The sequence below is a fragment of the Neisseria sp. CP9 genome, assembly GCF_047758525.1.
Lineage (GTDB): Bacteria > Pseudomonadota > Gammaproteobacteria > Burkholderiales > Neisseriaceae > Neisseria.
Genome location: NZ_CP180502.1, coordinates 1957057 through 2187742 on the forward strand (window position 1 = coordinate 1957057; position 230686 = coordinate 2187742).

General features: G+C 51.4%; 213 protein-coding genes, 7 tRNA genes, 3 rRNA genes and 7 pseudogenes (2 of these 230 running past the window's edge). 124 read left to right on the forward strand and 106 right to left on the reverse strand.

Going from position 1 to position 230686, the window contains the following annotated elements; translation table 11 throughout:
- The 3 genes in view from ACMYUL_RS09330 to ACMYUL_RS09340 are tightly spaced (each overlapping or abutting the next) and all read right to left on the reverse strand, a layout consistent with a single transcriptional unit that may run on beyond the window.
- Positions 1-42, reverse strand: partial view of a membrane integrity-associated transporter subunit PqiC gene (locus tag ACMYUL_RS09330; RefSeq protein WP_415770159.1) — the start only. The gene continues 477 nt to the left of window position 1, outside the view; only the first 42 of its 519 coding nucleotides appear in the window; its start codon is at positions 40-42; its stop codon lies beyond the left edge, outside the window.
- On the reverse strand, positions 42-1703 hold the full coding sequence (gene pqiB / locus ACMYUL_RS09335) for an intermembrane transport protein PqiB (RefSeq protein ID WP_415770160.1): 1662 nt from the start codon (positions 1701-1703) through the stop codon (positions 42-44). The genes ACMYUL_RS09330 and pqiB overlap by 1 nt, the downstream gene beginning before the upstream one ends.
- Positions 1700-3010 (reverse strand): PqiA/YebS family transporter subunit, encoded by a 1311-nt coding sequence (locus ACMYUL_RS09340; RefSeq protein ID WP_415770162.1) that lies wholly within the window; start codon positions 3008-3010, stop codon positions 1700-1702. The genes pqiB and ACMYUL_RS09340 overlap by 4 nt, the downstream gene beginning before the upstream one ends.
- Before the next feature lie 470 nt (positions 3011-3480).
- Between ACMYUL_RS09340 and ACMYUL_RS09345 the strand changes: the two genes are divergently transcribed.
- The 11 genes from ACMYUL_RS09345 (at position 3481) to ACMYUL_RS09395 (ending at position 15165) form a co-directional block, all read left to right on the forward strand.
- A complete protein-coding gene (locus ACMYUL_RS09345) occupies positions 3481-4104 on the forward strand; it encodes a biliverdin-producing heme oxygenase (protein WP_415770164.1) in 624 nt (207 codons plus the stop codon).
- 212 nt (positions 4105-4316) lie between these two features.
- On the forward strand, positions 4317-6269 hold the full coding sequence (locus ACMYUL_RS09350) for a transferrin-binding protein-like solute binding protein (protein WP_415770166.1): 1953 nt from the start codon (positions 4317-4319) through the stop codon (positions 6267-6269).
- 295 nt (positions 6270-6564) lie between these two features.
- Positions 6565-7314, forward strand: coding sequence for a GNAT family N-acetyltransferase (locus ACMYUL_RS09355; RefSeq protein WP_415770168.1), 750 nt, complete (start codon positions 6565-6567; stop codon positions 7312-7314).
- A 105-nt stretch (positions 7315-7419) separates the two neighbouring features.
- Complete coding sequence (locus ACMYUL_RS09360; RefSeq protein ID WP_415770170.1) at positions 7420-8169, forward strand: lysophospholipid acyltransferase family protein; 750 nt, start codon at positions 7420-7422, stop codon at positions 8167-8169.
- Positions 8170-8245: 76 nt separating this feature from the next.
- Entirely contained in the window at positions 8246-9052 is an 807-nt protein-coding gene (gene thiD, locus ACMYUL_RS09365; protein WP_415770172.1) for a bifunctional hydroxymethylpyrimidine kinase/phosphomethylpyrimidine kinase, read from the forward strand.
- A gap of 107 nt (positions 9053-9159) precedes the next feature.
- A complete protein-coding gene (locus tag ACMYUL_RS09370; protein ID WP_003741038.1) occupies positions 9160-9579 on the forward strand; it encodes an OsmC family protein in 420 nt (139 codons plus the stop codon).
- 362 nt (positions 9580-9941) lie between these two features.
- Positions 9942-10658 (forward strand): GntR family transcriptional regulator, encoded by a 717-nt coding sequence (locus ACMYUL_RS09375; protein ID WP_415770174.1) that lies wholly within the window; start codon positions 9942-9944, stop codon positions 10656-10658.
- Between the two features lie 158 nt (positions 10659-10816).
- Positions 10817-11593 carry a DeoR/GlpR family DNA-binding transcription regulator gene (locus ACMYUL_RS09380; protein WP_045072455.1) on the forward strand — a complete coding sequence of 259 codons (777 nt, stop codon included), beginning with the start codon at positions 10817-10819 and terminating at the stop codon, positions 11591-11593.
- A 150-nt stretch (positions 11594-11743) separates the two neighbouring features.
- Positions 11744-12367 (forward strand): hypothetical protein, encoded by a 624-nt coding sequence (locus ACMYUL_RS09385; protein ID WP_342031830.1) that lies wholly within the window; start codon positions 11744-11746, stop codon positions 12365-12367.
- A 123-nt stretch (positions 12368-12490) separates the two neighbouring features.
- Complete coding sequence (locus tag ACMYUL_RS09390) at positions 12491-14179, forward strand: glutamine--tRNA ligase/YqeY domain fusion protein (protein ID WP_342031829.1); 1689 nt, start codon at positions 12491-12493, stop codon at positions 14177-14179.
- Between the two features lie 83 nt (positions 14180-14262).
- Positions 14263-15165, forward strand: coding sequence for a DMT family transporter (locus ACMYUL_RS09395; RefSeq protein WP_415770177.1), 903 nt, complete (start codon positions 14263-14265; stop codon positions 15163-15165).
- A 52-nt stretch (positions 15166-15217) separates the two neighbouring features.
- Here the strand turns inward: ACMYUL_RS09395 and ACMYUL_RS09400 are convergent, their stop codons facing one another.
- Positions 15218-15862, reverse strand: coding sequence for a hypothetical protein (locus ACMYUL_RS09400; protein ID WP_342031827.1), 645 nt, complete (start codon positions 15860-15862; stop codon positions 15218-15220).
- Between the two features lie 256 nt (positions 15863-16118).
- Here ACMYUL_RS09400 and ACMYUL_RS09405 point away from each other — a divergent pair, with 256 nt between their 5' ends.
- The 14 genes from ACMYUL_RS09405 (at position 16119) to ACMYUL_RS09470 (ending at position 28041) form a co-directional block, all read left to right on the forward strand.
- Complete coding sequence (locus ACMYUL_RS09405) at positions 16119-17024, forward strand: hypothetical protein (RefSeq protein WP_342031826.1); 906 nt, start codon at positions 16119-16121, stop codon at positions 17022-17024.
- Positions 17025-17093: 69 nt separating this feature from the next.
- Positions 17094-17699, forward strand: a complete 606-nt coding sequence (locus ACMYUL_RS09410; protein ID WP_342031825.1) for a DNA glycosylase — start codon at positions 17094-17096, stop codon at positions 17697-17699.
- 76 nt (positions 17700-17775) lie between these two features.
- Positions 17776-18978 (forward strand): tryptophan synthase subunit beta, encoded by a 1203-nt coding sequence (gene trpB, locus ACMYUL_RS09415; protein ID WP_415770180.1) that lies wholly within the window; start codon positions 17776-17778, stop codon positions 18976-18978.
- A 32-nt stretch (positions 18979-19010) separates the two neighbouring features.
- Entirely contained in the window at positions 19011-19478 is a 468-nt protein-coding gene (locus tag ACMYUL_RS09420) for a DUF4279 domain-containing protein (RefSeq protein WP_415770182.1), read from the forward strand.
- Positions 19479-19798: 320 nt separating this feature from the next.
- Positions 19799-21094: an adenosylmethionine--8-amino-7-oxononanoate transaminase gene (gene bioA / locus ACMYUL_RS09425; protein WP_415770184.1), complete on the forward strand. Its 1296-nt coding sequence runs from the start codon at positions 19799-19801 to the stop codon at positions 21092-21094.
- The gene (gene bioD / locus ACMYUL_RS09430) at positions 21091-21759 is read left to right on the forward strand and encodes a dethiobiotin synthase (RefSeq protein WP_415770186.1); all 669 of its coding nucleotides are present in this window, start codon (positions 21091-21093) and stop codon (positions 21757-21759) included. Before bioA ends, bioD begins: the two co-directional genes overlap by 4 nt.
- A gap of 193 nt (positions 21760-21952) precedes the next feature.
- The gene (locus tag ACMYUL_RS09435; RefSeq protein ID WP_231286321.1) at positions 21953-22480 is read left to right on the forward strand and encodes a DUF4189 domain-containing protein; all 528 of its coding nucleotides are present in this window, start codon (positions 21953-21955) and stop codon (positions 22478-22480) included.
- A gap of 320 nt (positions 22481-22800) precedes the next feature.
- Positions 22801-23295 (forward strand): DUF4189 domain-containing protein, encoded by a 495-nt coding sequence (locus ACMYUL_RS09440; RefSeq protein ID WP_003769079.1) that lies wholly within the window; start codon positions 22801-22803, stop codon positions 23293-23295.
- A gap of 60 nt (positions 23296-23355) precedes the next feature.
- A complete protein-coding gene (locus ACMYUL_RS09445) occupies positions 23356-23898 on the forward strand; it encodes a chorismate--pyruvate lyase family protein (RefSeq protein ID WP_036493203.1) in 543 nt (180 codons plus the stop codon).
- A 157-nt stretch (positions 23899-24055) separates the two neighbouring features.
- A complete protein-coding gene (gene ubiA / locus ACMYUL_RS09450; protein WP_415770189.1) occupies positions 24056-24973 on the forward strand; it encodes a 4-hydroxybenzoate octaprenyltransferase in 918 nt (305 codons plus the stop codon).
- A 438-nt stretch (positions 24974-25411) separates the two neighbouring features.
- The gene (gene ptsN / locus ACMYUL_RS09455; protein ID WP_003743926.1) at positions 25412-25861 is read left to right on the forward strand and encodes a PTS IIA-like nitrogen regulatory protein PtsN; all 450 of its coding nucleotides are present in this window, start codon (positions 25412-25414) and stop codon (positions 25859-25861) included.
- A gap of 3 nt (positions 25862-25864) precedes the next feature.
- Positions 25865-26827 (forward strand): HPr(Ser) kinase/phosphatase, encoded by a 963-nt coding sequence (hprK, locus tag ACMYUL_RS09460; RefSeq protein WP_003756089.1) that lies wholly within the window; start codon positions 25865-25867, stop codon positions 26825-26827.
- Positions 26808-27662: an RNase adapter RapZ gene (gene rapZ, locus ACMYUL_RS09465; RefSeq protein WP_308905727.1), complete on the forward strand. Its 855-nt coding sequence runs from the start codon at positions 26808-26810 to the stop codon at positions 27660-27662. The genes hprK and rapZ overlap by 20 nt, the downstream gene beginning before the upstream one ends.
- Positions 27663-27810: 148 nt before the next feature.
- Entirely contained in the window at positions 27811-28041 is a 231-nt protein-coding gene (locus tag ACMYUL_RS09470) for a protocatechuate 3,4-dioxygenase (RefSeq protein ID WP_308905726.1), read from the forward strand.
- On the opposite strand, the gene ACMYUL_RS09475 is transcribed toward ACMYUL_RS09470, so the two are convergent.
- Positions 28038-28193 (reverse strand): hypothetical protein, encoded by a 156-nt coding sequence (locus ACMYUL_RS09475; RefSeq protein WP_180949595.1) that lies wholly within the window; start codon positions 28191-28193, stop codon positions 28038-28040. The genes ACMYUL_RS09470 and ACMYUL_RS09475 overlap by 4 nt on opposite strands.
- Before the next feature lie 3 nt (positions 28194-28196).
- Between ACMYUL_RS09475 and ylqF the strand changes: the two genes are divergently transcribed.
- The 6 genes from ylqF (at position 28197) to ACMYUL_RS09505 (ending at position 34064) form a co-directional block, all read left to right on the forward strand.
- On the forward strand, positions 28197-29138 hold the full coding sequence (ylqF, locus tag ACMYUL_RS09480) for a ribosome biogenesis GTPase YlqF (RefSeq protein WP_415770193.1): 942 nt from the start codon (positions 28197-28199) through the stop codon (positions 29136-29138).
- Between the two features lie 174 nt (positions 29139-29312).
- Positions 29313-29915, forward strand: coding sequence for an SMC-Scp complex subunit ScpB (gene scpB / locus ACMYUL_RS09485; RefSeq protein WP_415770195.1), 603 nt, complete (start codon positions 29313-29315; stop codon positions 29913-29915).
- A gap of 204 nt (positions 29916-30119) precedes the next feature.
- On the forward strand, positions 30120-31781 hold the full coding sequence (recN, locus tag ACMYUL_RS09490) for a DNA repair protein RecN (protein WP_107814119.1): 1662 nt from the start codon (positions 30120-30122) through the stop codon (positions 31779-31781).
- A 155-nt stretch (positions 31782-31936) separates the two neighbouring features.
- Entirely contained in the window at positions 31937-32893 is a 957-nt protein-coding gene (gene gshB, locus ACMYUL_RS09495) for a glutathione synthase (RefSeq protein ID WP_415770197.1), read from the forward strand.
- Positions 32894-32998: 105 nt separating this feature from the next.
- Positions 32999-33391, forward strand: a complete 393-nt coding sequence (locus ACMYUL_RS09500) for a diacylglycerol kinase (RefSeq protein ID WP_415770199.1) — start codon at positions 32999-33001, stop codon at positions 33389-33391.
- Positions 33392-33584: 193 nt separating this feature from the next.
- Positions 33585-34064 (forward strand): copper chaperone PCu(A)C, encoded by a 480-nt coding sequence (locus ACMYUL_RS09505; protein ID WP_049229883.1) that lies wholly within the window; start codon positions 33585-33587, stop codon positions 34062-34064.
- A 287-nt stretch (positions 34065-34351) separates the two neighbouring features.
- Here the strand turns inward: ACMYUL_RS09505 and xseA are convergent, their stop codons facing one another.
- From xseA to ACMYUL_RS09590, 17 genes and pseudogenes are all read right to left on the reverse strand, one after another.
- A complete protein-coding gene (gene xseA, locus ACMYUL_RS09510; RefSeq protein WP_415770202.1) occupies positions 34352-35701 on the reverse strand; it encodes an exodeoxyribonuclease VII large subunit in 1350 nt (449 codons plus the stop codon).
- A 124-nt stretch (positions 35702-35825) separates the two neighbouring features.
- Entirely contained in the window at positions 35826-36830 is a 1005-nt protein-coding gene (rfaD, locus tag ACMYUL_RS09515) for an ADP-glyceromanno-heptose 6-epimerase (protein WP_415770204.1), read from the reverse strand.
- An 89-nt stretch (positions 36831-36919) separates the two neighbouring features.
- A complete protein-coding gene (gene hldA, locus ACMYUL_RS09520; protein WP_415770206.1) occupies positions 36920-37882 on the reverse strand; it encodes an ADP-heptose synthase in 963 nt (320 codons plus the stop codon).
- Between the two features lie 44 nt (positions 37883-37926).
- Positions 37927-38577 (reverse strand): NAD(P)H-binding protein, encoded by a 651-nt coding sequence (locus ACMYUL_RS09525; protein ID WP_003768970.1) that lies wholly within the window; start codon positions 38575-38577, stop codon positions 37927-37929.
- A gap of 13 nt (positions 38578-38590) precedes the next feature.
- On the reverse strand, positions 38591-39322 hold the full coding sequence (pyrF, locus tag ACMYUL_RS09530; RefSeq protein ID WP_415770208.1) for an orotidine-5'-phosphate decarboxylase: 732 nt from the start codon (positions 39320-39322) through the stop codon (positions 38591-38593).
- A 137-nt stretch (positions 39323-39459) separates the two neighbouring features.
- The gene (adk, locus tag ACMYUL_RS09535) at positions 39460-40107 is read right to left on the reverse strand and encodes an adenylate kinase (RefSeq protein ID WP_003756137.1); all 648 of its coding nucleotides are present in this window, start codon (positions 40105-40107) and stop codon (positions 39460-39462) included.
- A gap of 82 nt (positions 40108-40189) precedes the next feature.
- Positions 40190-40708 carry a 3-deoxy-manno-octulosonate cytidylyltransferase gene (locus ACMYUL_RS09540; RefSeq protein ID WP_415770210.1) on the reverse strand — a complete coding sequence of 173 codons (519 nt, stop codon included), beginning with the start codon at positions 40706-40708 and terminating at the stop codon, positions 40190-40192.
- Positions 40705-41652 (reverse strand): DUF2971 domain-containing protein, encoded by a 948-nt coding sequence (locus ACMYUL_RS09545; RefSeq protein ID WP_415770212.1) that lies wholly within the window; start codon positions 41650-41652, stop codon positions 40705-40707. Before ACMYUL_RS09545 ends, ACMYUL_RS09540 begins: the two co-directional genes overlap by 4 nt.
- A 136-nt stretch (positions 41653-41788) precedes the next feature.
- The gene (kdsB, locus tag ACMYUL_RS09550; RefSeq protein WP_415770214.1) at positions 41789-42550 is read right to left on the reverse strand and encodes a 3-deoxy-manno-octulosonate cytidylyltransferase; all 762 of its coding nucleotides are present in this window, start codon (positions 42548-42550) and stop codon (positions 41789-41791) included.
- Entirely contained in the window at positions 42547-42729 is a 183-nt protein-coding gene (locus tag ACMYUL_RS09555; RefSeq protein ID WP_002238882.1) for a Trm112 family protein, read from the reverse strand. Before ACMYUL_RS09555 ends, kdsB begins: the two co-directional genes overlap by 4 nt.
- A 94-nt stretch (positions 42730-42823) precedes the next feature.
- Positions 42824-43399, reverse strand: coding sequence for a DUF2059 domain-containing protein (locus ACMYUL_RS09560; protein WP_070514524.1), 576 nt, complete (start codon positions 43397-43399; stop codon positions 42824-42826).
- A gap of 27 nt (positions 43400-43426) precedes the next feature.
- The gene (locus tag ACMYUL_RS09565) at positions 43427-43957 is read right to left on the reverse strand and encodes a DUF2059 domain-containing protein (RefSeq protein ID WP_246830456.1); all 531 of its coding nucleotides are present in this window, start codon (positions 43955-43957) and stop codon (positions 43427-43429) included.
- A 54-nt stretch (positions 43958-44011) separates the two neighbouring features.
- A complete protein-coding gene (gene lpxK / locus ACMYUL_RS09570; RefSeq protein WP_415770217.1) occupies positions 44012-45037 on the reverse strand; it encodes a tetraacyldisaccharide 4'-kinase in 1026 nt (341 codons plus the stop codon).
- Positions 45038-45093: 56 nt separating this feature from the next.
- Positions 45094-45207, reverse strand: a pseudogene (locus ACMYUL_RS09575) (IS5/IS1182 family transposase); the annotation flags it as partial.
- Complete coding sequence (locus tag ACMYUL_RS09580; protein ID WP_415770219.1) at positions 45208-46215, reverse strand: FAD:protein FMN transferase; 1008 nt, start codon at positions 46213-46215, stop codon at positions 45208-45210. It abuts the pseudogene before it with no gap.
- Between the two features lie 245 nt (positions 46216-46460).
- On the reverse strand, positions 46461-47537 hold the full coding sequence (gene prfA / locus ACMYUL_RS09585; protein WP_415770221.1) for a peptide chain release factor 1: 1077 nt from the start codon (positions 47535-47537) through the stop codon (positions 46461-46463).
- Between the two features lie 243 nt (positions 47538-47780).
- Positions 47781-49049, reverse strand: coding sequence for an Nramp family divalent metal transporter (locus tag ACMYUL_RS09590; protein WP_003776858.1), 1269 nt, complete (start codon positions 49047-49049; stop codon positions 47781-47783).
- 609 nt (positions 49050-49658) lie between these two features.
- Here ACMYUL_RS09590 and ACMYUL_RS09595 point away from each other — a divergent pair.
- From ACMYUL_RS09595 to ACMYUL_RS09605, 3 genes are all read left to right on the forward strand, one after another.
- Complete coding sequence (locus ACMYUL_RS09595) at positions 49659-49997, forward strand: P-II family nitrogen regulator (RefSeq protein WP_003756171.1); 339 nt, start codon at positions 49659-49661, stop codon at positions 49995-49997.
- A gap of 105 nt (positions 49998-50102) precedes the next feature.
- The gene (locus ACMYUL_RS09600; protein WP_003744124.1) at positions 50103-50453 is read left to right on the forward strand and encodes a helix-turn-helix domain-containing protein; all 351 of its coding nucleotides are present in this window, start codon (positions 50103-50105) and stop codon (positions 50451-50453) included.
- Entirely contained in the window at positions 50357-51253 is an 897-nt protein-coding gene (locus ACMYUL_RS09605; protein ID WP_415769884.1) for an IS3 family transposase, read from the forward strand. The genes ACMYUL_RS09600 and ACMYUL_RS09605 overlap by 97 nt, the downstream gene beginning before the upstream one ends.
- Positions 51254-51342: 89 nt before the next feature.
- Here ACMYUL_RS09605 and nfsB read toward each other — a convergent pair whose 3' ends face one another.
- The 12 genes from nfsB to ACMYUL_RS09665 form a co-directional block, all read right to left on the reverse strand.
- Complete coding sequence (nfsB, locus tag ACMYUL_RS09610) at positions 51343-51993, reverse strand: oxygen-insensitive NAD(P)H nitroreductase (protein WP_070514519.1); 651 nt, start codon at positions 51991-51993, stop codon at positions 51343-51345.
- A gap of 198 nt (positions 51994-52191) precedes the next feature.
- Entirely contained in the window at positions 52192-52968 is a 777-nt protein-coding gene (gene tatC / locus ACMYUL_RS09615) for a twin-arginine translocase subunit TatC (protein WP_070514518.1), read from the reverse strand.
- Between the two features lie 8 nt (positions 52969-52976).
- Positions 52977-53651, reverse strand: a complete 675-nt coding sequence (gene tatB / locus ACMYUL_RS09620) for a Sec-independent protein translocase protein TatB (protein ID WP_415770225.1) — start codon at positions 53649-53651, stop codon at positions 52977-52979.
- A gap of 3 nt (positions 53652-53654) precedes the next feature.
- Entirely contained in the window at positions 53655-53843 is a 189-nt protein-coding gene (tatA, locus tag ACMYUL_RS09625; RefSeq protein WP_003769025.1) for a Sec-independent protein translocase subunit TatA, read from the reverse strand.
- A 45-nt stretch (positions 53844-53888) separates the two neighbouring features.
- Positions 53889-54212, reverse strand: coding sequence for a histidine triad nucleotide-binding protein (locus ACMYUL_RS09630; RefSeq protein ID WP_415770227.1), 324 nt, complete (start codon positions 54210-54212; stop codon positions 53889-53891).
- 113 nt (positions 54213-54325) lie between these two features.
- Positions 54326-54649 (reverse strand): phosphoribosyl-ATP diphosphatase, encoded by a 324-nt coding sequence (locus ACMYUL_RS09635; RefSeq protein ID WP_415770229.1) that lies wholly within the window; start codon positions 54647-54649, stop codon positions 54326-54328.
- A 126-nt stretch (positions 54650-54775) separates the two neighbouring features.
- Positions 54776-55186, reverse strand: coding sequence for a phosphoribosyl-AMP cyclohydrolase (gene hisI, locus ACMYUL_RS09640; protein ID WP_415770231.1), 411 nt, complete (start codon positions 55184-55186; stop codon positions 54776-54778).
- Between the two features lie 75 nt (positions 55187-55261).
- The gene (gene hisF / locus ACMYUL_RS09645; RefSeq protein ID WP_415770233.1) at positions 55262-56029 is read right to left on the reverse strand and encodes an imidazole glycerol phosphate synthase subunit HisF; all 768 of its coding nucleotides are present in this window, start codon (positions 56027-56029) and stop codon (positions 55262-55264) included.
- Between the two features lie 144 nt (positions 56030-56173).
- Positions 56174-56491, reverse strand: a complete 318-nt coding sequence (locus ACMYUL_RS09650; protein ID WP_070656747.1) for a multidrug transporter MatE — start codon at positions 56489-56491, stop codon at positions 56174-56176.
- 333 nt (positions 56492-56824) lie between these two features.
- On the reverse strand, positions 56825-57562 hold the full coding sequence (gene hisA / locus ACMYUL_RS09655) for a 1-(5-phosphoribosyl)-5-[(5-phosphoribosylamino)methylideneamino]imidazole-4-carboxamide isomerase (protein ID WP_415770235.1): 738 nt from the start codon (positions 57560-57562) through the stop codon (positions 56825-56827).
- A 195-nt stretch (positions 57563-57757) separates the two neighbouring features.
- Positions 57758-58117 (reverse strand): STAS/SEC14 domain-containing protein, encoded by a 360-nt coding sequence (locus tag ACMYUL_RS09660; RefSeq protein WP_415772944.1) that lies wholly within the window; start codon positions 58115-58117, stop codon positions 57758-57760.
- A 27-nt stretch (positions 58118-58144) separates the two neighbouring features.
- A complete protein-coding gene (locus ACMYUL_RS09665; RefSeq protein WP_415770237.1) occupies positions 58145-59041 on the reverse strand; it encodes a DMT family transporter in 897 nt (298 codons plus the stop codon).
- A gap of 156 nt (positions 59042-59197) precedes the next feature.
- On the opposite strand from ACMYUL_RS09665, the gene ACMYUL_RS09670 reads away from it, so the two are divergent.
- The 9 genes and pseudogenes from ACMYUL_RS09670 to ACMYUL_RS09710 form a co-directional block, all read left to right on the forward strand.
- A complete protein-coding gene (locus ACMYUL_RS09670; protein ID WP_415770239.1) occupies positions 59198-60133 on the forward strand; it encodes a hypothetical protein in 936 nt (311 codons plus the stop codon).
- 256 nt (positions 60134-60389) lie between these two features.
- Positions 60390-61649, forward strand: coding sequence for a transcription termination factor Rho (gene rho / locus ACMYUL_RS09675; RefSeq protein WP_415770241.1), 1260 nt, complete (start codon positions 60390-60392; stop codon positions 61647-61649).
- A 426-nt stretch (positions 61650-62075) separates the two neighbouring features.
- Positions 62076-63616: ribosomal RNA gene (locus tag ACMYUL_RS09680) — 16S ribosomal RNA — on the forward strand.
- A 101-nt stretch (positions 63617-63717) separates the two neighbouring features.
- A tRNA-Ile gene (locus ACMYUL_RS09685) sits at positions 63718-63794 on the forward strand.
- 5 nt (positions 63795-63799) lie between these two features.
- Positions 63800-63875: transfer RNA gene (locus tag ACMYUL_RS09690), tRNA-Ala, on the forward strand.
- Between the two features lie 431 nt (positions 63876-64306).
- A 23S ribosomal RNA gene (locus ACMYUL_RS09695) occupies positions 64307-67198 on the forward strand.
- A 93-nt stretch (positions 67199-67291) separates the two neighbouring features.
- Positions 67292-67405, forward strand: a 5S ribosomal RNA gene (gene rrf / locus ACMYUL_RS09700).
- Together the 16S, 23S and 5S rRNA genes with 2 tRNA genes alongside form the textbook arrangement of a ribosomal RNA operon.
- A 350-nt stretch (positions 67406-67755) precedes the next feature.
- Positions 67756-68046: a ComEA family DNA-binding protein gene (locus ACMYUL_RS09705; protein WP_415770243.1), complete on the forward strand. Its 291-nt coding sequence runs from the start codon at positions 67756-67758 to the stop codon at positions 68044-68046.
- A gap of 274 nt (positions 68047-68320) precedes the next feature.
- Positions 68321-68416, forward strand: a pseudogene (locus ACMYUL_RS09710) (helix-turn-helix domain-containing protein); the annotation flags it as partial.
- Between the two features lie 149 nt (positions 68417-68565).
- Here the strand turns inward: ACMYUL_RS09710 and ACMYUL_RS09715 are convergent.
- Complete coding sequence (locus tag ACMYUL_RS09715; RefSeq protein WP_415770245.1) at positions 68566-69573, reverse strand: IS5 family transposase; 1008 nt, start codon at positions 69571-69573, stop codon at positions 68566-68568.
- Positions 69574-69625: 52 nt separating this feature from the next.
- Between ACMYUL_RS09715 and ACMYUL_RS09720 the strand changes: the two are divergent.
- Positions 69626-70519: pseudogene (locus ACMYUL_RS09720) on the forward strand (IS30 family transposase); the annotation flags it as partial.
- A 293-nt stretch (positions 70520-70812) separates the two neighbouring features.
- On the opposite strand, the gene rfaQ reads toward ACMYUL_RS09720, so the two are convergent.
- The gene (gene rfaQ, locus ACMYUL_RS09725) at positions 70813-71919 is read right to left on the reverse strand and encodes a putative lipopolysaccharide heptosyltransferase III (protein WP_070512670.1); all 1107 of its coding nucleotides are present in this window, start codon (positions 71917-71919) and stop codon (positions 70813-70815) included.
- A gap of 386 nt (positions 71920-72305) precedes the next feature.
- Between rfaQ and ACMYUL_RS09730 the strand changes: the two genes are divergently transcribed.
- On the forward strand, positions 72306-73187 hold the full coding sequence (locus tag ACMYUL_RS09730) for a prephenate dehydrogenase (RefSeq protein ID WP_415770247.1): 882 nt from the start codon (positions 72306-72308) through the stop codon (positions 73185-73187).
- Between the two features lie 129 nt (positions 73188-73316).
- On the opposite strand, the gene ACMYUL_RS09735 is transcribed toward ACMYUL_RS09730, so the two are convergent.
- The gene (locus ACMYUL_RS09735; protein WP_415770249.1) at positions 73317-74288 is read right to left on the reverse strand and encodes an IS30 family transposase; all 972 of its coding nucleotides are present in this window, start codon (positions 74286-74288) and stop codon (positions 73317-73319) included.
- A 367-nt stretch (positions 74289-74655) separates the two neighbouring features.
- Here ACMYUL_RS09735 and ACMYUL_RS09740 point away from each other — a divergent pair, with 367 nt between their 5' ends.
- On the forward strand, positions 74656-75357 hold the full coding sequence (locus ACMYUL_RS09740; RefSeq protein WP_415770250.1) for an energy transducer TonB: 702 nt from the start codon (positions 74656-74658) through the stop codon (positions 75355-75357).
- A gap of 42 nt (positions 75358-75399) precedes the next feature.
- Positions 75400-76026 (forward strand): arylesterase, encoded by a 627-nt coding sequence (locus tag ACMYUL_RS09745; protein ID WP_070513437.1) that lies wholly within the window; start codon positions 75400-75402, stop codon positions 76024-76026.
- Between the two features lie 395 nt (positions 76027-76421).
- Here ACMYUL_RS09745 and ACMYUL_RS09750 read toward each other — a convergent pair.
- Positions 76422-77217 (reverse strand): IS5 family transposase gene (locus tag ACMYUL_RS09750; protein ID WP_415769999.1). Its coding sequence is split into 2 segments (ribosomal slippage): positions 76422-76850 and positions 76852-77217, totalling 795 coding nucleotides; the frame shifts between segments, so codons are not numbered across the junction.
- 418 nt (positions 77218-77635) lie between these two features.
- On the opposite strand from ACMYUL_RS09750, the gene ACMYUL_RS09755 reads away from it, so the two are divergent.
- Complete coding sequence (locus ACMYUL_RS09755; RefSeq protein ID WP_342032277.1) at positions 77636-77878, forward strand: sodium:glutamate symporter; 243 nt, start codon at positions 77636-77638, stop codon at positions 77876-77878.
- Between the two features lie 116 nt (positions 77879-77994).
- Here ACMYUL_RS09755 and ACMYUL_RS09760 read toward each other — a convergent pair.
- The 5 genes from ACMYUL_RS09760 to ACMYUL_RS09780 form a co-directional block, all read right to left on the reverse strand.
- Positions 77995-78071: transfer RNA gene (locus ACMYUL_RS09760), tRNA-Asp, on the reverse strand.
- A 32-nt stretch (positions 78072-78103) separates the two neighbouring features.
- Positions 78104-78179, reverse strand: a tRNA-Val gene (locus ACMYUL_RS09765).
- 39 nt (positions 78180-78218) lie between these two features.
- A tRNA-Asp gene (locus ACMYUL_RS09770) sits at positions 78219-78295 on the reverse strand.
- Positions 78296-78327: 32 nt separating this feature from the next.
- Positions 78328-78403, reverse strand: a tRNA-Val gene (locus ACMYUL_RS09775).
- Positions 78404-78475: 72 nt separating this feature from the next.
- Positions 78476-80464, reverse strand: a complete 1989-nt coding sequence (locus ACMYUL_RS09780; RefSeq protein WP_415770253.1) for a cation:proton antiporter — start codon at positions 80462-80464, stop codon at positions 78476-78478.
- Between the two features lie 364 nt (positions 80465-80828).
- Between ACMYUL_RS09780 and ACMYUL_RS09785 the strand changes: the two genes are divergently transcribed.
- Complete coding sequence (locus ACMYUL_RS09785) at positions 80829-81179, forward strand: helix-turn-helix domain-containing protein (RefSeq protein ID WP_308862247.1); 351 nt, start codon at positions 80829-80831, stop codon at positions 81177-81179.
- The gene (locus tag ACMYUL_RS09790) at positions 81083-81979 is read left to right on the forward strand and encodes an IS3 family transposase (RefSeq protein ID WP_415770255.1); all 897 of its coding nucleotides are present in this window, start codon (positions 81083-81085) and stop codon (positions 81977-81979) included. Before ACMYUL_RS09785 ends, ACMYUL_RS09790 begins: the two co-directional genes overlap by 97 nt.
- A 121-nt stretch (positions 81980-82100) precedes the next feature.
- Here the strand turns inward: ACMYUL_RS09790 and ACMYUL_RS09795 are convergent, their stop codons facing one another.
- The 9 genes and pseudogenes from ACMYUL_RS09795 to ACMYUL_RS09835 all read right to left on the reverse strand — a co-directional run bounded on the left by ACMYUL_RS09795 (position 82101) and on the right by ACMYUL_RS09835 (position 88151).
- Positions 82101-82724 carry a GNAT family N-acetyltransferase gene (locus ACMYUL_RS09795; RefSeq protein WP_415770257.1) on the reverse strand — a complete coding sequence of 208 codons (624 nt, stop codon included), beginning with the start codon at positions 82722-82724 and terminating at the stop codon, positions 82101-82103.
- Between the two features lie 20 nt (positions 82725-82744).
- Positions 82745-84223, reverse strand: coding sequence for a 4-hydroxy-3-polyprenylbenzoate decarboxylase (gene ubiD / locus ACMYUL_RS09800; RefSeq protein WP_415770259.1), 1479 nt, complete (start codon positions 84221-84223; stop codon positions 82745-82747).
- A gap of 43 nt (positions 84224-84266) precedes the next feature.
- Positions 84267-84551, reverse strand: a complete 285-nt coding sequence (locus ACMYUL_RS09805) for a hypothetical protein (RefSeq protein ID WP_070513422.1) — start codon at positions 84549-84551, stop codon at positions 84267-84269.
- Between the two features lie 7 nt (positions 84552-84558).
- Positions 84559-85068 carry a DUF2199 domain-containing protein gene (locus tag ACMYUL_RS09810; protein ID WP_070513420.1) on the reverse strand — a complete coding sequence of 170 codons (510 nt, stop codon included), beginning with the start codon at positions 85066-85068 and terminating at the stop codon, positions 84559-84561.
- A gap of 51 nt (positions 85069-85119) precedes the next feature.
- Positions 85120-85227 (reverse strand): annotated as a pseudogene (locus ACMYUL_RS09815) (IS5/IS1182 family transposase); the annotation flags it as partial.
- Between the two features lie 41 nt (positions 85228-85268).
- A complete protein-coding gene (locus tag ACMYUL_RS09820) occupies positions 85269-85721 on the reverse strand; it encodes a tetratricopeptide repeat protein (protein ID WP_070513417.1) in 453 nt (150 codons plus the stop codon).
- 3 nt (positions 85722-85724) lie between these two features.
- A complete protein-coding gene (locus ACMYUL_RS09825) occupies positions 85725-86435 on the reverse strand; it encodes a hypothetical protein (protein WP_070513414.1) in 711 nt (236 codons plus the stop codon).
- A gap of 263 nt (positions 86436-86698) precedes the next feature.
- Positions 86699-87706, reverse strand: coding sequence for an IS5 family transposase (locus tag ACMYUL_RS09830; protein ID WP_415770262.1), 1008 nt, complete (start codon positions 87704-87706; stop codon positions 86699-86701).
- 70 nt (positions 87707-87776) lie between these two features.
- The gene (locus ACMYUL_RS09835; protein ID WP_070513411.1) at positions 87777-88151 is read right to left on the reverse strand and encodes a hypothetical protein; all 375 of its coding nucleotides are present in this window, start codon (positions 88149-88151) and stop codon (positions 87777-87779) included.
- A 519-nt stretch (positions 88152-88670) separates the two neighbouring features.
- Between ACMYUL_RS09835 and ACMYUL_RS09840 the strand changes: the two genes are divergently transcribed.
- Complete coding sequence (locus tag ACMYUL_RS09840; RefSeq protein WP_415770264.1) at positions 88671-89591, forward strand: Hint domain-containing protein; 921 nt, start codon at positions 88671-88673, stop codon at positions 89589-89591.
- Positions 89592-89718: 127 nt separating this feature from the next.
- Positions 89719-90654 carry a protein C- splicing region gene (locus tag ACMYUL_RS09845; RefSeq protein ID WP_415772946.1) on the forward strand — a complete coding sequence of 312 codons (936 nt, stop codon included), beginning with the start codon at positions 89719-89721 and terminating at the stop codon, positions 90652-90654.
- A gap of 67 nt (positions 90655-90721) precedes the next feature.
- Here the strand turns inward: ACMYUL_RS09845 and parE are convergent, their stop codons facing one another.
- The 4 genes from parE to hisC form a co-directional block, all read right to left on the reverse strand.
- Positions 90722-92707, reverse strand: a complete 1986-nt coding sequence (parE, locus tag ACMYUL_RS09850) for a DNA topoisomerase IV subunit B (RefSeq protein ID WP_415770266.1) — start codon at positions 92705-92707, stop codon at positions 90722-90724.
- 69 nt (positions 92708-92776) lie between these two features.
- On the reverse strand, positions 92777-93301 hold the full coding sequence (locus ACMYUL_RS09855) for an RNA pyrophosphohydrolase (RefSeq protein ID WP_003743450.1): 525 nt from the start codon (positions 93299-93301) through the stop codon (positions 92777-92779).
- Positions 93302-93695: 394 nt separating this feature from the next.
- Positions 93696-94667 (reverse strand): imidazoleglycerol-phosphate dehydratase HisB, encoded by a 972-nt coding sequence (gene hisB, locus ACMYUL_RS09860; protein ID WP_342032287.1) that lies wholly within the window; start codon positions 94665-94667, stop codon positions 93696-93698.
- A 30-nt stretch (positions 94668-94697) separates the two neighbouring features.
- A complete protein-coding gene (gene hisC / locus ACMYUL_RS09865) occupies positions 94698-95777 on the reverse strand; it encodes a histidinol-phosphate transaminase (protein WP_415770269.1) in 1080 nt (359 codons plus the stop codon).
- Positions 95778-96393: 616 nt separating this feature from the next.
- Between hisC and ACMYUL_RS09870 the strand changes: the two genes are divergently transcribed.
- A complete protein-coding gene (locus ACMYUL_RS09870; RefSeq protein ID WP_415770271.1) occupies positions 96394-97401 on the forward strand; it encodes an IS5 family transposase in 1008 nt (335 codons plus the stop codon).
- Positions 97402-97741: 340 nt separating this feature from the next.
- Here ACMYUL_RS09870 and ACMYUL_RS09875 read toward each other — a convergent pair whose 3' ends face one another.
- The 6 genes from ACMYUL_RS09875 to ACMYUL_RS09900 form a co-directional block, all read right to left on the reverse strand.
- Complete coding sequence (locus ACMYUL_RS09875; protein WP_415770273.1) at positions 97742-98164, reverse strand: hypothetical protein; 423 nt, start codon at positions 98162-98164, stop codon at positions 97742-97744.
- A gap of 1 nt (position 98165) precedes the next feature.
- A complete protein-coding gene (locus ACMYUL_RS09880) occupies positions 98166-98969 on the reverse strand; it encodes an NUDIX domain-containing protein (protein ID WP_415770275.1) in 804 nt (267 codons plus the stop codon).
- A gap of 75 nt (positions 98970-99044) precedes the next feature.
- Positions 99045-99422, reverse strand: coding sequence for a holo-ACP synthase (acpS, locus tag ACMYUL_RS09885; protein ID WP_003744561.1), 378 nt, complete (start codon positions 99420-99422; stop codon positions 99045-99047).
- Between the two features lie 53 nt (positions 99423-99475).
- Positions 99476-100204: a pyridoxine 5'-phosphate synthase gene (pdxJ, locus tag ACMYUL_RS09890; protein WP_415770277.1), complete on the reverse strand. Its 729-nt coding sequence runs from the start codon at positions 100202-100204 to the stop codon at positions 99476-99478.
- A 60-nt stretch (positions 100205-100264) separates the two neighbouring features.
- Positions 100265-101005 carry a DNA repair protein RecO gene (gene recO / locus ACMYUL_RS09895; protein WP_415772948.1) on the reverse strand — a complete coding sequence of 247 codons (741 nt, stop codon included), beginning with the start codon at positions 101003-101005 and terminating at the stop codon, positions 100265-100267.
- A 403-nt stretch (positions 101006-101408) separates the two neighbouring features.
- Entirely contained in the window at positions 101409-102266 is an 858-nt protein-coding gene (locus ACMYUL_RS09900) for a c-type cytochrome (protein ID WP_003755035.1), read from the reverse strand.
- A 286-nt stretch (positions 102267-102552) separates the two neighbouring features.
- Here ACMYUL_RS09900 and ACMYUL_RS09905 point away from each other — a divergent pair.
- Positions 102553-102628, forward strand: a tRNA-Arg gene (locus tag ACMYUL_RS09905).
- 104 nt (positions 102629-102732) lie between these two features.
- On the opposite strand, the gene ACMYUL_RS09910 is transcribed toward ACMYUL_RS09905, so the two are convergent.
- On the reverse strand, positions 102733-103926 hold the full coding sequence (locus ACMYUL_RS09910) for an aromatic amino acid transaminase (protein ID WP_415770280.1): 1194 nt from the start codon (positions 103924-103926) through the stop codon (positions 102733-102735).
- A 145-nt stretch (positions 103927-104071) separates the two neighbouring features.
- Between ACMYUL_RS09910 and folP the strand changes: the two genes are divergently transcribed.
- From folP to ACMYUL_RS09940, 6 genes and pseudogenes are all read left to right on the forward strand, one after another.
- Complete coding sequence (gene folP / locus ACMYUL_RS09915) at positions 104072-104929, forward strand: dihydropteroate synthase (RefSeq protein ID WP_415770282.1); 858 nt, start codon at positions 104072-104074, stop codon at positions 104927-104929.
- Between the two features lie 286 nt (positions 104930-105215).
- Positions 105216-106553: a phosphoglucosamine mutase gene (gene glmM, locus ACMYUL_RS09920; RefSeq protein ID WP_003743468.1), complete on the forward strand. Its 1338-nt coding sequence runs from the start codon at positions 105216-105218 to the stop codon at positions 106551-106553.
- Between the two features lie 304 nt (positions 106554-106857).
- Positions 106858-107541 (forward strand): DedA family protein, encoded by a 684-nt coding sequence (locus ACMYUL_RS09925; protein ID WP_342032058.1) that lies wholly within the window; start codon positions 106858-106860, stop codon positions 107539-107541.
- Positions 107542-107666: 125 nt separating this feature from the next.
- A pseudogene (locus ACMYUL_RS09930) lies at positions 107667-107786 on the forward strand (IS5/IS1182 family transposase); the annotation flags it as partial.
- Between the two features lie 154 nt (positions 107787-107940).
- On the forward strand, positions 107941-108933 hold the full coding sequence (locus ACMYUL_RS09935; protein WP_415770285.1) for an asparaginase: 993 nt from the start codon (positions 107941-107943) through the stop codon (positions 108931-108933).
- 5 nt (positions 108934-108938) lie between these two features.
- On the forward strand, positions 108939-109730 hold the full coding sequence (locus tag ACMYUL_RS09940; RefSeq protein WP_003763049.1) for a TatD family hydrolase: 792 nt from the start codon (positions 108939-108941) through the stop codon (positions 109728-109730).
- 188 nt (positions 109731-109918) lie between these two features.
- Here the strand turns inward: ACMYUL_RS09940 and ACMYUL_RS09945 are convergent, their stop codons facing one another.
- Together ACMYUL_RS09945 and queC are read right to left on the reverse strand one after the other, a co-directional pair.
- Positions 109919-110671: a DUF4336 domain-containing protein gene (locus ACMYUL_RS09945; RefSeq protein WP_415770287.1), complete on the reverse strand. Its 753-nt coding sequence runs from the start codon at positions 110669-110671 to the stop codon at positions 109919-109921.
- 189 nt (positions 110672-110860) lie between these two features.
- On the reverse strand, positions 110861-111520 hold the full coding sequence (gene queC / locus ACMYUL_RS09950; RefSeq protein ID WP_415770289.1) for a 7-cyano-7-deazaguanine synthase QueC: 660 nt from the start codon (positions 111518-111520) through the stop codon (positions 110861-110863).
- Between the two features lie 117 nt (positions 111521-111637).
- Between queC and ACMYUL_RS09955 the strand changes: the two genes are divergently transcribed.
- From ACMYUL_RS09955 to ACMYUL_RS09965, 3 genes and pseudogenes are all read left to right on the forward strand, one after another.
- Positions 111638-112237 carry a CDP-alcohol phosphatidyltransferase family protein gene (locus ACMYUL_RS09955; RefSeq protein WP_415770291.1) on the forward strand — a complete coding sequence of 200 codons (600 nt, stop codon included), beginning with the start codon at positions 111638-111640 and terminating at the stop codon, positions 112235-112237.
- Between the two features lie 45 nt (positions 112238-112282).
- Positions 112283-112906 carry a DUF2238 domain-containing protein gene (locus ACMYUL_RS09960; protein ID WP_342032062.1) on the forward strand — a complete coding sequence of 208 codons (624 nt, stop codon included), beginning with the start codon at positions 112283-112285 and terminating at the stop codon, positions 112904-112906.
- Between the two features lie 112 nt (positions 112907-113018).
- A pseudogene (locus tag ACMYUL_RS09965) lies at positions 113019-113984 on the forward strand (IS30 family transposase).
- Between the two features lie 235 nt (positions 113985-114219).
- On the opposite strand, the gene ACMYUL_RS09970 reads toward ACMYUL_RS09965, so the two are convergent.
- Positions 114220-116175 carry a Pycsar system effector family protein gene (locus ACMYUL_RS09970; RefSeq protein WP_415770294.1) on the reverse strand — a complete coding sequence of 652 codons (1956 nt, stop codon included), beginning with the start codon at positions 116173-116175 and terminating at the stop codon, positions 114220-114222.
- 220 nt (positions 116176-116395) lie between these two features.
- Entirely contained in the window at positions 116396-116680 is a 285-nt protein-coding gene (locus ACMYUL_RS09975) for a PepSY domain-containing protein (RefSeq protein WP_049230090.1), read from the reverse strand.
- A gap of 230 nt (positions 116681-116910) precedes the next feature.
- Here ACMYUL_RS09975 and ACMYUL_RS09980 point away from each other — a divergent pair, with 230 nt between their 5' ends.
- A complete protein-coding gene (locus tag ACMYUL_RS09980) occupies positions 116911-118653 on the forward strand; it encodes a bifunctional alpha/beta hydrolase/class I SAM-dependent methyltransferase (RefSeq protein WP_070513359.1) in 1743 nt (580 codons plus the stop codon).
- A 192-nt stretch (positions 118654-118845) separates the two neighbouring features.
- Here the strand turns inward: ACMYUL_RS09980 and ACMYUL_RS09985 are convergent, their stop codons facing one another.
- Positions 118846-119217, reverse strand: coding sequence for a hypothetical protein (locus tag ACMYUL_RS09985; RefSeq protein WP_049230092.1), 372 nt, complete (start codon positions 119215-119217; stop codon positions 118846-118848).
- A gap of 198 nt (positions 119218-119415) precedes the next feature.
- On the opposite strand from ACMYUL_RS09985, the gene ACMYUL_RS09990 reads away from it, so the two are divergent.
- The 6 genes from ACMYUL_RS09990 to ACMYUL_RS10015 all read left to right on the forward strand — a co-directional run bounded on the left by ACMYUL_RS09990 (position 119416) and on the right by ACMYUL_RS10015 (position 124713).
- Positions 119416-120003, forward strand: coding sequence for a hypothetical protein (locus ACMYUL_RS09990; protein WP_415770297.1), 588 nt, complete (start codon positions 119416-119418; stop codon positions 120001-120003).
- A 3-nt stretch (positions 120004-120006) separates the two neighbouring features.
- The gene (locus ACMYUL_RS09995) at positions 120007-121638 is read left to right on the forward strand and encodes a phosphatase PAP2/dual specificity phosphatase family protein (protein WP_415770299.1); all 1632 of its coding nucleotides are present in this window, start codon (positions 120007-120009) and stop codon (positions 121636-121638) included.
- Between the two features lie 134 nt (positions 121639-121772).
- Positions 121773-122594: a CPBP family intramembrane glutamic endopeptidase gene (locus ACMYUL_RS10000; RefSeq protein ID WP_415770301.1), complete on the forward strand. Its 822-nt coding sequence runs from the start codon at positions 121773-121775 to the stop codon at positions 122592-122594.
- Between the two features lie 67 nt (positions 122595-122661).
- The gene (locus tag ACMYUL_RS10005; RefSeq protein WP_415770303.1) at positions 122662-123036 is read left to right on the forward strand and encodes a hypothetical protein; all 375 of its coding nucleotides are present in this window, start codon (positions 122662-122664) and stop codon (positions 123034-123036) included.
- A gap of 4 nt (positions 123037-123040) precedes the next feature.
- Complete coding sequence (locus ACMYUL_RS10010) at positions 123041-123727, forward strand: lysophospholipid acyltransferase family protein (RefSeq protein WP_415770305.1); 687 nt, start codon at positions 123041-123043, stop codon at positions 123725-123727.
- Positions 123724-124713: a phosphatidate cytidylyltransferase gene (locus ACMYUL_RS10015; protein WP_415770307.1), complete on the forward strand. Its 990-nt coding sequence runs from the start codon at positions 123724-123726 to the stop codon at positions 124711-124713. Before ACMYUL_RS10010 ends, ACMYUL_RS10015 begins: the two co-directional genes overlap by 4 nt.
- Before the next feature lie 85 nt (positions 124714-124798).
- Here the strand turns inward: ACMYUL_RS10015 and tsaD are convergent, their stop codons facing one another.
- From tsaD to rng, 5 genes are all read right to left on the reverse strand, one after another.
- Positions 124799-125860, reverse strand: coding sequence for a tRNA (adenosine(37)-N6)-threonylcarbamoyltransferase complex transferase subunit TsaD (tsaD, locus tag ACMYUL_RS10020; RefSeq protein ID WP_415772950.1), 1062 nt, complete (start codon positions 125858-125860; stop codon positions 124799-124801).
- Between the two features lie 143 nt (positions 125861-126003).
- Complete coding sequence (locus ACMYUL_RS10025; RefSeq protein WP_415770309.1) at positions 126004-128100, reverse strand: TonB-dependent receptor plug domain-containing protein; 2097 nt, start codon at positions 128098-128100, stop codon at positions 126004-126006.
- Positions 128101-128611: 511 nt separating this feature from the next.
- Positions 128612-129943 carry an ATP-binding protein gene (locus ACMYUL_RS10030; protein ID WP_415770311.1) on the reverse strand — a complete coding sequence of 444 codons (1332 nt, stop codon included), beginning with the start codon at positions 129941-129943 and terminating at the stop codon, positions 128612-128614.
- Positions 129944-130020: 77 nt separating this feature from the next.
- A complete protein-coding gene (locus tag ACMYUL_RS10035) occupies positions 130021-130692 on the reverse strand; it encodes a response regulator (RefSeq protein WP_070513333.1) in 672 nt (223 codons plus the stop codon).
- A 256-nt stretch (positions 130693-130948) separates the two neighbouring features.
- Complete coding sequence (rng, locus tag ACMYUL_RS10040) at positions 130949-132442, reverse strand: ribonuclease G (protein ID WP_415770314.1); 1494 nt, start codon at positions 132440-132442, stop codon at positions 130949-130951.
- Between the two features lie 483 nt (positions 132443-132925).
- Here rng and grxC point away from each other — a divergent pair, with 483 nt between their 5' ends.
- Together grxC and secB are read left to right on the forward strand one after the other, a co-directional pair.
- On the forward strand, positions 132926-133183 hold the full coding sequence (gene grxC, locus ACMYUL_RS10045) for a glutaredoxin 3 (RefSeq protein ID WP_003741129.1): 258 nt from the start codon (positions 132926-132928) through the stop codon (positions 133181-133183).
- 25 nt (positions 133184-133208) lie between these two features.
- Positions 133209-133643, forward strand: a complete 435-nt coding sequence (gene secB / locus ACMYUL_RS10050; RefSeq protein WP_003755109.1) for a protein-export chaperone SecB — start codon at positions 133209-133211, stop codon at positions 133641-133643.
- A 1032-nt stretch (positions 133644-134675) separates the two neighbouring features.
- On the opposite strand, the gene ACMYUL_RS10055 is transcribed toward secB, so the two are convergent.
- From ACMYUL_RS10055 to ACMYUL_RS10070, 4 genes and pseudogenes are all read right to left on the reverse strand, one after another.
- Complete coding sequence (locus ACMYUL_RS10055; protein WP_415770317.1) at positions 134676-135545, reverse strand: lipid A biosynthesis lauroyl acyltransferase; 870 nt, start codon at positions 135543-135545, stop codon at positions 134676-134678.
- A gap of 178 nt (positions 135546-135723) precedes the next feature.
- Complete coding sequence (locus tag ACMYUL_RS10060; protein ID WP_415770319.1) at positions 135724-136194, reverse strand: YchJ family protein; 471 nt, start codon at positions 136192-136194, stop codon at positions 135724-135726.
- A gap of 54 nt (positions 136195-136248) precedes the next feature.
- Positions 136249-136750 (reverse strand): annotated as a pseudogene (locus tag ACMYUL_RS10065) (GNAT family N-acetyltransferase).
- Between the two features lie 18 nt (positions 136751-136768).
- Complete coding sequence (locus tag ACMYUL_RS10070) at positions 136769-137305, reverse strand: isochorismatase family protein (RefSeq protein ID WP_070513323.1); 537 nt, start codon at positions 137303-137305, stop codon at positions 136769-136771.
- A gap of 337 nt (positions 137306-137642) precedes the next feature.
- On the opposite strand from ACMYUL_RS10070, the gene ACMYUL_RS10075 reads away from it, so the two are divergent.
- Positions 137643-137957: a porin gene (locus ACMYUL_RS10075; RefSeq protein ID WP_070513320.1), complete on the forward strand. Its 315-nt coding sequence runs from the start codon at positions 137643-137645 to the stop codon at positions 137955-137957.
- Positions 137958-138182: 225 nt separating this feature from the next.
- On the opposite strand, the gene ACMYUL_RS10080 is transcribed toward ACMYUL_RS10075, so the two are convergent.
- Complete coding sequence (locus ACMYUL_RS10080; RefSeq protein ID WP_342030878.1) at positions 138183-138665, reverse strand: hypothetical protein; 483 nt, start codon at positions 138663-138665, stop codon at positions 138183-138185.
- A 470-nt stretch (positions 138666-139135) separates the two neighbouring features.
- On the opposite strand from ACMYUL_RS10080, the gene trmA reads away from it, so the two are divergent.
- The gene (gene trmA, locus ACMYUL_RS10085; protein ID WP_070513312.1) at positions 139136-140218 is read left to right on the forward strand and encodes a tRNA (uridine(54)-C5)-methyltransferase TrmA; all 1083 of its coding nucleotides are present in this window, start codon (positions 139136-139138) and stop codon (positions 140216-140218) included.
- Between the two features lie 54 nt (positions 140219-140272).
- On the opposite strand, the gene ACMYUL_RS10090 is transcribed toward trmA, so the two are convergent.
- From ACMYUL_RS10090 to ACMYUL_RS10100, 3 genes are read right to left on the reverse strand one after another with little or no spacing between them, the layout of a single operon-like run.
- Positions 140273-140920: an HAD family hydrolase gene (locus tag ACMYUL_RS10090; RefSeq protein WP_415770323.1), complete on the reverse strand. Its 648-nt coding sequence runs from the start codon at positions 140918-140920 to the stop codon at positions 140273-140275.
- A 60-nt stretch (positions 140921-140980) separates the two neighbouring features.
- The gene (locus ACMYUL_RS10095) at positions 140981-141943 is read right to left on the reverse strand and encodes a cation diffusion facilitator family transporter (RefSeq protein ID WP_415770325.1); all 963 of its coding nucleotides are present in this window, start codon (positions 141941-141943) and stop codon (positions 140981-140983) included.
- Between the two features lie 45 nt (positions 141944-141988).
- The gene (locus ACMYUL_RS10100; RefSeq protein WP_415770327.1) at positions 141989-142816 is read right to left on the reverse strand and encodes a ferritin-like domain-containing protein; all 828 of its coding nucleotides are present in this window, start codon (positions 142814-142816) and stop codon (positions 141989-141991) included.
- A gap of 304 nt (positions 142817-143120) precedes the next feature.
- Here ACMYUL_RS10100 and lolA point away from each other — a divergent pair, with 304 nt between their 5' ends.
- Positions 143121-143744 carry an outer membrane lipoprotein chaperone LolA gene (gene lolA / locus ACMYUL_RS10105; RefSeq protein ID WP_049225994.1) on the forward strand — a complete coding sequence of 208 codons (624 nt, stop codon included), beginning with the start codon at positions 143121-143123 and terminating at the stop codon, positions 143742-143744.
- 72 nt (positions 143745-143816) lie between these two features.
- On the opposite strand, the gene ACMYUL_RS10110 is transcribed toward lolA, so the two are convergent.
- The 3 genes from ACMYUL_RS10110 to tehB form a co-directional block, all read right to left on the reverse strand.
- Positions 143817-144713 (reverse strand): IS3 family transposase, encoded by an 897-nt coding sequence (locus ACMYUL_RS10110; RefSeq protein ID WP_415769884.1) that lies wholly within the window; start codon positions 144711-144713, stop codon positions 143817-143819.
- On the reverse strand, positions 144617-144967 hold the full coding sequence (locus ACMYUL_RS10115; RefSeq protein WP_003744124.1) for a helix-turn-helix domain-containing protein: 351 nt from the start codon (positions 144965-144967) through the stop codon (positions 144617-144619). The genes ACMYUL_RS10110 and ACMYUL_RS10115 overlap by 97 nt, the downstream gene beginning before the upstream one ends.
- A 239-nt stretch (positions 144968-145206) precedes the next feature.
- Entirely contained in the window at positions 145207-146064 is an 858-nt protein-coding gene (gene tehB / locus ACMYUL_RS10120; RefSeq protein WP_070602069.1) for an SAM-dependent methyltransferase TehB, read from the reverse strand.
- Positions 146065-146326: 262 nt separating this feature from the next.
- Between tehB and smc the strand changes: the two genes are divergently transcribed.
- The 6 genes from smc (at position 146327) to ruvX (ending at position 153671) form a co-directional block, all read left to right on the forward strand.
- Positions 146327-149809: a chromosome segregation protein SMC gene (smc, locus tag ACMYUL_RS10125; RefSeq protein WP_415770329.1), complete on the forward strand. Its 3483-nt coding sequence runs from the start codon at positions 146327-146329 to the stop codon at positions 149807-149809.
- Positions 149810-150179: 370 nt separating this feature from the next.
- A complete protein-coding gene (locus ACMYUL_RS10130; RefSeq protein ID WP_415770331.1) occupies positions 150180-150848 on the forward strand; it encodes a PoNe immunity protein domain-containing protein in 669 nt (222 codons plus the stop codon).
- Between the two features lie 90 nt (positions 150849-150938).
- Positions 150939-151784: a PoNe immunity protein domain-containing protein gene (locus ACMYUL_RS10135; protein WP_415770333.1), complete on the forward strand. Its 846-nt coding sequence runs from the start codon at positions 150939-150941 to the stop codon at positions 151782-151784.
- A 308-nt stretch (positions 151785-152092) separates the two neighbouring features.
- The gene (locus ACMYUL_RS10140) at positions 152093-152641 is read left to right on the forward strand and encodes a CreA family protein (RefSeq protein WP_415770335.1); all 549 of its coding nucleotides are present in this window, start codon (positions 152093-152095) and stop codon (positions 152639-152641) included.
- 12 nt (positions 152642-152653) lie between these two features.
- The gene (locus ACMYUL_RS10145; RefSeq protein WP_070514621.1) at positions 152654-153202 is read left to right on the forward strand and encodes a YqgE/AlgH family protein; all 549 of its coding nucleotides are present in this window, start codon (positions 152654-152656) and stop codon (positions 153200-153202) included.
- On the forward strand, positions 153195-153671 hold the full coding sequence (gene ruvX, locus ACMYUL_RS10150; RefSeq protein WP_415770338.1) for a Holliday junction resolvase RuvX: 477 nt from the start codon (positions 153195-153197) through the stop codon (positions 153669-153671). Before ACMYUL_RS10145 ends, ruvX begins: the two co-directional genes overlap by 8 nt.
- A gap of 93 nt (positions 153672-153764) precedes the next feature.
- On the opposite strand, the gene ACMYUL_RS10155 is transcribed toward ruvX, so the two are convergent.
- Positions 153765-154733: a hypothetical protein gene (locus ACMYUL_RS10155; RefSeq protein WP_415770340.1), complete on the reverse strand. Its 969-nt coding sequence runs from the start codon at positions 154731-154733 to the stop codon at positions 153765-153767.
- 154 nt (positions 154734-154887) lie between these two features.
- Here ACMYUL_RS10155 and ACMYUL_RS10160 point away from each other — a divergent pair, with 154 nt between their 5' ends.
- The 11 genes from ACMYUL_RS10160 to ACMYUL_RS10210 all read left to right on the forward strand — a co-directional run bounded on the left by ACMYUL_RS10160 (position 154888) and on the right by ACMYUL_RS10210 (position 166299).
- Complete coding sequence (locus tag ACMYUL_RS10160; RefSeq protein ID WP_415770342.1) at positions 154888-155871, forward strand: hypothetical protein; 984 nt, start codon at positions 154888-154890, stop codon at positions 155869-155871.
- A 116-nt stretch (positions 155872-155987) separates the two neighbouring features.
- Entirely contained in the window at positions 155988-157337 is a 1350-nt protein-coding gene (locus ACMYUL_RS10165) for a DUF2868 domain-containing protein (protein ID WP_415770344.1), read from the forward strand.
- A 62-nt stretch (positions 157338-157399) separates the two neighbouring features.
- Positions 157400-158737 carry a DUF3482 domain-containing protein gene (locus ACMYUL_RS10170; protein ID WP_107842210.1) on the forward strand — a complete coding sequence of 446 codons (1338 nt, stop codon included), beginning with the start codon at positions 157400-157402 and terminating at the stop codon, positions 158735-158737.
- Positions 158738-158788: 51 nt separating this feature from the next.
- Positions 158789-159304 (forward strand): DUF1543 domain-containing protein, encoded by a 516-nt coding sequence (locus ACMYUL_RS10175; RefSeq protein ID WP_070514609.1) that lies wholly within the window; start codon positions 158789-158791, stop codon positions 159302-159304.
- 10 nt (positions 159305-159314) lie between these two features.
- Positions 159315-159737 (forward strand): 6-carboxytetrahydropterin synthase QueD, encoded by a 423-nt coding sequence (gene queD / locus ACMYUL_RS10180; protein ID WP_415770346.1) that lies wholly within the window; start codon positions 159315-159317, stop codon positions 159735-159737.
- 5 nt (positions 159738-159742) lie between these two features.
- Positions 159743-160258 carry a hypothetical protein gene (locus ACMYUL_RS10185; protein ID WP_415770348.1) on the forward strand — a complete coding sequence of 172 codons (516 nt, stop codon included), beginning with the start codon at positions 159743-159745 and terminating at the stop codon, positions 160256-160258.
- Between the two features lie 57 nt (positions 160259-160315).
- On the forward strand, positions 160316-160687 hold the full coding sequence (locus tag ACMYUL_RS10190; protein ID WP_415770350.1) for a DUF1304 domain-containing protein: 372 nt from the start codon (positions 160316-160318) through the stop codon (positions 160685-160687).
- Positions 160684-161322, forward strand: coding sequence for a 7-carboxy-7-deazaguanine synthase QueE (locus tag ACMYUL_RS10195; protein ID WP_342030894.1), 639 nt, complete (start codon positions 160684-160686; stop codon positions 161320-161322). Before ACMYUL_RS10190 ends, ACMYUL_RS10195 begins: the two co-directional genes overlap by 4 nt.
- A gap of 162 nt (positions 161323-161484) precedes the next feature.
- Positions 161485-162921, forward strand: a complete 1437-nt coding sequence (locus tag ACMYUL_RS10200; RefSeq protein ID WP_415770352.1) for a hypothetical protein — start codon at positions 161485-161487, stop codon at positions 162919-162921.
- Positions 162922-163182: 261 nt separating this feature from the next.
- On the forward strand, positions 163183-163713 hold the full coding sequence (locus tag ACMYUL_RS10205; protein WP_415770354.1) for a CbrC family protein: 531 nt from the start codon (positions 163183-163185) through the stop codon (positions 163711-163713).
- 420 nt (positions 163714-164133) lie between these two features.
- Positions 164134-166299 carry a TonB-dependent siderophore receptor gene (locus ACMYUL_RS10210; protein ID WP_415770356.1) on the forward strand — a complete coding sequence of 722 codons (2166 nt, stop codon included), beginning with the start codon at positions 164134-164136 and terminating at the stop codon, positions 166297-166299.
- Between the two features lie 184 nt (positions 166300-166483).
- Here the strand turns inward: ACMYUL_RS10210 and ACMYUL_RS10215 are convergent, their stop codons facing one another.
- Positions 166484-167008, reverse strand: a complete 525-nt coding sequence (locus ACMYUL_RS10215; protein WP_415770358.1) for a hypothetical protein — start codon at positions 167006-167008, stop codon at positions 166484-166486.
- Positions 167009-167337: 329 nt separating this feature from the next.
- On the opposite strand from ACMYUL_RS10215, the gene pepN reads away from it, so the two are divergent.
- From pepN to ACMYUL_RS10245, 6 genes are all read left to right on the forward strand, one after another.
- On the forward strand, positions 167338-169941 hold the full coding sequence (pepN, locus tag ACMYUL_RS10220) for an aminopeptidase N (protein WP_415770360.1): 2604 nt from the start codon (positions 167338-167340) through the stop codon (positions 169939-169941).
- Positions 169942-170091: 150 nt separating this feature from the next.
- Positions 170092-170520 carry a hypothetical protein gene (locus tag ACMYUL_RS10225; protein WP_003764307.1) on the forward strand — a complete coding sequence of 143 codons (429 nt, stop codon included), beginning with the start codon at positions 170092-170094 and terminating at the stop codon, positions 170518-170520.
- Between the two features lie 350 nt (positions 170521-170870).
- Positions 170871-171974, forward strand: coding sequence for a tRNA 2-thiouridine(34) synthase MnmA (mnmA, locus tag ACMYUL_RS10230; protein WP_342030901.1), 1104 nt, complete (start codon positions 170871-170873; stop codon positions 171972-171974).
- A gap of 105 nt (positions 171975-172079) precedes the next feature.
- The gene (locus ACMYUL_RS10235) at positions 172080-173753 is read left to right on the forward strand and encodes an AMP-binding protein (RefSeq protein ID WP_415770363.1); all 1674 of its coding nucleotides are present in this window, start codon (positions 172080-172082) and stop codon (positions 173751-173753) included.
- A gap of 69 nt (positions 173754-173822) precedes the next feature.
- Positions 173823-174803, forward strand: coding sequence for a PhoH family protein (locus ACMYUL_RS10240; protein ID WP_415770365.1), 981 nt, complete (start codon positions 173823-173825; stop codon positions 174801-174803).
- 541 nt (positions 174804-175344) lie between these two features.
- On the forward strand, positions 175345-176610 hold the full coding sequence (locus tag ACMYUL_RS10245; protein ID WP_045075769.1) for a Glu/Leu/Phe/Val family dehydrogenase: 1266 nt from the start codon (positions 175345-175347) through the stop codon (positions 176608-176610).
- 139 nt (positions 176611-176749) lie between these two features.
- Here ACMYUL_RS10245 and ACMYUL_RS10250 read toward each other — a convergent pair whose 3' ends face one another.
- Both ACMYUL_RS10250 and ppsA read right to left on the reverse strand, forming a co-directional pair.
- Positions 176750-177322, reverse strand: coding sequence for a hypothetical protein (locus ACMYUL_RS10250; RefSeq protein WP_342030905.1), 573 nt, complete (start codon positions 177320-177322; stop codon positions 176750-176752).
- Between the two features lie 265 nt (positions 177323-177587).
- On the reverse strand, positions 177588-179972 hold the full coding sequence (gene ppsA, locus ACMYUL_RS10255; RefSeq protein WP_415770367.1) for a phosphoenolpyruvate synthase: 2385 nt from the start codon (positions 179970-179972) through the stop codon (positions 177588-177590).
- A 418-nt stretch (positions 179973-180390) separates the two neighbouring features.
- Between ppsA and ACMYUL_RS10260 the strand changes: the two genes are divergently transcribed.
- The 4 genes from ACMYUL_RS10260 to pnp all read left to right on the forward strand — a co-directional run bounded on the left by ACMYUL_RS10260 (position 180391) and on the right by pnp (position 184840).
- Entirely contained in the window at positions 180391-181212 is an 822-nt protein-coding gene (locus ACMYUL_RS10260) for a pyruvate, water dikinase regulatory protein (RefSeq protein WP_070514589.1), read from the forward strand.
- A 110-nt stretch (positions 181213-181322) separates the two neighbouring features.
- Positions 181323-181673 (forward strand): helix-turn-helix domain-containing protein, encoded by a 351-nt coding sequence (locus ACMYUL_RS10265; protein ID WP_242883573.1) that lies wholly within the window; start codon positions 181323-181325, stop codon positions 181671-181673.
- Positions 181577-182473 carry an IS3 family transposase gene (locus ACMYUL_RS10270; RefSeq protein WP_415769753.1) on the forward strand — a complete coding sequence of 299 codons (897 nt, stop codon included), beginning with the start codon at positions 181577-181579 and terminating at the stop codon, positions 182471-182473. Before ACMYUL_RS10265 ends, ACMYUL_RS10270 begins: the two co-directional genes overlap by 97 nt.
- Positions 182474-182719: 246 nt before the next feature.
- A complete protein-coding gene (pnp, locus tag ACMYUL_RS10275) occupies positions 182720-184840 on the forward strand; it encodes a polyribonucleotide nucleotidyltransferase (RefSeq protein WP_415770370.1) in 2121 nt (706 codons plus the stop codon).
- 378 nt (positions 184841-185218) lie between these two features.
- Here pnp and ACMYUL_RS10280 read toward each other — a convergent pair whose 3' ends face one another.
- The 3 genes from ACMYUL_RS10280 to surE form a co-directional block, all read right to left on the reverse strand.
- Positions 185219-185557: a hypothetical protein gene (locus tag ACMYUL_RS10280; RefSeq protein WP_049230110.1), complete on the reverse strand. Its 339-nt coding sequence runs from the start codon at positions 185555-185557 to the stop codon at positions 185219-185221.
- 220 nt (positions 185558-185777) lie between these two features.
- Positions 185778-186698, reverse strand: coding sequence for a peptidoglycan DD-metalloendopeptidase family protein (locus ACMYUL_RS10285; RefSeq protein WP_003764658.1), 921 nt, complete (start codon positions 186696-186698; stop codon positions 185778-185780).
- Between the two features lie 369 nt (positions 186699-187067).
- Positions 187068-187829: a 5'/3'-nucleotidase SurE gene (gene surE, locus ACMYUL_RS10290; RefSeq protein ID WP_415770372.1), complete on the reverse strand. Its 762-nt coding sequence runs from the start codon at positions 187827-187829 to the stop codon at positions 187068-187070.
- A 262-nt stretch (positions 187830-188091) separates the two neighbouring features.
- On the opposite strand from surE, the gene ACMYUL_RS10295 reads away from it, so the two are divergent.
- From ACMYUL_RS10295 to mltB, 7 genes are all read left to right on the forward strand, one after another.
- Positions 188092-188610 carry a hypothetical protein gene (locus ACMYUL_RS10295; protein WP_415770374.1) on the forward strand — a complete coding sequence of 173 codons (519 nt, stop codon included), beginning with the start codon at positions 188092-188094 and terminating at the stop codon, positions 188608-188610.
- Between the two features lie 149 nt (positions 188611-188759).
- Complete coding sequence (locus ACMYUL_RS10300) at positions 188760-189374, forward strand: 4'-phosphopantetheinyl transferase family protein (RefSeq protein WP_415770376.1); 615 nt, start codon at positions 188760-188762, stop codon at positions 189372-189374.
- Positions 189375-189506: 132 nt separating this feature from the next.
- Positions 189507-189878 (forward strand): 30S ribosomal protein S6, encoded by a 372-nt coding sequence (gene rpsF / locus ACMYUL_RS10305; protein WP_003757376.1) that lies wholly within the window; start codon positions 189507-189509, stop codon positions 189876-189878.
- A 2-nt stretch (positions 189879-189880) separates the two neighbouring features.
- A complete protein-coding gene (gene priB / locus ACMYUL_RS10310; protein WP_070514582.1) occupies positions 189881-190177 on the forward strand; it encodes a primosomal replication protein N in 297 nt (98 codons plus the stop codon).
- Between the two features lie 6 nt (positions 190178-190183).
- Positions 190184-190414, forward strand: coding sequence for a 30S ribosomal protein S18 (gene rpsR, locus ACMYUL_RS10315; RefSeq protein ID WP_003678863.1), 231 nt, complete (start codon positions 190184-190186; stop codon positions 190412-190414).
- Positions 190415-190430: 16 nt separating this feature from the next.
- Positions 190431-190883, forward strand: a complete 453-nt coding sequence (rplI, locus tag ACMYUL_RS10320; RefSeq protein WP_003743490.1) for a 50S ribosomal protein L9 — start codon at positions 190431-190433, stop codon at positions 190881-190883.
- 112 nt (positions 190884-190995) lie between these two features.
- Entirely contained in the window at positions 190996-192078 is a 1083-nt protein-coding gene (mltB, locus tag ACMYUL_RS10325) for a lytic murein transglycosylase B (protein WP_036491716.1), read from the forward strand.
- Between the two features lie 66 nt (positions 192079-192144).
- Here the strand turns inward: mltB and ACMYUL_RS10330 are convergent, their stop codons facing one another.
- Positions 192145-192858: an aldose 1-epimerase gene (locus ACMYUL_RS10330; RefSeq protein ID WP_003764673.1), complete on the reverse strand. Its 714-nt coding sequence runs from the start codon at positions 192856-192858 to the stop codon at positions 192145-192147.
- A 198-nt stretch (positions 192859-193056) separates the two neighbouring features.
- Between ACMYUL_RS10330 and dnaX the strand changes: the two genes are divergently transcribed.
- The 4 genes from dnaX to ACMYUL_RS10350 all read left to right on the forward strand — a co-directional run bounded on the left by dnaX (position 193057) and on the right by ACMYUL_RS10350 (position 197352).
- Positions 193057-195231 carry a DNA polymerase III subunit gamma/tau gene (gene dnaX, locus ACMYUL_RS10335; protein WP_415770380.1) on the forward strand — a complete coding sequence of 725 codons (2175 nt, stop codon included), beginning with the start codon at positions 193057-193059 and terminating at the stop codon, positions 195229-195231.
- 143 nt (positions 195232-195374) lie between these two features.
- Positions 195375-195710 (forward strand): YbaB/EbfC family nucleoid-associated protein, encoded by a 336-nt coding sequence (locus ACMYUL_RS10340; protein ID WP_003678854.1) that lies wholly within the window; start codon positions 195375-195377, stop codon positions 195708-195710.
- A gap of 197 nt (positions 195711-195907) precedes the next feature.
- A protein-coding gene (locus tag ACMYUL_RS10345) for an IS630 family transposase (protein WP_099048405.1) occupies positions 195908-196755 on the forward strand; the annotation gives its coding sequence in 2 pieces (ribosomal slippage) (positions 195908-196223 and positions 196223-196755; 849 coding nt in all).
- A gap of 30 nt (positions 196756-196785) precedes the next feature.
- On the forward strand, positions 196786-197352 hold the full coding sequence (locus ACMYUL_RS10350; protein ID WP_415770382.1) for a hypothetical protein: 567 nt from the start codon (positions 196786-196788) through the stop codon (positions 197350-197352).
- Between the two features lie 150 nt (positions 197353-197502).
- Here the strand turns inward: ACMYUL_RS10350 and ACMYUL_RS10355 are convergent, their stop codons facing one another.
- Together ACMYUL_RS10355 and ACMYUL_RS10360 are read right to left on the reverse strand one after the other, a co-directional pair.
- A complete protein-coding gene (locus tag ACMYUL_RS10355; protein WP_415770384.1) occupies positions 197503-198546 on the reverse strand; it encodes a sulfate ABC transporter substrate-binding protein in 1044 nt (347 codons plus the stop codon).
- Positions 198547-198889: 343 nt separating this feature from the next.
- The gene (locus ACMYUL_RS10360; protein ID WP_415770386.1) at positions 198890-199099 is read right to left on the reverse strand and encodes a heavy-metal-associated domain-containing protein; all 210 of its coding nucleotides are present in this window, start codon (positions 199097-199099) and stop codon (positions 198890-198892) included.
- A gap of 346 nt (positions 199100-199445) precedes the next feature.
- Between ACMYUL_RS10360 and ACMYUL_RS10365 the strand changes: the two genes are divergently transcribed.
- Positions 199446-199931 (forward strand): macro domain-containing protein, encoded by a 486-nt coding sequence (locus ACMYUL_RS10365; RefSeq protein ID WP_415770388.1) that lies wholly within the window; start codon positions 199446-199448, stop codon positions 199929-199931.
- A 278-nt stretch (positions 199932-200209) separates the two neighbouring features.
- Here the strand turns inward: ACMYUL_RS10365 and ACMYUL_RS10370 are convergent, their stop codons facing one another.
- The gene (locus ACMYUL_RS10370; RefSeq protein ID WP_415770390.1) at positions 200210-200779 is read right to left on the reverse strand and encodes an RBBP9/YdeN family alpha/beta hydrolase; all 570 of its coding nucleotides are present in this window, start codon (positions 200777-200779) and stop codon (positions 200210-200212) included.
- 500 nt (positions 200780-201279) lie between these two features.
- A complete protein-coding gene (cysD, locus tag ACMYUL_RS10375; protein ID WP_342030914.1) occupies positions 201280-202194 on the reverse strand; it encodes a sulfate adenylyltransferase subunit CysD in 915 nt (304 codons plus the stop codon).
- A gap of 271 nt (positions 202195-202465) precedes the next feature.
- Here cysD and cysG point away from each other — a divergent pair, with 271 nt between their 5' ends.
- Positions 202466-203881, forward strand: a complete 1416-nt coding sequence (gene cysG / locus ACMYUL_RS10380; protein ID WP_415770392.1) for a siroheme synthase CysG — start codon at positions 202466-202468, stop codon at positions 203879-203881.
- Positions 203882-204231: 350 nt separating this feature from the next.
- Positions 204232-205422, forward strand: coding sequence for a GTPase HflX (hflX, locus tag ACMYUL_RS10385; protein WP_415770394.1), 1191 nt, complete (start codon positions 204232-204234; stop codon positions 205420-205422).
- Positions 205423-205609: 187 nt separating this feature from the next.
- On the opposite strand, the gene ACMYUL_RS10390 is transcribed toward hflX, so the two are convergent.
- Positions 205610-205735, reverse strand: coding sequence for a hypothetical protein (locus tag ACMYUL_RS10390; protein ID WP_415770396.1), 126 nt, complete (start codon positions 205733-205735; stop codon positions 205610-205612).
- Between the two features lie 419 nt (positions 205736-206154).
- On the opposite strand from ACMYUL_RS10390, the gene ACMYUL_RS10395 reads away from it, so the two are divergent.
- The 4 genes from ACMYUL_RS10395 (at position 206155) to ACMYUL_RS10410 (ending at position 210245) form a co-directional block, all read left to right on the forward strand.
- The gene (locus ACMYUL_RS10395) at positions 206155-208626 is read left to right on the forward strand and encodes a heavy metal translocating P-type ATPase (protein WP_415770398.1); all 2472 of its coding nucleotides are present in this window, start codon (positions 206155-206157) and stop codon (positions 208624-208626) included.
- Between the two features lie 149 nt (positions 208627-208775).
- Positions 208776-209213 carry a hypothetical protein gene (locus ACMYUL_RS10400; protein ID WP_415770400.1) on the forward strand — a complete coding sequence of 146 codons (438 nt, stop codon included), beginning with the start codon at positions 208776-208778 and terminating at the stop codon, positions 209211-209213.
- A gap of 240 nt (positions 209214-209453) precedes the next feature.
- The gene (locus tag ACMYUL_RS10405) at positions 209454-209852 is read left to right on the forward strand and encodes an interleukin (protein WP_415770402.1); all 399 of its coding nucleotides are present in this window, start codon (positions 209454-209456) and stop codon (positions 209850-209852) included.
- An 87-nt stretch (positions 209853-209939) separates the two neighbouring features.
- The gene (locus ACMYUL_RS10410; protein ID WP_342030922.1) at positions 209940-210245 is read left to right on the forward strand and encodes a barstar family protein; all 306 of its coding nucleotides are present in this window, start codon (positions 209940-209942) and stop codon (positions 210243-210245) included.
- A gap of 105 nt (positions 210246-210350) precedes the next feature.
- Here ACMYUL_RS10410 and ACMYUL_RS10415 read toward each other — a convergent pair whose 3' ends face one another.
- The 3 genes from ACMYUL_RS10415 to ribBA form a co-directional block, all read right to left on the reverse strand.
- The gene (locus ACMYUL_RS10415) at positions 210351-210641 is read right to left on the reverse strand and encodes a hypothetical protein (protein ID WP_415770404.1); all 291 of its coding nucleotides are present in this window, start codon (positions 210639-210641) and stop codon (positions 210351-210353) included.
- Positions 210642-210888: 247 nt separating this feature from the next.
- The gene (mutL, locus tag ACMYUL_RS10420) at positions 210889-212883 is read right to left on the reverse strand and encodes a DNA mismatch repair endonuclease MutL (RefSeq protein WP_415770406.1); all 1995 of its coding nucleotides are present in this window, start codon (positions 212881-212883) and stop codon (positions 210889-210891) included.
- Between the two features lie 97 nt (positions 212884-212980).
- Positions 212981-214318, reverse strand: a complete 1338-nt coding sequence (ribBA, locus tag ACMYUL_RS10425; RefSeq protein WP_415770408.1) for a bifunctional 3,4-dihydroxy-2-butanone-4-phosphate synthase/GTP cyclohydrolase II — start codon at positions 214316-214318, stop codon at positions 212981-212983.
- Between the two features lie 220 nt (positions 214319-214538).
- Between ribBA and ACMYUL_RS10430 the strand changes: the two genes are divergently transcribed.
- Positions 214539-215141, forward strand: coding sequence for a DUF4230 domain-containing protein (locus ACMYUL_RS10430; RefSeq protein ID WP_070773395.1), 603 nt, complete (start codon positions 214539-214541; stop codon positions 215139-215141).
- A 146-nt stretch (positions 215142-215287) separates the two neighbouring features.
- Here the strand turns inward: ACMYUL_RS10430 and ACMYUL_RS10435 are convergent, their stop codons facing one another.
- The 4 genes from ACMYUL_RS10435 to ACMYUL_RS10450 all read right to left on the reverse strand — a co-directional run bounded on the left by ACMYUL_RS10435 (position 215288) and on the right by ACMYUL_RS10450 (position 223136).
- Positions 215288-216385 carry a hypothetical protein gene (locus tag ACMYUL_RS10435; RefSeq protein WP_415770410.1) on the reverse strand — a complete coding sequence of 366 codons (1098 nt, stop codon included), beginning with the start codon at positions 216383-216385 and terminating at the stop codon, positions 215288-215290.
- A gap of 825 nt (positions 216386-217210) precedes the next feature.
- Complete coding sequence (gene purL, locus ACMYUL_RS10440; RefSeq protein WP_415770412.1) at positions 217211-221107, reverse strand: phosphoribosylformylglycinamidine synthase; 3897 nt, start codon at positions 221105-221107, stop codon at positions 217211-217213.
- Between the two features lie 258 nt (positions 221108-221365).
- The gene (locus ACMYUL_RS10445) at positions 221366-222130 is read right to left on the reverse strand and encodes a M48 family metallopeptidase (RefSeq protein WP_415770414.1); all 765 of its coding nucleotides are present in this window, start codon (positions 222128-222130) and stop codon (positions 221366-221368) included.
- A 112-nt stretch (positions 222131-222242) separates the two neighbouring features.
- A complete protein-coding gene (locus ACMYUL_RS10450; RefSeq protein WP_415772952.1) occupies positions 222243-223136 on the reverse strand; it encodes a serine hydrolase in 894 nt (297 codons plus the stop codon).
- Between the two features lie 368 nt (positions 223137-223504).
- Here ACMYUL_RS10450 and clpX point away from each other — a divergent pair, with 368 nt between their 5' ends.
- The gene (clpX, locus tag ACMYUL_RS10455; RefSeq protein WP_070514017.1) at positions 223505-224773 is read left to right on the forward strand and encodes an ATP-dependent Clp protease ATP-binding subunit ClpX; all 1269 of its coding nucleotides are present in this window, start codon (positions 223505-223507) and stop codon (positions 224771-224773) included.
- A gap of 240 nt (positions 224774-225013) precedes the next feature.
- On the forward strand, positions 225014-227599 hold the full coding sequence (gene acnB / locus ACMYUL_RS10460; RefSeq protein WP_415770417.1) for a bifunctional aconitate hydratase 2/2-methylisocitrate dehydratase: 2586 nt from the start codon (positions 225014-225016) through the stop codon (positions 227597-227599).
- A gap of 302 nt (positions 227600-227901) precedes the next feature.
- Here the strand turns inward: acnB and lptG are convergent, their stop codons facing one another.
- A complete protein-coding gene (gene lptG / locus ACMYUL_RS10465; RefSeq protein WP_415770419.1) occupies positions 227902-228972 on the reverse strand; it encodes an LPS export ABC transporter permease LptG in 1071 nt (356 codons plus the stop codon).
- Complete coding sequence (lptF, locus tag ACMYUL_RS10470) at positions 228969-230084, reverse strand: LPS export ABC transporter permease LptF (protein WP_154886053.1); 1116 nt, start codon at positions 230082-230084, stop codon at positions 228969-228971. The genes lptG and lptF overlap by 4 nt, the downstream gene beginning before the upstream one ends.
- 169 nt (positions 230085-230253) lie before the next feature.
- On the opposite strand from lptF, the gene ACMYUL_RS10475 reads away from it, so the two are divergent.
- A protein-coding gene (locus ACMYUL_RS10475) for a leucyl aminopeptidase (protein ID WP_415770421.1) crosses the window boundary here: on the forward strand, positions 230254-230686 show its start. 977 nt of this gene lie beyond the right edge of the window; the window shows 433 of its 1410 coding nt (coding positions 1-433); the start codon lies at positions 230254-230256; the stop codon falls past the right edge of the window.

Consider the following 230686-nt stretch of genomic DNA (forward strand, 5'->3'; position numbering starts at 1 on the left):
GGCGGCAAGCGTCAGGGCGGCGGCAATCGGGAAGAGGCGCATTATCGGCTTCCTTTCGGGATGGGGTCTTTGCTGCTGCTGTTGAAAATCAGCGCGTTGGGTTTTTCTTTCAAAGTATTAATGACGGGCTGTACGTCTCTGAGGGTTTTGTCCAAACTTTGCAGGGTATTTTGCACGTCGCTGTAGATGGGCGATTGCGGCGATACACCTTGCAGGGTCTGGCGCAATTCTTTCAGGGTTTGGTTCAGCTCGTTGGGAATGTTTTGCGTTTGCGGTTTGCTGACCAGTTTGTCGATGGAGCTCAGGGCGGCATTGGCAGATTTGAGGGTGGATTTGAGCTCGGCAAGCGAGCCGTTCAAGCCTGCAACGGTTTTATCCAACGGCAGGTTGTTGAATTTCTCTAACAAATCCGCCACTTTTGCCTGCAAATCGTCCAAACCGCCGCCTTGTGTGGCAATAACGGTATCGCCTGCGTAAACGGTGTGCGGTCGCAGCTTGGGGGAAGACGAAGGCTGATCGTTCAATTCAATCATTTTGCTGCCGGTCAGCAGGTTGTTGCTGGAAATAGTGGCGGTCAGACCTTTGCCCAAAGCCGCTTGGAATTGTTGTTTCCAATGCTCTTTGCTTTGTTCGTCGGCATTGATTTCCATGCGCGACGGCTCAATGCGGATGCGCACGGGAATCCAGCCGTTTTCAAACAAATGCAGGCTGTCGTTGCGGTCGAAATAGGGAACATCGGAAACCACACCTACATTAAGCCCTTTATATTCGACGGGCGAACCGGCGGTCAGACCGCGCACGGACTGTTTGAAAAACGCGGTGTAATACAACGAACGGTTATCGGGCAGGTTTGCCACTTCGCTGCGGCTGTCGTAAAGCGTAAAACTGTCTTCGCTTTTCACATTTTTGCTGTTTTTGTTTTTCGGAGAATCAAACGAAATCGCGCCGGAAAGCAACGCGGGTAGGGGAGCGGAATTGAGTTTCACGCCGCTGCCTGTGGTTTCGATATTGATGCCGCTCTCCAGCCAGAAGCGGCTTTCCGAATTAATCAGTTTGTCGTTCGGGCTTTGGATGAAGATGGTGTAATGCACGGTTTGGTCGGCAGGCTCGAAATGCGCGCTTTCTACCTGTCCGACCATAAAGTTTTCATAAAGCACGGGGCTGCTGACGTTGAGGATTTTGTCGTTTTGACCGACCAGCTTCAGGCGCAGGCCGCTTTGTCCGATGGCTGCAATCGGCGGAATGTCCTGAACTTCAAATACGTCTTTCGTTTCATTGCTTTTGCCGGGCGTAAACGCGATATACGAACCAGACAGGAGCGTGCTCAAACCGGTTACGCCGCTTTGGTCGATACGGGGCTTGACCACCCAAAACTGCGTATCGCTGCGGATGAGGTCTTTCGCATCGGCGTTAAGTTGGGCGGTGACTTCCACGCCTTTTTGATCGTCGCGCAGCTTGATGCGGGTAACGTGTCCGACATCGACGTTCAGCACTTTAATTACCGTGTTGTTGACTTCAATGCCTTCCGCGCTGTCCATCAAAAGCGTGACGACCGGACCTCGGTTGCGGATATCTTTCACCAGCAGCCAGCCGCCTGCAATCAGCGCAATCAGCGGAATCAGCCACACGATGGACGTGAAGACGTTGGTTTTTTTGACACGCGCGGGTGCGCGATGTGTTTGAGAAGAATCGTGTTTTTTCATTGTTTCTGGTTATCGTCGGAATCGGGGTCGTCTGAAAGCTGCTGCTGCCTGTCCCAAATCAGGCGGGGGTCGAAATAATAGGCAGACAGCATGGTCAATACCACCACCAGGCAGAAATAAACCGCCGCCCCGCCGGGGACGACGCGTGCCATGTTGGTGTGGAACGAACTCATCAAAATAATAATCACAAAAATATCAATCATCGACCAGCGGCCGATGGATTCGGTAATCCGATAAAGCACCGACATTTTAGGCGCGCTCATCGGCGGTTTGAAATAAGCAGACGCAATCAAAACCGCCATCGCGATAATCTTCAATACCGGCACCAAAATACTCGCGCTGAAAATAATCACCGCAATCAGCCTGTCGCCGTCGTTCCACATATACACAATGCCGTTGAAAATCGTATTGACTTCCAGCGCGGTAGGGTTCGACGAAATCATAATCGGCAGAATATTTGCAGGGAAATACAGGATAAACGCCGCAATCAAAAACGCCAGCGAAATGCTCAGGCTTTTCTGGCGGCGGCGGTATAAATCCGCACCACAAACCTCACAAGGCTGCTCGTCTTTATCGCGGAAATACAGGCAGCGGCTGCAACAGGTTTTGTCGTCGGATGCCGTTTGCACCGCATCCCCACCCATCAGTCTGTGGATTTTATAATAAACCCAATGCTGCGGAATCGAGACTGAAGTCCGAATCAGCATGACTGACAGCGCAAACATCAAATAAAACGCCGAGCCGAATTCTACCGCCGCCACGGACGAGAGCTTGATATACGCCACCAAAGTGGAAATAAAAAACACATCCACCATAATCGCATGGCGCAGCCTGACCAAAACCCGCGTCGCAAACCGCAGCGCAGGATACGCCCGCTCGCGCACCAGCGCCGTATAAACATAGAGGCAAAGCAGTAAAAACAATACCGGCGCGCCAAAAGTCAGGACGAACATCACTTCCGCCAGAAAGCCGTAATCCTGATAAATCAAAAGCCGCATCATTTCCGGCAGCGACAGGACGGATGTTACGCCGAAGAGTTGCACGCGGATATAAACCATGCTGTACGCAAACGCCATCAAAATCAGCGAAGTGGTCGCGTAAGCCAGCGGTGCAACATAAGGATTGTTTTCCACCTCGACCACTTCATGATTGCACACCGGACAATGCGCCTCCTGCCCCTGCCGCAGGCGCGGAATATCCATGCGGTTGCCGCAGTCCGGGCAATCCACCGTATGCGCCGGCAGCGATGCGTCGGGCAGGTAGGATTTATAACGCCACCAGCGCGTATAGCTAGGAATCGGTTTCATGGAGGAGGGAAGAGGTCAAAGAGGCAGGTATTATAAAGGAAAACATAGGGATAGCCCAAATTGCTTACATATGAGGGAGATAGTGTCTGGAAAACGAATTATGACTATATAAATAGTATTGTTTGTAATCAAATTGAGGTCGTCTGAAACGCTTTCAGACGACCTTTTGTCATATTTGTTGCAAATATGTAGAAACAACAGGTTTATGTAAATAATAGCAAGTTAAATTCTTGCTAATGTAATAGAAATGATATATATTCCTAAATTGTTTTATAATATGACAATCTTCGTTTGTTCGTCTGTACGAGTCAATGTCGAAGTATCTTAATCTCTATTTCCAAACACAGATTTTTCATCAGTTAATTTTTTATTGATTCAGGGCGGTCTTCATTTGAGGTCGTCTGAAAAACCGCTGAGCGGGTTTCATCAAAACATTCATTGAATTTTGTAGATTATCAAAGGATATTCACATGAGCGAAACACAAGAGCTGACTTTTGCCAAACGTCTGAAAGAGCAAACCACCACCGTTCACGACAGCGTGGACAACTTGGTGATGTCTGTCGAGCCGTTTACCAACAAAGAGAACTACATCAAATTTTTGAAACTGCAATCCGTGTTCCACAAAGCGGTCGATCATATCTATAAAGACCCCGAGTTGAACAAAGCCATTCCTGAGCTGGAATATATGGCGCGTTATGATGCGGTAACGCAAGACCTGGCGGATTTGGGCGACAAACCCTACGAATACGGCAAACCGCTGCCGCATGAAACCGGCAACAAAGCCATCGGTTGGCTGTATTGCGCCGAAGGTTCCAATTTGGGCGCAGCATTTTTGTTTAAACACGCGCAAAAGCTGGATTACAACGGAGAACACGGCGCGCGCCACCTCGCCCCTCATCCGAACGGCCGCGGCAAACATTGGCGTGCTTTTGTCGAGCATTTGAATACTTTGGGTTTAAGCCCCGAAGCCGAAGCCGAGGCGATTCAGGGCGCAAAAGATGCGTTTGCGTTCTACAAAGTTGTTCTGCGTGAAACCTTCGGCCTGCCTGAAGGTGCGGAAGCTCCGGAAGGCTTTGTTCCACACCGTCATTAATGGTTTGACGATATAAGTAGAGGTCGTCTGAAACACATCTGTATACGCGGATTCATAAATTCTGTTTTCAGACGACCTTCATGCTGATGTAAGTTTACTACCGTTTGGTTATCCGCATTTGCGGTATATTTTAATTGGTTTGTTGTAAATAATTATCAAATATTTTATCATCATCATTCCAAAATACCATTATCACATTCAGGAGTTTTACCATGAAGGAATCATTTAAATTAAGTATGTTGGCGATTGCTTGCAGCATCGCATTGAGTGCATGCGGCTCAAGCGGTGGTGGTACGCCGTCTGCACAGCCTGCACCGACCCCGCAACAGCCGGGCAATAATTCTGGCTCGGGCGGAGGAGGTGATTCAAAACAAACTGAAGACGCTAAGAAAGCCGAAGAAGCTAAGAAAGCTGAAGAAGCCAAGAAAGCTGAAGAAGCCAAGAAAGCCGAAGAAGCCAAGAAAGCTGAAGAAGCCAGGAAAGCCGAAGAAGCCAAGAAAGCTGAAGAAGCCAAGAAAGCTGAAGAAGCCAAAAAAGCTGAAGAAGCCAAAAAAGCTGAAGAAGCCAAGAAAGCTGAAGAAGCCAAGAAAGCCAATGAGGCCAATTCAGGTCAAGGTTTTGGCGGCGAAGGCAAAGTAATGGGTAAAGCTTTGGATGGCGGTGTCTTGGTAGCGAAAAAACGTGAAACCGGCGATTTGGAATATGCCAAAACCGAAGCCCCGATTGCATCGGATAAAAACAGCGTCGTACTTGATGGTGTCGCCATTAATACCAAAGACGTTAAAGCAGGTGAGTTCACGTTGGGCGAAAGAAGTACGAACGGCGGTAAAGCCGATGCAGCACAATATGCGATACACAGCGGCGACCTGCTGCCTGATGTTCGTTATGGCGGTGTTGCCGATGTAACCAATCTGCGTGATTTCAAACAAGCTTTATTTGTACAAGGTGCGCCGTCTGGTAGCGAAACCGTTGCCGCTCTAAAGGGTGAAGCTACTTATAAAGGTATCGGTTTGCATTTTGCAAACGGATTGCCGGTCAATACCAGCTTGTTAAACGAGCTTCCTGATACAAGCTCTGCATCTAAATTGGAAAACCTGTATCCTGCCGCCAGAGCAACTGATGTTACCGCAAAAGTCAATTTCGACCAAAAAACCATCAATGTCGGCATCAACCGCTATTCCGATCAAACGGTTGGCGGTGGTAGCGGTGGCAATAGGATTGCAGGTGTCGTCAAATCCAATGCGCGCGATATGGCGGAAAATTTGTCTTTCAATGGCGATTTGCACGGCAACACCTTCTCCAACAAGCAAGGTACGATGCAAGGCGGATTCTTTGGCGCGAAGGCAGACCAACTTGCCGGTACATATAGTGCGGCAGGCAAAAACCAACGTGATGAAGATGTAGTGGCGCGCGGTGTGTTCGGTGCAAAACGCCAAGAGACAGCAGCTCAAGCAGGCGGACAGCCTGATGCGCCGGTTGCCAAACCTGATGCGCCTGTAACTCAGCCTAAAGTTGATGCCGCTGCAGCCGAATTGAAAAAAGGCGAAACAGGCGAGCAATACTTCTTATCGAATATCGCGGACTTGACCAAAGTCATTATCAACGGTACGGCAATCGCTTTGGCACCTGTTACCAACAAGCTCCATCAAACTGAATTGGGCTCAGACTATAAGTCGTTTGTTGCTTCAGGCAATTTGAGCAACGTTGTCTTCGGTGCGGCAAAACTTGCCGATAATGCTTACTCCTTGTTTGTTCAGGGTGAAATGAGTGCCTCTTTGCCGTCCGGTACAGCCAAATACGCCGGCGATGTGTTGAATTTCCGTGCCCGCAACTTGGATGATAAGGAAAACTGGGTGGGTGCCGGCAACACCTATCGTACCACCGGTTCATTTACCGCCGATGTTGATTTTGATGCAAAAACCATCGCAGGTAAAATCAATAGTGGCGATAACCGATATATGGGTGAACAAGCCTTTACAGCAGGTATTTCAGGCAGCAGCTTTAACGGCAAGTGGAATTCCGGTGTCGAAGGTTCTATATCCGGCGGATTCTATGGCGACAAAGCAGCCGAAATGGCGGGGCGTTACAGTTACAATAAGACACCAGGCAACAACGGTTCTTTGAGTGACAATGCCTTTGGTGTATTTGGCGGTAAAAAACAATAACCGTCTGTTTAAGCTGAAAACAAACCGCCTGAAAGGGCGGTTTGTTTTTGATCAGATAGAATTTTCAGATGACCTGAAACTTTTAGAGTAAGTTTGGAGAAAAAGGGATGCAGGATGTTTTCAAAACAAGGGAGAGGTCGTCTGAAAACAGCCATACCCATTCTGTTGTAAAAAATTCTTTCTGCATAGACATTTCATCCCTAATTTGCTTCACTTGTCCGAACTCAATATAAATTCCGTCCTATATCCGCTATAATCGCAAATCGATTATCCAATGTATAAGACAGGAAAATTCATGTCCCAAAGCCGTTTCAACCAAACCGGCCCCAAAATCGGTCTGAGCGTGCGCCTTGCGGAAACGCAGGCGGAAATTGAAGCAGCACAACGCTTGCGTTATCAGGTATTTGCCCAAGAACTGGGGGCGGAAATCGAAAGCGAAGACGGTCGCGATGTCGATCCTTACGACGAACATTGCCACCACCTTTTGGCTTTTGACGACGCAACCGGAGACGTCATCGGCTGCTACCGCCTGATTACCGAAGAAACCGCCAAAAAAGTCGGCGGCTGGTATAGTGAACACGAATTTGACTTGTCCCCTTTGAAAGACATCTTGCCGCAAACCGTCGAACTCGGCCGCGCCTGCACCCACCCCGACTACCGCAACGGCGGTTTGGTCATGCTTTTGTGGTCGGGTTTGGTCAAATTCATGAAAGATGAAAACCTGCGCTTTATGATAGGCTGCGGCAGCATTGATATGCACGACGGCGGCAGCGATGCGGCAGGTCTGTATCATGCCCTGAAATCCAAATACCTCGCGCCTGAAAAATGGTGCGTCAAACCGCTCAATCCGCTCAAGTGGGACGAAATCACCCCGTCGGACAAACCGGATGTTCCGCCGCTGATTAAAGGTTACCTCAACGCAGGCGCATGGTTTTGCGGCGAGCCTTGTGTCGATGAAGCGTTCAACTGCGCCGACGTGCTTATCATGATGGACATTACCCGTCTGGCAGATCGTTACCTTCAGCGTTTTGCCCCCAGACTATAAAGACTAAAAGGTCGTCTGAAAACCTTTTCAGACGACCTCAACTATTGTGAAATCAACGATTTTTAGCAATTCCACCCTATACCAATATACACACACCACAACCTTATGATTGCCAAACTGCGTTTTACCTTCCGCCTGCTCTGTATCGGCATCTGCCTGCTTTACGGTATGGCGGAAATGTTCTTCCTGTTTCCCTTTTACAGCAAACGGCGCAAATTGCGTGCCATCCAAATTTGGTCGCTGCGCGTCCTCGCTTCATGCGGCATGAAGCTGGAAACCTTCGGTACGTTGCCTCAGGAAGGGCAGGCACAGTTGTTAATCAGCAACCATATCTCTTGGTTGGACATCATGGCGGTCAACGGCGCATTCCCGGGCAGATTTGTGGCTAAAGACGATGTTGCCAAATGGCCGGTGGTTGGCTATCTCGCCACACAGGCGCAAACCGTGTACGTTTCACGCAATAAAGGCACTAAAGGCAATACCGCCAAAATCGCTACCGTAACCGAAGCCCTCAAAAACGGCGATACCGTGACTATTTTTCCTGAAGGGACGAGTACGGAAGGTTATGAAATCCTCCCGTTCAAACCCAGCTTTTTCCAAACTGCCTACGATGCAGGTGTTCCCATTATTCCCATGCTCTGCCGCTACCCCAATCCTGACGGCACCAGTCCGAACCTTCAGGCGGCTTATGTGGACGATACCAGCCTGTGGCAATCCATCTGCATGATTATCAGCCAGCCTTCCAGCAAGGTGGAGCTGCATTTTCTGGAGCCGGTTCCTGCCAAAGAAGACCGCTACGAAACGGCGCTGGAAATACACGGCATCTTGAGCCGAGAATTAAAAAAATTGGGCTGACAGGTCCAAACAAACGAAAATAACTTCAAACCGCTATCCGAACCGTTTCATCAAACCAAACAATAGGAGAAGCCAAATGGAAGAAACATTCGTCCAAACGCTGACCATCGCCGGCTCGGATTCCGGCGGCGGGGCGGGGATACAGGCGGATTTGAAGACGTTTCAGATGCGCGGCGTGTTCGGCACCAGTGTGCTGACTGCCGTGACCGCGCAAAATACGCTCGGCGTATCGGCGGTGCATCTGGTTCCAACCGACATCATCACTGCTCAAATCGAAGCCGTCCGCACCGATTTTGAAATCCGCGCCTATAAAATCGGGATGCTGGGTACGGTTCAAGTGATTGAATGTGTTGCCGAAAATCTGAAAAAATGCCGTTTCGGCAAGCGCGTCCTCGATCCGGTGATGATTGCTAAAGGTGGCGCACCGCTGTTGCAGGATTCCGCCGTCGAAGCGATGAAACGCCTGCTTCTGCCCGATACGGACATTCTGACGCCGAACCTGCCCGAAGCGGAAGCCTTGACGGGCGTGCGCATTGAAAGCCGCCAAGATGCGGAACGCGCCGCCAAAATCCTGCAAGATTGCGGCGTGAAAAACGTGGTGATTAAAGGCGGGCATTTGGGCGACAGCCGCAGCGAATACTGCACCGACTGGCTGTTTACGCCGGATGAAGTGTTTGAATTTACCGACCGCCGCTTCCCGACGGCGCATACGCACGGTACGGGCTGTACGTTCTCCGCCTGTATCGCCGCCGAGCTGGCAAAAGGTTTCGAAACACTCGAAGCCGTGCAAACCGCCAAAAAATACATTACCGAAGCGATTCGCAACCCTTTGAACATTGGAGCGGGACACGGTCCGGTCAATCATTGGGCGTATCGGGATTGAATAAGGTCGTCTGAAACGGAAATTTCAGACGACCTCTTGCTATATTTATCAGTCAAATTTGTTTACAATATTGGGCAAACCAACTTCAACTTCGCGGAAGAGAAATCATGCAAGTTACATCAAAATGGATAGACGGAATGTGCTTTGTCGGCACGACCGAAAACGGACACAGCGTCGTCATGGAAGGCGCGGCGGCGGAAGGGCAGGCGAAACGCGGTCCCAGCCCGATGGAAATGCTGCTTTTGGGCGTGGCGGGCTGTTCCAGCATCGATGTCGTGATGATTGCCGAGAAGCAGCGTCAAAAGGTGGTGGACTGCCAAGCGACGGTTACCGCGAAGCGCGCCGACGATGCCCCGCGCGTGTTTACCGAAATCCATATCCATTTTAAAGTCATCGGACACAATTTGACCGAATCCGCCATCGAGCGCGCCGTGCAGATGTCTGCCGAGAAATATTGTTCCGCCTCGATTATGCTGGGCAAGGCGGCGAAAATCACCCACAGTTTTGAAACCGTCGAAGCAGAGTAATTTTTCAGACGACCTCCCGTATCTTTCAGGGGTCGTCTGAAAAGCGTTTAGAGGCGGAATACTGTTAAAGCGTGAATAAAGGCCGCCCGACAAAAAAGCAGATATATTCACGCTACACCATGAATATATCTGCTTGCTTATTGTGGATTCTCTCTCTATCAGCCTTCATAACTTGGCCTTGTGAGGATATTGTGCAAGCTTCACTAAAGATTGTCAACAATTTTTAATTATATCTTAATCAGATTTTGTGCTATATCGAAATGGAATCAAGCAAAAAGCGATAAGGGGCGGGTTGCTGCCGTTGCAAAATTTCTGTTATTTCAAACGATATGACACGCCAGACTATGAGGAGAGCTTAAATAATGAATACCGATAACGAAACCCTTCATGCGCCCACCCCTTCTTCCATGATGCCGGCAGGCAGGCACGATTCGGAGCTGTTCCGCGTTTACGCCCTGATTTTGGACGGCATCACCGATCATGTTTTGCTGCCCGGCAAAAAATTGACCGAATCCGAGCTTTGCCGCCAGATGGTTTGCTCGCGCAATACCGTGCGCGGCGCGCTGTCCCTGTTGGCACACGACAAAATTGTCGATTTACAGCCCAATCGCGGCGCGTTCGTCCATGTTCCCGATTTGAAGGAAATGCAGGACGTGTTCAACGCACGTATCGAAATGGAAAGCATGATTTTGAACCTCCTGTCCGATATGCCCGATTTGGAAACCCGCCTCCAGCCGCTCTACGCCATGATCGAGCGTGAAGAACAGGCGTCCGACAGCGGCGACCGCGTGGGTTGGAACCGCCTGTCCAACGCCTTCCACGTCGAACTCGCGCGCCTGATCGATAACCACGTCTTGTTCGACATCATGAATACCCTGTGCGCCCGCTCTTCGCTCATCGTCGCCGTCTTCGATGCGCAGCGTAATGAAAAACGCGCCATCAATCCCCACACCCATTCCGAACACCGCGAAATCCTCGACTTGCTGGTCAACGGCAAACGCAACCGCGTCGTCAAAGTCATGCGTAAACACTTAAGCGCGTGCGTGGAGCGTTTGGAACGTAAATACGAAGCGGAATAATCCAAATCCAGCAAAAAGGTCGTCTGAAAACCGGATTCAGGTTTTCAGACGACCTTTGGTTTTGGTAAAAGCCAAATCGACGGCTGCCTTTTCCTGCTTCGGGCAAAAGGCGTACAATCCGAATTCAAACGAACCGGAACGAATGGAAACGAATCCAGATGAAACCGAAAATACAGAGACACGAACATATCCTCACGCTCGTGCGCGAGCAACATTTCATGACGGTCGAGCAGCTTGCGGAAGCCTTGGATGTTACCCCGCAGACCATACGCCGCGACATACAGGAATTGAGCGAAAGCGGTCAGTTGAAGCGTTACCACGGCGGCGCGTCGGTCGGCGATATTTCCGGCAGCGCGGCGCAAGGCAAGCGCAATCATTGCCAAAATGAAAAAAACGCCATCGCCCGCCTGATTGCCGCCCACATTCCCGACAATTCGTCGCTGTTTATCAGCATAGGCACGACGATGGAAGCCGTTGCCGCAGAGTTGGTCAAGCAGCGCAAAAACTTGCGGATTATCACCAACAATATTTACGTTGCCTCCATCACGTCCGCGCGCACCGACTACACCGTCATCATCACCTCCGGCGTCGTGCGCCCATTGGACGGCGGGATTACGGGCGTGGCGACGGTTGATTTTATCAATCAGTTTAAAGTCGATTATGCCGTCATGAGTACGCACGGCGTGGAAAGCGACGGCTCGCTTTTGGACTATGACTATAAAGAAGTCAGCGTCATGCAGGCGATGATGACCAATGCGCGGGTCAGGTATTTGGGCGTGGACCACAGCAAATTCAACAGCAATGCCTTGGTCAGGCTGGGCGACATCGGTTCGTTTGACAAAGTATTTACCGACCGCGTACCGGAAGCCGCCATGCAGAAGGTTTTGGGCGATGCGGGCGTAGAATGGCTGGTTGCCGAGCCTGTGCCGCTTTGATTTCGGGAGTTACAAAAGGTTAATGAAATTCGGGTACAATGGGGAAGCGTTTTCAGATGGCTGCTATTGGATGGGTAGGTCGTCTGAAAACTAAGCATCCATCCATGAATGTTTTTTTATTTAGAAGAACAGTTTTGAAAAGTCATCAAGATGAATTTCCCCCGTATTAGCGAAAGAACATTTGCCGGCCTATCATTGGCTGGCAGTATCATTATTATCATCACGACCTCGATATGGTTCAGTCAGGCAATACCCGATCGCTTCGAGCTTACATTGATTGCCGGTATGTTGATGCTTGGCTCGGCGAATCTGGTTTATGTCTTGTTTTCCCATCGTTTGCGACCTGCTACTGTGGCGGGCAGCGTGTGGATAACAACCATACTTTGGTTGTTGTTTATGATGGCGGTAGACAGTGCTGACAGTCATAATGACCCTTACTCCCCTAATTACGATCATCACGGATCAGCTTTTTTGTGGCTAGGATTGCCTGTATTTTATGTTGGTTCGCTGATTGCTTCCATTATCGCCACCGCAGCCCGCCCCAAGCTGCTCTCTTTGGAAAAATCCTCGCTTCAAGCATTTTGGGCGTCCATGCGCTGGTCTTTTATCGGCACTACCGGTTTGCTTTGGATTTTTTACCCAATCGCAATTTTGGTTATTTTGGGTATTGTTCTGTTGATTAACCTGCTGGTCAATTTGATCGATTCCTCAACCGCATTCAAACGTCCGGAAGACAATGCTTCCGACCATTCCAATCTTTCATCCGATTCGTAATTGTCCATACAGAGGTCGTCTGAAACGGTTTTCAGACGACCTCTGTACCCCGTATTGACTGTAAAGCCGTCCTGTTTTCAGGTAAAATCGGCACGACATCATATTTTCAGATAGCTCTCGACCATGCTCAACAAAGACCAATTCGCGGACAACCATTTCATCCGCACCATCATCGAAGAAGACCTCAAAAGCGGCAAACACGAAGCCATCCAAACCCGCTTCCCGCCCGAACCCAACGGCTACCTGCACATCGGCCACGCCAAATCCATCTGCCTGAACTTCGGTTTGGCGTATATTTACGACGGCTTGTGCAACCTGCGTTTCGACGATACCAACCCCGAAAAAGAAAACGACGAATACGTCAACGCCATCAAAGAAGACGTCGAGTGGCTCGGTTTCCATTGGGCGGGCGAGCCGCGTTTCGCTTCCAACTATTTCGACCAGCTTTACGACTACGCCGTCGGTTTAATCAAAGACGGCAAAGCGTATGTCGATGATTTGACGCCCGAAGAAATGCGCGAATATCGCGGTACGCTGACCGAAGCGGGCAAAAACAGCCCTTACCGCGACCGCAGCGTCGAAGAAAACCTCGACCTGTTCACACGCATGAAAAACGGCGAATTCCCCGACGGCAGCAAAACCCTGCGCCTGAAAATCGACATGGCTTCGGGCAACATCAATATGCGCGATCCGGTCATCTACCGCATCCGCCGCGCCCATCACCACAACACCGGCGACAAATGGTGCATCTACCCGATGTACGACTACACGCATTGCATTTCCGACGCCATCGAAGGCATCACGCATTCCTTGTGTACGCTCGAATTTGAAGCCCACCGCCCGCTTTACGACTGGGTGTTGGACAACATCCCTGCGCCGCACGCTACCCGCCCGCGCCAATACGAGTTTTCCCGTTTGGAGCTTCTGTATTCCATCACCTCCAAGCGCAAGCTGAACCAACTGGTTTCAGAAGGCCACGTTTCCGGCTGGGACGACCCGCGTATGCCCACCATTTCCGGTATGCGCCGCCGCGGCTACACGCCCGAAGGCCTGCGCCTGTTTGCCAAACGCGCCGGTATTTCCAAATCTGAAAACATCGTCGATATGAGCGTGTTGGAAGGCGCGATTCGCGAAGAGCTGGAAAACTCCGCTCCGCGCCTGATGGCGGTCTTGAACCCGCTCAAAGTGACCCTGACCAACTTTGAAGCCGGCAAAACCCAAAGCCGCCGCGCCGCGTTCCACCCCAATCACGAAGAAATGGGCGAGCGCGAAATCCCTGTGTCCCAAACCATTTACATCGAAGCAGACGACTTTGCCGAAAATCCGCCCAAAGGCTTCAAACGCCTGACACTCGGCGGCGAAGTACGCCTGCGCCACGGCTATGTGATCAAATGCGATGAAGTAGTAAAAGATGCGGCAGGCAATGTGGTTGAACTCAAATGCAGCATCGACCACGACACCTTGGGCAAAAATCCCGAAGGCAGAAAAGTCAAAGGCGTGATTCACTGGGTTTCCGCCAAACACGCTGCCGAAATCAAAGTCCGCCTGTACGACCGCCTCTTTACCGTTGAGCGTCCCGATGCCGTGCACGGCGAAGACGGCAACTATCTGCCGTTTACCGATTTCCTCAACCCCGAGTCCGTCAAAGAAATCACCGCCTACGCCGAACCCGCAGCCAAAAACCTGCCCGCCGAAAGCCGTTGGCAGTTTGAGCGACTGGGCTATTTCGTGACCGACCGCAAAGACCACCGCCCCGAGCAGCCCGTGTTCAACCGCACGGTCACGCTGAAAGACTCTTGGCAGCCCAAGTAATCTGTTGGCAACAGCCATATTGGAAGGTCGTCTGAAAACTTGGAATCTGGTTTTCAGACGACCTTTGTTGATAAAGGAATGAGATGGAACGTTATTCTGTACATTTGAAACTGCTGGGGATGGCAGTATTGTGGGGTGCGTCTTGGCCGATGGGGCGGATGCTGGGTCAGTCGCTGCCGCCGCTGACGGGCGGGGCGGTTCGGTTTGTATTGGCTTCGGTTTTGTTGCTGGGCTGGTTGTTTGCGCGCAGCAGGTTTGCGACTTTGGCGGCTTTGTCGGCGCGGCAATGGCTGGGATTGACGGTGGCTGCTTCCGTCGGGGTGTGCGGCTATGCGGTGTTTTTCATGCTGGGTTTGCAGGCAATGCCGGCGGGTAAGGCGGCGGTAGTCGTGGCGATGAATCCCGTGCTGACGCTTCTGCTGGCGGCTTGGCTTTTCGGCGAACGGTTAAACGCGAAGATTTTGGCGGGTATGCTGCTGGCGGTCTGTGGTGCGATAACGGCGGTAACGCAAGGGCAGCCGTTGACGGTATTGTCGGGCGGCATCAAGGCGGGGGAGTGGCTGATTTTCGGCTGCGTGGTCTGCTGGGCGGCTTATACCTTAATCGGGCGTGCGGTTTTGCGCGGGATAGACGCGTTGACGGTAACGGCGGCAACGTCGTTCATCGGCGCGCTGATGTTGTCGGTGGTGGCGTTGTGGACGGACGGACTGCCGTTTGAGGCAATGGCGGCGATGGATGCACGCGGTTGGACGGCATTGGCGTGGCTGGTCATCGGCGCGACGGTATTGGCCTACGCGTGGTATTTCGAAGGCGTGAAGACTTTGGGTGCAGGCAGCGCGGCGGCGTATATTACGTTGGTGCCGATTTTCGGTATGCTCAGCTCGGCGTGGGTTTTGGGCGAACCTTTGCATATTTCGCTGATTGCGGGCTGCGCGGCAGCGGTCGGCGGCATGACACTGATGCGGTACGGGCAGAAGGTCGTCTGAAAGATTCAAGAGAGGATAAGTTCCTTATCAAACGATGGATGCTCTGTCAGTGTTATAGAAACTCAATCCAGTAGTCTCGGTGTGGTTCGATAATGACCGGTTTGCACCAGAAATATTTGAGGTATCCCAAATTGGCGGGCGTTACGGGGCGGTTGTTCATATTGAATTTTTCAGCACTTTCCCTAGTCAGGAAACATTTGACGGATACATAATGTTTACCGTCTGATTCTCTTTGAATGCCTTCGAAACCGATTCTGTCTCCCACCTTAAACTCTTTGGTAATGAGTCGTCCGAGAAAATAAACGGTTTTGTTTTTCATCAACTCGTAGGCTTTCGCATTTTCTATTTCGGCATTTGTTGCTGCAAACATAATGCAAAAGCTGTCGATAAGGTCTTTCAGGGGCTGCAAATCGTCTTTGGAAAAGATAATGTCCGATGTATCAAGTCCGGATATAACAAGGTTTACATAATAGGGTTGCCAGATAACCGCATCAAGAGACATGCCTAAAGGGATGGTTTGCGCTTTGTAGCCGGTGATTTCAAACTTTCTCCTTTCTTTTTCATATGCCTCTGTTGAAGCAAAGACATGAAGGTTCTCCACTTTCCTGAACGGCCTTTTTTTTACGAAAGCAATGACAGGCCTGTCCAGTCGTTCGAATAAATTGAGGTTGTAGTATTCAATAGGAATTTTTTGCATTGAGACCTTTCTTTTCTATGTTTCGTGGTTTTATTCTAACATATCGCTAAAGCGGCTGTTCCGTTTGCGATAACGTTGTCTGTCGGCTTGTAAACTTGTTTCAGGACAAGGCAGGGGTCGTCTGAAATTTTTGTTCGGGTATTTTTACTTTATTGAAATTGGGTTTCAGACGACCCTTTATTTATAATAGGTAAGTTGAAGCAATATGGCTTTGATAACGAGAGAAATTTCAATATAACGAACAAAGAAAGAATAAATGCTGCTGTTTTATAACTTTATTTGGCTGACGGTGGTCGCCATACTGAGCTTGATGCTTGCCGATATGACGTTGAGAGCTGAAAGACCGTTGTTTAAAGCAATGGCTGTCAGGTTCAATGTGTTTTTGCTGTGCTGTTTGGGCGTTCAGGCATGGAGCATTTGGGTGGGGCAGCAAGAGCCGGAGGAGTATGTGCTTCGGGAGGATACGGTGGTAGACGGTTTTCCATTGCCTGCCGGAACGAAGTTGCATTTTCGGTGGAAAAAGGATATCGAATCTTACGAGTATGCCGTCTTTCCCAAGCCTGTCGAATGGAAGGGCATGATGATTAAGGCGGTGGAACGGAAGTTTTATGATCAACATATGGGCGAAGGCGTCTTTCTGGAGCCAGCGGAAGTAGCCGAACACAAACCGGTTTGGTCGGAAGGTTGGTTGTGCCGTGTGGATGCTGGGGATTTTGGGTGGAAGTATATCGGTGCGTACGATAAGCGAACGTCTGTTCCTGAAGATTACCAACTGACAGGATGTCAGTTGGATGACTCTTTCGCGCTGCCGGTGCCGCAATTGGGCGAAAATGTGAAGCTTGGTTTGCGTGAAGTGAAATATATTGAATCCGATGAATCCGGTAAAGTTTGGCTGGCATGGTTGGCTTCTGAAAATATACCTTTTACAGGCTTGATAACGCTGGACGATAAAAAGAATATTGTGGAAATAGAGATTGAACCCAAACAAACCGATATTTTGGGCTGTGTATTCAACAATGTTTCCCTGCTGACTTGGAAGCTTGGCCAGCCCGATATTTGGACGGTATCGGCCCGCCAAAAAGCAGAAAATGAATTGGTGGAAGAGAATAATGTGAAACAGCCGGAAACTTGCTGGGGGAGAAAACTTGTCTATCAGTATTAATCGGCAGGTCGTCTGAAAAGGCAGCAACCGACTGCCTCGTGTTCAATATTTTTTATCAAGGAAATCATGATGTCCGCTCCGCTCGAAATCGAAACCCACCCTTTTCCTGCCTTGCTGCCGCCGCAGGCGACGGTGATGATGATGGGGACGTTTCCGCCCAAGGAAGACAAACGCGCGATGCAGTTTCATTATCCGAATTTCCAAAACGATATGTGGCGCGTCTACGGGCTGGTGTTTTTTAATGATGCGGCGCATTTCCAGATGCCGGCTGAAAAAGCGTTTGATGCGGAGAAAATCAAGGCGTTTTTGCGCGAACGGGGGATTGCGTCCTGCCCGACCGTGTTAAAGGCGGTGCGGGAACACGGCAATGCGTCCGACAAGTTTTTGCAAGTGGTCGAAACAGTCGATTTGGCGGCGGTGTTGGCGCAGATGCCCGACTGCCGCCATATCTGCACCACCGGCGGCAAAGCGACGGAAATCCTGCTCGATATTCAGGGCGGCGGCATCAAAATGCCGAAAACGGGCGAAACCGTGCCGTTTCCGTTTGCCGGACGGGATTTGACCCTGACCCGCCTGCCGTCCACTTCGCGCGCTTATCCTTTGAGTTTGGCGAAAAAGGCGGCGGCGTATCGGGCGTTTTTCGAAATGGCGGGTTTGTGTGAAAAACAGTTATAATTGCCGACAGTTTCCCCTTTCAGACGGCCTTTAACAGACTGAGGCCGTCTGAAAAAACAGACAAGGAAGAAATCCGATGAAAAACTACCAAGCGCCCGATGAGAAGGGCTTTTTCGGCGAACACGGCGGACTTTATGTTGCCGAAACCCTGATTCCCGCCTTGCAAGAGTTGGCAGATGCCTATCAAGCAGCGAAAAACGACCCGTCGTTTTGGGAAGAGTTCCACCACGATTTGAAACACTACGTCGGCCGCCCCAGCCCCGTTTACCATGCCGCGCGATTGTCCGAGCATCTGGGCGGCGCGCAAATCTGGTTGAAGCGCGAAGACTTGAACCACACCGGCGCGCACAAGGTAAACAACACCATCGGTCAGGCACTGCTTGCCCGCCGTATGGGCAAAAAACGCGTCATCGCCGAAACCGGCGCGGGTCAGCACGGCGTGGCCTCCGCCACTGTTGCCGCCCGCTTCGGCATGACTTGCGACGTGTACATGGGCGCGGACGACATCCAGCGCCAAATGCCCAACGTGTTCCGCATGAAATTATTGGGCGCGAACGTGGTCAGCGTCGACAGCGGCAGCCGCACGCTGAAAGACGCGATGAACGAAGCCATGCGCGAATGGGTCGCCCGCGTGGACGACACGTTCTACATCATCGGCACCGCCGCCGGCCCCGCGCCGTATCCCGAAATGGTGCGCGATTTCCAATGCGTTATCGGCAACGAAGCCAAAGCGCAGATGCAGGAAGCCATCGGCAGACAACCCGACGTCGCCGTTGCCTGCGTCGGCGGCGGCTCGAACGCCATCGGCCTGTTCCACCCGTATATCGGCGAAGAAAACGTGCGCCTCGTCGGCGTGGAAGCCGGCGGTTTGGGTGTGGACACCCCCGACCACGCCGCGCCGATTACCAGCAAAGCCCCCATCGGCGTATTGCACGGCTTCCGCAGCTACCTGATGCAGGACGAAAACGGCCAAGTTTTGGGGACGCACTCCGTGTCCGCAGGCCTCGACTATCCCGGCATCGGCCCGGAACACAGCCACCTGAACGACATCAAACGCGTCGAATACACCGTCGCCAAAGACGACGAAGCACTCGAAGCCTTTGATTTGTTGTGCCGCTTCGAAGGCATCATCCCCGCGCTCGAATCCAGCCACGCCCTCGCATGGGCAGTCGCCAACGCGCCGAAAATGGGCAAAGACCAAGTGATTCTGGTCAACCTGTCCGGCCGCGGCGATAAAGACATCAACACCGTGGCGAAGTTGAAAGGGATTGAGTTGTAGGGATGATGTGAAGGTCGTCTGAAAACAAAAATATGATGATTCTCCCCAATTGTTACAGCTATTTCCGTATGGTATCCGACCACAATTGCGCCGATGAATTGACGCAATTGCTCGGTATCCAGCCGTTTTCTGTTACCCGATGTGGAGAGACGCATTTAGCTAATGGAATGCCACGACCACAGCCGGCTGATTGGAGCGCATGGAATGGCTGCCGCCAAGATCAGCCGGTCAATGATGCAGAAGGACAGTGCCTGCGGATTGTCCGCCAATTGCACGGGAACATTGATGCACTTGCCCAATTCCGTCGGCAATACCAAGCAAAATTTTGGTTGGAAATTGTCCCTGAATATGTTGTGGATGCAGAACAAAATCCCTATATAGGATTTAGTCGGGAAATCATAGAATTTTGTTATCTGACGGGTACGGAAATAGACGTCGACGTCTATCATTACTGCAATTTCTGCGACTCTGATGAAGGACAAAACGGTACGCTGCATTAATCTGCCTTCATTGACCTGAATTTGTCTTTTAAAGTCCTTAGTTTTGGATATTGACAGGATATAGGGCGTATTCATGTTCATACCGTGATTAGCTATCTCACTTGAAATTCTCAAAACAAGCCGTTTGAAAGTCCGCCTTTCAAACGGCGTTATTTTTAGGCTGTCTGAAAATTTTCTGCATGCTATGCCGGATATGAACCACATCACCGAAAACAGGTTTTCAGACGACCTTTCCCTTATCCGATAGAGACTTTTCAGGTTTTCATCTAATCAGAGTGGGTTAAAATAGCGGAATTTGATATAAACCCTTCTCAGAAAATATGTTGCCCGAACACACTTCCTCCCTGCTCGATTTCGACCGCGCCCATCTGCTTCATCCCTATACGTCTATGACCGACCCTTTGCCTGTTTATCCGGTGCGCCGAGCGGAGGGCGTGCATATCGAATTGGCGGACGGCACGCGGCTGATTGACGGGATGTCGTCTTGGTGGTGTGCGATACATGGCTACAATCATCCTGTTTTGAATCAGGCGGTTGAGGCGCAGATTAAGCAAATGTCGCATGTGATGTTCGGCGGTTTGACGCACGGGCCGGCGGTGGAACTGGGCAAGTTGTTGGTCGGGATTTTGCCGCAGGGGCTGAACCGTATTTTTTATGCGGATTCGGGTTCGGTTTCGGTGGAAGTTGCGTTGAAAATGGCGGTGCAATACCAGCAGGCGCGGGGTTTGACCGCGAAGCAGAATATTGCGACGGTGCGGCGCGGGTATCACGGCGATACTTGGAACGCGATGTCCGTCTGCGATCCGGAAACGGGGATGCACCATATTTTCGGCAGCGCTCTGCCGCAGCGTTATTTTGTCGATAATCCGAAAAGCCGTTTCGATGATGAGTGGGACGAGGCGGATTTGCAGCCTGTCCGCGCCTTGTTTGAAGCGCATCATGCGGATATCGCCGCCTTTATTTTGGAACCGGTCGTGCAGGGCGCGGGCGGCATGTATTTTTATCATCCGCAGTATCTTCGCGGTTTGCGCGATTTGTGCGACGAATTTGATATCGTGTTGATTTTTGACGAAATCGCCACCGGATTCGGGCGCACGGGTAAGATGTTTGCCTGCGAACACGCGCAGGTCGTGCCGGATATTATGTGTATCGGCAAGGGCTTGAGCGGCGGCTATATGACGTTGGCGGCGGCAATCACTTCGCAAAAAGTCACCGAAACGATTTCGCGCGGCGAAGCGGGCGTGTTTATGCACGGCCCGACATTTATGGCGAACCCGCTGGCGTGTGCCGTTGCCTGCGCTTCGGTCAAGCTGCTTTTGTCCCAAGATTGGCAGGCAAATATCCGCCGCATCGAAAGCATCCTGAAAGGTCGTCTGAAAACCGCATGGGACATTCGCGGCGTGAAAGACGTGCGCGTTTTGGGTGCCATCGGCGTGATCGAGTTGGAAAAAGGCGTGGATATGGCGCGTTTTCAAGCGGATTGCGTGGCGCAGGGCATTTGGGTGCGCCCGTTCGGCAGGCTGGTGTACCTCATGCCGCCTTACATCATTTCAGACGACCTCTTGACCGAACTTGCCGACAAAACCGTGCAAATTTTGAAGGAACACAGCAAATGAAAGGCGTTTACTTCGTTAGCGGCATAGACACGGACATAGGCAAAACCGTCGCCACCGGCATGTTGGCAAAACAATTGTTGCAGCAGGGCAAAAGCGTGATCACGCAAAAGCCCGTGCAAACCGGTTGCCAAAACATCGCCGACGACATTGCCGTCCACCGCAAAATCATGGGCATACCCATGCAGGAAGCCGACAAACAGCGGCTGACCATGCCCGAAATCTTCAGCTATCCCGCTTCGCCCCACCTCGCCGCCCGTCTGGACGGCAGGGCTTTGGACTTGAACAAAATCCGCGCCGCTACGCAGCAGCTGGCGGCACAATACGAAATCGTATTGGTCGAAGGCGCGGGCGGATTGATGGTTCCGCTGACGGAAAACCTGTTAACCATTGATTATGTTCAGCAACAGGCTTATCCCGTCATTCTCGTTACCAGCGGACGGCTCGGCAGCATCAACCACACCCTGCTCAGTTTCGCCGCGCTCAAACAATACGGCATCAGCTTGCACAGCCTGATTTTCAACCACATCCACGACAGCCGCGACAAACACATCGCCCAAGACAGCTTGGCATATCTAAAGGGTCGTCTGAAAACAGATTTTCCCGATGCGGAGTGGATGGAGTTGGATAAGGTGGAGACGGACGAAAGGTCGTCTGAAAACGATTAAAAGTGGCGGAGCATTGCTGCTAAACGAAACTGCGCTGTCGCTGGAGATACTGACGGAACTGGGGTTCAGCTTGTGCTTGCTGTATGATTCGTCCAAGCAGTATTTCCAAGGGACTGAAGTTTTTTGGGTTCGTTGTTAATGTGCCTTGGGATTAAGGATAAAGGGAGTAACACAATGTCTTTGGTAGTAAGAAATGGAGGATGAAATGGTAAAAAGAATATTTTTAGTATTTTCTATGGTATTAAGTGGATTTATCTCTGCCGAAGGGCTGAATGCCATCAATGATCCGGTGATGAATCCCTGTATTCAACGTCCTGATTTGGCAGGGTGCGGGGCAAATGGTTCTTCTGCGTCACGACGGGTAATTAATATTCCCAATCGTTGGGGTGTCATTTATTATAATCCTGCCAACGATGCGGTGGGCTATGCAGAAAACAATACTGAAGGTTATAAATCTGCTCGACGTGAGGCACTAGAAATGTGCATTAGATCGGGAGGTGGTAAAAATCCATCTCATAGAGATGGGCAAGGGTGTCGTTCAGTAACCGAATATCGTAATCAATGTGGTGCTATAGCAGTTAGTAATGAAAGTTATGCTGCAAAAAATGATGTTTATCTAGAGAAGGCGGAGCAGAAAGCTCTTGAAGGCTGCGGAAAATATTCAAATGGCTGCAAAATATTTTATTCAGGCTGTTCGCGCCATCCTCAGTACCGTTATTAATTGATTTGATTTTTCAGACGGTCTTTTTAAGATTTGAGGTCGTCTGAAAATTTTATGCAGTAAACAAGCAATATTCCATCGTGACTGGGTATTGTGCAGATTACGATCATGCAGGGCGGTTTGGGGCTGATGATGGGTACGCTGATGATCACCGCGCCGTTGCTGGTGGGGAATCTGATCGGGTCGTCGTTGGGGTTCAATACTTATAACATTCTGCAAGGTGGAAACAGCCCGACCAATTCGGATGGGTCGCCTAGAGTGAATAAGGATAGAAGTAAAAAAAGATGACGGTAGCACTGGAATAAAATAAAGGATTAATAATGAAAAAGTTATTTTTAACGTTCATAATGGTAACCTTAAGTCAACTGATTCTAGCTAATGAGATGAGTAATCCTTGCGTTTACCATCCTGACCTACCTGGTTGTAGTGGCAATAACCGACCTATAGGGCAAACAAACCGAGTCGTCAAGATTCCGAACCGCTGGGGTGTCATTTATTATAATCCTGCCAATGATGCCGTTGGCTATGCAGAAAATAATACTGAAGGCTATCGTTCCGCCAATAAAGAGGCATTGGCAAACTGCATTAAAGCAGGAGGCGGTCAAAATCCATTGCATAGAGATGGAAAGGGTTGTCGTAAGATGACGGAAGTTCGCAATGCTTGCAGTGCGATTGCTGTGGGCAGTAAAAGCGCTAGTGCAAAAAGTGATGATTATCTAGAGAAAGCAGAACAAAAAGCTTTTGACGGGTGTAGTCAGTATTCAAATGATTGTAAAATTCTTTACTCTGGCTGTTCTCGCCACCCCGATTATTAAATAAGTTTTCAGACGACCTTTTAAAATTTAGAGGTCGTCTGAAAATTTATTCATTTTGCCATGAAACACATCAATCTAAACCCCATGAATCCCCCCTTGAATTGGCAAGACAAACTTCCCGACGAACTGCCGCAGGGCTGGGGCAAACGCGCCGCCGTTTTGTGTCAAGCACAATCGCTGACAGCCGCTTTACGCGCCTTGGGCGGCAGTTTTACGGTAAAAGTGCTGTATATGGGCGAACTGGACGGGCAGGGCAATTCGTTTGGCGAAAACCATGCCGAAACCGCCGCCCCGCAATTCGTCCGCGACGTTTTGCTGCATCTGGACGGCGTTCCCGTCGTACAGGCGCGCAGCGCGTGCAGCCCGCAATCGCAAGCCTGGCGCGGCGTGTTGGATTGCGGCACGCAGCCTTTGGGCGAGCGGCTGTTTGACGGTACGCTGCCCTTGAAGCGTTCGGCATTCGAGTTTTGCCTGATGGAAAACGTTGGCGGTCAGGATGATTTCAGACGACCTGTCGCTGCCCGCAGGTCTTATTTTGATTGGGATGGCGAGGTGTTGGAACTGACGGAATATTTTTTGGCGGGGTTGGCGCAGTTTGTGTAGGGCTCGGATATGCCGTTTTTGTATCTTTCTGTAAAAGTTGGGGATAAGGGTCTAAATAAAATAGTAAAATCTAAAAATTGATTTATAATGAACATAATACGCTAAGCAATAATTACAAATTGATTTATTATACCAATAACATATTTTTCACATTCGCATGAAGATAAGACGTGTTCTCCTACATTTTTTCCCGCGCTATGCCGTCGGACGGATGGTCATATACGGTAAATTGATGCGCATCGACAAGCCTATCGGCACGTTGCTGCTGCTTTGGCCGACCTATTGGGCGTTATGGGTCGCTTCGGAAGGTCTTCCGCAAGCGGATATTTTTTGGGCGTTTACTGCCGGTACATTCTTTATGCGCAGCGCAGGCTGCGTGATCAATGACTTTGCCGACCGCAATTTTGACGGCTCGGTCGAGCGCACGAAAAACCGCCCCTTTGCCCGCGGGTTGGTTTCTAAAACGGAAGCGATTCTGCTGACCGTCATCCTCTGCCTGCTCGCCGCCCTCTGCATGACGCCGCTGAACCTGTTGACTTGGGTGATGAGCGTTCCCGCGCTGTTTCTGGCGATGACTTACCCCTTTACCAAACGTTTTTTCCCGCTGCCGCAGTTTTATTTGGGGCTGGCGTTTTCTTTTGGGATTCCGATGGCGTTTGCCGCCGTCCGCAGCGGCGTGCCTTCTACGGCGTGGCTGATGTTTACCGCCAATGCTTTGTGGACGCTTGCCTACGACACGATTTATGCGATGGCGGACAAGGAAGACGATTTGAAAATCGGGATCAAAACTTCGGCAATCACGTTCGGCGATCACGATATTTCCGCTTCCATGCTCTGTCATTTTTGGTTTACCGCGCTGATGGCGGTATTGGGCGTGAAAATCGGCGCGACATGGCCGTATTGGATTATGCTGCCTGCGGTGGCGTGGCTGCAAATCGGTCAATACCATGCCATCAAAACCCGCGACCGCCAGACTTGTTTTAAAGTGTTTTTGGATAACAATCATATCGGTCTGCTGTGGTTTTTGGGTCTGTCGGGGCATTATTTGTGGACTGTGGCTGCTACGCGGTTGTAAGGCAATATAGTGGATTAACTATAAACCAGTACGGCGTTGCCTCGCCTTAGCTCAAAGAGAACGATTCTCTAAGGTGCTGAAGCACCAAGTGAATCGGTTCCGTACTATCTGTACTGTCTGCGGCTTCGTCGCCTTGTCCTGATTTAAATTTAATCCACTATAGAATGGATAACACGTCGTCTGAAAAGGGTTTCAGACGACGTTTTGCTTTTTGGGGAAGGGCGGATTGATGGATGGCGGCAGGGTTTCATCCGGTGTCCGAACCTGCTGCAAGCCATTTGCCGCCGTTTTCAGACGACCTTTTGTATGGGTTAAGAAATATCAAAGAAGCAGCGTTTCTTGTTAGCAATCTGAGTGTAAATTGCGTGTTCAGGATTGAGGTTTGTACAGACAGTCGGTACAATTCCATTTCATTTTGCCACATCAAAAGAGATTTCTATGAGCCTTATCGGCGAAATTTTGCCTTTGTCCCATATCGTTTTGGACTTGGAAGTCGGCAGCAAAAAACGCTTGTTTGAAGAAGCGGGCCTGCTGCTTGAACATGAAGCAGAATTACCTCACGGCGATGTCTTCGACTGCCTGTTTGCCCGCGAAAAGCTGGGTTCGACCGGATTGGGGCAGGGCGTCGCCATCCCGCACGGCCGTCATGCCTGCGTGAAAAAAGCCACCGGCGCGTTTATCCGCACGAAAGAACCGGTCGCTTTCGATGCGCCCGACGGCAAACCCGTATCCCTGATTTTCACTTTGTTGGTGCCGGAAAATGCGACCGGCGAGCATTTGGAAGTCTTGTCCAAACTGGCGGGCAGGTTCTCGCAAAAAGCCGTCCGTGAAGCCTTGATGTCCGCAACCTCCGCCGAGGAGGTGCGCAAACTTCTGGCAGAAGAGTAAAGAATGCCCAGTATATCCGTCCGCCGCCTGTTTTCCGATAATCAGCACAAGCTCCAACTTGCTTGGGCGGCAGGCAATTCGGGTGCGGACAACCGCATCGGAGTAGAGGCCGACAAACCCGTTTTGGCGTTGGTCGGCCATTTGAATTTTATCCACCCCAATCAAATCCAAGTCGTCGGTGTTGCCGAAGCCGAATATCTCAAACGCCTCGAATCGGGCGAGTTGAATTACGACTTCGGCGAACTCTTCGATATCCCCATGTCGCTGGTCATCGTTGCCAACGGTCTGGCGGTTTCGCCCAAATTGCGCGACTACTGCCATAAAAACGACATCCCGCTGCTGACTTCCAAGCTCGAAAGCCCGTATTTGATGGACGTGTTGCGGATTTATCTGCAGCGCACGTTGGCGACCTCCATCGTCAAACACGGCGTATTCCTCGATGTATTTGAAGTCGGCGTGCTGATTACCGGTCATTCCGGCTTGGGTAAAAGCGAGCTGGCGTTGGAATTGATTTCGCGCGGACACAGCCTGATCGCCGATGATGCGGTCGAGCTTTTCCGCACCGGCCCCGAAACACTCGAAGGCCGCTGCCCGCCAATGCTGCGCGATTTCCTTGAAGTGCGCGGTTTGGGTATACTCAATATCCGCCACATTTTCGGCGAAACTTCTATCCGCCCGAAAAAAATCCTCCAGTTGATTATCAACCTTGTCGCTGCCGACGACGATTACATGAAGCAGCTCGACCGCTTGAGCATACGCACGGAAACCGAGTCCATCCTCAATGTGAACGTCCGTTCCGTCACCCTGCCAGTCGCCGTCGGTCGAAACCTTGCGGTATTGGTTGAAGCGGCGGTGCGCAACTACATCCTCCAGTTGCGCGGCAAAGACAGCACCAAAGAATTCCTCGAACGCCATCAAACACAACTCAAAGAAAACGAACAAAACCATGAAAATCGTCCTGATTAGCGGATTGTCCGGCTCGGGTAAGTCCGTTGCCCTCAAACAGCTTGAAGACCTCGGCTATTTCTGCGTGGACAACCTGCCGCTGGAAATGCTGCCTTCGCTGGTACTGCACCACATTGAACGCGCCGATGAAACCAAACTCGGCGTGAGCGTCGATGTCCGTTCCGGCATCAACATTCAGGAAGCGCAAGAGCAAATCCAATACTTGCGCGATGAAGGCCATCAGGTCGAAGTATTGTTTGTTGAAGCAGAAGAAAGCGTACTGGTGCGCCGTTTTTCCGAAACTCGGCGAGGCCATCCGCTGTCGGGACTGAACCTTACCCTGCTGGAAAGCCTGCAAAAAGAGCGCGAATGGCTGTTCCCGCTCAAAGACATCGCCTACTGCATCGACACATCCAAAATGAACGCGCAGCAACTGCGTTACGCCGTCCAACAATGGCTCAACATCGAGCGCAGAGGGCTTTTGGTGATCCTCGAGTCTTTCGGTTTCAAATACGGCGTGCCGAACAACGCCGATTTCATGTTCGATATGCGCAGCCTGCCCAATCCCTATTACGATCCCGAGCTGCGCCCCTACACCGGCATGGACGCCCCCATTCAAGAGTATCTCGACCAGCAGCCCTTGGTGCAGGAAATGGTCGATGACATCGACCACTTTATGAACCACTGGCTCCCGCGCCTGCAAAAAGAAAGCCGCAGCTACGTAACCATCGCCATCGGCTGTACCGGCGGGCAGCACCGTTCCGTCTATGTCGTTGAAAAACTCGCCCAGCGCCTGCAAGGGCATTACGAACTGCTGGTCCGCCACAGACAGGCGCACAACCTGTCCGGACGCTGATTCCCCTTTTCAGACGACCTTTTCGATATATAGTGGATTAAATTTAAATCAGGACAAGGCGGCGAAGCCGCAGACAGTACAAATAGTACGGCAAGGCGAGGCAACGCCGTACTGGTTTAAATTTAATCCACTATAAAAGGAGAAACCCATGAAACACATCCTCACCCTCGCACTCGCCTGCACACTCGCCGCCTGCGCCACCGAAGTCCCCGCCTACCGTTGGCACCGCACCGGCGCAAGCGAAGCCGAAGTTTCCCGTCAAATCAATATCTGCAAATCACAAGCGCAACACGACGCCAAACACGGACGCGAATCCAAATCCCTCGAACAATGTATGGACGAAGCCGGCTACTACCGCTACGAACGCGGCAACCTCTAAACCTTGAGCGCCCCAAACCAAAAGGTCGTCTGAAAAACCGCGTAGGCTTTCAGACGACCTTTGCACAGAAAACGGACAAACCTCAGGTCGTCTGAAAACACCGCCGAACCGCTTTTCAGACGACCCCACCGCAAATCAGACAGAAAGAACAAAACATGGCAATCCAATGGTTTCCCGGCCACATGAACAAAGCAAAAAAAGCCATCGCCGAGCGCGCCAAAAGCGTCGATATGGTGATTGAAATGCTGGACGCACGAATGCCCGCCTCCAGCGAAAACCCCCTGCTTGCCCAGCTTTCCAAAGGCAAACCCAAACTCAAAATCCTCAACAAACAAGACCTTGCCGACCCCGAGCGAACCAAAATCTGGCTCGAACACTACAACAGCCGCCCCGACACCCGCGCCATCGCCCTCGATTCGTCCGAAACCGGCGCACACGGCAAAATCACCCAAGCCTGCCGCGCCATGATTCCCCACCGCCAAGGCATAGACAAACCCCTGCGCGTCCTCATCTGCGGCATCCCCAACGTCGGCAAATCCACCCTCATCAACGGCATGATAGGCAAAAAATCCGCCAAAACCGGCAACGAACCCGGCATCACCAAAGCCGAACAACGCCTTTTCCTCGCCGACGACTTCTGGCTCTACGATACACCCGGAATGCTGTGGCCGAAAATCATCGTCGAAGAAAGCGGCTACAACCTCGCCGCTGGTGGCGCAGTCGGACGCAACGCGCTGGACGAAGAAGAAGTCGCCCTCGAGCTCCTAGATTACCTCCGACGCCACTACCTCCCCATGCTGCAAGAACGCTACCAAGCCGACAAAGACCCCAGCAGCCACTGGGACGACAACTCATGGCTCGAATGGATAGCCAAAAAACGCGGCGCAGTCTTGAGCGGCGGACGGGTCAACTACCAAAAAGCCGCCGAAAACATCCTCACCGACTTCCGCGAAGGCAAAATCGGCAGAATTACCCTCGAAACGCCGAACCAATGGGAAACATGGCTTAAAAAAGCCCGACAAAAAGAAGCCGAACTCAAAGCCGTGCGCGAAGCCAGAAAAGCAGAACGCAAAGGGCAGAAGCCTGCGGACGAGTAGGGCGGTATAGTGGAATGCCAAAAGAGGTTTCACTATCTTCAAACAGGTCGTCTGAAACCTCAGAATAAATTTTTCAGACGACCTGTTTGTAACATTTAAAACCAACATATAAAACTGAAAAGAGTCCTTGTCTAAGGTCGTCTGAAAACATCAAAACAATTAAATTTTAACGTTATGACTGAAAAACTCCCTCCCGACGCGCTGATCGAAGCTGCGCTTTTGACCCAAACCGAACCCTTAAACGAAAAATCCATGCGCGAATTGTGTGTGCCGCCGCTGTCGCAGGACAAATTAATCGACGTGTTGGCGCAGTTGAAAACGCGTTGGCAGGGCAGGGCGTTGCAACTGGTGCATACGCACGAGGGCTGGCGGTTTCAGATTGCGCAGGCGGCATTCGAGCGGCTGGGCAGCCTTCAGGAGCAGCGTGCGCCGCGCTATTCCCGCGCCGTAATGGAAACGCTGGCGATTATAGCCTACCAGCAGCCGGTGACGCGCGGCGACATTGAGGGCATACGCGGCGTGGCGGTGTCGCAGAACGTGATGCAGACCTTGCAGGACAGGGGCTGGATTGAAGTGATCGGGCATCGAGATTCTGTCGGTCGGCCTGCGTTGTGGGCGACGACGCCGACGTTTTTGAGCGATTTGCGCCTGGACAGTTTGGAAGATTTGCCGCCGCTGACGGAATTGGGCGAATTGGTCTTGCCTGATTTGGTCGAAATGCCACCGACGGGCGAGGAAGAGGATCAGGAAGAAGCACCGGAGCGGCTGATTAATTAAAACAAGGCTGGAGATGTGAAAAGGTCGTCTGAAAATTTGAAACGGGTTTTCAGACGACCTTTTTTCAAAAAATAATATCATTGTATTCAGCTTGTTAGATATAAAATAAGAAAAACCTTATTCAAACTATAAAAAATCTTAGTTATAATCAGCATATCTAAAGTTAGCCGCCGATGTGCGGTCGATTTACTAAGGAATACTACCATGCTGTTGGCACTTTCCCTGCGCGATTTTGTCATTGTTGAAAACCTCAATCTGGATTTCCAAAGCGGTTTTACCGTCTTGACCGGCGAGACAGGCGCGGGCAAATCGATTACGTTGGATGCAATCGGGCTTTTGTTGGGCGATAAGGCTGATTACAGCCAAGTCCGCAGCGGCGCAAAGGAAGCGCAGTTGTCGGCATTGTTTGACATCAGCCTTTTGCCCGATCTCAAAGCCCAATTGCAGGAGCAGGGTTTTCTAGACGAAGACGCGGAAGAACTCAGCATCCGCCGCATCATCGATGCCAAAGGGAAAAGCCGCAGCTTTATCAACAATCAGGCAGCCACGCTGGCGCAGCTCAAAGCCGTCGGCGGGCAGCTTATCGACATTCACGGGCAAAACGCCCACCATTCCCTCAATCAAGAATCCGCCCAGCGCGAATTGCTGGACGCATTTGCAGGCAGCAAAGCGCAGGCGGAAACCGTCGGACAGCTTTATCAAAACTGGGTCAATGCGAAAAAAGCCCTCCAAGAGGCGCAAGAACACGCTGAGACCATCATTATCGAGCGTGAGCGTTTAGAATGGCAGTTCAACGAATTGAACCAGTTGGACGTCAAACAAGGCGAATGGGAAGCCCTCAGCCAAAGCCACGACAGCCTTGCCCATTCTGCCGAGCTGTTGCAGGCTGCCGAAGAAGTCGGCGACTACATCGATGGCGACAACGGCATCCAACGTCAAATTTATCAATGCCAAAAATTATTGACCAATCTGCAAAACATCGAGCCGCGCTTTGCCGAAAGCCTGAATATGCTGGCGAGCATTGAAGCCGAATTGGGCGAAATCAGTGCCAATATGCGCGACGTCGCAGGCCGAAGCGACATCGATCCCAACGAGTTGGCGGCGCAGGAGCAGCGCATGGGCGAGCTGATGGGGATGGCGCGGAAATACCGCATTGAGCCTGAAGCCCTGCCGCAAAAGCTGGCTGAAATCGACGAGCGCCTGCAAAGCCTGCAAGCCGCTGCCGATTTGGAAGCGTTGACGCAAACCGTTGCCCGCAACCTTGCCGAATATCAGGAGGCAGCCCACGTTCTTTCCGCCATGCGCCATCAGGCGGCGGGCAGGTTGGGCGAGGAAACGACCGGACATATGCAGCATCTCGCCATGAAAGGCGCGCGTTTCGACATCGTCCTACTGCCGTCTTCCCCGACGGCGCACGGTTTGGAGCAAGTGCAGTTCCAAGTTGCCGCCAACAAAGGCAATCCGTCCCGTCCGCTGAACAAAGTCGCCTCCGGCGGCGAACTTGCCCGTATCAGCCTTGCCTTGCAGGTGGTCACCAGCCAATACACGCAAGTCCCCACGCTGATTTTTGACGAAGTCGATACCGGTATCGGCGGCGGCGTGGCAGAAATGGTCGGCAAAGCCCTGCGTGCTTTGGGTAAAAAACATCAGGTGCTCGCCGTGACCCACCTGCCGCAAGTCGCTTCCTGCGGTGAAAACCATTGGCAGGTGCGCAAACACAGCGAAGGCGAACAAACTGTCAGCGAAATCAGCGTTTTGGACCATCAGCAGCGTATCGAAGAAATCGCCCGTATGCTTGGCGGCGAAATCATTACCGACACGACCCGCAGCCATGCGGCAGAGTTAATCAGCCTCGCCGCCGCTTAAAGGCAAAATAGAGAGAGGTCATCTGAAAAGGGAGTTTGTGTCTAATCCAATTCACAAACCGCTTTTCAGACGACCTCTTTGCCAAACTGCCCGCGCCCTTTCAGACGACCTCAATACAAGGTATGATTACGTCGTTTGTTTATAAGGAAGTTCCCATGAAAGTCCTGTTTATTGCCGATCCGATGGCAAGTTTCAAAACCTACAAAGACACCACCTACGCCATGATGCGCGAAATGGCAAAACGCGGCTGGCAGCTTTTCCATACCTTGAGCGGAGAATTGTCTGTGCAGCAGGGATTGGTGACCGCTCAAGCTGCGTCGTTTGAATTTCTCGGCGCGAAAAACGATGATGACCATGAATGGTTTAAAGCAGCAGACAAAATTCAGACTACCTTGAAAGACTTCGATGCCGTTATTATGCGCACCGACCCGCCGTTTGATATGCAATATCTCTACGCCACTCAATTCCTGACGCTGGCGGAACAGCAGGGCGCGAAGGTCTTTAACAGCGGACAGGCGATGCGCGACTTCAATGAAAAACTGGCGATTTTGAATTTCAGCCAGTTCACCGCGCCTACGCTGGTTACGACCCGTTCCGCCGATGTCCGCGCATTTTTGAAAGAACACGGCGACATCATCATCAAACCGCTGGACGGCATGGGCGGCATGGGCATTTTTCGCCTGACCGAAAAAGACCCCAATATCGGCAGCATCCTCGAAACGCTGATGCAGCTTGATTCCCGCACCATCATGGCGCAACGCTACATTCCCGAAATCGTCCACGGCGACAAACGCATCCTGATTATCGGCGGCGAAGTCGTCCCCTATGCTTTGGCGCGTATTCCGCAAAACGGCGAAACACGCGGCAACCTTGCAGCAGGCGGACGCGGCGTGGCGCAGGAATTGAGCGAACGCGACCGAGAAATCGCCGAAACCCTCGCCCCCGAACTCAAACGCCGCGGCATCTTGCTGGCAGGTTTGGACGTCATCGGCAGCAATCTGACCGAAGTCAACGTGACCAGCCCGACCGGTTTCCAAGAAATCATGAAACAAAAAAACTTCGACGTCGCCGCGATGTTTGCCGACGCTGTCGAAGCTTGGTCTAAACAATAATCCCAAAAGGTCGTCTGAAATCCGAATCTGTTTTAGCGAAACTCGCTTCGCTCGTTTTCAGACGACCTCCTTTTATTTATATAAACATTTACACAAACATTACTTATGAAACCATCTTCTTACGCTGCCGATAAAAAAGGCAAAAGCGGTATCAAACGCATCATCAACGCATTCGGCTATTCCAAAGACGGACTTGCTGCCGCCTACCGCTATGAAAGCGCGTTCCGCCAAGTATTGTGGCTGAACCTGATTTTGATTGTGTTAGCCTTCATCCTCAATTTTGACTCCGCGACCAAAATGCTGCTGATTATTGCGTCGTTTGTTTCACTGATTACCGAATTGTTCAACACCGCCGTCGAAGCCGCCGTCGATCACACGTCCACCGAAAAACACGAGTTGGCAAAACGCGCCAAAGATGCCGGCTCCGCCGCGCAATTGCTCGCTTTGACGATGCTGGGTATCGTGTGGGCGATCGCATTGTGGCGCGGGTATGTTTAAATTTACTTTGAGATGATTTATACTTACTAAGTATTAATTCTCATGAATTAATTTGAATCATTTTGTTTAATCTGAGTCAAAGCATTCAGACGACCATTGCATGTAGGATGAGAACAGTATTACCGACATGCAATGTCGCGCGGAAAGCTTTTGCCGCAACAAAACCACCCATTTCATCATAAAGGAGCAATACATGAAAAAATTATTGGCAACCCTGATCGCAGCAGGTTTGGTATCCACCGCTTCCGCAGCCGGTGTTCACGTTGAAGACGGCTGGGCGCGTTCTACTGTCGAAGGCATGAAAATGGGCGGCGCGTTCATGAAGATCCACAACGATGAAGCCAAACAAGACTTCTTGGTCGGCGGCAGCAGCCCGGTAGCCGACCGCGTTGAAGTGCATACCCATGTCAACGACAACGGCGTAATGCGCATGCGCGAAGTTAAAGGCGGCATCCCGCTGGAAGCAAAAGGCGTAACCGAGCTGAAACCAGGCAGTTACCACGTTATGTTCATGGGTCTGAAAAAACCGCTGAAAGAAGGCGAAAAAGTACCTGTTACCCTGAAATTCAAAAATGCCAAACCTCAAACCGTACAACTGGAAGTGAAAACCGCACCGCAATCCGGCATGGATCACGGTCACGGTCATGGTCACGGTGGCGCGCATCAACATTAATCGTTCATAGTTTGAACTCAAAAGGTCGTCTGAATATTTTCAGACGACCTTTTTGTTTGGATTAAATTTGAGTCAGTGCAATATAGTGGATTAAATTTAAATCAGGACAAGGCGACGAAGCCGCAGACAGTACAGATAGTACGGCAAGGCGAAGCAACGCCGTACTGGTTTAAAGTTAATCCACTATATTAGGCAACAGAAGGAAAACGCTTGCCATCAAAGTCAAAAGGTCGTCCGAAAACCCGCCGCGCTCGTTTTCAGACGACCTTCTTCAGTCAAGCCGATGATTAATCAAATAATTCTCGTTGCGCCAGCTCTTTGGTCACGCGCACGTCGGTTTCGCCGTCGGCAAAAGTGATGTGCAGTTTCTGCCCTTGTTTCAACGCGTTGGCGTTGCGGATGACTTGTCCGCGTGTGTTTTTAACGACAGAGAAGCCGCGCTCCAGAATCTGCTGCGGCGATACGGCTTCGAGCAGGGTGGTTTGTGCGGTCAGGCTTTGGCGGCGCTGGGCGAGCAGTTGGCGGAAGGCGTGCGACAAGGTCGTCTGAAAGCGGTTGATGTCTTGCCGGTAAACGGAAATATCGGGGCGGTAATGTTGCAGGGCTTGGGTTTGGCGTTCGAAACGGGCGGTGTGGGCGCGGACGTTTTGCGTCATCGAGTAGGACAGGGTTTGCGCCAGTTTGTGGATGTAGGTGCGCTGTTCGTCGAGTTTTTGGCGCGGGTGGCGGATTTGCCGCGCGAGCCAGTCGAGCTTTTGGCTGGCATCGAAATAGCGTTGTTCCAAAACGGTTTTCAGACGACCTTTGGCTTGGGCGAGGCGGTGTAACGATTCTTGGCGGTTGGGGCTGACCAGTTCCGCCGCGCCGGTCGGCGTGGGCGCACGCACATCGGCGACGAAATCGGCAAGCGTGAAATCGGTTTCGTGTCCCACGCCGCTGACGACCGGAATCGCGCAGGCTTCGATGGCGCGCACGACCGGCTCTTCGTTAAACGCCCACAAGTCTTCAATGCTGCCGCCGCCGCGGCAGACAATCAACACATCGCATTCGGCGCGTTGCGAGGCGGTTTTAATCGCTTGGGCAATCTGAAACTCGCTGCCCGCGCCTTGAACGGCGGTCGGATACACGATGACGGGAATTTCGGGCGCGCGGCGTTTTAAGGTGGTCACGACATCGCGCAATGCCGCCGCTGCCAGACTGGTGACGATGCCGATACATTGCGCTCGGGCGGGCAAAGGTTTTTTGCGTTCCGCCGCAAACGCGCCTTCCGCCTGCAACTGCGCCTTCAGACGCTCGTAGGCTTCGTAAAGCTGCCCCAAACCCTTGAGCCGCACCTCGTTCACGGTAATCTGAAATTCGCCCCGCGCCTCGTAAATACTGATTTTGCCCGCCACTTCGATATGGTCACCTTCTTTCAAAGGTTTCGCCAAACGCGCCGCCGCACCCTTGAACATGGCGCAACGCACCTGCGCGCGGCTGTCTTTGAGCGAGAAATAATAATGCCCGCTGGCGGCACGGGTCAGATTGGACACTTCGCCCGCAATCCACAAGCCGGCAAGATGATCTTCCAGCAAGGCTTTGGCGAGGGCGTTGAGTTCGGATACGGAAATGGAAGAGGGCGCGAAGAGTTCGGACATTGGGAGCGGGAAGAATAGGGAAAGGTCGGATTATAAGGGGTTTCAGACGAGGTTTGTATGGGAAAGGTCGTCTGAAAACCTCAAATCCGAGTTTTCAGACGACCTCTTTTATACGCATTTCAAATTAAGCCAAATTTTCCAGCATCCATTTGACGTAGCGCCCTACGCCTGCTTTGACATCCAAAAATTCTTCCTTGTATCCGGCTTCGCGCAGTTTGGTGATGTCGGCTTGGGTGAAGCTTTGGTATTTGCCTTTGAGCGCGTCAGGGAAGGGGATGTAGCGGATAAGTTCTTCTTCTATCAGTTCTTTTAAGCTCAGTTCAGGTTTGCCTTCGGCGGCGCGGCAGGCGTTGACGGTGGCGGCGGCGAGTTCGTTGAACTGTTGGCTGCGGCCGGTGCCTAGGTTGTAGATGCCGGAGAGGTTGGGATGGTCGAAGAAGTAGAGGTTGACTTTGGCGACGTCTTCGACGCTGACGAAGTCGCGGGTTTGTTCGCCGTTGCCGTAGCCGTCGTTGGCACCGAACAGGTTGACGTAACCGTGTTCGCGGTATTGGTTGAAATGGTGGAAGGCGACGGATGCCATGCGGTCTTTGTGTTGTTCGTGTTGTCCGTAAACGTTGAAGTAGCGGAAGCCGACGACTTGGGCGGTCAGGCCTTCTTTCATGCGGCGGCGCAATACTTGGTCGAATAGGAATTTGGAGTAGCCATAGACGTTGAGCGGTTTTTCAAGTTCGCGCTCTTCGCGGAAGATTTCGCCTTTGCCGTACACGGCGGCGCTGGAGGCGTAGAGGAAGGGAATGCGTTCGTCCTGACACCAGTCCAAAAGGTCAAGCGTGTACTGGTAGTTGTTGTCCATCATGTAGAGGCCGTCGTGGTTCATGGTGTCGGAACATGCGCCTTGGTGGAAGACGGCTTCGATGTTTTCGTAGGGCAGAAGATGACCGCGCACTTGGCGGATGAATTCGTGTTTGTCGAGGTAGTGGGCGATTTCGCACTCGGCAAGGTTTTTGAATTTTTCGCCACGGGTCAGGTTGTCGACGGCGACGATGTCGGTAATGCCGCGTTGGTTGAGGGCTTTGACGATGTTGCTGCCGATAAAGCCGGCCGCGCCTGTTACGATGATGGTCATATTGGGTTTCCTTTGTTTTTTGGTTTTGGCGAAACTCGTTGCACTCGTTTCAGACGACCTTGGAAAGACGGGGTCGTCTGAAAAAGAAATTACTGCTCTTCCAATGCTTTGTTCAACTCTGCAAACGAGCAAACCGCTGTGCCGAGTTTGGCGACGACGACGCCGGCGGCGGTATTGGCGAGGTGCATGGCTTCGGGCATGGTGTAGCCTGCCGCCAGCCCCAAGCCTACTCCGGCAATGACGGTGTCGCCTGCGCCGGATACGTCGTAAACTTCTTGGGCGCGGGTGGGCTGGTAAATGGGTTCGCCTTCGCTGAACAGGGTCATGCCTTCTTCGCTTCGGGTCAGTAAAACGGCGGTCAGGTCGAGATGGCGGCGCAGGTTTTGCGCTTTTTCGGTCAGCTCGCTTTCATTTTTCCAACTGCCGACCACTTCTTTCAATTCGGCGCGGTTGGGTGTAATCAAGGTGGCGCCGGCGTATTTTTCGTAATCGTCGCCTTTGGGGTCGATTAATACGGTTTTACCTGCGTGCTTTGCCCAATCTATCATATCGGAGATGTGTGACAGGCCGCCTTTGCCATAGTCTGAAAAAATGATTGCGTCGTATTCGGACAATACTTCGCTGTATTTCTGCTTGATTTGCTCCAACACTTCGCGGTTAGGATGCTCTTCAAAATCAAGGCGGATAAGCTGCTGGTTGCGGGCGACGACGCGCAGTTTGACGGTGGTGGCGATTTGTTTGTCGCGCATCAGATAGGAGGCGACGCCGTCTTGCGCCATCAGCGCGTCGAGCGCGTCGGCGGCTTCGTCGTCGCCGGTTACGGACAATAGCCCTGCTTTACCGCCCAACGAAGCGATGTTGCGCGCAACGTTCGCCGCACCGCCCGCGCGTTGGTCGATTCGTCCGATTTTCGCCACCGGCACGGGGGCTTCGGGCGAAATACGGGACACGTCGCCAAACCAATAGCGGTCGAGCATCACGTCGCCGACAACAAGGACTTTGGCTTGTGCGAAACGGGATTTGAGGGTTTCTTGTTGGAACTTGGTAACCATACTGGCTCCGTTGTTAAAATTTTCTGCAAAACTGCGTATTCGGATTATCCGTCCGAAAGTCTGAAAATGTCCTGAGGTTCATACACCTGCACTGAATGTTCAGACGACCTCAAAGCTGCCTTCAACATGGCTTGCGCCAATGCTTCAACGGCAAGCGGGCGTTGGTTTTTCAGCAGGCCGATGCGGTTGAGTCCGTACAAAATCCGTTTGGCGATTTTTTCGCCCAAGCGGTCGCTATTCGGACGAATCAGCAATGGCGGACGGAAAATGATAAGGCGCGGAAAGTTCAAAGCAATTAATGCCTGCTCCAATTCGCCTTTCATCCTTTGATAAAACAGGCGTGAAGCGGCATTAGCGCCGGAAGCAGAAACCAAAACCAAGGTATTCACGCCGTTTTCTCGTGCGGCTTTGGCAAACTCAAGATTCGCTTTGTAATCGACAGCCCATTGCGCCTCTTTGCTGCCTGCCGCTTTCAAAGTCGTGCCCAAGCAGGCAAACAACACATCTCCCTGCACTTCATCACGCCATGTTTCAATCCGGGCAAAATCAATCTGATGAGCGTACAGCTTGGGATGGGAAAAATCGGGATTTCTGCGTCCGAAGCAATCTATATGCTCGATTTCCGAATGTGCTGTCAGCAAGGGCAACAGGGATTTGCCTGTTGCGCCGGTTGCCCCGATGACGATGGCTCTCATATTTCAGACGACCTTAAGCGTTCGCCACGCGGTTCACTTCGCGCAATACGGCTACCGGATCGGCGGCTTGGGCAACGGGGCGGCCCATCACCAGATAAGTCGAACCTGCCGCCAATGCTTCGGCGGGCGTCATGATGCGGCGTTGATCGTCGTTGTTGCCGGCAACGTCCAAACGGATGCCGGGCGTGACCAAGACAAAATCCTGCCCTAATTCGCGGCGCAGCGGCGCGGCTTCTTGGGCGGAGCAGACCACGCCGTCCAAGCCCGAACTTTGCGCCAGTTTCGCCAAGCGGATGACTTGTTCTTCAGGGGCGATGTTCAAACCGATTTCCGCCAAATCGCTTTGTTCCATGCTGGTCAATACGGTTACGCCGATTAAGAGCGGTTTCGTGCCGTATCCGGCAACGGCTTCGGAGGCGGCTTCCATCATGCGGCGGCCGCCCGATGCGTGCATATCGACCATCCACACGCCCATGTCGGCGGCGACTTTGCAGGCTTGCGCGACGGTGTGGGGAATGTCGTGGTATTTCAAATCGAGAAAGAGTTTGAAACCCTGATGAATCAGGCTTTCCGCCAAACTGGGCCCCGTAGCGGTAAACAGCTCTTTGCCGATTTTGATTTGGCACAAGGTCGGATCAAGGTTGCGGACGAATCCGAGCGTGTCTTTTTCGTTGGCAAAATCAAGGGCAACGATGACAGGGGTGCGTTGTTGCGGAGTTTGGAAGTCGGTGATTAAAGGATTCATGGTGTTTTCGTTTTGGGTTTTGCCTGTAGGCACAGCCGTTATTGTCTATCACGCTGTTTATCAAAAAGAGGTCGTCTGAAAACCTGATTTCCTGTTTTCAGAGTGCGAAGCCTGCCCGTGGGTACGACCTTTTCGATTTATTTGCCCAATGCGCCTAATATTTCGGCTTTTACGGCTTCTACCGGCTGAGTGCCGTCAACTTTGATGTATTTCGGCGCATGTTCACCTTCAAGCTTGCTGTAAAAATCGACCAGCACTTCGGTTTGCTCGTGGTACACGGCAAGGCGTTTTTTGACGGTTTCTTCTTTGTCGTCGTCGCGCTGAATCAAATCTTCGCCGGTTACGTCGTCTTTGCCTTCGACTTTGGGCGGATTATAGGTAACGTGGTAGGTGCGGCCGGAAGCCAAGTGGACGCGGCGGCCGCTCATGCGGTCGACAATCACGCTGTCGGGTACGTCGATTTCAACGACCGCGTCCAAATCCACGCCCGCTTCAACCATTGCTTCGGCTTGTGCCAGCGTGCGCGGGAAACCGTCGAACAGGAAACCGTTTTTGCAGTCGTCTTGCGCGATGCGTTCTTTCACCATGCCGATGATGATGTCGTCGCGCACCAAGCCGCCTTCGTCAATGATTTTTTTCGCTTCCAAACCCAGCGGCGTGCCTGCTTTAATCGCAGCGCGGAGCATATCGCCGGTGGAAATTTGCGGAATGCCGAACGCAGCGGTGATGAATTGTGCCTGAGTGCCTTTACCCGCGCCCGGCGCGCCTAACAATAATACTTTCATGGGTGTTCCTTCTTGTTAAGTGATATGGATTTGAAACGTGATTCAAATGATTTTACACGGCTTGCGTTTATCGTTCAAAACTTCAGACGGCCTGTTCCGCGCCGAAATGTTTCCATGCGTCATCGCGCATTTCGGCAAACCATGTGTCTTCGGGAAACCGCTCCAATGCGTCTTTCAAAGTGGAAAGCAGGTTTTGCGATAAAGTCTTCGCCAAATACTCTTCCTCGTTGGCTTCCGCCGCCTTGTCCGCCTGCTGCACCAAACCGCGCGCGCGGGTCTGATGCCCGTGTGCCAAGTAGTTGAGCGCAATCACCTTTTGCGCCCAAAGCTGCGGAATCTCGGGGCTGTCTTGCAACAATACCGACAAAATCAATACGGCAACCGTCAGCCTGCCGCCGTTCAGGCGTAAATCCAGCGAACGGTTGGGCGGCAGCGTGCTGAGCGTTTCCGCCATACGGAACCAAAACTCGCCGCTGGCTTCGTCCGGCGCGGCGGCTTTCAACATTTCATAGTTAAACTCTTGATCGTCGTTTTGAACCAGCAGGGCAACGTCGGCAAGCAGTTTTTGCTCCTCGCGGCTCAAATGGCGTAAATCGGTCATAACAGGCTTTCTGTTGGTGTTTGTTTAGAACGGATTGTCGGGTTGTTGATTTCTTTTTTCAAATCAACTATTTTTTGTTCTAAGAGTTGTATTTCATCTTGTAATTTGGTTACTCTTTCTAATTCTGAATCTAATTTTTCTTTTGGTATTTCAACTGGTTCTAACGAATATTTATCTTGGTAATAATAAAATTTTGGCATAACACCTTTATTTTTGTTACTTTCTTTCATAACTTTATAAATAAAGCTTGCAATTTTTAAGATATGCTTCCAAGCATTTTCCTGTTCCGATTCAGGATTATTTAGTTTTTTGTTAGGGAAAAAACCACAACCACGACCAAAAGTGATTCTTTCAATTTTTATAGATAAATAATTATTATCTCCTTTTGTAAAAATTGCCCTATGCTCTTGTTCATATTTCCAAGCTTCGCTTTTGCGACATATTATGTTTTGTAACTTATTTTCATTTAATTCTTTTTCTAAATCATTACTATTATTAAATTGATTTTTTTGCCTATACTCAACTTCTTTGACATATCCTTCAACTTCCGCAAATTTCTCATAATCAATGGAAAAGTCAATCCTTATACCTTTTGAGCCATTAGCATAATGAGCCCACATTAATTCTTCTCCATCAGTACCTATAATTTTACGTGAGGAAAAACAACAAATAACCTTTTCTTGTTTTTCGTTATAGATTTTATTTATTAAGTATTCGCTAATAGACTTGTCAACCAAATAAACACACTCATCTATATCGTTAAACTTTTTATAACTCTGAGCAAAGAGCCGTGAATTTTCAAAAATATCTTTTGTATGTTCATTCTTCTCCCAAAACTCTTCAAAAATATCTTTTGTATATTCATTCGCCTCCCAAAACTCTTCAAAATCATAATCTTTTGTGTAATTTAATTCTCTAAATTTAGAATATTCATTATTTTCCATTTTTCTTCCCTTTTTATTTTCACATTTTCTGAAAGATTGAATTCGTTTTCCATAGTCCGTAGCGAGGGCTGAACCCTCGCTACGGTTACCCTCTTCCAAAGAAAGAGGGATTGAATTATTGAAGCTTCGCTCGTTTTCAGACGACCTCGAACGCAGCCCTGACCCTGTCCAAATCCTCTTGCGTATCTACACCGGCGGCGGGGGCTTCTTTGGCGGTTTCGACGGCAATCGGGTAGCCGTGCCACAGGACGCGCAGTTGTTCCAACGATTCGATGGTTTCCAGCGGCGAGACGCTCATTTCGGCGTAGCGTTGCAGGAAACCGGCGCGGTAGGCGTAGATGCCGATATGGCGCAGGACGGCGGTTTCGGCGGGCAATTCGCGTTTTTCGGCGCGCATGGTATCGCGCGGATAGGGAATCGGGGCGCGGCTGAAGTAGATGGCGTTGCGGTTTTTGTCAAGGACGACTTTGACGACGTTGGGATTCATAAATTCGTCGAAATCGTGCAATTCGTGCGCCGCGGTCGCCATTTGCACGTTGTTTTCCACCAAGACTTCGGCGGTGCGGTCGATGAGTTCGGGGGCAATCAGTGGCTCGTCGCCCTGTACGTTGACGACCACCAGATGTTGCGGCAGCTTCAGCGCAGCGGCGGCTTCGGCAAGGCGCGTCGTGCCGCTTTCGTGCCGGTTTGAAGTCATGACGACTTCGACGCCGTGCGCCTGACAGGCCATCTGAATATCGGGATGGTCGGTGGCAACGACGACGCGCGCGGTTTTGCTTTTTGCCGCCTGTTCGGCAACGCGCACGACCATCGGTTTGCCGTGAATATCCGCCAAGGCTTTTCTGGGCAGGCGCGATGAATCCAGCCGCGCCGGAATCAATACGACGAATTCGGTCATGCTTTGAGTTCCTCTTCGCTCAACGGACGCGCTTCGTTTTCCAGCATATAGGGAATGCCGTCTTTAATCGGATAAGCCAGCTTCGCCTGACGGCTCCACAATTCCTGTTTGTCCTGATGATATTCCAGTCTGCCTTTGGTAACGGGGCAGACGAGGATGTCTAAGAATTTTTTTTCCATGGGGTTTCTTTCGGGTTTGATGGTTTTAGCGAAGCTCGCTTCGCTCGTTTTGGCGAAACTCGCTTCGCTCGTTTTCAGACGACCTCAAGCGGCATTATTTCTTCCGTGCCGGTTTGTTCGGCTGTTTGGCGCAGGCTTGGGCAGGATTTTTGCCGTCGCACATGATTTGGCGGATTTCACGTCTCAGGTTTGCGCTTTGGTTGGATTGGGTGTATTTACCGGCAAGAATGTTCATCATAGGTTTCATCGTTGCCTCAAGATAGCGCGGCGTTTTGTCCATTATCGATTGACCTACCGCCGTGCTGTAAAAGCCAATCAATGCGTTGACTTCTTCTTGCGTATAAACCGTCTTCATGCCGTCTAAAGTCGCTTTACGCAATTGGGCGCGCACTTGCGGCGTGTTGATTTCGGCAATCGATTGGTTTGCATACTTTTTCAAGACTGCTTCCAACTGCGGACGTTTGTCTTCCGGCGCATCTTTCAAAAATTTCTGTACATTCGGATCGGAAAGCACAATGCCCTCCATGCTTTGGAAAGACTGGTCCAACAGGGCATCCATCTTCTGCACTTCAAACAGACGCTCCAGCGACGCATCGCTGGGTGTAGCGGCAAATGCGTTGGCACAAAATGCCAGCGCGGCGAAGGGCAATAATAAGGTTTTCAGTTTCATCTTTTTCTCCTTTTTTAAGTTTAAGGTTTAGGGGGTACATTCTTCAGGCATGATTTTTTCGACTTCTTTTTCAAATTCAATTAGGTAGCGTTCGCTAATTGTTTCTATTTCTTTCATATCCGCTTCGCTTGCCCCTATATTGGCGAGTTTTTTTATGAATGCCGAATTTTTCTCCATGATAGATTGTCCTACGGGAGTCTCATAAAACGCAATCATGGCATCAATCTCTTGTTGAGTGAACTCGTCCTTGGCAACTTTTTTTATTTCTTTCATTAATTTGTCTCTACGTTGCGGTGTTAAATAGGCTGTAAACACTTTGTTTGCATAACGGTCTGACGCGGCTTGTAATTGCGGCTGCAGTTCCGGTGGATATGAGGCGATGACCGGTTGCATGAGCAGTCGGTTTTGTGCTTCTGCCATGTTGGTCAGATTTTTGATAAAGTCGCGTTCGATATGCTGGACTTCCATCCATCTATTTAAAGACTTATCGCTTGGGGGTGCGGCTGTTGCGGCGGAACAGGCGGCAATGGCAATGAAAGTGAGCAGCAGTTTTTTCATGTTTATAAATTTCCTTATTATTTAAGACAAACAGCAACAAAGATTCAATTGATTTCAGACGACCTGTCGGGAATCTTTCAGCCGTTCCAACACAAACGCCGCCAAATCAGGTTCGATTATCGCACAAACAGGCAACACCCATACATGATTCAGATTGAGGTCGTCTGAAAACTTGACCGCATCTTTCTCCGTAATAATGACCGCGTCCGCATTGGGCAAATCTGCCGCTGCGATGTCGGCATGATCGGGCAGCGCGACGGTTTGGTTCAATGTGATGCCCATGTTCCGCAGCGAATCAAAAAAACGCTCCGGTTTGGCGATACCCGCCACGGCGGCGACTGTTTGGTTTTTCAGACGACCTGTATCCAGTATTTCAGACGGCTGGTTCAAACGGTAAATTTGTCCCGTTTCAATACGGCTGTGGAACATATTTTTAGACGGCGCAAACGACGCATCCGCTTGACCGCCGCTGACCACGACCGCATCCACCGAATCCAGACGCGGCAAAGGTTCGCGCAAACTGCCGTTGGGCAGCAAATCCAAATCCGTCCGCCCCGTATCCACCGCCGGAAACACGGCGATTTCCACATCCCGCCGCAGGGCGTAATGCTGCAAGCCGTCGTCCGCCACAATCAGCCTGATGTCGGGATGCGCCGCCAGCAACGCCCTGCCTGCCTCCGCACGGCTGCTGCCCACCGCCGTCGGCGCGCCGGTTTTACGGAACAGCAGCAAAGGCTCGTCGCCCGCATCTTCTGCACGGCTCGCGGCATCCAATACATGAACCGCCTTACTTTTGCGCCCGTAGCCCCGGCTGATGATGCCGACCTTGACGCCTTTTTCCTGCAAACCTGACACCAGCGCGGCGACAATCGGCGTTTTCCCCGTCCCGCCCGCGTGGATATTGCCGACCACGACCACAGGCACGGGCAGCTTTTCGCTTTTCAGACGACCTGAAACGAAATCATCGCGCCGTTTCGCCGCAATTTTGGCAAATAGCATGGATAAGGGTTTGAGCAGTAAAGATAAAAACGGATTGGGGCGTTGCCAATGGCGTTCGATGATTTGGTGGAGTTTGGGCATTCAGACGACCTTGTAGCTGCGTTTCTTTGTAGGCAGAGCCTACACCATTTTGGAGAATATAGTGGATTAACTTTAAACCAGTACGGCGTTGCCTCGCCTTGCCGTACTATCTGTACTGTCTGCGGCTTCGTCGCCTTGTCCTGATTTAAAGTTAATCCACTATAAGTCGTTCAGGCTGGGGTTTCGATGCGGTTGTCGGGCATGACCAGCCAGACTTTTGCCTGTTTGGCGCGGGCGGCGGTTCGGATGGCGGCTTCGTCCATGATGGAGAACGCGGTGGAGAAGGCATCGGCAACGGCGGCGGTCGGCGCCATGACGCTGACGCTGCGGTAGCGCGGGGTGGCAGTGCCGGTGCGCGGGTCGAAGAGGTGGGTGAACTTGCCGGCTTCGTCCATCACGGTACCGTAGCCGCCTGATGTGGCGAAGGCTTGGTTTTGCATGGGGATAGTCAGGAGGGTGGCTTCTTCGTTTTGGGGATTGCGGATGCCGACGTTCCATGTGCGTTGGTTGTCGGTGTCGAAGCCGCGGATTTCGCCCATATCGACGAGGGCTTGGCGGATGCCGTGTTGTTGCAGCAGGGCGGTGATTTTGTCGGTGATGTAGCCTTGGGCGATGCCGTTGAGGGATAAGCCCATGCCTTTTTGTTCGAAGAGGATGGCTTTTTGGTCGAAGACGACGTGTTTGAAGCCGACGAGTTTGAGGGTGCGCCGGATGTCTGGTTCGGACGGCGGGGTTTCGGCACGCGGGTTGCGGCGGAAATGGTCTGCGTAAAGGTTCCACAACACTTGGACGGTGGGGTCGAACGCGCCGTCTGTCAGGGCGTGGATGTCGCGGCAGATGCTCAAAAGGGCGAGGAAGTCGGGTGGCGGGTTGTTCAGACGACCTTCTTTGTTCAGTCGGTTGATCAGGCTGTCTTCGCGGTAGAGGCTGAAGATTTTTTCGAGGCGGGCGACTTCGGCGAGAACTTTGTTGACAAGGATTTCAGCTTCTTTGCGGTCAACGCCGAAGAGGCGGAGCTCGGCGCCGGAACCCAGCGCAATGCCTTTCCAGATGATAGGTTCGCCAGCAGTCGGTAGCGGGGCGGAGCGGGTGCGGTTCAGGAGAAAGGGCGCGGTCGCTCCGGCGGCAGTCAGGGCGGCGATGGCGAAAAAGCGGCGGCGGGTGAGCGGGGTGTTCATGGGTTGGGATGGGTCGTCTGAAAAAGCGGCAGTGTTGGAGGAACGGGCGGAAGTCGGCTTATCTGGGTTTGCGTTTGAAGGCGTTGGGAAAGTGTTTTAGAAGCGCCGCCATTTCCGCACAGGATTTTTATGGTTACGGAAAGGACGGCGGGCGACGGCTGGGGCTTGATTTACGTTGCGGCAGAACTTGTTTTCCCGCCATCAAGCCTGCCTTCACGCTTTGGCACCAAGCGTCAATCGTCTCATCAATCGCCCATTGCCGCTAGAAGCTCTGCCTGATGTTCGGCAATCAGGGCGTTGGTAATTTCTTCCAAGTCGCCGTCCATCACAAAATCCAGCTTGTGCAGGGTGAGGTTGATGCGGTGGTCGGTTACGCGGCCTTGCGGGTAGTTGTAGGTGCGGATGCGCTCGCTGCGGTCGCCGCTGCCGATGAGGGATTTGCGCTCGGCGGCTTCTTTGGCCTGGGCTTCGCGTTTTTGCGCGTCGTTCAGGCGGGCGGCAAGGACTTTCATTGCCTGCGCCTTGTTGGCGTGTTGGCTGCGGCCGTCTTGGCACTCGACCACCATGCCTGTGGGCAGGTGGGTGATGCGGACGGCGGAGTCGGTTTTGTTGATGTGCTGACCGCCCGCGCCGGATGCGCGGAAGGTGTCGATGCGCAGGTCGGCGGGGTTCAGCTCGATGTCTTCAAGTTCGTCCGCTTCGGGCATGACGGCGACGGTACAGGCGGAGGTATGGATACGGCCTTGGCTTTCGGTGGCGGGGACGCGTTGCACGCGGTGGCCGCCCGATTCGAATTTCAGACGACTGTAGGCGCCCAAACCGACAATGCGGGCGATGACTTCTTTATAGCCGCCCAACTCGCTTTCGTTGGCGGAAACGATTTCGACCTGCCAGCGGTTGCGCTCGGCGTAGCGGCTGTACATACGCAGTAAATCGCCTGCAAACAGCGCGGCTTCGTCGCCGCCTGTTCCGGCGCGCACTTCGATGAAGATGTTTTTGTCGTCGTCGGCATCTTTGGGCAGCAGCAGTTTTTGCAGTTCGGTATCGAGCGTGTCGATTTTGACTTTTGCCGCTTCGATTTCTTCGGCGGCAAAGTCTTTCATTTCGGGGTCGGACAGCATTTCTTCAGCATCCGCCAAGTCGCTTTGCGCCAGCTGATAGTTTTGGAACACTTCGACCACGGGTGTCAATTCGGCGTGTTCGCGCGTGAGCTTGCGGTAGTTGTCCATATCGGACGTGGCTTCGGGCTGTCCGAGAAGGTGGGTGACTTCTTCCAGTCGGTCGCTGAGTTGTTGTAGTTTTTCTAAGATAGACGGCTTCATAATTTTTCCATAATAAATGCCGTCGGGAGTCGTCCGCGACGGCGCGAGGAGGCTTTATTATAATGGGTTTGGTTGGAAATTCAAAAGGATATGGCAGGGTTTCTGATGGACAGACGCAATGTTGGTTTGCTTTGCTGTATCGGTTTGAAGTTCATCCCTTCGTTTGAACATTTTGCCATACATAACAAAAGGTCGTCTGAAAACCAAAATCCGGTTTTCAGACGACCTTTGTTTTGATTGGGCTTACTTAGGTGCAGCCAAGATGCCTGTCAGGTTCAGCAGGAACAAAACCGTAAACCCGGTCAGGTAAATCAAGCCGAGGATGGCGAGGAGGTCCATACCTGCCGTCAGCTTGTGGCGTTTGTCGCCTTTAACGAGGCGGTAGTTCAGCCAAGCGAACACGGGGGCAGAAACGAAGGCGGTAATCATGGCGAATTTGAGCAGCTCCGCCATCGCACTGTTGAACCAGAAAATCACTGCCAAGCCCGTACCCGCGACCCAAACGTTCCAGGCAAAGAGTTCGACGTTGCCCGTTTTGTCTTTGCCGCGCAGCAGGCGCACCGGCTCGGCAATCGCACGCGCGTAGCCGTCCACTACGGTAATCGTCGTGCCGTACATACAGGCGAAGGCGATAAACGCCACCATCGGACGCGACCAATCGCCGATGGTGACGGCGTACATATTGATCAGTTGACCGACGTATTTGCCGCCAGCCATTTGCACTGCCTCACCGTTGCCGTACTGCACATACGCGCCCAAGGCGAGGAAGACAACCGCCAACACTGCGCTGGTGATGTAGCCGACGTTGAAGTCGAAAATACCGTCGCGGTAGCTGGAAGGGTTGATGCGTTGTTTTTCAGTAACCCACAGCGAGTTGATGGCGGAAATTTCAATTGGCGCCGGCATCCAGCCCATCAGCGCGATTAAGAAGCCCAAGCCTGCCAGTGTCCATGGGGTAGGCTCGATAAAGTCGGGTTTCATCTGCATGCCGCGCGACATGGCGATGGCGGCGGCGGCGACTGTGGCAATCGTCAGGCTGACGATGATGATTTTGGAAACGTTGTCCAAAGCCTTGTAGCGTCCGCTCGCCAAAATAATCAGACAGGAAGCCATAATCAGCGCGGAGATTGCGCCGACATTCAGCGTCAGCGAGGGAATCGCCATTTTGACGATGGCGGCGGTCACGATGGCGACCGCACCCGCGTTAATCGTTGCCGAGATAACGCACAAAATCAGGAATACCCACAAATAAACGCGGCTTTTCTCGGCATAGCCTTCAATCAGGCTTTTGCCCGTATCCAGCGTGTAATGCGCGCTGAAGCGGAAAAACGGGTATTTGAAGAGGTTAGTCAAAATAATAATCAATGCAAGCTGCCAGCCGTAAAGCGCGCCCGCCTGTGTCGAGGCAATCAGGTGCGAACCGCCGACCGCCGCCGAAGCCATCATGATTCCGGGACCCAGCGCATTGATTTTGCTTTTCCAAGTCGAAGCGTGTGTATGTTGTTCAGACATCTATTCTCTCCGTCTTTTTCAGACGACCTTCACAAAAAAAGGCATATTTTAACGTAAATCAAAATCCTGAATGGTAAATATCAAAAAAACATTATGCTGAATTTTGGATGAAAAATACTGATTAAATAAAAAAATAGAATATTCAGGAAATTTTATGCCTAAAAATCTTTTTCAGACGACCTTGTATCGCTTTTTATTCCTGTTTGTCCGTGTTATGGTGGATTAACTTTAAACCAGTACGGCATTGCCTCGCCTTAGCTCAAAGAGAACGATTCTCTAAGGTGCTGAAGCACCAAGTGAATCGGTTCCGTACTATCTGTACTGTCTGCGGCTTCGTCGCCTTGTCCTGATTTTTGTTAATCCACTATAAATGGAGTGTGTTGGAAAATGGGTGAAAACCGATGGAAAGCGCGCCATAGCGGTTTTGTCAGGGTTTCACTATAATATTCAATCTGTTCTACGCTTAGGGGTGGCGGGCAATTCGGCCGCAGTATCTTGTGTAAAAAATAAACGTGAGGCTGTGTGTTTGATTTGATTCGGCGCTTTTGCCCAAACAAAATCGGTTGAGGGTTGAATGCCGCGCCATCCTGAAATTTAAGGAAAAATATCATGAAAAAAATCGAAGCTGTGATTAAGCCGTTTAAATTGGACGATGTCCGCGAAGCATTGACCGAAATCGGGATCAGCGGCATGACGGTCAGCGAAGTGAAAGGTTTTGGCCGTCAGAAAGGGCATACCGAAATTTACCGCGGCGCAGAGTATGCGGTTGATTTTCTGCCGAAAGTCAAAGTCGAGCTGGTGTTGGCTGATGAAGATGTGGAACGCGCCATCGATATCATTGTCGAGACTGCGCGGTCAGGAAAAATTGGCGACGGCAAGATTTTTGTGTTGCCGGTTGAAGAAGTGATTCGGATACGGACGGGTGAACGCGCGGAAGCGGCGATTTAATCCTATCGTTGCCGCGATTGGCTGATACAAATAAGGTCGTCTGAAATCCTGAACTGCACCCCAAAAGTTGGACATCCCCTCCAACTCACAAGGTGCAGTTTTTTTATGAGCAAATATACATTACACTTCAAATACCAAGCCGTACTCCACTACCTGCATATACGCAGCCAACAGCGTACCGCAGACCACTACGGCATTTCCCGAACCCACCTGAGACGATGGATACGCGCCTATCAAGAAGGCGGTATCGGCGCACTCGAACATCCCCAATCCAAAACCATGCCCCAACACCGCAAAAACCCCTTCATCGCAGATAAACCCGACCAAGAAAAAACGCAGGCAGAGCTTATTGAAGAACTGTGCTATATGCGCGCAGAGGTCGCCTACCTAAAGGAGTTAAAAGCCCTCAGCCAAAAGCGGACCGCAAAGGACAAAGCCAAACCGTCCAAACACTGAGGGCGCAACACCCGCTCAAATACCTGCTGCACATCGCAAACCTGCCCAAAAGCAGCTTTTACTACCACCACCAAGACCGACCCGACCCCGACACAGCCGACAAAGCCCTCCTCGTCGAAACCTACCGGCGGCATAAAGGACGCTACGGGCAAAGGCGCATTGCCGCAGCATTGGATTGGAACCGCAAAAAAGCAGCTCGGTTAATGAAACAGATGGGGCTGAAAGCCAAAATACGGGCGAAAAAAGCCTACCGCCATCCCGCCATGGGCGAAATATCGGAACACCTCCTCAAACGCCGGTTCACAGCCCGAAAGCCCAACGAAAAATGGCTGACCGACGTGACCGAACTCAAAGGAAAGGACGGCAAACTGTACCTCTCGCCAATCTTGGACTTGTTCAACCGAGAAATCGTCGCCTACGCCATGAGCCGCAATGCTAACAGCGAAATGGTGAAGGAAATGCTCGAAAAAGCCGCACCCCGTCTGACTGCTAAAGGAACGATGCTTCATTCGGACCAAGGTGTGCTGTACCGTACGGCGGAATATAGGAAATTGATTGCAAAACATTCCATGGTTCAAAGCATGTCGCGTAAGGCGAACTGTTGGGACAATGCGCCGATGGAAAGCTTCTTTGCGGTGTTGAAGACAGAGTGTTTCTATAACGCAGGTGAATTGACGGTAGATGAATTGATGAAGCAGATAGATGACTATATGGATTACTACAACCGGGAGCGTTGCAGTTTGAAATTGAAAAAGCTGAGTCCTGTCGCATACAGAACCCAGCTTGCACAGAGCGCCTGAATAGGCTTTTATGAGTGTCCAAGATTTGGGGGCCAGTTCAATCCTGCATTGTCCGGTTTCAGACGACCTTGTTTTTGTTTCTATCGGGTTTAGATTTTGGTGAAGATGACTTCGTTTTCAAAACGCGATTTGGGCAGGGCGGCGTTGAAATCGTCTGCGGCACGGTAGCCGAAGGAGACGACGGCGACGGCTTTGTAGCCTTTTTCAGTCAAGCCGAATTCCTCATTCAAAACCTGCAAATCGACGCCTTCCATCGGCACGGCGTCGATACCTGCTGCGGCAGCGGCGAGCAGGGTGAAGCCCATGTTGAGATAGACTTGTTTGGCAAGCCATTGCTCTTCATCTTGGATTTGGTTGCGGTGGATGCCTAAGAACAGGCGGCGGGTGGAATCGCCTGCCTGCTTGGCTTCTTCCGTGGCGAAACGTCCGTCTTTGTCTTCTTGCGCCAATACGGCGGCGACATAATCATCGTCGGCGCAAACGCGGGCGGCGAAAACGACGACATGGGACGCATGAGTAATTTTCGGGGTATTGTAAGGGAGTTTTTCGGTGGATTTGGCAATGCGCGCTTTGCCCGCTTCGTCATCGGCGATGATAAAGTGCCACGGCTGCATATTGACGCTGGAAGGGCTGTTGCGCAGGGCGGCTTCGATATGGGCGAAGTCTTCGGCAGCGATTTTTTTGGACAGGTCGAAAGATTTGGTGCTGTATCGCTGGCGGACGATTTCTGTGATGTTCATGAAATGTTTCCTGTTTTTAGGATGGAAACGGGGATTATAGAGAGGTCGTCTGAAAGGGGCAATGCAGGAAATTGGTGGGGATTTCGATATAAGGTCGGTAAAACACGCAAACGCTGGCGTATGAAAAAGGTCGTCTGAAACGGGATGTTTCGTTTCAGACGACCTTTGCCCTTTGCAGGCTATATCCGCAGGCTAGATTTAAGTTTCTGCGGGCGGAAGGGGCGGGTGTTCGTCGGTTTTGTCCGATTTGGGTTTGATAAAGCGGCTGCACCAGATGCCTGCTTCGTAAAGCAAGATAAGCGGGACGGCAAGCAGGGTTTGGGAAATCACGTCCGGCGGGGTAATGATGGCGGCAATGATGAATGCGCCGACAATGACGTAGGGGCGTGCGTTTTTGAGTTGTTCGGTGGTTACGATGCCGATTTTGGCGAGCAGGACGACAACGACAGGGACTTCGAAAGTCGTGCCGAATGCGACGAACATGCCCAAAATAAAGGACAGATATTTGTCGATGTCGGTCGCCATGTTGACGCCGACGGGGGTAATACCCGCGAGGAATTTAAAGATGACGGGGAAAACGAGGTAGTAGGCAAACGCCATGCCGATAAAAAACAGACTGACGCTGGATAGCACAAGCGGGGTAATCAGGCGTTTTTCGTTTTGGTAGAGGGCGGGCGCGACGAATGCCCAGATTTGGTAGAGCGTATGCGGCAGGGAAACGAGGAATGCTGCCATCAGCGTCACTTTCACCGGTACAAAAAACGGCGCGATGACGTCGGTGGCAATCATGCTGGTGTCTTTGGGCAAGTTTGCCATCAGGGGGTCGGCCACGAAGGTATAAAGCTGCTGGGCAAACGGCATCATGCTGAAAAAGCAGACGACGATGCCGATGACGATCCACATCAGGCGGCGGCGCAGCTCGATAAGGTGTTCGATAAGAGGTTGGACGGGTTGTTCGTTTTGAGGTTCGGACACCGGTTTACTCACTTTTTACGGACGCGAAGTTTGGGTTTGGCATGAAATTTCGGACGCAGGTCGCGCTTGCGGTTCATCGCTTGTTTTTTGAGGGAGGTGATATGCAGCACGGGCGCGTATGCGGAAGTGTCGATATAGCTGACTTCTACGGCATTGGACACCGGAGCGGCGCTGCCGGTCAGATATTCGCGCCATGCGCGATCTTGCTCGGATTCCGCAGGCGTGTCGGTTTCGACGGCATCCGTCGTAGTGTCTGCTTGCGCCATAGCGGTTTCAGACGACGTGGAAACAGCCGGGTCGTCTGAAACTTCCGCGCTTAACGAAGGAAGCGGGTTGCCGTGTTCATCCAAACCGAAATCGGCAGGCGTGCGTTGCGCCGGCAGGCGTTCCCAAGGTTTGAGTCCGTCGGAAATGTCGCGCAGGTTGTCCTGCATATCCGTACCGACTTCCTTGATGCTGTCGCGCACTTGTGCGGCGGCGGCTTCAAATTCCTGTTTGGCTTTGCGCAGCTCTTCCAATTCGACTTGGGTGTTGAATTCCTGCTTGACGCTGCTGACGAGGCGTTGCAGCTTGCCGATAAGCCGTCCGGCAGTACGGGCGGCTTCGGGCAGACGCTCGGGACCAAGTACAATCAGGGCGACAATGCCGACTAACAGCAGCTCGCCCAAACCGAAATCAAACATAGATTATGCTTTGTCTTCGTCTTTTTTGTGTTCGATGACTTCGTCTTTTTTACCGTCAGTACCTTCGTTCAGACCTTGTTTGAAGTCATGCACGGCACCGCCGAGGTCTTTGCCGACGTTGCGCAGTTTTTTGGTACCGAAAACCAAAACGACGATAATTAATACGATAATCCAGTGCCACAGAGAGAACATGGTAAATCCTTGATATAGTTGAGAATGGATATTTGAAATGTTGGTTTACGCAGGCGTACCCATGATGTGGATATGCAGGTGGAACACTTCCTGCCCGCCGCCTTTGCCTGTGTTGATCAGGGTTTTGAAGCCGTCGGTCAAATCTGCCGCTTCAGCAATTTGAGGGACTTTCAACATCATTTTGCCCAAGAGGGTTTGATGTTCGGGCGCGGCGTGTGCCAGCGAGTCGAAATGGACTTTCGGAATCAGCAGCAGATGAACCGGCGCGGCGGGGCGGATGTCTTTGAAGCACAACATCTCGTCGTCTTCGTACACGGTTTGCGCCGGAATATCTTTGGCGGCGATTTTACAGAAAATACAGTTGTCCATAATGGCTCCGAGGTCGTCTGAAAACGAGCACAGCGAGTTTCGCTAAAACGAGTGCAGCGCGTTTCGTCAAACAGACGGCAGAAAAACGAATAAGGTCGGATTGTAATATAAATTCAAGGCTCTTTGCGAGAGGCTTTTTCCGCCAAGCCCGATAAACCTTGACGGCGCGCAAGCTCGTTGACGACATCTTCGGCGCGCAAACCGTGGTGCGCCAAGAGAACCATGGTGTGAAACCATAAGTCGGCAACTTCGTAAATGAGGTGTTCGCCGCCACCGTCTTTCGACGCCATAAGCACTTCGCCCGCTTCTTCGATGACTTTTTTGAGGATTTTATCTTCGCCTTTGTGCAGAAGTTGGGCGACGTAGGAAGCTTCGGGATCACCGCCTTTGCGGGAGTCGATGGTGTTTTGGATTTGGGAGAGGATGGTGTCGGTCATGGGATTTTCGGCTTTGAAGGATAAGGATTATTCGGATAAGGCATAGGCTTGCCGGGTTTTGGGCGAGTGTTCTGACAACAGTCAATCATCAACCCGATTTTTTAGCGAAACTCGCTGCGCTCGTTTTCAGACGACCTCTAAAGGATGCGTATGCCCATAAATGGCTTCTTCGTCTTTCAACACGGCATCAACCGTCTGCCATTCGCCGTCTTTCCAAACTTTGTAGAAACAGCTTTCTCGCCCCGTATGGCAGGCGATGCCGCCGTTTTGGTCTATCAGCATCACGATGGCGTCGCCGTCGCAGTCGAGGCGCAATTCGTACACTTTTTGCGTGTGCCCTGATGCTTCGCCCTTCATCCATTGTTTTTGGCGCGAACGGCTGTAATAGTGGGCGAAACCGGTTTCTACGGTTTTTTGCAGCGCTTCGGCGTTCATCCATGCGACCATCAATACGCGGCGGGTCTGCCGGTCTTGGGCGATGGCGCAGACCAAGCCTTTTTCATCAAATTTGACGGCTTCAAGCAAGCTGTTATCCATGTTCGGCATCCTTATTTGTTTTGGCGAAACTCGTTGCACTCGTTTTCAGACGACCTTGAGTCAATCAAGTTCAACTTACAGGCGCACTTCGATTCCGGCTTCGCGCATGGCGAGCTTCGCATCACGGATACTGACTTCGCCGAAGTGGAAAATACTGGCGGCAAGCACGGCATCCGCTTTGCCTTCTTTGATGCCGTCAATCAGATGCTGCACATTGCCGACGCCGCCGGAAGCGATGACGGGAATATCGACCGCTTCGCTGACGGCGCGGGTCAGCGGCAGGTTGAAGCCTCGTTTCGTGCCGTCTCTGTCCATGCTGGTGAGCAGGATTTCGCCCGCGCCGCGACGTTGCATTTCAACCGCCCATTCGACTGCGTCCAAGCCCGTCGGTGTGCGCCCGCCGTGGGTGAAAATTTCCCAGCGGGTGTTTTCGGGATTGACGGCTTTGGCATCGACAGCGACGACGATGGCTTGCGAGCCGAAAAATCCGGCGGCTTCGTTGACTAAATCGGGATTGGTGACGGCGGCGGTGTTGATGCTGGCTTTGTCCGCACCGGCATTGAGCAGGCGGCGGATGTCGGCTACGGTGCGCACACCGCCGCCGACGGTCAGCGGAATGAAAACTTGTGAGGCAACGTCTTCGATGACGTGCAAAATGGTGTCGCGGTTGTCGGAGGAGGCTGTGATGTCGAGGAAGGTCAGCTCGTCCGCGCCTTCGTCGTTGTAGCGTTTGGCGACATCGACGGGTTTGCCCGCATCACGCAAACCTAGAAAGTTCACGCCTTTGACGACGCGGCCGTTTTTGACGTCGAGACAGGGGATGATGCGTTTTGCCAGTGCCATTTTGAATGCCTTTCCAAACCTAGGAATGAGGTCGTCTGAAAAAGAGCGCAGCGGGTTTCGCTAAAACCTATACAACGGATTTTACCCAAACGGACAATCCGTTTCAGACGACCTTTCAAATCATTGATACCGGCAAGGCAGGTGTTACGCCAGCCAGTTGTGAACCCATTTGGGCAGGTGTTGGAGCAGTTGGAAATAGCCGACGCCCGCAATGGCGGCGAATACGCAGGAAGTCATAAAGTTGCCGCTGAAGCGCCCGACGATATAAAACACTGCGCTGGCAAATGCCCACAACGCGCCGTTAAACACCATCCAATAGGTGTCGATCATCGGCATATCGAACGCGGAAAGCTGACGGACGAGAATGGCGATGATGGTAAATCCCAAGCCTTCGCTGAGAGGACGCACATTGCGACCGGACGACCAGATAATCCAAAAGCCCAAAATAAATGCTTCAAACATGAAATACCCCTTAAAAAGTAAATAAAACAATTAAATGTGGGATGGTGAATCCCAAAGCAATATTCGGCGGTCAGCCGCCTTTTATCGTGAAGAAAAATAGACGAACCCGTCTTTTGCCCTGTCTATACAGATAGGGCAACAATGAAAGCAAACGGGTTCAACCGATTATTTTGTATCTTCTCCCCGCTATATTGTTTTAAAACAGCGGGACAAGTGAGTAAGTAAACGTTTGATCATTTCAGACGACCTTGATGGTTGTTTTAAATAAGGTCGTCTGAAAACGAATGCAACGAGTTTCGCCAAAACGAGCGCAGCAGGTTTCGTCAATACAACTTACGCCAGCGAATCCGCCAACTGCTGCGCTTGGGCAAAATCAATACTGCCCTCGTAAATCGCGCGGCCGGTAATCGCACCCGTCACGCCGTGTTTCTCAACGGCACACAAAGCGCGGATGTCGTCCAAATTGGTCAATCCGCCCGACGCGATAACCGGAATGGCGACGGCTTGCGCCAATTTGACGGTCGCGTCGATGTTCACGCCGCTCATCATGCCGTCGCGGCCGATGTCGGTGTAAATAATGCTGTTGACGCCGTCGTCTTCAAAACGTTTCGCCAAATCAATCACATGATGCTCGGTTACAGTCGCCCAGCCGTCTATCGCCACCATGCCGTCTTTGGCATCCAACCCGACGATAATCTGCCCGGGAAACGTTTTGCACGCCTCGCGCACGAAGTCGGGATTTTTCACCGCCGCCGTGCCGATAATGACGTCGTTTAGTCCCAAATCCAAATATTTTTCAATGGTTTGTAAGTCGCGTATTCCACCACCCAGTTGCACGGGAATGTCTTTGGCAACGGCGGCTAGGATGTCCTTGATGGCGGGAAAGTTTTGCGGAATGCCGGCAAATGCGCCGTTCAAGTCCACCAAATGCAAACGGCGCGCGCCTTGTTTGAACCAATGCAGCGCAGTTTCGGCGGGCGAATCGGAAAACACCGTCACCTGCTCCATCAAACCTTGTTTCAGGCGCACGCAGCGGCCTTCTTTTAAATCGATTGCGGGAATTAGCAGCATGGGACTTACCTTTATGCGGAACGTATTTTACACAAATTATCGAGTTTTAGCATATTTAAATGAAAAAACGTCATTGGTAACACTAAAACAGGATTTTTGTGTGTGTATTTTGCATGTTTCAGACGACCCTTACCTAAAGTGTTTCAGAAGGTGAAAAGGGTAGAAAGATGTTTCATCTGATTCAGTGTTTCATTTCTATTGCTTGAAATTGCTTGCCAACAGCCATTCTTGCGCCTTGGTAGTATCGTCAAAATATTTCGGATGTTGGTTGGTCAACAGGCTGGAGAGACGGGCGCCGAGTTTGATCCAAATGTCGTCTGTAATGACGGCGACGCGGCCGAAGTCGTTTTCGTGTTGATTAAGGAATTTGATTTGCTCCATCGCCATATCGATCGTGAAATCTTTCAACATGGACAAATCCAAAAGGATGTCGGGCAGATGGATTTTTTGCTTGCTTTCCAATAAAGCGGCTTCAAGTTGGCGGAAATCGTCCAGTGTAAATTCGTTGTACAGCGCCACATTCAAACCGTAAGACTGTTCGCGGATGGAAATCATCATGCTCTCCTTTTTAGAGGTTAATGGTCAGCTTGTTTTGGTAAACCACTTTTTAATCGAAACCGGCCGGATGCTGCTCAATATGCCGCTTGTGACAATAATAATCATACCAAAGGTTTCCTGCCAAGTGACGGTATCGCCCAAAAATATCATGCCCGACAGGGCGGAAAAGACGACGGTCAGATAAGAAAGAGAGGCGACGGTGAATTTGTTGCCGACTTTATAGGCGCGGGTCATTGAAAGTTGGGCAAGCATGGCTGCAAGCCCGATGCAGAAAAGATAGGGCAGGGCGGAGAGAGGGATGCTGTGCCAGCCGGTCAAAGTTGCCCAAACCGACGCCATGACGACACCGGTTATCGAAAAATAAAACACCACCCGCCAACCCGGCTCGCCGAGCAACGACAGTTCGCGCACTTGCAAATACGCCCAACCTGACATAGCTCCTCCCGCCAAGCCTGCTAGTGCGGCAATTTCCTGTCCGCCTTTGAACGAAGGGTTCAGCAATAGGACGACACCGAGAAAACCAAAGACCAATATTGTCTGCGTATAAAGTGCAATCCGTTCTTTCAGGATGAAAAATGAAAATACCGCCAGAAAAATCGAAGAGGTGTAGCTTAAGGTTACCCCCGTTGCCAGCGGTAGGTGCATGACGGCATAAAACAGACAAAACATAGCGGCTGTGCCGACAACGCTGCGGTTGAGGTGGGTTTTCCAGTGTGGCGTAGCAAAGGTGTCACCCCGTGCTTTTGCCATTATGCCTAAGACGATGGCGGCAAAACTCATACGCCAAAATACCAGTTCGCCACTGTTGAAGCCGAATTTCGCCGCCGCTGCTTTGATGCACACGTTCATGACGGTAAAGCCGAGTGCGGCAACAATCATCCATGTAGAACCGAGAGGGTCTTTGGTTGCGGGTGTGGTCATTTATCAAACTTCCAAAGAAGAAAGGGTTGTGTGGTTATAAACGGGGTCGTCTGAAAAGATTTCAGACGACCTATTGTCAAAAAAGCTCAATAAATAAACCTATGGTTTATGATATAATGATAATTTTTCTCATTCGTAAATTTGGAAATTATTTTTATGGAAACTTTGCAGCCTCCGCAACATATTGCTGTATCCAATAGCCCTGTTAATCAACCCAAACGTTTGCGTGCAAGTGAAGGGGTAAATTGGTTTGCCGAATCATGGCGTATTTTTAATAAATACAAATTGAAATGGATAGGGGCAATGGTTTTGTTCTTCCTTATCCCAATTGCTTTGGGTTTGTTGTCCAGTTATGCAGCAGAAGGCAGCCAGCCTATGACCTTCAATCAATTGTCCTTAGGTATAGTCATACGCGAAGTGATCATCAATCTGTTTGTATATTGGGGAAGCTATTGTTTCCTAGGTGGTGTTGTGCTGCTGGCACATCAAACCGCACAAGGTACGAATTTTAACTTCGGTAGTTTGTTTGCAGGTTTTTCAACTAAAAAGATCGGTTCGTTCCTAGTTCTTATGCTGATGAGTATAGTTGCGATACTGTTTCTTGCGTTGGTTGCTGTTATTCCTATCATGTTGCTTACGAAAGGAAATCTCTCCGCTCTAGAGATGTTGCCGATGGGAGAGTCGCTTGTGTCCATTATAATGCTGATGGTCATTAGCATTGGTTCTATGATGTTTTGGTTGACTCCTGCTTTGGTCATGTTGGAGGACGTCAGACCGGTTGCCGCCATTAAGGTTAGCTTAAATGCCTGTTTTTGCAATATCCCTGCGTTTCTGGTATATAGCTTGATTTGGTTTGGCGTTATTATGGCATTTTCTTTGGTAATGACATTATTTGCTATACCAATTATTTTTGTATTGGGTGCGGGAGGACAACTGTTAGGCGCAGGAGGAGAGCAGCAAATATGGGAAGTTTTCACCCTTCTTACGATTTTATTTGGTTCTGTCTTCACAGTTCCTTATTCTATAATGGCAATCGGTCTATACACCTCATATCGCAGCATCTTCCCCGAGGGTTATCTGAATAAACGCTAAATAGTAGAAAAATTATTATTGCTTTATAACAGGTCGTCTGAAATGTATTTTTCAGACGACCTGTTATAATTTTTGTTGTCAACCATGCAACAAAACCTATGCCATACAAACCTTTCTCCGCCTAAATTTGACACCTGTCCTCCGACTGCCTACAATTCAGGTTTCTCAAAAATCACCGTACATTCCGTACAGCATTCTTTTCAGACGACCTCTGTCTTCCGAATCCCATTCTTTTTCAATACAACTGTCAAAAATCATGCACGTTTCAGAACTACAAACTCTACACATTTCCAAACTTTTGGAAATGGCAGAAGAACACGGCATTGAAAACGCCAACCGTTTCCGCAAACAAGACCTCGTATTCGCCATCGTCCGCCAAAAGATGAAGCAGGGTGAAAGCTTTACCTGCTCCGGCACGCTCGAAATCCTACCCGACGGCTTCGGCTTTTTACGCAGCGCAGATACTTCCTACCTCGCGGGTCCTGACGACATCTACGTCTCGCCCACGCAAATCCGCCGCTTCAACCTGCATACGGGCGACACCATCGAAGGCAGCGTACGCGTACCCAAAGACAACGAACGCTATTTCGCCCTCGTCCGCCTCGACAGCATCAACGGCGATCATCCCGAAGTCTGCAAACACAAAATCCTCTTCGAAAACCTCACCCCGCTTTTCCCCACCAAGCAATTCAAACTTGAGCGCGACATTAAAGCCGAAGAAAACCTTACCGGCCGCGCCATTGATTTAGTTTCCCCTATCGGTCGCGGACAACGTGCCCTTTTGGTTGCGCCGCCGAAAACCGGTAAGACCGTGATGCTGCAAAACATCGCCCACGCGATTACCGCCAACTATCCCGATGTCGAACTCATTGTCTTGTTGATTGACGAGCGTCCGGAAGAGGTTACCGAAATGAGCCGTTCCGTGCGCGGCGAAGTGGTTTCCTCCACCTTCGACGAACCGGCGCAACGCCATGTCCAAGTGGCGGAAATGGTGATTGAAAAAGCCAAGCGTATGGTGGAACACAAAAAAGACGTGGTCATCCTACTTGACTCGATTACCCGTCTCGCCCGCGCTTACAATACCGTTGTACCCACTTCCGGCAAAATCCTGACCGGCGGCGTAGATGCCAATGCCCTCCATCGCCCCAAACGCTTCTTCGGCGCAGCGCGCAATGTAGAAGAAGGCGGTTCGCTTACCATCATCGCCACCGCTCTGGTGGAAACCGGCAGTCGCATGGACGACGTGATTTACGAAGAATTTAAAGGCACGGGCAATATGGAACTGCACCTCGACCGCCGCATGGCAGAAAAACGCCTGTTCCCCGCCATCAATATCAACAAATCCGGCACGCGTCGTGAAGAGTTGCTGGTGCCGAACGACCAGTTGCAGCGCATGTGGCTCTTGCGCAAATTCCTGCATCCGATGGACGAAATCGAGGCCACCGAATTTTTGGTGGGCAAACTCAAAGATTCCAAAAACAATGATGAGTTTTTTGAATTGATGCGTGGTAAATAGTGAAAAAGGTCGTCTGAAAGGGATTTCAGACGACCTTTGATGTTGATTGAGTTTGGTTTGAGAATATTTTGAAGTAAAAGTCTTTGTATTTCAGGTTGTTGTTAGGTTTTGCGGAATTTTTTGTTGTTTAGGAGTTGACGGGTTTTGAGGGGAGGGGTATAGTTCGGTTCTTCGCTGCTTCGGCGGTGGTTGAACGAACAGGTAAGTATATCACAGTTGGTCTGATTTTTCGAGGTTTTGTGAAAAGTTTTGATTGACAATGATTTGAAATGCTTTATAATTCGTTTTTGCTCTTTAACAAAACAGATTACCGATAAGTGTGAGTGCGACAGCCTCACACTGTTTGAAAGACAGACAAGATGATGTTTTAGACATTGTCCTGTCGGTTTCTTTGAAGCAGACCAGAAGTTAAAAAAGTTAGAGATTGAACATAAGAGTTTGATCCTGGCTCAGATTGAACGCTGGCGGCATGCTTTACACATGCAAGTCGGACGGCAGCACAGAGAAGCTTGCTTCTTGGGTGGCGAGTGGCGAACGGGTGAGTAATATATCGGAACGTACCGAGCAGTGGGGGATAACTAATCGAAAGATTAGCTAATACCGCATATTTTCTGAGGAAGAAAGCAGGGGACCATTTGGCCTTGCGCTGTTTGAGCGGCCGATATCTGATTAGCTAGTTGGTGGGGTAAAGGCCTACCAAGGCGACGATCAGTAGCGGGTCTGAGAGGATGATCCGCCACACTGGGACTGAGACACGGCCCAGACTCCTACGGGAGGCAGCAGTGGGGAATTTTGGACAATGGGCGCAAGCCTGATCCAGCCATGCCGCGTGTCTGAAGAAGGCCTTCGGGTTGTAAAGGACTTTTGTCAGGGAAGAAAAGGGCGGGGTTAATACCCCTGTCTGATGACGGTACCTGAAGAATAAGCACCGGCTAACTACGTGCCAGCAGCCGCGGTAATACGTAGGGTGCGAGCGTTAATCGGAATTACTGGGCGTAAAGCGGGCGCAGACGGTTACTTAAGCAGGATGTGAAATCCCCGGGCTCAACCTGGGAACTGCGTTCTGAACTGGGTGACTAGAGTGTGTCAGAGGGAGGTAGAATTCCACGTGTAGCAGTGAAATGCGTAGAGATGTGGAGGAATACCGATGGCGAAGGCAGCCTCCTGGGATAACACTGACGTTCATGCCCGAAAGCGTGGGTAGCAAACAGGATTAGATACCCTGGTAGTCCACGCCCTAAACGATGTCGATTAGCTGTTGGGCAGCTTGACTGCTTAGTAGCGAAGCTAACGCGTGAAATCGACCGCCTGGGGAGTACGGTCGCAAGATTAAAACTCAAAGGAATTGACGGGGACCCGCACAAGCGGTGGATGATGTGGATTAATTCGATGCAACGCGAAGAACCTTACCTGGTCTTGACATGTACGGAACCCTCCAGAGACGGAGGGGTGCCTTCGGGAGCCGTAACACAGGTGCTGCATGGCTGTCGTCAGCTCGTGTCGTGAGATGTTGGGTTAAGTCCCGCAACGAGCGCAACCCTTGTCATTAGTTGCCATCATTAAGTTGGGCACTCTAATGAGACTGCCGGTGACAAGCCGGAGGAAGGTGGGGATGACGTCAAGTCCTCATGGCCCTTATGACCAGGGCTTCACACGTCATACAATGGTCGGTACAGAGGGTAGCCAAGCCGCGAGGTGGAGCCAATCTCACAAAACCGATCGTAGTCCGGATTGCACTCTGCAACTCGAGTGCATGAAGTCGGAATCGCTAGTAATCGCAGGTCAGCATACTGCGGTGAATACGTTCCCGGGTCTTGTACACACCGCCCGTCACACCATGGGAGTGGGGGATACCAGAAGTAGGTAGGGTAACCGCAAGGAGCCCGCTTACCACGGTATGCTTCATGACTGGGGTGAAGTCGTAACAAGGTAGCCGTAGGGGAACCTGCGGCTGGATCACCTCCTTTCTAGAGAAAGAAGAGGCTGTCGTATTCACACTTATCGGTAAACTGTAGAAGATGCGGAAAAATGCTTGAGTGAAGACAAGATTCGCTTAAGAAGAGAATCCGGGTTTGTAGCTCAGCTGGTTAGAGCACACGCTTGATAAGCGTGGGGTCGGAGGTTCAAGTCCTCCCAGACCCACCAAGAACGGGGGCATAGCTCAGTTGGTAGAGCACCTGCTTTGCAAGCAGGGGGTCATCGGTTCGATCCCGTTTGCCTCCACCAATACTTTCCAAATCAAAGCGAGTTAAAAAGGCAGTGTAACTGCTTTCTTTTTTTCTAAAGAGAAGTCTGATTGTGAATCAGTTTGACGGAAAAAGAAAGGCTGCTATAATAATCAGCTCATTTTGATTTGCGAAGTAAATAGCAATATTGAACGCATCGATCTTTAACAAATTGGAAAGCCGAAATCAACAAACAAAGACAATGTATCTGTTTTTGATGATTGACCGATTGCAAACGGTCAGTTGTCTCCTGGATAGGAAAAGAAAAACAGGTACAGTATTTGGGTGATGATTGTATCGACTTAATCCCGAAAGACAAAAGGCGGGATTAAGACACAACAAGCAGTAAGCTTTATCAGAGTAGGAAATTCAAGTTTGATGTTCTCGTCAACGGAATGTCAGGCAAAGTCAGAGAAGTTCTTGAAATGATAGAGTCAAGTGAATAAGTGCATCAGGTGGATGCCTTGGCGATGATAGGCGACGAAGGACGTGTAAGCCTGCGAAAAGCGTGGGGGAGCTGGCAATAAAGCTATGATCCCGCGATGTCCGAATGGGGAAACCCACTGCATTCTGTGCAGTATCCTAAGTTGAATACATAGACTTAGAGAAGCGAACCCGGAGAACTGAACCATCTAAGTACCCGGAGGAAAAGAAATCAACCGAGATTCCGCAAGTAGTGGCGAGCGAACGCGGAGGAGCCTGTACGTAATAACTGTCGAGATAGAAGAACAAGCTGGGAAGCTTGACCATAGTGGGTGATAGTCCCGTATTCGAAATCTCAATGGTGGTACTAAGCGTACGAAAAGTAGGGCGGGACACGTGAAATCCTGTCTGAATATGGGGGGACCATCCTCCAAGGCTAAATACTCATCATCGACCGATAGTGAACCAGTACCGTGAGGGAAAGGCGAAAAGAACCCCGGGAGGGGAGTGAAATAGAACCTGAAACCTGATGCATACAAACAGTGGGAGCACCCTTGTGGTGTGACTGCGTACCTTTTGTATAATGGGTCAACGACTTACATTCAGTAGCGAGCTTAACCGAATAGGGGAGGCGTAGGGAAACCGAGTCTTAATAGGGCGAACAGTTGCTGGGTGTAGACCCGAAACCGAGTGATCTATCCATGGCCAGGTTGAAGGTGCCGTAACAGGTACTGGAGGACCGAACCCACGCATGTTGCAAAATGCGGGGATGAGCTGTGGATAGGGGTGAAAGGCTAAACAAACTCGGAGATAGCTGGTTCTCCCCGAAAACTATTTAGGTAGTGCCTCGAGCAAGACACTGATGGGGGTAAAGCACTGTTATGGCTAGGGGGTTATTGCAACTTACCAACCCATGGCAAACTAAGAATACCATCAAGTGGTTCCTCGGGAGACAGACAGCGGGTGCTAACGTCCGTTGTCAAGAGGGAAACAACCCAGACCGCCAGCTAAGGTCCCCAATGATAGATTAAGTGGTAAACGAAGTGGGAAGGCCCAGACAGCCAGGATGTTGGCTTAGAAGCAGCCATCATTTAAAGAAAGCGTAATAGCTCACTGGTCGAGTCGTCCTGCGCGGAAGATGTAACGGGGCTCAAATCTATAACCGAAGCTGCGGATGCCAGTTTACTGGTATGGTAGGGGAGCGTTCTGTAGGCCGATGAAGGTGCATTGTAAAGTGTGCTGGAGGTATCAGAAGTGCGAATGTTGACATGAGTAGCGATAAAGCGGGTGAAAAGCCCGCTCGCCGAAAGCCCAAGGTTTCCTACGCAACGTTCATCGGCGTAGGGTGAGTCGGCCCCTAAGGCGAGGCAGAAATGCGTAGTCGATGGGAAACAGGTTAATATTCCTGTACTTGATTCAAATGCGATGTGGGGACGGAGAAGGTTAGGTTAGCAAGCTGTTGGAATAGCTTGTTTAAGCCGGTAGGTGGAAGACTTAGGCAAATCCGGGTCTTCTTAACACCGAGAAGTGACGACGAGTGTCTACGGACATGAAGTAACCGATACCACGCTTCCAGGAAAAGCCACTAAGCTTCAGTTTGAATCGAACCGTACCGCAAACCGACACAGGTGGGCAGGATGAGAATTCTAAGGCGCTTGAGAGAACTCGGGAGAAGGAACTCGGCAAATTGATACCGTAACTTCGGGAGAAGGTATGCCCTCTAAGGTTAAGGACTTGCTCCGTAAGCCTCGGAGGGTCGCAGAGAATAGGTGGCTGCGACTGTTTATTAAAAACACAGCACTCTGCTAACACGAAAGTGGACGTATAGGGTGTGACGCCTGCCCGGTGCTGGAAGGTTAATTGAAGATGTGAGAGCATCGGATCGAAGCCCCAGTAAACGGCGGCCGTAACTATAACGGTCCTAAGGTAGCGAAATTCCTTGTCGGGTAAGTTCCGACCCGCACGAATGGCGTAACGATGGCCACACTGTCTCCTCCCGAGACTCAGCGAAGTTGAAGTGGTTGTGAAGATGCAATCTACCCGCTGCTAGACGGAAAGACCCCGTGAACCTTTACTGTAGCTTTGCATTGGACTTTGAAGTCACTTGTGTAGGATAGGTGGGAGGCTTTGAAGCAGAGACGCCAGTCTCTGTGGAGCCGTCCTTGAAATACCACCCTGGTGTCTTTGAGGTTCTAACCCAGACCCGTAATCCGGGTCGGGGACCGTGCATGGTAGGCAGTTTGACTGGGGCGGTCTCCTCCCAAAGAGTAACGGAGGAGTTCGAAGGTTACCTAGGTCCGGTCGGAAATCGGACTGATAGTGCAATGGCAAAAGGTAGCTTAACTGCGAGACCGACAAGTCGAGCAGGTGCGAAAGCAGGACATAGTGATCCGGTGGTTCTGTATGGAAGGGCCATCGCTCAACGGATAAAAGGTACTCCGGGGATAACAGGCTGATTCCGCCCAAGAGTTCATATCGACGGCGGAGTTTGGCACCTCGATGTCGGCTCATCACATCCTGGGGCTGTAGTCGGTCCCAAGGGTATGGCTGTTCGCCATTTAAAGTGGTACGTGAGCTGGGTTTAAAACGTCGTGAGACAGTTTGGTCCCTATCTGCAGTGGGCGTTGGAAGTTTGACGGGGGCTGCTCCTAGTACGAGAGGACCGGAGTGGACGAACCTCTGGTGTACCGGTTGTAACGCCAGTTGCATAGCCGGGTAGCTAAGTTCGGAAGAGATAAGCGCTGAAAGCATCTAAGCGCGAAACTCGCCTGAAGATGAGACTTCCCTTGCGGTTTAACCGCACTAAAGAGTCGTTCGAGACCAGGACGTTGATAGGTGGGGTGTGGAAGCGCGGTAACGCGTGAAGCTAACCCATACTAATTGCTCGTGAGGCTTGACTCTATCATTTGAAGAACTTCAAATAAAAAGCTTACTGACTGATTCAGTCATCACCGAATATATTGATTAAGGCTTTACCGATTTGTACAGTTTAAGTTTGGCGGCCATAGCGAGTTGGTCCCACGCCTTCCCATCCCGAACAGGACCGTGAAACGACTCAGCGCCGATGATAGTGTGGTTCTTCCATGCGAAAGTAGGTCACTGCCAAACACCTATTCTAAGCCCCCGACAGATGTCGGGGGCTTTTACTTTTACCTCATATTTTATTCATACCTTTACTTGAAACTCGTCATTGCTGTTTCTTGCCTTCTTGCTATGGCTTACTTGCTCACGAGTGGAGATAGGCGGGTGCGACGATGGCGCAGCGGGTAAATGTGACGGATTGGGAGGGTGCGGGTAGAATAGGGATGTTGCAGAATCAATACATAAAGAGATAGTAAACTAAGAAATCTTCAGGTATCGTTTGAACGGAAACGGTAAGACGGATATGATAGCCAACTATTTTACGGTGCCGCACACACAGGCATCATCCGCATTCACAAACTATGGAGTACCTTCTTATGAAAAAATTCCTCTTTGCCGCCCTCTCCCTGCTGACCGCTTCGCTGTCTCTGGCCGCCGTCAACATCAATACCGCTTCCCCGTCCGAGTTGGAAGCCCTGCCCGGTATCGGCCCTGCCAAAGCCAAAGCCATTGTGGACTACCGTCAGCAACATGGTGCCTTCAAATCGGTCGAGGAGTTGAAAAACGTCAAAGGTATCGGTGAGGGCATCTTCTCCAAACTGAAGGCGGAGGCAACCGTCGCCCCGGCCGCTAAAAACAAAGCCGCCGTGCCTGCCGCTAAAAAATAAACCTGAACACCCTCCCAAACGGGAATGTGCGCAACAGACCGCGTGATAAAAGGCCGTCCGAAACCCTCGGGGATTCGGGCGGCCTTCGTGTCGGGCAGGTATGACGTCGTGACTGTTCTTGTTTCATTCACCGTCAGAACGGGATAGACGGAGGCATACGGATGGATTGGGGAGGAAGAATAGGTCGGCGGATTCGCATTTGAAGTGCAACTTTCCATAACAGAAAAAGGCCAGTATGCGGTAGCATACGGCCTTTCCTGCAAGAAAGATTGCCATGAGCTACACACAACTGACCCAAGACGAGCGATACCACATCCAATACCTGTCACGCCACTGCACCATCGCCGAAATCGCGAAACAGCTTAACCGAGATCTTTGCAAAAAAGCCCTTCCCCCGACAGCCGAAACCCAAACACAGGTTTTCGTCTATTTCCGCCCCCCCAAATCACTCCTAATTTTACCCAAATATCCCCTTAATCCCCCCCGGATACCCGATAATTCAGGCATCCGGGCCACCTTTTAGGCAGCAACAGGCACACTTAGCCTGTTAGCCGCTTTCAACAGGTTCAAACACATCGCCTTCAGATGGCTTTGCGCACTCACTTTGAGCAGTCCGAAATAGGCTGCCCGCGCATAGCGGAATTTACGGTGCAGCGTACCGAAGCTTTGTTCCACCACATAACGGGTCTTCGACAAATACCGGTTACGTTTGGTTTGCGCTTCCGTCAGCGGACGGTTGCGGTGGGCTTTGCGCATAATGCCGTCTAACAACTGATGCTCTTTCAGATGTTGCCGGTTTTCCTCACTGTCGTAGCCTTTGTCGGCATAGACGGTCGTACCTTCGGCAATGCCTTCCAACAAAGGGGACAGATGGTTGCACTCATGGGTATTGGCAGGAGTGATGTGCAGTTTCTCGATATAGCCTTCCTCATCGGTACGGGTATGTTGTTTGTAACCGAGTTTGTAGAGGCCGTTTTTCTTTGTCCAACGGGCATCTTTGTCCTTACTCGGTGTGGTTTGTCCGCTGACTTGTCCTTCCTCGTCGACTTCTATGGCCTGACGCTGTTTGCTGCCGGCAGTCTGAATAATGGTGGCATCAATGACGGCGGCGGATGCTTTCTCTACTTTTAGGCCTTTTTCGGTCAGTTGTCGGTTAATCAGTTCCAGCAATTCGGACAGGGTGTCGTCTTGCGCCAGCCAGTTACGGTAGCGGCATAAGGTGCTGTAATCGGGGATGCTCAGTTCGTCAAAACGGCAAAACAGGTTGAAATCGATGCGGGTGATGAGGCTGTGTTCGAGTTCGGGATCGGAGAGGCTGTGCCATTGTCCGAGCAGGACGGCTTTGAACATGGACAACAGGGGATAGGCGGGACGGCCGCGGTGGTCTCTAAGGTAACGGGTTCTTTGACGATTCAGGTATTGTTTGATCGGCTGCCAATCAATCACCTGATCCAACTTCAATAGCGGGAAGCGGTCGATGTGTTTGGCAATCATGGCTTGTGCGGTTTGCTGGAAGAAGGTGCTCATGGAAAATCCCCTAAATGTCTTGATGGGAATTTAGGGGATTTTGGGGAATTTTGCAAAGGTCTCTAACCGCCACAAAAGCACCATCAGCCGCGAAATCAAGCGGCACTGCAACCAAGGGCAGCAATACAACGCCGAGAAAGCCCAACGGCAAAGCCGGACTATCAAACAGCGTAAGCGAAAGCCCTATAAGCTCGATTCGCAGCTGATTCAACACATCGACACCCTTATCCGCCGCAAACTCAGTCCCGAACAAGTATGCGCCTACCTGCGCAAACACCACGGGATCACACTCCATCACAGCACCATTTACCGCTACCTCCGCCAAGACAAAAGCAACGGCGGCACTTTGTGGCAACACCTCAGAATATGCAGCAAACCCTACCGCAAACGCTACGGCAGCACATGGACCAGAGGCAAAGTACCCAACCGCGTCGGCATAGAAAACCGACCCGCCATCGTCGACCAGAAAACCCGCATCGGTGATTGGGAAGCCGACACCATTGTCGGCAAAGGACAGAAAAGCGCATTACTGACCTTGGTCGAACGCGTTACCCGCTACACCATCATCTGCAAATTGGATAGCCTCAAAGCCGAAGACACTGCCCAGGCAGCCATTAGGGTATTAGTATTAAAGGCACATAAAGCCAGAGTCCACACCATCACCATGGATAACGGCAAAGAGTTCTACCAGCACACCAAAATAGCCAAAGCATTGAAGGCGGAAACCTATTTTTGCCGCCCTTACCATTCGTGGGAGAAAGGTCTGAATGAAAACACCAACGGACTCATCCGACAATATTTCCCCAAGCAAACCGATTTCCGAAACATCAGTGATCGGGAGATACGCAGGGTTCAAGATGAGTTGAACCACCGGCCAAGAAAAACACTTGGCTACGAAACGCCAAGTGTTTTATTCTTGAAGCTGTTCAAACCACTGATACACTAGTGTTGCACTTGAAATCCGAATCCAAGGTCGTCTGAAAAGGTTGCGGGCTGCAATACTGTCTTAGTATGCGTTGTGAGAACGCTCTTTATTGGAAACGACTGCATTGCTGGCGCACTATGCCGACTACGTCCCCGCCAAATAGCGCGTTCACGTCCGTTAAGGTTTCAGGATGTTTGGATAAATCTTAGGTGTTCTCTTGAGATGTAGGAATAGGGTGAAATTCTGTTGGAGTTAATTTTGCAAAGACCTCTACCTTATTTATAGGCAACCGCTTATTGATACCGAAGCAGGGATTATTCTATTGCTGCGTGTGTTTTCGCTTGGTCAATTTTTTCGAGTTTGGCGGAAACGCGGTTCCATACTTCTTCCAGAGGAATGGCTTTCAGGAGGCGTTCGGGACTGTCGGTATTGATGCTGTCGGGGTGGGGAAGCTCGGTATAATCGCCCGCCCATATCACTTCGGCATTGAGCGAGTAAGGATGCCATATGCCCAACCAAGTCGCGCCGAATAGGGCGATTTGCGGTTTGTCGAGCGCGGCGGCGATGTGCATGGGAACGGAATCGACGCCGATAAACAGTTTGGCGCGGTCTATCGCGGCGGCAAGTTCGCGCAAGGTCAGGGAGCCGGACAATACCCACACTTTGCTGCCTTCCGGTATTTTCAGACGACCTAAGATGGCTTCGATCATGTCGTGTTCGACGGGACTGGGGGAGGCGGTCAGGACGACGTTGTGTCCGTGGTTCAACAGAAGCTGGACGAGAGCGGCGTTTTTGCCGTCTTCCCAGCATTTGAACAGCCAACGCGCGCCCGGATGCAGTAAGACGTAGTCTTCGCCTTGCCAGCCTTGTTCGCGCAATTTTTGTTCCATACTGTTGCGGACATCAGGGGCGATGCTCATGCGGACTTTGGCGTATGAAAGATCTTCCGGACGGATAAGCGGCGGCAGTATGCCCAGATGGGTTTCGACGATATGTTTGGTCGTGCCCATATCGGGGTTGAGAAAGTCGTGACACCAGCGCCATGCGGCGTTGTCGCGTTTGATGCAGTTGAAGCCGACGCTGCATTTTGAGCAGAATTTGGCAATGATGGCGGCACGCCATTGGTCGGAGAGGTTGAATGCCCAATCGTATTGACGCGCTTTCAGTTGGCGGAAGAGGTCTTTTTCGTGTTTGAATTGTTTGCCCATGCCTTGCTTTTTCCATTGGCGGTCAATGGTGAAAATTTGGGCGATTTGGGGATTGTCGCGGATGATGTCGGCGGTTTCCTGATAAACCAGCATATCGACTTCGCACTCGGGAAAATGTTGTTTGATTGCATCGACGACCGGCGTACTGAGCAATACGTCACCATGATGGCGCAGTTTGATGACGAGGATACGTTTGGGTTGTGCAAGTGACATACGGTACTTTCAGACGACCTGGTTCAAGAATGGCTCTCAATTGTAAAACGGAACGCAAGGTTTGGAAAACTGTTTCTGTACAAACGGTTTCGAGGGTGAATGAGCGCAACCGGTTTGCTTTGATTTTCTTAAAAAATATTGATTTAGGATGGGCGGTGTATGCAAAATATTTTGATATCGCGGAAGATTGTTCCATCCTGAAAACGCCTGCGGGCTGATCGGCTGCCTGACAGGGTTGTGGCTGGAACGAGACCGATTCACTATAATAGCCCAAGCCGCAGGCAGGATTGGTGTTCCAATAAGGTTTTACAGGTTTGGAAGCAAATCATAGTCTTCGGCACGTTTTCAGACGACCTTTCCTTTATCTACCGCCTTACACATCCGCCATGACACTAAACGCCCCGCTCCAACACATTACCCTTATCGGCGTCGGACTGATAGGCGGCTCTTTCGTTCTGGACCTCAAACGATTGGGACGGGTGCAAACCGTGACCGGCATTGATCTCGACCGCGACAATCTCGACCGTGCGCTTGAGCGTCGGGTGATTGATAAAGCGTTTACGGAAATCAACACCGAAAGCATCAGCCATGCCGATTTGGTGTTGATTGCCACGCCGGTTTCCACGCTGCCGACCATCTGCCAAGCCATTGCGCCGCTGCTTGCGCCCAGGGCTTATGTGTCCGATGTGGGCAGCACCAAGCGGACAGCCATCGCCGCTTTCCGCCAATATCTGTCCGAGCGGATTTCACACTGTATCGCCGCGCACCCCATCGCAGGCTCTGACCGCAGCGGCGCGTTGGCGGCGCAATTCGGGTTGTATCAAGATAAAAAACTGATTATTACCACACACGGACAAGAGCGCCCTGAAGGCATCGCCCTGATAAAAAGCCTGTGGCAGGCGGTCGGCGCGCAGACGTTTGAAATGAGCGCGGAAGAACACGATGCCGTGTTTGCCGCGGTTTCCCATATGCCGCATTTGACCGCTTTTGCCTATGTCCATCAAATCGCCGACCATCCGGACGGACAGGAATATTTGAAATTTGCCGCCAGCGGTTTCCGAGACTTTACCCGCATCGCTTCCAGCCATCCCGCCATTTGGACGGACATCTGCCTGGACAATAAAAACAGCCTGATCAAGCTGATTGCCGGACTGCACGACCAGCTTTCCGAGCTGGAGCGTATCCTCGAACAAGAAAACCGCGACGCGTTATACCGTTATTTTGAAGAAGCCAAACAAACCCGCGATGACTGGTTGGGCAGCCAATAGCGGGTTGAATATCCAGCCTTGCCTTACAACTGACTCTCTCCAACAAGCAAAAAGGTCGTCTGAAAATCAGTTTTCAGACGACCTTTTGTTGATTTCAGGCAGGCTTGGATTCGGATTTCAAGTGCAACACTAGTGTATCAGTGGTTTGAACAGATTCAAGAATAAAACACTTGGCGTTTCGTAGCCAAGTGTTTTTCTTGGCCGGTGGTTCAACTCATCTTGAACCCTGCGTATCTCCCGATCACTGATGTTTCGGAAATCGGTTTGTTTGGGGAAATATTGTCGGATGAGTCCGTTGATGTTCTCATTCAGCCCTTTCTCCCACGAATGGTAAGGGCGGCAAAAATAGGTTTCCGCCTTCAATGCTTTGGCTATTTTGGTGTGCTGGTGGAACTCTTTGCCGTTATCCATGGTGATGGTGTGGACTCTGGCTTTATGTGCCTTTAATACTAATACCCTAATGGCTGCCTGGGCAGTGTCTTCGGCTTTGAGGCTATCCAATTTGCAGATGATGGTGTAGCGGGTAACGCGTTCGACCAAGGTCAGTAATGCGCTTTTCTGTCCTTTGCCGACAATGGTGTCGGCTTCCCAATCACCGATGCGGGTTTTCTGGTCGACGATGGCGGGTCGGTTTTCTATGCCGACGCGGTTGGGCACTTTGCCTCTGGTCCATGTGCTGCCGTAGCGTTTGCGGTAGGGTTTGCTGCATATTCTGAGATGTTGCCACAAGGTGCCGCCGTTGCTTTTGTCTTGGCGGAGGTAGCGGTAAATGGTGCTGTGATGGAGTGTGATCCCGTGGTGTTTGCGCAGGTAGGCGCATACTTGTTCGGGACTGAGTTTGCGGCGGATAAGGGTGTCGATGTGTTGAATCAGCTGCGAATCGAGCTTATAGGGCTTTCGCTTACGCTGTTTGATAGTCCGGCTTTGCCGTTGGGCTTTTTCGGCGCTGTATTGCTGCCCTTGGGTGCGGTGCCGTCTGATTTCGCGACTGATGGTGCTTTTGTGGCGGTTAAGCTGTTTGGCGATTTCGGTGACGGTGCAGTGGCGGGACAGGTATTGGATATGGTATCGTTCGTCTTGGGTCAGTTGTGTGTAGCTCATGGCAATCTTTCTTGCAGGAAAGGCCGTATGCTACCGCATGCTGGCCTTTTTCTGTTATGGAAAGTTGCACTTCAAATGCGAATCCGCCGTCGTCTGAAAACGGGTTTTGAGGCAACTTACTTTGCTGGTTTCAGAAATATAGTGGATTAAATTTAAATCAGGACAAGGCGACGAAGCTGCAGACAGTACAGATAGTACGGCAAGGCGAGGCAACGCCGTACTGGTTTAAAGTTAATCCACTATAACTGTTTTCAGACGACCTTAAGGCAGACTTTGTGCTTTGAAATTCAGCTTTTTCATATTTTCTATGTCATAATCTTTTTAATCACGCCACAAGATAAATTATCAAACATAAAGAAAACAAAAAATGAACATGTTCAAACCATCCGCTTTAACACTTTTGATGCTATCCACTCTTCTGACTGCATGTTCCACCATGTCGGACAAAAAACTGCCGCCTGTCGAAGAAATCTTGAAACGTCCGCAGGCGGTAAAGCCACAGGTTGCGGTTGTTCCGACACCTGACGGGCGTAGGGGCGGCGTGTTGCCGGTGTTGTCCGTCATTAATGAAAAAGGCAGGGTTGATGGCGCAGTGTGCCGAGATCAGTCGGCAGGAAGCGCATTGTGCAAAGCTGCATTGGCGCAGAATCGTCCGAAGCGATATGAACCTGCTAAAACTTGCTCTAATCAAACCGATGCAAACGGCGAGGTGCAGAGTGTGTGTCAAAACGTTCCGTCTTATGCGGAACATATTTACTTGCTCTATGGTGAAAATGACAACTATAAAGGCGGTATGTACCGTCAGATGACCTCCATACCCTATCCTCCGTTGTCGGAGGAAAAAGGGGAAGAGGGTACAGTTATATTGGGGGCCGTAGTTTCGCCGGAGGGTAAATTGGACAGCGTTAAGGTGGTGGAAAGTTCGCGTTTCCGCAGGTTGGATAATGCGGCAAGGAAAGGTGTAATGGGAAATATTTTTCTGCCTAGCGTAGAAAACGGAAAACCTGTTTGGTCACAGGTTAACATTCCAATCAGCTTTCGGTTTGAAGATGAAGATGTGCAAAATTAACGTAGCAGCTTCCGTAATACTTTAGAAAATCAGAAACAAAATATGCTCACACGAAGAAAATTTCTTACTTACACAAGCGTTTTGCTGCTTGCAGCTTGCGGCGGTAAATCCGGCAAGAAGCAGACGAAAATTGCCGCAGGCAATACCGTACTCGCTTTGGGTGACTCGTTGACCTACGGCTACGGCGCGAGTCCTGCCGAATCCTATCCTGCGCAATTGCAAAAACTGACCGGTTGGGAAATCATCAATGGCGGCATTTCCGGCGATACCTCCGCACAAGCCCTGTCGCGCCTGCCTGCGCTGTTGCAACGCAAAACCAAGCTTGTGATTATCAGCATAGGCGGTAACGATTTCCTGCGCAAATTGCCCGAAGCCGAAACCCGCGCCAATATTGCCGAAATCATCGAAACCGTGCAGAAAGAAAATATTCCCGCCGTCTTGGTGGGCGTACCGCACTTGAGCGTCGGCGCATTGTTCGGCCATTTGAGCGATCATCCGCTTTATCAAGAGCTTGCCGAACAATACAAAATTCCGTTGTTCGGCGGCGCATGGTCTGAGATTTTGAGTGATGAAAAGTTGAAATCCGACCAAATACACGCCAACGCGGCGGGGTATAGGATATTTGCGGAGAAGTTGGAGAAATTTTTGCGGGAAGAGGGGTTTTTTTAGGGGTAAACGGTAATTTACTTCGTGAATTTCGTTTTCAGACGACCTTTCAAAAAGAAATGGGATATGAATCTTGTAGTGCGGCGGGGCAGAGTAAATGCTGTTCGCAGAGTTTACGAAGAAAGATTATGAAGCATTCGGTGGTTTTTTAAGAAAGACTAAAAATGCAAAATAACATTGTAAAGCTTATTTTAGAAATAGAAAAAAGGCCGGCAATGTATATTGGACGCAATAGTATTTTTTGCTTAAAAGCCTTTCTAGATGGTTGGCATTTTAGAAATCCTAAACAAACAGATAATTCAGAAATACTGATAGAATTTACAGACTGGATTCAAGCAAAGTTCAACATTGATCGATATAGCGTTTCATGGGATAAATTAGACCTCTTGCGAAAATATTCATCCCATCGCATTAACCAGTCCTGCAATCAGATTTACCCTTAACCCGAACCGTTTCCGCCTGTTGCGGTAAGGCAGCGACAAGATTTTGAATATCTTCAGTTTCCTGTTGATGTGCTCGATGACGGTTCTGAGTTTGCCTAACCGCCTGTTCGCCTCTTTATCCTGTTTGTTCAGCGGATGATGTTTGGATTTCTTTTTCGGGGTCTGTAATCCGGTTTTAGCCAATCCTTGATAACCCTTATCCGCAATGACTATTTTGTAGGGATAAAGCTCTGCAAGGTGCCTCTTGGCTAAACGCATGTCATGCTGAGCACCCATCCCCGTCCGGATGCTGATGATTTTTTCAGTTTCTCTGCCGTATATGACCTGGATTTTAACCGTGTGCCGCTTTTTCTTGCCGCTGTAATACTGCCGCTGTTTTTTTGGGACGTTCAATCGGGCTTTCGGTAACGTCAATGATGACCGTTTGATCGCCCGGATTCTTGTGTTTTGGCAGGGAAAAGCGTTTGCAACGGATGAGGGCGTCCTCGGTTTTACGGATGGTGCGGCAGACATTACTTTCAGAAAGGCCGTAGATGGCGGCCAATTCGAGTTGGGTATGGTAATGACGCAGATAGCTCAGGGTAAGCAGCAGTTGGTCTGCCAAGCTGAGCGTATGCGGCCTGCCTGACTTGACCTTCCGGCTTTCTGCTTCTGTGGTGACTTTCAGCATTTCGTGAAAAAGGACGGGCGTTACACCTGTGAGCCGTTTGAATTCCCTGTCGCTTCTTTGGATGAGGTTTTCGTATTTCATTTGGGAATTGTAAATCTTCAGGATACTTTCGCAAAAGGTCTATTGCTATTTTCCCTCTATTACGATGAAGAAATGGCATTGAATAGCTTTTTTTTAAACTTTAATCAATTCCTTCAAGAAAAAAAATCAGTAATTTGAGACCTGCCTTCATGTAGTTATCGAAGCAGTAACTGCAGATTGGGTTAAGTCTCAACAGTCTGATAAGGTCGTCTGAAAGCGGCAGGTTTTGCGGCATTTTATTATTGGATTTTTTCCTCTTTGATTCTCCTTCAGATGATGGAGTAGAAGAGGTGCAGAATCTTTTCTTTTTCGGCATTCGGGCTGTTCAGTCTGTATGCGGTCATCGCTGATGCATTGTCTTCTGTCATACCGTCATATATACTGCCTAAACGCTAAAAAACGAGGTTGAAAAACGCTGATGAAATGGTTGAATGTTTTAGGTATTTGGTTGATGGCTATTCCTGAGTTTGTGGCAATTCTTTATGTCGTCGCTTATATTAATGCTTTTCTGAGCGACAATAGCGGAAATTGCGGGGTCGGTTGTCTCGGGGATTTGGTTGTTTTTTTTGAGATTGCCTTTTTTGGCAGTATTTTAATCAGCTTAATTTGGACAGTGATTTTTCTGAGAAAGTATGATGAACGCGATGAGAATGCTGATTGAAGATTTTCAGACGACCTTCCTAATACAGGTCGTCTGAAAAACTAAATACCGCTCTTTTTCTACATTCGTTTCTTACGCACAAAAAAATACCGGCAAAAGCCGGTATTTTTCAAATTTGGCGCGGCGGACGGGGCTCGAACCCGCGACCCCCGGCGTGACAGGCCGGTACTCTAACCAACTGAGCTACCACCGCGCATCATTGTTTTGCAACAATGAAAGGAAACTTGGTGGGTGATGACGGAGTCGAACCGCCGACATTCTGCTTGTAAGGCAGACGCTCTACCAACTGAGCTAATCACCCGAAAATAAAAAATACCGACAATGTCAGTATTTTGAAATTTGGCGCGGCGGACGGGGCTCGAACCCGCGACCCCCGGCGTGACAGGCCGGTACTCTAACCAACTGAGCTACCACCGCGCATCATTGTTTTGCAACAATGAAAGGAAACTTGGTGGGTGATGACGGAGTCGAACCGCCGACATTCTGCTTGTAAGGCAGACGCTCTACCAACTGAGCTAATCACCCTTGTCGCTGCGTTTGCGAAGACGCTATTAAATCAAAAAAGCATCCGCTGTGCAAGCTTTATTTTTTAGTGTATTAAGTATTTCCTTGCAAACTCCAGTTTTCAAAAGAAATAATTTCCTCTTGTTTGCCTGCGACGACTAAAATATCATTCGGTTGCAACTGCAAATCCAAGTCAGGATTTTCTATTCTGCTTGTATTGCGGCGGATGAATAGCAGTTTGATACCTGCGTGATCCAAAGGCAAATCACGAATAGTCTTGCCGATGGCGTGGGCTTCGCCTGTCAGAGGGAAGGCGTGGCGGCAGACTGATTTGCCTCCGTCGTCAAATCCATTTTCATCATCACTGCCGACAAACAAGCCTTCCAAAGAGGCGTAGCGGCTGTGTCGGATGTTGGCAATGGTTTGATAAACATGGTTGAAGGTCGCGCCATTGCCCAGCATGGCGTAGCTTGCCAGTACCAGGCTGGTTTCTTTGGTATCGGATACAGCTTCTTCCGCGCCCATGTCTGTAAAGGTTTTAACGTAATCGTCATTGGTTGCCCGAACATACACGGGCATGCTCGGATGCAGGGACATAATATTGTCGAGAACATGTTGGGTTTCGTGCATATTGTTCAGGGTAATGACCACCATTTTGGCGCGTTCCAAACCTGCCGCTTCCAAGACTTCGCGCCGTTTGGCATCGCCGAATGAGACTGGTTCGCCTGCATTGCGTGCCACCTGAACCCTGCCGATATCGAGGTCGAGGGCGAAGAAGGGGATGTTTTCCTGAGCCAATACGCGCCCGACGGTCTGACCGCCGCGTCCGAAACCGATGATCAGGACGTGGTCGGATTTGCTCATGGTTTCCACCAACATGCTGTGCAAATCCAATGCCTTCATGTCCCAGCTTGATTTGACAAAACGGCTGACGATGGCATCACTGCTGCCCAAGATAAATGGGGCAATAATCATAGACAACAGAATCGCTGCCGTAGCTGCCTGCTCCAGCTCGGGCGACACCATATTGATTTTGCTGGAGATGTTTAACATCACAAAGCCAAATTCGCCGCCTTGTGCCAAATAGAGGGCTGTTTTCAAGCTGTCTGCAATCGGATGCTTCATATGCAAGGCGATAAAAAAGACGACCAATGCTTTCAATACCAGCAGAATTGCCAGCAAAATCAGAATCTGCTGCCAGCCGCCGATTAAAGCTTGGATGTCCAGTTTCATGCCGACCGTGATGAAGAAGAAGCCGAGCAAAATATCGCGGAATGGGCGGATGTCATCTTCCACCTGAAAACGGTATTCCGTTTCCGAAAGCAGCATACCGGCAACGAATGCGCCCAATGCCATCGACAAGCCTTCCAGTTCGGTCAGATAAGCTACGCCCAAGGTTACCAGCAGGACGTTGATCATAAACAATTCAGACGACTTGCGTTTGGCGACCATTCTGAACCAGCGCGACATTACTTTGCTGCCGACGACGAATAATACGCCCAGCGTGACCAGCATTTTCAATCCGGCAAGACCGAGCGCCGCCCACAGGCTACCTTCTTCGCCATTTCCCCCCAACGCAGGAATCAGGATCATCAGCGGCACGACGGCAATATCCTGCATCAACAAGACACCCATCGCCATTTGACCGTGCGGCTGTCCCAATTCGGTTTTTTCCGACAGGATGCGGCTAACGATTGCCGTGGACGACATGGTCATCGCCCCGGCTGCGGCAAACGCCCAATTAAAGCTGACGCCCATCAGCATCAAAATGCCGATAATCGACAACATGGTTACAATGACCTGCAAACCGCCCAGCCCGAACACCAAACGGCGCATGGCTTTAAGCTTGGGTAGGGAGAATTCGAGACCGATGCTGAACATCAGGAATACGATACCGATTTCACCCAAATAATCAGTGGCATGACCTTGCGGAATCAGCTTCAACATACCCGGACCGGCGATAAAACCGACCAAAAGATAACCGAGCATGGAAGGAATGTTGAATTTACGGCAATAAATCACCGTAATGACGGAAACGAGGAGGACGATAACGATGGGTGCGAGGGAAAAAGTTTCGTGCATAGAGCGGGCGGCCTTTTATTTGGAAAGCGAGTTGTATTTTTGACAGGCCGTCTGAAAACACGCGGAGAATAGTATCAACGGTTTATCTAAACGGATGGTCAAAATTATATCAAAAAATCTGTAAAGTAATGCTTTATATAGCCAAAAAAATGCTGTTCGAAATATCGGCAGCGGGTTTGGGTATCTGGTGGCGGGGCGATTGCTTCAGAGTGAATGAGTTTTAAATCAGGGGTGTATCGGCAATATGCGATAATTAGATAAGTTATTGTAAAGTTTTATTGGTTAAAAGGGTCGTCTGAAAACTTGTGAACTGCACCCCAAAAGTTGGACACATCCCCTCCAACTCACAAGGTGCAGTTTTTTTATGAGCAAATATACATTACACTTCAAATACCAAGCCGTACTCCACTACCTGCACATACGCAGCCAACAGCGTACCGCAGACCACTACGGCATCTCCCGAACCCATCTGCGACGATGGATACGCGCCTATCAGGAAGGCGGCATCGGCGCACTCGAACATCCCCAATCCAAAACCATGACCGACCACCGCAAAAACCCCTTCATCGCCGACAAACCCGACCAAGAAAAAACACAGGCAGAACTTATCGAAGAGTTGTGCTATATGCGCGCAGAGGTCGCCTACCTAAAGGAGTTAAAAGCCCTCAGCCAAAAGCGGACCGAAAAGGACAAAGCCAAACCGTCCAAACACTGAGGGCGCAACACCCGCTCAAATACCTGCTGCACATCGCACACCTGCCCAAAAGCAGCTTTTACTACCATCACCAAGATCGACCCGATCCCGACGAGGCCGACAAAGCCCTCCTTGTCGAAACCTACAAACGGCATAAAGGACGCTACGGACAAAGGCGCATTGCCGCAGCATTGGATTGGAACCGCAAAAAAGCGGCGCGGTTGATGAAACAGATGGGGCTGAAAGCCAAAATACGGGCGAAAAAAGCCTACCGCCATCCCGCCATGGGCGAAATATCGGAACACCTCCTCAAACGCCGGTTCACAGCCAAAAAGCCCAACGAAAAATGGCTGACCGACGTGACCGAACTCAAAGGGAGCGACGGCAAACTGTACCTCTCGCCAATCTTGGACTTGTTCAACCGCGAGATCGTCGCCTACGCCATGAGCCGCAATGCTAACAGCGAAATGGTGAAGGAAATGCTTGAAAAAGCCGCGCCCCGGCTGACCGGCGAAGGAACGATGCTGCATTCCGACCAAGGCGTGCTGTACCGTACGGCGGGATATAGGGAATTGCTTGCCCAACATTCCATGGTTCAAAGCATGTCGCGAAAGGCGAACTGCTGGGACAATGCGCCGATGGAAAGCTTCTTTGCGGTGTTGAAGACGGAGTGTTTCTATAACGCAGGAGAATTGACGGTGGACGAATTGATGAAACAGATAGATGACTATATGGATTACTACAACCGGGAGCGTTGCAGTCTGAAATTGAAAAAGCTGAGTCCTGTCGCATACAGAACCCAGCTTGCACAGAGCGCCTGAAAAGGCTTTTATGAGTGTCCAAGATTTGGGGGCCAGTTCACTTGATTTCAGACGACCCTTTTAATGCTTAGTATGGTCTCAAATAAGCAAGATATGTTGTTTTACAAGTACATTCCGACTACTACGCTTTCTCCAACACATATATTACCGCCCTATGCGTCTCGCCCGTCGGCTTGGAAAAGAAGCGTTCTTCAGTGTGATGAGGATAAAATCCGCATTTCTCCAGCACGCGTTGCGAAGGGATATTTTTCTGATAAGCCCCAGCCCAAAGCCGCACTAGAGACAATTCCTCAAAAGCATAAGCGACAATTGATTGCACCGCTTCGGTTGCATAGCCCTTTCCCCAAAAAACCTCGCCCAGCCAATAGCCTATTTCCGCTTCATGGTCGCTCAGAGGCAGATTGCTATCGTCTTGAAAAAGCAGGCCAATGCTGCCTATCGCTTGATTATCTTCCAAGCAAATGGCAAAACTATGCGGCTTGTGGAGGATGTGTTCAATAATCTCACGGCTTTCCGACACGCTGGCATGAGGATGCCAGCCGCACATCGCCCCGATTTTAGGGTTGCGCGCCTGTTCATAAACCGCTTCGGCATCGGTCAGCGCCCAAGGGCGGAGGATTAGGCGGACTGTTTTTCGTGTTTCCATGCTCAAAATGCCTAATATTGTTTGGAAATTTTGTTGAAACGCTGCTTTCAGACGACCTTTGCAATGTGCAGGCTGCTTTTTGGTGTTTGGAAAGCGCAAAAAGCAGCCTGCACTTGAATTTACAACCCCAACTCCCCCCAAATCTCATCAATCTTAGCCGTAACCGCAGGGTCTTTTTTGATCACACGTCCCCATTCGCGGTCGGTTTCGCCCGGCCATTTGTTGGTTGCGTCCAAGCCCATTTTGCCGCCGAGCCCGCTGACGGGGCTGGCGAAGTCGAGGTAGTCGATGGGCGTGTTTTCCACCAAAACGGTGTCGCGCACGGGGTCCATGCGTGTGGTTACCGCCCAGATGACTTCTTTCCAGTCGCGCACGTTCACATCGTCATCAACCATGATAATGAATTTGGTGTACATAAACTGGCGCAAGAATGACCAGCAGCCCATCATCACGCGCTTGGCGTGGCCGGCGTACTGTTTTTTCATGCTGACCACCGCCATGCGGTAGGAGCAGCCTTCGGGCGGCAGGTAGAAATCGGTGATTTCGGGGAACTGCTTTTGCAGAAGCGGTACGAACACTTCGTTCAACGCCACGCCCAAAACGGCGGGTTCATCAGGCGGTTTGCCTGTGTAGGTGGAATGGTAAATCGGGTTTTCGCGCATGGTGATGCGCTCGACCGTGAACACAGGGAAATGGTCCTGTTCGTTGTAATAGCCCGTGTGGTCGCCGTATGGGCCTTCCAACGCGGTTTCGTTCGGATGGATGACACCTTCCAACACGATTTCGGCACGGGCGGGCACTTGCAAATCGCTGCCGATACATTTCACCAGTTCCGTCCGTGAGCCGCGCAGCAGTCCGGCAAACTGGTATTCGCTCAAGGTATCTGGAACGGGCGTTACCGCACCCAAAATGGTGGCGGGGTCGCAACCGAGCACGACGGCGACGGGATATGGCGTATCGGGATTGAGTTTGCGGAATTCCTGATAATCCAACGCGCCGCCGCGATGCGACAGCCAGCGCATGATCAGCTTGTTTTTCGCAATCAGTTGCTGACGGTAAATGCCCAAGTTCTGGCGTTTTTTGTGCGGGCCGCGCGTTACGGTCAAGCCCCACGTTACCAGCGGCGCAACGTCTTCCGGCCAGCAATGTTGAATCGGCAGTTTATACAAATCAACGTCTTCGCCTTCCCACACAATTTCTTGACACGGCGCCTTTTTCACCACGTTCGGCGCCATGCTCCAAATGTCTTTCAACAACGGCAGTTTGGAAAACGCGTCTTTAATGCCTTTGGGCGGTTCGGGTTCTTTCAAATACGCCAGCGTCTGCCCGATTTCGCGCAGTTTGGATACGCTGTCCGCACCCATGCCCATCGCCACGCGTTCGGGCGTGCCGAACAGGTTCGCCAACACAGGATAATCGTAACGCGTACCGTCGGGCTTAATCGGGTGTTCAAACAACAACGCCGGCCCTTCGGCACGCAGCACGCGGTCGGCGATTTCGGTCATTTCCAAATGCGGGGAAACGGGATGAGCGACGCGCTTGAGTTTGCCTTGCTGCTCGAGCATGGCGATGAAGTTGCGTAGGTCTTTGTATTTCATGTTGATCCTTATTTGAGGTCGTCTGAAAACCGGACTTTGGATTTCAGACGACCTGAATCATAGATTGCAATATAGCTTCGGGGCATTCGCTGTTTTCGGCAAAAAACCAATATTCACCATATGGGTTGTGAATACTGAACTTCCAGCCCTTGTAACCGAAATCTATCCACGTCTCGCCCGTAACCCAATCCGATACGAAGTCGGTAGGCATTCCGCCTAAGCGGACAATTTGCCGTAGCAGGCTCGACGGCAGGCAGGTTTGCGGCAGTTGCAGGAACAGGCGGGAGCCGTCGGACATGGTTTCGTTCAATAGAGGGCGGTTTGTCATTTGGTCCTTAATAGTCTGCACCGAATGCCGCCTCTATCCTTGCCTGTGCTTCGGCATATTCTATGCCGTGATAAAAGTCGTGTACCAGCGGATGTTCACTGCTTTGATGGAGTTGCAGCAGGGGACGTCGGTTGTCGGACTGGGTAACGACATTGCAGTGCAGACCGAAGGTGTCGGATTCGTAAGGGGGCAGCCAGTTGCATATCCTGCCGAAATAAACGACGTTTTCCGGATTGTCGTGAAAGTCGCTTTGATAGTCGTTAAAACTCTTTTCACTGACGGATACCCACACGCCGTATTCCAGCGTTTCCTCATGCCCGATAATCGGAATAAGCAGCACCGCGCGGATAAAACGGTCGGTTTGGTCAGAATAGCGGATGATACAGAAATCAGAATCGCATTCCGCTTGATAAGCAATGCGTTCTTCTTCACTGAGTTGGTCATAGGGAGCGGGAGTGGCAAAGCAGAGCGCCGGCATGTCTTCATGTTTTTCGCCGCAGGAAGCGCAAGTGTACATGGTGGATTCCTTTCGAGTTTTAGGCGGGGTTGGTTTTCAGACGACCTTTTATAGTGGATTAACTTTAAACCAGTACGGCGTTGCCTCGCCTTGCCGTACTGTCTGCGGCTTCGTCGCCTTGTCATGATTTAAATTTAATCCACTATATAACTGGTTTGAAGTTCGGGTCGTCTGAAAAACAGAGTGCAATCTATATCGAACTAATTGTTTTTTCGGCTGTGGTTTTCAATGCCTTCTGCCACGGTGGCTAAGAAATCCAGATATTTCGGGTCTTCGTCCAGCCACGCTTCGTCGTCCAAACCCATGTAGGCACGCATCAACTCGTCAGCGGCGCGTTCCATATTGCCCAATTCAAACTGCGTCTGTCCCAAACGCAAATGCAAAAACGGGTTGCCGATTGCGTCCGGGCAATACATGGCGTGGCTTAAATGCTCGTGCGCGGCGGCAAAATCGCCACTCAAAAAATCCGCATCGCCGATGGCTGCCAGAATCCATGTTGCCGCTTCCCAGTCGGTTTTCGGTTCGGGCAACAAATCCCATGCCTGCCAATAAAGGTCGAGTGCTTTGGTGTATTGCCCGTCGTCCGCCAACGTGTCGCCTTGTTCGCAAAGCCGGCAAATGGTGTCGTAGGTTTGGTCGTTTAATTCGCTCATGGTTTATGTCCAATCGTAAGTAAATAGAACAAGTCTGCTGATTGGCTCGTACAGCATGACAATATTGTCTGCGCCATGGGAATAGGAATAACCGCACGCTGAGGCGATATGGTAAAAACGATTGCCATTGTGGGTAATGGTAACGTTCCCGTCTTCATCTTGCGTCATTTTGTAAGCAGACGGGATGTCGTCTGAGGTTGACCAGTTGCTGCTTTCAATGCGTTCTCCACCCAAGCTGTTCAGAAATAATCCGTCATACTTGCTGAAATAGGGCTCTCCGTTGTAATCCCCTGTTTTTTCCTGAAATGCTTTTTTCTGTTCGGCATAGTTTTTCAGGTTTTCGGCAAAATATTTTTCCAAATACGGATCGGTCAGCAAATGTTTGTTGACCTGACTGCGGAGAAAATAACGCTCGTCACCCAAAAATTCGTAACGGTTGTCTTCAGTCAAGCGGAATGAAAGCCAGTTAATTCCGATAAATTCATTATGGGCGAACTGCGTCAGCTCGCCGATTAAGCCGTCGCCCGGTTCCTGCGGATTGATCAAATGCAGCGTTATGCCTTTCCATTCGGGATTGATTTCCACTAAGTCGATACTGATACAAGGTAGAAAATGTTCTTTCAACCATGGCTGCTTTTCGGAAAATACAGTTTCGGCTTCAGGAAATGCATGTAGGTTTTCATTTAGTTCGTTAATGATTTCGCGATAATTCATGTTGTAACCTTTATTGATGAGGGTTGGTTTATATTGATGATGGATAAAGTTTCAATCCGAAGTCCAGGTCGTCTGAAAAACAGATTTTGGATTTCAGACGACCTGAATCATAAACAGAGACCTTTGCAAAAAAGCCCTTTCCACCGGCAACCGAAACCCCAACACAGGTTTTCGGCTGTTTCCGCCCCAATCACTCCTGATTCTACCCAAATACCCCCTTAATCCTCCCCGGACGCCCCATAATCAGGCATCCGGGCCGCCTTTTAGGCGGCAACAGGCACACTTAGCCTGTTAGCCGCTTTCAACAGGTTCAAACACATCGCCTTCAGATGGCTTTGCGCACTCACTTTGAGCAGACCAAAATAGGCTGCCCGCGCATAGCGGAATTTACGGTGCAGCGTACCGAAGCTTTGTTCCACCACATAACGGGTCTTCGATAAATAGCGGTTACGTTTGGTTTGCGCTTCCGTCAGCGGACGGTTGCGGTGGGCTTTTCGCATAATGCCGTCCAACAACCGATGCTCTTTCAGGTGTTGCCGGTTTTCCGTACTGTCGTAGCCTTTGTCGGCATAGACGGTCGTGCCTTCGGCAATACCCTCCAACAAAGGGGACAGATGGTTGCACTCATGGGTATTGGCGGGGGTAATGTGCAGTTTCTCGATATAGCCTTCCTCATCGGTGCGGGTATGTTGTTTGTAACCGAGTTTGTAGAGGCCGTTTTTCTTTGTCCAGCGGGCATCGCTGTCTTTACTCGGTGTGGTTTGTCCGCTGACTTGTCCTTCTTCATCGACTTCTATGGCCTGACGCTGTTTGCTGCCGGCGGTCTGAATAATGGTGGCGTCAATGACGGCGGCGGATGCTTTCTCTATTTTTAGGTTTTTTTCGGTCAGTTGGCGGTTAATCAGTTCCAGCAATTCGGACAGGGTGTCGTCTTGCGCCAGCCAGTTGCGGTAGCGGCATAAGGTGCTGTAATCGGGGATGCTCAATTCGTCAAAACGGCAAAACAGGTTGAAATCGATGCGGGTGATGAGGCTGTGTTCGAGTTCGGGATCGGAGAGGCTGTGCCATTGTCCGAGCAGGACGGCTTTGAACATGGACAACAGGGGATAGGCGGGACGGCCGCGGTGGTCTCTAAGGTAACGGGTTCTTTGACGATTCAGGTATTGTTCGATCGGCTGCCAATCAATCACCTGATCCAACTTCAATAGCGGGAAGCGGTCGATGTGTTTGGCGATCATGGCTTGTGCGGTTTGTTGGAAGAAAGTGCTCATGAGAAATCCCCTAAATGTCTTGGTGGGAATTTAGGGGATTTTGGGGAATTTTGCAAAGGTCTCAAACAGTTTATATGCAGCTGCCCAAGGCTTTCAGTTCTTTTTTAACCACTTGCTTTTGCTCATTGGTTTGGATGGTTAAAGATAAGAAATAAGCATCGCAAGGACTGAATTTGGACCAATGTTTTTTTACGGGGAAATGGCCTTCGGGTAGGTTGGAACTGTAATAATGGTTAGGTTCTTGAAACGCCAGTTTTAATCCGTATTTGGTTTGCCAGTCGCGCAGTTGCGCTTCAGTTGCGCCGATTGGAAGGCTGTCCAGCCGCTGCTGCCACATTTGTTTGCTGCGCGCCAATCCTTGACGGTCGTAATCAATGCTAGAGCCGCAGGCGGTAAGTGAAAGACCGGTGATGAGCAATAATAGAGATGAGGTAAGGCGTACCATTTATAAATGTCCTTAGATGATGGTTTGAGGCGATTGGCTTTCAGACGACCTTTTATGTTTTCGATTCATTCTGAGTCAGGGTCAATATTATTATCAAGAAAACGGTCTTTGTCAGCCATAAATATATTTTCTCATTTAAAATATGCATATTGACCAACCGTTAAGAAAACAATATGGAAATGCCTTCTATTCGGCTTTTTGAAGATTACCACATGATTTTTTAACCATGTTTGGCGACAAAATGTATAGTGGATTAAATTTAAATCAGGACAAGGCAACGAAGCCGCAGACAGTACAGATAGTACGGAACCGATTCACTTGGTGCTTCAGCACCTTAGAGAATCGTTCTCTTTGAACTAAGGCGAGGCAACGCCGTACTGGTTTAAAGTTAATCCACTATAAAAAGGTCGTCTGAAAAACCTAAATCTGTTTTCAGACGACCTTACAAGTGATACGAGGTGTCTATATAGCCACCTCCTTTAATCAGAAACTTTTAAAAACACAATTTCGGGAAACAATATGAACAAATCGAATGAACAGTGCAGCGTAGAAAACGGCCTATCCTCCGGCATGGGCTGCTTTATGAAGGGCACCTTGGTAGAAACGGAAGAAGGCTGGACGCCGATAGACGAACTGAAAGTGGGCGATTTGGTGATGTCGCGGCCGGAAAACGGCATCGGCGAGGCCGTACCCAAGCGGGTGGTGAATACCTTCAGCTATGAAGACAGGGCAGTGGTGATGCTGAAATTTTCTCAATTTCCTGAAAGAAGTGGAGGAGGTCGAATTTTAATAGCTACCCCAAACCACCCGTTCTGCGTGTATGGCGTGGTTACCAACCTGATTCTTGAGCATCCCCAATTCGGTAAGCTCGGTGCCTATTGGAAGGGCTGCGATTACGACGATGGCGAATATGTGTTTGCCGGAGATGAAGGCAGGGCGAGATACGAAGCCCTGTGGGCATTTAAGCACACGCCCTATGAAATGCGGCTGTACGAACAGCCGGTGTGGAAGCGCGCCGACCAGCTCGAGCGCGGAGACGTGGTGTTGGGTGTTCGTGATTATTATGTAGTAGAGGATTACCGCCCGTTGTATGCCTACCGCGATACCGATCGAGCCTGGGTACAGCCGACCAACCTGGCTTACGGTTGGGAGCAGTCGGATCGGGGCAACAGCTATGAGATGACACTTACTACCGAATCACTATATAACCCAACAACGGATTGGTTGGACGTGCCGAATGATGAGAACCTGCTGTATGTGGATGAGGACGGACAACGGCATTACCGCCCTTACCGTACCACGGTTTATAACATTGAGGTCGAGGATTATCACACTTATTGTGTAAGTATGGGAGGTATTTTGGTACACAACCAGAATTGCGGCGCAGAGCGGCGCAGCAGGGTGGACAGCTTGGAAATTTGCGACGGCGGGCAACCGTAACGCCGCTGTTTGCAACAAAGGTCGTCTGAAACTTTCAGACGACCTAATGAGCGGCAATGAATGGGGTATTTATCATAGCTATTTTTTCCAATCAGAAACTTTTAAAAACACAATTTCGGGAAACAATATGAACAAATTGAATGGACAACACGCCGTAGAAAACGCCCTATCCTTCAGCATGGGCTGCTTTATGAAGGGCACATTGGTAAAAAGGCCGGAAGGCTGGACGCCGATAGACGAACTGAAGGTGGGTGATTTGGTGATGTCGCGACCGGAAAACGGCATCGGTGAGGCCGTGCCCAAGCGGGTGGTGAACACCTTCAGCTATGAAGACAAGGAAGTGGTGATGTTGAATTTCTCCCAATTCCCCGAAAGGAACGGGGGGGGAGCGGGAGCCCTGGTCGTTACTCCGAACCACCCGTTCTGCGTGTACGGCGTGGTCACCAACCTGATTCTTGAGCATCCTAAATTCGGTAAGCTCGGCGCCTATTGGAAGGGCTGCGATTACGACGACGGCGAAGACATGTTTGCCGGGGATGAAGGTAGGGCGAGATACGAAGCCCTGTGGGCATTTAAGCACACGCCCTATGAAATGCGGCTGTACGAACAGCCGGTGTGGAAGCGCGCCGACCAGCTTGAGCGCGGCGATGTGGTGTTGGGGTATGAAAATGATTATAAGGATTACTATGTAGTAGAGGATTACCGCCCGCTGTATGCCTACCGCGATACCGACCAGGCATGGATACAGCCGACCAATCTGGCCTACGGCTGGAAAGAGTCGGATTTAGGCAACACCTATGAGATGGTGCTGAATGAAGAATCGCGGAACCGTCCGACATTGGATTGGGCGGACGTGCCGAACGACAAGAACCTGCTGTATGTGGACGAGAACGGGCAACGGCATTACCGCCGCTACCGCACCACGGTCTACAACATCGAGGTCGAGGATTACCATACCTACTGTGTCGATTATCCGGGCATCCTGGTGCGCAACCAGAATTGCGGCGCAGAGCGGCGCAGCCGGGTGGACAGTCTGGAAATCCGCGATGGCGGGCAACCATAACGCCGCTATTTGCAACAGAGGTCGTCTGAAATTTTCAGACGACCTTTCGCTTTTCAAACGAATAGCATCAAATATCCAATTCCGCCGTATCGCCTTCCCGTTCCATCCATGCGCGGCGGGCGGCGGCTTCGCCTTTGCCCATCAGTTTGACGAAAATGTCGCGTGTTTCGTCATCCGCGCCTTCGGGGATTTGTACCTGCAACAGGCGGCGGGTGTCGGGGTGCATGGTGGTGTCTTTGAGCTGGTCGGGGTTCATCTCGCCCAAACCTTTGAAACGGCTGATGGAATAGGCGGTTTCTTTGACACCTTCTTTTTGCAGCCGCTCCAAAATGCTGTCGAGTTCGTTTTGGTCGAGGGCGTAGAATTTGCGGGCGGGTTTGCTTTTGCCTTGTGCGTTGACATCGACGCGGAACAGCGGCGGCTGGGCGACGTAGATGTGTCCGTCGGCGACCAGTTTCGGGAAGTGGCGGTAGAACAGGGTCAACAGCAAAACTTGAATATGCGAGCCGTCCACGTCGGCATCGGACAGGATGGCGATTTTGCCGTAGCGCAGGCCGCTTAAGTCGGGGTTGTCGTTGATGCCGTGCGGATCGACGCCGATGGCGACGGAAATATCGTGGATTTCGGCGTTGCCGAAGAGTTGGTCAGGATGGACTTCAAAGCTGTTGAGCACTTTGCCGCGCAGGGGCAGGATGGCTTGGGTGGCTTTGTCGCGGGCGAGTTTGGCGGAGCCGCCGGCGGAATCGCCTTCGACGAGGAAGAGTTCGTTTTCGCGGATGTCTTCGCTCTCGCAGTCGGTCAGTTTGCCGGGCAGGACGGCGACGCCGCTGCCTTTTTTCTTTTCGATTTTTTTAACCGAACGCATCCGCGCTTGTGCCTGACGGATGGCGAGTTCGGCGATTTTTTTGCCGTAATCCACGTTTTGGTTCAGCCACAATTCCAAAGGGTCGCCCGATACGGCGGCAACGAGTTTCAGCGCGTCCCGGTTGGTCAGTTTGTCTTTGGTCTGACCTTGGAATTGCGGGTCGAGGACACGGGCGGAGAGGACGAAGGCGGTTTTGCCGAACACGTCGTCGCTTTGTACTTTCACGCCGCGCGGTAGGAGGTTGTGCAGATTGATGAAATTGTTGACGGCGTTGAACACGGCTTGTTTCAAGCCTGCTTCGTGCGTGCCACCCAAAGGGGTAGGAATCAGGTTGACATAGCTTTCGTTGGCGCACGAACCTTCTTCCAGCCAGGTCAGGGCAAACGCGGCGCCTTCGCCGATGCTGAAATCGCCGTTGTGGTCGTCTGAAATGTAGTTTTCGCAGGAGAACAGCGGTACGGCTTCTTGCGCGTCGGCAATCAGGTCGGTCAGATAGCTTTTCAGGCCGTCGGGGTAGTGCCAGGTTTGGGTGTGCGCTTCGTTTTCGCCTTTGACCGGGCGGGTCAGGGAAACGCGCATGCCCGGCAACAGCACGGCTTTGGCGCGCAGCAGGCGTTCGAGTTCGGGGATGCTGTAATTCGGGCTTTCAAAATATTTGCCGTCCGGCCAAACGCGCACTTCGGTGCCGCTGTCTTTGACGGCGCATTTGCCCACTTGTGCCAACGGTTCGACCACATCGCCTCCGGCAAACACGATGCGGTGGATTTTGCCTTCGCGTTTGACGGTTACCTCAAGGCGGGTGGAGAGGGCGTTGGTCACGGACACGCCCACGCCGTGCAGGCCGCCTGAAAAGGCATACGCGCTGCCGCCGTCTTTTTTGTTGAACTTGCCGCCCGCGTGCAGACGGGTAAACACGAGTTCGACCACGGGCACGCCCTCGACAGGGTGCAGCCCGACGGGAATGCCGCGCCCGTTGTCGTGCACGGAAAGCGAACCGTCGTCGTGGATGCGCACGTCGATTTCGGTGGCGAAACCGCCCAACGCCTCGTCCGCCGCGTTGTCGATGACTTCTTGGCAGATGTGGGTCGGGCTGTCGGTGCGGGTGTACATGCCGGGACGTTCTTTGACCGGCTCCAAGCCTTTGAGGACGGTGATGCTGGATTCGCTGTATTGGTTGTTTTTAGTCATAGGGGAAGAGGTCGTCTGAAAGGAAGAACAACGCTTTCAGACGGCCTGAAAGCGTTGTGTTTCGTTGTTTTATCGGTTGTCAAAAGGCAGGCGCGCGGTAAAGTCTTCGTAGCTTTCCATGCCGCGCAGGAAGCGGGAGGAGAGTTCTTTTAATGCCCCCAAGTAAACGTCGCGTTTGAAATCAATCACTTCGTCAACGGGAGCCCAATATTGGTGCCAACGCCAGCCGTCAAATTCGGGATGGTGGCAGGCGCGCAGATTGATGTCGCTGTCGCGCCCGACCAGCCGCAAAAGATACCAAATCTGCTTCTGCCCGCGATACGAACCGCGCCATTCGCGGCGTACCCAGTGGCTCGGCACGTCGTAACGCAGCCAGTCGCGCGTACGGCCGACGATTTTGATGTGTTGCGGCAGCAGCCCGACTTCTTCGTACAGCTCGCGGTACATGGCGGTTTCGGGACTTTCGCCCGGCTTAATGCCGCCTTGCGGGAACTGCCAAGAATGTTCGCGCACACGCTTGCCCCAAAAGACTTCGTTGCGGTTGTTGATTAAGATGATACCGACATTGGGGCGATAGCCTTCTCTGTCTAACACGGTGTCGCCCTTCGTTAAATTCAATCGTGCGATTTTCCCATAAATCGGGCGGGTTTGACAAATCTGAGGTCGTCTGAAAACCTGTCGTGCCTGTTTTCAGACGACCTTTTTGGGGTTTGTGGGTAATGATAGGTAAACAAGGTGTGTGGTTTGACGAGATGCTTTTGAAGAGCGGAATCTGTGGATGAGATTTGGGCTATGGATTTTTATTTTGGGTTGTCTGCGATTTAAGATGGATTTACATCAATGCGGGAAAGAGGCGGGGCAGATGCTTTCTGCTTTCATTTGCGATGTTTTACCGACTTACGTTTTGAACAATGCCTGCTGCAAATGCAAAGGTCGTCTGAAAACCTGTTTCTCGGTTTTCAGACGACCTTTTTTTCATTAAAGCGGATTACTCTTCGCTTTGCGCTTCTTCTTTTTCAACGGCAACGGATTCGTCGCTCAAAGTGCCTTTGGTGGACGGGGTTTGTCCTGCCATGCGCGGGTCGTATTCTGCCGCCATGCGCAGGGCGCGGCCGAAGGCTTTGAATACGGTTTCGGCTTGGTGGTGGGCGTTGCAGCCGCTGAGGTTGTCGATGTGCAGGGTCATCATGCTGTGGTTGACGACGCCGTGGAAGAATTCTTCAAACAGGTCAACGTCAAAACGTCCGATGAGGGCGCGGGTGAAGTCGATGTTGTAGACGAGTCCTGGGCGGCCGGAGAGATCGATGACAACGCGGCTCAAGGCTTCGTCGAGCGGAACGTAGGCATGACCGTAGCGGCGGATACCGGCTTTGCTGCCCAAGGCTTGTTTCAGGGCTTGACCGAGTACGATACCGATGTCTTCTACGGTGTGGTGGTCGTCGATGTGCAAATCGCCTTTGCAGGTGATGTCGAGGTCGATCATGCCGTGGCGGGCGACTTGGGCAAGCATATGCTCAAGGAAGGGGACGCCGGTGTCGAGGCGGTATTGTCCGGTGCCGTCAAGATTGAGGTTGAGGGTGATTTGGGTTTCGCTGGTGTTGCGGGTGATGCTGACTGCGCGGCCTTCTGCGGGCATATGGAATGCCGGTGCGGCGACTGCGGCAGCTTGGGCGGCACGCTCTTGGCGGGCGGCTTCAGCGGCTGCGGCTTTTTCTTTATCTTTGCTGTGGTCGCGGTTTAACCAGCCTTTGCGTTTGTGCATTCCGGCTTCGAGTTTGGCGGCAAGGCTGGGGCGGATGCCGCGCGCTTTTTCGTCTTCTGCCTGCTCTTCAAGGCGGCGTTTCAGTTGGGACAGGGATGCCGCGTTGTCGTAACCGCATTTGCGGGCAAGTTTGGTCAGCGAGCCTGCTTCTTCGACAAGCTGCAGGAAATTGGCAAGGTGGAGTTGAGTGATGGTCATAATTTTACTCTCTATGGGGTTTTAAAAAAGTCAGGCATAAAGCTTGCGGATAATATCCAGTACGGCATCGTTTTGCTCGGGACTGCCGACGGTAATGCGGACGCACTGCGCCAAAAGCGGATGCGTGCCGTGGAGTTTCTTAATCAGGATGCGGTTTTCTTTAAGCGTGTTAAACAATGCGTCTGCATCGGGAACGCGCACGGTAATGAAATTCGCTTCGCTGGTGAAGGCTTTCAGACGACCTATGGCGGACAATTCGCTGAAAACGCGTTCGCGCTCGGCTTTTAAAATATCGATGGTCGTCTGAATCGCGTCGTGGTGTTGCAGGGCGAATTTGGCGGTCGCCAAGCTTAATTGGTTCATATTGTAGGGCGGCAGGATTTTCGCCAGCTCGCCCATTACGGTAGGGCTTCCTGCCGCATAGCCGATGCGCAAACCGGCAAAACCGATTTTGCTGATGGTGCGCATCACGACCAGATTTTCGATGCTGCCCGCCTGTGGCAGAAAACTGTCGTAGCTGAATGCGCCGTATGCTTCATCGACAACCACGATACCCTGCGTCGCGCGGATAATGGCTTCGACTTCTTCGCGGCGGAAACAAACGCCTGTCGGATTGTTCGGATAGGCAATGAAAATCAACGCGGGCTGATGTTTTTTAATGGCGGATAAAACGGCGGGCAAATCAAGCGTGAAATCTTCATTAAGCGGCACGCCGACGTAATTCATGCCGTACAGCTCGGCATTGTGCCGATACATCACGAAACTCGGCTCTACCGCAAGCATGGTCGCGCCTGATTGTGCAACGAGCAGGGTCAAGAATTGGATTAACTCGTCCGAGCCGTTTCCTAAAGCGATGGCGGCGGCTTCAGGAATATCGAAGGCTTTTCTTAAAGTATCCTGCAGCCCGCTGGCGGCAGGATTAGGGTAAAGCTGAATCGGCGCTTGGGCAATCAGCCGCAGCCATTCGTTTGACAGCTCGGGAAAACGGGCAAACGGATGATACGGACTTTCCATTGCATCCAGCTTGATGAAGCCTTCAGGTAAGTCGGCAATTCGGTAGGCGGACATGGCTTTGATGTCGTCGCGGATGAAATTGGAGGCGGTTTTCATAAGTTTTCTTCTCCATTTCTGAATAATGGTTATTTCGTCACAATATAGCACAAAATCAGAGTATTGACAGTAATATAATTAATAAATGGGATATTTATATTATTTTTATAATGAAGCTTTGATATAAATATTGAACCCGAAGATATTTTTTGAATATTCTTGGGATGCGTTGTCTGTTTTTATTGATAAGCAAACTTAAATAGGGAGATTTGGAAGCATTAGATTGCGATGTGGGTGGGTTTTTAATATTTTCATTTGTTTTTAAGGGGCTGGGACATGGTTGGATAATGTGCCGCATCTGTTTCTTTTACGTTTGTCGGCGCGGGGAATGGATTGGGGATAAAGAATGAGGGAAGCGGATTGGAAACAGCTTGATGGCGAAATCCCAATATATTGAATATGGAATTGATATTTTGATTTTAATGGGATTTTTAGCTTATCGGCTTGATGGGGAATTCAATATAGTGGATTAACTTTAAATCAGGACAAGGCGACGAAGCCGCAGACAGTACAGATAGTACGGCAAGGCGAGGCAACGCCGTACTGGTTTAAAGAGACCTTTGCAAAATTCCCCAAAATCCCCTAAATTCCCACAAAGACATTTAGGGGATTTCTCATGAGCACCTTCTTCCAGCAAACCGCCCAAGCCATGATCGCCAAACACATCGACCGCTTCCCATTATTGAAGTTGGATCAGGTGATTAATTGGCAACCGATCGAACAGTACCTGAATCGTCAAAGAACCCGTTACCTTAGAGACCACCGCGGCCGTCCCGCCTATCCCCTGTTGTCCATGTTCAAAGCCGTCCTGCTTGGACAATGGCACAGCCTCTCCGATCCCGAACTCGAACACAGCCTCATCACCCGCATCGACTTCAACCTGTTTTGCCGTTTTGACGAACTGAGCATCCCCGATTACAGCACCTTATGCCGCTACCGCAACTGGCCGGCGCAAGACGACACCCTGTCCGAATTGCTGGAACTGATTAACCGCCAACTGACCGAAAAAGACCTAAAAGTAGAGAAAGCATCCGCCGCCGTCATTGACGCCACCATTATTCAGACCGCCGGCAGCAAACAGCGTCAAGCCATAGAAGTCGATGAAGAAGGGCAAGTCAGCGGCCAAACCACACCGAGCAAAGATAAAGATGCCCGCTGGACAAAGAAAAACGGTTTATACAGACTCGGTTACAAACAACATACCCGTACCGATGAGGAAGGCTATATCGAGAAACTGCACATCACCCCCGCCAATACCCATAAGTGCAACCACCTGTCGCCTTTGCTGGAAGGTATAGCCGAAGGCACGACCGTCTATGCCGACAAAGGCTACGACAGTACGGAAAACCGGCAACATCTGAAAGAACATCAGTTGCTGGACGGCATTATGCGCAAAGCCCACCGCAACCGTCCGCTGACGGAAGCACAAACCAAACGCAACCGATATTTGTCGAAGACCCGTTATGTGGTGGAACAAAGCTTTGGTACGCTGCACCGTAAATTCCGCTATGCCCGGGCAGCCTATTTTGGTCTGCTCAAAGTGAGTGCGCAAAGCCATCTGAAGGCGATGTGTTTGAACCTGTTGAAAGCGGCTAACAGGCTAAGTGTGTCTGTTGCTGCCTAAAAGGTGGCCCAGATGCCTGATTATCGGGTATCCGGGGGGGATTAAGGGGATATTTGGGTAAAATTAGGAGTGATTTGGGGGAGAGAAATAGACGAAAACCTGTGTTTGGGTTTCGGCTGTCGGGGGAAGGGCTTTTTTGCAAAGGTCTCTTAAAGTTAATCCACTATATAAACAGGCATGGTTTTATGTTGTACAAACCTGAAGAAAGCGATTGTTTAGTGTGAAAAACATCTAAACAATCGCTTTCATAATATATGGACTCTTTTTAGATTTCTGATTGAAATTGAACCCGTGATGACTCATCCGACAAAAGTTTTTCATAGGAATACGCGTAGAACGCTTACTGGGCGGTAAAGGTCGTCTGAAAAGTCTGTCCGCCTATGGTGATGTCGGCGATGTAGTCGCGTCTGCCTTCGACGCAGACGGGCAGACGGATTTGGCGTGCTTGCCAGGTGCGCGGGGATTGTTGTTGGAGCATGTAGCGGTTGAAGCCCATGTCCATGTCTTTCATGCTGAAGCTGATGCTGACTTGTTGTGTTTCGGCAGGGGCGTTTTCGACGGTGATGTCAAAGGCGGAACGGGTACTGATGGGAGTGGAGAGGATGTGTGAGCCGTCGGGTAGGGTGCAGCCTTTGATGAGGTCGCACTCGGCGGCGCGGGCTTGGGGTTGTTGTTTCTGCCACCAGTCCAGCAGCAGGAGTTTGGCGGCGGCGAAGAGAATGAGGAGGACGCCTGCGATGAGGAGTTTGCGGTTTTTGTCCATTTCAGACGACCTCGGTGTCGTTGTCGGTCAGGACGGCGTGTGCGCCTGTTGAAAGCCAGCGGTCGCGATAGCTTGAAACCAGTGTTTCGGGCGTGGCGACAACCAGTGGAACGGATACGCCTTGTTCCAATATTTCAAGCACTTGTCGTGCGCTTGCGTCGTCGTTGACTTGCCAAACGACGACGTCGGCATCTTGCACGCGCTGCCATTGTTCGCGGGTGTGTACCAATACCCAAACGCTTTGGGCTTGGGGTAGCTTGCCGAGCTTGCACAGTTCGGTTTCTGAGATGAGGATGTTGGCGTGGTGCGGTTCGGCTAGGGAGTAGGGGGCGACGCGGTATTCGCCGGTGCTGTTTTGTCCGTACAAACCGGTTTTCAGACGACCTTGAAGCCGGCGTGGGACGGAAAGGGCGCGCAGTAGCGGACCGTTGGCAGGCAGCATGGGGGCGACGTTGAAATCGCCCGCTTTTTGCCACGACCATGCCTGTCCTTCGCGGGATTGGGGTTCGCCCGTCCATTGGTCGGGGTTTACCCATAGGAATTTCAGGCAGACGCGGGCGTGTTCGTAGGAATGGATTTTGGTCAGCCAAGGCGTGGCGGCGAGGATGCGGATGCCGAGTTCTTCTTCAAACTCGCGTTGCAGGGCTTGGAAGTCGGTTTCGCCCGCTTCGACTTTGCCGCCGGCAAATTCCCAATATCCGGCATAGGGTTTGCCTTCGGGACGGGAACTGAGCAGGTAGTCGCCGTCTTGGTTGAGCAGGATGCCGGCAACGACGCGGATAAGGGGGCGGGTGTCTTGGGTCATGGGAATGGGGAGAAAGGTCGTCTGAAAATTCGGAAAGGTCGGATTCGGGAATCCGACCTGCCGATGGATATTGTCTTATTTTTCGGCAATGACGAATGCCAACACGGTGTCTTCTTCGTCGCTCATGCTGAGGCTGACGTGGCTGATGCCTTGTTCTTCCAGCCATTTGGACAGGGCGGGGGCGTAGAAAAATTCGGGTTTGCCCAATGCGTCATGCCCGATGCCGATATTGCGAAAGGAAACCGCGCCGCGTATGCCCGTACCGACGGCTTTGGCGAAGGCTTCTTTGGCGGCAAAACGTTTGGCAAGGTAGTTGACGGGTTTGCCTGCTTGCGGAAATTCGAGCAGTTCTTCGGGTGTGAGGATGCGCTCGGCAAACGCTTGTCCGAACTTTTTGCTCAGGCGGATAATGCGTTTGAGTGAAACGATGTCTGTGCCTATGCCGTAAATCATGCGGTGGTCTCCTTGTTGAGAGAAGGTCGTCTGAAAAAGTGGGGGTCGCCGTATCAAGGCAGCAGTCTTGCCCTGAACATGGTTTCCTTCATCTGGCGGACGGCTTCGGGCAGGCCGAGGAAGAGGGCTTGTGCAATCAGTGAATGCCCGATGTTCAGCTCGCGGATGGCGAGGATTTGGGCGATGGGGGTAACGTTGTGTATGGTCAGGCCGTGTCCGGCGTTGACGACCAAGCCCAAATCGCTGGCAAAATGCGCGCCGTTTTGCAGACGCTCGAATTGTTTGATTTGTTCGGCGTGGCTGTGTGCGTCGGCGTATGCGCCGGTGTGCAGCTCGATAACGGGTGCGCCGACATCATAGGCGGCTTGGATTTGCTCGTTGTCGGCATCGATGAAGAGCGAGACGCGGATGCCTGCGTCGGTCAGGATTTTGGTGAACCCGGCGATTTTTTCTTGTTGCGCCAATACGTCCAAACCGCCTTCGGTCGTGATTTCCTGACGTTTTTCAGGCACGAGGCACACGTCTTGCGGCATGACTTTGAGAGCGTTTTCCAACATTTCTTCGGTCAGTGCCATTTCAAGGTTCAGGCGCGTGCGGATGGCGTTTTTAACTGCGAACACGTCCGCGTCTTTGATGTGGCGGCGGTCTTCGCGCAGGTGCATGGTAATCAAATCCGCACCGTGCGTTTCCGCGACCAATGCCGCTTCCACGGGGCTGGGATAGGTCGTACCGCGGGCGTTGCGGACGGTGGCGATGTGGTCGATGTTTACACCTAAGAGCATGATGTGTCCTTTCTTTGGATTTTCAGACGACCTGCCGTTGGAAAAGGTCGTCTGAAAAAGTTAAACGCCGAAACTGAATTGCTGGAGTTGTTGCAAAACCTGTCTGGATTTAATGCCTTCGGGCAGGAGGTTGTCAATCAGCAGGCGCGTGATTTTTAAAGATTGTCCAAGGCTTTCGGGATGGGTGAAATCGCCCTCGCGCAGCTGGATCAAGATGTTGCCGCCGACTGCCACGCCATGATTGCGCGGATTGAAGCGTTCGGCTTCTTCGATGGGAACGACCGCGTTTTCAGGCGTCAGCCAATAGGTTTCTTCGGCGCGGATTGTTTCGCCGTTGCCATCGTGGAACAAATCGGGCGCGAATCCTAAGCGGTTGAGTAAAGTCCATTCAAAGCGTCTCAACGCAGCGGTATGACTGTTTTCACCGCATACCGCCCGCATTACCGCTTCCAGCGCATCGTAAAGCTCGGGTATCGGGTCTTCGCGGGTTGTCAGCTTGAGCATCAGTTCGTTGATATATAAGCCGCTGAACAAAGCCCTGCCTTGCGGTTGCGGCCAGCCGCCTATCCACTCCGCGCGGTGCAGCGTTTTCAACTCTTGTGAACCGTACCACGATGCGCTGACCGGTACAAACGGCACCAACACGCCGCGCAACTCGCTCTGCCGCTTGCGCGCACTTCTCGCCAGCAAAGCCACGCGCCCGTAACGGCGGCTGAACACTTCCACCCACAAACTGCTCTCGCGCCAAGGGGCGGAAGCAAGCAGGAAGACGGGTTCGTGGTTGATGCGCTGGTTGGTCATGGGCAGTTGGTCGGGAGTGTGGAAGGGGTGGGTTATGGTGTGGTGCATTTTACCAAAGCGGGTAGGAGGTCGTCTGAAAATATTTTTGTTGTTTAGAATGCTTTGAATATCAAGAGGGAAAGGGTAAGGCAAAATCAATCGATGGGTCTGGTCGATTTGTATAGTGGATTCACTTTAAACCGGTACGGCGTTGCCTCGCCTTAGCTCAAAGAGAACGATTCTCTAAGGTGCTGAAGCACCAAGTGAATCGGTTCCGTACTATCTGTACTGTCTGCGGCTTCGTAGCCTTGTCCTGATTTTTGTTAATCCACTATATCTTTTAGGATGGCGAACGGCTGCAAAAAAAACGCACCTTGTTTAAGGGTGCGTTTTTGACGGGATATCAATAGCGTTCTTGAACAAATCAGAATTTAGCGCCTGATTGGTTGGCCATGTAGTCGACCGCTGCTTTGACTTCATCGTCGCTCAGGCCGGCGTTGCCGCCTTTTGCAGGCATGGCGTTGAAGCCTTCGAGAGCGTGTTTGTGCAGGGTTTCTTTACCTTGTTTGATGCGCGAAGCCCATTCGTCTTTTTTACCTATGCCGGGAATGCCGGGGACTGCGCCGCCGTGACATGCCTGACAGGTTGCTTCGAAAACTTTTTTACCGTCTGCGCCGGAAGCTGCAGGAGCGGCTGCGCCTTTGTCTTCGGCTTTAGGTGCATCGGCTGCGGGGGCAGAGCCGGCAGCGGCCGGTGCGGAGGCGGCTGCATTGCCTGAAGCGGCTTGATCGGCAGGTGCTGCGGCATCCGGATCAGGGAAGGTACCGCCGCTCTTGTTCGCCATGTAAGTGATGACGCGTTTGAGTTCTTGGTCGGTCAAATCGGCTGCGCCGCCTTTTGCAGGCATGGCGTTAAAGCCGTTCAGAGCGTGTTGGAAAAGGGTATCGAAGCCTTGCGCGATACGGGGAGCCCATTCGCCGTTGTTTTCGATTTTCGGCGCGTTGGGGACGGATTTGTCTGCGCCGTGACACTGGATACAGATTTTGTTGAAAATCTGATCGCCTTTGCGTTCGCCTACCGGAATGCCGTCTCCCAAGGTAAGCTGTCCTACGGGCTGGATGCGGGTTTGGGTGGCGGTTTCGGAAGATTGGGCAACGTCTGCATACGAGCCGCTGCCCGCCAATTTGATGAGGAAGTAAATGACTGCAATGGCAATAACGATACCGCTCACAAGGGTAAACAATGCAGAGCCTTGGGCTTTGGAGTCGCGGAGTTGTTTCATTTGGTAGGCCTCGCCGTTAGGTTAGGTTGTGCTTTGAGTTATAGTTTGGTGTGTTAAACGCAGTTAACAATATTTTGCTGGATTATACTGAATTCACAGGGGCTTTCCAATCGCTCTTGTGGAAAATATACGCAAAGGCGGCAGTTTTTTGTCGCCTGTTAAGGGGTTGGTTAGTTATGTCGTTGATTATTTGCGGGTAATTTTCTACAAATTTGTCTTGTTTGCACCATCCTGCATAATAGGCTTTGCCAACAGGCGGGATTTGCGTTAATCTTACGCCTTCCCTGCACCCATAGCTCAGTTGGAAGAGTGTCAGTTTCCGAAGCTGGAGGTCACAGGTTCGATCCCTGTTGGGTGCGCCAATTATAGAGAGGCCGTCTGAAAGATGAAAATTTTTCGGGCGGCCTTTTGACTTACTTCAAATAAAACTACATCAGGTTTCAGACGACCTTTTGCATTTTGCGCTTTATTTCAGCACTTCGGCAAACGCATCGGCAACATAGGCGATATTCGAAGCATTCAGCCCGGCGACGCACATCCTGCCCGAATCCAGCAGGTAAACGGCAAATTCGTCGCGCAACCTGCGGACTTGTTCCACGCTCAATCCTGTGTAACTGAACATGCCGCGCTGTTTGATGAAATAAGTGAAATCGCGGTCAGGAATTTGGACGGTCAATACGTCGTAAAGTTTCTGCCGCATGGCTCGGATACGGTCGCGCATGACATAAACTTCGTTTTGCCACAAGGCGTAAAGTTCGGGATTGTTCATTACGTCGGCGGCGATATAGGCACCGTGTGCGGGCGGGCTGGAATAGATGCGGCGGACGGTGAATTTGAGTTGTCCGAACACCAATTCCGCTTCTTCTTTATTCGGGCAAACCACGCTCAAACCGCCGACGCGCTCGCCGTAGAGCGATAGGTTTTTCGAGAATGAATTGCTGACGAACAGCGGCAATTCCATTTCCACCGCTTTGCGGATGGCGTAGGCATCGCTGTCCAAATCGCCGCCGAAGCCTTGGTAGGCAATGTCCATAAACGGAATCAGCTTGCGCGTTTTGATGATTTGCAACACTTCGTCCCATTGCTGTTCCGACATATCCACGCCGGTCGGGTTGTGGCAGCAGGGGTGCAGGATTAAGACGCTGTTTTTGGGTAAGGTATTGAAAAACGCGGTCATTTCGTCGAATTTGACGCCGACAGTGGCAGGATCGTAATAAGGATAAGTGCCGACCTCGAAACCTGCGCCTTCAAAAATGCCGCGGTGGTTGTCCCAAGTCGGGTCGCTGACGTAGGCGCGCGCTTCGGGAAACCAGCGGTGCAGGAAGTCCGCTCCGACTTTGAGTGCGCCCGAACCGCCCAAGGTCTGTACGATAACGATGCGTCCTTGCGCAAGCGCGGGGTTGTCTTTGCCGAACAACAAATGCTGCACGGCGCTGCGGTAAGTGTTCAAGCCTTCCATCGGCAGGTAGGGCGACGGCGCGGGCGTAGCGGCGCGGGCGGTTTCGGCGCGGCTCACGGATTCCAATACGGGCATTTTGCCTTCGTCGTCGAAATAAATGCCTATGCTTAAATTGACTTTTTCAGGACGCGGGTCGTTTTTGAAGGTTTCGACCAAACTCAAAATCGGGTCGCCGGGATAGTATTCGACGTGTCGGTACATGATGCTTCCTTTGTCAGGCGGATTAGGACGGTAAACCTGATTTTGGCATTAAACGGCAGGATTTGTAAAACGGGGTCGTCTGAAAGCTGCATGATGTTTTCAGACGACCTATAATTTCGTCTTCATTATTTTACGGAACACCATCATGACTACGCGCATCTGGCAGGCAGGCAGGTTTGAAATCGGTTTGGACAAGCCGAAAATCATGGGTATCGTCAACTTGACGCCCGATTCGTTTTCCGACGGCGGCGTGTATTCGCAAAACACCCAAACAGCCTTGGCACACGCCGAACAGCTTTTAAAAGAAGGCGCGGACATTCTCGACATCGGCGGCGAATCGACGCGGCCGGGTGCGGATTATGTTTCGCCTGAAGAAGAATGGGCGCGGGTTGAGCCTGTTTTGGCGGAAGTGGCGGGGTGGGGCGTTCCCATCAGTTTGGACACGCGCCGTACGGTGATTATGGAAGAAGCGTTGGCGCTCGGCGTTGTCGATATTATTAATGACGTGGCGGCGTTGACTGACGAGGGCGCGGTCGAATTGCTGGCGCGTCAGTCGGACACGGGCATTTGCCTGATGCACATGCAGGGTTTGCCCGAAAACATGCAGATTAATCCGAAATATCAGGATGTTGTCGGTGAGGTGGCGCGGTATTTGAAAGCGCGCTCAGCGGAATGTATCGCAGCAGGTATCGCCCCGCAACGCATCGCGCTCGATCCAGGTTTCGGCTTCGGCAAAACCTTGCAACACAATATCGCGCTGATGCGGCATTTGCCCGAATTGATGGCAGAAACAGGCTTTCCGCTGCTCATCGGCGTGTCGCGCAAACGCATGATAGGCGAGCTGACTGGCCAGGCAAATGCGGCGGAACGCGTACACGGCAGCGTGGCGGCTGCTTTGGCTTCCGTAGCGCGCGGCGCGCAAATCATGCGTGTGCATGATGTGAAGGCGACAGCGGATGCGTTGAAGGTGTGGAACGCCTTAGGGCCTGCTGACGTCCGATAGTTTTCGTTTTGGAAGCAAAAAACCACTTGGAAAATAAAATTTCGGCAGCCCCTGAAGTGGTGATAAAGAGGTCGTCTGAAAACGAGTTGGACGGTTTCAGACGACCTGTTTGTTTAATCCGGTTAACTTGTTCCGTATTTTGATAAAATAAGAAACTATACCGCTCAGGCGCAATCTAATGACGCTAAACATAAATCCCAATAGTTTTGCATAAAACCCCTTATACTGCCCGTTATGACATTTACGGGTAACCCCATTCTAAAAAACATCCTCACGGAGCAAACTCATGGCAAAAAAATATTTCGGCACGGACGGCGTGCGCGGCGAAGTCGGTCAATTTCCGATTACTCCCGATTTCGTATTGAAACTCGGTTATGCGGCGGGGCAGGTATTGGTGCAGCATGACGGCGGGCAGAAGCCGACCGTCCTGATCGGCAAAGACACGCGTATTTCCGGCTATATGCTCGAAGCCGCGCTGGTGGCGGGTTTTACCGCCGCAGGTGTCAACGTCATCCAAACCGGCCCGCTGCCTACGCCGGGTGTGGCTTATCTGACCCGTGCGCTGCGTTTGTCCGCTGGTGTGATGATTTCCGCATCGCACAACGTCTATTCTGACAACGGCATCAAATTCTTTGCCGAAGGCGGCGTGAAACTGAGCGATGAAATCGAGTTGGAAATCGAAGCCAAAATCGACGAGGAAATGAAAACCCAGCCGTCCGCCCGTCTCGGACGCGCGCGCCGTATCAACGGCGCGGACGACCGCTACATCGAATTCTGCAAATCCACCTTCCCCAGCCATTTGGATTTGCGCGGCCTGAAATTGGTGGTCGATACCGCGCATGGCGCAGGCTATGACGTTGCGCCCAAAGTGTTCCACGAACTTGGCGCACAAGTTGTCAGCATCGGCGACGAACCCAACGGCTACAATATCAACGAAAAATGCGGCGCAACCCATCCCAAAGCCTTGCAGGCTGCCGTATTGCAAAACGAAGCCGACTACGGCATCGCGTTGGACGGGGATGGCGACCGCCTGATGATGGTCGACCGCAACGGTAAAGTGTACGACGGCGACAGCCTGATTTACGTCATCGCCAAAGCCCGCGCCCGAGAAGGTATCAACATCGGCGGCGTGGTCGGTACGGTCATGACCAATATGGCGATGGAAATTGCCCTGAAAGAGCAGGGCGTCGATTTCTGCCGCGCCAAAGTCGGCGACCGCTATGTATTGGAACAGCTGAACCAACGCGGCTGGCTCATCGGCGGCGAAGCCAGCGGCCATATTTTGTGTATGGACAAACACAATACCGGCGACGGCATCATCTCCGCGCTGCAAGTTTTGGCGGCACTGCAAATCCTGAACCAAGACCTCGCCACCGTTTGCGCCGATTGGCAGCCGTATCCGCAAACCATGATCAACGTGCGCATCCAAAAAGGTCAGAAATGGCAGGAAGCCTCGAAAGACGTGTTGGCAGAAGTGGAAAAAGAACTCGAAGGCAAAGGCCGAGTCGTGTTGCGCGCATCGGGTACCGAACCGGTCGTGCGCGTCATGGTAGAAGCGCGTCAGGCGGACTGGGCGAAAAAAGGCGCGGAACGCATCGCAGCAGCCATCACCGGTAAGCAGTAATACCGTCGAAAAATCAATAGGTTTTTAGCAAACCTTGGAACTGCCGTCGTTTCCACGCAAGCGGGAACGGTGGTACAGTGGATTAATTTTGAATCAGGGCAAGGTGGGGGAACGCCATGCCGGTTTAAGGTTAATCCACTGTGTTTTTTAGGATTCGAGGTCGTCTGAAAAGCATCAAACAATATTGCTGACGCCTATTTTCATAACCTGCCTTGTTATTTCTTTCAGACGACCCTATCTTTGGTAAAATACAACATTCAGTTCAAATGAATTTCCCCTCCACATTACAACCGACGGATACGCCATGTTTGCCTTTTTAGAAGCCCTTTTTTCCCATTACGGCTATGCGGCCGTGTTTTTCGTTTTGGTCATTTGCGGCTTTGGCGTACCGATTCCCGAAGATTTGACGCTGGTGACAGGCGGCGTGATTTCCGGCTTGGGTTACACCAATTCGCATTGGATGGTTGTCGTCGGTATGCTCGGCGTGTTGGCAGGCGACGGATTTATGTTTGTCGCCGGACGTGTGTGGGGGCAGAAAATCCTCAAGTTCAAACCGATTGCCCGCGTGATGACGCCGAAGCGTTACGCGCAGGTGCAGGAAAAATTCGACAAATACGGCAACTGGGTATTGTTCGTCGCCCGTTTTCTGCCCGGCTTGCGTACCGCCGTTTTCGTGACCGCAGGTATCAGCCGCAAAGTTTCCTATACCCGTTTCATTCTGATGGACGGACTTGCCGCATTGATTTCCGTACCGGTGTGGATTTATTTGGGTGAATACGGCGCGAACAACATCGATTGGCTGATGGCAAAAATGCACAGCCTGCAATCCGGCATCTTCGTTGTTTTGGGCGTAGGCGCAGTCATCCTCGCTTGGTTCTGGTGGAAAAAACGCCAACGCCTGCTGTTTTACCGTACCAAATTGAGCGAAAAGCGGGCGGAGCGCAAAGCCGCCAAGGCAGCCAAAAAAGCCGCGCAAAGCGAACAATAAAATCAAGCACCCTGAAAAGTCTGCCGATATTCAATAGTTTCCGTGTTTTTTATTCCCAAAGCGGTATCTCATGCGTTAGAAATTCTCGCAAGGTCTCTGACCTTGTTGCGGTTTCCGTCCTGAGTCTCACGCTTCGTGAATATAGTGGATTAAATTTAAATCAGGACAAGGCGACGAAGCCTCAGACAGTACAAATAGTACGGCAAGGCGAGGCAACGCCGTACTGGTTTAAATTTAATCCACTATAAAAATCCACTTGGGAAATTAAATATCGACAGCCCTTGGGTGCTTTTTTATTTCAAGGTCGTCTGAAAACCGTCCGCGCCGTCAAATTGCCAGCTAGCCTGAAATATAGTTAAATAAGCCGCATCATTATTTTCAGACGACCCGATGATGTCCATGAAACAAAAAATCTTCGTCCTCTACACAGGCGGCACCATAGGCATGACCCAAAGCAGCGAAGGTCTGCGCCCCGATACCGCGCTGGTCAGCCAAGCCCTTTCCCCTTTTTCAGACGACCTCGACTTCGAGTGGCACGTCTGCAATCCGTTGATTGATTCCTCCTCCGTCACCCTGCAACACTGGCGCGACTGGCTGGACATCATCGCCGCCAAACTGCCTTCCTGCGACGGCATCCTGATACTGCACGGCACGGACAGCATGGCGTACACCGCCAACCTCCTCGCGCTCGCCCTGCAAGGCTTGGACAAACCCATCGTCCTGACCGGCTCCCAATGGCCTTACGCCGCCGAAAACAGCGATGCCCCGCGCAACCTCTCCACCGCCGTCGCCACCTTCAGCCTCAAGCTCAAACAAACCGTTATCGCCTTTGACGGCAAACTTTATCCCGCCGTCGGCAGCAGCAAAGTCAGTACCGAAACCGCCGCAGGCTTCGACAATCCGCATTTCGGCGCCATCGCTGAATGGGACGAAACCCAAAGCTGGCACCATATCCGCATCCCGTCCCAAGATGCGGCAGATGTTTCAGACGACCTCAAAATCCGCTATCCCGACCCGCAGGCAAAAATCGCCGTCCGCACGCTTATCCCCGGCTTTGCCGTCCAAGAACTTGCGGACGAACTCGGACAGCTTCCCGCCCACGCCCTTATCCTGCAAAGCTACGGACACGGCAACACCCCCGCAGACGAAGGCTTCATCCGCGCCGTCCGAGACTTTACGCAGCAAGGAAAACTGCTGCTCAACATCAGTCAAGTCCGACAAGGCAGAACCGCCGCCGTTTACGCGCAAGGCAACGCGTTCCGCAACTCGGGCATCATCAACGGCGGCAAATGTAACCTCGAAACCGCCACCACGCTCATGACCCTTGCCGTATCGCAAGGCTGGGGGGTGGAAGATGTTCACAAAGAATTGGTAAGACTAAAATTAGTGTGAAATCGATGAACCTCACCGACACCCATTGCCACCTCGCCGATCCCGCCCTGCGCGAAAACCTGACGCATATCCTGACCGCCGCGCGGGAGGCAGGGGTAGGGCGGTTTATCGTTCCCGCGACCCGGCTGCAGGATTGGCAGGACGTGGCGGATTTGGTGCAAAGGTCGTCTGAAAACCCGCTTTGGGACAACATCCATATCGCGCTCGGCATCCATCCTTGGTTTTCAGACGACGTTTCCGAACCGGATTTCCAGCATTTGGAACAAGCATTGCAAGCGCGTCCGACGGCATGGGTCGGCGAAATCGGCTTGGATTTTTACGACAAAACCCAAACGCCGCCGCAGCGCGAGCGGCAAATCCAAGTCTTCAGCCGCCAACTTGAAATCGCAAAAAACCTGCGCCGCCGCGTGATTATCCATAATCTCAAAGCCGCCGCCGACATCGCCGCCGCCGTCAAACAGACAGGCTTTGCCCAAGGCGGCATCGTTCATGCCTTCTCCGGCAGCGCGGAAGAAGCGCGCGTGTTGACGAAATTAGGTTTCAAAATCGGCATCGGTTCGCTGTTGCTCAACCCGAACGCACGAAAAATACGCGAAACCCTCAAAACCTTGAATGACACCGATTTCGTCTTGGAAACCGACAGCCCGTTTATGCTGAAAAACGAAATCAACACGCCCGCCAACATCCGCCAAATCGCCGCCATCGCCGCTGAAATTCGCGGCGTTGCCGTTGAAGAGATAGCCGAAGCGACCGAGCGGAATGTGGAAATGTTGCTGGCAGCAGAAAAGGTCGTCTGAAAACGTTCCGTCTTATCGGAATCATGTTTTCAGACGACCTTTGGTCGTATGGGAAGCCATAGTGGTTTTGCGTACCGCTGTGGCTTTTTATAGTGGATTAACTTTAAACCACGACGGCGTTCCCTCGCCTTGCCGTACTGGTTTAAAGTTAATCCACTATATTTTTCAACAAAATAGCCGCAGCTTGGCTAATCCAGCCATCTGAACGCGCGGCGCAGTTCGTCCGTGCCGCCGGTTTCGTAGCAGCGGCCGTGCGCCAGTATGATTTTTTCCGGCTGCCAGTCCAGCATCTGCTTCAGGCAGGCGCGGGCGGCGGTTTTGTCTTTGAAGGTGGCGCGCCAGTCGGCGGGGGCTTTGCCGTCGGGGTCGGCGATACCCGTCAGTTTCATCACGCCCGCCCAAAAGCGGCTGGGAAATTTGGCGGTTTCGAAGTTTTCAATCAAATCGGCCAGTATCAGGGTTCGGCTCGCGCGGTGGAAAAACACGGTTTCCTCCATTGCTGCGCTGCCCGCAAACGGCATTTGCGCCAAATCTTCCGCCCATTGTGGCGGCGCGGCGGCACCGAGGTCTGCATCGAAACAAACGGCAATATGCTGCGATGCCGCCCGTTCGCGCACGCCGGAACTTGCCCACGCAAGCGCCTGCGGGTAATGCCGTTTCCACGCGGCGATGTGGGCGTAGTGGATTTTGTTGGGCGAAACCAGATGGCGGACTTCGCCGAGCGCATCAATTTGCCGCAGCAGTTCGGGCACGGGTTCAACCGGCGAATGACACCACAGCCCGCCGTCGTTCAGGCGCACGACGGTCATGCGGGTGCTGAACGGTACTTTGACGCCCAGCGGAAAATTCATGTGTATGACTTTTCCGTCGGCAATCCAGATGCCGTCTGAAAAAGGTTTCAGGGTATGGAGCGGGTGGTAGAGATGGATTTTGTCGGTCATGATGCACCCTCGCTGTTATAGTGGATTAACTTTAAATCAGGACAAGGCGACGAAGCCGCAGACAGTACAGATAGTACGGCAAGGCGAGGCAACGCCGTACTGGTTTAAAGTTAATCCACTATATTTTTGGCTGATTATTCGACTGCCCTCTTACCGCAGACGTTCCCACTCCGGACGGAACACTTTTTTTCAGACGGCCTTTTTACTTTCCAAATATTCCGTCAGCCCGCGCTCGCGCAACACGCAGCTTGGGCATTCGTGGCAGCCGCCAACGATGCCGTTGTAGCAGGTGTGGGTCTGCTCGCGGATGTAGTCCAGCGCGCCCATTTCGTCCGCCAGCGCCCAAGTTTGCGCTTTGGTCAGGTACATCAGCGGGGTGTGGATTTGGAAGGCGTAGTCCATCGCCAGATTGAGGGTGACGTTCATGGATTTGAGGAACACGTCGCGGCAGTCGGGATAGCCGGAGAAGTCGGTTTCGCACACGCCCGCGATGATATGCCTGATGCCTTGTCCTTTGGCGTAGATGGCGGCGTAGAGCAGGAACAGGGCGTTGCGTCCGTCCACGAAGGTATTGGGCAGGCCGTCTGAAGCGGTTTCGATGGCGGCGGTGTCGTCCATCAGGGCGTTGTGCGTAATCTGCTGCATCAGGCTCAAGTCGAGTACGGTTTGTTTGACGCCCAAATCCTGCGCGATCCAGCGGGCGCGTTCCAGCTCGACGGCGTGGCGTTGCCCGTATTGGAAAGTGATGGCTTGGACGTTTTCGCGCCCGTAGGTTTGAATCGCCTGAATCAGGCAGGTGGTGGAATCCTGACCGCCGGAGAAGATGACCAAGGCTTGTTGGTTTTGCATGGTGAATCCTAGTTTTGGTAACGCGGGAGGTTTGCGAACCGCGTGGTGGGAAAGTTGACGGATTATAACGGATTTCGTCTATAATCGCGGCACTTCGTTTTTTCATACGGCATAATCATGAGCATCTACGCCCTTAAACCCAAATTCCAAAACCTGCTGCGCCCGCTGGTGCGCCGGCTTTATCAGAAGGGGGTAACCGCCAATCAGGTTACGCTGGCGGCTTGCGCGGTGTCGGTCGCGGTCGGGCTGCTGCTGTCGCTCGGCGCGCAGGTTCCTGCCTTGTTTTGGCTGTTGCCCGTGTGGCTGTTTGTCCGCATGGCGTTGAACGCGGTGGACGGTATGCTGGCGCGCGAGTTCGGTCAGCAGTCGGCATTGGGCGGTTATCTGAACGAAATCACCGATGTTGCCGCCGATGCCGCGCTGTATCTGCCTTTCGCCTTTATCGCCCCGTTTGACGGCGCACAAATCGGCCTGTTTGTCTGGCTTGCGGCAATGACCGAATTTTGCGGCGTGTTGGGTCAGGTACACGGCAACGGTCGGCGTTATGACGGGCCGTTCGGCAAGAGCGACCGCGCGTTCTTCATCGGCGTACTGGCGGTGTGGTATGCGGTGGCAGGCAGCTTCCATACGGTTTTCTACGTCCTCATGTGGCTGGCTTGCGCGGCATTGGTTTACACCTGCTATAAACGCGTCGTCAACGGCTTAAAGGTCGTCTGAAACGTATTTCCCCATCTTTTACTCACTTTATAAAACGAAAATATCATGCAAAAAACTTCGCACACCATCCCTTTACTGCTCGCGGTTTTCATTGCCGCACTCATTGTTTGGTCGGGCATTAACCCCTCCGACCGCGCCGTTTGGTACGCCGAAATTATTCCTGTTTCGATCGTATTTATCGCGCTCGTTGCCACCTACCGCCTCTTCCGTTTCAGCAATCTGGCTTATGTATTCATGAGCTTCTGGCTGATTATGCACACCATCGGCTCGCACTACACCTTCGCCGATGTGCCCTTCGATTGGGCAAACCGCCTGCTTGCGCCGTTTTTAGGCGAAGGGCGCAACCATTTCGACCGCGTCGGACACTACATCATCGGCTTCTACGCCTATCCGATGGCGGAATGGTTGTTGCGCCGAAAACTCTGCCGTCCCGCGCTTGCCCTGTTTTTCTCTTTGTTCTTCATCATGAGCGTGGCGGCGGCTTACGAAATCATCGAATGGCAGTATGCGGTGATTGACGGCGGCGAGGCGGGGCTGGAAGTACTCGGTTCGCAAGGCGATATTTGGGATGCACAAAAAGACATGCTCGCCGATACGCTGGGCGCGGTGACTTCGCTGGTGGTGTTTATGTTTACACGACCGGACAAGCGGTTGAACTCAAGCCGATAGCCCTTGGGCAATAGCAAAAAGGTCGGCGGATTCGCATTTGAAGTGCAACTTTCCATAACAGAAAAAGGCCAGTATGCGGTAGCATACGGCCTTTCCTGCAAGAAAGATTGCCATGAGCTACACACAACTGACCCAAGACGAACGATACCATATCCAATACCTGTCCCGCCACTGCACCGTCGCCGAAATCGCCAAACAGCTTAACCGACACAAAAGCACCGTCAGCCGAGAAATCAGACGGCACCATACCCAAGGGCAGCAATACAGTGCCGAAAAAGCGCAACGGCAAAACCGGCTTACCAAACAGCACCCGCGAAAACCCTATAAGCTCGATTCGCAGCTGATTCAACACATCGACACCCTTATCCGCCGCAAACTCAGTCCCGAACAAGTATGCGCCTACCTGCGCAAACACCACTGAATCACGCTCCACCACAGCACCATTTACCGCTACCTTCGCCAAGACAAAAGCAACGGCGGCACTTTGTGGCAACATCTCAGAATATGCAGCAAACCCTACCGCAAACGCTACGGCAGCACATGGACCAGAGGCAAAGTACCCAACCGTGTCGGCATAGAAAACCAACCCGCCATCGTCGACCAAAAAGCCCGCATCGGCGATTGGGAGGCCGACACCATCGTCGGCAAAGATCAGAAAAGCGCATTACTGACCTTGGTCGAACGCGTTACCCGCTACACCATCATCTGCAAATTGGATAGCCTCAAAGCCGAAGACACTGCCCTAGCGGCCATTAGAGTATTAAAGGCACATAAAGCCAGAGTGCACACCATCACCATGGACAACGGCAAAGAGTTCTACCAACACACCAAAATAGCTAAATCATTGAAAGCGAAGACTTATTTTTGCCGACCCTACCATTCTTGGGAAAAAGGGCTGAATGAGAACACCAACGGACTCATCCGGCAATATTTCCCCAAACAAACCGATTTCCGCAACATCAGCGATCGGGAGATACGCAGGGTTCAAGATGAGTTGAACCACCGGCCAAGAAAAACACTTGGCTACGAAACGCCAAGTGTTTTATTCTTGAAGCTGTTCAAACCACTGATACACTAGTGTTGCACTTGAAATCCGAATCCAAGGTCGTCTGAAACCATGAGATTCGGTTTCAGACGACCTTTCTTTTGCAGCTGCTTCCCAGTCCGCGGCTTTCGATTTGTCCTTTCGCGGAAGGATACCAATCAAAACGAGGCAATACCGTATCGGTTTGGATGGGGCAGTCATTCGTCGGCAAAAAGGTCGTCCGAAACCTTAACCCTCAGTTTCAGACGACCTTTAATCAGCTTTAAAATTACTGTTTACCGAACTGACTGTAATCCACCACCATATACTTGGCAGTAATTTTCTGCGAGGCGTTGCCTTCGTCGCCCATCAGAATCATCTGCGGCTTGCCGTTGACCGTAATCGAATCGACGGCTTCGACGTTGGTGATGTGTTGCAGGTTGGGCAGCGAGATTTTTTGCGGCTCTTCAGTCGGGTTGCCGCTCCAAGTCCACAGTTGCGAGAATTTCTGACCGTTTTCGTCCTTCACTTCGTTGGCGATAACGTAGTTTTTCAACACGGGGTCGTAGTTGATAGAACGGATACCGCCGCCGTCGATGTCGAGGATGGCGACTTCGTCAAACTCAGGCTTGGCGTTGCGCTCGAACACGTCTTTCGGGTTGCTGATGAATGCCACCAACGCCATATTGTTGAACTCAGGATCGCGGAAGCCCAAGACGAGGCGTTTCTTCACAGGGTCGAACGCCATACCTTCGATATTGATTTCTTCAAAGGCAACTTCGGCTTTGGTGCGTTCGCGGATAAGGTCGTGCAGTTTCTTATCAGTTTCCAAGACCTGCGTCAGATTGTCGTAGCTGGTCAGCCCCAATACATTGCCGTCTTGGATTTTAAAGCGCATCAAGTGTTCGCGGTCGGGCGAGCGGTTGCCTTTGCGGGTGCGCGAGTGCGAAGTGAGCGCGTAGATAAAGCCTTCATCGTCACGTGCCAATGCTTCCAAGTCGCTTAGACGGCGTTTGAAGCCGGTTATCACGCGTGTATCCAAGGCTTCGTCTTCGATAAATCTGCCGGACGGGTCGATGCTGACGATGCTGAACGCGTGGTTCGGTTCGTCTTCGGCAATCAGCAGTTTACCGTCTGGAAGCTGTTGTACGGCAGAAGGTTCGTACACGCCGTTGAACATATTAATACCCAAAGAGCGCAGCTCTGCCGCATTGTTGGCAGGTTGGGTCAGCAGCGAAGGCAGCGTCTTCACGCCGATAAACGCCGCCAGCGAAGCCAAAAGCCCCCAACGGAATACGGCATAAGACAAGTTGATGTATTTGAACTGTTTGTCCGCCAGCAGGCCCAGCCAGTAAAGATGATCGCTCATCTTTTGATAGACTTGTTTGCGGTCGCCCATAATCTCTTGCATCATTTCCCAATATTGCTCTTTTTGCACCTTCACACGGTCTTCGTAAATCAGGATATTGGGCTGGCTGCCGCTGAAAAAGCGCGTTTGGGTGCTGCTGAGGCGGGTTTTCAAATCACGCAGTTTGGCGCGCCCGCGGAAGAAATCCTTAACCCAAGTACGCGCCGCCTGCATTTTGCCGATACGTTCGGGCGAAGCGGACAGCAGCGCGAACACGATGGACGCGGCGGCAGTAATCATAAACGTACTCGCCGGAATCAGAAATTCAGGCGACGATGAGAAAATAAATGCGCCCGAAATCATCAGCGCAGACACGATAAAACCGTTGAGTGAAATCATAATGTTCGCCTTGGTCGCCGCCAGCGCGAGCAGCTCCATCTCCGAACGCACGGCGTTGCGGAACATGGTTTCCACGCCTTTGTTTGTACCCAAAAGATCGGAAGGCGGCACATCGGCGGCTTGTTTTTTCTTCTTCGCCTTGTCCTTTTTGTCTTTCTTTTTCTTTTTGGGCTTTTCAGACGACGTCTCAATGTCTTCAAAGATGATGTTATCCGTCACGGCCTCTTCGGCATTGCTGTTTTGTTGATGGTCTGCCGTTTCAGACTCCGAAGCTTCTTCAACTTTTAAAGTTTCTTCAGCTTTCACGGCTTCTTCAATGTTTACAGCTTCTTCAGTTTTTAAGGTTTCTTTAGCTTTATCAAACGCTTCTTCTGAATCTTCCCAAACTTCGGAAACAGGCTGCGGCGCATCGGGGTCGGGGCGTTCGAAAGGTTTCTCCCAGTTAGAAACCATATTTTGCGGCTCTTGCCCTTTTTTATTTTTATCGTGGAAATCCATGTTTATCCTCCGTTTGAGTAAATCAATTTAAATGGAAAGGGAAAAGCGTTTTTTAGTTCCTCTGATTCGGAGAATTTACACAACGTCATACATTATCGATAAAAACATTACACTTCTTGGGATAATCATGTTTGTAATGATAAAGTCGGCAATCCAAGTTTCCCTTCAACAAAAACTGCCGCCAAACGGGCAGTTTGCGGCAGTTGTAACGCATCGTTTATCAGTAGTCGATACGCTCTTTGATGATTCTCAAGTCGGGGTAAGACAATTTGATGTCGTATTCGCGTCCGCCTTTGTAGGCTTCTACGTCCAATACAGGTCTGCCGCGATAGTCGTCGGCGTCGATGTCGTGAACGCGATAGCCGCGTTGCTCAAGCATTCTGATGGCTTTAGTACGGTTTTGTTCAAAATTTCTGTCGCTGTAAATTTGGTGTTCGATGTAATCGTTGGCACCTGCGACAGCAGCGGATAAGGCGACGATGGCGGTCAATAATAATTTTTTCATGTTCGACTTCCTTTCGAAATGTGTCATTGGGGTTTTGATGGGTGTATTTAAACACGGCAAAATTAGCAGTCATTTAGCACTTCGTTAAACGTAGTAAAGGTCGTCTGAAACATTTCAGACGACCTTTTGTTGTTTCTTTCCGTCATCTCATTTGTCCGTTTATCAGATAACGATTGCATAAATTTAATATGTCATGATACCGTTCGAAAATATGACTATCAGGAGTTTTTATGCCCGAACAGCAAAAATATTTTTCCACACAAGACGGCACGTCACTTTTCTACCGCTATCGCCCCGCCGCCGACGGCTCTTCCGATAAAGCCATCGTACTATTCCACCGCGGCCACGAGCATTCCGGCCGGATGATGTTTGTTGCCGACGAACTTGGTTTCGACGATTTTGCCTATTTCGCATGGGACGCGCGCGGTCATGGCCACAGCCCCGGCGAACGCGGCGACAGCCCCAGTATCGGTACCTCCGTTGCCGATGTGGACGACTTCATCCGCCACATCCAAAACGAATACGGTATCAAGCCCGAAAACATCTGCGTGATCGCGCAAAGCGTCGGCGCGGTATTGGTGTCCACTTGGCTGCACGACTACGCGCCGAAAATCCGCTGCGCCGTATTGGCATCACCCGCATTCAAAGTCAAACTCTACGTCCCTTTTGCCCGCACCGGTCTGAAAATCATGCAGAAATGGCGCGGCAATTTCTTTGTCAACAGCTACGTCAAAGCCCATTACCTGACGCACAACCAAGAACGCCAAACCAGCTACGACAACGATTCGCTGATTACCCGCGCCATTTCCGTGCGCATCCTGCTCGGTTTGTATGAAGCCGCCGAACGCGTTGTCGCCGACGCGCAGGCGATTACCACGCCCTTGCAGCTTTTGATTTCCGGCAGCGACTGGGTTGTTCACCACAAACCGCAACACGATTTCTACAACCGCTTGGGCAGCCGCATCAAAGAACGCCATATTCTGCCCGGCTTCTATCACGACACATTAGGCGAGCAAAACCGAGAAATCGCCTTTGTCGAAATGCGCCGCTTTATCCGCGAACGTTTCAATCAGCCTTTATATCAAGTCGATTTGACCCAAGCCCACTTACACGGCGAAAGCCGCCGCGAAGCCGACGAACTGGCCACGCCTTTGCCTATTTGTTCGCCGCGCGGCGCATTTTGGGCGGTTTACCGTGCCTCCCTCGACCTCGGCGCACGTTGGAGCGAAGGTTTGAAAATCGGCAAGGAAACCGGCTACGACTCAGGCAGCACGCTGGATTATGTGTACCGCAACCAGCCACAGGGCAGTAACGCCTTTGGTGTGGCGGTGGACAAACACTATCTCAACGCCATCGGCTGGCGCGGCATCCGCCAACGCAAAACCAATATCGGCAAAGCGATTCAGACGGCCTCTGCCAAGCTGCGCGAAGCGGGCAAACCGGTACACGTTCTCGATATTGCCTCGGGGCACGGCCGCTATGTACTTGATGCGTTGACTGCTGACACGCTGCCCGATTCCGTGCGCCTGCGCGATTACAGCCCGATTAACGTCGAAGCCGGACGTAAGCTGATTGCCGAACGCGGTCTGCAAGACACGGTTACCTTCGACGAAGTCAATGCCTACGACCGCGCCAATTATCAGGATTTGCAGCCCCGTCCTACGCTGGGCATCGTTTCCGGCCTGCATGAATTGTTTGCCGATAACGATTTGATTTTGAACTCGCTCTACGGCTTCGGCGATGCGATTGAAACAGGCGGCTACCTGATTTACACCGGACAGCCGTGGCATCCGCAGCTCGAGATGATTGCGCGCGCGCTGACCAGCCACAAAGCGGGCAGCCCCAACTGGGTAATGCGCCGCCGCAGCCAGCAAGAAATGGATCAACTTGTAGAAAAAGCCGGTTTTGAAAAAATCCATCAGTGGATAGACGAAGACGGCATCTTTACCGTAAGTCTGGCTGTGAAGAAATAAAAAGAGGAGTTTACAAAAGACCGCCGTTTCGCGCGTAGGGAAAAATTTTCAGTTTGCTATGTGTGCGAAATGGCGGTTGCAGATGTGCAACAATCCTTCATTTTGTTTGCCAATAGACAAAACGAAAGGTCGTCTGAAACCTTGTTTCGGTTTTCAGACGACCTCAAAAAAGCTTAAATCGTTCGTTTAAAATTAACGGTCGATGTTAACAGGTTCGCAGTTTTTCACGATGAAGCGGTTTTGTGCATCGCTGACGCCCACGACTTCGGAAGTGGTGTGGGTGTTGCGGTCGATGTAACCGGCAGACATAGAGAAGCCGCGTTTGTTGGTGAAGGTAGTGCCAGTGCTGTCAGAACGACGTTTGTCGGTGCGCAGGCTGATTTGTTTGCCGGCTGCATTTGCAGAAGCGCCTACTGCATTGCCGCGACGGTCAAATTCATAAACGACATTCAGTTTTTTACCGTTGTCACATTTGTAAGTAACGTAGCCTGCAGGAGCGGCAGCGGCAGTCATGGAAACACCGGCGGTCAGAACAGCTACGATAGCGGCAGATAAGAATTTCATCTGGTATTACTCCATAAAGTAAAAAAGAGTGATGTGTGGCGTGGACGATCCGGCGCCATCCTTGCTTTGCTTTGAAAGCTGAACATATTTTATCCGTTCCGAAAAAACATGCAACATGTCGATATGCAAAGCTATACAAAGAAATTTTCGGGAAAAGTTATTACGCTTGTACAAATTTTAATAAGGTGAAGTTTTATAATGAAAAAGTCACTTATATTACTAATTATTTCCGCATTTTCATCCGTCTGTTATGCCGATGCGGCTGACTGGACTCCGTTGCTGGAATCTATGAAGAAAGGCTGCTCTGTTGATTCTGAAGCCTTGCCTTATGGGAAGTCCGATATCGGCAAACTGCCTGCCCAATACCGCGCCTCCGTCGCCCGCAGCCATAGCAGGCAGACGGCGTCAGATGGTGAAGTATTAACCATCGAATTGAAGAATTCTGTTGCTTTTGGACAGCCGTTGTCAGCCTTAGTTATTGAAACTAATGAAGGATACGGCTATGTCAAAATGAAGTTTGCCCGAAATGCCGATGTGTCTAAGCTTATTCCCTTATTTACAACACCAACCGATAAACGGCACGGTATGTTGGCAGCCGGTAGGGCGCAGAATTTTTGTGTCAAAGGCGCAAACGGGACGTTGAAACAATACCAGTCTTCACAACATCACTGGCGCACTGTTTCGTCTGATGGTCCGTGGCAGGAATTCCGCTACCATCCAAAAGAACGCGCTTTATCCTGCCTGAGTTCCGACCATTATGGCGATGAAGTGGAATGCACTAGATAAAACATGAAACCTACGCTGAAAACTTCTCTACTCAAACTCGCTTTGGTCGGCATGCTTTTTTATGCCAGCTACACTTTGTCCAACTATTACGCGGCATCGTTAGCTTATGTGCCGGAAGTCGCTTTTGCGTGGGAGCGCAACATTCCGTTTTGGGAATGGACGATTTTGCCTTATTGGTCGCTGAACCTCATGTATGCGGCAGCATTTTTCCTTTGTCGAGATACGCGGGAACAAAACCGCTATGTCGCACGGTTGGTATCGGCGCAAATTGTCGCCACTACTTGCTTTATGTTGTTCCCGTTGTATTTCGGCTGGCCGAAGCCGCCTACCGATGGGCTGTGGGGCGTGATGTTTGATTCATTGGTCGCATTTGATTTGCCGTACAACCAATCTCCGTCACTGCATATCGCGCTGTCTATCATTGTCGGTGCGTTTTATTGGACGCGGTTTCCCAAAATCCGTTTGCCGATTTTGTTGTGGCAAAGCCTGATTGCCTTGTCGGTGCTGACGACTTACCAACACCATTTTATCGATGTACCGACCGGCGCGCTGCTGGGCTGGCTGGTGTTGTGGGTAATGCCGCAACATGGCGTATCGCCTTTCAGACGGCCTTTTGGTACTCAAGGCCGTCTGAAAACGAGCGAAGCGAGTTTCTGCGAAGCTAAAACGAACGCAGCAGGTTTTCGCGAAGCCAAAACCTCCCCCGCAACACGTTCCCGCGAAATCAAAATCGCCATGCTGTATCTGGCGGGCGCGGTATTGTCGGCACTGCCATCCTTTTTCGGCGACGCGTGGTTGTGGATGTTGTGGGTCAGCGTGTCGCTGTCAGTGGTCGCTTTCGCCTATCTGACCGGCAATGCGGCGGTGTTCCAAAAACAGGCAGACGGCAGGCTGTCGGCGGCGGCAACGGTTTTACTGCTGCCTTATCTGGTGGGCGTGCGGCTGAACATGGCGTATTGGCTGTGCAGAAAGGCGAAGACGGCGCAGGTGCGCGATGGTGTGTGGATTGGCAGTATCTCAGGGGTTGCGGAGATTCAGCATTGTGGCGGAGTTTTTGGGAAAAAAACGGCATCTGCTGCGTTAAAAATGCTCGCAAGGTGTTCAACCTTGCTGCGCTTTTTGCCTTGCATCTACCATTTTTTGCCACAAAAATCCGCTTCACAAGCTAAATCTCCGCAACCCCTGGCAATTTCAGACGACCTCCCTGCCGTATTGGACGTATGCGCCGAATATCCCCGCCCCCGTTATCGCGGCTCGTACCGCGTTCTGCCGCTATTGGACATGGTTGCGCCGTCTGAAAACGATTTGGTGCAGGCGGCTTTGCTGCTGGAAACATTGCGGCGGCAACACGGTAAGGTCCTGACCTGTTGCGCGCTGGGCTACGGACGCAGCGCGGCGGTGGTGCTTACTTGGCTGCTGGTTTACGGCGGCTGCTGGGATTTGGCGCAGGCAACGGCGGAACTGAAACAGGCTCGCCCGCAGATGGTGCTGCCGCCGGAAACGGCAAAGGCGGTAGAAGCGGCGGCAGGTCGTCTGAAAACGAGCGAAGCGAGTTTCTGCGAAGCTAAAATGAACGCAGTGAGTTTCGCCAAAACGAGCGAAGCGAGTTTTTGCGACGCTAATCGAGATAGCTAAGATAAGTAGATGAAAAGCCCAAGCTGAGCAAATCATTTTCTATTGAGCTTGTGCAAGGCAATGCAGTCCTAGTTTAAAGTAAATTCACGATACGACGACTCATCTGTGCCGAACCAAAGTAAGGAGGGAAACTTATGACTAAAAGCTACCGCCCCGTTACGTTTTACACTTTATCCCTGCTGATTCCGTGGACATTATGGTTTGCTGCCGCCTACATCAGCCACCGCCCTGATGCTGTTGAGTACCAGTGGGCACAGGCTGCGTTAGGGTTAGCCGGGCTATTCGCCCCCATGCTCGTGGCGGCGTTTCTGTTGTACAAACAGCCCAAATTGTGGACGGACGCGAAACACCGCCTGTTCCGCCTGACAGGTTTTCCCAAGCGATACCTGTTCGCTGCCGCACTGCTCAGCCCGGTTACCTTGGTGCTGGCGCAACTCATCTCCATCGCTTTCGGACACAGCTGGGCGCAGTTTCACATTTCGGGACATCCGTCATTTACGTCCGCCTTGCTGTCGCCATGGTTCATGCTCCTTATTGCGCCTGTTGCCGAAGAATTGGCGTGGCACAGCTATGGCACCGACGCGCTCACGGCACGCAGAAGCCTGTTTGTTGCATCCTTGCTATTTACCGTGTATTGGGCGTTTTGGCACATGCCGCTTGCCTTCGTCAAAGGCTATTACCACAGCCAAATCGTTTCCGAAGGCGCACTCTACACGGTTAATTTCGTGGTCAGCATGTTTGTCTTCGTCCTATTGATGAACTGGTTGTACGCCAAAAGCGGACGCAGCATCGCGGTGGCGACGATATTCCACCTGTGCGCCAATCTGGGTAACGAGATTTTCGCCACACACCCCGACAGCAAGGTTATTCAGACGGCCATTTTGTCGGCAGTAACCATTTATATTTTGATTGCAGAAAAGAATTTGTTTTTAGATAAACCTGTTCCATCCCGATAACAAATTCAGACGACCCTTGGACAGGATATGCCCCGAATGACGGTTTCCATACTAAAAAGGAATGTGAATGGACAATTCCACTGACAGCCTGATTACCGCCCGCCTGCTTGCCACCGCCCGCTATACCGCCGTGCTCAACGTCTTGCTATTCGCTTTGTCCGCGCAACGCGGCGGCACGTGGTCGGCGGTGCAGCTTGTCTTGGCGGCGGCGCTGTTGTACTACCACATCCGCATCGAATTCGACCGCCGCGTGTTCCAAGATTTTGCCGACGGCCGCTATACGCCTGAAGCCTTTGACCAAACCCTGCGGCAAACCGGCTTGCGCCGCGTTTCAGACGACCCCTCCCTGCCGCAACGTGTGACAGGCGCGATTGCCTTGTGGCGCAAAAGCCTTTACCTGACCGCTGCACAATCGGCAGTTTTCCTTATCCAAATCCTCTGATGTCATGAAAAATTTTCTTAAAAAACAACTTGCATGGCTGACAGACCAAGCATTGTGCCTGTCGGTATCCTTCCTCACCGGCGTCCGCCCCAAAAGCCCGCGCGAGCTGGCGTTCAATCCGCAGCAGAAAGTGTATTACGCCAATCACGGCAGCCACGGCGATTTTTTGCTGGTGTGGATTTCTCTGCCGCGCCGCTGGCGGCTTTCGACGCGTCCCGTTGCGGGTTCGGATTACTGGCTGACCAACAAACTCAAACGCTTCATCATCCAAAACGTCTTCAACGCGCTCTTGATTCCGCGCCACAGCGACAATCCGCAGTCGATTACCGAACAGATGAACCACGTGCTCCAAGCGGGCGATTCGCTGATTATTTTCCCCGAAGGCACACGCAATACGGATGAAAACGAAATCCTGCTCCCTTTCAAACCAGGCATTTACCATCTGGCAAAAAGCAAGCCCGACACCGAGTTTGTGCCGATATGGATAGACAACATCAACCGCGTCCTGCCCAAAGGTAAAGTGTTGCCCGTGCCGTTGTTGTGCGAAGTCCACATCGGCGAACCGCTGATCCTGCGCGAAGATGAAGACAAAGACACCTTCCTGACACGCACCCGCGAAGCCTTGCTGGCATTGAGGTCGTCTGAAAACGAGTGCAACGAGTCTCAACAAAACAAAGGAGCTGCATCGTGAGCTTTGTTAACACGTCCGGCCAAATCATTACCGAACAAACCGCCGCCCATCTGACTCCGCAGGCAGGCTATATCTTTACCGGCGTATTTGCCATATTGATTTTCGCCAGCGTCATCGGGCAATGGCTGAAACGCAAAAACGGCGCAGACAATGCCACCATCTCCAATCTCAACGCCCGCATCTACGCTTGGTGGCTGATGACGCTGGTGCTGCTGGTCGCATTTTGGTTCGGCAAAACGGGGACGGTGGTGCTGTTTTTTCTGATTTCGTTTGCCGCCCTGCGCGAATTCATGACCCTCGTTTATCGCCGCCGCAGCGATTATTACAGCATGGTAGTGTGTTTCTACCTGCTGCTGCCGGTGCAATATTATTTCGTCTATGACGGCTGGTACGGCATGTTCAGCATTTTCATCCCCGTATACGGGTTTCTGGTGTTGCCGATTATCGCCAGCTTGAGCGGGCAAACTGCCCATTTCCTCGAGCGCGCCGCCAAAACGCAGTGGATGTCGATGATCTGTATCTTCTGCCTTTCACACGTTCCCGCCCTGATGTTCCTGAACTTGGACGATTTTGACAGCAGCGGCAATATCCTGCTGCTGATGTTCCTGATTTTCGTGGTGCAGGCTTCGGATGTGTTGCAATACGTTTGGGGCAAACTGGTCGGCGGTGCCAAAATCATGCCGTCGCTTTCTCCGTCTAAAACCGTATCCGGCACGGTTGGCGGTATTTTGTCCGCTACCGTACTCGCCGCGCTGCTGTCGCCGATAACGCCGTTTAGCTACGGACAAGCCGCCGCCATCGGTTTCGTCATCTGCCTGATGGGTTTCTTCGGCGGGCTGGTGATGTCTGCCATCAAACGCGACTACGGCGTCAAAGACTGGGGCAACATGATACGCGGCCACGGCGGTATGCTCGACCGCGTGGATTCCATCTGCTTCGCCGCACCCGTGTTTTTCCACATTGTCCGGTATTATTGGAACGGTTGAATCTGCTGTTGATCGTTCTGCTTAAAGCCATGCAAAAAGGTCGTCTGAAAACCGTTTTCAGACGACCTTTTGTCTTTGTTGCACACTATTTCACAATATCCGACAGCGGCCAGCGCGGTTTGACGTTGAACGCGCCTACGGGCTGCCGCTCCTGCAACCTCATCGCGCCGGCGAAGGCAATCATCGCGCCGTTGTCGGTGCAGTATTCCATGGGCGGGAAGCAGACTTTGATTTTTTCTTCCTTAGGTTTGGGTTTGCCTTTTTCAGACGGCTTTTTGACGCTCAGGCGGGAAAATTCGTCGCGCAACTTCCAGTTTGCACCGACGCCGCCCGCGACGACCAAAGTTCTGAAACCGGTATCCAACAAGGCTTTTTTGGCTTTGGCGGCGAGGACGTCAATCACCGCGTCCTGAAACGCGCGGCAGATGTCGTTGCGCGTTTGCTCGGGGATTTCGCCGCTGTTTTCGGCACGGACTTTTTCGACGGCGGTCAGCACGGCGGTTTTCAAACCGGAGAAGCTCATCTGCAAATCGTGCGAATGGAGCATGGGGCGCGGGAACGCAAAGGCATCGGGTTTGCCCAGCTTTGCGAGTTCGGACAGCTTCGCGCCGCCGGGGTAGGGCAGCCCTAAGAGTTTGGCGGTTTTGTCGAACGCCTCGCCCGCCGCGTCATCGACGCTTTCGCCCAGCAGCGTGTAGTCACCAATGCCGCGTACCGCCATAAACTGCGTATGTCCGCCCGAAACCAGCAGGGCGACGAACGGAAATTCGGGTTTGTCGTCCGCCAAAAGCGGGGAGAGCAAATGACCTTCGAGATGGTGGACGGGAATGACGGGTTTGTTCAAGGCAAACGCCAAGGCGTTGGCATAGCCCGAACCCGCCAGAAGCGCGCCGCCCAAACCCGGCCCTTGGGTGTAGGCGACGGCATCGATGTCGTCATAGGAAACGCCCGCTTCCTGCAAACAGCCCTGCGTCAGCGGCACGACGCGGCGGATGTGGTCGCGGCTGGCAAGTTCGGGGACAACGCCGCCGTATTCGGCGTGCATCGCCATTTGGGTGTGAAGATGGTGCGCCAACAGGCCGCGTTCGGTGTCGTAAAGCGCAACGCCCGTTTCATCACAGGATGATTCGATTCCGAGTACCAACATGGTTTGAGGTCGTCTGAAAATAAGGATGCGGTATTTTAACGGATTTCGGGCAGTGTTCGCAGTCCATTGCTTGTTCTCCATAACGAAAAGGTCGTCTGAAACCCAAAAATCAGGTTTCAGACGACCTTTTGTCAACGTTTCTATCAGAAGCGGTAATTCACGCCCAAGGCGAACTCGCGGCCGCGTTCGTAGAAGGGAGTGCGTCCGTTGCCGTCGGGGAAGCGTTGGCTGTGCGAACGGTATTGCTTGTTGCCGATGTTGTTGACGGCGAAGTTGACGTTCAGGTTGTCTTTTTTCAGCGGCTGCCAGTTGGCGTAGATGTCGTGTACACCGTAGCCTGATTTCTTGCCGTGTATCGTGCCTTGTCCGCGGGCGACGTCGGTGTATTTCACGCTTTGGGCGTAGCGGCCGCGCCAGCCGATTTCGAGTTTGGGGTTTTCAAACTGATAAGACAGGCCGGTCAGCCATTGGCGGCCGGTGTTCCAGAAGGTGAACGAGCTTTCGTGGTCTTCTGCTTGAATCGGGCTTTCGCCGTAGTACATTTCGCCGTTCAGACGGGGTTTGACGTAGGACACGCCGGCGCGTGCGGTCAGACCGCCCCAGCGGTAGGACGCGTCAAGTTCGTAGCCGTAGGTTTTGAGCGTGCCGCCGTTGTAAATCTTGCCGCGTTCGGTGATGGAGGCGGTGTTGTTGTTGATTTTTGCCCAACGATAGACGATGAGGTCTTTAATGCGTTGGTGGAACACGCTGCCGCTGACGTTGAAATTATCGTTGCGCCATTTGAAGCCCAATTCGGCGCGGCGGGCGGTTTCGGCTTTGAGGTTGCTGTCCAAATCGGCGGCAGCGCCTGCGCGTTCGTTAGCCAACAGGGCTTCGTTCAGGCGGGGCGCGCGGCTTGCCTGATTGAGGTTTGCCAAGAGGGAGAAGTTGTCGTTGATGTCCCAAATCGCGCCGATGCTGGGGTTGAGCTGTCCGTGCGACGCGCTTTGTTTGCTGGCGGCGTTGTATTTGAAGTGGTCGTAACGCAGTCCGGTGGTCAGGGTAACGGGGTTCAAGTTCCAAATACCTTCCGCGTACACGCCGTATTCGGCCTTTTTCTCTTTGTCGCGGTCATACAGTCCGAGAATCTTCAGCCATGCGCCTTTGTCGGACGGCTCGGAGGTTTCGTGGCGGTAGTTGACGCCGTATTTCACCATGTGTCCGTCGCCGAAGGAGCTGGCGAGGTTCAGGTTGGCGCCGGTCGCTTTGATTTTGCTTAACTCAAGTTTGCCGATAGGAACGCCGCCTTGCGCCGTGCCGGAAGCTTGGGCTTTCGGGGAAGGTGCGCCTTTAGGCGGCTTGGTGTCGTCGGTGTTGATTTGGAAGACGTTGGCGTCGATTTTGTCGAGGAAGCCGACGTTGCGGCCGCGGTATTCCAGATTGTAGGATTGCTCTTTTTGATAAGTGCCGTCCACGCCGATGTAGCTGTCAACGTTTTGGAACTCGGCTTTGTCGGTGCGGTTGCCTTTTTGGTATTCCTGACGGTAGGTCAGGCGGATGCCGTGGTCGTCGTTGAAGTCGTAGCCGAGTTTGGCGAGGTAGCTGTGCTGTTTCAGACGACTGCCGCGGTTGACATTGCCGTTGCCGTCTTTGTAGTCGCGGTTGTTGAGGAAGTTGCCTGCAAACAGGGCATCGAAGCCGTTTTGATAGCCGTAAACCGCCGCGTTGCCGGTTGAGCCTTTATTGCTGCTCAAGCCCGCGCCGAGTTTGAAACCGAAAGGTTTGCCGTCCGTCAGCAGGTCTTTCGCGTCAACCGTCGTTACGCGGATGGTACCGCCAACCGCGCCCAAGCCCGCGCTCGCCGCGCCTGTGCCTTTTTCGACGTTGATGCTTTTCACCAAAGCAGGGTCAAGCTGGAAGCGGCTTTGGTGGTGGAAGATTTTGGTGGATTGGCTGGTACCGTCCACTTCCAAATTAATCTTGTCTTCGCCAACGCCGCGGATGCTGTAAAACTGCGCCACGCCGTTGCCGCCGCCGACATCCATGCCGATTTGGTCTTTCATCACTTGTTTCAAATCGGTCGAAGTTTCGCGGTCAAGCTGGTTGCGGGTGACGCGGGTCGGTACGGCAGTACCGGTAACGACGACTTCTTTCAATTCGGCTGTCGCTTCGGGCTTGATATTTTCAGCGTGGGCAAAGCCTGAAGACAGTGCCAGCACCATGATGCTGAAACGGAAAGCGGGGGACTGGGGGGATTTCATATTCTTCCTCTCGATGGGTTTTGACGGGTTACGTTAATTTGAGAGTGCGTATTCTAATATTAATTGATAATGATTTGCAAAATATAATTTATAAAAAGAATATTAATCATAATTTTGACGGATGGTATGGATTGAAGCTCTATGACCGAACCGGATGGAAATCGGATTTTTGAAGGGGGGCGATATTTTTGATGTTTGGTGCGGCGTGCGTGTTTGATGAGGGCGGCTGGTTTGCGGATGTTGGAAACGCGTTTTAGGAAATATAGTGGATTAACTTTAAACCAGTACGGCGTTGCCTCGCCTTAGCTCAAAGAGAACGATTCTCTAAGGTGCTGAAGCACCAAGTGAATTGGTTCCGTACTATCTGTACTGTCTGCGGCTTCGTCGCCTTGTCCTGATTTAAATTTAATCCACTATATGATGCGGATGATGTGATGAAGGGGGAGGAGCATGAAAAAAGGTCGTCTGAAAACCTTGAAACTCGGATTTCAGACGACCTTCTTTGTTTTGCTTAGTCTGCCCGGAGAAGCTGTTTGTTGAGTTCTGCCTGTATCAGCAGGCCGTGGGCGAAGTTGCGGCTGTCGGCGAGGATGAGTTTGCCGCCGTAGCGTTTGGCGATGGCGTCGGCGATAGAGAGTCCGAGTCCGGTGCCTTGTTGTTCCGTGCCGAGTATGCGGTAGAACGCGTCGGTTACGCGGCTGCGTTCGGCGGCGGGGATGCCGGGGCCGTCGTCTTCCACCCAGATGGTGAGGGTGGTCGGGGTCTCGCTGAAACCTATGTCGATGCGGCCGCCTGCAGGGGTGTAGCGGATGGCGTTGTCGGTGAAGGTTTTGATGAGGGTGTAGATTTCGGTGTCGTCGGCTCGGATGCGCAGGTCGTTTTCGACGGCGACGCCGATGTCTTGCTGTTTGTCGAGGGCGAGGGGCATGAGTTCTTGCAACACGCGGCGGAACTGGGCTTGCAGGCTGATGTCGGTCAGGTTGCGTTGGGTTTCGGAGCCTTGGGCGCGGGCGTGGGTCAGGAGCTGCTCGAGCAGGTGGCGGTTGCGCTGTATGCTTTGGAGGATGAGTCCGGTCTGTTCACGGGCTTCGTCCGATTGGGGCAGCTTGGTGAGCCGTTCTGCCTGAAGGGAGAGGGCGGTCAGGGGGCTGCGCAGTTCGTGGGCGGCATCGGCGATGAAGCGTTGCTGGCGGCGGATGTTTTCGCCCGTGCGTTGCAGCAGTTGGTTGATGGCGGTAACGAAGCCTTGTATTTCGCTGGGCACGCCTTCTCCGTCCAGCGGCGAGAGGTCGTCTGAACGGCGTTGTCCGAGGGAGGCGGAAAGGGTCTTAACGGGACGCATGGCGCGGTAGGTGATCCACACGGTCAGCAGGATCATGAGGGGCAGGGCGATAAGCAGCGGAAGGACGCTTTGGTAGGCGGCGGTGGCTGCGAGGTCGTCGCGGTATTCGGTTTCTTGGAGTACGGCGATTTTGCCTTGCGGAGTTTGGTGGACGTAGGCGCGGTATTCGTCGTCATCATCGTCATCGTCGTCATCAACGCCGCCTTTGATGGTGTGGAATCCTTCGCCGAGTGTGTTGGACAGGGGGATGGTGTCTTCTTGTCCGAAGGTTTGGATGAGGATGTGGTTTTCGCTGCCTATTTGTGTGTAGTCGGTGGTTTTGGGGTTGATGTAAGCGGCGGTTTGGCGCAACAGGTCGTCCTGAAGCTCTTCGGCTTCATGGTAGGTTTGGTAATAGGAGAACGCGCCTGCGATGATGGACAAAGGCAGGAACATCAGTATCAGGGCGATGCTGATACGGACTTGCAGGGATTGTTTGAGGGTCTGGATGAAGTGATGCATAGTGTGTTTGGCGAGGCTGTTTTAGGTTTTGTTATAGTGGATTATGGCATAGGCGGGCGGATACGCGGTTTGAGATTTCAGACGACCTCTTTTGCGACCAGCCAGCCTACGCCGCGTACGTTTTGGATGTGTTCTTTGCCGAGCTTTTTACGCAGGGCGTGGATGAGGAAATCGACGGCGTTGCTCTCGACTTCTTCGCCCCAGCCGTAGATTTTGTCTTCAAGGTCGCTGCGGGAAAGGATGATGCCGGGGCGCATCATCAGGGCTTGGAGGACGGCAAATTCTTTGTTGCTCAGGAGGACGGGTTTGTCTTGTCCTTTGACTTCGACTTGGTAGGTGGCGGGGTTGAGGGTGAGCGCGCCGTTGGTCAGCAGGGTTTGACTGTGGCCGCTGTGGCGGCGCAGGACGGCGCGCATACGGGCTTGCAGCTCCGCCATGTCGAAAGGTTTGACGATGTAGTCGTCGGCGCCGCCGTCCAGTCCGTTGAGGCGGCTGTGGAGGTCGTCGCGGGCGGTTACGATGAGGACGGGGGTTTTGCTGCCTTCGTGTCGGATTTGGGTGAGAACATCCAACCCGTCTTTGCCGGGCAGTCCGAGGTCGAGCAGCAGCAAGTCGTAGTTCTGCGCCTGAAGGGCAGTGGAAACTTGGCTGCCGTTTTTGACCCAATCGACCGCGTAGCCGCTGTCTTTGAGGTTGGCGGCTACGGCTTGGGCAATCATGTTGTCGTCTTCTGCAAGCAATACGCGCATGGTGTTCTCCTTAATTAATGCGAGGATAGCAGGGGAAAATTAGGAAGGGTTTAGCGGGAGGTCGTCTGAAAGGGGCAGCTGGTTTTCAGACGACCTTTTTGTTGTTTTTTCCGTACTTTATCGGGTTCCTTGGGCGTCGGTTATGCTTGGTATGTTGGATATTTTTTTCTAAAGGAATACTGCGCTTGAATGGTTTGCCAATCTTGCCAAAAGGTCGTCTGAAAACCCGATTCCGTTTTCAGACGACCTTTTGTCTTTACAGCAACACAATATCGTACTGTTCCTGCGTGTAAGCGGTTTCGACTGCCAACGAAATCGGTTTGCCGATAAAGTCGATGAGCATCGCCAGCGATTGCGATTCTTCGTCGAGGAAAAGGTCGATGACGTTGGGCGCGGCGAGGATGCGGAAGGATTGCACGTCGTAACGGCGGGCTTCGCGGACGATTTCTCGCTGGATTTCGTAGCAAATGGTCTGCGGCGTTTTCAGACGACCCCTGCCTTGGCAGGACGGGCAGGGTTCGCAGAGGATTTGGCTGAGGTTTTCGCGCGAACGTTTGCGCGTCAGCTCGACCAAACCCAAGCTGGTGAAACCGTTGAGGGTAACGCGGGTACGGTCGAAGGCGAGGGCTTTGGCAAGCTCTTGCAGCACGGCTTCGCGGTGGGCTTCCTGTGCCATGTCGATGAAGTCGATGATGATGATGCCGCCGAGGTTGCGCAGCCTTAATTCGCGGGCAATGGTGTGGCAGGCTTCAAGGTTGGTGCGGAAGATGGTTTCGTCGAAATTGCGCGCGCCCACGAAGCCGCCGGTGTTTACGTCTATCGTGGTCATGGCTTCGGTGGACTCGATAATCAGGTAGCTGCCGAAGTTGAGGTTGACGCGCGGTTGCAGGGCGCGGCTGATTTCCTGTTCGACGTTGTGGGTTTCAAACAGCGGGCGTTCGCCTTTGAACAGCTCTATCTTACCCAATGCGCCGTGGACGTATTGCTCGGCAAAACGGGTCATGCGGCGGTGGTTTTCGGTTGAATCGACCAGAATTTTTTGCGTGTCGAGGCTGAACATATCGCGCAACACGCGCAGGCTCAAAGGCAAATCCTGATACAGCAGCGTTTCCGGCGGCTGGATTTTTGCTTGTTCTTGAATGTGTTCCCACACTTTGGTCAGGTAGTGAATGTCGGACTGAAGCTGCTCGTCGGTGGCGTTTTCGGCGTTGGTGCGGATGATGTAGCCGTGGCATGCGTCTTCGGGCAGCAGGTTGGTCAGACGTTCGCGCAGGCTGTTACGTTCGGCATCGTCTTCGATGCGCTGGGAAATACCGATGTGGTCTTCCTGCGGAAGGTGGACGAGGAAACGCCCGGCCAGCGAAATTTGAGTGGAAAGGCGCGCGCCTTTGGTGTTAATCGGGTCTTTGATGACCTGCACCAAAACCGACTGTCCTTCAAACAGCATGTGTTCGATACGCTGCGTTTCTTCGGGATTGCGGCGTTGTTCGAGAACATCGACAATGTGCAGAAACGCGGCGCGTTCCAAACCGATGTCGATGAACGCGCTCTGCATTCCCGGCAACACGCGGCGCACCACGCCCAGATAAATATTGCCAACCAGACTATGGCCGCTGTTGCGTTCGATGTGCAGCTCGCAGATATTGTTTTCTTCCAACACCGCCACGCGCGTTTCCTGCGGCGTAATGTTGACGAGCACGGTTTCGGGCGGACGGATAGCGTCCTTCGGGATAGGAATTCCTGAAAGCATGGTTTTAGTTCCTGATTTTTAATAAGAAATATAGTAGATTAAATTTGAACCAGACTGATGTTGCCCAAACCCGGAAATAATCGGCTGATTGTGTTGCTGTTCTGACTCAAATTTAATCTACCACCCGCTTGCCGTCGGTTTCGTGGAAAATATAGTGGATTTAAACCAGTACGGCGTTGTCTCGCCTTAGCTCAAAGAGAACGATTCTCTAAGGTGCTGAAGCACCAAGTGAATCGGTTCCGTACTATCTGTACTGTCTGCGGCTTCGTCGCCTTGTCCTGATTTAAAGTTAATCCACTATAAATGGCAAAAGCGGTTCGGATTGCCGTTTATCATACTTTAAAAACGGCGTTTTGGCACATGGGCGGCAGGCAGCCCTTACGCCCCGAAAACAAAGATTCAGGCAAAATAGCCGATTTCAAGTATTGTAAAATAAACCATATGCCCATATAGTGAACCCCATTAGAACTTTAAAAAACAATCATGCAAACCGTTACGATGTACACAGGCGCGTTCTGCCCCTACTGCACCATGGCTAAAAAGCTGCTGCATTCGCTGGGCGTCGCCGAAATCAACGAAATCCGCGTCGACCGCAGCCCCGAAGCCTTTGCCGAAATGCAGCAGCTTTCAGGGCAGCGCAGCATACCCCAAATTTTCATCGGCGATACCCACGTCGGCGGTTTCACCGATTTGTACGGTCTGCACCGCGAAGGCAGGCTGGATTCTTTATTAAACCCGTAACTTTAAACCCAACTAGGAAAACAAAATGAGCGAAGAATTGCAACCCGTATTCAGCATCGAACGCCTGTTCGTCAAAGACCTGTCTTTGGAAGTGCCCAACGCCCCCCAAATCTTCTTGGAACAAGGCGAGCCTGAAGTCGATATGCGCGTTTCCACCAACAGCGAGAAGCTGGAAGACGGCTACTACAACGTTGACGTAACCGTTACCGTAACCGCCAAACTCAACGCCGAGCGTACCATGTTCCTCAACGAAGTGACCCAAAGCGGCATCTTCCGTCTGGAAAACATCCCTGAAGAAGACGTTCAACTGCTCTTAGGCGTAGCCTGCCCGAACATCCTCTTCCCTTACGCACGCGAAGCCATTTCCACCAGCGTAACCCGCGCCGGCTTCCCGCCCGTACTGCTCGCTCCGATCAACTTCGAAGCCATGTACCAGCAACAACAAGAAGGCAACGCATAATCCGCGCTCCCTGTATGTCAAAAGGTCGTCTGAAAAATGTTTCAGACGACCTTTTTGTATGGTGGATTTCAATAACGTGATGCTTTGTTTGCCCGTTATAGCGGATTGACTTTAAACCAGTACGGCGTTGCCTCGCCTTAGCTCAAAGAGAACGATTCTCTAAGGTGCTGAAGCACCAAGTGAATCGGTTCCGTACTATCTGTACTGTCTGCGGCTTCGTCGCCTTGTCCTGATTTAAAGTTAATCCACTATATTCGCGTTTGAGGCGGTGTGGGGCGGTTCTGTTTTGTTCACCGTAAACCCTTGTGGGTGTAATGAAGCGGATGAACAAAAAAAGGAGGCAATCCCCCACAGGATTGCCCCAATACCTCAAATCAGAGATTTACGCTTCACAAACAATACAGGCTTTCGCCTGCGGCTTTACCTGCACGGCTCAACTCCGTGCGGGTAAACTTTTGTTCCGAGGGAGTGAGTCTCGAAACATCCACTTGCAAGCTGGAAGCTTGCAGTAGGAAACCGGAGTATCAAATCTTACCAGTACGGCTGTAATTTTATGTAACGAAATTTACGCGAAAATTTTGGGTTTGCCAAGTGGTTTACATTATTTTTTTATGTAAAATATATATTTATAATATTCCAATATTTATAAAAAATCTAGAATATAATTCTATTAATTTTAAATTTATATAAATATTAAAATTATATTTTTATAAATTTGGCATTATATTCTTTAATGGATGGCTGATGCAATTGATTTTTTAAAAATGTTATTTTATAACGCTTTGATTTTAAATTAAATTAAATTTAATATGTTAATCAAATTTTTGCATCATATTTATGTTTTACGGGAAATACGCCGGTTTCTTCCTCTGTTTCCCGTTTAATGGGGTTGAATATCCATTTTATCCAAAGAGTTAATGTGAAAAATTCTCAATTGAAGATTTGTTACTATCGTTGTTAATTTTCGATTTAATAGAAATGATAAAAGCCCGAATATGACGGGCTTTGCTTTTTGTTGTAACTGTATGTAATTCAATAAAATCCCTGTTCGCCTTCGGGACGGGTTTTGAAGCGTTTGTGCAGCCAGAAATATTGCTCGGGATTTTCCCTTGCCCGCGCTTCGATAAAGTCGTTCATGCGTTGGGTGTCGGCTACAACGTCGTCTGAAGGGAAGTTTTCCCATGCCGGATAGAAACGTAGCGTAACGGTGTTGTCGGCATTGCGCGTAGGGATGGCAGGAATGACTTTGGCTTTCGTCATACCGGCGATGCGGCTTAAGCCTGTAATCGTGGCGGTGGGGATGCCGAAGAAGTTGACGAAGATGGAGTCGTTGCGGCCAAAATCTTGGTCGGGCAGGTAAAGGAAGGGGGCGTCGCTTTTGCGCAGTTGCTTGATAATCGCGCGCAGGCCTTCGGTGCGTCCGATAAGGAAAACGTTGTTGTAGCGGTGGCGGCCTTTGAGGATTTGTTCGTCCAACGCTTTGTTTTTTTGGTGCGAATACATGCTGGTCAGCGGCACGTCCTGATTGAGGGTGTAAACCGCCATTTCAAATGCGGTGAAATGCGGATAAAGCAGGATGACTTTTTCGCCTGCCGCGAGCGCGTTGTCAAGATGGTGTTTGTCTTGATAATGCACAAATTTGCGCAGCCTTTCGGCAGGCGCGTACCAATACAGGCCGTATTCGAGCATCAGCTTTGCCATGTGCTGAAAATGGCGTTTGAGCACGGCTTTGCGTTTGTCTTCGCTCCATTCGGGAAAGCATTTTTTGAGGTTGGTCTCGCCGACTTTGCGGCGCGGTTTGACGGCGTAATAGGCAAGGATGCCCACTGCGTCGGCGATTTTGTGTATAACTTTGAAGGGCAGGAGCTGGATGAGGTAGAGGAGGAAAAAGGCGGCTTTCATGTCGTCTGTTGAGGAATGGGGCGGGAAAAAGGGAATTATAACGGAAAGGGCTGTTTTTCAGGCGGATTGAGGTGGGGAAGAGGGAGGGATTGGCGGTATTTTTGAAACCGGTGTTTTCAGGAGACGCGGCCTGTCTGCGGGCATGGTTTCAAATTTGCCTGCGGATGCGCAGGGTTTGTTATTTGAAAAAACGGCCGCAGCAGGCTTTGAATTTTTTGTGCGAACCGCAGATGCAGTCTTGTTTCATGCCGGGTAAGGGCGTGGTCGGGTCGATGAAATACCAGCGGTTGCCGATTTTGACGAAGGCGGATAATTCATGATGGCACGCTGTTTCCTGACCGTCTTGAAAATAGGCTTTGAATTCGACTTGGGCATGTTGTTTGCCGACATTGGCGTGTTGTATGACTTCCAAACCCAGCCAATGGGTCGTCTGACTCCATGCCAGCATATCGGCTTGATCGAGTAGGTGTTGCTGGGAAGGGACAGTCGTTTCAACGATATAGGCGATATTGTGCAAAACATAGGCGCTGTATCTGGAACGCATCAGCTGTTCGGCGGTTTGCGGCAGGTTTTCGTGGCGGTGGAATGGGGCACAACAGTCGTTGTAGGCTTGTCCTGAAGAGCAGGGGCAGGTTTGGGGAGCGGTCATTTTGGTTTGGAGCGGGTAGTGTTTGGAAAGGTTTGCGGTTTGGCTGTCGGGGATTCAATCGACTAATTTTTTGCCTAAGATGACAACATCGGCTTGCTGCGTTCCTAAGTCGCATACGGCGGGCAATCGCCCCCATTCCGTAAAGCCGAACTGGTGAAACAGGTGCAGGCTGGGGTAGCTGTGTCCGAAGATGACTGCCAATAATGTTTTTAATGCCCAAGGACGGTGCGCGCTCGAGCACATTTTGCAGCAGGATTTTGCCCACGCTGATACCGCGCGCGTCATGACGGACATAGAGGCTGATTTCAGAGCTGATGTGATAGGCATGGCGCGGGTAGTAGTCGCTGAGGCTGCACCAAGCCAAAACCGTGCCTTCGTGATTTTTCAATACATACAGAGGCCGCTTGCCGCCGTGCGCGTCAAACCAAGGTTCGCGTTCGGCAATACTGACGGGCGTCAGGTCGGCGGTGGATTGGCGGGCGGCTATGGTGCTGTTGTAAATCTCGACAATGTCGGGCAGGTCGGTTTTGGCGGCTTCGGTGATGGTGTATTGCATTCAGACGACCTTAACAGGCTATTGAATCAGTTTGGAAACGGTTTTGAAGGCGGGGTGGCGGGCGTCGCCCAACAGTTGGAACAAAATGCTTTCCACATTGGAAACGGTGGCGCGGGCTTCGCGCATTTGCGCCAGCCCGTTTTCTTTGTTTGCGGGGGAACGGGATGTCGTGCATTCAAAGGGGACGTAAACATTGAAACCTTCCAAGCGCAAATCCAATACGGTTTGCAGCATGCAGATATGGGTTTCTGCGCCGATTAAGATGATGTTTTGGACGGCTGCCTGCGTCAAAATCGCGTGCGTTTCGGGGGAGAGGGCGGAGAAACGGGTTTTTTCGATAAAAGGCGTAGTTTCGGGCAGCAGCAGCGAGACGGCAGGAACCGTTTTGCCCAAGCCTTTCGGATATTGCTCGGTCACGGCAAACGGGACGCCTAAGGCGTGAAGCCCCTGTATCAGGATACGGCTGTGGTGCAGCATATCGTCTTTGTCGTGCAGGGCGGGGAGGAGGCGTTCTTGGATGTCGATAATCAGACACAGGGTGTTTTCGGGATTCATAAATATTCCTTTCGCGCCAAGTGGAGGGTGTATTCCATTATAGCGAAAGCCGGTGTGTCTGTAATGGCTGCGGCTTTGATGGTCGCGTTTCCATTTGTCGCCGGATGGTAAAGCCCAGGATGGCGAGGTGCGGCTTCGGTTTGAAGCGTATCTGCCGTTCAAAACGTATACGGTCGGCATGGGAAGTTTGAATCTGATTTGACGCTTTTCAGACGACCCTTTGCATGAATTTTCTTTCTTCGTTCAAACACAAACGCTTAGGACGGTAGAATTCGCCTTGCACTAACCCTTCCCGCCTGCTTGTGCAGAAGGGATGTCACATAAGGAGCATTTCATAATGAAGAAAATTCTGATTTTGTCTTTACTCGCACTGCCAGTCTTGGCGACGGCGGAAGTTCATTTTTACGGCGATTTGAAAGCTGGAGTGGAAGCTTCCAACACCCAATACGGCAGCCACAGAATTTCCAATAACGGCGTAAGCGACATGGGCAGCTATGTCGGTATGCGCGGTTCGCATCCTATCGGCGGCAGCAATGATGTATTGTGGCAGGTCGAACAAGATACGCCCTTGGGTTCGAAAACCGGTGCCAAAGACACTTGGCGCAGCCGCAACCAAGGCAGCGGAGAGACTTATATCGGCTTCGGGCGTTAAAAGAAATAAGGTTCTATCCCGGTTAAGATAAGCAACAGGTCGTCTGAAAACGTTTCGCATGGGTGCGGATGTTTTCAGACGACCTTTTTGTCTATATTTAGGGGCGCGTTTGTATTCGCACTGACTCGTCATGGGAAGATTGGTACAGCGTGTGACCGATACCCCGCTATCACTGGTTTTGACGGCAGAAGCGGAGTTTGCAAACCAATCTTTTGATTAAACGCTTTATTTAGCCTGAGCGTTTTTCTGTTCTTGGATAATCCATTTGGCCAAATCCGTACCCAAAACTTTGGCCGTCCGGTTCAGGACGGAACAAGAACCTTTAAAACCGCCAAACATGCCGCCCATAGAATTGCGGGAGAATGTGGTTTTTTTGACTTGTTTGCCGTCAATATACAAAGTCACAGAAACAGCCATGCCCTTGGCGTGTCCTACAAAGGCATTGCCTGCGCTCATGGCGGAAGTGATGGCGATGTCTGCGTAAGTGTCTTGTTTCAGACCATCGCGAACGACGGTCACCCCGCTTTTTGCCGCGCTTTCCTGCAAGGATTCGGACATAATGCTGCCGACTTCTAAACACTCGGATACGATGCGGTTATCAATCTCTTCTTTATCGCGATAGTGGATGTTTTCGTCAATGTGAACATCGGCACCGGCGAATGCGGAAGCGGACAAGAAGGCGGCAATGAGGAAGCGTTTGGCGGACATGATGGGTACCCAAGATGAAATGTTAAAAAGAGTGAATATTCTATAATGTTATTTTTACTTAATCAATATAGATTGAATGGGTAAATCGATGGAATGCCGGGCCGGAAGTTTCGCTGAAATTTAGGCATGCCTTTTTGCTTGTAGATCAGAAAAAATATAGTGGATTAACTTTAAACCGGTATGGCGTTGCCTCGCCTTAGCTCAAAGAGAACGATTCTCTAAGGTGCTGAAGCACCAAGTGAATCGGTTCCGTACTATCTGTACTGTCTGCGGCTTCGTCGCCTTGTCCTGATTTAAATTTAATCCACTATAACGGCTGCCCGAGTGGCTTCCAAAATTTTTTGAAACTGCTTAAGAAGGCATTTAAGGGGTATTGGGGGCGGTGGGTTTGCTGTTTTTGGCGCAGTGCCGTAATCTGCTCTTTGAACTATATTATAATGCGCTGATTGTTTTTATTAGATTAATCTGACATGACTGCTTATACGCAACAGCTTGACCAAAAAATCCAATACTTGCAACAGCTTTTCCAAGGTTTGGATTTTCCTGAAATTCAAGTTTTCGAATCTCCCGAACAGCATTACCGGATGCGCGCCGAATTCCGCATCTGGCACGAAGGCGGCGAAATGTTTTACGCCATGTTCGAGCGCGGACAGAAAGCAAGCGGCGCAAGCCTGATACGTTGCGACCAATTTCCCGCCGCCTCCGAGTCCATCAACGCATTAATGCCCAAGCTCATCAAAGCCGCCGTGCAAAATCCCGAACTCAAAAACCGCTGGTACGCCGTAGAATTTTTGTCTGCACTGAGCGGCGAGATGCTCGTTACCATGATTTACCACAAAAAGCTGGACGAAGCGTGGCAACGTGCCGCCGAAACCTTGGCGCGTGAATTGGGCATTCATATTATCGGTCGGAGTAGGGGGCAGAAAATCGTTTTGACTCAAGACTATATAACGGAAGAGCTGAACGTAAACGGCAAAACCTTCCGCTACCGCCAAGTCGAAGGCAGCTTTACTCAGCCCAATGCCCGCGTGTGCGAAAAAATGCTCGGCTGGGCGTGTGATGTTGCGCAAAACCTCGGCGGCGACCTGCTCGAACTCTACTGCGGCAACGGCAATTTTACCCTGCCGCTCTCGCAGCATTTCCGTCAGGTGTTGGCGACTGAAGTGTCCAAAACTTCCGTTTACGCCGCGCAATGGAACATCGAAGCGAACCAAAGAGACAACATCAAAATCGCCCGTCTCTCTGCGGAAGAATTTACCGAAGCCTATACGCAAAGCCGCGAATTCCGTCGCCTGCAAGAGCAGGGTATCTCGCTGAAAGAGTATGATTTTTCGACTATTTTTGTCGATCCCCCCCGCGCTGGCGTTGATGATGAAACGCTGAAGCTGGTTTCCCAGTTTGACAACATTATCTATATTTCCTGCAATCCTGAAACACTGCGCACGAACCTCGACACCCTTTGCCAAACCCATACTATCGAACGCGCCGCGTTGTTTGATCAGTTCCCGTTTACGCACCATATCGAAAGCGGCGTTTATTTGAAGAAGAAATAAAGAAGCAGATTTAAAAAAGGTCGTCTGAAAATTTTCAGACGACCTTTTTTTGTTTTACAGAAGCTTCAGCAAATCCAAAGGCGATGAGATGCGGTAGTCGGGTTGCCAAGTTTCGGTACGGTCTTCGGGGGCGATGTAGCCCCATTCAGCAAGGATGGTTTTCATGCCGGCGTTGCGGCCTGCTTGGATGTCGCGTTCGGCGTCGCCGACGTAAAGTGTGTGTTGCGGATTGATTTGGATTTGTTCGCACGCGTGGAACATGGGTTTGACGCTGGGCTTGGATTCGCCGCAGGTGTCGCCGCTGACGACGACGGCGGGCGGGATGACGAAGCCGAGTTTGGGGACGAGTTTGTCGGTGAAGCGCATGGGTTTGTTGGTGATGATGCCCCATTTGATGCCGCGTTTGTCGAGTTCGGCGATGAGTTTGTTCACGCCGTCGAAGAGGGCGGTGTCTTGGGCGTAGCGGCTGTCGTATTCGTCGAGGTATTCGGTGCGCCATTGGGCGTAGTCGGGATGATCGGGGGTGATGCCTGCGCCGAGTTTGAGCAGACCTGCTGCGCCGTGGCTGGCTTGGGTGCGGATTTCGTCCATGCTTTTTGCGGGCAGATTGTGGCGGGCGAGCAGGGTGTTGAGTGCGCCGCCGAGGTCTAGGGCGGTGTCGGCGAGCGTGCCGTCGAGGTCGAACAATACGGCTTGTATCATGTGTTTTCCTTTGGTTTTTCGATGGGGTCGTCTGAAAAGGGTTTCAGACGACCTTTGGGTTTAGTGGTGGTGATGGTGTGCGCCGTCGGTCTCGTTTGAACACAAGACGCTGTCGGGATGCGGGTGGTGTTCGCTTTCGATTTGGATAGTGCAGTGTCCGATGTTTTTGTGGGACAACTCGTGTTCGATGCAGTAGGCGATTTGTTCGGATTCGGCAACGGTCATGCTGCCGTCTACGACGATGTGGCAGGATAAGGCGTTGATATTGCTGGTAATCGTCCAGACGTGTAAGTCGTGGACGGATTTGACGCCGTCGGTGTTGCGGATGACGGCGAGCAGGTCGTCGGTGTGGATGTTTTCGGGCGCGCCTTCCATGAGGATATGCAGCGTTTGTTTGAGCAGGCTCCAGCCGCTGCGTCCGACCAGCGCGGCAACAAACACGCTGGCGAGCGGGTCCGCCCATTTCCAGCCGAACGCCATCATGAGCACGGCGGCGGCAATCGCGCCGACCGAGCCGACAAGGTCGCTTAAAACGTGCAGATACGCGCCGCGCATGTTGACGTTGGCTTCGGTGTCGCTGTTTTTCAGCATATAAACCGCTACGCCAATGTTGACCAGCAGCCCGATGACGCTGATAACGAGCATCCCCAGCGTGGCGATTTCGGGCGGATAAAGCAGGCGTTTGACGGCTTCGTAGAAAATCAGCACGGCGATGACCACCAGCGACAAGCCGTTGAACATGGCGGTGAGGATTTCAAAACGTTTGTAGCCGAAGGTCTTTTGCAGCGTGGTTTCTTTTTCGCCGAGTTTGAACGCCCACAACGCCACGCCTAAGGAAAATGCGTCGCTGAACATATGCCCCGCGTCGGAAAGCAGCGCGAGCGAGTGGGTCAGCCAGCCGCCGACAGCCTCCAGCAGCATAAAGGCGGCGATGATGATGAACGACACGCGCAATACTTTTTTGTTGGCGGTATGCGTGTGGGCGTGTGCGTGATGATGGTGTTCGTGATGGTGAGTCGACATAACGTTCCTCAACAGAGGTCGTCTGAAAATCCGGATTCAGGGTTTTCAGACGGCCTTTTTGCCTTGTTTCAAACCCTGTTCGAAATCTTCCAACATATCCAATTCAAAGCGGCTGAAACCCGCTTTTTCCCGCGCTTCGATGTTCACATAGCCGCGGAAGATAAACATATCGTAACGGGCAATCAGACTGCGGAACAAGGCGACAGGTTCCAAACCGCGTTCGCGGCAGAGGTGTTGATACCAATGGTTGCCGATGGCGACATGGCCCACTTCGTCGCGGTAAATGATGTCCAACACGCCGCAGGTTTCCGAATCGCCGCGCTGTTCCACCTTCGCGCGTATCCCCGGCGTAACGTCCAGCCCGCGCGCCTCCAATACGCGCGGCACCAACGCCATGCGTAATAGCGGGTCGTAGGCGGTTTTATACGCCATGTCCCACAAATGGTTGTGCGCCTCGAAATCGCCGTAATCGAAGCTGAAAGCGCGCAGCCTTTCGCGCATCAGGCGGAAGTGGTACACCTCTTCCTTCGCCACACGCACCCAGTCGCGCACAAACTGAAACGGCAGCGTGCGGAAACGGTATGCCGCGTCCAAAGCCAGATTGATGGCGTTGAACTCGATATGCGCAATCGCGTGCAGCATCGCCGCATAGCCTTCGGTCGTGTTCATCTTGCGCGGCGTCAGTTGCGACGGTGCGACCAAAACAGGCTTCGGCGGCCGTCCCGCGTGGCGGAAGTCCAGCGGCGCAGCGTTTGTTTCAGCACCGTCCATGTTCTGAACGGCGGCAAACGCCTCGTCCGTCAGCCGTCCTTTTTCATCGGGGTCGTCTGAAAGCAGGGCAAGTTCCAGCAAAGCATAGATATCAGGTTTCATTCCAAGTCCGCCGTTTTTCGGAAAACAAACATTATAGCGTTTAAAAAAAACAATATAAGGAATATAATCTTTACAATTTGGCGTTGCGCGTCAAAAACCATTAAATACCACAGTTTGCGCAGTCGGCATACATTAAAGAATTGTGAAACCCGATTGTCTTTTCCGCAGGAAAAAATCCCGCAGCTTCAAAAAATTAGCCCTCGGGAAACACTGTTTGCAAAATGTAAACCGCCCATAAGCGGCTTGCATTGTTATTTTGTAACATCGATACTGGGCGCCACACCCCTTCCAACAAGGAAAAATAATGATGAAACAACACAACCTGTTCAAATTCCTCGCCGCTTCCGCCCTGACCGCAACCATCGGTTTCGCGCAGGCAGGCGCAGTGGATGCACTCAAGAAATTCAACAACGACGCCGACGGTATCAGCGGCAGCTTCACCCAAACCGTCCAAGGCAAAAAGAAAACCCAAACCGCACACGGCACTTTCAAAATCCTGCGTCCGGGCCTCTTCAAATGGGAATACACCAAACCCTACAAACAAACCATCGTAGGCGACGGTCAAACCATTTGGCTCTACGACGTTGATTTGGCGCAAGTGACCAAGTCCGCCCAAGACCAAACCATCGGCGACAGCCCCGCTGCCATCCTCTCCAACAAAAACGCCCTTGACAGCAGTTACTCGCTCAAAGAAGACGGCTCGTCCAACGGCATCGACTACGTCTTGGCAACGCCTAAGAAAAACAACGCCGGCTACCAATACATCCGCATCGGCTTCAAAGGCGACAACCTCGCTGCCATGCAGTTGAAAGACAGCTTCGGCAACCAAACCTCCATTACCTTCGGCGGCTTGAACACCAAGCCCAACCTCTCGCGCGGCGCATTCAAGTTCACCCCGCCCAAAGGCGTGGATGTGTTGAGCAACTGATGGTTTGATCATAAAAAGGTCGTCTGAAAGATTGAACTGGCCCCCAAATCTTGGACACTCATAAAAGCCTATTCAGGCGCTCTGTGCAAGCTGGGTTCTGTATGCGACAGGACTCAGCTTTTTCAATTTCAAACTGCAACGCTCCCGGTTGTAGTAATCCATATAGTCATCTATCTGCTTCATCAATTCATCTACCGTCAATTCACCTGCGTTATAGAAACACTCTGTCTTCAACACCGCAAAGAAGCTTTCCATCGGCGCATTGTCCCAACAGTTCGCCTTACGCGACATGCTTTGAACCATGGAATGTTTTGCAATCAATTTCCTATATTCCGCCGTACGGTACAGCACACCTTGGTCCGAATGAAGCATCGTTCCTTTAGCAGTCAGACGGGGTGCGGCTTTTTCGAGCATTTCCTTCACCATTTCGCTGTTAGCATTGCGGCTCATGGCGTAGGCGACGATTTCTCGGTTGAACAAGTCCAAGATTGGCGAGAGGTACAGTTTGCCGTCCTTTCCTTTGAGTTCGGTCACGTCGGTCAGCCATTTTTCGTTGGGCTTTCGGGCTGTGAACCGGCGTTTGAGGAGGTGTTCCGATATTTCGCCCATGGCGGGATGGCGGTAGGCTTTTTTCGCCCGTATTTTGGCTTTCAGCCCCATCTGTTTCATTAACCGAGCTGCTTTTTTGCGGTTCCAATCCAATGCTGCGGCAATGCGCCTTTGCCCGTAGCGTCCTTTATGCCGCCGGTAGGTTTCGACGAGGAGGGCTTTGTCGGCTGTGTCGGGGTCGGGTCGGTCTTGGTGGTGGTAGTAAAAGCTGCTTTTGGGCAGGTTTGCGATGTGCAGCAGGTATTTGAGCGGGTGTTGCGCCCTCAGTGTTTGGACGGTTTGGCTTTGTCCTTTGCGGTCCGCTTTTGGCTGAGGGCTTTTAACTCCTTTAGGTAGGCGACCTCTGCGCGCATATAGCACAGTTCTTCAATAAGCTCTGCCTGCGTTTTTTCTTGGTCGGGTTTATCTGCGATGAAGGGGTTTTTGCGGTGTTGGGGCATGGTTTTGGATTGGGGATGTTCGAGTGCGCCGATACCGCCTTCTTGATAGGCGCGTATCCATCGTCTCAGGTGGGTTCGGGAAATGCCGTAGTGGTCTGCGGTACGCTGTTGGCTGCGTATATGCAGGTAGTGGAGTACGGCTTGGTATTTGAAGTGTAATGTATATTTGCTCATAAAAAAACTGCACCTTGTGAGTTGGAGGGGATGTCCAACTTTTGGGGTGCAGTTCAGATTTCAGACGACCTTTATGTTTTTGAAGTTGTCGGTGATGCGTGTTTGAGTGGAAAACGCCTCTAGCCGACACAATCCGGATTTGAGGTTGCCGGTCGGATGGCAGTAGGAAAAGTTCAAAGCGCCGTAACAAAGCGGATACCAAAAGGTCGTCTGAAAATATTTCAGACGACCCCATTCGTTTATACTTCAGGCTTTTTCGCCAACATGGTAACAAACTTAAACTGTATCGGATTGCCCGCCGCATCTTTCGCATGCATGGCGCCGAGTTCCTCTTTGTATTCGGCAATCTCCCAGTCGCGGTAGTATTCGCGCAACTCGCCTTCTTTAAATTTAAACGGGAAAGGCATAGGGCAGGGGAAGTCTTCAGTGTCCATCGCCGAAACGATCAGGTTGTAGCCGCCCGGGTTGGTGTGCGCCTGCATATCGGCAATCACTTGCGGCACGAAACGCGGATACAAGAACATAAACACAACGGTCGCCACGATATAGTCGAAATGATCTTGAAGGTTGGCGGCATTCAAATCATATTCCACCGCCCGCACGTCCAGGTCTTCGATGCGCGCCAACTCGTTGACGTTTTGCACCGCCTGCGGATTGTTGTCCACGGCGGTTACGTCAAATCCTTTCAAACCTAAAAACAGCGCATTACGCCCCTGACCGCAGCCCATATCCAAAGCCTTGCCCACAGGAACGATATTTTCAGCCGCCACTACCGCCGAATGGGTCGCGCTCATGCCGTATTTCTTATTGAAATAATCCTTTGCCGCGCAATAAAGCGAGAGCTTGATTTCCGTGTCGTCCGTCAAAGGCTCGACCGTAAACTGTTGCTGCGGCGCGATCATGTGGTCGCCGTCTTCGGCAGTCAGCTCGACAGAAGCATTATCAGCTTCCGTCAATTTCAGACGACCTTGCAATACGTTCAGGCAAGCCCATTCCCCTTCGTCAAACGCATGACCCGCCCGCAGCGCGTCGGGAATCTCGTCTGCCTGCCAAGCCGGCATTTCCTGATAGCAAAAAAGCGCCATTTGTTCATCCATCGTCGGTTCCTTCTAATCTGTTTTTGATAAGGTGCATATTATATGCCTGTTTCGAGCGGGGCATTGAATTATCGGTTTGCCTGCTGATGCATTTGAAGAAACAGCTCGCTGCAAACTGCTTATTTTCAGTTTGCGTACTGCCCGTCTAACCTGATTTTCAGGCGAGGATGGCAGACCGTCGGATTTGTTTTCAAGAATTTGGTTTTTCGCGGGAAGACTAGTATAAAATCCCACTTTATTTTTTTCTCCCCGTCCTTATCCCATGCGCCTGACCCACATCAAACTCTCCGGCTTCAAATCTTTTACCGACCCGACCACGATTCATGTTCCGGGGCAGCTTGTTGCGGTTATCGGGCCGAACGGCTGCGGCAAGTCGAATGTGATTGACGCGGTGCGCTGGGTGTTGGGCGAGGCTTCGGCTAAGCAGCTTCGCGGCGAGAGTATGCAGGACGTGATTTTTAATGGTGCGGCGACGCGCCGTCCTGCGCCGAGGGCTTCGGTGGAGCTGGTGTTTGACAACAGCGACCACAGTTTGCAGGGGGCGTGGGGGCAGTATGCCGAGGTGAGCATCAAGCGGCAGCTGACGCGTCAGGGCGAATCGACGTATTTCATCAACAATCAGACCGTGCGCCGCCGCGACATTACCGATTTATTTTTGGGTACAGGCGTGGGCGCGCGCGGTTATGCCGTTATTGAGCAGGGGATGATTTCGCGCATCATCGAAGCGCGGCCGGAGGAGTTACGCGCCTATATCGAGGAGGCGGCGGGCGTGTCCAAATATAAGGAACGCCGCAAGGAGACGGAAGGCCGTCTGAAAGACACGCGCGAGCATTTGCAGCGTTTGGGCGATTTGCAGAACGAGTTGGCGCGTCAGGTGGAAAAGCTGGAGAAACAGGCCGAAACCGCCGAACGCTACAAATCCCTGACCGCGCAGTTGAACCAACAGCAGGATTTGCTCGATTACGCCCAATGGCAGCAATCGCTTGCCGCCGCCGACAAGGCGACCGCGCAGCATCAGTCTTTGCAGGCGCAGCAGGACGAAACCGCCGCGCAGGTTCAGGCGTTAAACGACGAAGTACACGCCTTGCAGACTGCCGAGCAGTCGCAGCAGCAGGCGGTACACGAATTGAGCAACAAACGCGGCGTGTTGCGCGAGCAGATTGCCCGTTTGGAAGAACAAATCCGCCATCAGCAAAACCTGCACCAACGCATCGAACGCGACAAGCAGGCGGCGCAGGCGCAGATGCAGCGCATCCATCAGGAGCAGCAGCAAATCCGCGTGCAGCTTGAAGAAAACGAGTTGCAGGCCGAAGAAAAGCAAACCGAGTTGGCAGAATGGGCGATGCAGGTTGCCGAACACGAAGAGCGTCTGCCCGAATTGGAAGAAGCCCAAGCCACACTCAACGCCGCCTTCCAAACCCAGCAAGACGAGGCAAACCGTATCCGCCGCGAACTGGCGTTGAAACAGCAGCAGCTTGCCCATGCCGAACAAACCGTTGCCAAACACGAAGAGCGCAAAGGTCGTCTGAAACAGGAAAACCAAGCCTTAAACCTGCCCGACGAGGCCGAAACCGCCGCCGCGCAGGAAGCCGCCGTCTTGTTGCAAAGCCAGCAAGAGCATTACGAAGAACAAATCATTGCCGCCGAAGAAGCCTTACACGCCGCCCGCGAGGCGTTTCAGACGACCTCGAGCCGCTTCCAAAGCCTGAAGCAGCAACACATCACCTTGCAGGCGCAGCAGCAGGCGTTGTCGCAAATCCTGTCGCAACAGCAGGAAGCCGCCGACTTCTGGCAGGCAACCGACCATGCTGCTGCGCCGCAACTGTGGCAACACATCACCGCGCCCGCCGAGTGGCAACACGCCTTGTCCGTCATTCTTGCCGAACGCCTGCACGCCCGCGCCGTGCCTTCTGGCTTTGTCCCGCCCAAACCTTTGCCCCAAGGGCAGGCGGCATGGCTTTCAGACGACCTCTCCGGCGGAATCAAAAAATCCCTGCCCGTACAGGCATTGCTGAACCAAATCCAAGCGCAGCCGCCTTTTCAGACGGCATTGCACCACTGGCTCGACGGCGTATTGTGCGCGCCCGATTTGAGCTACGCCCTCGCGCATCAAAGCGATTTGGGCGCACACCAAATCTGGCTTACGCCCGAAGGCCATCAGGTCGACAAAGTCAGCGTCCTGCTCTATGCCAAACCCGTGCAGGAAAGCCTGATTGCCCAAAAAGCGCGCCTCGACGGCATCGCGTCCGAACTGGAAAACCTCGCCCCCGAACTTTCTGCCGCCGAAGCCGCGTTCAAACAGGCGGAGGCCGCTGTGCGCTCGTCCGAAGTGCAACATAAAAACCTGATGCAGCAGCAACAGCAGCACACGCGCCAATACAGCCAGGCGCAGCAACGCGCCGCCGAACTCTTGGCGCGCACCAACCAAGGGCAAATCCGCCGCGAACACATCGAGCGCGAACTGGCGCAGTTGGCGGAAGAACAGACTGTATTGCAACACACGTCCGACGGACTTTCAGACGACATCGTTACTTTGCAGGAAGCCGCCGCCGAACTCGAACACCAGCAGCAAACCACCGCACACAGCCGCCAAGAACAGCAAGGCCGTCTGAAACAGGCGCAGCTTGCCCTGTTGGAAGCCAACCGCCAATACGGGCTGGCCGAAGTTGCCGTCCACAAACTCAACCAGCAAAAACAAAACTACCAACAGCAAATCGCCCGACTCGAACAGCAAACCCTAGACTGGCAGGAACGCCAGCAAGAGCTTGCCCTCGCCTATGAAACCGAGTTCCAAAACGACGAGCAGCACATCAAACTCGACGAGCTGACCGAAGCCGTACAAACTTTGGATGAAGAATACATCGCCGTGCAGGACAAACTCGCGCAGATTCAGGAGCAGGGCAGGGAGCAATACGCCCGCGTACAAACCCTGCAAACCAAGCTTCCGCAGCTTCAGGCAGCCACCCAAACCGCCCTGTTGCAGCAGCAGGAAGCCCTGATTAACGCCAAACGCTACCATCAAAACCTGACCGAACGCGCCGCCGATTTGGACGCGCTCGAAGCGTTGGCGAAAGAATCGCCGAAAGTATTGAACAGCAGCATCGGCAGCCTCACCCAGCAAATCGAAGCCCTCGGCGCCGTCAACCTCGCCGCCCTGCAAGAACTCGAAGAAGCGCGCGAACGCGACGGCTACTACCGCAGCCAAAGCGAAGACGTGCAGGCAGCCATTACCCTTTTGGAAGAAGCCATCGCCCAAATCGACGACAAAACCAAAGCGCGTTTCAAAGAAACCTTCGACGCCGTCAACGGCAAAGTCCAAACCTTCTTCCCCACCCTGTTCGGCGGCGGCGAAGCTACCCTCAAAATGATAGGTGACGACCTCCTGACCGCCGGCGTGTCCATCATGGCGCGCCCGCCCGGCAAGAAAAACAGCACCATCCACCTCCTCTCCGGCGGCGAAAAAGCCCTCACCGCCATGAGCCTCGTGTTCGCCCTGTTCAGCCTCAACCCCGCCCCCTTCTGCCTTCTGGACGAAGTCGACGCCCCGCTGGACGACGCCAACACCTCGCGTTTCTGCAACCTGGTCAAAGAAATGTCGGCGCAAACCCAGTTCCTCTACATCTCCCACAACCGCCTGACCATGGAAATGGCAGAGCAGCTCGTAGGCGTAACCATGCAGGAAAAAGGCGTCTCGCGCGTCGTCGCCGTGGACATTAAACAGGCGTTGGAAATGGCGGAGCCGTGATGAAGTGAGAGATTGTTTATTAAGCTTGATACGGAAAGGTCGTCTGAAAAACCAAATTAGGTTTCAGACGACCTTTCCGTGAATTGAAATAAGGTGTTGGATTCATATACCAAGCTGCTAATGCTTGGGTCTTTAAATATAGTCGAGATATAAAGATTCAGATAGAAACCGACCAAATTTTATGAGAGTAAACATGAACGAAACTGAGAAAATTCCTTTTCATGAAAAGCGCAGGCAGCATTTTTTGACGGAGGAAAGATGGAAATTCATTGTTGAGAAAACACCGGAATCAATGAAAATTCTTAAAGATAATTCCAATTCAAATAATTTAGAACTGAGAAACTCCTACGGTTTGGCAGCATTTACAAAAATGGATTATGTAAAGTCTAGTTATACCGCTGGAGAATCTATCGGCGAACTTCCTGGTATGCTTGATGAAATTATTGAAATATTGGAAGTTTCCACCAAATTCTGGCATCAAAACAAAGCCAAATTAAACGAAATCGGCTACTACAGCAGCCCGATGCCGTGGTTTTATGTTGAATACTATCTTACAACGCTACACCTTATCGCGCTTTGCTACCTCCTGCAACGCGAAGACTTGCTCCCGCGCCTGCTCGAAGTCATCCTTGCCAATGCAGAAGATGATTTAGAACCTGACTCCACTATCGAAGACTTTTTGGACTACCATTTTAAAAATCGTCCCGATCCGGATTATGTCCAAATGGGCAAACACGCCATTTTATTCGGCGAAGCGATGCGTGGCGAAACCAAAGAAGAACAATTGGAAGAACTCAACGCCTACCTCAAAGACTGGTATCGCGAAATGGTCGGTATGAGCGACCTTGAGTACCAATCCCACCTCGATCCCGAGCAAAACGGTTATTGCGGCTACTGGGCTTTTGAAGTCGCCGCCATCGCTTATCTTGACGACTTGGACGATACCGAATTGCGTAAATCCCCTTATTATCCAAAAGATATGGTTGATTGGGCGAGGGAGCAGAAGCGCAAGCGCGAATGCAAAGGTAAAGCTGATTAGTTTGGAAGAGTTTGAAGATTAGAAGGTCGTCTGAAATCGAGCAGCACAATTAAGATAGTACTAAACCGACCAAATTTTACGGGAGTAAACATGAACGAAACCGAGCAAGTTTGTTTTAATGAAAAGCGCAGGCAGCATTTTTTGACGGAGGAAAAATATCAGAAAGAGAAAAACGGATATTTATCCAATTTAAAATTTTGGGATAATAATTGGCAGAAAAGTATTTTAGAGTCAAAACATCTATTTCGCTATAAATTTTCCGAAATATTTGATTATTTGAGAATATGTTATACAGCAGGCGAGTCGATTTCCCTTTTGTCTCCTATGCTGGACAGGATTGTCTCTACATTAGAAATTTCCACCAAATTCTGGCAGCAAAACAAAGCTGAATTAAACGAAATCGGCTACTACACCAGCCCGATGCCGTGGTTTTATGTTGAATACTATCTTACAACGCTGCACCTTATCGCGCTTTGCTACCTCCTGCAACGCGAAGACCTGCTTCCGCGCCTGCTCGAAGTCATTCTTGCCAATGCTGAAGATGATTTAGAACCTGATACTACTATTGAAGACTTTTTGGACTACCATTTTAAAAATCGTCCCGATCCGGATTACGTCCAAATGGGTAAACACGCCATTTTATTCGGCGAAGCTATGCGCGGCGAAACTAAAGAAGAACAATTGGAAGAACTCAATGCCTATCTCAAAGACTGGTATCGCGAAATGGTCGGCATGAGCGACCTTGAGTACCAATCCCACCTCGATCCCGAGCAAAACGGTTATTGCGGCTACTGGGCTTTTGAAGTCGCCGCCATCGCTTATCTTGACGACTTGGACGATACCGAATTGCGTAAATCCCCTTATTATCCAAAAGATATGGTTGATTGGGCGAGGGAGCAGAAGCGCAAGCGCGAATGCAAAGGTAAAGCTGATTAGTTTGGAAGAGTTTGAAGATTAGAAGGTCGTCTGAAGATATGTTTTCAGACGACCTTTTTTGTTTGCAGCCAAAGCTCAGTCCGTAAACTTGACGATCTTGGCGATCGATACGGATTCTCTTTGTGAACCTTGAATGTACTAAGGAATGAAGGGGATAGGGTTTGTTTTGAGAAGGCTTGCAGTCGGTGATGGGATTCAATTGGGTATTTGGGTCTTTCCGATGCTTGCAATCTGAACAAGCGGTCTTATATAGTAGGAGCTACGGTGTTAGCTTCTTTATTTTCAACCCTCAAAGGTTTCTTATTTACATGAACAAAATCATTCTGCCTGCGCTTTGCGCCCTGCTTCTTGCTTCCTGCGGTAACGATACCGACAAAATCGGACGTGCCAGCACTGTTTTTCATATGCTGGGGAAAAATGACCGTATTGAAGTTGAGGGTTTTGACGATCCTGATGTGCAAGGGGTTGCCTGTTATATTTCTTATGCGAAGAAAGGCGGTTTGAAAGAGACAGTGAATTTGGAGGAGGATGCGAGCGATGCTTCCGTGTCGTGCGTGCAGACGGCGGATGTCATCCGTTATAACGAGCAAGCCGTCGCCAAGCCGCGGGAAGTGTTTAAACGCAGTGCGAGTTTGGCGTTTAAGAGCCAGCAGATTATCCGTTATTACGATCCTAAGCGTAAGGCGTTTGCGTATCTGATTTACAGCGACAAAATTGTTCAGGGTTCGCCGAAGAACTCTTTGAGCGCGGTGTCGTGTTTTGGCGGTGCTAAAGCGGATGTGCAGCAAATTGCCGGTGCGGAAGGCAAACAGATTTACGGTGCGTGCGTCGTGGATGCGCCTGTGCCGACCAAATAAAAGACGAGCGATATGAACCTAACCGACCATTTCTTGATTGCCATGCCCGATATGGATGATCCGTTTTTTGAAAATTCGGTGATTTATGTGTGCGAACACAACGAAGAGGGCGCGTTGGGCATCATCATCAATAAACCGTCGCCGATTACGATGGATATGATTTTTGCGGCGTCTGACCGCAATATCCCTTTGCGGATGCAGCACGAACACGTCATGATGGGCGGGCCGGTACAGATTGACCGCGGTTATGTCGTGCATACGCCCGTGGGCAACTGGCAAAACAGTATGATTGTTTCAGACGACATTGCCCTGACTTCTTCGCGCGATGTGATTGAAAACTTATCGCGTCAGGGCGCGGTGGATAAGATTTTAATCAGCATAGGCTATTCGAGCTGGAGCAAAGGGCAGCTTGAACGCGAGCTGGCGGACAATGTCTGGCTGACAGTGAAGGCGGACGAACATATTTTGTTCGATATGCCTTATGAACACCGCTACGCCGCCGCGTTTGCCAAACTGGGTATCCAACCCGATGCGCTCGTATGTGGAGCCGGTCATGCATAAGGTGCCGGCAGGGACGGTTTTGGCGTTTGATTTCGGCGAGGCGCGTATCGGCGTGGCGCAGGGCGATGCGGAGCTTGGCTTGTCGCATCCTTTGGCGACGGTTACCGGCAACAGCAACGACGAGAAATTCAACGCCATCGCCAAGCTGATACGGGAATGGCAGCCCAAGCATCTGGTCGTCGGACTGCCGACTCACGCTGATGGCACGGAACACGAGTTGACCCGCCTCAGCCGCAAATTCGGCCGCCGCCTACACGGGCGTTTTAACCTGCCCATATATTGGGTGGATGAACGGATGTCTTCGCTATACGCCGAAAGCCTGCTTGCCGAAGCGCAGGTGTTCGGGCGCAAACAGAAGGCGGTGCTCGACCAAGTGGCGGCGCAAGCGATTTTGCAGGGCTTTTTCGATGGCGGTGCGGCGGAGTATTTCAATGGCAGGGAAGAAGGTTCGAAAGAATCATCCGATTGAGAAAGTTTGAAAAAATTTTGAGAAAAAAGGTCGTCTGAAAGCTGTATTGACGGGGTTGGATCCGTTAACAGGCTTTCAGACGACCTTTTTGCATCAGAACAAGGCTTCAATCCTTAACAGCGCGCCGACGCGGTGTTTTTGGTTTTCCTTGCGGTTGTTGTAGTAGTTGACCTCGGTTTGGGTAAACAGCCAGTTGCGCCAAATCGGCTGGCGGTAGGTGGTAAACGGACCGTAGGTATTGAGGGCGGCTTTGCGTTTTTCAATATCGCCACCGGTGTACACGCCGTAGTTGACGTGGCGGTGTTTGCCAAGATTGTGTTGGCGGAAGAGGCTGTTGCCCCATGTCCAGTCTTCGGTTTTATCGTGTTCGTATTGCAGGTGCGCCTGATTGGCGATAAAGCTTTTTTCGTCGGGGATGTAACGCGTTTCCCAGTTGGTACGGACATGGTGTTTGCTCTTGATGCCGTAACGGTAGATTTGTTCCAAGCTGGTGTCGATGTGGTCGGTCAGTTGCCAATTGCTCGAGCTTTTGGCGCGGGCGAAGAGGTCGCTGCCGGAGCGGATACCGATATCGAAGTCGGTATCGGTGCGCTGTTTCGCGAATGCTTCGGTCCAGCGGACGGCAAGGGAGGCGTTGTTGTCGCGGCTTTGGGATGCGTCGAATATCCTGCCGTTGGTATTGGTACGGTTGCGGTAGGCATTGGCCTCGTGTTTCAACTCGTCGTCCAAAGAGTCGTCACCGAAAATTACATGGACTTTTTTCTCCAAAGTCGGCAGTTTCAGACGACCCCGTACGCGGGGCGTCACGGTAAACTTGTCGTCAGGGTTCCATTCGGTATCGAGCATGACGCGCAGGTTGGCGTCGGCAGGGTGGTCGGGATCGGGTTCGCCAAACCAGTCGTCGATGCGGTTGGACCATTTGTCCAAGCGTTTGGAAACGACTTTGTGGCGGTGGTCCACCCAAGTGTCACCGTCGGCGGGCGGTTCGTCGTTCGCGGCGGCAACGGTCGGGAAGAGGGTGAGCAGGGTGAGTAGGGATAACGTTGTGGTTCGGATAATCATTGTTTTTCCTTGCTTAATGCATAAAGCTATTATGGACGGTATCTTAGGGATAATGCAAGTCGTCTGAAAAAGGCTGTGATAAAATCTTGCGCGCCGTTCTATTGCGCAGAAACGCAGTCAGGCGGGCGCATACCAATACATTAAGGAAAACCGAATGAGTATTTTGTCGAAAATTTTTGGGAACAAGCCGTCCGACGAAACGGCACAAGAGCCGCGCAAACTTTCCGCGCAGGAAAAAAGCGAGGGCGCGGCGCGGGCGATTTATGCGAAAGATAAAGTGTATGTGCCGCTGTCTGCCATGCAGGCGGATGTGTCGGAAGGGACGGGCACCCCTTACATAGGTCGTCTGAAAGACGGGCGGACGGTTTTATATCTGTTTGAAACCTATGAAGCCGCGCGTGCTTTTTCAGACGGGCAGGACGGCGCTTTAGACGGTATCGGTTTGGTCGGTGCGTTGGATAAGGCGGACCAGTTCAACAATCTGAACAATGTCTTGCGTGTCGCACACTCGCTGGGCATTCAACTGATGGAATACAGAGGGCAGGATGGCGAGCATTTTGAATGCGCGCTTTCTTGGCTGATGCGCGTGAACGGCGCGGGCAGCATGGCGGCTTCCAGAGAGAAGATGGATGCTTTGTCCATCGGTAGCGATGCCAAGCTGCCGCTGCAATTTCACCCAATTGCCATCATCGGTTTTTCCAATCCCTATAAGGTTGCACCCGCGCGTGCGGAAGAATTGTTCAAGCAGTTCACGAATGTCGAAGATGACGAATTGCTGGACTTTTTTGCCGGCAACACGCCGCAGGAGAATGTGTTGCTGATCGGGCTGGTGGAAAAATATTCGGCGGATTTGGCGAAATCCGTGAAATATATTGTTTGGAACCAATTGGCGGAGCAGCCGCTTTTTGTCGGGATAAACCGCAAAGACGGCGGGCTTTACGCGCGGGACGGTTATTTATATGTCTTTTACACCGACCGTTTCCAACACATGGGGCCTGCCGGCTGCCATCCCGTTTCCGGTAAGGAAGCCGTGTTGGACTTGGTTCGCCGCCACGAACTGAAAGGTATTGCCCTGACCGACGGGCTGCACAATATGGCGCGGTTTGAAAACGACGTGATTTTCCAAGACGGGGAATAGCGGCAACCTTAAGATAAACGGTTTGCCTGAGCCGCATATTTAAAATACAAAGGTCGTCTGAAAAGGGCTGTGATAAAATCTTTGCGTTTTCACTATCCCTTTCAGACGACCTTTTTATGTTGAACCCATCCCGAAAACTCGCCGAACTTGTCCGTATTTTGGAAGAGGGCGGCTATATTTTTGCCGGCGATCCCGTGCAGGCGACGGAGGCGTTGCGTCATGTTGAGGGCGGCGCGGAAGGTAAAATCATCCGCCGCGCGGAGATGATAGACAGAGACCTCCGTCTTCGGCATACCTTGGAGCAAGTGCGTACCGGGTCGTTTTGGTTGTGGATCGTGGCGGCTGCGGCGATGTTCAGCACCGGCTTTTCAGGTACTTACCTTCTGATGGACAGCCAAGGGCTGAATTTCTTCCTGATTTTGGCGGGCGTGTTGGGTATGAATACGCTGATGTTGGCGGTATGGCTGGCATCGCTGTTCCTGCGCGTAAAAGTAGGACGGTTTTTCAGCAGTCCGGCGACGTGGTTTCGGGGTAAAGATCCCGTTAATCAGGCGGTGTTTCGGCTGTATGCGGACGAATGGCGGCAGCCTTCGGCGCGTTGGATCGCCGGTGCGACTTCACACAGTCTATGGCTCTGCACCCTGAGCGGGATGCTGGTGTCGGTATTGCTGCTGCTTTTGGTTCGCCAATATACGTTCAACTGGGAAAGCACGCTGTTGAGCAATACCGCTTCGGTACGCGCGGTGGAAATGTTGGCGTGGCTGCCGTCGAAACTCGGTTTCCCTGCCCCCGATGCGCGGGCGGTGATCGAAGGTCGTCTGAACGGCAACATCGCCGATGCGCGCGCGTGGTCGGGCTTGTTGGTCGGCAGCATTGCCTGCTACGGCATCCTGCCGCGCCTGCTGGCTTGGGCGGTATGTAAAATCTTTTTAAAAACAAGCCAAAGCAAGCTGGATTTGGAGAAGCCTTATTATCAGGCAGTCATCCGCCGTTGGCAGAATAAAATCGTCGATGCAGATACGCGTCGGGAAACCGTGTCCGCCGTTTCCCCGAAAATTACCTTAAACGACGCGCCCAAGTGGGCAGTCATGCTGGAAACCGAATGGCACGAAGGTACATGGTTTACGGGCAGGCTGGCGCAGGAATGGCTGGATAAAGGCGTGGCGGCGAATCGGGAAGAGGTTGCCGCTTTGGAGGCTGAATTGAAACAGAAACCTGCCCAGCTCCTCATCGGCGTACGCGCGGAAACCGTCCCCGACCGCGGCGTGTTGCGGCAGATTGTCCGACTCTCCGAAGCGGCGCAGGGCGGCGCGGTGGTACAGCTTTTGACGGAGCGGACGCTTTCAGACGACCTGTCCGAAACATTGAACCACTGGCGCAATGCGCTGGCAGAGTGCGACGTGGCATGGCTGGAACCTGACAAGGCGGCGCAGGAAGGTCGTCTGAAAAGCAATGACCGCACTTGAAACGCCCCATAAAGCCGCCATCCTGAAAAAGGTCGTCTGAAAATCCATTCTTCAAAAACATCATGAATAAACACCCCCTTTCCCTCGCCGTCGTCGGGCATACCAATACCGGCAAAACCTCGCTCCTGCGTACCCTGTTGCGCGACAGCGGCTTTGGCGAAGTCAAAAACGCCCCGTCCACTACGCGCCATGTCGAAGAAGCCGCGATTACCGACGGCGTCGATACGCTGCTGTATCTGTACGACACGCCCGGACTCGAAGACGCGGGCGGTGTTTTGGACTGGCTTGAAACCCATACGGACGCACGCGCCGACGGCATCGAGCGGCTGCAACAGTTTCTCGACAGCGATGGAGCGCATCACGATTTCAACCAAGAAGCCAAAGTGCTGCGGCAGCTTTTGCAAAGCGATATGGCGTTGTACGTCATCGACGCGCGCGAACCCGTCCTCGACAAATATCGGGATGAATTGACCATTCTTTCATGGTGCGCCAAACCGGTCATGCCCGTGTTCAACTTTACCGGCGGACAGCTTCCCGAAGCGTGGACGACCATGCTGGCGCGCCGCAACCTGCACGTTTTCGCAGGGTTCGACACCGTCGCATTCGATTTTGAAGGCGAATTGAACCTTTGGAACAAGCTCGCCACCATGCTGCCGCAACACGACATCATCGACCGCCTGACCGCCTCCCGCCGCCGAGAATGGACGCGTTTGGATAAAGAAGCGCGACACGAAATCGCAGGTTTCCTGCTCGACGTTGCCGCCTTCACGCAGGAAATTGACGAAAACGACGACCCCGCGCCCGTTCTGCAAACCATGCAGGCAGAAATACGCCAGCTCGAACGGCAGATGCAGCAGCGGCTGTTTGGCCTCTACCGCTTCTACCACAGCGAAATCGACAGCGGCGACTGGGTGCCCAAAGCCTTTCATCAAGATCCGTTCGACAGCGAGTTACTCAAAGAATACGGCATCCGTACCGGCACGGGCGCGGCAACCGGTGCGCTCATCGGCTTGGGGCTGGACATCGCCACGCTCGGCGGTTCGCTCGGATTGGGGACGGCAATCGGCGGCTTTTTGGGCGGCATCCTGCCCAATACCCGTACTATTTCCGACAAGCTCACCGGCCGCCAAACCCTGCACACCGATCCCGAAACCCTGACCCTGCTCGCCGCCCGCGCCCTCGATTTGCTCCACATCCTGCAAACGCGCGGCCACGCGGCGCAATCGCAAGTCGAGTTGCACAGCCGCAAAGCGCCCTGGACGCCGGACAAACTTCCGTCCGAACTCAACAAAGCGCGCAGCAGGTGGAAATGGTCGTCCCTCAACACCCACCTCCCCGAAACCAGCCGCGCCGAACGCGAGGAATATACGGAAAGTTTGAGCCGGAAATTGGGCGGGTAAGCAGGCGGAGGACGGCAGGTTCCCAAATTTCAAAAATTCATCAGGACGAAGATGCCCAAACTTTATATGTTCTATCTCGGCGGTAACGCAGGCCGTTCCAATATCGAAGTGCACGACATCCAATTTGCCGTGTGCGACGATTACCGCGAAGCCATCCCCGCGCTCAAAGCCGCATGGTTCGGCGACACGGACAAAATCCACATCGACGGCTGGCAGATTGTCGAATGGGCGGACGGTTACGATGTCGACGTACCCGATACCGCCGAACCAAAGAGGTCGTCTGAAAACGCTCCGCACCTGTATTTCGTCAATGTCGGCGGTTATCGCGCGGGGCAGCTTGCCGAGGAGCACGCTTTCGGACTGTTCGTTGCCGCCACGCCTGCCGAAGCTAAACAAAAAGCCCTGCAAACCCTGTTGACCGACCATGTCCAGCGGCATAAAGATAACTTAAAAGACGTGGACAACCTGCTCCGGCTCGACCGCATCGGCAATCACACCATCCGCCTGACCCCGAATCCGCACGGCAAGCCTGCCGAAATGGGCTTTCAGGGCTATTTACCGATTTAAAGTACCCACCATGAAAATTACCAAGATATTCACCTTTGACTCTTCACACATGCTCGACGGGCATGACGGCAAATGCCAAAACCTGCACGGGCATACCTACAAACTCGAAATCACCGTTTCAGACGACCCCATACGGGGTGGCGCGAAAGACGGCATGGTGATGGATTTCACCGACCTCAAAGCCATTGTGAAAAAACACATTACCGACCCTTTCGACCACGCGTTTATCTACAACGGCGGGAACGAGCGCGAATGCCAAATCGCCGCGCTCTTGGAAGGCTGGAACATGAAAACCCTGTGCCTGCCCTGCCGCACCACTGCCGAAAATATGGCGGTCGAAATGTATGACCGTTTGCAAAACGCGGGGCTGAAAGTGTGCAGCGTGAAATTGTGGGAAACGCCGACATCGTGTGCGGAGTATGAAGGGGAGTAGGGGAGATGCGGATAAGCGGCTTGCTGTTTGGAAAATGGTTTGACGGTGTGTTGGCGGTTTTCTGCTCGCTTTGCATATTGGCAACAGTGTCCTCGATATTTATCGGATTCGACCTGACCGTCGGTAATATCCGCAGTCGGGAAATACGGTTAAACGCTGCCGAAGTCAAAATTACAGGCAAGGCTTATGACCCGAGTGTGCGCATTGTCGGCGGCAAAGAGGTTATTAACGCAGACTGCCGCATGGGTATGAGTAGAGTCTGTGCGGAATATCATGGTGAAACGCTGTATGCGGAGAATCTCAAGATATTGGTTTTGAATGACAGATATTATGCCGTTGCCGGCGGAACGCTTCATTATGGCGGTAATGAATTGACGATTGGAAGCGGAACGGATGAAGCCGCCTTGTCAAAAGAGTTTGCAGACAGCAAGCGGATATATCCGGAATTCTTTATGATGGGTGCCATTGTTTTGCTGCCGTTTTTGCTTATTTTGTTTGTATTGAAGCGGTCTGCTAAATAAACCGCACTTTGGTTTTCAAAAAAATTTCAATAACCTAGATTCTTTAAAGGAATACCCATGAAACTCCTCTCCACCCTCTTAGTCCTCCTCGTCGCCGCCGAACATTTCTACATCGCCTGGCTTGAAATGACGCAGATTCCCAGCGAAAAGGTGGCGGAAATGTTCAAACTGCCTTATGAATTTATGGAACAAAAGCGCGTGCAGACCCTGTTCAGCAACCAAGGGCTGTATAACGGCTTTCTCGGCATCGGGCTGGTGTGGTCTCGGTTTGCCGCGCCGGACAATGCCGTTTACAGCGCGACGATTCTGTTTCTCGGCTTCGTCTTGATTGCCGCCGCATGGGGCGCGTTCTCTTCCGGCAACAAAGGCATACTCGTCAAACAAGGTTTGCCCGCGATGCTGGCGGCGGCAGCGGTGTTGGCGGTATGAAAAAAATCAGCGTCGCCCCCGAAAATCCGCAATACCGCATCGTTGAAATTTTCGAGAGCCTGCAAGGCGAGGGCTGGAATACGGGTATGTCTGCCGTTTTCGTCCGTTTGGGCAAATGCAATCTGGCGTGCGGCTGGTGTGATACCGATTATTTAAAATTCGGTATGATGAGCCTGTCCGACATCTTAGGTCGTCTGAAAACCTATACTGCCCGCAATATCATCATCACCGGCGGCGAGCCGACCATACAGCCGCATCTCGATACGCTGCTGGACGCGCTCAAGGTGGAAGGCTATTTCCTCTGTATCGAAACCAACGGACTCAAGCCTGCGCCGCCGCAAATCGACTACGTCGCTACCAGCCCCAAAGCCTGCTACGCCGACAAATACGAAACGAACTGCATCGCCGAAGCCGACGAAGTGCGCATTGTGGCGGACGGTGATGTCGTTGCGTTCTGCGAAAACATGGAACGCAAAATCTGCGCACGCCATTACTACCTTTCGCCCTGCGAACAAGACGGCGCGATGAACATCTACGACACCATCCGCCAAATCGGTATCTTAAACAGCCGCCCCGACGCGCCCGTACATTGGCAGTTGAGCGTGCAGACGCACAAATGGGCGGGGATAGAGTAGGTTTCAGACAACATATTGATGTAAGGTTGGGGAGTTAAAAGGTCGTCTGAAAAGATAAAAGGGTCGGGTATTGATATCCGACCCTTTTTATATGGCAAATGCAAAAAATAAAGCCGATACACAGTATAATCGCCTTATTTTGCCTGACTCTATAAAAACATCATGAAATGTTTCTGGAAATACTTGCTTTGGACGCTGGTCATCCTGCTGCTTGTCGTAGCGGTCATCTTCTACATCGTTCCCTATTATTTGAAACAGCGCGAAATCCAAGCCGCGCAAGCGGATTTGGCGCTGCTTTCCATTCAGTCCACCCCGTCGCCATCTTTGAAAAACGGCATAGATGCCTTGTGGCTGCTGGAATTCCGCACGAAAAATGATGCCGACCGCGCCGACTTGATGAAGCGTTTCGGGAGCGACATTCAAGGTAATAAAAACCAAGATATCCTCAAACAGAATCAAGAATTGCAAGGCAGGCGGCTTATTGTCCCTGAGTACGGTGACGAATCATTGGCATGCGGCACAACGGCGGCAGAGTGCTTGGCTGAAGTGCGTGCCGACTTGCCGAAAGCGAAAGCCGTGGTGGAAAAATACGCCGAACTGTTAGCCAATGTAGACAGGCTTGCTGACTACGATATTTTTGTTTCAAGAGACTGGCCTAATGATGATTATGATATTGCTAATAAACCGCTTCCAAATCTGCAATTCGTGACATACGGTAGAAAACCTGCCGCACTTGATTGGGTGGAAGGTCGGGAAGCTGAGGCATGGAAGCACGTTTGCCGAAACATCAAGACGGGTCGCGGTATGCTGAATAATGACCCGGAGTTGATTTACGCCATGATAGGGAATGCCGTCATCCGAAGGAATACCGACCTTGCCGCGCAAATGCTGTACGAAAAACCCGAGTGGGCAAACCGTCTGCCTGCCGAATGTGACGGGATGTTTGATGTTCTGACAGTAGAGGAACAAAATATTTGCTTGGCAGTTCAAGAAGAGTTTCGGTTAAACGGCAATTTACTACGGAAATTGGAGTCTACAAATCAAGGTTTATTTTTTTTACAGGGGATGCTGGCATTCGGTGAGTTACAGGAGTCGATGGCATTGGGTAATGGTGAAATGTGGGATGCCGACATAATGCTTTCTTTTTTATTGCGTCCTAATGTGGATGCAGAACATACATTAGCCCACAACTCGCCTTACCTCGCTGCCTACTGCAAACCGGAAAAAATGGCTATTTTGAAAAATGACACTAAGGTGCAATGGATGCCTTCGCAAGAGATAAACCAGACATTCGCTAAAAAATGGGCGTGTATGGGTAATAGTGTCGGCTGTATCCTTTACGCTATTGCTCTTCCTAGCTACGACCCCTACGTCCTTCGCCTACAAGATACCGCCATGCAGCAACGCGCATTCCAAGCCGCTTTAGAGTTATACCGACTGCCCGCCGGTAAACGCCGCGCTGCTTTAGAAAGCGTTTTGGCAAAACATTCCAGCCCTTCCCGTCAATTGCGTTGGGATGAGCAGCAGAAGGTTGTCGATTTTGAAATTTACGAACCGAATAACCGACCGCAGGCAGTTAAATTGAATTTGGAAAATTGATTCAACAGATTTGTCTTTCAAATAGCTAATCCAAAGGTCGTCTGAAACTTTTCAGACGACCTTTTTTGCGGCTGTCGGGTTTTTTAAAATTGATTGAGTAATCAGAAGACGCCATGTTGGATCGCCTGTTATCTGAAACAGTGTAAAATCCAAATTATGTAGAGAGTTGCACACTTTGCTTACAGTACCGTATTTGCCAAGAAAACTTGGGGAAAAGCTTCAAGTTAGGCTGTTTTAACCTAAAATTAAAGATCTGAAATCATGAGCCACGTTAAATTTCCTTATCATCCGAATATTTATCAACTGGAATTTGGTCCAATTGAGCGCAATCAAGACGGTCTTGTTTGTCAGGTTTGCGGCTGTGTTCCTGATCTTTATTTGGATAGTATGTATACGACAGAGGAGGTTGATTGTCTTTGTTTGGATTGTGTAGCCAGTGGCGCTGCGGCAGATAAGTTTGATGGTGATTATATTCAAGATGCGGAATCTGAAATGGTCAGTGATCCGGAACGGGTTAAAAACTTTTTCCGTACCACGCCGGGTTATAGCAGTTGGCAGGGAGAATATTGGTTAGCTTGTTGTGATGATTTCTGTAATTTTATTGATCATGTGGGAATGGATGAACTGAATAAGATGCCCGAAAAAGAAGCTATTTTGGCAGATTATGAGCTTTCGGATGGATTTGACCGTGATATTTTGGAGGAATGTCTCAGTCGAGATGGCGACATGGCAGGTTATCTTTTTCAATGTCGTCATTGTGGCAAATATAGACTTCATGTGGATGCAAGTTAGGATATGGATGATAGGAAACTGTCGATTTTGAAATTTACGAACCGAATATCCGACCGAATATCCGACCGCTGCCACTTAAATTGAATTTAGAAAATTGATACAACGGTTTTATTTTTCGCATAAATCAGCCAAAGGTCGTCTGAAAATTTTCAGACGACCTTTTTTGCGGCTGTCGGGTTCGTTTGATAAAAAATGAAAGGCAGAAATCAATACAGATGGAAATGACGTATTGGATAAGATGTAAATTATTTGATTCTTTTTCGACTGTTCAATATACTCCGACCGCTTTATTTCATCTTATTACGGAAATTTGATAAAAATTCTCATTTTACGACATAAAAAAAGCCTTTTACTGCCGATTTGCGTAAGGAGGCTTTGAGCTCCGCCGCCATTCGGACGGCTGAATAATTAGGAGACACCATGCCATTATCTAAATTTCGTCCGGCACGTTTGCCGGTTGCCGTTGCTGCGGCACTTTTATCCGCCTATTCCTTCGGGGCAGGGGATGGGGTTGAGCAGGTTGATTTGCCTACCGTACAAGTAAAGGGCATCGGCAAACAGACGACCAACAACTACACCATTCCGGCTTCCTCCGCTGCGACAGGCATCCGCCTGACTCAGCGCGAAACGCCGCAGTCTTTGTCTGTCGTTACCGAAAAACAAATGGACGACCAAGGTTTGGATACCTTGCAGGACGTGTTGAAACAAACGCCGGGCGTGTTCCACAGCAAAATGGGCAACAACGTATCCGGTCACAGCCAGTTTATTTCGCGCAGTCAGGCGATTGACAGCATCTCCGTGGACGGTGCGCCCAAGTTCCTTTACGACGGTAAAGCCATACGCCGCGGCACCAACAATCTGGACAGCACGTTGTACGAACAAGTCGTCGTCGTGCGCGGCGCAAGCGGCTTGTCTAACGGCGGTATGGGCGAACCGGGCGGTACGGTCGCTTTGGAACGCAAAAAACCGACTGCCAAACCTGCCGTCAGCGTGGAAGCCGGTGTCGGTTCTTGGAACCACTACCGCTTCGTCCTTGATGCCAATCATCCTTTAAATGCAGACAATACCTTGCGCGGACGCTCCATTTTGGTCAGCGATCACGGCGGCGATTACCTGCCGAACACATCGCGTCACAATCACACTTTCTACGGCATTCTGTCTTACGATCTCACGCCGCAAACCCAATGGCGCGTCGGTACGGAGCTACATCGTTTCCGCAATAAGGGCAGCTCGCGTTTCAGCTATCTGACCGTAGCGGGAAATCGCAAAGACGGATTCAAGCCGTTTGAATCTTCACCGCGCAACAATTCATCCGCACGCTGGGCATACGGCAAAGACAACAGTGCCGAAGTATTCACTTCTCTCAGTCATGAATTTGCCAACGGCTGGAAGCTGACGGGCGATTACAGCTATCTGACAGGTAAAAGCGATATTGTTTCAGGCATTGCCGGTACATACGAAATCAATCCCGACTACTCTGCGCTTTTCACTTCAGACCGCGACCGCAGCAAATACCGCGATCAAGATTTCTCGTTGACTTTGGACGGCGACTATCCGGCGTTGGGTCGTTCGCATGAATTTAATGCAGGTATCAGCTATCAGGGCAACCGAGAAAACCTGTCTTTCTATCAGGAAGGCGAATCGATTATTCCTGATTTGCGCCAATTTGACGGCAATGTTGCACAGCCCGATATGCCGTATTTGCGCGACGGTTTTACCAATATGAAAAACCTGTCGGTTTACGGCTCAACCCGTTTCAAACTGACTGACCGATTCGCCCTGATCGGTGGCGCACGTTTTGTGGATTGGCGGTACCGTTACAGCACCAACCGCAACAAATTCGCTTACAGCAGCCACAAACAAAAAGTTTTCATTCCTTATCTGGGTGCAACCCTCGATATTGGTGAAAACTTAACTGCCTACGCGTCGTACACCACCATCTTCCGTCCGCAAGTGCGTTACCTGACTAAAGACGGCGCATCGCTCGAGCCGCAACGCGGTAAAACTTACGAGACCGGTTTGAAAGGCTCATGGTTTGACGGTCGTCTGAATGCTTCTGCGTCTGTGTTTATGAACAAACGCGACCATTTGGGCGTTTATGCGGGTAGATTGCCAAACGGTGAAGAATACTACCGCTCTGCTGATAAAACGACGACTAAGGGCTGGGAGCTCGCCGTCGGTGGACGCTTGAGCGACAGATGGCTGCTTAATGCTTCCTATGCGCGTTCCAAAATCAAAGACAGCGAAGGCAAGCAACTGCATCCGTCTTATCCCGTTCATTTGTTCAAACTCTTCACGGCGTACGACGTAACCGACCGTTTGAACTTGGGCGCAAACGTCAACTGGCAAAGCCGCAGCCATACGCTGGACGAATATCCCGCTGATATCAACCCGGCTGCCGCCGCAGCCTTAACCCAACGCCCATACGCTACGCTGGACTTGACCGCGCATTACAAAATCGGCAAATCCACCCAAATCGGTTTGGACTTTGAAAACGTGTTCAACAAACGCTACCGCACCATGCCCGATATCCACGTTTACGGCACGCCGCGCAGCCTGACCGCTACGTTGAAACACACGTTCTAAATAGGCAAAAGAAAAGGTCGTCTGAAAATCTCGATTTGAGGTTTTCAGACGACCTTTTAGTGTGTATGGCGTGTATTGCGAGGAGATATAGTGGATTAACTTTAAACCAGTACGGCGTTGCCTCGCCTTGTCCTGATTTAAATTTAATCCACTATAGTTGTAGGCTTTTGCCAAAGCAGCAATGCTATTGGGACGGGGCGCATTCTTGCAGCAGCAGGTTGTCCGTCATGTTGTCAGGCATTTCTTCCGAGGATTCGTGATGAACCAGAAAACCGCCGTCTTCCTTGTAGAAATCGGTTTCCGTAAAGTTGCCGATTGTCCATGTGTATTGACCGTCGCTAAATGCGTTCAAGTCTTCGTTGCTCATTTCGGGGCTGAAAGGCGCGACAAATTCAGCGCCTTTAAAGCGCACTTGCGCCGCGGCACCGTCCTCTGTTTTGAAATAGCGGACGGTCACGCTGCCGTTGTCTTTGCAGCGGTAGGTTTGCCATTTTGCCTGTTCCAAGCCGGTCAGATTTTGTGTGGCGGAAGGCGCGGAGGCTGATGCAGCCTCGGAAGCGGCGGCTTGTGCCGGGGCTTGGGAAGCTGCGGCTGCCGACGCATTGGAAGCTCCGGATGCGCTTGCTTCTGCCGTTTTGTCACCCGCGCTGCAGGCGCATAACAAGGCAGTCAATGTGGAACACAAAAGGAGCAAAGGTTTGGAAGACATATTTATCACACCTCAAAGATAATCAAAACCTGACGGATTGGAACGGGAATGTCGGTAAAGGTTCAGCCGTTCATTGTCGAAGGGGGTATTCTAACAGCGTAAATGAAAGACGGGGCGGCACCTGACTTTGTGGCATGAAATATTGGATAAAAGGTATTTTTGTGGGATGATGGGTGCGAAGTTTGTTATTTTGTTAATATTGCATTTTCAGACGACCCAATAGTGGATGACGGCAATCAGGACAAGGCGCAGCGACGCTGTCCGATGAAGGTTATCCACTCTATCTCTTTTTAAATTCTTTAATTGATTCCTTATCCGAAAGCAAAACCATGAGCAAAACCGTCCATTATCTGAAAGATTACCAAACGCCTGCCTACCGCATTCTCGAAACCGACCTGCATTTCGACATTGCCGAACCGCAAACCGTCGTGAAATCCCGTTTGACGGTCGAGCCGCAGAGGGTGGGGGAGCCGCTGGTGTTGGACGGTTCGGCGAAACTTTTGTCCGTCAAAATCAACGGGGCGGCGGCGGATTATGTGTTGGAAGGAGAGACGCTGACGATTGCGGGCGTGCCGTCCGAACGCTTCACCGTCGAAGTGGAAACCGAAATCCTGCCGGCGGAAAACAAATCGCTGATGGGGCTGTATGCTTCCGGCGGCAATTTGTTTACCCAGTGCGAGCCGGAGGGCTTCCGCAAAATCACATTTTACATCGACCGTCCGGATGTGATGTCCAAGTTCACCACCACCATCGTCGCCGACAAAAAACGCTATCCCGTTTTGCTTTCCAACGGCAACAAAATCGACGGCGGCGAGTTTTCAGACGGCCGCCATTGGGTGAAATGGGAAGACCCGTTTGCCAAACCGAGCTATCTGTTTGCTTTGGTCGCGGGCGATTTGGCGGTAACGGAAGACCGTTTCACCACCATGAGCGGCAGAAACGTCAAAATCGAGTTTTACACCACCGATGCGGACAAGCCCAAGGTCGGCTTTGCCGTGGAATCCTTGAAAAACGCGATGAAGTGGGACGAAACGCGCTTCGGTCTGGAATACGACTTGGATATTTTCATGGTCGTCGCCGTGGGCGATTTCAATATGGGCGCGATGGAAAACAAGGGTTTGAACATTTTTAACACCAAGTTTGTCCTTGCCGACAGCCGCACCGCCACCGATACCGATTTCGAAGGTATCGAATCCGTGGTCGGACACGAATATTTCCACAACTGGACGGGCAACCGCGTAACCTGCCGCGACTGGTTCCAGCTTTCGCTGAAAGAAGGGCTGACCGTGTTCCGCGACCAAGAATTTTCCGGCGACCGCGCCAGCCGCGCCGTGCGCCGCATCGAAAACATCCGCCTGCTGCGCCAGCACCAGTTTCCCGAAGACGCAGGCCCGACCGCGCATCCGGTGCGCCCCGCCAGCTATGAGGAGATGAACAATTTTTACACCATGACCGTTTATGAAAAAGGCGCGGAAGTGGTGCGGATGTATCACACCCTGCTCGGCGAAGAGGGTTTCCAGAAAGGCATGAAGCTCTATTTCCAACGCCACGACGGGCAGGCCGTTACCTGCGACGATTTCCGTGCGGCGATGGCGGACGCGAACGGCATCAATCTCGACCAGTTCGCCTTGTGGTACAGCCAGGCGGGAACGCCCGTTTTGGAAGCGGAAGGTCGTCTGAAAAACAATATTTTCGAGTTGACCATCAAACAAACCGTGCCGCCTACGCCCGATATGGCGGACAAGCAGCCGATGATGATTCCGGTCAAAATCGGACTGCTGAACCGCAACGGCGAAGCGGTGGCATTCGATTATCAGGGCAAACGCGCAACCGAAGCCGTGTTGCTGCTGACCGAAGCCGAACAGACCTTCCCGCTCGAAGGCGTAACCGAAGCTGTTGTTCCCTCGCTGCTGCGCGGGTTCAGCGCGCCGGTGCATCTGAACTATCCGTACAGCGACGACGACCTGCTGCTCCTGCTCGCCCACGACAGCGACGCCTTCACGCGCTGGGAAGCCGCCCAAACGCTCTACCGCCGCGCCGTCGCCGCCAACCTTGCCGCGCTTTCAGACGGCGTCGAGTTGCCGAAACACGAAAAACTGCTTGCCGCCGTTGAAAAAGTCATTTCAGACGACCTCTTGGACAACGCCTTCAAAGCCCTGCTTTTGGGTGTGCCGTCCGAGGCCGAACTGTGGGACGGCGCGGAAAACATCGACCCGCTGCGCTACCATCAGGCGCGCGAAGCCTTGTTGGACACGCTTGCCGCCCACTTCCTGCCGAAATGGCACGAATTGAACCGTCAGGCGGCGAAGCAGGAAAATCAAAGCTATGAATACAGCCCAGAAGCCGCCGGCTGGCGCACGTTGCGCAACGTCTGCCGCGCCTTCGTCCTGCGCGCCGACCCCGCACACATCGAAACCGTTGCCGAAAAATACGGCGAAATGGCGCAAAACATGACCCACGAATGGGGCATCCTGTCCGCCGTCAACGGCAACGAAAGCGATACGCGCAACCGCCTGCTGACGCAGTTTGCCGACAAGTTTTCAGACGACGCGCTGGTGATGGACAAATATTTCGCCCTCGTCGGCTCAAGCCGCCGCAGCGACACCCTGCAACAGGTTCAAACCGCCTTGCAGCATCCGAAATTCAGCCTCGAAAACCCCAACAAAGCCCGCTCGCTCATCGGCAGCTTCAGCCGCAACGTCCCGCATTTCTACGCGCAAGACGGCAGCGGCTACCGCTTCATCGCCGACAAAGTCATCGAAATCGACCGCTTTAACCCGCAGGTCGCCGCCCGCTTAGTGCAGGCGTTCAATCTCTGCGACAAGCTCGAACCGCACCGCAAAAACTTGGTGAAACAAGAATTGCAGCGAATTCGGGCGCAGGAAGGCTTGTCGAAAGATGTGGGCGAAATTGTCGGCAAGATTTTGGATTGAGGCCGTCTGAAACGATAATGCAAATTATTGTAATGAGATAAAAAAAGGTCGTCTGAAACTGTCATTTCAGACGACCTTTTGTGATAGACACATATTCTGCTTCGTCATAAAATGCCATCTGTTTATTATTGATTGAACGATGAGGCTAAAATGAAGAAATATATTCTTGCAGCGTGTGCATTATGGTTTGCAGGTCAAGCATTAGCCGCTGATTTTTCTGGAAATTGGGGGTATGAGCAAGAACTGGAAGATGGTATCTACGGTAAATATTTTAATATTAAGCAATCACCAAAATACATTATTTCCGGAGAGTGGAATGAAGGCCGTTCGAACGGCCCGGGCGGCAGCGGCAAGGTAAAAGGCTATGTCAAACGCGGCAAACTGTATTTGAGCTATTGCAGCGAAGGCGACGATTCTTGGTACACGCATTGTCCGAAATATGAAAAAGACCGCGGATATTTCGTGCGGAGAAACGGACAGCTTGTCGAGTATTACAGTTTGCACGGAAAGCGCAATGCTTATAGGAAGGGCGATGTATTCACCCGACAAAAAGAAAAAGCAGCCGACGCATCCGAATAAGCAAAAGGCCGTCTGAAAACCGACGGTAGCGGTTTCAGACGGCTTTTTTCTATTAAATATCATTTAATTTCTTGAATTTATAGTGGATTAAATTTAAATCAGGACAAGGCGACGAAGCCGCAGACAGTACAAATAGTACGGAACCGATTCACTTGGTGCTTCAGCACCTTAGAGAATCGTTCTCTTTGAGCTAAGGCGAGGCAACGCCGTACTGGTTTAAATTTAATCCACTATACAATAAAACATCTTTCAAGCCCCATCAGCCTTATTGGGCGGGCTTCCTTATCCCTTCATCAAAATGTGCTAAAATCCGCCTTTAAAAACTGCTGTTTCCTACCCATATCCCCTTCATGGACATTACTCAACAACCTTCAAACATCATCGTCGGGCTCTCCGGCGGTGTCGATTCCTCCGTAACCGCCGCCTTGCTCAAACAGCAGGGTTATCAAGTGCGCGGTGTGTTTATGCAAAACTGGGAGGACGACGACAATGACGAATATTGCAGCATCAAGCAAGACTCTTTCGATGCCATTGCCGTCGCCGACATCATCGGTATCGACATCGACATCGTCAATTTTGCCGCCCAATACAAAGACAACGTATTCGCTTATTTCCTCAAAGAATACAGCGCGGGGCGCACGCCGAATCCGGATGTGTTGTGCAACGCCGAAATCAAATTCAAATGCTTTTTGGACTACGCCATAGAGCAGGGCGCGGATACCATTGCCACCGGACACTATGCGCGCAAAGAAGTCCGTAACGGCGTGCATTACCTGCTCAAAGGTTTGGATCAAAACAAAGACCAAAGCTATTTCCTCTACCGCCTCAAACCTTTCCAACTCGAGCGCGCGATTTTTCCGTTGGGCGATTTGGAAAAACCTGAAGTCCGCCGCCTTGCCGCCGAATTCAATTTGCCGACTGCCGCCAAAAAAGACAGTACCGGCATCTGTTTCATCGGCGAACGTCCGTTCCGCGAGTTCCTGCAAAAATACCTGCCGACCAACAACGGCAAAATGGTCACGCCCGAAGGGAAAACCGTCGGCGAACACGTCGGGCTGATGTTCTACACGCTCGGGCAGCGCAAAGGATTGGGCATCGGCGGCGCGGGCGAACCGTGGTTTGTCGCCGCGAAGGATTTGATGAAAAACGAACTCATCGTCGTACAAGGTCATGACCATCCGCTGCTCTATACCCGCAGCCTTGTTATGAACGATTTGAGTTTCACGCTGCCCGAACGCCCGAAAGAAGGGCGCTACACCTGCAAAACCCGCTACCGCATGGCGGACGCGCCGTGTGAATTGCGTTATCTCGATGATGACACGGTCGAGCTGGTGTTCGATGAACCGCAATGGGCGGTAACGCCCGGTCAATCCGCCGTGCTGTACGACGGCGATGTCTGCTTGGGCGGCGGCATTATCATGTCCACCGACAAACCCGTCATTATTACCGCTTGATTAAAAAACACAAAAGGTCGTCTGAAAACTACTGCGGCAGGTTTGCTCCTGCTTTTTCAGACGACCTCAAGACAACCATAAAACCAACGAAACAAGATTATTTATATGGAAAAACTCTGGCTCAACAGCTATGAACAAGGCGTCAATGCCGAAATCGACATCACGCAATACAGCTCCATCAGCGACGTATTCCGTCAAAGCGTTGAAAAATTTGCGCACCAACCCGCGTTTCAAAACATGGGCAAAACGCTCACTTACGCCGAAGTCGGCAAGCTGGCGGAAGATTTTGCCTCCTATCTGCAAAACGTTCTGAAGCTGCCGCGCGGCGAGCGCGTGGCGATTATGCTGCCCAACCTGCTGCAATACCCGATTGCGCTTTTCGGCATCCTGCAGGCGGGGCTGGTGGCGGTGAACACCAATCCGCTCTACACCCCGCGCGAGCTGGAGCATCAGTTGAAAGACAGCGGCGCGACCACCATCATTGTTTTGGAAAATTTTGCCAACACGCTGGAGCTGGTGTTGCCGCGCACGCAAATCAAACACGTCATCGTCGCCTCTGTCGGAGAAATGTTCGGCTTCTTCAAAGGCACGCTGATGAATTTCGTGCTGCGTAAAATCAAAAAAATGGTGCCCGAATACCGCATTTCCGGTGCTATCCCTTTTCAGACGACCCTGAAAGAAGGTGCGGCACATACCTTCCGCCCCGTTACCCTAACCCGCGAAGACACCGCGCTGCTGCAATACACGGGCGGCACGACCGGCGTGGCAAAAGGCGCAATCCTCAGCCACGGCAACATCTGCGCCAATATGCTTCAGGCGAAAGAATGGATTAAATTCCAACTGCGCGAAGGCAAAGAAACCGTCATCGCCGCGCTGCCGCTTTACCACATCTTTGCCCTGACGGTGAACCTGATGATTTTCGCCAATACCGGTTCCAAAATCATCCTGATTACCAACCCGCGCGATATGAAGGGCTTTATCGGCGAGCTTAAAAAAGAAAGCATCAGCGTCTTCATCGGCGTGAATACCTTGTTTAACGGCATGGTTAACCAACCCGATTTCGCCACCGTCGATTTCTCCAACCTGCGCCTGACTTTGGGCGGCGGCATGGCGACTCAAAAAGCCGTCGCAGAAAAATGGAAAAAAATCACCGGCACACCCATCGTCGAAGCTTACGGCCTGACCGAAGCCAGTCCCGGCGTGTGCTGCAACCCGCTCAATATCGAAGCATACAGCGGCGGCATCGGATTGCCCGTTCCCTCCACCGAAGTCGAATTGCGCGATGCGGACGGCAAAGAAGTCTCCGTCGGACAGCCGGGCGAGCTTTGGGTGCGCGGCCCGCAAGTGATGAAAGGCTATTGGAACCGCCCCGAAGAAACCGCCAAAACCATAGACGCGCGCGGCTTTTTGGAAACCGGCGACATCGCCGTGATGGACGAAAAAGGCTGGCTGAAACTGGTTGACCGCAAAAAAGACCTCATCGTCGTTTCCGGCTTCAACGTTTATCCGAACGAAATCGAAGAAGTTATTTCGCACAATGATAAAGTCATGGAAGTCGCCTGTATCGGCGTGCCCAACGAAAAAACAGGCGAAGCCCTCAAAGTCTTCGTCGTCAAAAAAGACCCGAGCCTGACCAAAGAAGAACTCATCGAATTCTGCCGTACCGAGCTGACTGCTTATAAAGTGCCGAAAGACATCGAGTTCCGTGACGAACTGCCCAAGTCCAACGTCGGCAAAATCCTGCGCCGCGAGCTTCGCGAACAAGCGCAAAACAAATAACACCGAAAGGTCGTCTGAAAAGCATCCCGCACCTTTCAGACGACCTTTAATCATCATGGAAACCAGCACATGACCCATACCGTCCATCTTCAATTCGAAGACATCGACAACACCGTCCTCCAACGCCTCTGCGGCGCGCTTGACGGCAACCTCGAAGCCTTGGGCAAAGCCCTCGATATCAAAATCAGCCGCCGCTTCGAACACTTCACCTTCATGGGCGAACTCGCCCATGCCGGCCGCCGCGCCTTGCTCGCGCTCGCCGAAGCCGCCGAACAAGGTGATCTGGACGACAACGCCATCCGCCTCGCCGCCGTCGAAGCCAAAACCGCTGACAACAAACACGAAGAAAAGCATCACGACCAACAATATTATTTCCGCACCAAACGCGGCAGTATAGGTGGGCGCACCCCGCGCCAAAACGGCTACATCCGCGCCTTGTTAAACCACGACGTCGTCTTCGGGTTGGGCCCCGCGGGTACGGGCAAAACCTATCTCGCCGTCGCCGCAGCCGTCGATGCCATGGAAAAACACCAAATCGAGCGCATCGTCCTCGTCCGCCCCGCTGTCGAAGCAGGCGAAAAACTCGGCTTCCTGCCCGGCGATTTGGCGCAAAAAGTCGACCCCTACCTGCGCCCGCTCTACGACGCGCTCTACGATCTGATGGGCTTCGACCGCGTGACCAAACTGATGGAAAAAGGCTTGATTGAAATCGCCCCGCTCGCCTACATGCGCGGGCGCACGCTCAACGGCGCGTATGTGATTCTGGACGAAGCGCAAAACACCACGCCCGAACAGATGAAAATGTTCCTGACCCGCATCGGCTTCGGCGCGAAAGCCGTCATCACCGGCGACATCAGCCAAATCGACCTCCCGCGCAACGTCAAATCCGGCCTGAAAGATGCCCGCGAAAAACTGCGCGACGTGGAAGGGCTGTATTTCCACACCTTCACCAGCGAAGATGTCGTCCGCCATCCGCTGGTACAGAAAATTGTGGAAGCGTATGAGGCGGCAGAAGAGCAAGCCGAAAGAAGCAGCGCCGCCGAACGGTAAACAATGAGGCTTAAAAAAGGTCGTCTGAAAACCTGAAACATGGGTTTTCAGATGACCTTTTTCATATTTTATAGTGGATTAACTTTAAATCAGGACAAGGCGACGAAGCCGCAGACAGTACAGATAGTACGGCAAGGTGAGGTAACGCCGTACTGGTTTAAAGTTAATCCACTATATAAAGTCAAAATGGATGAAGCAGCCTATCTTGTCATGCCTTATTTTGTGCTGCCGAAAATTGGATATTGTTAACAATATTATCGAGTCTGAAATGCGGTCGTTGCTGTTTTTAAAGCATCAGCCTGATGATATAAAATTTCAGACGATTTTTTTTAAAACAAAGGCTTTAGTTTTAGTAGCCGATTTTGGCGGCGATATCGGGTAACGGGGTGTCAGGTTTCAGAGGTCGTCTGAAAATAAATCCATATATAAATTAATCAACTTTGAAAATACCGACTACATGCTATTACATTTCATTTGGAAATTGGTTATAGTTACAACTGTGAAGCCCTTAAATTTCAACCAGACATAAGAAGGAAGAGAAATGTCCCAATCCGCCGCAAAAGAAACCCTTAACCCTTTCGAAATCGCCCGCAAACAGGTCAAAACCGCCTGCGACCGGCTCAATGCCGACCCCGCGGTGTATGAAATCCTGAAAAGCCCGCAACGCGTTTTGGAAGTTACCTTCCCCGTCAAACTCGACAACGGTACAGTCAAAACCTTCACCGGCTACCGTTCGCAACACAACAATGCCGTCGGCCCCTACAAAGGCGGCGTGCGCTTCCATCCCAATGTGAATTTGGACGAAGTCAAAGCCCTGTCGATTTGGATGACCATCAAATGCTGTGTTGCGGGCATTCCTTACGGCGGCGGCAAAGGCGGCATTACTTTGGATCCGCGCGATTATTCCGAAGCAGAGTTGGAACGCATTGCACGCGCTTATTCCGAAGCCATTTCCCCGCTGATCGGCGAGAAAATCGATATTCCCGCTCCCGATGTGAACACCAACGGTAAAATCATGTCGTGGATGGTTGATGCTTATGAAAACGTTGTTAAAAAATCCGCGCCGGGCGTGTTCACCGGCAAACCGGTCGAATTCGGCGGTTCTTTGGCGCGTACCGAAGCGACAGGTTACGGCGTGAACTTTGCCGCCGTCCAAGCCTTGGAAAAACTCGGCAAAGACGTTAAAGGCGCAACCTACGCCATTCAGGGCTTCGGCAATGTGGGCTATCACACAGGCTATTACGCGCATCAATCCGGCGCGAAAGTCGTTGCCGTTTCCACCGTCGATGTCGCCATCTACAACGAAAACGGCTTGGATATGGAAGCCTTGTTCAAAGAGTTCCAAGAAAAAGGCTTCATTACCAACGAAGCGGGTTACGGCAAAGAAATCAGCAACGCCGAACTCTTGGCATTGGATGTGGACGTACTCGCCCCTTGCGCGCTGGAAAACCAACTGACTTCCGAAAATGCCGGCAAAGTGCGCGCCAAAATCGTGGTCGAAGGCGCAAACGGTCCGACTACGCCCGAAGCCGATGCCATCCTGCGTCAAAACGGCGTATTGGTCGTGCCCGATATTCTGGCAAACTGCGGCGGCGTAGTCGTTTCCTATTTTGAATGGGTGCAAAACCTGCAAGGCTATTACTGGGAATTTGATGAAGTTCAGGAAAAAGAAACCGTCGTCCTGCGCCGAGCATTCCGAGATATTTGGAATCTGGCGCAAGAGTATGATGTGGACTTGCGCACCGCGTCTTACATGATGAGTATCCGCCGCGTTGAAAAAGCGATGAAGCTGCGGGGTTGGTACTAATCCAGATTTGAAGATTTAGCTTGAGAAAAGGTCGTCTGAAAATTTTTCAGACGACCTTTTGGCTATGGTGGACAAGGTTAGATCATGGTTGAAGGAAATCCTAGTGTGATTTAATTTTCCCTCAATTGACTTGCTATTTCTATTCAGAAATCACATGTCTACCATTATTCACATAGTCTATAGGTGTGAAATGTATGGGCAATTCTGCATTCCTAATAGAAAAAATGTAATTCTTATAAAATAAACTATTTATGGAATGAATGTCTATTTCTAGAATATCTCTTTTAAATTTTTGAGCAATTGTTGCGCATTCTTTCTCATCAACATTTTTCCCAAGGAAGAAAAATAAAATTGACAATAACAAACAATAACAGCATCTAAATTGATGCAAAGATGAATTAATAAAAATTGGTTCTTTAATATCTGAAATATAAAATGGAATCAGCCATATTTCTTTGTTTTTATTTATTGCGAAGAAACCATTATTATTTCTCCCGAAAACAATAAATTCATCTTTTTTATCGTTCTCAACAAGGACTTCCTCATCTTTAAATTTTATGAATTCAAATTTGTCTTTGTAATAATTTTCCAATTTTGAATATTCATTATTTGCCATGTCATTTAATAATTCAGAAAATGAAAAAATTTTTCTATTAAACTTTTTCAAAATTCTATATTCCGTTCCTTTTAAATCAACCTCATTAATAATCATATGTATTTATCCTGTAACTTGTTGCAGCGACCTAATAATTTTTAGTGAGGTCTCGAAAGTATAATACTCTAAAAACAGTAAGGTAGGTTGGGTTAGAAAGACAGCCTTTAAAAAGGTCGTCTGAAATCATGTGTTTCAGACGAGACCTCGCATGGTTTGACGAGCAATTTGAGAAATGCGTCAATGTTGTGCTGGATGAGGCACTCATTACATAAAATCCCCCGAATGTTTCCAATCGGGGGATTTTTTGGAATTGCTAGAAAGCTTATTTATTCAACTCATTAGCCAAATACAGCCAAGTTTCGATGACGGTATCCGGATTCAGGGAAACGCTTTCGATGCCTTCTTGAACCAGCCATTTGGCGAAGTCCGGATGGTCTGACGGACCTTGACCGCAAATACCGACGTATTTGTTTTGCTTGCGGCAGGCAGAGATTGCCAAATGCAGCATCACTTTGACGGCAGGGTTGCGTTCGTCAAACGATTCGGACACCAAGCCGCTGTCGCGGTCGAGGCCGAGGGTCAGCTGGGTCATGTCGTTGGAACCGATAGAGAAACCGTCGAAGTATTGCAGGAATTGTTCTGCCAATACCGCGTTGCTCGGCAGTTCGCACATCATGATCAGGCGCAGGCCGTTTTTACCGCGTTCCAAACCGTTTTCTTTCAAGGCTTTGACGACGGCTTCGGCTTCGCCCAAAGTGCGGACGAACGGAATCATGATTTCGACGTTGGTCAGCCCCATTTCGTCTCGGACGCGTTTGAGGGCTTTGCATTCGAGCGCGAAGCAGTCTTTGAAGCTTTCAGCAACGTAACGCGCCGCACCGCGGAAGCCTAGCATCGGGTTTTCTTCGTGCGGTTCGTAAATGCTGCCGCCGACCAAGTTGGCGTATTCGTTGGATTTGAAGTCGGACATACGGACGATGGTTTTACGCGGATAAACCGATGCGGCCAATGTTGCCACGCCTTCGGCGATTTTATCGACGTAGAAGTCGACAGGGGAGGCGTAGCCGGCGATGCGGCGGGTAATTTCCGCTTTCAATTCATCGTCTTGTTTGTCAAATTCCAACAAGGCTTTCGGGTGGATGCCGATTTGGCGGTTGATGATGAATTCCATGCGTGCCAAGCCGATGCCTTCGCTCGGCAGGTTGGCGAAGCTGAATGCGAGTTCGGGGTTGCCGACGTTCATCATGACTTTAACCGGCGCTTTGGGCATATTGTCCAAGGCAACGTCGGTGATTTGTACGTCCAGCAGGTCGGAGTAGATAAAGCCTGTATCGCCTTCGGCACAGGATACGGTAACTTCTTGACCGTTGCTCAGCAATTCGGTTGCGTCGCCGCAGCCGACTACGGCAGGAATACCCAGTTCGCGCGCGATGATGGCGGCGTGGCAGGTACGGCCGCCGCGGTTGGTGACGATGGCGGAAGCGCGTTTCATTACCGGTTCCCAATCCGGGTCGGTCATGTCGGTAACGAGTACGTCGCCAGCTTCAACGGAATCCATTTCGGATGCGTCTTTTACTAAGCGGACTTTGCCTTGACCGACTTTTTGACCGATGGCACGACCTTCGCACAAGATGGTTTTGTCGCCGTTGATGTCGAAGCGGCGCAGGTTGCGGCTGCCTTCTTCTTGGGATTTCACGGTTTCAGGACGGGCTTGCAGGATGTAGAGTTTGCCGTCCAAGCCGTCACGGCCCCATTCGATATCCATCGGGCGGCCGTAGTGTTTTTCGATTGTCAGCGCGTAGTGTGCCAACTCGGTGATTTCTTCGTCGGTAATGGAGAAGCGGTTGCGGTCTTCTTCGGGAACATCGACGTTCATTACGGATTTACCGGCTTCTGCTTTGTCGGTAAAGATCATTTTGATTTGTTTCGAACCCATGGTTTTGCGCAGGATGGCAGGTTTGCCTGCTTTCAGCGTGGGTTTGAAAACATAGAATTCGTCAGGGTTGACCGCGCCTTGTACGACGTTTTCACCCAAACCGTAAGATGAAGTCACGAAAACGACTTGGTCGAAGCCGGACTCGGTGTCGAGGGTGAACATGACGCCGGACGCGCCGCTGTCGGAACGCACCATGCGTTGTACGCCTGCGGAGAGGGCGACGATGTCGTGCTCGAAGCCTTTATGTACGCGGTAGGAGATGGCACGGTCGTTGTACAAAGAAGCAAATACATGGTGCATAGCCGCTTTGACGTTTTCCAAGCCGTTGATATTCAAAAAGGTTTCTTGTTGACCTGCAAACGATGCGTCGGGCAGGTCTTCGGCGGTTGCAGAAGAACGGACGGCAACGGAAATGTCCGCACCGCCTGCGTCTGCAACCATTTTGTTCCATGCCGTTTCGATTTCGGCATCCAGTTGTTCGGGGAAGGGCGTATCCAAAATCCATTGGCGGATTTCTTTACCGACGCGCGCCAGTTCGGCGACATCTTCCACATCCAGTTGTGCCAGTGCGGCGGAAATACGCTCGCTCAGTCCGTTGTGCGCCAAAAATGCGCGGTAGGCTTCGGCGGTAGTGGCAAAACCGCCGGGGACGCGGACGCCTTTTTCAGTCAGCTGACTGATCATTTCACCCAGGGAGGCGTTTTTGCCGCCCACGCTTTCAACATCAGTCATACGCAGGTTTTCAAACCAAATTACGTAGTTGTCAGCCATTTGTGTGTCCAATCCAAGATATGTTAAAAAAGAAACGAATACGCTTTGTTATTTTAAGCGATTCAAACGGCTGCTGTCATGCTTTTTCTGTCCCTAGTGATTTGCAGGTCGTCTGAAAAATTGCGGTCTTCAGCCGTGTAGTCAAATGAAATTCGATGGGGAAGTTGATATTCCGAGTATCTATTTCTTTGTAAAACATAAGGTTTGAAATAGATTAATGACTGAGTGGTAGAGGGTGGTAAGGTTTTATTCGGGTATAAAATTTTAAAATAATTAAATTATTAAAATAAAAATGCGTTTAACGGATGTTTTTGTTGGGATGTAGTTGAGTGTAATTTGAATGTATTCCCTTTATTTAGAAGGTTGCAGCTGCTATGATGACTGCCTGCAAACATTTTAAATTTTAGAGGATAACCGAATGACCGCCCCGCGCCATGTGTTTTATATTTCTGACCGTACCGGCCTGACTGCTGAAAATATCGGTGAGGCACTGCTGAATCAGTTTGGCAGAATCGAATTCAAACGCCACACCTATCCCTTCATCGATACGCCTGAAAAAGCGCGTACCGTCGTCGAAATAGTCAACCGCAACGCTCAGGAAAACGGTTTGCGCCCGATTGCCTTCGTCAGCGTCGTCAATGACGAAATCCGTGAAATCATCAAAAAAGCGGGCGCTTTCCATATCAATTTTTTCGAAACCTTCCTCGGGCTTTTGGAAAAAGAACTCAATACTGAGGCGGTCGCCGCTACGCAAGGGCACCACAGTATCGGCAATACGCAACGCTACGATGCGCGTATGGAGGCGGTCAATTTCTCGCTCAACCACGATGACGGCGTCAGCGATAAAAACCTGAAAGAAGCCGATGTGATTTTGATGGGCGTATCGCGTTCGGGCAAAACACCGACCTGTCTTTACCTTGCCCTGCAATACGGTATCCGCGCCGCCAATTACCCGTTGATTCCCGATGATTTGGAATCTACCGACTTACCGCGCATGGTTAAGCCTTATAAAGACAAGCTGTTCGGCCTGACCATTCAACCCGAACGCCTGCAGGCCATCCGTCAAGAGCGCCGTCCGAATTCGACTTATGCCAAAATCGATACCTGTCGCAGTGAGATTGCCGATGCGCAAAATATGTTCAAACGCCACGGCGTTCCATTTACCAATACGACGGATAAATCGGTGGAAGAGCTTGCCGTCCATATCCTTCAAGCCTGCAAATTGAAACGGCGTTTTTGAGGCGTAACATCCTGACTATTAATGAAAGGTCGTCTGAAACACAGAAGTATGTTGAACTGCACCCCAAAAGTTGGACACATACCCTCCAACCACCAAGGTGCAGTTTTTTTATGAGCAAATATACATTACACTTTAAATACCAAGCCGTACTCCACTACCTGCATATACGCAGCCAACAGCGTACCGCAGACCACTACGGCATCTCCCGAACCCACCTGCGACGATGGATACGCGCCTATCAAGAAGGCGGCATCGGCGCACTCGAACATCCCCAATCCAAAACCATGCCCCAACACCGCAAAAACCCCTTCATCGCCGACAAACCCGACCACGAAAAAACACAGGCGGAGCTTATCGAAGAGTTGTGCTATATGCGCGCAGAGGTCGCCTACCTAAAGGAGTTAAAAGCCCTCAGCCAAAAGCGGACCGAAAAGGACAAAGCCAAACCGTCCAAACACTGAGGGCGCAACACCCGCTCAAATACCTGCTGCACATCGCAAACCTGCCCAAAAGCAGCTTTTACTACCATCACCAAGATCGACCCGATCCCGACGAGGCCGACAAAGCCCTCCTTGTCGAAACCTACAAACGGCATAAAGGACGCTACGGACAAAGGCGCATTGCCGCAGCATTGGATTGGAACCGCAAAAAAGCAGCGCGGTTGATGAAGCAGTTGGAACTGAAAGCCCTCATACGGGCGAAAAAAGCCTACCGCCATCCCGCCATGGGCGAGATATCGGAACACCTCCTCAAACGCCTATTCACAGCCGAAAAGCCCAACGAGAAATGGCTGACCGACGTGACCGAACTCAAAGGAAAGGACGGCAAACTGTACCTCTCGCCAATCTTGGACCTGTTCAACCGAGAAATCGTCGCCTACGCCATGAGCCGCAATGCTAACAGCGAAATGGTGAAGGAAATGCTCGAAAAAGCCGCACCCCGGCTGACCGGCGAAGGAACGATGCTTCATTCGGACCAAGGCGTGCTGTACCGTACGGCGGGATATAGGGAATTGCTTGCGGAGCATTCCATGGTTCAAAGCATGTCGCGTAAGGCGAACTGTTGGGACAATGCGCCGATGGAGAGTTTCTTTGCGGTGTTGAAGACGGAGTGTTTCTATAACGCAGGTGAATTGACGGTGGACGAATTGATGAAACAGATAGATGACTATATGGATTACTACAACCGCGAGCGTTGCAGTTTGAAATTGAAAAAGCTGAGTCCTGTCGCATACAGAACCCAGCTTACACAGAGCGCCTGAATAATAGGCTTTTATGAGTGTCCAAGATTTGGGGGCCAGTTCATGTTTCATACGACCTTTTGCTGTCATGAATGCTTGGATTTACTTACATTTGCTATTATAATGCGCGTTTGGATTGACCGTTTGAGGTCGTCTGAAAATATAGTTTTTACCAACCGCCGCACACCTGAAACCCTAACTATGCACATTCTCACTTTTAGTGTGCATTATTAGTGTTTTAGCGTGCGGCATTCTGAAAGGAACGAAATGTTCAATAAACACGTTAAAACCTTCCAATATGGCAATCAAACCGTTACTTTGGAAACCGGCGAAATCGCGCGCCAAGCGGCAGCGGCTGTTAAAGTATCGATGGGCGACACCGTTGTTTTGGTTGCTGTTACCACCAATAAAGAAGTCAAAGAAGGTCAAGACTTCTTCCCTCTGACTGTTGATTACCTTGAACGTACTTACGCCGCAGGTAAAATCCCTGGCGGTTTCTTTAAGCGCGAAGGCAAACAAAGCGAAAAAGAAATCCTAACCAGCCGTTTGATCGACCGTCCTATCCGCCCGCTGTTCCCAGAAGGTTTCTACCACGACATCCAAATCGTTGCGATGGTAGTTTCCGTTGACCCTGAAATTGATTCCGACATTCCTGCCATGCTCGGCGCATCCGCTGCGCTGGTGTTGAGCGGCGTACCGTTTGCCGGTCCGATTGGTGCCACACGCGTAGGTTATGTAAACGGTGTGTACGTATTGAACCCGACCAAAGCCGAATTGGCTAAATCTAAGCTGGACTTGGTGGTTGCGGGTACATCCAAAGCCGTTTTGATGGTGGAATCCGAAGCTAAAATCCTGCCTGAAGACGTGATGTTGGGTGCCGTAGTTTACGGCCACGACCAAATGCAGGTAGCGATTAACGCCATCAACGAGTTCGCCGATGAAGTAAATCCTGAAGTATGGGATTGGAAAGCACCTGAAACCAATGAAGAATTGGTTGCCAAAGTGCGCGAAATCGCAGGCGAAGCCATTAAAGAAGCGTTCAAAATCCGTCAAAAACAAGCGCGTTCCGCTAAATTGGACGAGGCTTGGAATGCAGTAAAAGATGCGCTGATTACCGAAGAAACCGATACTTTGGCTGCCAACGAAATCAAAGGTATTTTCAAACATTTGGAAGCCGACGTTGTCCGCACCCAAATTTTGGAAGGTCAGCCGCGTATCGACGGTCGCGATACCCGCACCGTCCGTCCGCTGAACATCCAAACCGGCGTACTGCCGCGTACACACGGTTCTGCCCTGTTTACCCGTGGCGAAACCCAAGCACTTGCCGTAGCGACTTTGGGTACTTCGCGCGACGAGCAAATTATTGATGCGCTTTCCGGTGAATACACCGACCGCTTCATGTTGCATTACAACTTCCCGCCGTATTCTACCGGTGAAGTGGGCCGCGTCGGCGCGCCGAAACGCCGCGAAATCGGACATGGCCGCTTGGCAAAACGCGCACTGGTTGCCGTATTGCCGTCCCCTGAAGAATTCAGCTACACCATGCGTGTTGTTTCCGAGATTACCGAGTCCAACGGTTCGTCTTCTATGGCTTCCGTCTGCGGTGGCTGTTTGAGCTTGCTGTCTGCCGGCGTGCCTTTGAAAGCACACGTTGCCGGTATCGCAATGGGTCTGATTTTGGACAACAACAAATTCGCCGTGTTGACCGACATCTTGGGTGATGAGGATCACTTGGGCGATATGGACTTTAAAGTTGCCGGTACGACCGAAGGCGTAACCGCGCTGCAAATGGACATCAAAATCCAAGGCATTACCAAAGAAATCATGCAGATTGCTTTGGCGCAAGCCAAAGATGCGCGTCTGCACATCTTGGAACAGATGAAAGCCGCCGTGGCAGGTCCGCAAGAGCTGTCCGCTCACGCTCCGCGCCTGTTTACCATGAAAATCAACCAAGACAAAATCCGTGAAGTCATTGGCAAAGGCGGTGAAACCATCCGTGCGATTACCGCTGAAACCGGTACTGAAATCAATATCGCGGAAGACGGTACCATCACTATTGCCGCAACCACTCAAGAAGCCGGCGACGCTGCGAAAAAACGCATCGAAGAAATCACTGCCGAAGTGGAAGTGGGCAAAGTGTACGAAGGTACTGTGGTTAAAATCCTCGACAACAACGTTGGTGCCATCGTCAGCGTGATGCCGGGCAAAGACGGTTTGGTACACATCAGCCAGATCGCCCACGAGCGCGTACGCAACGTCAGCGACTATCTGCAAGTCGGTCAGGTTGTGAATGTGAAAGCATTGGAAGTGGACGACCGCGGTCGTGTGCGTCTGTCTATCAAAGCATTGACCGAAGCTCCTGCGCGCGAAGAAAAAGCGCCTGAATAATCGTTGGGCCGATTTTGATTGATAAAAAAGGTCGTCTGAAAGATTTCAGACGACCTTTTTTACTGAATGCGGATAAACAAAGTAGGGGGGCAGGAATGTGGAATTATAGTGGATTAACTTTAAACCAGTACGGCATTGCCTCGCCTTAGCTCAAAGAGAACGATTCTCTAAGGTGCTGAAGCACCAAGTGAATCGGTTCCGTACTATCTGTACTGTCTGCGGCTTCGTCGCCTTGTCCTGATTTAAAGTTAATCCACTATAAGTTGTCTTGGATCGGAACTTTGATTTATCGTTCTTTCTTTTTGAACAGCAATTAGATTGAATGTTGAAGAGGTCGTCTGAAAACCATTTTCCTTGGTTTTCAGACGACCTCTTTCTTTATAGGCAACATTTGCCGAAACGCAGTTTTTTATTCAGGCCGGAAGCGTAAGTAAGCTGCTTGATGACCAGTATATTGGTGTGGTCTTGTAGGGCGCGTATGCTGTGGGTTTCGTTGGGTTCAAGGCGGACGACTTGAAGTCCTTGTGTGGAGAGGGTTTCGGTTTGGGTGATGATTTTGGCGCTGCCGTTGAGTACCAGCAGGAGAATAATGGCATCGGCTTGATAGTCGGGGATTTCATTATCCTTTTGCAGGGAGAGTTGAACGATTTCTTGGTCGATATCACTATGGATAACGCCGCCGAGCAAGGCTTTGGGATCTAGGGTGTATTGTTGCATGATGACTCCTTGAGAAGAAAAGCTTTGAGAAAGATTTCAAAAGACGGAAATGTCTTGAGGGTCGTCTGAAAAATACTGGAGACGGCAATAAGTTTGATTGTACGGGTGTATTGACGGGAGAAATTCAATATAAGTCAATATTGTTGTGAATTGGGCGGGTTGGCTTTTGTCTTTGAAAATAAAAACCGCCCAATTTGGGCGGTTTTGTATGGCATTGATTTTAAAATGCAACGTAGTTTGCAGGGTTGACCGGTTTGCCGTTTTGGCGCACTTCAAAATGCAGTTGCGTGCGGCTGGCGTCTGTATTACCCATGTTTGCGATGGTTTGACCGCGTTTGACTTGTTGTCCTTCATTGACCAGCAAGCGTTGGTTGTGACCGTATGCGCTTAGATAAGATGAGTTGTGTTGGATGATGACCAGGTTGCCGTAACCGCGCAAACCTGAGCCGGCATAGACAACTTTGCCGTCAGCAGCGGCAACGACGGGTTGACCGGCTGTACCGCCGATATCTACACCTTTGTTGCTGCCGCCGAAGTTGCTGATGACGTTGCCGACGGTCGGACGTTGCCATGTGATGCCGCTGACTGTGCGGGTACCGCCTGTGGAAACGGTCGGGGTGTTAAGCGGTGCAGGAGTAGGTTTGGGAGAGGCGGTGTGTGTCGGAGGAGGTGTCGGAACAGACGCAGTAGCGGCTGGGGCGCTGTAACCGTTCGGTTTGACGCGGAGGGTTTGTCCGACGCTGATGGTGTTGTCTGCCAAGCCGTTCCATGCGCGGAGGTTGTCTTGGGTAATTTGGTAACGTTTGGAAATGTTATAGACGGTATCGCCGCGCACTACGGTGTGTGTTGCAGCATTGATGTCCACCGGCGCGTAAGAAGGTGTGTAAGAGCCGGTAGGGCCGGAAGGGTAGCTGCTGTTGGCAGGAGGAGTAGAGGCGGGAGGGGTATAAGGGGCGTCGTTGTTGGCCGCATTGGTTTCGTAAGGCGCTGCACCATATGGATTGTTGGAGGCTGTGTTTGCAGAACCGGAATTGCTGCCGGAATTTCCTACGACGACGGGCGCAGGTTGTTGGCTGGCGCATGCGCTGAGTATGAGGGCGAGGGCTGCCGACCCTGCGTAAAATGCGGTTTTTTTCAACATGATTGGATGACCTTTATATCGGGTTGTTGTTTTATTGGGACATATCATAATAAAAATATGCCCTGTTCTCAAGTATTGCAGCCGTTAGTAACTGTTAAAGTGCCTGATTTTGACTGGTTTGCCTGTTTGAAAATCTGACGGACAGCGGTTATGGGCTTAATGTAGGGTTTCATTTCAAAATAACTGTTTATAGTGGATTAACTTTAAACCAGGACGGCGTTACCTCGCCTTAGCTCAAAGAGAACGATTCTCTAAGGTGCTGAAGCACCAAGTGAATCGGTTCCGTACTATCTGTACTGTCTGCGGCTTCGTCGCCTTGTCCTGATTTAAAGTTAATCCACTATATCAGAAGCAGGTCGTCTGAAAAGGTTATGTGTTTGAGGGTTTTATGCCTTGCCAAAACTCGCTGATGCTTTGGAGTTGGTTGTAGGCTGTCAGGTCGATTTGCAGGGGGGTGATGGTGATGAATCCTGCTTCGCACTCTCCAAAGTCGGTGCCTTCCTCCTGGTCGGAAATGTTGCCGACCGGCCCTATCCAGTAAATCGGTTCTCCGCGCGGATTGTGCATGGGGACGATACTTTGCTCGTGGTGTCTTCTGCCCAGTCGTGTAATTTTAATGCCCTGTATGTCTTCAGGCATGACTGCGGGGATATTGATATTCCACAAGATAGGCTCTTTAGGAGGATTTTTTAACAAATATTCTAGCAACATCCAAACGGATTTTTCAGCGGTTTTCCAGTAGCGGCCGCGTGAATCATTCAATGAAAAAGCGATGGCGGGAATGCCCATCAGATAGGCTTCGGTTGCTGCGGCGACTGTACCTGAGTAGAGGGTGTCGTCCCCCATGTTGGCGCCATTGTTTATTCCGGATAAAACCAAATCGGGTTTGAAATCGGGCAGGGCGTGTTGTCCGACATGGATACAGTCGGTTGGCGTTCCGCTGACATAGTAAAAACCGTTTGAGGCTTCTTTTATTTGCAGCGGGCGGTCAAGTGTTAAAGAATTGCTGACGCCGCTGCGGTCGCGTTCGGGTGCAACTACGCGGACATTGGCAAATTCTGCTGCAACGCGTGCCAAAATAGCAATGCCGGGGGCTAGGTAGCCGTCGTCGTTGGAAATTAAGATATTCATAAGCGTATCCGTAACATAATCTGGGCAGTCTAACGGTTGATGATAAAGTTTGTCTATTTTTCAGATGATTTTATGTGTATTGAGGATTATGGGGTCGTCTGAAAGAGGAATTTATGCAACTTGATTTGTGAAAATTGAAGTGGCGTAACATGGATGTTTTTTTGTAAAAGAGGGATGATTTATCTCTTATCAGAAAATCAGCAATGCATTACAATAACAAATCGTAATCTTTGTTTACAAACTACTTTCGGGAGTAATTGAAATGCGCCGTTTTTCTTATCTAATTGCCTTGTCTTCAGTATTGGCCATTTCCGCATGTGCCAATAACCAATCACAATCTTCTGCCGGAGCTTCAGACTCTGCTTCGTCTCATGAGCAACATGCTAAAGCTTCAGGAGCATGCCGTAGCGCCGGTGAAGGGCGTAAAGTGAATGGCAAAGGAAAAAATGACATTTATATGTGTAAAGCAAGTGTTGCATTGAATTCCGCTGAAGCCAAATCTGTTCTGAATCCTAATATTAAAGTTTCTTATGGCAGCACAGGTAATAAAACTTTGGTATCCCGTCAAATCGCCAATATGGTCGGTAAAAGTCCGGAAGAGTCCTGCCAACGCGCTTTCTTGAGCACTGTTAAGCGTTTCCAAAGTACTGCGGTACAGAAAAACGCGAAATCCGTACACTTAGTCAGCTACTTTGACAAGAAAACCGTCGGCGGCGATGAGTATGAGTGCCATGTTGCCACTTGGAACAGTCGAGTGGTTTTGAAAGGAAGCTTGCATTAAAAGTGTAACGACCAAGTTATGGCTTAGCGGTAATTTGGTTGAACTGTCTATATTTGAATGGCAACTTAATGCTTGCAATGTGTTGAAATGAGCCGGTGGGTATATCTGCCGGCTCGTTTTGGTTTTAGAAAATTTTGTTTGGGTGTTTGATGAAGAAGCATCTGTATTGCCTGCTTGGGGATGAGCTATTTGCTGAAACTTATTGTGATGACGCTTTAAGCCGGCATGATAGGCAGAGAATAGCCCAATCACCACGATTGTCAGAACGAATAGATTGGAAAGTCAGTCGCGCTCTGAAACAAAAAGCAAAACATCCAATCGTTTCCCTTAGTCATAGTCACGGCATTGCTGCGGTGTTGTGTACATCAAATAGTCTGTCTGCCGGTGTGGACGTTGAGAAAATCCGTCCCCGAGATTTTCAGGCATTGGCGGAATGGGTATGTACCGAGAGGGAGCAGGAATACTTGGCATCCATCGATTGGGATGGGGAAGAATTTTATCGGCTATGGTGTATTAAAGAAGCGCTGTTGAAGGCGGCAGATTTAAATTTTCCTGAGGATATGCGCAAGGTTGGCTATCGATTTGTGACGGATGGAAAAAAGGAAATACAGGTATGCGGATGCTCGGATTGGCATGGGGTGACGGCTCTGTTGTCTAATGGATGCGCTGTTGCCTGTGTTTGGCAGGGGGATGATGTTGAACTTTGTCTGCAATGTTACGGCGGTATAGATAAGGACGATTGGGTGGAAGCAGAGGTCGTCTGAAAACAGAATGTTTTCGGAAAGCATTGTGTGCTTGTAGCAGACTTGGATTTCAGTTATAATTCGACGCTTTCAACCTTGCCTTTTGCTTTCGCATGGCAAAAGGCTGTATTTAATCATCCATAAGGAGATAACATGCGTCATTATGAGATCGTGTTTATCGTTCATCCTGATCAAAGCGAGCAAGTGCCTGCTATGGTTGAACGTTACAAAACCATGATTGCCGAAGCCGGCGGCAAAATCCACCGCTTGGAAGACTGGGGCCGCCGTCAACTGGCTTACCCGATTAACAAAATCCACAAAGCACACTATGTTTTGATGAACATCGAAACTACTCCTGAAGTAGTTGAAGAGCTGGAAACCGCTTTCCGCTTTAACGATGCCGTACTGCGCCATCTGACCATCAAAACAAAACATGCTGTAACCGAAGCTTCTCCTATGTTGGGCGGCGAAAAAGCAAAAAACTTGCTGAACGGTGCGGCTGAAGAAGTTGCAGCAGCCGAATAAGATTGGATAATCTTACAAAGCTTACCGCCCTGATTTACAAGGTTGAACCCTTGAGATATACGCCGGCAGGAGTCCCTGTTTTGGATATTATGTTAAAACATGAATCTTGGCAGGAAGAAAACGGGCAAAAATGCCTGGTCAGTTTTGAAATTCCCGCGCGTATTTTAGGTAAGCAGGCTGAAGAATGGCAGTATCGGCAAGATACGATGGTTGAAGCAGAAGGCTTTCTCGCACAGCGAAGCAAACGCTTCCCAAGGCCGATACTCCGCATACAGAACATTAAAGAATATAAAGGTTAAACGACAATGGCTCGTCAATCATTCAAACGTAGAAAATTCTGCCGCTTTACGGCTGAAAAAATCCAAGAAGTCGATTACAAACAAGTTGATCTGCTGAAAGACTTCATTTCTGAAAACGGCAAAATCATCCCTGCCCGCATCACCGGCACCAAAGCGCATTACCAACGCCAATTGGCTACTGCAGTCAAACGCGCACGCTTCCTGGCTCTGTTGCCTTACACCGATCAACACAAATAATTTTGGAGTTTAAATCATGCAAATTATTCTGTTAGAGAAAATCGGCGGTTTGGGCAACCTGGGCGACATCGTTACCGTAAAAAATGGTTACGCCCGCAACTTCCTGATTCCTGCCGGCAAAGCCAAACGCGCTACTGAAGCCAATATGAAAGAATTCGAAGCACGCCGTGCCGAATTGGAAGCCAAACAAGCCGAAATCTTGGCCGATGCTAAAGCACGTCAAGAAAAACTGGACGGTCAAACCATCACTATCGCTCAAAAAGCAGGTGTGGACGGTCGTCTGTTCGGTTCTGTTACCAATGCCGACATCGCTGCTGCGATTGTTGCTTCAGGTGTTGAAGCTGCAAAATCCAACGTACGCCTGCCTAACGGTCCTCTGAAAGCCGTAGGCGAGTACGAAGTTGAAGTGGCTCTGCACACTGACGCTGTTGCTGCGATTACCGTTGCTGTTGTTGCAGCTGCCGAGTAATAGACAGTCTTAAAAGGTCGTCTGAAAGGGAATGGAATGTATATTCCTACCATCTTTCAGACGACCTTTTTGCATAATTAAGACTGCTTCTTTAGTGACTATAAATCCAGATATGAAAAAACTTATTCCTTCTCTTGCAATATCAACCGCGTTGCTGCTCGTTGCTTGCAATACAACCAAAACAAACGTTGAGTCCGCTAAAACGGTTGAGCCGATTAATCAAAGCAAAAACCAGCGTCCTGCTTTTGATTCTGCTGCGGAATCGGTTGCCAGCAGCGGCTTTAATGCCAACACCAATGTCCGCCAGTTTATCCGTTATGAAGCAGCGAAAAAGCAATTTACGGAAGCTGAATTGCAAAACTTCTTCAATGGCGTGGTTTACAAAGGCAATATCATCAATATTATGTACCGCCCGTCAACTTCTCGCCCTTGGTATGAATTCCGCACGGGCAACTCCGGTGCGACGAAATTCAACGGCGGCAAACAATTTTACGCTGCTAACCGTGCCGTTATCGATGATGTGGCGCGCAAATATGGTGTACCTGCCGAGCTGATTGTGGCGATTATCGGGATTGAGACCAACTACGGTAAAAACACGGGCAGTTTCCGCGTTGCCGATGCTTTGAGTACCTTGGGTTTTGATTATCCGCGCCGCGCCGAGTTTTTCCAAAACGAGCTGATTGAGCTTTTGCTGATGGCGAAAGAAGAAAAAGAGAACGTTTTTGACTTCAAAGGCAGCTATGCGGGCGCGATGGGTATGCCGCAATTCATGCCTTCGAGCTATCGCAAATGGGCGGTTGATTATGATGGCGACGGACACCGCGATATTTGGAACAATATCGGTGACGTTGCCGCCTCTGTTGCCAATTATATGAAGCAACATGGCTGGAAAACAGGTGGCAAAATGATTGTTCCCGTCAATCTGACGATTACGCCTGACTTGAAAGCCATCATTGATGAAAAAACCGCATTGAACCGTACCGTTGCGGATTTCAAAGCGATGGGCGTGGTGCCGCAACAAGCAGTTGCCGACAATGAGAAAGCCGTTTTGTTCAGCCTGGAAACCAGTCCGGGCGTATTTGAATATTATCTCGGTCTGAATAATTTCTATACGGTTTGGCAGTATAACAACAGCCGAATGTATGTTACTGCCGTGCGTGATATCGCCAATGCAATCAACAATAACGGTTTGTAATGTTTAAAAACCACCTTTTTCAAGGTGGTTTTTTATTTGAGAGCTTGAAATCAATTCACTCCAAACTCAAGCAATCAAACGGATTTTCATGCCGTAATGCTTTTTGCCATGCCCCGACACAAACTGCCCGCCGCGCGCAGGCGATAAAAAGGCGTTGCCTTCGGCGGTAGGCTCGGCGCAGGTGTATTGTCCGTTTCGGTCGCTCCAAAGCGCGTAAACGGGCAAGTTTTGCGTTCGGATGTCGAGTTTCAGTCCGTCAAACGCAACATGTGTATCCGACGGCGAGGAGACAAATTCCGTGTGTGCGATATAGTCGGCATCGTAGGGCGCGCCGTTGAAATCGAATTGGGTGCCGACGGCGGGGAAATAGGGATGGAAACCGGGCGAAGTGCGCACGGGCGCGTCGCCGTAATTGCAGACGGTCAACGTGGCGACTGCTTCGTTTTCGTTCGGCAGGCTGTAATCCAGCAGCCATTCGACGTTTTCGTAGCCCTTTGCCGTGCTGATCAATCTCAAGCCGACATCCGATTCGTTTTGATAACGGATTTTCCAAGTAGAGGTTCTGCCGAAACCGTGTTGCGCCAAATGGTTTTTACCGTCCGGTCCGAACTGCGGCAGGCAGACGTGCATCCCGCCGCGTAATTTTGTATCAGCACCGACTTGGACGCTGGTTTTCGGAAATAACACTTCCTGGCCTTGTAGAACCAAATTGTCCACATATGCGCCCAGGGTGTTTATCTGCATGGATGCGGAATGGTTGCGTAAGATGATTTCAGACATGGTGATTTGTTCTTCAAGATATTTTAGATTTTGTAATATTCTAACGATTATACACGCGCCTTTCCCGATATGCAGACAGAAAATCCTTAATAAAAATCAAAAAAATGCTAAAATACCCGTCATCTTTCAAGGTCGTCTGAAAGGCGTTCAACCACTTTTCAGACGACCTTCCGATTTATTTCCAGCAGAGAAAACCTTATGGCTTATCAAGTTCTTGCCCGCAAATGGCGTCCGAAAACCTTTGCCGATTTAGTCGGTCAGGAACACGTCGTCAAAGCCTTGCGCAACGCGCTGGACGAAGGTCGCCTGCACCATGCCTACCTGCTGACCGGCACGCGCGGGGTCGGGAAAACCACCATCGCCCGTATTCTGGCGAAAAGCCTGAACTGCGAAAACGCGCAACACGGCGAACCTTGCGGCGTGTGCCAAAGCTGTACACAAATCGACACCGGACGCTACGTCGACCTGCTGGAAATCGACGCCGCCTCCAATACCGGCATCGACAACATCCGCGAAGTATTGGAAAACGCCCAATACGCGCCGACCGCCGGCAAATACAAAGTCTATATCATCGACGAAGTGCATATGCTCTCCAAAAGCGCGTTCAACGCGATGCTGAAAACGCTGGAAGAGCCGCCCGAACACGTCAAATTCATTCTCGCGACCACCGATCCGCACAAAGTCCCCATTACCGTTTTGAGCCGCTGCCTGCAATTTGTCTTGCGCAACATGACTTCGCAGCAGGTTGCCGATCACCTTGCTCACGTTTTAAACAACGAAAACATCGCCTACGAACCTGCCGCCCTGCAACTTTTAGGCCGTGCCGCCGCAGGCTCGATGCGCGATGCCTTAAGTCTGCTTGACCAAGCCATCGCCATGGGTTCGGGCAGCGTTGCCGAACAAGACGTCCGCCAAATGATTGGCGCGGTCGACAAACAATATCTGTACGAACTGCTGGCGGGCATCGTCAACCAAGACGGTGAAGCCCTGCTGGCGAAAGCGCAGGAAATGGCGGCGCGCGCCATCGGCTTTGACAGCGCGTTGAGCGAACTTGCCATGCTGTTGCAACGCCTCGCCTTGATACAGGCAGTCCCTTCCGCCTTGGCGCACGACGACCCTGAGCGCGAAACTCTGTTGCAACTGAGCCAGGCACTCAGCGGCGAACAAATTCAGCTTTATTATCAATGCGCGATTCACGGCAAACAGGATTTGAGCCTTGCGCCCGACGAATACGCCGGCTTCGTCATGACCCTGTTGCGTATGCTTGCGTTCGCGCCGTTGGCGGCGGATGCGCATGACGTTGGTGGACATATTGAAAATATCGAGCTGCATTCTGCTGAAACGGGTGTCCATACCGCAAAAAAGCCTTTGCAACTTCCCCAGTCTGAAGCCGCCAAACCACCCGTTCAGACGACCTCCGCGCCTGCAACGTCGTCTGAAAACAAAGTTGCCGAAACGGTTCCGACTCAAGGAAACAACGACGTTCCACCTTGGGAAGACGCGCCGAGCGATGTGGAAACCGTAACGGACACGCCTGCGCAAGCGGAGGCAGAGAGCATTCAGACGACCTCCGAAGCAGTAGAGACAGACAAACAGTCCGCAAACGAAGCAGAAACGCCGTCTCAGACGACCCCTCAAGACGAAACGTCGTCTGAAAATCAAGTTTCCGATAACGAGGCAGCAAACAACGAAACCGACGTTTCCTTGTCTGAGACGTCGTCTGAAAACCCCATTCAGATGACCCCGATTGAAGAAGCCGTGGACGCAGAAGCATTTGCGCATGAAGCCCCCGTAGCGCCTTTCTACGATTACGGTGCGCCCGATCATGACTACCCCGTAGAAGACAGCGCGGAAATGCCCCCGCCGCCGGATTGGGAACACGCCGTCCCTGCCGATACGGCAGAATCGGAAGCCGAAGAAGACCACGACGACGAAGAAGGCACGCAGTTCGCCCCGTTGCCCGAGTTTTCCACCGAAAATTGGGCGGCAATCGTCCGACATTTCGCCCGCAAGCTCGGCGCCGCGCAAATGCTGGCGCAACACGCCGCATGGACGAACTACGACGCAGGCAGCCATCTGATGATGCTGTCGATGACCGACGAAGCCCGCGCGACCGCCAACAAAGAGCGGCTCGACAAAATCAAAAACACGCTTGCCAAAGCCTACGGTCTGCCATTGAAATTGCAAACCGAACCGTGGCGCGACGATGCGGGCTGGGAAACTCCGACCATGCGCCGCCAGCGTCTCCAACTTGAAGGCAGACAGCAGGCACAGGATTTGCTCGAAGCCGACGAAACCGCGCGTCAGGTTTTAAAAGTTTTCGAAGCCCAATGGCAGCCTGATTCTTTAGAACTGGCGGAGCAGGCGGAATAACAGTAATCAAGGATTTCCGTTTCCATTCGGATACATAAACATTCAGGTCGTCTGAAAACCATCAAACCGCTTTCAGACGACCCTTAGACACCAAAACGGTATAACCCCATCACCTTAACGATTCAACCACAGGAGTTTTAAATATGTTCGGAAAAGCCGGATTAGGCGGCCTGATGAAACAGGCGCAGCAAATGCAGGAAAACATGAAAAAAGCGCAAGCGAAACTTGCCGAGACCGAAGTAGAAGGCGAAGCAGGCAACGGCTTGGTTAAAGTCGTGATGACCTGTTCCCACGTTGTCCGCAAACTCGAAATCAGCCCCGACCTGATTCAAGAAGCCGCAGACGACAAAGAAATGCTCGAAGATTTGGTGCTTGCCGCCATCAACGCCGCTTCTGAAAAAGCCGAAGAAACCACCAATAAAACCATGGGTGCATTCACCCAAGGCCTGCCCGCAGGCATGGGCGATTTCTTCCGCTAAACCCGCGCCGCAAAGCAAAAAAGGTCGTCTGAAACGCCGAAAAGCAGTTCAGACGACCTTCGGATTATTTGTTGGGCGGATTGAAATAAACAAACCGGCAGGCATATTGAATGCGTCATTGCATTCAAACCCGCTCAATCAATATTATAGTCAATTAAAAACAAAATAGTACAATACTCAACTTTTAAGGTCTAACCATGGCATACTCTGCGGACTTAAGAAACAAAGCTTTAAACTATTACGAACAATGCAAAAACATCAGCCAAACCGCAGCAACGTTTAACTTGTCAAGAAACACGCTTTACCTGTGGATTCGCCTTAAAAAACAAACAGGCAGCCTAAAACATCAAGTTACCGGTCTAAATGCCGTCAAATTGGATAGGCAAAAACTGGCTCAATATGTTGGGCAACACCCGGATGCCTATCTGCATGAAATCGCCAAACATTTTGATTGTACGCCAGCCGCCGTTTGCTATGCACTCAAACAGATGGGGATGACGCGCAAAAAAAGACCACCACTTACAAAGAACAAGATCCGGCCAAAGTAACGCATTATTTAACACAGCTGGCCGAATTTTCTGACTACCAACGTGTTTATTTGGATGAAACAGGATTTGACCGCTACCTGTTCCGTCCCTATGCCCGCAGCCCGAAAGGGCAAATAGTGAAAGCGCAGATAAGTGGAAAAAGATACCGACGCTTATCTCTGGTGTCCGCACAAGTCGGCAACCGGCTGATTGCTCCGATGGTTTATCAAAATACGATGACCGGGGTCTTTTTTGAAGCGTGGTTTCAGCAATGCCTACTGCCCGCATTGACTCAAAAATCGGTGATTATTTTAGATAATGCACGATTTCACCGTATGGGTGTCTTACGGGAAATGGCGGAAAAATGGGGACATAAGGTATTGCCTCTTGCACCTTATTCACCTGAGCTCAACCCGATTGAGAAGGTGTGGGCGAATATTAAGCGGTATCTGCGAACCGTATTGTCTGATTACGCCCGATTTGACGATGCGTTACTGTCCTATTTTGATTTTAATTGACTATAAAAACCAACCGACACACCAAACAAAATGAAACCGTCCCTTCCCATCCGCTCACTTCTTCTAAGCTGTATGCTCGCCGCAGCAAGCGCAAACAGCCTTGCCGCCGAAACCGTCATCACTTCTCCGGACAAACAGTTCAGCGTCAGAAAAGTCTGCAACCATAAAACTCAAGAATGCTCTTTCTTTGCAGGCAAAAAAGCCATCGAAAAAAATCTTCCCGAAGACAGGACAAGCTATAAATGGCTTGGCAATACCCTTGCATTGAAAGTCAGTCTTGGATCGTATGATTCCTACACCACCTTCGCCGACCGTACCCACAAGCCTCATACGCTTTCTTCCGTTATCGCCACCGACAGCAAAACGCAATGCGCCGTGACCGCAGATAATAAAGGCGTGTCTTTCTACTCAATCTTCCGCGAAAAACCGGTTAAATTCATTTCCGCAAAAGACAAAAAGTTCGGCTTCATCCAAGATGTCGCCACGCTGGAATCCGTCGTCGAAGCAGAATTCAAAGGCAAAAAAGTCCGCATGACCTATATGAACAAAGCCGAACGAGATGTCTCGGTCGTTTTGGACAATCCGTGTGTGAAATAATGTGCCAAATTTGATGGACAAGGTCGTCTGAAAAGATGCTGCCCATTCAAAAATAAAACAGCCCGAAACCTGATTGACAAAAGGTTTCGGGCTGTTTGCGCCTGATTGGTAAGCCGAAGCGGGACAGGTCAGTTTGGCGTATTACACATCTTAGCGTTTGGGTGAAAGCTGATCCACCAAGCCGCCGTCGGCAAAATATTTCTTCATGATTTCCGGCCATGTGCCGAATTTTTCATTCGGATTGAACGTTTCGATATCCGGGAAATCAGCTTTGTGTGCGGCGAGGACTTCGCTGTCGCGCGGACGCAGATAAAGTTTGGCGGCAAGCTCTTGGGCAGGTTTGCTCCAGAGGTAGGACAGATATTCCTGCGCTGCCTGTTGCGTGCCTTTTTTATCCGCCACGCTGTCTACGACGGCAACCGGCGTTTCCGACAAAATCGTGTAGCTTGGGTAAACAATCTCAAATTGATCTTGAGTCAGTTTTTTGCTGACATGGTTTGCCTCGTTTTCAAAAGTAATCAAAACATCGCCAATATTGCGCTGGCTGAACGTCGTCGTTGCTGCTCTGCCGCCGCTTTCAAATACCGGCGTATTTTTCAGCAGGGCAGCGACAAATTCCTTGGTTTTGCCTTCATCTCCGCCAAACGCCTTCAAACCGTAGCCGTATGCACCCAAAAAGGCATAGCGGCCGTTGCCCGTGGTTTTCGGGTTGGCGAGTACGATTTTTACCCCGTCTTTGGTCAAATCGTTCCAATTCTTGATTTGCTTCGGATTACCTTTGCGGACGAGGAAAACCGTCGTGCTGGTGTAAGGCACGGCTTGGTCGGGCAGGCGTTTTGCCCAGTCGGATTTGACCAAACCTTTTTGTTCGAGCAGCTCGATGTCGGAAGTCTGATTCATGGTCACCACGTCTGCCGCCAAACCGTTCGCCACAGATAAAGCCTGCTTGCTGGAGCCGCCGTGAGACTGCTGGATTTCAATTGTCTCGCCATTATGTTTCGATTGATATTCCCTCACAAACAGCGGGTTATATTCTTTATAAAAATCTCGAGCCACATCATAAGACACATTTAAAAGCGTAATGCCCTTGCCGTTTGCCGCCGGCGCAGCCGCCTTGTCGGCAGCCTGTTCGGACTTGGGCGAGCAGGCGGAAAGGGCAATGGCGGCAGCCAGCGACAGTATGCGGATATTCATTCGATACTCCTGAAAAATTCGGAAAATAATTCGCCCGATTCATTGCCGATAAGGACGGGAAATACAAAACATGAACAGGCAGCGATTGAAAAGCACTTTATCTTGAAAGAATAAAAAGCGGAAATAATGTTTGCTTCGGCAGATATCAGTTTTGGTTATAAGGTCGTCTGAAAAGCAGGCTTCATTTTCAGACGACCCCAAAGCCTTGTTTTCATGAGGCAGAGGAAGAGGGGAAAGGGGCGGAATACCGCGTTAACGCAAATGTAAAAAAGGTCGTCTGAAAACGGGCGGTTCGGTTCTAGATGAACTGGAATCCGTTTTCAGACGACCTTTTCGCCAACAATCACAAAGCCGCGTCGTATCCGCCGTCTTCCAAAGCGTCAATCAACGCCGCCGCATTGGTTTTAGCCGGGTCGAATTCAATAACGGCATTTTTGTTTTCCAAACTGACTTCGGCTTTGGCTACGCCGTCGATGCCGGTCAAAATGCGGGTAACACTTTTGACGCAACCGCCGCAAGTCATCCCGTCGATATGAAGCGAGAGGGTTTCCATAGGGTTTCCTTTCTGTGGGCAAATATCGTGAAATCCGACAAACCGCCGCAACACTTCAACGCAAACGATACGCCCAAATGTCGAAACACAAATGCTTGTAGGATTTCATCTAGATTGTAGAAAATATCCGAGACCGTACTGTAAACCCTCGAGAGGCAAAGTCAAGCAGGTCGTCTGAAAAAAATCGTTCGCTACTGCTGCTGTGTCGCAATGGCAGGTAATCAATATGCTGCTAAAAGGTTGAAACGGCTGGGTAAATAAGCGCGGGGTTGAATGAATCTCGGGTATAGCCCGATAAAATGTTAAAATTCCAAGCAAAGCTTGCTTTGTATTGCAGAGATTGATCATGATTGAATTTAAAACTGGCGATATTTTTGAGAGTGATGCCGAAGCCTTGGTGAATGCCGTAAATTGTGTTGGTGTTATGGGGCGTGGTATCGCGTTGCAATTTAAAAATAAATATCCGGAGAATTTCAAGGCGTATCAGCAAGCGTGTAAACAAGAAATCGTACAACCGGGGAAAATGTTTGCTTTTGAAACAGGACAACTGGTATTGCCAAGGTGGATTATCAATTTTCCTACCAAACGTCATTGGCGGGGAAAAAGCCGTATTGAAGATATTGAAAGCGGGTTGATTGATTTGGTAAAGGTCATACAAGAAAACAATATTCGGTCCATTGCCATTCCTTCGCTCGGAGCAGGGTTGGGGGGATTGGATTGGAATGAAGTGCGGTTGCGCATTGAAACTGCGTTGAATCATATTGAAAATGTTAGAATTTTTGTATATGAACCAAGCGGTACACAGGAAAGCGGTGAAAGTAAGCTGGGTTAGCTACATGTAATAGCCAAGCAAAACGCCAAACCAAAGGTCGTCTGAAAACAGGTATCAAGTGTTTTCAGACGACCTTTTTGATAGGTAGTGTAATGTGTTTAAGGTGTTTTGACCGAAGGCGGTTGCAGGGCGGTTTTTGGAAAACTTTTTGACCAATCACATACTGGGTTTGAATCAGGAGATGGATTGTATTTGGTTTTATGGGTTTGATTTTATTGGGTTTGTGTTTGGGAGCAAGGATGTGTGATTTGTACGGACGGGCTGTTTGATGCGTTTGGTCAGATTTTGGCTTCCAACATCGGTTTTAGGGCTTCCCAAGCCTGCGGCAGTTCTGTGAAGCCGTCGGATGCCATCAGGTGTCCACCTTGGGCGATGTGGGTGACGGGGCTTTTGAGTTTGTCCGCCATGTCCAGGGTCAGTTCGGGCGGGACGTGGGTGTCGTCGTCGGAGACGATGCAGTGTTTGGGCATTTGGATTTTGCGCAGGAGGTCGAATTCGGGCGCGGCGCCTTTGATGTAGCCGTCGAGGGCGGGCAGCGGGGGCAGAGGTTCGGCGAATCCTGCCGCCAGTACCAAACCGCCGATTTTTTCGGGCTGTTGGCGGCTGAGGAAGTGCAGAAGGGTGATGCAGCCGAGGCTGTGTCCGACTAGAAAGGTGTTTTCGTCGGGTTTGCCGATGAATTGATCAAGGGCAAACTGCCACGAAGAAACCGTCGGACGTTCGGGATTGGGCATCGCCAGCGAGTCGGCTTGGAAACCTGCGGCGCGGACTTGTGCTGCGAGCCAGTCAAACCAGTTGCCGTGCGGATTGCCTTCAAAACCGTGCACGATAAAGACGCGTCGGGGCATGTCGATTACTCCTTTTCAGACGACCTGTCGGGTGTGTCGATTTACTTATTATAACACTCATTGTTTGTTTAAGTTTTATCGTTATCCTTTATACGGGAAATAAACGAGAATCAGGACGGGGCAGTGAAGCTTAAGGCGTAAAGGGGAAGGGCGCGGATTCGGCATCGGGTAAAACGCTCGCTTTGTGCGAGGGAACGCGGCGCGGTTTGGTTAAAGTTCATGTGTGATATAGTGGATTAAATTTAAATCAGGACAAGGCGACGAAGCCGCAGACAGTACAGATAGTACGGAACCGATTCACTTGGTGCTTTAGCACCTTAGAGAATCGTTCTCTTTGAGCTAAGGCGAGGCAACGCCGTACTGGTTTAAAGTTAATCCACTATAAAAATAGTTTTTTTAGATTTGTATTTATAAAAGGTCGTCTGAAATCGGTTTCAGACGACCTTTTATATGGAAACATTCAGATATAAATGTTGCTGCGTGTCCTTCGGATGATTGGTTTAAAAATACCCCGCTTTTTTGCGCTCTTCCATCGCCGCTTCGGACACGCGGTCATCCATGCGCGTGGCGCTGCGTTCGGAAATGGTTGCCGCCGCGGTTTCGGAGATGATGTCTTCGGGCGTGGCGGCGGTGCTGGCTACGGGGCAGGTGCAGGAAATGTCGCCGACGGTGCGGAAGCGCACGTCGCGGATTTGGGAAACTTCGCCTTCGCGTTTCGGCGTCAGCGGGGTAACGGGGACGAGCAGTCCGCCGCGTTCGACGACTTCGCGTTTGTGGCTGTAATAAATCGGCGGCAGCGCGAGGTTTTCGCGGGCGATGTATTGCCAGATGTCGAGTTCCGTCCAGTTTGAAATGGGGAACACGCGCATGTTTTCACCGCTAAAGAGCCGCGTATTGTAGAGCGACCAGAGTTCGGGACGCTGGCTTTTCGGGTCCCATTGTCCGAATTCGTCGCGGAACGAGAAAATCCGCTCTTTCGCCCGCGCTTTTTCCTCATCGCGCCGCGCGCCGCCCATCAGCGCGTCAAAGCCTTGTTCTTCAATGGTTTCCACCAGCGTAACCGCCTGCGCGGCGTTGCGCGAATCGGTTTCGCGGCGTAGGACGACCGTGCCTTTTTTGATGGAATCTTCGACGCTGCCGACCACCAGTTGTACGCCCGTGCGCGCCACGGTTTCATCGCGGAACTGAATCACTTCGGGGTAATTGTGTCCCGTATCGACGTGCAACAGCTTGAACGGCAGCTTGAGCGGGCGGCCTTCGAGTTTGAACGCTTTGACCGCCAGCGCCAGCAAAACGACGGAATCCTTGCCGCCGGAAAACAGCAGCGCGGGATTTTTCGCCTCGGCGACGACTTCGCGGATGATGTAGATAGATTCGGCTTCGAGCCAGTCTAAGTGGTGGTTTTGAATAGACATATTGTTCTCTTTAGCAAAACTCGGATAGGCGGTACTCTAAAGTGGTCGTCTGAAAAACGGAAAGAATGGTTTGTTTGAAGCAAAGATGATTTCGTTATATTGGTGGGATCGTCTGAAAAGGGATTATCGTTTTCAGACGACCTTTTTGCCGCGCGGCAACGGAAACGGCGCATATAACCAAACTCGATAAGATAAGCAAAAACCATTCTTTCCGCCGAAGCCAGCGGGATTCTAAGATGGGCGGCACGATAGTTTAATAAGAGAACACGCCATGAACCATTATCCCCTGTTTGCCGATTTGAACGGCCGCCCCGTCCTGCTGGCGGGTGCGGGCAAAGTGGCGGAGCGCAAAGCCGAAAGCCTGTTGCAGGCGGGGGCTGCGGTCAGGGTTGTCGCCCGCGAACTCAATCCCGTTTTCCAAAAATGGGCGGATGAAGGCAAAATCGAATGGCTGGGCAGCGAATTTCACGAGGACGATTTGGACGACGTGTTTTTTGCCGTTGCCGCCACCGACGATTACGCCTTCAACCGCCGCATTTTCCAAGCGGCGGAGCAGCGGGCGAAGCTCTGCAACACCGTCGATACCGCGGATTTGTGTTCCTTCACCGTCCCCGCCGTCATCGACCGCAGCCCGCTCAAAATCGCCGTCTCCAGCGGCGTGACCGCCCCCGTTTTGGCGCGCAAGTGGCGGCAAATCATCGAAACGCTCATCCCGCTGCATACCGGTCAAATGGCGGCACTCGCAGGTAAATGGCGCAGTGCGGTCAAAGCCAAAATCAAAGGTACGGCAAACCGCCGCCGTTTTTGGGAAAACCTGTTCGACAGCCGTTTTAACGCGCTCGCTGCCCAAGGCAACCTCGACGCCGCCGAAGCAGAGCTTGCCGCGCAGCTGGATGGCTTCGGCGCGGCAAAAGGCGAAGTCGTCCTTGTCGGCGCAGGCCCCGGCGACGCAGGGCTGCTCACCTTGCACGCCTTGCAGGCGATACAGGCGGCAGATGTTGTGTTCCACGATGCCTTAGTTTCAGACGACGTCTTAAGCATGGTGCGCAAAGACGCGGACAAAATCAGCGTCGGCAAACGCGCAGGTTCGCACCACGTCCAACAAGAAGAAACCAACCGCCTCCTGGTCGAATACGCCCGACGCGGTTTGCGCGTCGTCCGGCTCAAAGGCGGCGACCCCTTCGTTTTCGGGCGCGGCGGCGAAGAAGCCCAAGTTTTGCGAGAGGCACACATCCCCTACCGCATCATCCCCGGCATCACCGCCGCACTGGGTGCGACCGCCTACGCAGGCATTCCCCTGACGCACCGCGACTGCGCCCAAAGCGCGCTCTTCGTGACCGGACACAGCAAACACGACGGCCACCAACCCGACTGGCGCACGCTCGCCCTCGACAACCAAACCCTGGTCGTCTATATGGGCACGCTCAAAGCCGCCGAAACCGCCGAAAAACTGATGGCGCACGGACGCAGCGGCGACACACCCGTCGCCATCGTCTCCAACGGCACGCTTCCGCACCAAAGCGTCGTGACGGGTCGTCTGAAAAACCTGTCCGAGCTGGCAGAAAACGCCCCGCGTCCCGCGCTGATCGTCATCGGCGAAGTAGTCTCCCTGCGCGACGAATTGAAATGGTTTCAAGAAAACCCCGCGCAAAGTCGCCTCCACACGATGCACGAACAAGCCGCCTGAAGCGTTGGTTCAAATTATTTAAATAAACAAAAGGTCGTCTGAAAACCGAAATCCGGTTTCAGACGACCTTTCTTGATTATGCTTTCACGGTCGGATGGTGTAAGATGCTGACGCAGCACGCAATCGCGTTCACAAACGCTTCAAACAGAGCGTGCGGCACGCCGAATAAAACAGCGCAGAGAGCGGCCGAGTCATCAGATTGATGGATGCCGCTTTTCAGTTTTTCTATAGTGGATTAACTTTAAACCAGTACGGCGTTGCCTCGCCTTGCCGTACTATCTGTACTGTCTGCGGCTTCGTCGCCTTGTCCTGATTTAAATTTAATCCACTATAAAACGAAAGGATTTTCCTTGTCCAAACGCAACATTTTCCCCGTCGACAAATCTTTGGAGCAACCCGAACGCGTGATGCTGGTCGGGGTGATGTTGAGCGCGGATTATTCGGGCGCGAACGAAGTGCGCGAGCGGACTTTTCAGACGACCTTGGACGAGGCGGCGGAATTGGTCGCGGCGGCGGGCGGCGAGTTGGTGTTGCGGGAAACCGCCAAGCGCGACAAGGCGCATACGGCTTATTTCGTCGGCACGGGCAAGGCGGAGGAGCTGGCGGCGGCGGTGAAGCTGCACGATATCGGCTTGGCGGTGTTCAACCATGAATTGACGCCGACGCAGGAGCGCAATTTAGAAAAAATCCTGCAATGCCGCGTCCTCGACCGTGTGGGTCTGATTTTGGCGATTTTTGCCAAACGCGCCCAATCGCAAGAGGGTAAATTGCAGGTGGAGTTGGCGCAGTTGAACCATTTGAGCGGGCGGCTGGTGCGCGGCTACGGGCATTTGCAGAGCCAGAAGGGCGGTATCGGCCTGAAAGGGCCGGGCGAGACGCAGTTGGAAACAGACCGTCGCTTAATCGGGCAGAAAATCACGGCGTTGAAAAAGCAGTTGGCGCAAGTGAAAAAACAACGTGCCACGCGCCGCAAATCGCGGATGGAAGGTCGTCTGAAAACGTTTGCCATCGTCGGCTATACCAACGCGGGCAAATCCAGCCTGTTCAACCGTCTGACCAAGGCGGACGTGTTGGCGAAAGATCAGCTTTTCGCCACGCTGGATACGACGGCGCGGCGTTTGTTCCTGTCGCACGAGGCGGGTGTGATTCTGACGGATACGGTCGGGTTCGTCCGCGATTTGCCGCACAAGCTGGTGTCGGCGTTTTCGGCGACGCTGGAGGAAACGGCTTTGGCGGATGTGTTGCTGCACGTCGTCGATGCGTCCAATCCCGATTTCGAGCGGCAGATGGACGATGTGAATGTGGTTTTGGAAGAAATCGGCGCGCATGAAGTGCCTCAGCTTGTCGTGTACAACAAAATCGACCTGCTGCCGGAAGGCGTGCGCGAGGCGGGCGTGTTGCGGGATAATTCGGGACGCGCCGTCGGCGTAAATATTTCGGTGACGAAAAGTCTGGGTTTGGACGCTTTGCGCGAAGCGATGATTGAGCGGGTGTTGGAAAACGGCGGCAAGAGGTCGTCTGAAAACTGCGAATCCGAATAAAAACAAGGCGTTTTGACTGCCGTTGTTTCTCAATGGGAAGGGCGGCGGGTCAAATTTCGATTTCGATTATCGTTTGCTGCCGCGTGTTTCAAAAGGTCGTCTGAAAAATAAAGGCCGTTTGGAAAACAAAGATAAATCAGGGAGGGTTTATCTTTATTTCCAAACGGCCGTTTAAAAGGTTTCCCGCTTAGAGGGGGATGAGGCGGCGTTTTTTCAAAACGTTTTCGTAAATCATCCATGCCGCCAAGCTCAGGTAGGCGACGCTGGACAGGATGCCGATAACGGCAAAAATAGGTAGCAGGCGGTCAATCATGATGTTTTCCCGAGTAAGAAGTTAATGGAAATTTTTGTGTAAAAGCGTAATGTTTTGTATTTTTTATCGCACTGTTTGTACGGAATATGCGCATAGTATGCAACTTCCAGTCGGGTAGGTCAACAAAAATGTAGTGCGTTTTTTTAAAAAAGTTCCGTTTTTACATTAAAATAATCGGTAAATTCGCACGATATGCGGTACCAGAGCGTAACCGTTCGTCTGTTGATAAGTGGATAGTTTATTGAAAAATATAAATAAAAGTAATAAAAATATGCAAACTGTTTTAAAATAAACGTTTTGTAAAATATTTTTAAAAATATGCTAAAAAACGACACTTTAACAAAGTTTACATTTTTAAACATTTCAAATCCAAGTTTCAAACGGCAAACCACCTGCCGGCACACCATCAGGCACATATTATGAATCAAACGGAAAGAACCTGTTTCCATTGCGGTCTGGAAGTCCCCGAACACCTCCATTTGACCGTCCGCTACGAAAATGAAGACCATGAAACCTGTTGCGCGGGTTGTCAGGCGGTAGCGCAGAGCATTATTGATGCAGGTTTGGGCAATTATTACAAACAGCGTACCGCCGACGCGGAAAAATCCGAATTGCCGCCGCCGGAAATGTTGTCGCAACTGAAATTGTACGATTTGCCCGAAGTGCAGGCGGATTTTGTCGAGGTCGGGGAAGGGGATGAACGCGAGGCGGTGTTGATGCTGGGCGGCATTACATGTGCGGCGTGCGTATGGTTGATTGAGCAGCAGCTTTTACGGACGGCGGGCGTGGTGCGTGTGGATTTGAATTACAGTACGCACCGCTGCCGCGTGGTCTGGGACGAGGGCAAAATCGCGCTGTCGGACATTCTTTTGAAAATCCGCAAAACAGGTTATACCGCCGCGCCTTACGATGCGCAAAAAGTCGAGGCGCAGGCGCAGAAAGAGCGCAAACAGTTTATCGTCAGGCTGGCGGTGGCGGGTTTGGGCATGATGCAGACGATGATGTTTGCCGTGCCGACTTATCTTTACGGCGGCGACATTGAGCCGCTGTTTTTGGAAATCCTGCACTGGGGCGGCTTTTTGATGGTGCTGCCCGTCGTGTTTTACAGCGCGTTGCCGTTTTACCGCGGCGCGTGGCGCGATTGGAAAAACCGCCGCGTCGGCATGGATACGCCGATTGCGATTGCGGTTGTGATGACCTTTGTCGCGGGCATTTACAGCCTTGCCGTCAATGCGGGGCAGGGGATGTATTTCGAATCCATCGCTATGTTACTGTTTTTCCTGTTGGGTGGGCGGTTTATGGAACAAATCGCAAGGCGCAGGGCAGGGGATGCGGCGGAGCGGCTGGTGAAACTCGTTCCCGCGTTCTGCCACCGCCTTCCGTCTTATCCCGACAGCGAGGAAATTGAAGAAGCGGCGGTTGTACAGCTTCAGGCGGGCGACGTGATCGTCGTCAAACCCGGCGAAGTCATTCCTGTGGACGGCACGGTGTTGTCCGGCGAGAGCGAAGTGGACGAAGCCATGTTGACGGGCGAGAGCCTGCCCGTCGTCAAAAGGTTGTCTGAAAACGTTACCGCAGGCACGCTCAATACGGGCAGCCCGCTTGTTATCCGCACCGACCGCACCGGCAACAACACGCGCTTGTCGCACATCGTCAAACTGCTCGACCGCGCGCTCGCCCAAAAACCGCGCGCCGCCGAGCTTGCCGAGAAATACGCCTCCAGCTTCGTGTTTGGCGAGCTGCTGCTTGCCATCCCCGTTTTCATCGGCTGGGCATGGTATGCCGACGCGCAAACTGCCCTGTGGATTACCGTCGCACTGCTCGTTATCACTTGTCCGTGCGCACTTTCGCTTGCCACGCCGACTGCGCTTGCCGCCTCCACAGGCGCGCTTGCCGACGAAGGCGTGTTAATCAGCGGCAAACAAAGCCTCGAAACGCTCGCCCAAATCGACGATGTCGTGTTCGACAAAACCGGCACGCTGACCAAAGGACAACTTTCCGTCAGCCGCATCATCAACTTAGGTCGTCTGAAAACAGAAGAAGCGCTCGCCGCTGCACAAGCCCTAGAACATCAATCCGAACACCCCATCGCCCGCGCCATCCTGAACCACACGCTTTCAGACGACCCTAATCATGCGCCCGCATACACAGTTTCCCAACGTGTCAACCGCATCGGACAAGGCGTCAGCGCGCAAATGACCTACAAAGACGAAACCCAAGTTTGGGCATTGGGACGCGCCGATTTCGTCGCCGGAATAGCCGGAGTGTTGCCTGACGAAGCCGCCGGCATCCAACACGCAGGCAGCATGGTGTTTCTCGGTAACCAAAGCGGTTTCCAAGCCGTCTTTCTGCTCGAAGACCAAATCAAAGATAGCGCCGCCGCCATGCTCGACATCCTCAAACAACAAGGCATCCGCACGCACCTACTCAGCGGCGACCGTACAAATGCCGTCGCACAAGTTGCGCAGGCACTCGGTTTGGACACCTACCGCGCCGAAGCCACGCCCGAAGACAAACTCGCCTACGTTGAAGACTTGCAGAAACAGGGCAGAAAAGTTTTGATGGTCGGCGACGGCATCAACGACGCCCCCGTCCTCGCCCAAGCCGACGTATCCGCCGCCGTCGCAGCAGGCGCCGATGTCGCACGCGACGGCGCCGATCTGGTCTTGCTCAACGACGATTTGAACATCCTACCCGCCACCATCGCCCAAGCCCGCCGCACACGCGAAATCATCCGCCAAAACCTCGCCTGGGCAAGCGCATACAACATCATCGCAGTCCCGCTCGCTGTCTTGGGTTACGTCAAACCCTGGATCGCCGCATTGGGCATGAGCCTCAGCTCCCTGTTTGTCGTGGGCAATGCGTTGAGGCTGTTGAAGAAAAGGAAATAGGTGGTTTCAGAAGGGCAGGGTCGTCTGAAAAAACGGATTTTGGGTTTTCAGACGACGTTTTCATTTGGTTTTTTAAAAGATGGATTGAGTGGTAGTTTTTTCGTGGGCAAAGCCCACGCCTAAAGTAAATTAGCTCCTAGGATGTAACAATGAAGCAAGAAATCAATACATTTTACGTGCTTAATTTATTAAGTATTATCGATGGTGAAATCCTTGAAAGCGCACATGTAGATATATCCAAATATGTCGGTTTAGACATATCTACAGAAAAAGGGCAGAAGGTTATTATTAATGAATTATTAAAGCCGGAGATGCTTAATTTTTCCATAGGAAATCAAGAGAAAATACGAATAAGCATGTTGTATTGTATTGAAAATTATGATGAAATAAAATTGGAAAATATTCTAAATTTTTATAGTGGGTCAGTTTTTTTGATGCCTAGTAATAGTATTACCTATAAAGAAATACTAGAAATTTTTTATACAGGGGTATTTTTCAAAAATATAAATAATGAAGAATTAAATAATTTTACTTTTTTTGAAAATGATGCTCCCGAGTGCTGGAATTTATTTGATAAGCAGCAGTAGGTCGAGTTTTAACCCATGAGACCATTTTACTGTTGATTGAATTCAGGGGAGAGGTCGTCTGAAACCTTTGATTTAATAGCAGATTGGGGTGAAAATTGAATATTGTAGAATGTTCAAGGTTCTTGTTGATGCTTAACTCAGCCTACGCTTGCTAAAAGTGGAAATATTGATGGTAAGGGAATTTGAGCGGCGAGATGTTTCGAATAGATGATAAATTTATGAAATAAAAGGAGTGTTTTTATGTATTTAAGGTTTACGATTACGATTTTTGGTGATAATTTTAAGCCTAGTAAAATGATTAATAAACTTGAGACTTCTCTTGAAGTTACTAGTTATTTTGATGCTGGAGAAGAAGATGACATTGGGGAAATAAATGATTATGGATGTCTGGAATTAAACCACAAAAATGAATTTTCAAAAGAATATTGGGATAGTGAATATGAACAGGAATTCGTAGATTTTTTTAGCAAAAATTATCAATTACTAAGATTAAATAATGCTGATGATTTTAGAATTTTTATTGAAGCTTTCTATTCAGATCAATGCAATTTTGAAATTTTCAATAGCGAATTATTAGCAGAGTTAGCAAAATACAAAGTTAGCCTACCAATAAGTGTTTATGATTGTGATAATGATTGATATCATAATTTGTAACATGTGCATTAACCATTCGCATAACTCAACAGGGTATTATGAATATGAAGCATTTTTAGAGGTAATATTGCAATGAATAATACTCTTGTTGTAGATATTAATTTGGGAAGCTTAGGAACATCAAGCAGTTTTTTAAAAATTATGAGTGAGAAGTTATACTTTCCAGATTATTTTGGATTTAATTACGATGCGCTAGATGAATGTATGCAGGATTTAAGTTGGTTGCCCGAAGAAAAAATAATTATAAATTTCAAATTTATAGAAAGGCTGAAAAGAAATAATGAATCTTTATACAATATAATATATGACTGCCTTGTTATGTATCAAGAATATTGGCAAAAAACTCAGTATAAGAAACAAGTTATATTGAATTTTTGAATACAATTATATAAATTAATGATGAAGGTAGTTTTTGAGCGATATGTAGAGTTGAAAATTAAATATTGTAGAATATTCAGAGATTTTTCTGGGGCTTGATATAATTTACGTTTGCTCAGGTTCTGCAGACTCAATCCCATGATTTTCTTTGAACAGTCTCAAATAATGAAAGAAACAGTCAAACTCATCCCGATTTTCAAATTTGGCAATCTGTTCAATCAGACCACGCCATGTATGGGTGGTTTGAAGAAAATCAAACTGCTCAATTAGCCAGTAATAAAATTTTTCTCTAAAAATATCATCTTTTTCACTGGGTATAGCATTTAGTCCTTCACATAGATAATATCCTGTTATAAAACTTTCTAAAATTTTTATATTTTTTTCGCTCAAATACATAAATGGTCTTTTTTCGACATATGCCAATAAATCTAAACAATTCATTTAAAATATTCCCATTGTTGGTAGTAGGCTAGATTGAAAATCGAACATTACAGAAAGATCAGAGCCTTTGTTGGGTCTTGACCCAACCTACGCTTGCTGCCAAATTTTCCAAAATGTTGTTGGGTTTTGTAACCTAGTTTACTTAAAAGGTCGTCTGAAAACCTGAATCCGTTTTCAGACGACCTTTTGTTTTCCATCGGCTTTATTGTCCGCGTAAAAACAGTGCGTCCAGTTCTTTCAGCGTCAGTTTTACCCAGGTCGGGCGGCCGTGGTTGCATTGGTTGCTGCGCGGGGTGTTTTCCATGTCGCGCAGGAGGGCGTTCATTTCGGGCAGGGTGAGCTGGCGGCCGGCGCGGACGGAGCCGTGGCAGGACATGGTGGCGAGGATGTGGTTTTCGTGTTCTTCTATGGTTTGGCTGCTGCCGACTTGGGCGAGTTCGCCCAATACGTCCTTGGCGAGCGAGACGACATCGGCTTTGCCGAGCATGGCGGGGACGGCGCGGACGGCGAGGGTGTTGCCGCCCATGTCGGACAATTCCAGCCCGAAGCCTGCCAGTGCGTCGGCGTGGTCGGCGAGGGCGGCGCATTCTTCGTGGGACGCGGCGAAGGTAACGGGAATGAGCAGGCGTTGGCTTTGCAGGTTGCCGTTTTCCTGCCGCTGGCGTTTCATTTTTTCGTAGTTGACGCGTTCGGCGGCGGCGTGCATGTCAATGAGCAGCAGGCTGTCTTCGGCTTGGGCGAGGATGTAGATGCCTAATAATTGGGCGATGGCGAAGCCGAGCGGTGGCAGTTCGGGTTTGGGGTCGTCTGAAAAGCTGCGTGCGGGGTTTTCAGACGACGTGGCGGATGTGCTGCCGAAGCGGGCTTGTTCGAATTGTGCCAACTCTATGTCTGCTTCATCGGCTGCGGTGTTTTTGAAGAGTTCGGCGTAGGTGTTGAGGGCGGCGCGGCTTTCGCGCAGGGACAGGCTGCGTTGCTGCGGCGCGCGTGCTGCCTGATAGGGCATGGGGGCGGTTTTGCCTGAACTGAAGGCGTTGCGCGGTTCGGAGGCGTGTGTGTTTGGTGCGGCGGCGAAAATGTTCTCAGACGACGCGGTCGGGGTAGGGCGAAACTCGCTATGCTCGTTTTCAGACGACGTTGCTGAGGGACGGATGCCTGTGATTTCGTGCAACACTTCGCCTGCGTTGCCGACGCTTTCGGTCAAGTCGGCGCGGGTGTCGGCGAGGGCTTTGTTGAGGGTGTGGAACACGAGTTGGTGCACCTGCTGGCTGTCGCGGAAGCGGATTTCGGTTTTGGTGGGGTGGACGTTGACGTCCACGGCTTCGGGCGGCAAGTCGAGGAAGAGGACGAAGGCGGGGGTGAGGGCGTTGTGCAATACGTCGCGGTATGCCTGTTTGACGGCGTGGAGCATGACTTTGTCGCGCACGAAGCGGTGGTTGACGAAGCAGTATTGTTTGTCGGTTTTGCCTTTGGCGAAGGTGGGTTTGGCGATGGCGCCGTAGAGCCGCAGCGCGCCGTTGCCGCTGTCGATTTCTAAGGATGCCGCCTGAAAGTCTTCGCCGACGATGGCGGCTATGCGTTCGTGCAGGCTTTGGGCGGGGAATTTGAACACTTGTTTGCCGTCGCGTTTGAGCGAGAAGGCGATGTGCGGATGCGCCAGTGCGAGGCGTTCGAGCATGGTGGCGCAGTGGGCGTATTCGGTGTTTTCGGATTTGAGGAACTTGCGCCGCGCGGGAGTGTTGAAGAAGAGTTCGGCGGCTTCGATGGTGGTGCCGACGGGGTGGGCGGCGGCGGTGGGGCTGCTGAGTTTGCCGTCTTCGGCTTTGACTTGGGTCGCATGCGTGCTGCCGTCTTGGCGGCTGGTCAGGGTCAGGCGGCTGACGGAGGCGATGCTTGCCAAGCCTTCGCCGCGAAAGCCCATGCTGGCGACGTGTTCCAAATCGTTTAAGGTTTTGATTTTGCTGGTGGCATGGCGGTGGAGCGCAAGCTCGATGTCGTCGGGGTGGATACCGCCGCCGTTGTCGCTGACGCGAATGAGGCGGATGCCGCCGCCCGCCAGCTCGACTTCAATCGCCGTCGCGCCTGCATCTATGCTGTTTTCGACGATTTCTTTCAAGGCGTTGGCGGGGCGTTCGACCACTTCACCGGCGGCGATTTGGTTGACGAGGTGGTCGGGCAGGGCGGCGATTCGGGACATGGGTTTCTTCCGTTTTCAAACTGGCGGGTATTATAGCAAAAGGTCGTCTGAAAACCGGAATCGGGATTTCAGACGACCTTTTGATCAGACGGGCGGTTTATTTGTTTTCTGCTTCTTCAAAACCGACGACTTCCAAGCCGAAGCCGGTCAGGCCGGTGAAGGCGGAAGGCTGGCCTAACACACGCAGTTTGCCGACGTTGAGGCCGGCGAGGATTTGCGCGCCGATGCCGTAGCTTTTGCTGTCCCATTTGTAGGCTTGGTTTGCGCCTTTGGGGAGGGTGCGGTCGAGCAGGGTGGCGCCGTCTTCGGTGCGGTGCAGGAGGATGACGACGCCGCTGTCGGCTTGCTGGATGCGCTCAAGGGCTTTGGGCAGCGACCAGGAATGGCGCGGATTGGCTTGGATGAAATCCATGACACTGAAGGGTTCGTGAACGCGGACGAGGGTTTCGGTGTCGGCGGAGGGTTTGCCTTTGACGAGGGCAAGGTGGGTTTCGCCGGAAAGCTTGTCAACGTAAACGTGTTGCTGGAACTCGCCCCACGGGGTTTGCACAGGCGAATCGCCCATGTCTTCGAGCAGGCTTTCGGTGCGGCTGCGGTATTCGATGAGGTCGGTAATCGTACCGATTTTGAGGTCGTGTTCTTCGGCGAACTTCATTAGTTCGGGCATACGCGCCATGGTGCCGTCGTCGTTGATGATTTCGCAGATGACGGCGGCGGGGATGAGTCCGTTCATTTGCGCCAAATCGACGCCGGCTTCGGTGTGTCCGGCGCGTACTAGGACGCCGCCTTTTTGCGCGCGCAGGGGGAAGATATGGCCGGGTTGGACGATGTCTTCGGGTTTGGCGGTTGGTGATACGGCGGTTTGGATGGTCAGGGCGCGGTCGGCGGCGGAGATGCCGGTAGTGATGCCTTGCGCCGCTTCGATGGAAACGGTGAAGTTGGTGCCGTATTGTGCGCCGTTTTTCTGGGTCATCATGGGCAGGCCGAGCCGCTCGACCATGCTGCCTTCCATCGGCAGGCAAACCAGTCCGCGTGCGTGTTTGATCATGAAGTTGATGGCTTCGGGGGTAACGAACTGCGCCGCCATCAGTAAATCGCCTTCGTTTTCGCGGTCTTCCGCGTCGGTGATGATGACCATTTTGCCGGCTTTGATGTCGGCGAGGATTTCGGGGATGGAGGAAATGTGGGGCATGGTGCGTCTTTCTTGATGGTCGGGTTGGGCTGATGCGTGTTCTTGATCCAGCCACATGGCGGGCATTTGCGCCGCCTGTTCGATTTTGCGGGCTTTTTTCTCGCCGAAGGATTTGTTTTTCAGAAGGGCGGACAATTCGCCTTGGTTGATGGCGATGGCTTCGGCAAAACGGGTTTGCTGGCCGCCGTATTTGTCCGCTATCCATTGCCGCAGATTGCGGCGGCGCAGGTCGGTGGTGTTCATGATGTGTTGTGTGGCTGAAAGAATGTAGGCGATTGTAGTCTTGTCTTTACCAAAAGGCAAACTATGTGTGATGGTGGTTTTTTATTACTTTTTGGTAATGTTTCGACAGAAGGTCGTCTGAAAAACAAAAATTGGTTTTTCAGACGACCTTTGCTTGAAATCTGAACATTTGAAAGAATATGGGCGTTAAGTTTAACGCAATAGAAAAGGGTTTAACCTGATGAAAATGGTTTACCGACTGATTTTAATATCTATTTTTTGTGCAGTCGCAGCGGCGGGCGGTTGGTTCTATGCCCAACACCGCAACGACAACGCCCATGAAGCGATTTCGCGCGAAGGCGTTTTGATGCAGATTAAGCAGATGAACCGCTTGGAAAGTACGGCTTTTTACATCGACACCATCATCCGCACGGAGAAAAAAGGCGACTGGCGCAGATTGTGGCAGGATTCGCAAAGCGGCCTGTTTATCGTGCGCGGCAAAGTGTTGGCGGGTTTGGATTTGGACAAACTTCACGCCGACAACGTCAATATCGTGGACGGAAAAGTCCTCATCAGCCTGCCGCCCGTAGAAATCCTCAGCGTCGATTTGGAAAATATCGAGGTGTACGACATCCAAACCGGCTCGTTTAACCTTTTACCGGTGGATAAGGCAGTGTTCAAAACCGTGCAGGACGAAGCTAAAAAACAAGTTCTCGCCAGCGCGTGCAAAGCCCAAATTTTGGATCACGCCAACCGCCAAGCACAAACGCAGCTTGAAAACCTGTTTGCCTTGACGCAGACGCAGGTATCGGTTTATCCGGCGGCTGTGGGGCAGTGTAAATAGCGGCAGCGCAAAACAAGGCTTAAGAGCCGAGTACAAACAAGGTCGTCTGAAAACGAAAGTAGCGGGTTCGCCAAATCGTTTTCAGACGACCTTTTGTTTAGCGTCGATATGCTTTACATCAAGCACGCGTTTACCTCATCCAAGTGTTAAAGATAGTCATCGATATTCGGGCTTCTGCCGAACACGGCTTCATGCGCCTGACTGATGGTCAGCCGGTTGAACATCAGCCGCTGGGTTTGGTCACCGTCGATAATCCTTACCCTGCCTTCCAATTTCGGCGCGTCGTGGTGGAAAGTATTTTTAAACGCAAGCCAGCGGTCGGTTTGCAGGTGGACGACGGCAAACATATCGTGCGAAATATTCACGCCGACGCTGATGAGTTTCGGTGAAGCCTGAAGGCAGAAACTGCTGTCGCCAAAGAGGCACAGCCCCTCGTTTTCAGCATAGCGGAACAGCTCGATTTTCACCGCATCGGGTTCGGCGAATATGGTGCAAAACAGCCGCTCAAACAGCGACGGCTGCGCCACGCCTTCGCTCAACATGCCGTAAAGCCCTGCCAGCCAATCGACATAGCCGAGAAACGAAAAACGGTAGTTCTGCATAATGGCTTCGATGCGGCTCGGATCGCGCTTGCTGATCAGGCGCACAAACTCAAACCCGACCTCCGGCAGTCGCGCCCGAACCGCCTCATGCAGACGGTGGGCAAACAGGTTTTTATGGTTGTGCGGATTGCGCAGGATGCCGAGGAATTTCAGCCGCAATATCCGCCACAATGCTTCGGGAACTTTGACCGTATCGGTTTCGCCCGTTTTCAGACGACCTTCGGGCAGCGTGCGCAGATGGTTGCAGGCTTCTTCGTAGCCGCTTTCGTGGCGGTTGAACCAGCTTTCCAAATTGTACTGGTTGGCGGTGTTTTCGACGAAAGTCAGCGTGTAGAGGTTTTTCGCCGCCAGATTGCCGATAATGTTGACACTCGCCGCCGCACCGCGATTTTCGTTCCCGCCGCGAACCTTGTCGCCGGAACGGGAGCGTAGGGCGGCAGCCGGTTCGCGGAACATGGACAAAGGCAGCTTATAGACATTCTGATTCTGCGGGCTGACCTGCGGATTATGCGCGTGCTGCCGCTGCTCGGTCTGGGCGATATAGTGATGTTCCTTGGTCGGATTCGCCGTCAACAGCGCATAAGGCTTTTCGCCGCATTCGGAAAATTCGCAATCACTGAGGATAAAGGCTTGTCGGGTCATAGTGTCGTGAGAGGCCGTCTGAATGTGCCGATTATAGTGGATAGGGAATTAAGGGGGATTATACGGAATGATGGCGGCGAGTTTGGTCTTTATACGCAAAAGGATGCAAAAAGGTCGTCTGAAAACAAATGAGACCTTTGCAAAAAAGACTTTCCCTCAGTAGCCGAAATCCACACACAGGTTTTTGACTGTTTCCATCCCCAATCTCCCCTAATTCTACTCAAATATAGCCTTAACCCTCCCCAGATACCCAATAATCAGGCATTCGAGCTGCCTTTTAGGCAACAACAGACACACTTAGCCTGTTAGCGGCTTTCAACAAGTTCAGACATATCGTCTTTAGATGGCTTTAAAATATAATAGGTATTGTCTCAATTATTCTTTATTAATTTTAGGTATTTTTATAGTTTATCTAGCTTATGTTTTTTAATAAATTTTATATAGGTCAGCAAAATTAATATAATTAGAATATCAAAAATAATAAAAATAGATAATATTTGAGTTATATCATAGGTTGTGATTAGTATGTCTTCGGCGGTATTCATCATTTCTATCTTATATTTAATTGTTAAATAAATATTTAAAATATAAGCTATTTGATAAATCAGAACTACTGAAACGGAAATTTTTATTAATATCTTGCCTAAGGTGCCCATTTTAATTTTCTATTTATTTTTTATTCATAAATGAAATGTTGTGCGGTAATCAATGCGGAAAAGAGTAGTAAGAAGGCATAAAGGTCGTCTGAAACAGGTTGGAGCGAAGTCCGATATACCTATTTTCAGACGACCTTTTCTTTAAAGCCGAATCAAATCAGCCTGCCGGTTAACCCAACGCCTTCCTTGCTCCGGCGAAGAGGCGGTACCAGCCGGACAGTTCCGTCCAGTCTTCCGGTTTCCAGCTCATTTGCGCGGCGCGGTACACGCGTTCGGGGTGGGGCATCATGATGGTAACGCGGCCGTCGGCATTGGTCACGCCGGCAATGCCTTGCGGCGAGCCGTTGGGGTTGAGCGGGTAGGTTTGGGTAACTTGGTTTTGTCCGTCGACGTATTGCAGCGCGATGCCGAGGCCGTCTGAAATTTTGCCGCCGTGAAGCGCGAAGTCGGCGCGGCCTTCGCCGTGGCTGACGACGACGGGCAGGCTGGAGCCTTGCATTTCGTTCAGGATCAGGGAAGCTGATTTGGGGACGTGAACCATGCTCAGGCGCGCTTCGAACTGTTCGCTCAGGTTGCGCTTGAACTTCGGCCAGCCTGCCGTGCCGGGGATGATTTCGGCGAGGTTGCTGACCATTTGGCAGCCGTTGCACACGCCCAATGTCAGCGTGTTCGGGTCGGTGAAGAAGGCGGCGAACTGGTCGCGTAAGGCGGGGTGGAACAGGATGGATTTCGCCCAGCCTTCGCCCGCGCCGAGTACGTCGCCGTAGCTGAAGCCGCCGCACGCCGCCAGCATTTTGAAGTCGGCAAGGTGGACGCGGCCTGCCATCAGGTCGGACATATGCACGTCGTAGGCATCGAATCCGGCGCGGGTGAAGGCGGCGGCCATTTCGATTTGTCCGTTCACACCCTGTTCACGCAGGACGGCGATTTTGGGTTTCGCGCCGCTGTTGACGAAAGGCGCGGCGATGTCTTCGTTCACATCAAACTTCACGTCGGCAAACAATGCGCTGCGTTCGTTGTCGCCAATCAGGGCGAACTCGCTGTCGGCGCAGGCGGGGTTGTCGCGCAGGCGTTGGATGGCGTGGCTGGTTTCCTGCCATGCGCGTTGCAGGTCGGCGCGGGTTTGTTCCAACACGATGCCTGCCTGATTGCGGATAACGATTTTTTCGTCAGAACCGATGGTGGCAACGGTATGCAAGGGCAGCGCTGCCGCTTTGAACAAGGCTTCTGCTGCCGCAACATCTTGTTTGGCAATTTGAATCACTGCGCCCAGTTCTTCATTGAACAATGCGCGGATGCTGGCTTCGTTGACGTCGGCTTGGTTGGCAACCAGTGAAGTCAAATCCACATTCAGCCCGCAGCGCCCCGCAAACGCCATTTCCACCAGCGTCGCAAACAAACCACCGTCGCTGCGGTTGTGATATGCCAAGAGTTTGTCTTCGGCAACAAGCTGCTGAATCACACCGTAAAAGTCTTTCAGACGACCTGTATCGTCCAAATCGGGCGCATCGCCGCTCATATTGTTGTAAACCTGACCGAACGCCGAGCCGCCCATACGCGCTTTGCCGAAGCCCAAATCGACAAACAACAATACGCTGTCTTCGACGTTTTTCAACTCGGGCGTAACGGTTTTACGAACGTCTTTGACAGGTGCGAACGCGGAAATAATCAGGCTCAACGGCGAAACGACAGATTTTTTCTCTTCGCCGTCCTGCCAAACGGTTTTCATCGACAGGCTGTCTTTGCCCACGGGGATGCTCAAATCCAATGCCTGACAGGCTTTGGAAACCGCTTCGACGGTGCGGTAGAGTTTTTCGTCTTCGCCCTCGTTGCCGCACGCCGCCATCCAGTTGGCGGAGAGTTTGATATTGCCGATGTCGCCGATGTTGACCGCCGCGATGTTGGTGATGGCTTCGCCGACGCACATTCTGCCCGAAGCAGGCGCGTCAAACAGGGCTACGGTCGGTTTTTCGCCCATGCTCATCGCTTCGCCGCGATAGGTGTTGAAGCCCATCATGGTAACGGCGCAGTCGGCTACGGGGGTTTGGTATTTGCCGACCATTTGGTCGCGGTGGGTCATGCCGCCGACGCTGCGGTCGCCGATGGTAATCAGGAAGTTTTTGGCGGCTACGGTAGGCAGGCGCAAAACGCGGTAGGCGGCTTCGGTAATGTCGATATCGCCGGCGTTAAACGGTTTTTCAGACGACCTCACGGTTTGGTCGCTGCGTGTGGTTTTGGGCGGTTTGCCGAGCAAGACGTTCAGCGGCAAATCGACGGGATTGTTGGAGAACAAATCGTCGCGCACTTTCAAATGGCCGTCGTCAGTCGCCGTGCCGACCACGGCAAACGGGCAGCGTTCGCGTTCGCAGATGGCGCGGAAGGTGTCCAAATCTTTTTCTAAAATCGACAACACATAACGCTCTTGCGATTCGTTGCACCAGATTTGCAGCGGGTTGAGTCCGTGTTCTTCCAGCGGCACTTCGCGCAGCTTGAATACCGCGCCGCGTCCGGCATCGTTAACGAGTTCGGGGAAGGCGTTGGACAGGCCGCCCGCGCCAACGTCGTGGATGGAGATAATCGGGTTTTGGTCGCCAAGCTGCCAGCAACGGTCGATCACTTCCTGCGCGCGGCGTTCGATTTCGGGGTTGCCGCGTTGTACGGAGTTGAAGTCCAAAGACGCGTCGTTCGTGCCGGTGTTCATTGAAGAAGCTGCACCGCCGCCCAAGCCGATAAGCATACCCGGGCCGCCCAGTTGGATCAGCAACGCGCCTTCGGGGATTGCGTCTTTATGCGTCTGCTGCGCCTGAATGCTGCCCAAGCCGCCGGCAATCATAATCGGTTTGTGGTAGCCGCGAACCTGACCGTCGAACTTCTCTTCAAAAGTGCGGAAGTAGCCCAAGAGGTTCGGGCGGCCGAATTCGTTGTTGAACGCCGCGCCGCCAATGGGACCTTCAATCATGATGTCCAGCGGCGAGGAAATGTGTTCCGGCTTGCCGTAATCTTGTTCCCACGGCTGTTTGAGGTCGGGGATGTTGAGGTTGGAGACGGTAAAGCCGGTCAAGCCCGCTTTCGGGCGCGAACCTTTGCCCGTTGCGCCTTCGTCGCGGATTTCGCCGCCCGCACCCGTCGCCGCGCCCGCAAACGGCGCGATGGCGGTCGGGTGGTTGTGCGTTTCCACTTTCATGATGATGTGCGTGTCTTCCTCGTGGAAACGGTAACCTTGGTTTTCCGCCGCATTCGGATAGAAACGCTCGATTTTCGCGCCTTCAATCACGGACGAATTGTCTTTATAGGCGACGACCGTGCCTTCGGGATGCGCGTTGTGCGTATCGCGTATCATGCCGAAGAGGGATTTCGGTTGTTTTTCGCCATTGAGGATGAAATCGGCGTTGAAGATTTTGTGGCGGCAGTGTTCGCTGTTTGCCTGCGCGAACATCATCAGTTCAACGTCGGACGGATTGCGCTGCAAAGCCTGATAGTTTTCAACCAGATAATCGATTTCGTCGGCGGAGAGTGCCAAACCCATTTCGGTATTGGCTTTGACCAAAGCCTCTTTACCGCCGCCCAAAACATCGACGGTGGAGAAGGTTTCGGATTCGAGATGGTGGAATAATTTGGAGGCCGTCTGAAAATCGGGCAGCACGGATTCGGTCATGCGATCGTGCAGCAACGCCGCCCATTGCTGTTTCTGTTCATCATTCAGACGACCTTCCAGCCACACCGCCATGCCGCGTTCGATGCGCTCTATTCCTTCCAAACCGCAGTTTTCCGCGATATTGGTCGCTTTGGAAGCCCACGGCGAAATCGTACCCAAACGGGGCGTTACCAAAAATAAATGCAAGCCCTCGCGCGCTTCGGGCGTTTCTTTAACGCTTTGCGCCGCCAACAAGGCTTGCAGTTTTTCGACAGTCGCGGCATCCAGTGCTTTCTCGCTGCCGACAAAATACCAAAATTCACTTTTCAGTTTCACTTCGGGCAGGCCGAGTGCGGCCGCTTTTTGCAAGAGTTTTTCAACACGGAAATCGGAAAGGGCGGTAACGCCGCGCAAGGGCAAAACAACAGACATGATTCAGCTCACAAATGCGGTTGGGAAAGGCTGTATTATACGCCGAATGGGTCTGGGTTGCTTGGTAATTTGGGTTAAAATGTTGACAATTTTTCAGACGACCTTTGTCACGAGGGGAGGAAGGGTCGTCTGAAAAATTTTGATTGAAGTTTGTGCAATAATTTGATTTAAATTAATTTAAAGTGAATTTAAAGCAAGGAATTGCAGCTTGGTTTGGAAAATTCCGATATTGGTTTACGGAAAGTTTCTCCAAAAAATTTATCGTTTATTCTTTTGATAAATCGGCATGAGTTCAGGCAGCATTCTGCGAATGGCATTGATGCGTGTCTGATTGGTCGGATGGGTGGACAAAATCGCGATGGACGAGCTGCCTTCGAGTTTGCTCATCTTTTCCCAAACGCTGATGGCTGCTTCGGGATTGTAACCTGCCTGAGCCATCAAACGTACGCCGCCTGCGTCCGCTTCGCTCTCCTGATGGCGCGAAAATGGTTTGGAAGCAAGTAAATCCGTACCCAAGCCGACAATATTGGCATCAACTCCGGACGCGCCCGCCAAAATAGAACCGCCCAATCCGGTCAATACTTGGCCGCCGATGGCTTTTTTGCCATGCTCAAGCAGGGCATGGGTCATTTCGTGGCCGATAACGGCGGCGATTTCGTCATCCGTCAATTTCAAACGATCGACCATGCCGGTATACATCGCCATTTTGCCGCCCGGCATTGCCCAAGCGTTCAATTCATTGCCACGGAAAACATTCATCTGCCAGTTGAAAGGTACGCCGGTTTGGTTGGCTTGATTGGCATGGGGTTTCAGACGCTCAAATACGGTTTTGATACGGCGCGAAGTCTGGGAAGTGTTGTCCAAAACGCGTTGCGATTGCGCTTGTTGTACTACTTGCGAATAGTTTTTGGCGGCAGTTTCGTTGAGTGATGCCGTATCGTATCCCACCATATCGGCAACGGAAGTACAGCCGGTCAAGGCTAAAATGGCTACCAACTGTATCAATTGTTTTTTGTTCGGCATTTGCATCTCCTAATATTGTTAAAATCAAGATTCTTCAACCGAATTGCATGAAGTTTTTCTGCTTATCATATAAAAAATGCCGCCTGATTTTCAGACGGCATAATAAGTGTTTTTAAGAGCGGCGCTGCGACATCCAAGATTCGATCTTACGCGCGTCGTTTACGCGTGTTGTCGAAGTTGGCGAGTTCAACAATACGATGGTAATCGGTTGGTTTTGAACATTTGCCTTAACCACCATCGAGCGTCCTGCTTCGCGGATATAACCGGTTTTCTGAAGCTCGATATTCCAGCTGCCTTCGCGGACGAGGGCGTTGGAGTTTTTATAGTTTTGGCGACCATTTGCCGTCCAAACCGAGCCGTAGTTGGAGGTTGAGTTTTTCCGGATAAGCGGATATTTGCTTGCCGCGGCGACCATTCGGTTCAAATCGTTGGCGGTTGATACGTTTTGGAAATTCAGACCGGTAGGTTCGTAGAAACGGCTGTTGTGCATGCCCAAGCTTTGCGCTTTGGCATTCATGGCAGCAACAAATGCCGACATACCGCCCGGATAGGTGCGGCCCAGCGCGTGCGTTGCGCGGTTTTCACTGCTCATCAGGCTCAGGTGCAGCAATTCGCCGCGCGTCAGCGTCGTACCGACGGCAAGGCGGCTGCCTGTACCTTTCAGGCGGTCGATTTCATCGGCAGTAATGGTAATGCGCTCGTTCATATCCAAACGCGCATCCAAGACGACCATCGCGCTCATCAGTTTGGAAATAGACGCAATCGGCATCACGCGGTCTGCGTTTTTCTGATACAGGATTTCGCCTGTTTTGTTGTTAAAAATCAGGGCGGACTGAGATGTCAAAAGCGGCCCCGCCATCATTGCCTGAGCCTCGATTTTTTGTGCATGGCTTAATGCGAAAGCTTCCATCGGGTCATTTTGGGTTGGAAAATTTTGTTCCAAAAATTGACCCAAAACGTCCATATCGTCTGCAGCGGCAGGGGCGGCGACAACCGTCAAAGCCATACCCAAACAGGCTGCACTCAGTGTTTTATAAAATTTCATAACCGACATACTTCAACCAGTAGAATTTAAGACAATTGAATTATTAAAGGAGATATTTTGCTTAAAATACAACAAAATGTAAAGTTTAATATGGCTTTTTTGCGTTTGTTTGCATCTTTTTCCCAAATTGGAAACAATCTTAAGGATGGGAAATTGTGACGTGTTGCCATGCGTCGGAGGGTCGTCTGAAAACCTTACGCCAAACAGCTTGCCATACGGTATTTGATAAACCTTAAGATACTGATTATACTTACCGACTTTGCCGAAAACCGTTCCCGCAACATTCGGATAACGGTTTGCCGATATTGCTTGAAAACAGAAGATAAATTATGACTGAAGAAAAACGCTCCTGCTCGTTTTGCGGAAAATCCGAGCATGAAGTCAAAAACCTGATTGAAGGCGAAAACGCTTTTATCTGTAACGAATGTGTAGAAACTTGCGGCGTGATGCTGCAAAGTTCAGACGACCTCTCCGCAGAGAAATCTGCAACGGATGCGTCCCATCCGAACAACAAGCTGCCTACGCCTGCCGAAATCGTCGCCAACCTCAACGACCACGTTATCGGTCAGGAACAAGCCAAGAAAGCATTGGCGGTGTCGGTGTACAACCATTACAAACGCCTGCGCCACCCCAAAGCCAACGGCAATGTCGAGTTGTCGAAATCCAACATCCTGCTTATCGGTCCGACTGGTTCGGGTAAAACGCTGTTGGCGCAGTCTTTGGCGCGCAAACTGGACGTGCCGTTCGTCATGGCGGATGCGACTACGCTGACCGAGGCGGGTTATGTCGGTGAAGACGTTGAGCAAATTATTACCAAGCTTTTGGGTAAATGTGATTTTGATGTCGAAAAAGCCCAACGCGGTATCGTCTATATCGACGAAATCGATAAAATCTCGCGCAAAAGCGACAACCCGTCGATTACCCGCGACGTATCCGGCGAAGGCGTGCAACAAGCCTTGCTGAAACTGATTGAAGGTACGGTTGCCAGCGTTCCGCCCCAAGGCGGCCGCAAACATCCGAATCAGGAATTTATCAACGTCGATACGACCAATATCCTGTTTATCTGCGGCGGCGCGTTTGCAGGTTTGGAAAAAGTGATCCGTCAGCGTACAGAAAAAGGCGGTATCGGTTTCGGTGCGTCCGTTCACAGCAAAGACGAAAATGCCGACATTACCGGATTGTTTGAAATCGTTGAGCCTGAAGACTTGATTAAATTCGGTCTGATTCCCGAGTTGATCGGTCGTTTGCCCGTTATCGCCACGTTGGCGGAATTGGACGAAGACGCATTGGTCAACATTTTGACCGAGCCGAAAAATGCTTTGGTGAAACAATATCAAACCTTGTTCGGCATGGAAAATGTCGAATTGGAATTTGAAGAAGAAGCCTTGCGCAGCATCGCCCGTCAGGCAATGGAACGTAAAACCGGGGCGCGCGGTCTGCGCTCCATCGTTGAACGCTGCCTGTTGGATACCATGTATCAACTGCCTGATTTGAAAGGCGTAACCAAAGTTGTCATCGGTAAAAACGTCATAGAGAAAGGCGAACAGCCCAAGCTCTTGCGCGAAGACGGAAGCGAATATCAGGCAAACGCCCGGTAAAAGAACGAACCGGTCATTCCGATAAAACATAAAAGGTCGTCTGAAACCCTGTTTTCAGACGACCTTTTCGTATTTTTCAAGATAATTCGTTTCAATAGCAAACACCTATTACATCCGATAACATAAATATTCCAATTTTTGCCAAACTGGTCTATGATACCCAAAAGAATTGTTTACAATTCTTTGATTGCAAATCATTTGCAACGGTCAGAAGAAAAAACAGAAAAAAGGAACAAAGAGATGTTAGAAGCCTATCGCAAAGCCGCCGCCGAGCGTGCCGCCCTCGGTATCCCGCCCCTCCCTTTGAACGCGCAGCAAACCGCCGATTTGGTTGAGCTGCTGAAAAACCCGCCCGCAGGCGAAGGTGAATTCTTGGTCGAACTGCTTGCCCACCGTGTTCCGCCCGGTGTGGACGATGCCGCCAAAGTCAAAGCCTCATTCCTGGCTGCCGTTGCCGAAGGCAGCGCATCCAGCCCGCTGATTTCCCCCGAATATGCGACCGAACTTTTAGGTACGATGCTCGGCGGTTACAACATTCACGCCTTAATCGAACTCTTGGACAACGACAAACTCGCGCCCATCGCTGCCAAAGGTTTGAAACATACGCTTCTGATGTTCGATTCTTTCCACGACGTTCAGGAAAAAGCCGAAAAAGGCAATAAATACGCGCAGGAAGTTTTGCAATCTTGGGCAGATGCCGAATGGTTCACTTCACGCGCTAAAGTTCCCGAAAAAATCACCGTTACCGTCTTCAAAGTTGACGGCGAAACCAATACGGACGACCTTTCTCCCGCGCCCGACGCATGGAGCCGTCCCGATATTCCGCTGCACGCGCTGGCGATGCTGAAAAACCCGCGCGACGGCATCACGCCCGACAAACCGGGCGAAGTCGGTCCGATTAAATTGTTGGAAGAACTCAAAGCCAAAGGCCACCCCGTTGCCTATGTCGGCGACGTGGTCGGTACCGGTTCTTCACGCAAATCCGCGACCAACTCTGTGATTTGGCATACCGGCGAAGACATCCCGTTCGTACCGAACAAACGTTTCGGCGGCGTATGCTTGGGCGGCAAAATCGCGCCGATTTTCTTCAATACTCAAGAAGACTCCGGCGCGTTGCCGATTGAAGTCGATGTTTCCGCGCTGAAAATGGGTGATGTCGTCGATATTCTGCCTTATGAAGGCAAAATCGTGAAAAACGGCGAAACCGTTGCCGAGTTCAGCCTGAAATCCCAAGTATTGTTGGACGAAGTGCAAGCCGGTGGCCGTATCAACCTGATTATCGGCCGCGGTTTGACTGCCAAAGCGCGCGAAGCCCTGAAACTGCCTGCTTCCACCGAATTCCGTCTGCCTCAAGCGCCTGCCGAAAGCAAAGCCGGTTTCACGTTGGCACAAAAAATGGTCGGTCGCGCCTGCGGTCTGCCCGAAGGACAAGGCGTGCGCCCGGGTACTTATTGCGAACCGCGTATGACGACTGTCGGCTCGCAAGACACTACCGGCCCGATGACCCGCGACGAGTTGAAAGACCTCGCCTGCCTGGGCTTCTCCGCTGATATGGTGATGCAGTCTTTCTGTCACACCGCTGCTTATCCGAAACCTGTCGATGTGAAAACCCATAAAGAACTGCCTGCCTTTATTTCTACTCGTGGCGGCGTGGCTCTGCGTCCGGGCGACGGTGTGATCCACTCATGGCTCAACCGCCTGTTGCTGCCCGATACCGTCGGCACCGGCGGCGACAGCCACACCCGTTTCCCTATCGGTATTTCCTTCCCCGCCGGCTCCGGCTTGGTTGCTTTCGCAGCAGCGACCGGCGTCATGCCGCTCGATATGCCTGAGTCCGTACTGGTACGTTTCAGCGGCAAGCTGCAACCGGGCGTAACCCTGCGCGATTTGGTAAACGCCATTCCGCTTTACGCGATTAAACAAGGTTTGCTGACCGTGGCCAAAGCCGGTAAGAAAAACATCTTCTCCGGCCGCATCCTCGAAATCGAAGGTCTGCCTGATTTGAAAGTGGAACAAGCCTTTGAATTGACCGACGCATCCGCCGAACGCTCCGCCGCCGGCTGTACCGTGAAGCTCAACAAAGAGCCGATTATCGAGTACATGAAATCCAACGTCGTGTTGATGAAAAACATGATTGCCGACGGCTATCAAGACCCGCGCACTTTGGAACGCCGCATCAAAGCCATGGAAAAATGGCTGGCGAATCCAGAGCTGCTCGAAGCAGATAAAGATGCCGAATACGCCGCTGTGATTGAAATCAACATGGACGACATTAAAGAGCCGATCATCGCCTGCCCGAACGACCCGGACGACGTATGCTTCATGTCCGAACGTTCCGGCACCAAAATCGACGAAGTGTTCATCGGTTCGTGCATGACCAACATCGGCCACTTTCGCGCCGCCTCCAAACTCTTGGAAGGCAAGTCCGACATCCCCGTCCGCCTGTGGATGGCGCCGCCAACCAAAATGGATGCGAAAGAGTTGTCTGACGAAGGCCACTACGGTGTACTCGGCCGCGCCGGCGCGCGTATGGAAATGCCGGGCTGTTCGCTGTGTATGGGTAACCAAGCCCAAGTACACGAAGGCGCGACCGTCATGTCCACCTCTACCCGCAACTTCCCGAACCGCTTGGGTAAAAACACCTTCGTTTACCTCGGCTCGGCAGAGTTGGCGGCGATTTGCTCCAAACTGGGTAAAATCCCGACCGTTGAAGAATACCAAGCCAACATCGGCATCATCAACGAACAGGGCGACCAAATCTACCGCTACATGAACTTCAACGAAATTGACAGCTACAACGAAGTAGCCGAGACCGTGAATGTTTAACAAGTAGGTAAAGCAGTTTTAGACGACCCCTTTAGAGGCTAAACCCATGAGGTCGTCTGAAAACAAAAAAACAGAACAGTTTTCGCTGTTCTGTTTTTTTGTTTTAAACCGCCGTTATTCTCTTTTGGGTGGAAGAGGGCGCATGAAACGATACGGTTTGAGTCGACAATATTCTGCAATCTCAATGCCGACAGTTTGGAAAAAATCCGCCTAAAAATAATGCTTTTTAGGCGGATTGGTCTGATTGATTCTGGTGTCGAATTGGAAGCTTAAATTTGCAAACTTTCCTCGTATTCTTGGGCTTAACGCCGCTCCTGCCTGCGTATCAGCCACACAGCGAGCAGGGCGAAGGCTATGGTGGGCAGTGCGCCGGCGAGGAAGGGCGGGACGCCGTAGAGTTGGCTGGTAAAGCCGAAGAGCCGTCCGGCGAAGTGGAACAGCAAGCCGAGGCAGATGCCGCCGAAGAGTTTCAAGCCCATATTGCCGTGGCGGGTGGTTTGCGGGGTGAAGGCGAAGGCGACGAGCGCCATCACCCAGGCGGCGACGGGGTAAACCAATTTGCGCCACCATGCGATGGCGTAGATTTGGGTGTTTTGGTTGTTGTTTTCGAGGTGGCTGATGTAGGTGGTCAGTTCGCCGACGGACATTTGGTCGGGTTTGACGAGTAATACGTCCATCAGGTTGCGCTTGACGGCAATCGGCCAGTTTTCTTCGGCGGCGGTGGAGACTTCGACTTTGTCTTCGCCAAGTGTGCTGCGGCGGATGTTTTTCAACTGCCAACTGCCGTCGTTGTTTAAGACGGCGGATTCGGCTTCCGTTGCCTGCGTCAGCTCGTTTTTGTCGTTGCGCGCCCAAATTTTAATGCCCAGCAGGGTATGGTCGGGCAGCATTTCGCGCACGTTAATGATGCTGTTTTTTTCTTTGAGCCAAAGCCCAGTATTGCCGGTGCTGATTTTGCCGTTGATGGCGGCGGATTTGATGTTTTCGGCTTTTTGGCTGAGGACGGGGGCAATCCATTCGCCGAGCGCAGCGGTGACGAGGGCGAAAATCAGTCCGAACTGCGACAGGATCAGCAGCAGCTTTTTGGTACTCATGCCGCTTGCTTTGATGACGGTCAGTTCGCTGCCGGCGGCAAGCTGGCTGAGGGACACGAGTCCGCCGATGAGGACGGCGAGGGGCATGAGTTCGTAGGCGCGCGCGGGCATCTGCATGAGGACGTATTGCGCCATGGTTGCGCCGTTATAGCTGCCTTTGCCTAAGTCGCCGACTTCGTTGATGATTTCAAAAAAGCTGTACAGGGCAAGGAAAGCGAGGAGGGCGTAAACCGCCATAACCGCCATTTGGCGGATGATGTAACGTGAAATCAGGTTCATTTTCCGCCTTTCAATGTCAGACTTTTGCCAACCGCCTGCCAGAAGGGTTGGCTAGGCATACTACGGACACGCAGAAGTACGATTGCGATGGCGAACATGATGATGTGCATGGGCAGCAGTCCGAGCCAGAAATGGATTTTGCCGTCTTCCACGGCGTTGCGCAGGAAGGTCAGCCCGTTTTGGTAAATCAGGAAAAGCCCGATGGCGACGAGGATATTGTAGGTGTGGCCGCTGCGCGGGTTGAAATAGGAAAGCGGCACGGCAAGCAGGCAGAGCAGGAGGACGCTGACGGTCAGCGAGATACGCCACATCAATTCCGCCTGATGTTGCGGGTTGCTGCTGCCGATGAGCTGGGATGTCGGGATGGTGCGGCGGTGGGAAACGGGGTCGATGAGTTTGGGCGTGGTGCTGATAATCAGGCTGAGGTTTTGGAAGGAAACGCGGTTGTAGTCGGCTTTGCCGGGCGTGCCGCTGTAACGGTAGCCGTTGCGCAGGTCGAGCGTGCGCTTGTTGTCGTTCAACGAGAAATTGCCTTCTTTGGCAAAGATAATGTTGTCGTTGCCGTTTTTGTCTTGTTCGCGCAGGAACAGGTTTTTCATGATGCCCGATTCGGTGTCGAAGGTTTCGACGAAGTAAACCCTGCCGTTGCGCTTGCCTAGGCTGTTGAACTCGCCCGCTTCCACCATGGACAATTCTTGTTTCTGCTTGAGGATTTCGGCGTATTCGCGGCTGCGCAGTTCCGCCCACGGCATCACCCAAAGCTGCATGACGGCAATCAGGATGGCAAAGGGCACGGCAAACTGCATGACGGGGCGTATCCATTGTTTCAACGCCAATCCGCAGGAGAGCCAGACTGACATTTCGCTGTCGCGCCAGTAGCGGGTCAACACGGTCAGCGTACTGATGAAAGCGGTCAACACCAGCAAAAGCGGCGTCATGCCGATGACCCAGAAGCCGACCAATGCCAACACGGCATCGATGGCGACGCGACCGTCGGCAGCACGTCCGAGCAGGTTGATTGCCTGCGTGGAGACCAACACCGCCAAGAGGACGACGAAAATGCCGACGGCGGTAAAAGAGAGTTCTTTGATGAAGTTTCTTTGATAAATCATAGAATCGCGGCTAGGAGCGGTAAGCGGTTCGGCGCAGGCGGATTGTCTGCGCAAGGTTTCAGACGACCTCTCAAATGGAGTACAATCTTTCCAACCGTTTTCAGACGACCTCTTAAATGCAAAGGGTCGTCTGAAACTACCCGAAACCATCTCAATCAGGAGAATAAACGTGGAATTTAGCACAAAAGCCGGAACCTTGCAGCCGCAACAGGCAGGCGCACAGTTATTTGTCTGCACCGAAACCGCACAATTAAACCACCCGACCGCCCTTGCTCTTTTGTCTTCGCTTGAAGAAGGTCAAACTTTTGCCGACACCAAAATCCCGACGGACAACGGTTTGCAGGCAGTCGCCGTCGTCCGCCTAGACAAAACCGACTGCGCCGCGCTGAACAAAGCCGCTGCCGAAGCCGCCAAATGGGCGCAAAATCAGGAAACGGTCAATGCGGACATCCATGCCTTCGATGAAGCGCAAGCCGCCGCCGTAGCCGAAGCCTTCGCCATCGCGTTCGGCAACGCTGCCTACCGTTTCGACCGCTACAAAAAAGAAGCCAAGCCCGCCAAATTCTCGCAAGCCGTGTTCCACACCGCACACGAAGCCGCCG

Coding starts and splice junctions, on each gene's coding strand:
- ACMYUL_RS10370 (WP_415770390.1), bottom strand. CDS start 200,779: ATGCCCCGACGCGTCTTTATCGTGCACGGTTTTGAAGGCAATCCGCAC.
- ACMYUL_RS10005 (WP_415770303.1), top strand. CDS start 122,662: ATGGACAATTCCACTGACAGCCTGATTACCGCCCGCCTGCTTGCCACC.
- ACMYUL_RS10260 (WP_070514589.1), top strand. CDS start 180,391: ATGACCGCCCCGCGCCATGTGTTTTATATTTCTGACCGTACCGGCCTG.
- ACMYUL_RS09935 (WP_415770285.1), top strand. CDS start 107,941: ATGAAACAAAAAATCTTCGTCCTCTACACAGGCGGCACCATAGGCATG.
- pepN (WP_415770360.1), top strand. CDS start 167,338: ATGAGCAAAACCGTCCATTATCTGAAAGATTACCAAACGCCTGCCTAC.
- hprK (WP_003756089.1), top strand. CDS start 25,865: ATGCCCAGTATATCCGTCCGCCGCCTGTTTTCCGATAATCAGCACAAG.
- kdsB (WP_415770214.1), bottom strand. CDS start 42,550: ATGACCGAATTCGTCGTATTGATTCCGGCGCGGCTGGATTCATCGCGC.
- hisB (WP_342032287.1), bottom strand. CDS start 94,667: ATGACCATCACTCAACTCCACCTTGCCAATTTCCTGCAGCTTGTCGAA.
- ACMYUL_RS09375 (WP_415770174.1), top strand. CDS start 9,942: ATGAATACCGATAACGAAACCCTTCATGCGCCCACCCCTTCTTCCATG.
- adk (WP_003756137.1), bottom strand. CDS start 40,107: ATGAAAGTATTATTGTTAGGCGCGCCGGGCGCGGGTAAAGGCACTCAG.
- tatB (WP_415770225.1), bottom strand. CDS start 53,651: ATGTTTGATTTCGGTTTGGGCGAGCTGCTGTTAGTCGGCATTGTCGCC.
- ACMYUL_RS09995 (WP_415770299.1), top strand. CDS start 120,007: ATGAAACCTACGCTGAAAACTTCTCTACTCAAACTCGCTTTGGTCGGC.
- ACMYUL_RS10225 (WP_003764307.1), top strand. CDS start 170,092: ATGAAGAAATATATTCTTGCAGCGTGTGCATTATGGTTTGCAGGTCAA.
- ACMYUL_RS09730 (WP_415770247.1), top strand. CDS start 72,306: ATGACACTAAACGCCCCGCTCCAACACATTACCCTTATCGGCGTCGGA.
- lolA (WP_049225994.1), top strand. CDS start 143,121: ATGATGAAACAACACAACCTGTTCAAATTCCTCGCCGCTTCCGCCCTG.
- ACMYUL_RS09400 (WP_342031827.1), bottom strand. CDS start 15,862: ATGCAAAAAATTCCTATTGAATACTACAACCTCAATTTATTCGAACGA.
- ACMYUL_RS09960 (WP_342032062.1), top strand. CDS start 112,283: ATGCAAAAAACTTCGCACACCATCCCTTTACTGCTCGCGGTTTTCATT.
- bioD (WP_415770186.1), top strand. CDS start 21,091: ATGAAAGGCGTTTACTTCGTTAGCGGCATAGACACGGACATAGGCAAA.
- hisF (WP_415770233.1), bottom strand. CDS start 56,029: ATGGCACTGGCAAAACGCATCATCCCCTGTCTCGACGTCAAAAACGGC.
- ACMYUL_RS09830 (WP_415770262.1), bottom strand. CDS start 87,706: ATGAGCACTTTCTTCCAACAAACCGCACAAGCCATGATCGCCAAACAC.
- clpX (WP_070514017.1), top strand. CDS start 223,505: ATGACTGAAGAAAAACGCTCCTGCTCGTTTTGCGGAAAATCCGAGCAT.
- ACMYUL_RS09900 (WP_003755035.1), bottom strand. CDS start 102,266: ATGAAACAACTCCGCGACTCCAAAGCCCAAGGCTCTGCATTGTTTACC.
- ACMYUL_RS10060 (WP_415770319.1), bottom strand. CDS start 136,194: ATGACCGCTCCCCAAACCTGCCCCTGCTCTTCAGGACAAGCCTACAAC.
- ACMYUL_RS09970 (WP_415770294.1), bottom strand. CDS start 116,175: ATGGATTTCCACGATAAAAATAAAAAAGGGCAAGAGCCGCAAAATATG.
- ACMYUL_RS09540 (WP_415770210.1), bottom strand. CDS start 40,708: ATGACCGATTTACGCCATTTGAGCCGCGAGGAGCAAAAACTGCTTGCC.
- ACMYUL_RS10250 (WP_342030905.1), bottom strand. CDS start 177,322: ATGATTATTAATGAGGTTGATTTAAAAGGAACGGAATATAGAATTTTG.
- recO (WP_415772948.1), bottom strand. CDS start 101,005: ATGACCAACCAGCGCATCAACCACGAACCCGTCTTCCTGCTTGCTTCC.
- ACMYUL_RS10055 (WP_415770317.1), bottom strand. CDS start 135,545: ATGAAAGCCGCCTTTTTCCTCCTCTACCTCATCCAGCTCCTGCCCTTC.
- ACMYUL_RS10435 (WP_415770410.1), bottom strand. CDS start 216,385: ATGACCCGACAAGCCTTTATCCTCAGTGATTGCGAATTTTCCGAATGC.
- rho (WP_415770241.1), top strand. CDS start 60,390: ATGCACGTTTCAGAACTACAAACTCTACACATTTCCAAACTTTTGGAA.
- tehB (WP_070602069.1), bottom strand. CDS start 146,064: ATGGATGAACAAATGGCGCTTTTTTGCTATCAGGAAATGCCGGCTTGG.
- ACMYUL_RS09505 (WP_049229883.1), top strand. CDS start 33,585: ATGAAAAAATTATTGGCAACCCTGATCGCAGCAGGTTTGGTATCCACC.
- pqiB (WP_415770160.1), bottom strand. CDS start 1,703: ATGAAAAAACACGATTCTTCTCAAACACATCGCGCACCCGCGCGTGTC.
- nfsB (WP_070514519.1), bottom strand. CDS start 51,993: ATGAACATCACAGAAATCGTCCGCCAGCGATACAGCACCAAATCTTTC.
- ACMYUL_RS09560 (WP_070514524.1), bottom strand. CDS start 43,399: ATGAAACTGAAAACCTTATTATTGCCCTTCGCCGCGCTGGCATTTTGT.
- ACMYUL_RS10300 (WP_415770376.1), top strand. CDS start 188,760: ATGAAGAAGCATCTGTATTGCCTGCTTGGGGATGAGCTATTTGCTGAA.
- ACMYUL_RS09380 (WP_045072455.1), top strand. CDS start 10,817: ATGAAACCGAAAATACAGAGACACGAACATATCCTCACGCTCGTGCGC.
- ACMYUL_RS10170 (WP_107842210.1), top strand. CDS start 157,400: ATGAATAAACACCCCCTTTCCCTCGCCGTCGTCGGGCATACCAATACC.
- ACMYUL_RS09420 (WP_415770182.1), top strand. CDS start 19,011: ATGATGATTCTCCCCAATTGTTACAGCTATTTCCGTATGGTATCCGAC.
- ACMYUL_RS09925 (WP_342032058.1), top strand. CDS start 106,858: ATGTTTGCCTTTTTAGAAGCCCTTTTTTCCCATTACGGCTATGCGGCC.
- ppsA (WP_415770367.1), bottom strand. CDS start 179,972: ATGGCTGACAACTACGTAATTTGGTTTGAAAACCTGCGTATGACTGAT.
- ACMYUL_RS09745 (WP_070513437.1), top strand. CDS start 75,400: ATGCTCACACGAAGAAAATTTCTTACTTACACAAGCGTTTTGCTGCTT.
- prfA (WP_415770221.1), bottom strand. CDS start 47,537: ATGAAGCCGTCTATCTTAGAAAAACTACAACAACTCAGCGACCGACTG.
- queC (WP_415770289.1), bottom strand. CDS start 111,520: ATGCAAAACCAACAAGCCTTGGTCATCTTCTCCGGCGGTCAGGATTCC.
- acnB (WP_415770417.1), top strand. CDS start 225,014: ATGTTAGAAGCCTATCGCAAAGCCGCCGCCGAGCGTGCCGCCCTCGGT.
- ACMYUL_RS10280 (WP_049230110.1), bottom strand. CDS start 185,557: ATGCAACAATACACCCTAGATCCCAAAGCCTTGCTCGGCGGCGTTATC.
- ubiD (WP_415770259.1), bottom strand. CDS start 84,223: ATGAAATACAAAGACCTACGCAACTTCATCGCCATGCTCGAGCAGCAA.
- ptsN (WP_003743926.1), top strand. CDS start 25,412: ATGAGCCTTATCGGCGAAATTTTGCCTTTGTCCCATATCGTTTTGGAC.
- smc (WP_415770329.1), top strand. CDS start 146,327: ATGCGCCTGACCCACATCAAACTCTCCGGCTTCAAATCTTTTACCGAC.
- pdxJ (WP_415770277.1), bottom strand. CDS start 100,204: ATGCTCTTAGGTGTAAACATCGACCACATCGCCACCGTCCGCAACGCC.
- purL (WP_415770412.1), bottom strand. CDS start 221,107: ATGTCTGTTGTTTTGCCCTTGCGCGGCGTTACCGCCCTTTCCGATTTC.
- ACMYUL_RS10295 (WP_415770374.1), top strand. CDS start 188,092: ATGCGCCGTTTTTCTTATCTAATTGCCTTGTCTTCAGTATTGGCCATT.
- ACMYUL_RS10365 (WP_415770388.1), top strand. CDS start 199,446: ATGATTGAATTTAAAACTGGCGATATTTTTGAGAGTGATGCCGAAGCC.
- ACMYUL_RS09580 (WP_415770219.1), bottom strand. CDS start 46,215: ATGAACACCCCGCTCACCCGCCGCCGCTTTTTCGCCATCGCCGCCCTG.
- ACMYUL_RS09835 (WP_070513411.1), bottom strand. CDS start 88,151: ATGGTACGCCTTACCTCATCTCTATTATTGCTCATCACCGGTCTTTCA.
- hisC (WP_415770269.1), bottom strand. CDS start 95,777: ATGAAAACCGCCTCCAATTTCATCCGCGACGACATCAAAGCCATGTCC.
- rng (WP_415770314.1), bottom strand. CDS start 132,442: ATGCTTTCAGGAATTCCTATCCCGAAGGACGCTATCCGTCCGCCCGAA.
- ACMYUL_RS10205 (WP_415770354.1), top strand. CDS start 163,183: ATGAGCCACGTTAAATTTCCTTATCATCCGAATATTTATCAACTGGAA.
- ACMYUL_RS10430 (WP_070773395.1), top strand. CDS start 214,539: ATGAAAATGGTTTACCGACTGATTTTAATATCTATTTTTTGTGCAGTC.
- surE (WP_415770372.1), bottom strand. CDS start 187,829: ATGAATATCTTAATTTCCAACGACGACGGCTACCTAGCCCCCGGCATT.
- ACMYUL_RS10415 (WP_415770404.1), bottom strand. CDS start 210,641: ATGTATTTGAGCGAAAAAAATATAAAAATTTTAGAAAGTTTTATAACA.
- ACMYUL_RS09705 (WP_415770243.1), top strand. CDS start 67,756: ATGAAAAAATTCCTCTTTGCCGCCCTCTCCCTGCTGACCGCTTCGCTG.
- ACMYUL_RS09555 (WP_002238882.1), bottom strand. CDS start 42,729: ATGGAAAAAAAATTCTTAGACATCCTCGTCTGCCCCGTTACCAAAGGC.
- ACMYUL_RS10185 (WP_415770348.1), top strand. CDS start 159,743: ATGCGGATAAGCGGCTTGCTGTTTGGAAAATGGTTTGACGGTGTGTTG.
- ACMYUL_RS09810 (WP_070513420.1), bottom strand. CDS start 85,068: ATGTACACTTGCGCTTCCTGCGGCGAAAAACATGAAGACATGCCGGCG.
- ACMYUL_RS09940 (WP_003763049.1), top strand. CDS start 108,939: ATGAACCTCACCGACACCCATTGCCACCTCGCCGATCCCGCCCTGCGC.
- ACMYUL_RS09360 (WP_415770170.1), top strand. CDS start 7,420: ATGATTGCCAAACTGCGTTTTACCTTCCGCCTGCTCTGTATCGGCATC.
- ACMYUL_RS09910 (WP_415770280.1), bottom strand. CDS start 103,926: ATGTACCGACACGTCGAATACTATCCCGGCGACCCGATTTTGAGTTTG.
- ACMYUL_RS10390 (WP_415770396.1), bottom strand. CDS start 205,735: ATGATTGACCGCCTGCTACCTATTTTTGCCGTTATCGGCATCCTGTCC.
- ACMYUL_RS10355 (WP_415770384.1), bottom strand. CDS start 198,546: ATGAATATCCGCATACTGTCGCTGGCTGCCGCCATTGCCCTTTCCGCC.
- hldA (WP_415770206.1), bottom strand. CDS start 37,882: ATGGTTACCAAGTTCCAACAAGAAACCCTCAAATCCCGTTTCGCACAA.
- ACMYUL_RS10030 (WP_415770311.1), bottom strand. CDS start 129,943: ATGCATCACTTCATCCAGACCCTCAAACAATCCCTGCAAGTCCGTATC.
- ACMYUL_RS10450 (WP_415772952.1), bottom strand. CDS start 223,136: ATGGCTTTGACGGTTGTCGCCGCCCCTGCCGCTGCAGACGATATGGAC.
- ACMYUL_RS09875 (WP_415770273.1), bottom strand. CDS start 98,164: ATGGACAAAAACCGCAAACTCCTCATCGCAGGCGTCCTCCTCATTCTC.
- ACMYUL_RS09990 (WP_415770297.1), top strand. CDS start 119,416: ATGAAAAAGTCACTTATATTACTAATTATTTCCGCATTTTCATCCGTC.
- rfaQ (WP_070512670.1), bottom strand. CDS start 71,919: ATGTCACTTGCACAACCCAAACGTATCCTCGTCATCAAACTGCGCCAT.
- ACMYUL_RS10190 (WP_415770350.1), top strand. CDS start 160,316: ATGAAACTCCTCTCCACCCTCTTAGTCCTCCTCGTCGCCGCCGAACAT.
- ACMYUL_RS10395 (WP_415770398.1), top strand. CDS start 206,155: ATGAATCAAACGGAAAGAACCTGTTTCCATTGCGGTCTGGAAGTCCCC.
- grxC (WP_003741129.1), top strand. CDS start 132,926: ATGCAAACCGTTACGATGTACACAGGCGCGTTCTGCCCCTACTGCACC.
- ACMYUL_RS10090 (WP_415770323.1), bottom strand. CDS start 140,920: ATGATACAAGCCGTATTGTTCGACCTCGACGGCACGCTCGCCGACACC.
- ACMYUL_RS10330 (WP_003764673.1), bottom strand. CDS start 192,858: ATGTCTGAAATCATCTTACGCAACCATTCCGCATCCATGCAGATAAAC.
- ACMYUL_RS10145 (WP_070514621.1), top strand. CDS start 152,654: ATGAACCTAACCGACCATTTCTTGATTGCCATGCCCGATATGGATGAT.
- ACMYUL_RS09390 (WP_342031829.1), top strand. CDS start 12,491: ATGCTCAACAAAGACCAATTCGCGGACAACCATTTCATCCGCACCATC.
- thiD (WP_415770172.1), top strand. CDS start 8,246: ATGGAAGAAACATTCGTCCAAACGCTGACCATCGCCGGCTCGGATTCC.
- ACMYUL_RS09500 (WP_415770199.1), top strand. CDS start 32,999: ATGAAACCATCTTCTTACGCTGCCGATAAAAAAGGCAAAAGCGGTATC.
- ACMYUL_RS09665 (WP_415770237.1), bottom strand. CDS start 59,041: ATGACCACACCCGCAACCAAAGACCCTCTCGGTTCTACATGGATGATT.
- ACMYUL_RS10070 (WP_070513323.1), bottom strand. CDS start 137,305: ATGAATCCCGAAAACACCCTGTGTCTGATTATCGACATCCAAGAACGC.
- rplI (WP_003743490.1), top strand. CDS start 190,431: ATGCAAATTATTCTGTTAGAGAAAATCGGCGGTTTGGGCAACCTGGGC.
- ACMYUL_RS10025 (WP_415770309.1), bottom strand. CDS start 128,100: ATGAAATCCCCCCAGTCCCCCGCTTTCCGTTTCAGCATCATGGTGCTG.
- ACMYUL_RS10155 (WP_415770340.1), bottom strand. CDS start 154,733: ATGATTATCCGAACCACAACGTTATCCCTACTCACCCTGCTCACCCTC.
- ACMYUL_RS09385 (WP_342031830.1), top strand. CDS start 11,744: ATGAATTTCCCCCGTATTAGCGAAAGAACATTTGCCGGCCTATCATTG.
- bioA (WP_415770184.1), top strand. CDS start 19,799: ATGTTGCCCGAACACACTTCCTCCCTGCTCGATTTCGACCGCGCCCAT.
- ACMYUL_RS09600 (WP_003744124.1), top strand. CDS start 50,103: ATGAGCAAATATACATTACACTTCAAATACCAAGCCGTACTCCACTAC.
- xseA (WP_415770202.1), bottom strand. CDS start 35,701: ATGTCCGAACTCTTCGCGCCCTCTTCCATTTCCGTATCCGAACTCAAC.
- ribBA (WP_415770408.1), bottom strand. CDS start 214,318: ATGAACACCACCGACCTGCGCCGCCGCAATCTGCGGCAATGGATAGCG.
- ACMYUL_RS09445 (WP_036493203.1), top strand. CDS start 23,356: ATGAAACACATCAATCTAAACCCCATGAATCCCCCCTTGAATTGGCAA.
- ACMYUL_RS10240 (WP_415770365.1), top strand. CDS start 173,823: ATGACCCATACCGTCCATCTTCAATTCGAAGACATCGACAACACCGTC.
- ACMYUL_RS09435 (WP_231286321.1), top strand. CDS start 21,953: ATGGAGGATGAAATGGTAAAAAGAATATTTTTAGTATTTTCTATGGTA.
- ACMYUL_RS09740 (WP_415770250.1), top strand. CDS start 74,656: ATGAACATGTTCAAACCATCCGCTTTAACACTTTTGATGCTATCCACT.
- tatA (WP_003769025.1), bottom strand. CDS start 53,843: ATGTTCTCTCTGTGGCACTGGATTATCGTATTAATTATCGTCGTTTTG.
- ACMYUL_RS10360 (WP_415770386.1), bottom strand. CDS start 199,099: ATGGAAACCCTCTCGCTTCATATCGACGGGATGACTTGCGGCGGTTGC.
- ACMYUL_RS10035 (WP_070513333.1), bottom strand. CDS start 130,692: ATGCGCGTATTGCTTGCAGAAGACGACAACATGATTGCCCAAGCCGTA.
- queD (WP_415770346.1), top strand. CDS start 159,315: ATGAAAATTACCAAGATATTCACCTTTGACTCTTCACACATGCTCGAC.
- ACMYUL_RS10350 (WP_415770382.1), top strand. CDS start 196,786: ATGAAACCGTCCCTTCCCATCCGCTCACTTCTTCTAAGCTGTATGCTC.
- ACMYUL_RS10080 (WP_342030878.1), bottom strand. CDS start 138,665: ATGTCCGCCAAACGCTTCCTCATTGCCGCCTTCTTGTCCGCTTCCGCA.
- hisI (WP_415770231.1), bottom strand. CDS start 55,186: ATGGATAACAGCTTGCTTGAAGCCGTCAAATTTGATGAAAAAGGCTTG.
- ACMYUL_RS10215 (WP_415770358.1), bottom strand. CDS start 167,008: ATGTCTTCCAAACCTTTGCTCCTTTTGTGTTCCACATTGACTGCCTTG.
- ACMYUL_RS09785 (WP_308862247.1), top strand. CDS start 80,829: ATGAGCAAATATACATTACACTTCAAATACCAAGCCGTACTCCACTAC.
- ACMYUL_RS10285 (WP_003764658.1), bottom strand. CDS start 186,698: ATGTTGAAAAAAACCGCATTTTACGCAGGGTCGGCAGCCCTCGCCCTC.
- ACMYUL_RS09405 (WP_342031826.1), top strand. CDS start 16,119: ATGCTGCTGTTTTATAACTTTATTTGGCTGACGGTGGTCGCCATACTG.
- acpS (WP_003744561.1), bottom strand. CDS start 99,422: ATGATTTACGGCATAGGCACAGACATCGTTTCACTCAAACGCATTATC.
- ACMYUL_RS10210 (WP_415770356.1), top strand. CDS start 164,134: ATGCCATTATCTAAATTTCGTCCGGCACGTTTGCCGGTTGCCGTTGCT.
- ACMYUL_RS10100 (WP_415770327.1), bottom strand. CDS start 142,816: ATGAAACCTGATATCTATGCTTTGCTGGAACTTGCCCTGCTTTCAGAC.
- ACMYUL_RS10135 (WP_415770333.1), top strand. CDS start 150,939: ATGAACGAAACCGAGCAAGTTTGTTTTAATGAAAAGCGCAGGCAGCAT.
- ACMYUL_RS09545 (WP_415770212.1), bottom strand. CDS start 41,652: ATGGAAAATAATGAATATTCTAAATTTAGAGAATTAAATTACACAAAA.
- parE (WP_415770266.1), bottom strand. CDS start 92,707: ATGACTAAAAACAACCAATACAGCGAATCCAGCATCACCGTCCTCAAA.
- ACMYUL_RS09635 (WP_415770229.1), bottom strand. CDS start 54,649: ATGACCGACACCATCCTCTCCCAAATCCAAAACACCATCGACTCCCGC.
- ACMYUL_RS09440 (WP_003769079.1), top strand. CDS start 22,801: ATGAAAAAGTTATTTTTAACGTTCATAATGGTAACCTTAAGTCAACTG.
- mltB (WP_036491716.1), top strand. CDS start 190,996: ATGAAAAAACTTATTCCTTCTCTTGCAATATCAACCGCGTTGCTGCTC.
- ACMYUL_RS09590 (WP_003776858.1), bottom strand. CDS start 49,049: ATGTCTGAACAACATACACACGCTTCGACTTGGAAAAGCAAAATCAAT.
- ACMYUL_RS10000 (WP_415770301.1), top strand. CDS start 121,773: ATGACTAAAAGCTACCGCCCCGTTACGTTTTACACTTTATCCCTGCTG.
- ACMYUL_RS09880 (WP_415770275.1), bottom strand. CDS start 98,969: ATGACCCAAGACACCCGCCCCCTTATCCGCGTCGTTGCCGGCATCCTG.
- rpsF (WP_003757376.1), top strand. CDS start 189,507: ATGCGTCATTATGAGATCGTGTTTATCGTTCATCCTGATCAAAGCGAG.
- hisA (WP_415770235.1), bottom strand. CDS start 57,562: ATGCTGCTAATTCCCGCAATCGATTTAAAAGAAGGCCGCTGCGTGCGC.
- ACMYUL_RS10115 (WP_003744124.1), bottom strand. CDS start 144,967: ATGAGCAAATATACATTACACTTCAAATACCAAGCCGTACTCCACTAC.
- ubiA (WP_415770189.1), top strand. CDS start 24,056: ATGAAGATAAGACGTGTTCTCCTACATTTTTTCCCGCGCTATGCCGTC.
- ACMYUL_RS10410 (WP_342030922.1), top strand. CDS start 209,940: ATGAATAATACTCTTGTTGTAGATATTAATTTGGGAAGCTTAGGAACA.
- ACMYUL_RS10265 (WP_242883573.1), top strand. CDS start 181,323: ATGAGCAAATATACATTACACTTTAAATACCAAGCCGTACTCCACTAC.
- glmM (WP_003743468.1), top strand. CDS start 105,216: ATGGCAAAAAAATATTTCGGCACGGACGGCGTGCGCGGCGAAGTCGGT.
- ACMYUL_RS10130 (WP_415770331.1), top strand. CDS start 150,180: ATGGATTATGTAAAGTCTAGTTATACCGCTGGAGAATCTATCGGCGAA.
- ACMYUL_RS09845 (WP_415772946.1), top strand. CDS start 89,719: ATGAACAAATTGAATGGACAACACGCCGTAGAAAACGCCCTATCCTTC.
- scpB (WP_415770195.1), top strand. CDS start 29,313: ATGACTGAAAAACTCCCTCCCGACGCGCTGATCGAAGCTGCGCTTTTG.
- ACMYUL_RS09350 (WP_415770166.1), top strand. CDS start 4,317: ATGAAGGAATCATTTAAATTAAGTATGTTGGCGATTGCTTGCAGCATC.
- ACMYUL_RS09840 (WP_415770264.1), top strand. CDS start 88,671: ATGAACAAATCGAATGAACAGTGCAGCGTAGAAAACGGCCTATCCTCC.
- ACMYUL_RS10235 (WP_415770363.1), top strand. CDS start 172,080: ATGGAAAAACTCTGGCTCAACAGCTATGAACAAGGCGTCAATGCCGAA.
- cysG (WP_415770392.1), top strand. CDS start 202,466: ATGAACCATTATCCCCTGTTTGCCGATTTGAACGGCCGCCCCGTCCTG.
- lptF (WP_154886053.1), bottom strand. CDS start 230,084: ATGATTTATCAAAGAAACTTCATCAAAGAACTCTCTTTTACCGCCGTC.
- ACMYUL_RS09630 (WP_415770227.1), bottom strand. CDS start 54,212: ATGGACAACTGTATTTTCTGTAAAATCGCCGCCAAAGATATTCCGGCG.
- ACMYUL_RS09650 (WP_070656747.1), bottom strand. CDS start 56,491: ATGTTTGAAGCATTTATTTTGGGCTTTTGGATTATCTGGTCGTCCGGT.
- ACMYUL_RS09735 (WP_415770249.1), bottom strand. CDS start 74,288: ATGAGCTACACACAACTGACCCAAGACGAACGATACCATATCCAATAC.
- rapZ (WP_308905727.1), top strand. CDS start 26,808: ATGAAAATCGTCCTGATTAGCGGATTGTCCGGCTCGGGTAAGTCCGTT.
- trpB (WP_415770180.1), top strand. CDS start 17,776: ATGAAAAACTACCAAGCGCCCGATGAGAAGGGCTTTTTCGGCGAACAC.
- ACMYUL_RS09370 (WP_003741038.1), top strand. CDS start 9,160: ATGCAAGTTACATCAAAATGGATAGACGGAATGTGCTTTGTCGGCACG.
- ACMYUL_RS09780 (WP_415770253.1), bottom strand. CDS start 80,464: ATGCACGAAACTTTTTCCCTCGCACCCATCGTTATCGTCCTCCTCGTT.
- ACMYUL_RS09525 (WP_003768970.1), bottom strand. CDS start 38,577: ATGAGAGCCATCGTCATCGGGGCAACCGGCGCAACAGGCAAATCCCTG.
- ACMYUL_RS10195 (WP_342030894.1), top strand. CDS start 160,684: ATGAAAAAAATCAGCGTCGCCCCCGAAAATCCGCAATACCGCATCGTT.
- pnp (WP_415770370.1), top strand. CDS start 182,720: ATGTTCAATAAACACGTTAAAACCTTCCAATATGGCAATCAAACCGTT.
- ACMYUL_RS09955 (WP_415770291.1), top strand. CDS start 111,638: ATGAGCATCTACGCCCTTAAACCCAAATTCCAAAACCTGCTGCGCCCG.
- ACMYUL_RS10340 (WP_003678854.1), top strand. CDS start 195,375: ATGTTCGGAAAAGCCGGATTAGGCGGCCTGATGAAACAGGCGCAGCAA.
- ACMYUL_RS09660 (WP_415772944.1), bottom strand. CDS start 58,117: ATGATTTCCATCCGCGAACAGTCTTACGGTTTGAATGTGGCGCTGTAC.
- ACMYUL_RS10400 (WP_415770400.1), top strand. CDS start 208,776: ATGAAGCAAGAAATCAATACATTTTACGTGCTTAATTTATTAAGTATT.
- recN (WP_107814119.1), top strand. CDS start 30,120: ATGCTGTTGGCACTTTCCCTGCGCGATTTTGTCATTGTTGAAAACCTC.
- ACMYUL_RS09820 (WP_070513417.1), bottom strand. CDS start 85,721: ATGAGCGAATTAAACGACCAAACCTACGACACCATTTGCCGGCTTTGC.
- pyrF (WP_415770208.1), bottom strand. CDS start 39,322: ATGAATCCTTTAATCACCGACTTCCAAACTCCGCAACAACGCACCCCT.
- mutL (WP_415770406.1), bottom strand. CDS start 212,883: ATGTCCCGAATCGCCGCCCTGCCCGACCACCTCGTCAACCAAATCGCC.
- ACMYUL_RS09945 (WP_415770287.1), bottom strand. CDS start 110,671: ATGACCGACAAAATCCATCTCTACCACCCGCTCCATACCCTGAAACCT.
- ACMYUL_RS10095 (WP_415770325.1), bottom strand. CDS start 141,943: ATGTCGACTCACCATCACGAACACCATCATCACGCACACGCCCACACG.
- mnmA (WP_342030901.1), top strand. CDS start 170,871: ATGGACATTACTCAACAACCTTCAAACATCATCGTCGGGCTCTCCGGC.
- lpxK (WP_415770217.1), bottom strand. CDS start 45,037: ATGCCCAAACTCCACCAAATCATCGAACGCCATTGGCAACGCCCCAAT.
- lptG (WP_415770419.1), bottom strand. CDS start 228,972: ATGAACCTGATTTCACGTTACATCATCCGCCAAATGGCGGTTATGGCG.
- ACMYUL_RS09825 (WP_070513414.1), bottom strand. CDS start 86,435: ATGAATTATCGCGAAATCATTAACGAACTAAATGAAAACCTACATGCA.
- ACMYUL_RS09340 (WP_415770162.1), bottom strand. CDS start 3,010: ATGAAACCGATTCCTAGCTATACGCGCTGGTGGCGTTATAAATCCTAC.
- ACMYUL_RS10445 (WP_415770414.1), bottom strand. CDS start 222,130: ATGCCGAACAAAAAACAATTGATACAGTTGGTAGCCATTTTAGCCTTG.
- dnaX (WP_415770380.1), top strand. CDS start 193,057: ATGGCTTATCAAGTTCTTGCCCGCAAATGGCGTCCGAAAACCTTTGCC.
- ACMYUL_RS10200 (WP_415770352.1), top strand. CDS start 161,485: ATGAAATGTTTCTGGAAATACTTGCTTTGGACGCTGGTCATCCTGCTG.
- ACMYUL_RS09670 (WP_415770239.1), top strand. CDS start 59,198: ATGGAAACTTTGCAGCCTCCGCAACATATTGCTGTATCCAATAGCCCT.
- folP (WP_415770282.1), top strand. CDS start 104,072: ATGACTACGCGCATCTGGCAGGCAGGCAGGTTTGAAATCGGTTTGGAC.
- ACMYUL_RS09345 (WP_415770164.1), top strand. CDS start 3,481: ATGAGCGAAACACAAGAGCTGACTTTTGCCAAACGTCTGAAAGAGCAA.
- rfaD (WP_415770204.1), bottom strand. CDS start 36,830: ATGACCATCATCGTAACAGGCGCGGCCGGCTTTATCGGCAGCAACATC.
- ACMYUL_RS09975 (WP_049230090.1), bottom strand. CDS start 116,680: ATGAAAAAATTATTATTGACCGCCATCGTCGCCTTATCCGCTGCTGTC.
- ACMYUL_RS09355 (WP_415770168.1), top strand. CDS start 6,565: ATGTCCCAAAGCCGTTTCAACCAAACCGGCCCCAAAATCGGTCTGAGC.
- ACMYUL_RS09980 (WP_070513359.1), top strand. CDS start 116,911: ATGCCCGAACAGCAAAAATATTTTTCCACACAAGACGGCACGTCACTT.
- ACMYUL_RS09470 (WP_308905726.1), top strand. CDS start 27,811: ATGAAACACATCCTCACCCTCGCACTCGCCTGCACACTCGCCGCCTGC.
- tsaD (WP_415772950.1), bottom strand. CDS start 125,860: ATGTTGGTACTCGGAATCGAATCATCCTGTGATGAAACGGGCGTTGCG.
- ACMYUL_RS10165 (WP_415770344.1), top strand. CDS start 155,988: ATGTTGAACCCATCCCGAAAACTCGCCGAACTTGTCCGTATTTTGGAA.
- ACMYUL_RS09395 (WP_415770177.1), top strand. CDS start 14,263: ATGGAACGTTATTCTGTACATTTGAAACTGCTGGGGATGGCAGTATTG.
- ACMYUL_RS10175 (WP_070514609.1), top strand. CDS start 158,789: ATGCCCAAACTTTATATGTTCTATCTCGGCGGTAACGCAGGCCGTTCC.
- gshB (WP_415770197.1), top strand. CDS start 31,937: ATGAAAGTCCTGTTTATTGCCGATCCGATGGCAAGTTTCAAAACCTAC.
- ACMYUL_RS09595 (WP_003756171.1), top strand. CDS start 49,659: ATGAAAAAAATCGAAGCTGTGATTAAGCCGTTTAAATTGGACGATGTC.
- ACMYUL_RS09410 (WP_342031825.1), top strand. CDS start 17,094: ATGTCCGCTCCGCTCGAAATCGAAACCCACCCTTTTCCTGCCTTGCTG.
- ACMYUL_RS09565 (WP_246830456.1), bottom strand. CDS start 43,957: ATGAAAAAACTGCTGCTCACTTTCATTGCCATTGCCGCCTGTTCCGCC.
- secB (WP_003755109.1), top strand. CDS start 133,209: ATGAGCGAAGAATTGCAACCCGTATTCAGCATCGAACGCCTGTTCGTC.
- ACMYUL_RS10245 (WP_045075769.1), top strand. CDS start 175,345: ATGTCCCAATCCGCCGCAAAAGAAACCCTTAACCCTTTCGAAATCGCC.
- ACMYUL_RS09870 (WP_415770271.1), top strand. CDS start 96,394: ATGAGCACCTTCTTCCAGCAAACCGCCCAAGCCATGATCGCCAAACAC.
- ACMYUL_RS10140 (WP_415770335.1), top strand. CDS start 152,093: ATGAACAAAATCATTCTGCCTGCGCTTTGCGCCCTGCTTCTTGCTTCC.
- ylqF (WP_415770193.1), top strand. CDS start 28,197: ATGGCAATCCAATGGTTTCCCGGCCACATGAACAAAGCAAAAAAAGCC.
- ACMYUL_RS10075 (WP_070513320.1), top strand. CDS start 137,643: ATGAAGAAAATTCTGATTTTGTCTTTACTCGCACTGCCAGTCTTGGCG.
- ACMYUL_RS10405 (WP_415770402.1), top strand. CDS start 209,454: ATGTATTTAAGGTTTACGATTACGATTTTTGGTGATAATTTTAAGCCT.
- ACMYUL_RS10010 (WP_415770305.1), top strand. CDS start 123,041: ATGAAAAATTTTCTTAAAAAACAACTTGCATGGCTGACAGACCAAGCA.
- rpsR (WP_003678863.1), top strand. CDS start 190,184: ATGGCTCGTCAATCATTCAAACGTAGAAAATTCTGCCGCTTTACGGCT.
- cysD (WP_342030914.1), bottom strand. CDS start 202,194: ATGTCTATTCAAAACCACCACTTAGACTGGCTCGAAGCCGAATCTATC.
- ACMYUL_RS09985 (WP_049230092.1), bottom strand. CDS start 119,217: ATGAAATTCTTATCTGCCGCTATCGTAGCTGTTCTGACCGCCGGTGTT.
- trmA (WP_070513312.1), top strand. CDS start 139,136: ATGACTGCTTATACGCAACAGCTTGACCAAAAAATCCAATACTTGCAA.
- ACMYUL_RS09755 (WP_342032277.1), top strand. CDS start 77,636: ATGAAATGGTTGAATGTTTTAGGTATTTGGTTGATGGCTATTCCTGAG.
- ACMYUL_RS09805 (WP_070513422.1), bottom strand. CDS start 84,551: ATGACAAACCGCCCTCTATTGAACGAAACCATGTCCGACGGCTCCCGC.
- ruvX (WP_415770338.1), top strand. CDS start 153,195: ATGCATAAGGTGCCGGCAGGGACGGTTTTGGCGTTTGATTTCGGCGAG.
- ACMYUL_RS09715 (WP_415770245.1), bottom strand. CDS start 69,573: ATGAGCACCTTCTTCCAGCAAACCGCACAAGCCATGATTGCCAAACAC.
- ACMYUL_RS10160 (WP_415770342.1), top strand. CDS start 154,888: ATGAGTATTTTGTCGAAAATTTTTGGGAACAAGCCGTCCGACGAAACG.